227 protein-coding genes, 3 pseudogenes, 4 riboswitches and 1 other annotated feature (2 of these 235 cut by a window edge) are annotated in these 230,686 nt (G+C 36.6%); of the genes and pseudogenes, 60 read left to right on the forward strand and 170 right to left on the reverse strand.

All coding sequences use genetic code 11. The annotated features are described in order from the left end of the window. Positions 1–451, forward strand: the 3' end of a protein-coding gene (locus tag ACFSO7_RS12945; RefSeq protein ID WP_377877745.1) for a GNAT family N-acetyltransferase. Its footprint begins 497 nt before the window's first position; 451 of the gene's 948 nt are visible here — the last part of the coding sequence; its start codon lies off the left edge, out of view; it ends in the stop codon at positions 449–451. A 117-nt stretch (positions 452–568) separates the two neighbouring features. On the opposite strand, the gene ACFSO7_RS12950 is transcribed toward ACFSO7_RS12945, so the two are convergent. From ACFSO7_RS12950 to ACFSO7_RS12965, 4 genes are all read right to left on the reverse strand, one after another. Further along, a complete protein-coding gene (locus tag ACFSO7_RS12950; protein ID WP_377877746.1) occupies positions 569–2,170 on the reverse strand; it encodes a M20/M25/M40 family metallo-hydrolase in 1,602 nt (533 codons plus the stop codon). Between the two features lie 79 nt (positions 2,171–2,249). After that, complete coding sequence (locus tag ACFSO7_RS12955; RefSeq protein ID WP_377877747.1) at positions 2,250–2,768, reverse strand: GNAT family N-acetyltransferase; 519 nt, start codon at positions 2,766–2,768, stop codon at positions 2,250–2,252. Between the two features lie 177 nt (positions 2,769–2,945). After that, a complete protein-coding gene (locus ACFSO7_RS12960; protein WP_377877748.1) occupies positions 2,946–4,289 on the reverse strand; it encodes an MFS transporter in 1,344 nt (447 codons plus the stop codon). A 137-nt stretch (positions 4,290–4,426) separates the two neighbouring features. Continuing rightward, on the reverse strand, positions 4,427–5,254 hold the full coding sequence (locus ACFSO7_RS12965) for a phosphotransferase family protein (RefSeq protein WP_377877749.1): 828 nt from the start codon (positions 5,252–5,254) through the stop codon (positions 4,427–4,429). Between the two features lie 233 nt (positions 5,255–5,487). On the opposite strand from ACFSO7_RS12965, the gene ACFSO7_RS12970 reads away from it, so the two are divergent. Then, entirely contained in the window at positions 5,488–6,114 is a 627-nt protein-coding gene (locus tag ACFSO7_RS12970; RefSeq protein WP_377877750.1) for a nitroreductase family protein, read from the forward strand. An 80-nt stretch (positions 6,115–6,194) separates the two neighbouring features. Here ACFSO7_RS12970 and ACFSO7_RS12975 read toward each other — a convergent pair whose 3' ends face one another. The 4 genes from ACFSO7_RS12975 to ACFSO7_RS12990 all read right to left on the reverse strand — a co-directional run bounded on the left by ACFSO7_RS12975 (position 6,195) and on the right by ACFSO7_RS12990 (position 10,063). After that, positions 6,195–6,431, reverse strand: a complete 237-nt coding sequence (locus tag ACFSO7_RS12975; protein WP_377877751.1) for a GNAT family N-acetyltransferase — start codon at positions 6,429–6,431, stop codon at positions 6,195–6,197. Positions 6,432–6,744: 313 nt separating this feature from the next. Continuing rightward, on the reverse strand, positions 6,745–6,933 hold the full coding sequence (locus ACFSO7_RS12980) for a histidine kinase (protein ID WP_377877752.1): 189 nt from the start codon (positions 6,931–6,933) through the stop codon (positions 6,745–6,747). A 54-nt stretch (positions 6,934–6,987) separates the two neighbouring features. Beyond that, positions 6,988–8,622 carry a methionine--tRNA ligase gene (gene metG, locus ACFSO7_RS12985; RefSeq protein ID WP_377877753.1) on the reverse strand — a complete coding sequence of 545 codons (1,635 nt, stop codon included), beginning with the start codon at positions 8,620–8,622 and terminating at the stop codon, positions 6,988–6,990. A gap of 59 nt (positions 8,623–8,681) precedes the next feature. Continuing rightward, positions 8,682–8,951, reverse strand: a binding site (T-box leader). 74 nt (positions 8,952–9,025) lie between these two features. After that, positions 9,026–10,063 carry an NAD(P)H-dependent flavin oxidoreductase gene (locus ACFSO7_RS12990; protein ID WP_377877754.1) on the reverse strand — a complete coding sequence of 346 codons (1,038 nt, stop codon included), beginning with the start codon at positions 10,061–10,063 and terminating at the stop codon, positions 9,026–9,028. Between the two features lie 107 nt (positions 10,064–10,170). On the opposite strand from ACFSO7_RS12990, the gene ACFSO7_RS12995 reads away from it, so the two are divergent. Together ACFSO7_RS12995 and ACFSO7_RS13000 are read left to right on the forward strand one after the other, a co-directional pair. Further along, positions 10,171–10,893, forward strand: coding sequence for a metallophosphoesterase family protein (locus tag ACFSO7_RS12995; RefSeq protein WP_377877755.1), 723 nt, complete (start codon positions 10,171–10,173; stop codon positions 10,891–10,893). A gap of 439 nt (positions 10,894–11,332) precedes the next feature. Then, positions 11,333–11,662 carry a hypothetical protein gene (locus ACFSO7_RS13000; protein WP_377877756.1) on the forward strand — a complete coding sequence of 110 codons (330 nt, stop codon included), beginning with the start codon at positions 11,333–11,335 and terminating at the stop codon, positions 11,660–11,662. Between the two features lie 46 nt (positions 11,663–11,708). On the opposite strand, the gene ACFSO7_RS13005 is transcribed toward ACFSO7_RS13000, so the two are convergent. Further along, on the reverse strand, positions 11,709–12,464 hold the full coding sequence (locus ACFSO7_RS13005) for a DUF1836 domain-containing protein (RefSeq protein ID WP_377878007.1): 756 nt from the start codon (positions 12,462–12,464) through the stop codon (positions 11,709–11,711). Between the two features lie 181 nt (positions 12,465–12,645). On the opposite strand from ACFSO7_RS13005, the gene htpX reads away from it, so the two are divergent. Next, the gene (htpX, locus tag ACFSO7_RS13010) at positions 12,646–13,524 is read left to right on the forward strand and encodes a protease HtpX (protein WP_377877757.1); all 879 of its coding nucleotides are present in this window, start codon (positions 12,646–12,648) and stop codon (positions 13,522–13,524) included. Positions 13,525–13,762: 238 nt separating this feature from the next. On the opposite strand, the gene ACFSO7_RS13015 is transcribed toward htpX, so the two are convergent. From ACFSO7_RS13015 to ACFSO7_RS13035, 5 genes are all read right to left on the reverse strand, one after another. Continuing rightward, on the reverse strand, positions 13,763–14,710 hold the full coding sequence (locus tag ACFSO7_RS13015; protein WP_377877758.1) for an SDR family NAD(P)-dependent oxidoreductase: 948 nt from the start codon (positions 14,708–14,710) through the stop codon (positions 13,763–13,765). Between the two features lie 127 nt (positions 14,711–14,837). Then, positions 14,838–15,419, reverse strand: coding sequence for a TetR/AcrR family transcriptional regulator (locus ACFSO7_RS13020; protein ID WP_377877759.1), 582 nt, complete (start codon positions 15,417–15,419; stop codon positions 14,838–14,840). 132 nt (positions 15,420–15,551) lie between these two features. After that, a complete protein-coding gene (locus tag ACFSO7_RS13025; RefSeq protein ID WP_377878008.1) occupies positions 15,552–16,673 on the reverse strand; it encodes an NAD(P)/FAD-dependent oxidoreductase in 1,122 nt (373 codons plus the stop codon). Positions 16,674–16,690: 17 nt separating this feature from the next. Then, on the reverse strand, positions 16,691–16,975 hold the full coding sequence (locus ACFSO7_RS13030; RefSeq protein ID WP_377877760.1) for a hypothetical protein: 285 nt from the start codon (positions 16,973–16,975) through the stop codon (positions 16,691–16,693). A gap of 17 nt (positions 16,976–16,992) precedes the next feature. Then, entirely contained in the window at positions 16,993–17,274 is a 282-nt protein-coding gene (locus tag ACFSO7_RS13035) for a hypothetical protein (protein ID WP_377877761.1), read from the reverse strand. 79 nt (positions 17,275–17,353) lie between these two features. Between ACFSO7_RS13035 and ACFSO7_RS13040 the strand changes: the two genes are divergently transcribed. Then, positions 17,354–18,121, forward strand: coding sequence for a nucleotidyltransferase domain-containing protein (locus ACFSO7_RS13040; protein WP_377877762.1), 768 nt, complete (start codon positions 17,354–17,356; stop codon positions 18,119–18,121). 83 nt (positions 18,122–18,204) lie between these two features. Here the strand turns inward: ACFSO7_RS13040 and ACFSO7_RS13045 are convergent, their stop codons facing one another. From ACFSO7_RS13045 to ACFSO7_RS13070, 6 genes are all read right to left on the reverse strand, one after another. After that, positions 18,205–19,074 (reverse strand): proline iminopeptidase-family hydrolase, encoded by an 870-nt coding sequence (locus ACFSO7_RS13045; protein ID WP_377877763.1) that lies wholly within the window; start codon positions 19,072–19,074, stop codon positions 18,205–18,207. A 330-nt stretch (positions 19,075–19,404) separates the two neighbouring features. Continuing rightward, positions 19,405–19,833 (reverse strand): VOC family protein, encoded by a 429-nt coding sequence (locus ACFSO7_RS13050; RefSeq protein ID WP_377877764.1) that lies wholly within the window; start codon positions 19,831–19,833, stop codon positions 19,405–19,407. Positions 19,834–19,930: 97 nt separating this feature from the next. After that, positions 19,931–20,080, reverse strand: coding sequence for a DUF3934 domain-containing protein (locus tag ACFSO7_RS13055; RefSeq protein ID WP_377877765.1), 150 nt, complete (start codon positions 20,078–20,080; stop codon positions 19,931–19,933). 58 nt (positions 20,081–20,138) lie between these two features. Beyond that, positions 20,139–21,233 (reverse strand): threonine aldolase family protein, encoded by a 1,095-nt coding sequence (locus ACFSO7_RS13060; protein ID WP_377877766.1) that lies wholly within the window; start codon positions 21,231–21,233, stop codon positions 20,139–20,141. 257 nt (positions 21,234–21,490) lie between these two features. Continuing rightward, a complete protein-coding gene (locus ACFSO7_RS13065) occupies positions 21,491–21,844 on the reverse strand; it encodes a hypothetical protein (protein WP_377877767.1) in 354 nt (117 codons plus the stop codon). Positions 21,845–22,180: 336 nt separating this feature from the next. Next, positions 22,181–22,447 carry a DUF2533 family protein gene (locus tag ACFSO7_RS13070; protein WP_377877768.1) on the reverse strand — a complete coding sequence of 89 codons (267 nt, stop codon included), beginning with the start codon at positions 22,445–22,447 and terminating at the stop codon, positions 22,181–22,183. A gap of 300 nt (positions 22,448–22,747) precedes the next feature. Between ACFSO7_RS13070 and ACFSO7_RS13075 the strand changes: the two genes are divergently transcribed. After that, positions 22,748–23,152 (forward strand): GNAT family N-acetyltransferase, encoded by a 405-nt coding sequence (locus tag ACFSO7_RS13075; protein WP_377877769.1) that lies wholly within the window; start codon positions 22,748–22,750, stop codon positions 23,150–23,152. A 147-nt stretch (positions 23,153–23,299) separates the two neighbouring features. Here the strand turns inward: ACFSO7_RS13075 and ACFSO7_RS13080 are convergent, their stop codons facing one another. The 3 genes from ACFSO7_RS13080 to ACFSO7_RS13090 form a co-directional block, all read right to left on the reverse strand. After that, a complete protein-coding gene (locus ACFSO7_RS13080) occupies positions 23,300–25,030 on the reverse strand; it encodes an MFS transporter (RefSeq protein ID WP_377877770.1) in 1,731 nt (576 codons plus the stop codon). After that, entirely contained in the window at positions 25,030–25,545 is a 516-nt protein-coding gene (locus ACFSO7_RS13085; protein ID WP_377877771.1) for a PadR family transcriptional regulator, read from the reverse strand. Before ACFSO7_RS13085 ends, ACFSO7_RS13080 begins: the two co-directional genes overlap by 1 nt. A 161-nt stretch (positions 25,546–25,706) precedes the next feature. Beyond that, on the reverse strand, positions 25,707–26,027 hold the full coding sequence (locus ACFSO7_RS13090) for a hypothetical protein (RefSeq protein WP_377877772.1): 321 nt from the start codon (positions 26,025–26,027) through the stop codon (positions 25,707–25,709). A 161-nt stretch (positions 26,028–26,188) separates the two neighbouring features. On the opposite strand from ACFSO7_RS13090, the gene ACFSO7_RS13095 reads away from it, so the two are divergent. Continuing rightward, positions 26,189–27,988 (forward strand): M3 family oligoendopeptidase, encoded by a 1,800-nt coding sequence (locus ACFSO7_RS13095; RefSeq protein ID WP_377877773.1) that lies wholly within the window; start codon positions 26,189–26,191, stop codon positions 27,986–27,988. Between the two features lie 22 nt (positions 27,989–28,010). Here ACFSO7_RS13095 and ACFSO7_RS13100 read toward each other — a convergent pair whose 3' ends face one another. The 6 genes from ACFSO7_RS13100 to ACFSO7_RS13125 all read right to left on the reverse strand — a co-directional run bounded on the left by ACFSO7_RS13100 (position 28,011) and on the right by ACFSO7_RS13125 (position 33,952). Further along, on the reverse strand, positions 28,011–29,159 hold the full coding sequence (locus tag ACFSO7_RS13100) for an acyltransferase family protein (RefSeq protein ID WP_377877774.1): 1,149 nt from the start codon (positions 29,157–29,159) through the stop codon (positions 28,011–28,013). A 100-nt stretch (positions 29,160–29,259) separates the two neighbouring features. After that, entirely contained in the window at positions 29,260–30,507 is a 1,248-nt protein-coding gene (locus ACFSO7_RS13105; protein WP_377877775.1) for an MFS transporter, read from the reverse strand. Further along, positions 30,500–31,114 (reverse strand): PadR family transcriptional regulator, encoded by a 615-nt coding sequence (locus ACFSO7_RS13110; RefSeq protein ID WP_377877776.1) that lies wholly within the window; start codon positions 31,112–31,114, stop codon positions 30,500–30,502. The genes ACFSO7_RS13105 and ACFSO7_RS13110 overlap by 8 nt, the downstream gene beginning before the upstream one ends. Positions 31,115–31,396: 282 nt before the next feature. Next, positions 31,397–31,708 carry a hypothetical protein gene (locus ACFSO7_RS13115; protein WP_377877777.1) on the reverse strand — a complete coding sequence of 104 codons (312 nt, stop codon included), beginning with the start codon at positions 31,706–31,708 and terminating at the stop codon, positions 31,397–31,399. 69 nt (positions 31,709–31,777) lie between these two features. Continuing rightward, on the reverse strand, positions 31,778–32,077 hold the full coding sequence (locus ACFSO7_RS13120; RefSeq protein ID WP_377877778.1) for a hypothetical protein: 300 nt from the start codon (positions 32,075–32,077) through the stop codon (positions 31,778–31,780). Positions 32,078–32,944: 867 nt separating this feature from the next. After that, on the reverse strand, positions 32,945–33,952 hold the full coding sequence (locus ACFSO7_RS13125; protein WP_377877779.1) for a GNAT family N-acetyltransferase: 1,008 nt from the start codon (positions 33,950–33,952) through the stop codon (positions 32,945–32,947). Between the two features lie 162 nt (positions 33,953–34,114). Here ACFSO7_RS13125 and ACFSO7_RS13130 point away from each other — a divergent pair, with 162 nt between their 5' ends. Next, on the forward strand, positions 34,115–34,897 hold the full coding sequence (locus ACFSO7_RS13130; protein WP_377877780.1) for an arylamine N-acetyltransferase family protein: 783 nt from the start codon (positions 34,115–34,117) through the stop codon (positions 34,895–34,897). Positions 34,898–35,004: 107 nt separating this feature from the next. On the opposite strand, the gene ACFSO7_RS13135 is transcribed toward ACFSO7_RS13130, so the two are convergent. From ACFSO7_RS13135 to ACFSO7_RS13215, 17 genes are all read right to left on the reverse strand, one after another. After that, positions 35,005–35,319, reverse strand: coding sequence for a DUF4257 domain-containing protein (locus ACFSO7_RS13135; RefSeq protein WP_377877781.1), 315 nt, complete (start codon positions 35,317–35,319; stop codon positions 35,005–35,007). Positions 35,320–35,645: 326 nt separating this feature from the next. After that, on the reverse strand, positions 35,646–36,074 hold the full coding sequence (locus tag ACFSO7_RS13140; RefSeq protein WP_377877782.1) for a bifunctional adenosylcobinamide kinase/adenosylcobinamide-phosphate guanylyltransferase: 429 nt from the start codon (positions 36,072–36,074) through the stop codon (positions 35,646–35,648). Then, positions 36,005–36,658 (reverse strand): histidine phosphatase family protein, encoded by a 654-nt coding sequence (locus tag ACFSO7_RS13145; RefSeq protein WP_377877783.1) that lies wholly within the window; start codon positions 36,656–36,658, stop codon positions 36,005–36,007. The genes ACFSO7_RS13140 and ACFSO7_RS13145 overlap by 70 nt, the downstream gene beginning before the upstream one ends. Beyond that, complete coding sequence (cobS, locus tag ACFSO7_RS13150; RefSeq protein WP_377877784.1) at positions 36,610–37,383, reverse strand: adenosylcobinamide-GDP ribazoletransferase; 774 nt, start codon at positions 37,381–37,383, stop codon at positions 36,610–36,612. The genes ACFSO7_RS13145 and cobS overlap by 49 nt, the downstream gene beginning before the upstream one ends. A gap of 4 nt (positions 37,384–37,387) precedes the next feature. Beyond that, positions 37,388–37,918 (reverse strand): bifunctional adenosylcobinamide kinase/adenosylcobinamide-phosphate guanylyltransferase, encoded by a 531-nt coding sequence (locus tag ACFSO7_RS13155; protein ID WP_377877785.1) that lies wholly within the window; start codon positions 37,916–37,918, stop codon positions 37,388–37,390. After that, complete coding sequence (gene cobD / locus ACFSO7_RS13160; RefSeq protein ID WP_377877786.1) at positions 37,915–38,994, reverse strand: threonine-phosphate decarboxylase CobD; 1,080 nt, start codon at positions 38,992–38,994, stop codon at positions 37,915–37,917. The genes ACFSO7_RS13155 and cobD overlap by 4 nt, the downstream gene beginning before the upstream one ends. 13 nt (positions 38,995–39,007) lie before the next feature. Continuing rightward, positions 39,008–39,961 (reverse strand): adenosylcobinamide-phosphate synthase CbiB, encoded by a 954-nt coding sequence (gene cbiB / locus ACFSO7_RS13165; protein ID WP_377877787.1) that lies wholly within the window; start codon positions 39,959–39,961, stop codon positions 39,008–39,010. Next, positions 39,948–41,423, reverse strand: a complete 1,476-nt coding sequence (locus ACFSO7_RS13170; RefSeq protein ID WP_377877788.1) for an adenosylcobinamide amidohydrolase — start codon at positions 41,421–41,423, stop codon at positions 39,948–39,950. Before ACFSO7_RS13170 ends, cbiB begins: the two co-directional genes overlap by 14 nt. Before the next feature lie 4 nt (positions 41,424–41,427). Then, a complete protein-coding gene (locus tag ACFSO7_RS13175; protein WP_377877789.1) occupies positions 41,428–42,492 on the reverse strand; it encodes a FecCD family ABC transporter permease in 1,065 nt (354 codons plus the stop codon). Beyond that, complete coding sequence (locus ACFSO7_RS13180; protein ID WP_377878009.1) at positions 42,455–43,393, reverse strand: ABC transporter substrate-binding protein; 939 nt, start codon at positions 43,391–43,393, stop codon at positions 42,455–42,457. The genes ACFSO7_RS13175 and ACFSO7_RS13180 overlap by 38 nt, the downstream gene beginning before the upstream one ends. A 95-nt stretch (positions 43,394–43,488) precedes the next feature. Beyond that, a complete protein-coding gene (cobT, locus tag ACFSO7_RS13185) occupies positions 43,489–44,544 on the reverse strand; it encodes a nicotinate-nucleotide--dimethylbenzimidazole phosphoribosyltransferase (protein WP_377877790.1) in 1,056 nt (351 codons plus the stop codon). Between the two features lie 10 nt (positions 44,545–44,554). Continuing rightward, positions 44,555–46,066 carry a cobyric acid synthase gene (locus tag ACFSO7_RS13190; RefSeq protein ID WP_377877791.1) on the reverse strand — a complete coding sequence of 504 codons (1,512 nt, stop codon included), beginning with the start codon at positions 46,064–46,066 and terminating at the stop codon, positions 44,555–44,557. Next, positions 46,063–47,436 carry a cobyrinic acid a,c-diamide synthase CobB gene (locus tag ACFSO7_RS13195; RefSeq protein ID WP_377877792.1) on the reverse strand — a complete coding sequence of 458 codons (1,374 nt, stop codon included), beginning with the start codon at positions 47,434–47,436 and terminating at the stop codon, positions 46,063–46,065. The genes ACFSO7_RS13190 and ACFSO7_RS13195 overlap by 4 nt, the downstream gene beginning before the upstream one ends. An 11-nt stretch (positions 47,437–47,447) precedes the next feature. Continuing rightward, a complete protein-coding gene (locus ACFSO7_RS13200; RefSeq protein ID WP_377877793.1) occupies positions 47,448–47,990 on the reverse strand; it encodes a cob(I)yrinic acid a,c-diamide adenosyltransferase in 543 nt (180 codons plus the stop codon). Between the two features lie 96 nt (positions 47,991–48,086). Further along, positions 48,087–48,551, reverse strand: coding sequence for a flavodoxin domain-containing protein (locus ACFSO7_RS13205; RefSeq protein WP_377877794.1), 465 nt, complete (start codon positions 48,549–48,551; stop codon positions 48,087–48,089). Then, a complete protein-coding gene (locus ACFSO7_RS13210) occupies positions 48,532–49,578 on the reverse strand; it encodes a ribonucleotide-diphosphate reductase subunit beta (protein ID WP_377877795.1) in 1,047 nt (348 codons plus the stop codon). The genes ACFSO7_RS13205 and ACFSO7_RS13210 overlap by 20 nt, the downstream gene beginning before the upstream one ends. A 21-nt stretch (positions 49,579–49,599) precedes the next feature. Continuing rightward, the gene (locus tag ACFSO7_RS13215; RefSeq protein WP_377877796.1) at positions 49,600–51,882 is read right to left on the reverse strand and encodes a ribonucleoside-diphosphate reductase subunit alpha; all 2,283 of its coding nucleotides are present in this window, start codon (positions 51,880–51,882) and stop codon (positions 49,600–49,602) included. Between the two features lie 378 nt (positions 51,883–52,260). Then, positions 52,261–52,460: riboswitch (cobalamin riboswitch) on the reverse strand. Between the two features lie 193 nt (positions 52,461–52,653). On the opposite strand from ACFSO7_RS13215, the gene ACFSO7_RS13220 reads away from it, so the two are divergent. Further along, positions 52,654–53,172 carry a ribonuclease H-like YkuK family protein gene (locus tag ACFSO7_RS13220; RefSeq protein WP_377877797.1) on the forward strand — a complete coding sequence of 173 codons (519 nt, stop codon included), beginning with the start codon at positions 52,654–52,656 and terminating at the stop codon, positions 53,170–53,172. Between the two features lie 475 nt (positions 53,173–53,647). Here the strand turns inward: ACFSO7_RS13220 and ACFSO7_RS13225 are convergent, their stop codons facing one another. Both ACFSO7_RS13225 and ACFSO7_RS13230 read right to left on the reverse strand, forming a co-directional pair. After that, entirely contained in the window at positions 53,648–54,634 is a 987-nt protein-coding gene (locus ACFSO7_RS13225; protein ID WP_377877798.1) for a sensor histidine kinase, read from the reverse strand. 12 nt (positions 54,635–54,646) lie between these two features. Further along, positions 54,647–55,348 carry a LytR/AlgR family response regulator transcription factor gene (locus ACFSO7_RS13230; protein ID WP_377878010.1) on the reverse strand — a complete coding sequence of 234 codons (702 nt, stop codon included), beginning with the start codon at positions 55,346–55,348 and terminating at the stop codon, positions 54,647–54,649. Positions 55,349–55,505: 157 nt separating this feature from the next. On the opposite strand from ACFSO7_RS13230, the gene ACFSO7_RS13235 reads away from it, so the two are divergent. Together ACFSO7_RS13235 and ACFSO7_RS13240 are read left to right on the forward strand one after the other, a co-directional pair. Beyond that, positions 55,506–56,246, forward strand: a complete 741-nt coding sequence (locus tag ACFSO7_RS13235; RefSeq protein ID WP_377877799.1) for an ATP-binding cassette domain-containing protein — start codon at positions 55,506–55,508, stop codon at positions 56,244–56,246. Then, positions 56,246–57,409 (forward strand): ABC transporter permease, encoded by a 1,164-nt coding sequence (locus ACFSO7_RS13240; RefSeq protein ID WP_377877800.1) that lies wholly within the window; start codon positions 56,246–56,248, stop codon positions 57,407–57,409. The genes ACFSO7_RS13235 and ACFSO7_RS13240 overlap by 1 nt, the downstream gene beginning before the upstream one ends. 229 nt (positions 57,410–57,638) lie before the next feature. Here ACFSO7_RS13240 and ACFSO7_RS13245 read toward each other — a convergent pair whose 3' ends face one another. From ACFSO7_RS13245 to ACFSO7_RS13310, 14 genes are all read right to left on the reverse strand, one after another. Further along, positions 57,639–59,090, reverse strand: coding sequence for a PAS domain-containing sensor histidine kinase (locus ACFSO7_RS13245; RefSeq protein WP_377877801.1), 1,452 nt, complete (start codon positions 59,088–59,090; stop codon positions 57,639–57,641). Between the two features lie 149 nt (positions 59,091–59,239). Then, entirely contained in the window at positions 59,240–60,733 is a 1,494-nt protein-coding gene (locus ACFSO7_RS13250; protein ID WP_377877802.1) for a serine hydrolase domain-containing protein, read from the reverse strand. 83 nt (positions 60,734–60,816) lie between these two features. Next, the gene (locus ACFSO7_RS13255) at positions 60,817–61,473 is read right to left on the reverse strand and encodes a response regulator transcription factor (protein WP_377877803.1); all 657 of its coding nucleotides are present in this window, start codon (positions 61,471–61,473) and stop codon (positions 60,817–60,819) included. A gap of 4 nt (positions 61,474–61,477) precedes the next feature. Continuing rightward, positions 61,478–62,629 (reverse strand): sensor histidine kinase, encoded by a 1,152-nt coding sequence (locus tag ACFSO7_RS13260; protein ID WP_377877804.1) that lies wholly within the window; start codon positions 62,627–62,629, stop codon positions 61,478–61,480. A gap of 454 nt (positions 62,630–63,083) precedes the next feature. Continuing rightward, a complete protein-coding gene (aroD, locus tag ACFSO7_RS13265) occupies positions 63,084–63,842 on the reverse strand; it encodes a type I 3-dehydroquinate dehydratase (protein WP_377877805.1) in 759 nt (252 codons plus the stop codon). Positions 63,843–63,964: 122 nt separating this feature from the next. Then, complete coding sequence (locus ACFSO7_RS13270; protein WP_377877806.1) at positions 63,965–64,333, reverse strand: response regulator transcription factor; 369 nt, start codon at positions 64,331–64,333, stop codon at positions 63,965–63,967. A gap of 215 nt (positions 64,334–64,548) precedes the next feature. Next, positions 64,549–65,448 (reverse strand): nickel transporter permease, encoded by a 900-nt coding sequence (nikC, locus tag ACFSO7_RS13275; protein WP_377877807.1) that lies wholly within the window; start codon positions 65,446–65,448, stop codon positions 64,549–64,551. Positions 65,449–65,466: 18 nt separating this feature from the next. After that, positions 65,467–66,474, reverse strand: a complete 1,008-nt coding sequence (locus ACFSO7_RS13280; RefSeq protein ID WP_377877808.1) for an ABC transporter permease — start codon at positions 66,472–66,474, stop codon at positions 65,467–65,469. A 77-nt stretch (positions 66,475–66,551) separates the two neighbouring features. Then, entirely contained in the window at positions 66,552–68,171 is a 1,620-nt protein-coding gene (locus tag ACFSO7_RS13285; RefSeq protein ID WP_377877809.1) for an ABC transporter substrate-binding protein, read from the reverse strand. 50 nt (positions 68,172–68,221) lie between these two features. After that, a complete protein-coding gene (locus ACFSO7_RS13290) occupies positions 68,222–69,187 on the reverse strand; it encodes an ABC transporter ATP-binding protein (RefSeq protein ID WP_377877810.1) in 966 nt (321 codons plus the stop codon). Continuing rightward, on the reverse strand, positions 69,168–70,181 hold the full coding sequence (locus ACFSO7_RS13295) for an ABC transporter ATP-binding protein (RefSeq protein WP_377877811.1): 1,014 nt from the start codon (positions 70,179–70,181) through the stop codon (positions 69,168–69,170). The genes ACFSO7_RS13290 and ACFSO7_RS13295 overlap by 20 nt, the downstream gene beginning before the upstream one ends. A 217-nt stretch (positions 70,182–70,398) precedes the next feature. After that, entirely contained in the window at positions 70,399–70,995 is a 597-nt protein-coding gene (locus ACFSO7_RS13300; protein WP_377877812.1) for a TetR/AcrR family transcriptional regulator, read from the reverse strand. A gap of 126 nt (positions 70,996–71,121) precedes the next feature. Continuing rightward, positions 71,122–71,838: an alpha/beta fold hydrolase gene (locus ACFSO7_RS13305; protein WP_377877813.1), complete on the reverse strand. Its 717-nt coding sequence runs from the start codon at positions 71,836–71,838 to the stop codon at positions 71,122–71,124. Positions 71,839–71,866: 28 nt separating this feature from the next. Then, complete coding sequence (locus ACFSO7_RS13310) at positions 71,867–72,541, reverse strand: SGNH/GDSL hydrolase family protein (RefSeq protein ID WP_377877814.1); 675 nt, start codon at positions 72,539–72,541, stop codon at positions 71,867–71,869. A 280-nt stretch (positions 72,542–72,821) separates the two neighbouring features. Between ACFSO7_RS13310 and pepF the strand changes: the two genes are divergently transcribed. Beyond that, a complete protein-coding gene (gene pepF, locus ACFSO7_RS13315) occupies positions 72,822–74,636 on the forward strand; it encodes an oligoendopeptidase F (RefSeq protein ID WP_377877815.1) in 1,815 nt (604 codons plus the stop codon). 98 nt (positions 74,637–74,734) lie between these two features. Here pepF and ACFSO7_RS13320 read toward each other — a convergent pair whose 3' ends face one another. Next, the gene (locus tag ACFSO7_RS13320; RefSeq protein ID WP_377877816.1) at positions 74,735–75,970 is read right to left on the reverse strand and encodes an MFS transporter; all 1,236 of its coding nucleotides are present in this window, start codon (positions 75,968–75,970) and stop codon (positions 74,735–74,737) included. Positions 75,971–76,080: 110 nt separating this feature from the next. Here ACFSO7_RS13320 and ACFSO7_RS13325 point away from each other — a divergent pair, with 110 nt between their 5' ends. Further along, the gene (locus ACFSO7_RS13325) at positions 76,081–77,856 is read left to right on the forward strand and encodes an ABC transporter substrate-binding protein (protein WP_377877817.1); all 1,776 of its coding nucleotides are present in this window, start codon (positions 76,081–76,083) and stop codon (positions 77,854–77,856) included. Positions 77,857–78,008: 152 nt separating this feature from the next. Here ACFSO7_RS13325 and ACFSO7_RS13330 read toward each other — a convergent pair whose 3' ends face one another. Beyond that, on the reverse strand, positions 78,009–78,986 hold the full coding sequence (locus tag ACFSO7_RS13330; RefSeq protein WP_377877818.1) for a quinone oxidoreductase family protein: 978 nt from the start codon (positions 78,984–78,986) through the stop codon (positions 78,009–78,011). A 25-nt stretch (positions 78,987–79,011) separates the two neighbouring features. Then, positions 79,012–79,677: an NAD(P)H-dependent oxidoreductase gene (locus ACFSO7_RS13335; RefSeq protein ID WP_377877819.1), complete on the reverse strand. Its 666-nt coding sequence runs from the start codon at positions 79,675–79,677 to the stop codon at positions 79,012–79,014. Between the two features lie 151 nt (positions 79,678–79,828). Here ACFSO7_RS13335 and ACFSO7_RS13340 point away from each other — a divergent pair, with 151 nt between their 5' ends. After that, positions 79,829–80,740: an ArsR/SmtB family transcription factor gene (locus ACFSO7_RS13340; protein ID WP_377877820.1), complete on the forward strand. Its 912-nt coding sequence runs from the start codon at positions 79,829–79,831 to the stop codon at positions 80,738–80,740. 146 nt (positions 80,741–80,886) lie between these two features. Next, positions 80,887–81,465, forward strand: coding sequence for a biotin transporter BioY (locus ACFSO7_RS13345; protein ID WP_377877821.1), 579 nt, complete (start codon positions 80,887–80,889; stop codon positions 81,463–81,465). Positions 81,466–81,561: 96 nt separating this feature from the next. Here ACFSO7_RS13345 and ACFSO7_RS13350 read toward each other — a convergent pair whose 3' ends face one another. Next, positions 81,562–83,994, reverse strand: a complete 2,433-nt coding sequence (locus ACFSO7_RS13350) for a S8 family serine peptidase (protein WP_377877822.1) — start codon at positions 83,992–83,994, stop codon at positions 81,562–81,564. A 472-nt stretch (positions 83,995–84,466) separates the two neighbouring features. Here ACFSO7_RS13350 and ACFSO7_RS13355 point away from each other — a divergent pair, with 472 nt between their 5' ends. Continuing rightward, positions 84,467–84,625 (forward strand): Fur-regulated basic protein FbpA, encoded by a 159-nt coding sequence (locus ACFSO7_RS13355; protein WP_377877823.1) that lies wholly within the window; start codon positions 84,467–84,469, stop codon positions 84,623–84,625. A 45-nt stretch (positions 84,626–84,670) separates the two neighbouring features. On the opposite strand, the gene ACFSO7_RS13360 is transcribed toward ACFSO7_RS13355, so the two are convergent. The 9 genes and pseudogenes from ACFSO7_RS13360 to ACFSO7_RS13400 form a co-directional block, all read right to left on the reverse strand. Continuing rightward, positions 84,671–86,425, reverse strand: coding sequence for an FTR1 family protein (locus tag ACFSO7_RS13360; protein WP_377877824.1), 1,755 nt, complete (start codon positions 86,423–86,425; stop codon positions 84,671–84,673). A 38-nt stretch (positions 86,426–86,463) separates the two neighbouring features. Beyond that, positions 86,464–87,762 carry an iron uptake transporter deferrochelatase/peroxidase subunit gene (gene efeB / locus ACFSO7_RS13365; RefSeq protein ID WP_377877825.1) on the reverse strand — a complete coding sequence of 433 codons (1,299 nt, stop codon included), beginning with the start codon at positions 87,760–87,762 and terminating at the stop codon, positions 86,464–86,466. 3 nt (positions 87,763–87,765) lie between these two features. After that, positions 87,766–88,617, reverse strand: coding sequence for an iron uptake system protein EfeO (gene efeO, locus ACFSO7_RS13370; protein WP_377877826.1), 852 nt, complete (start codon positions 88,615–88,617; stop codon positions 87,766–87,768). Positions 88,618–88,756: 139 nt separating this feature from the next. Beyond that, complete coding sequence (locus ACFSO7_RS13375; RefSeq protein WP_377877827.1) at positions 88,757–89,050, reverse strand: putative quinol monooxygenase; 294 nt, start codon at positions 89,048–89,050, stop codon at positions 88,757–88,759. A 77-nt stretch (positions 89,051–89,127) separates the two neighbouring features. Continuing rightward, positions 89,128–89,709 (reverse strand): YitT family protein, encoded by a 582-nt coding sequence (locus ACFSO7_RS13380; protein ID WP_377877828.1) that lies wholly within the window; start codon positions 89,707–89,709, stop codon positions 89,128–89,130. Positions 89,710–90,127: 418 nt separating this feature from the next. Further along, positions 90,128–90,892 (reverse strand): MerR family transcriptional regulator, encoded by a 765-nt coding sequence (locus ACFSO7_RS13385; protein WP_377877829.1) that lies wholly within the window; start codon positions 90,890–90,892, stop codon positions 90,128–90,130. Between the two features lie 67 nt (positions 90,893–90,959). Further along, positions 90,960–91,547, reverse strand: a complete 588-nt coding sequence (locus ACFSO7_RS13390) for a methyl-accepting chemotaxis protein (protein ID WP_377878011.1) — start codon at positions 91,545–91,547, stop codon at positions 90,960–90,962. Positions 91,548–91,901: 354 nt separating this feature from the next. After that, positions 91,902–92,705: pseudogene (locus tag ACFSO7_RS13395) on the reverse strand (MCP four helix bundle domain-containing protein); the annotation flags it as partial. Between the two features lie 205 nt (positions 92,706–92,910). Then, positions 92,911–94,134, reverse strand: a complete 1,224-nt coding sequence (locus ACFSO7_RS13400) for a sensor domain-containing diguanylate cyclase (RefSeq protein ID WP_377877830.1) — start codon at positions 94,132–94,134, stop codon at positions 92,911–92,913. A 136-nt stretch (positions 94,135–94,270) separates the two neighbouring features. Continuing rightward, positions 94,271–94,354, reverse strand: a riboswitch (cyclic di-GMP riboswitch). 207 nt (positions 94,355–94,561) lie between these two features. Here ACFSO7_RS13400 and ACFSO7_RS13405 point away from each other — a divergent pair. Further along, complete coding sequence (locus ACFSO7_RS13405) at positions 94,562–94,927, forward strand: DoxX family protein (protein WP_377877831.1); 366 nt, start codon at positions 94,562–94,564, stop codon at positions 94,925–94,927. 56 nt (positions 94,928–94,983) lie between these two features. On the opposite strand, the gene ACFSO7_RS13410 is transcribed toward ACFSO7_RS13405, so the two are convergent. Continuing rightward, the gene (locus ACFSO7_RS13410) at positions 94,984–96,006 is read right to left on the reverse strand and encodes a VanW family protein (protein WP_377877832.1); all 1,023 of its coding nucleotides are present in this window, start codon (positions 96,004–96,006) and stop codon (positions 94,984–94,986) included. A gap of 691 nt (positions 96,007–96,697) precedes the next feature. Between ACFSO7_RS13410 and ACFSO7_RS13415 the strand changes: the two genes are divergently transcribed. Then, on the forward strand, positions 96,698–97,795 hold the full coding sequence (locus ACFSO7_RS13415) for a GIY-YIG nuclease family protein (protein ID WP_377877833.1): 1,098 nt from the start codon (positions 96,698–96,700) through the stop codon (positions 97,793–97,795). 23 nt (positions 97,796–97,818) lie between these two features. Here ACFSO7_RS13415 and ACFSO7_RS13420 read toward each other — a convergent pair whose 3' ends face one another. From ACFSO7_RS13420 to ACFSO7_RS13445, 6 genes are all read right to left on the reverse strand, one after another. Then, entirely contained in the window at positions 97,819–98,460 is a 642-nt protein-coding gene (locus ACFSO7_RS13420) for a PspA/IM30 family protein (protein ID WP_377877834.1), read from the reverse strand. A gap of 20 nt (positions 98,461–98,480) precedes the next feature. Beyond that, positions 98,481–98,828, reverse strand: coding sequence for a lmo0954 family membrane protein (locus ACFSO7_RS13425; protein ID WP_377877835.1), 348 nt, complete (start codon positions 98,826–98,828; stop codon positions 98,481–98,483). 177 nt (positions 98,829–99,005) lie between these two features. Then, on the reverse strand, positions 99,006–100,445 hold the full coding sequence (gene nagE, locus ACFSO7_RS13430; RefSeq protein WP_377877836.1) for an N-acetylglucosamine-specific PTS transporter subunit IIBC: 1,440 nt from the start codon (positions 100,443–100,445) through the stop codon (positions 99,006–99,008). 198 nt (positions 100,446–100,643) lie between these two features. Next, positions 100,644–101,132 (reverse strand): PTS sugar transporter subunit IIA, encoded by a 489-nt coding sequence (locus tag ACFSO7_RS13435; RefSeq protein ID WP_377877837.1) that lies wholly within the window; start codon positions 101,130–101,132, stop codon positions 100,644–100,646. A gap of 153 nt (positions 101,133–101,285) precedes the next feature. Continuing rightward, entirely contained in the window at positions 101,286–101,885 is a 600-nt protein-coding gene (locus ACFSO7_RS13440; protein ID WP_377877838.1) for a response regulator transcription factor, read from the reverse strand. Continuing rightward, a complete protein-coding gene (locus ACFSO7_RS13445) occupies positions 101,882–103,018 on the reverse strand; it encodes a sensor histidine kinase (RefSeq protein ID WP_377877839.1) in 1,137 nt (378 codons plus the stop codon). Before ACFSO7_RS13445 ends, ACFSO7_RS13440 begins: the two co-directional genes overlap by 4 nt. 175 nt (positions 103,019–103,193) lie before the next feature. Between ACFSO7_RS13445 and ACFSO7_RS13450 the strand changes: the two genes are divergently transcribed. Further along, positions 103,194–103,604: a hypothetical protein gene (locus tag ACFSO7_RS13450; RefSeq protein WP_377877840.1), complete on the forward strand. Its 411-nt coding sequence runs from the start codon at positions 103,194–103,196 to the stop codon at positions 103,602–103,604. A 290-nt stretch (positions 103,605–103,894) separates the two neighbouring features. Here ACFSO7_RS13450 and ACFSO7_RS13455 read toward each other — a convergent pair whose 3' ends face one another. Next, positions 103,895–105,469: an acetolactate synthase large subunit gene (locus tag ACFSO7_RS13455; protein WP_377877841.1), complete on the reverse strand. Its 1,575-nt coding sequence runs from the start codon at positions 105,467–105,469 to the stop codon at positions 103,895–103,897. Positions 105,470–105,623: 154 nt separating this feature from the next. On the opposite strand from ACFSO7_RS13455, the gene ACFSO7_RS13460 reads away from it, so the two are divergent. Next, positions 105,624–106,226 (forward strand): hypothetical protein, encoded by a 603-nt coding sequence (locus ACFSO7_RS13460; RefSeq protein WP_377877842.1) that lies wholly within the window; start codon positions 105,624–105,626, stop codon positions 106,224–106,226. A gap of 53 nt (positions 106,227–106,279) precedes the next feature. On the opposite strand, the gene cyoE is transcribed toward ACFSO7_RS13460, so the two are convergent. The 8 genes from cyoE to ACFSO7_RS13500 all read right to left on the reverse strand — a co-directional run bounded on the left by cyoE (position 106,280) and on the right by ACFSO7_RS13500 (position 115,971). After that, a complete protein-coding gene (gene cyoE / locus ACFSO7_RS13465; RefSeq protein WP_377877843.1) occupies positions 106,280–107,221 on the reverse strand; it encodes a heme o synthase in 942 nt (313 codons plus the stop codon). Between the two features lie 289 nt (positions 107,222–107,510). After that, positions 107,511–108,086, reverse strand: a complete 576-nt coding sequence (locus tag ACFSO7_RS13470; RefSeq protein WP_377877844.1) for a hypothetical protein — start codon at positions 108,084–108,086, stop codon at positions 107,511–107,513. A 3-nt stretch (positions 108,087–108,089) separates the two neighbouring features. Further along, the gene (locus tag ACFSO7_RS13475) at positions 108,090–108,722 is read right to left on the reverse strand and encodes an SCO family protein (protein WP_377878012.1); all 633 of its coding nucleotides are present in this window, start codon (positions 108,720–108,722) and stop codon (positions 108,090–108,092) included. 227 nt (positions 108,723–108,949) lie between these two features. Further along, positions 108,950–110,647: a cbb3-type cytochrome c oxidase subunit I gene (locus tag ACFSO7_RS13480; RefSeq protein WP_377877845.1), complete on the reverse strand. Its 1,698-nt coding sequence runs from the start codon at positions 110,645–110,647 to the stop codon at positions 108,950–108,952. A gap of 14 nt (positions 110,648–110,661) precedes the next feature. Beyond that, entirely contained in the window at positions 110,662–111,123 is a 462-nt protein-coding gene (locus tag ACFSO7_RS13485) for a cytochrome c oxidase subunit II (RefSeq protein WP_377877846.1), read from the reverse strand. 12 nt (positions 111,124–111,135) lie between these two features. Further along, on the reverse strand, positions 111,136–111,282 hold the full coding sequence (locus ACFSO7_RS13490) for a cytochrome c oxidase subunit 2A (RefSeq protein WP_377877847.1): 147 nt from the start codon (positions 111,280–111,282) through the stop codon (positions 111,136–111,138). A gap of 408 nt (positions 111,283–111,690) precedes the next feature. Continuing rightward, positions 111,691–113,694 carry a sensor domain-containing protein gene (locus ACFSO7_RS13495; RefSeq protein ID WP_377877848.1) on the reverse strand — a complete coding sequence of 668 codons (2,004 nt, stop codon included), beginning with the start codon at positions 113,692–113,694 and terminating at the stop codon, positions 111,691–111,693. Between the two features lie 456 nt (positions 113,695–114,150). Beyond that, positions 114,151–115,971 carry a response regulator gene (locus ACFSO7_RS13500; RefSeq protein WP_377877849.1) on the reverse strand — a complete coding sequence of 607 codons (1,821 nt, stop codon included), beginning with the start codon at positions 115,969–115,971 and terminating at the stop codon, positions 114,151–114,153. Between the two features lie 165 nt (positions 115,972–116,136). On the opposite strand from ACFSO7_RS13500, the gene ACFSO7_RS13505 reads away from it, so the two are divergent. The 4 genes from ACFSO7_RS13505 (at position 116,137) to ACFSO7_RS13520 (ending at position 119,134) form a co-directional block, all read left to right on the forward strand. Beyond that, positions 116,137–116,943 carry a CPBP family intramembrane glutamic endopeptidase gene (locus tag ACFSO7_RS13505; protein ID WP_377877850.1) on the forward strand — a complete coding sequence of 269 codons (807 nt, stop codon included), beginning with the start codon at positions 116,137–116,139 and terminating at the stop codon, positions 116,941–116,943. Between the two features lie 16 nt (positions 116,944–116,959). Then, a complete protein-coding gene (locus ACFSO7_RS13510) occupies positions 116,960–117,493 on the forward strand; it encodes an HXXEE domain-containing protein (RefSeq protein WP_377877851.1) in 534 nt (177 codons plus the stop codon). Between the two features lie 144 nt (positions 117,494–117,637). Next, the gene (locus ACFSO7_RS13515) at positions 117,638–118,354 is read left to right on the forward strand and encodes a CPBP family intramembrane glutamic endopeptidase (RefSeq protein WP_377877852.1); all 717 of its coding nucleotides are present in this window, start codon (positions 117,638–117,640) and stop codon (positions 118,352–118,354) included. A 360-nt stretch (positions 118,355–118,714) separates the two neighbouring features. After that, on the forward strand, positions 118,715–119,134 hold the full coding sequence (locus ACFSO7_RS13520; protein ID WP_377877853.1) for a nucleoside 2-deoxyribosyltransferase: 420 nt from the start codon (positions 118,715–118,717) through the stop codon (positions 119,132–119,134). A gap of 69 nt (positions 119,135–119,203) precedes the next feature. On the opposite strand, the gene abc-f is transcribed toward ACFSO7_RS13520, so the two are convergent. Together abc-f and ACFSO7_RS13530 are read right to left on the reverse strand one after the other, a co-directional pair. After that, positions 119,204–121,132: a ribosomal protection-like ABC-F family protein gene (gene abc-f / locus ACFSO7_RS13525; RefSeq protein ID WP_377877854.1), complete on the reverse strand. Its 1,929-nt coding sequence runs from the start codon at positions 121,130–121,132 to the stop codon at positions 119,204–119,206. Between the two features lie 725 nt (positions 121,133–121,857). Further along, positions 121,858–122,565 (reverse strand): M48 family metallopeptidase, encoded by a 708-nt coding sequence (locus ACFSO7_RS13530; RefSeq protein ID WP_377877855.1) that lies wholly within the window; start codon positions 122,563–122,565, stop codon positions 121,858–121,860. Positions 122,566–122,926: 361 nt separating this feature from the next. Between ACFSO7_RS13530 and ACFSO7_RS13535 the strand changes: the two genes are divergently transcribed. Next, complete coding sequence (locus ACFSO7_RS13535; protein ID WP_377877856.1) at positions 122,927–123,421, forward strand: hypothetical protein; 495 nt, start codon at positions 122,927–122,929, stop codon at positions 123,419–123,421. Between the two features lie 92 nt (positions 123,422–123,513). Here the strand turns inward: ACFSO7_RS13535 and ACFSO7_RS13540 are convergent, their stop codons facing one another. Together ACFSO7_RS13540 and ACFSO7_RS13545 are read right to left on the reverse strand one after the other, a co-directional pair. Then, a complete protein-coding gene (locus ACFSO7_RS13540; protein WP_377877857.1) occupies positions 123,514–124,020 on the reverse strand; it encodes a YehS family protein in 507 nt (168 codons plus the stop codon). 124 nt (positions 124,021–124,144) lie between these two features. Further along, on the reverse strand, positions 124,145–124,972 hold the full coding sequence (locus ACFSO7_RS13545) for an alpha/beta fold hydrolase (RefSeq protein ID WP_377877858.1): 828 nt from the start codon (positions 124,970–124,972) through the stop codon (positions 124,145–124,147). A gap of 285 nt (positions 124,973–125,257) precedes the next feature. Between ACFSO7_RS13545 and ACFSO7_RS13550 the strand changes: the two genes are divergently transcribed. Both ACFSO7_RS13550 and plsY read left to right on the forward strand, forming a co-directional pair. Further along, positions 125,258–126,349: a helix-turn-helix domain-containing protein gene (locus tag ACFSO7_RS13550; RefSeq protein WP_377877859.1), complete on the forward strand. Its 1,092-nt coding sequence runs from the start codon at positions 125,258–125,260 to the stop codon at positions 126,347–126,349. A gap of 204 nt (positions 126,350–126,553) precedes the next feature. Then, a complete protein-coding gene (gene plsY, locus ACFSO7_RS13555) occupies positions 126,554–127,168 on the forward strand; it encodes a glycerol-3-phosphate 1-O-acyltransferase PlsY (RefSeq protein ID WP_377877860.1) in 615 nt (204 codons plus the stop codon). A 50-nt stretch (positions 127,169–127,218) separates the two neighbouring features. On the opposite strand, the gene ACFSO7_RS13560 is transcribed toward plsY, so the two are convergent. From ACFSO7_RS13560 to ACFSO7_RS13575, 4 genes are all read right to left on the reverse strand, one after another. Continuing rightward, a complete protein-coding gene (locus ACFSO7_RS13560) occupies positions 127,219–128,187 on the reverse strand; it encodes a phosphotransferase enzyme family protein (RefSeq protein WP_377877861.1) in 969 nt (322 codons plus the stop codon). Positions 128,188–128,202: 15 nt separating this feature from the next. Beyond that, positions 128,203–129,414 (reverse strand): MFS transporter, encoded by a 1,212-nt coding sequence (locus tag ACFSO7_RS13565; protein ID WP_377877862.1) that lies wholly within the window; start codon positions 129,412–129,414, stop codon positions 128,203–128,205. 129 nt (positions 129,415–129,543) lie between these two features. Next, positions 129,544–132,711 carry an ATP-binding cassette domain-containing protein gene (locus ACFSO7_RS13570; protein WP_377877863.1) on the reverse strand — a complete coding sequence of 1,056 codons (3,168 nt, stop codon included), beginning with the start codon at positions 132,709–132,711 and terminating at the stop codon, positions 129,544–129,546. A gap of 150 nt (positions 132,712–132,861) precedes the next feature. After that, positions 132,862–133,287, reverse strand: coding sequence for a VOC family protein (locus ACFSO7_RS13575; RefSeq protein ID WP_377877864.1), 426 nt, complete (start codon positions 133,285–133,287; stop codon positions 132,862–132,864). A 495-nt stretch (positions 133,288–133,782) separates the two neighbouring features. On the opposite strand from ACFSO7_RS13575, the gene ACFSO7_RS13580 reads away from it, so the two are divergent. From ACFSO7_RS13580 to ACFSO7_RS13590, 3 genes are read left to right on the forward strand one after another with little or no spacing between them, the layout of a single operon-like run. Next, positions 133,783–134,235, forward strand: a complete 453-nt coding sequence (locus tag ACFSO7_RS13580) for a MarR family winged helix-turn-helix transcriptional regulator (RefSeq protein ID WP_377877865.1) — start codon at positions 133,783–133,785, stop codon at positions 134,233–134,235. A gap of 25 nt (positions 134,236–134,260) precedes the next feature. Then, complete coding sequence (paiA, locus tag ACFSO7_RS13585; RefSeq protein WP_377877866.1) at positions 134,261–134,779, forward strand: spermidine/spermine N(1)-acetyltransferase; 519 nt, start codon at positions 134,261–134,263, stop codon at positions 134,777–134,779. Positions 134,780–134,801: 22 nt separating this feature from the next. After that, entirely contained in the window at positions 134,802–135,437 is a 636-nt protein-coding gene (locus ACFSO7_RS13590) for an FMN-binding negative transcriptional regulator (RefSeq protein ID WP_377877867.1), read from the forward strand. Between the two features lie 181 nt (positions 135,438–135,618). On the opposite strand, the gene ACFSO7_RS13595 is transcribed toward ACFSO7_RS13590, so the two are convergent. Both ACFSO7_RS13595 and rbsK read right to left on the reverse strand, forming a co-directional pair. After that, a complete protein-coding gene (locus tag ACFSO7_RS13595) occupies positions 135,619–136,533 on the reverse strand; it encodes a nucleoside hydrolase (RefSeq protein ID WP_377877868.1) in 915 nt (304 codons plus the stop codon). Between the two features lie 6 nt (positions 136,534–136,539). Further along, on the reverse strand, positions 136,540–137,457 hold the full coding sequence (rbsK, locus tag ACFSO7_RS13600) for a ribokinase (RefSeq protein ID WP_377877869.1): 918 nt from the start codon (positions 137,455–137,457) through the stop codon (positions 136,540–136,542). Positions 137,458–137,733: 276 nt separating this feature from the next. On the opposite strand from rbsK, the gene ACFSO7_RS13605 reads away from it, so the two are divergent. After that, positions 137,734–138,318: a TetR/AcrR family transcriptional regulator gene (locus ACFSO7_RS13605; protein WP_377877870.1), complete on the forward strand. Its 585-nt coding sequence runs from the start codon at positions 137,734–137,736 to the stop codon at positions 138,316–138,318. 22 nt (positions 138,319–138,340) lie between these two features. Next, the gene (locus ACFSO7_RS13610) at positions 138,341–139,438 is read left to right on the forward strand and encodes a serine hydrolase domain-containing protein (RefSeq protein ID WP_377877871.1); all 1,098 of its coding nucleotides are present in this window, start codon (positions 138,341–138,343) and stop codon (positions 139,436–139,438) included. 206 nt (positions 139,439–139,644) lie between these two features. Here ACFSO7_RS13610 and ACFSO7_RS13615 read toward each other — a convergent pair whose 3' ends face one another. From ACFSO7_RS13615 to ACFSO7_RS13690, 16 genes are all read right to left on the reverse strand, one after another. After that, positions 139,645–139,803, reverse strand: coding sequence for a hypothetical protein (locus ACFSO7_RS13615; protein ID WP_377877872.1), 159 nt, complete (start codon positions 139,801–139,803; stop codon positions 139,645–139,647). A 139-nt stretch (positions 139,804–139,942) separates the two neighbouring features. After that, positions 139,943–140,434, reverse strand: coding sequence for a hypothetical protein (locus tag ACFSO7_RS13620; protein WP_377877873.1), 492 nt, complete (start codon positions 140,432–140,434; stop codon positions 139,943–139,945). 131 nt (positions 140,435–140,565) lie between these two features. Next, on the reverse strand, positions 140,566–141,180 hold the full coding sequence (locus ACFSO7_RS13625) for a DUF2812 domain-containing protein (protein WP_377877874.1): 615 nt from the start codon (positions 141,178–141,180) through the stop codon (positions 140,566–140,568). A 16-nt stretch (positions 141,181–141,196) separates the two neighbouring features. Beyond that, entirely contained in the window at positions 141,197–141,511 is a 315-nt protein-coding gene (locus tag ACFSO7_RS13630; protein WP_377877875.1) for a PadR family transcriptional regulator, read from the reverse strand. A gap of 167 nt (positions 141,512–141,678) precedes the next feature. After that, the gene (locus ACFSO7_RS13635; protein ID WP_377877876.1) at positions 141,679–142,353 is read right to left on the reverse strand and encodes an AlkZ-related protein; all 675 of its coding nucleotides are present in this window, start codon (positions 142,351–142,353) and stop codon (positions 141,679–141,681) included. Between the two features lie 78 nt (positions 142,354–142,431). Next, entirely contained in the window at positions 142,432–143,127 is a 696-nt protein-coding gene (locus tag ACFSO7_RS13640; RefSeq protein WP_377877877.1) for an aspartate/glutamate racemase family protein, read from the reverse strand. A 67-nt stretch (positions 143,128–143,194) separates the two neighbouring features. Then, positions 143,195–143,662 carry a 2-thiouracil desulfurase family protein gene (locus ACFSO7_RS13645; RefSeq protein WP_377877878.1) on the reverse strand — a complete coding sequence of 156 codons (468 nt, stop codon included), beginning with the start codon at positions 143,660–143,662 and terminating at the stop codon, positions 143,195–143,197. Positions 143,663–143,822: 160 nt separating this feature from the next. Continuing rightward, complete coding sequence (locus tag ACFSO7_RS13650; protein ID WP_377877879.1) at positions 143,823–144,593, reverse strand: aminoglycoside phosphotransferase family protein; 771 nt, start codon at positions 144,591–144,593, stop codon at positions 143,823–143,825. A gap of 133 nt (positions 144,594–144,726) precedes the next feature. Continuing rightward, positions 144,727–145,047 carry a hypothetical protein gene (locus ACFSO7_RS13655; RefSeq protein WP_377877880.1) on the reverse strand — a complete coding sequence of 107 codons (321 nt, stop codon included), beginning with the start codon at positions 145,045–145,047 and terminating at the stop codon, positions 144,727–144,729. A 72-nt stretch (positions 145,048–145,119) separates the two neighbouring features. Then, a complete protein-coding gene (locus ACFSO7_RS13660; RefSeq protein WP_377877881.1) occupies positions 145,120–145,248 on the reverse strand; it encodes a hypothetical protein in 129 nt (42 codons plus the stop codon). A 219-nt stretch (positions 145,249–145,467) separates the two neighbouring features. Beyond that, complete coding sequence (locus ACFSO7_RS13665; RefSeq protein WP_377877882.1) at positions 145,468–146,082, reverse strand: PH domain-containing protein; 615 nt, start codon at positions 146,080–146,082, stop codon at positions 145,468–145,470. Between the two features lie 88 nt (positions 146,083–146,170). Beyond that, positions 146,171–146,320, reverse strand: a complete 150-nt coding sequence (locus tag ACFSO7_RS13670) for a DUF4083 domain-containing protein (protein ID WP_377877883.1) — start codon at positions 146,318–146,320, stop codon at positions 146,171–146,173. A 217-nt stretch (positions 146,321–146,537) separates the two neighbouring features. Continuing rightward, positions 146,538–147,698 (reverse strand): hypothetical protein, encoded by a 1,161-nt coding sequence (locus ACFSO7_RS13675; RefSeq protein WP_377877884.1) that lies wholly within the window; start codon positions 147,696–147,698, stop codon positions 146,538–146,540. A gap of 28 nt (positions 147,699–147,726) precedes the next feature. Next, positions 147,727–147,811: riboswitch (cyclic di-GMP riboswitch) on the reverse strand. Between the two features lie 397 nt (positions 147,812–148,208). Then, positions 148,209–148,784, reverse strand: coding sequence for a DUF3267 domain-containing protein (locus ACFSO7_RS13680; RefSeq protein WP_377877885.1), 576 nt, complete (start codon positions 148,782–148,784; stop codon positions 148,209–148,211). Between the two features lie 76 nt (positions 148,785–148,860). Continuing rightward, positions 148,861–149,256: a VOC family protein gene (locus ACFSO7_RS13685; protein WP_377877886.1), complete on the reverse strand. Its 396-nt coding sequence runs from the start codon at positions 149,254–149,256 to the stop codon at positions 148,861–148,863. Positions 149,257–149,896: 640 nt separating this feature from the next. After that, positions 149,897–150,637 carry an SDR family NAD(P)-dependent oxidoreductase gene (locus ACFSO7_RS13690; protein WP_377877887.1) on the reverse strand — a complete coding sequence of 247 codons (741 nt, stop codon included), beginning with the start codon at positions 150,635–150,637 and terminating at the stop codon, positions 149,897–149,899. A 122-nt stretch (positions 150,638–150,759) separates the two neighbouring features. On the opposite strand from ACFSO7_RS13690, the gene ACFSO7_RS13695 reads away from it, so the two are divergent. From ACFSO7_RS13695 to ACFSO7_RS13725, 7 genes are all read left to right on the forward strand, one after another. Beyond that, positions 150,760–151,605, forward strand: a complete 846-nt coding sequence (locus ACFSO7_RS13695; protein WP_377877888.1) for a LysR family transcriptional regulator — start codon at positions 150,760–150,762, stop codon at positions 151,603–151,605. Positions 151,606–151,872: 267 nt separating this feature from the next. After that, on the forward strand, positions 151,873–153,756 hold the full coding sequence (locus tag ACFSO7_RS13700) for a sigma-54 interaction domain-containing protein (protein ID WP_377877889.1): 1,884 nt from the start codon (positions 151,873–151,875) through the stop codon (positions 153,754–153,756). A gap of 134 nt (positions 153,757–153,890) precedes the next feature. Beyond that, positions 153,891–155,144 carry a M20 family metallopeptidase gene (locus ACFSO7_RS13705; RefSeq protein WP_377877890.1) on the forward strand — a complete coding sequence of 418 codons (1,254 nt, stop codon included), beginning with the start codon at positions 153,891–153,893 and terminating at the stop codon, positions 155,142–155,144. A 1-nt stretch (position 155,145) separates the two neighbouring features. Continuing rightward, positions 155,146–156,876 (forward strand): S9 family peptidase, encoded by a 1,731-nt coding sequence (locus ACFSO7_RS13710; RefSeq protein ID WP_377877891.1) that lies wholly within the window; start codon positions 155,146–155,148, stop codon positions 156,874–156,876. Positions 156,877–157,123: 247 nt separating this feature from the next. Next, complete coding sequence (locus ACFSO7_RS13715) at positions 157,124–158,380, forward strand: MFS transporter (protein WP_377877892.1); 1,257 nt, start codon at positions 157,124–157,126, stop codon at positions 158,378–158,380. Positions 158,381–158,526: 146 nt separating this feature from the next. Beyond that, on the forward strand, positions 158,527–159,141 hold the full coding sequence (locus tag ACFSO7_RS13720) for a TetR/AcrR family transcriptional regulator (protein WP_377877893.1): 615 nt from the start codon (positions 158,527–158,529) through the stop codon (positions 159,139–159,141). 115 nt (positions 159,142–159,256) lie between these two features. Continuing rightward, entirely contained in the window at positions 159,257–160,219 is a 963-nt protein-coding gene (locus tag ACFSO7_RS13725; RefSeq protein WP_377877894.1) for an alpha/beta fold hydrolase, read from the forward strand. 137 nt (positions 160,220–160,356) lie between these two features. Here ACFSO7_RS13725 and ACFSO7_RS13730 read toward each other — a convergent pair whose 3' ends face one another. The 3 genes from ACFSO7_RS13730 to ACFSO7_RS13740 all read right to left on the reverse strand — a co-directional run bounded on the left by ACFSO7_RS13730 (position 160,357) and on the right by ACFSO7_RS13740 (position 161,748). Beyond that, positions 160,357–160,500, reverse strand: a complete 144-nt coding sequence (locus ACFSO7_RS13730; protein WP_377877895.1) for a hypothetical protein — start codon at positions 160,498–160,500, stop codon at positions 160,357–160,359. A gap of 287 nt (positions 160,501–160,787) precedes the next feature. Beyond that, a complete protein-coding gene (locus tag ACFSO7_RS13735) occupies positions 160,788–161,054 on the reverse strand; it encodes a CD3324 family protein (protein WP_377877896.1) in 267 nt (88 codons plus the stop codon). 346 nt (positions 161,055–161,400) lie between these two features. Continuing rightward, the gene (locus ACFSO7_RS13740) at positions 161,401–161,748 is read right to left on the reverse strand and encodes a DUF4260 domain-containing protein (protein ID WP_377877897.1); all 348 of its coding nucleotides are present in this window, start codon (positions 161,746–161,748) and stop codon (positions 161,401–161,403) included. 241 nt (positions 161,749–161,989) lie between these two features. On the opposite strand from ACFSO7_RS13740, the gene ACFSO7_RS13745 reads away from it, so the two are divergent. Together ACFSO7_RS13745 and ACFSO7_RS13750 are read left to right on the forward strand one after the other, a co-directional pair. After that, positions 161,990–162,598: a TetR/AcrR family transcriptional regulator gene (locus ACFSO7_RS13745; protein ID WP_377877898.1), complete on the forward strand. Its 609-nt coding sequence runs from the start codon at positions 161,990–161,992 to the stop codon at positions 162,596–162,598. 638 nt (positions 162,599–163,236) lie between these two features. Further along, a complete protein-coding gene (locus tag ACFSO7_RS13750) occupies positions 163,237–164,463 on the forward strand; it encodes an IS110 family RNA-guided transposase (protein WP_377877899.1) in 1,227 nt (408 codons plus the stop codon). Positions 164,464–164,603: 140 nt separating this feature from the next. Here ACFSO7_RS13750 and ACFSO7_RS13755 read toward each other — a convergent pair. The 4 genes and pseudogenes from ACFSO7_RS13755 to ACFSO7_RS13770 form a co-directional block, all read right to left on the reverse strand. After that, positions 164,604–165,679: pseudogene (locus ACFSO7_RS13755) on the reverse strand (IS1595 family transposase). A 108-nt stretch (positions 165,680–165,787) separates the two neighbouring features. Next, a complete protein-coding gene (locus ACFSO7_RS13760; protein WP_377877900.1) occupies positions 165,788–166,513 on the reverse strand; it encodes a CPBP family glutamic-type intramembrane protease in 726 nt (241 codons plus the stop codon). A gap of 283 nt (positions 166,514–166,796) precedes the next feature. Beyond that, positions 166,797–167,435 (reverse strand): FusB/FusC family EF-G-binding protein, encoded by a 639-nt coding sequence (locus tag ACFSO7_RS13765; protein WP_377877901.1) that lies wholly within the window; start codon positions 167,433–167,435, stop codon positions 166,797–166,799. 215 nt (positions 167,436–167,650) lie between these two features. Further along, positions 167,651–168,919, reverse strand: a complete 1,269-nt coding sequence (locus ACFSO7_RS13770; RefSeq protein WP_377877902.1) for an MFS transporter — start codon at positions 168,917–168,919, stop codon at positions 167,651–167,653. A gap of 178 nt (positions 168,920–169,097) precedes the next feature. Here ACFSO7_RS13770 and ACFSO7_RS13775 point away from each other — a divergent pair, with 178 nt between their 5' ends. Then, positions 169,098–169,682, forward strand: a complete 585-nt coding sequence (locus ACFSO7_RS13775) for a helix-turn-helix domain-containing protein (RefSeq protein WP_377877903.1) — start codon at positions 169,098–169,100, stop codon at positions 169,680–169,682. Between the two features lie 199 nt (positions 169,683–169,881). Continuing rightward, positions 169,882–170,661, forward strand: coding sequence for an alpha/beta fold hydrolase (locus ACFSO7_RS13780; protein ID WP_377877904.1), 780 nt, complete (start codon positions 169,882–169,884; stop codon positions 170,659–170,661). Between the two features lie 145 nt (positions 170,662–170,806). Here ACFSO7_RS13780 and ACFSO7_RS13785 read toward each other — a convergent pair whose 3' ends face one another. From ACFSO7_RS13785 to ACFSO7_RS13820, 8 genes are all read right to left on the reverse strand, one after another. Next, a complete protein-coding gene (locus ACFSO7_RS13785) occupies positions 170,807–171,712 on the reverse strand; it encodes a hypothetical protein (RefSeq protein ID WP_377877905.1) in 906 nt (301 codons plus the stop codon). 226 nt (positions 171,713–171,938) lie between these two features. Continuing rightward, positions 171,939–173,438, reverse strand: coding sequence for a PAS domain-containing sensor histidine kinase (locus ACFSO7_RS13790; RefSeq protein ID WP_377877906.1), 1,500 nt, complete (start codon positions 173,436–173,438; stop codon positions 171,939–171,941). Positions 173,439–173,705: 267 nt separating this feature from the next. Beyond that, positions 173,706–174,263: a DJ-1/PfpI family protein gene (locus ACFSO7_RS13795; protein WP_377877907.1), complete on the reverse strand. Its 558-nt coding sequence runs from the start codon at positions 174,261–174,263 to the stop codon at positions 173,706–173,708. A 51-nt stretch (positions 174,264–174,314) separates the two neighbouring features. Further along, the gene (gene fosM / locus ACFSO7_RS13800; protein ID WP_377877908.1) at positions 174,315–174,737 is read right to left on the reverse strand and encodes a FosM family fosfomycin resistance protein; all 423 of its coding nucleotides are present in this window, start codon (positions 174,735–174,737) and stop codon (positions 174,315–174,317) included. A gap of 27 nt (positions 174,738–174,764) precedes the next feature. Continuing rightward, complete coding sequence (locus tag ACFSO7_RS13805; protein WP_377877909.1) at positions 174,765–175,415, reverse strand: response regulator transcription factor; 651 nt, start codon at positions 175,413–175,415, stop codon at positions 174,765–174,767. After that, positions 175,408–176,871, reverse strand: a complete 1,464-nt coding sequence (locus ACFSO7_RS13810; protein WP_377877910.1) for a PAS domain-containing sensor histidine kinase — start codon at positions 176,869–176,871, stop codon at positions 175,408–175,410. The genes ACFSO7_RS13805 and ACFSO7_RS13810 overlap by 8 nt, the downstream gene beginning before the upstream one ends. A gap of 81 nt (positions 176,872–176,952) precedes the next feature. After that, positions 176,953–179,529, reverse strand: coding sequence for a heavy metal translocating P-type ATPase (locus tag ACFSO7_RS13815; RefSeq protein WP_377877911.1), 2,577 nt, complete (start codon positions 179,527–179,529; stop codon positions 176,953–176,955). An 88-nt stretch (positions 179,530–179,617) separates the two neighbouring features. Next, complete coding sequence (locus ACFSO7_RS13820) at positions 179,618–179,899, reverse strand: metal-sensing transcriptional repressor (RefSeq protein ID WP_377877912.1); 282 nt, start codon at positions 179,897–179,899, stop codon at positions 179,618–179,620. A gap of 377 nt (positions 179,900–180,276) precedes the next feature. Here ACFSO7_RS13820 and ACFSO7_RS13825 point away from each other — a divergent pair, with 377 nt between their 5' ends. Continuing rightward, positions 180,277–181,542, forward strand: coding sequence for an alpha/beta hydrolase family protein (locus ACFSO7_RS13825; RefSeq protein WP_377877913.1), 1,266 nt, complete (start codon positions 180,277–180,279; stop codon positions 181,540–181,542). Positions 181,543–181,837: 295 nt separating this feature from the next. Here ACFSO7_RS13825 and ACFSO7_RS13830 read toward each other — a convergent pair whose 3' ends face one another. The 14 genes and pseudogenes from ACFSO7_RS13830 to uvsE all read right to left on the reverse strand — a co-directional run bounded on the left by ACFSO7_RS13830 (position 181,838) and on the right by uvsE (position 195,040). Further along, a complete protein-coding gene (locus ACFSO7_RS13830; protein ID WP_377877914.1) occupies positions 181,838–182,845 on the reverse strand; it encodes a DUF3231 family protein in 1,008 nt (335 codons plus the stop codon). A 510-nt stretch (positions 182,846–183,355) separates the two neighbouring features. Beyond that, positions 183,356–184,468, reverse strand: a complete 1,113-nt coding sequence (locus ACFSO7_RS13835; RefSeq protein WP_377877915.1) for a hypothetical protein — start codon at positions 184,466–184,468, stop codon at positions 183,356–183,358. Next, positions 184,455–185,024 (reverse strand): sigma-70 family RNA polymerase sigma factor, encoded by a 570-nt coding sequence (locus ACFSO7_RS13840; RefSeq protein WP_377877916.1) that lies wholly within the window; start codon positions 185,022–185,024, stop codon positions 184,455–184,457. Before ACFSO7_RS13840 ends, ACFSO7_RS13835 begins: the two co-directional genes overlap by 14 nt. A 217-nt stretch (positions 185,025–185,241) precedes the next feature. Next, on the reverse strand, positions 185,242–186,000 hold the full coding sequence (locus ACFSO7_RS13845; protein ID WP_377877917.1) for a thermonuclease family protein: 759 nt from the start codon (positions 185,998–186,000) through the stop codon (positions 185,242–185,244). Between the two features lie 220 nt (positions 186,001–186,220). Then, positions 186,221–187,270 (reverse strand): DUF3231 family protein, encoded by a 1,050-nt coding sequence (locus ACFSO7_RS13850; protein WP_377877918.1) that lies wholly within the window; start codon positions 187,268–187,270, stop codon positions 186,221–186,223. A gap of 416 nt (positions 187,271–187,686) precedes the next feature. Further along, positions 187,687–188,676, reverse strand: coding sequence for a tRNA dihydrouridine synthase (locus ACFSO7_RS13855; protein ID WP_377877919.1), 990 nt, complete (start codon positions 188,674–188,676; stop codon positions 187,687–187,689). A 470-nt stretch (positions 188,677–189,146) separates the two neighbouring features. After that, a complete protein-coding gene (locus ACFSO7_RS13860) occupies positions 189,147–190,094 on the reverse strand; it encodes a methyl-accepting chemotaxis protein (protein WP_377878013.1) in 948 nt (315 codons plus the stop codon). Next, positions 190,089–191,216: pseudogene (locus ACFSO7_RS13865) on the reverse strand (cache domain-containing protein); the annotation flags it as partial. The gene ACFSO7_RS13860 and the pseudogene ACFSO7_RS13865, both read right to left, overlap by 6 nt. Before the next feature lie 338 nt (positions 191,217–191,554). Continuing rightward, the gene (locus ACFSO7_RS13870; RefSeq protein WP_377877920.1) at positions 191,555–192,031 is read right to left on the reverse strand and encodes a GyrI-like domain-containing protein; all 477 of its coding nucleotides are present in this window, start codon (positions 192,029–192,031) and stop codon (positions 191,555–191,557) included. A gap of 370 nt (positions 192,032–192,401) precedes the next feature. Next, positions 192,402–192,539, reverse strand: coding sequence for a VOC family protein (locus ACFSO7_RS13875; RefSeq protein ID WP_377878014.1), 138 nt, complete (start codon positions 192,537–192,539; stop codon positions 192,402–192,404). An 11-nt stretch (positions 192,540–192,550) separates the two neighbouring features. Then, complete coding sequence (locus tag ACFSO7_RS13880) at positions 192,551–192,781, reverse strand: VOC family protein (protein WP_377877921.1); 231 nt, start codon at positions 192,779–192,781, stop codon at positions 192,551–192,553. Next, positions 192,774–193,238 carry an SRPBCC family protein gene (locus tag ACFSO7_RS13885; RefSeq protein ID WP_377877922.1) on the reverse strand — a complete coding sequence of 155 codons (465 nt, stop codon included), beginning with the start codon at positions 193,236–193,238 and terminating at the stop codon, positions 192,774–192,776. Before ACFSO7_RS13885 ends, ACFSO7_RS13880 begins: the two co-directional genes overlap by 8 nt. A 56-nt stretch (positions 193,239–193,294) precedes the next feature. Next, positions 193,295–193,840 (reverse strand): TetR/AcrR family transcriptional regulator, encoded by a 546-nt coding sequence (locus ACFSO7_RS13890; RefSeq protein ID WP_377877923.1) that lies wholly within the window; start codon positions 193,838–193,840, stop codon positions 193,295–193,297. 234 nt (positions 193,841–194,074) lie between these two features. Next, entirely contained in the window at positions 194,075–195,040 is a 966-nt protein-coding gene (gene uvsE / locus ACFSO7_RS13895) for a UV DNA damage repair endonuclease UvsE (protein WP_377877924.1), read from the reverse strand. A gap of 195 nt (positions 195,041–195,235) precedes the next feature. Here uvsE and ACFSO7_RS13900 point away from each other — a divergent pair, with 195 nt between their 5' ends. Then, on the forward strand, positions 195,236–195,475 hold the full coding sequence (locus ACFSO7_RS13900; RefSeq protein WP_377877925.1) for a pyridoxamine 5'-phosphate oxidase family protein: 240 nt from the start codon (positions 195,236–195,238) through the stop codon (positions 195,473–195,475). A 284-nt stretch (positions 195,476–195,759) separates the two neighbouring features. On the opposite strand, the gene ACFSO7_RS13905 is transcribed toward ACFSO7_RS13900, so the two are convergent. Next, positions 195,760–195,885, reverse strand: coding sequence for a hypothetical protein (locus ACFSO7_RS13905; protein WP_377877926.1), 126 nt, complete (start codon positions 195,883–195,885; stop codon positions 195,760–195,762). Between the two features lie 214 nt (positions 195,886–196,099). On the opposite strand from ACFSO7_RS13905, the gene ACFSO7_RS13910 reads away from it, so the two are divergent. From ACFSO7_RS13910 to ACFSO7_RS13925, 4 genes are all read left to right on the forward strand, one after another. After that, a complete protein-coding gene (locus ACFSO7_RS13910) occupies positions 196,100–196,339 on the forward strand; it encodes a YusG family protein (RefSeq protein ID WP_377877927.1) in 240 nt (79 codons plus the stop codon). A 356-nt stretch (positions 196,340–196,695) separates the two neighbouring features. Then, positions 196,696–196,869, forward strand: a complete 174-nt coding sequence (locus ACFSO7_RS13915; RefSeq protein ID WP_377877928.1) for an asparagine synthase — start codon at positions 196,696–196,698, stop codon at positions 196,867–196,869. Between the two features lie 46 nt (positions 196,870–196,915). Next, positions 196,916–197,275: a carboxymuconolactone decarboxylase family protein gene (locus ACFSO7_RS13920; protein ID WP_377878015.1), complete on the forward strand. Its 360-nt coding sequence runs from the start codon at positions 196,916–196,918 to the stop codon at positions 197,273–197,275. 170 nt (positions 197,276–197,445) lie between these two features. After that, positions 197,446–198,486, forward strand: a complete 1,041-nt coding sequence (locus tag ACFSO7_RS13925) for a DUF3231 family protein (RefSeq protein ID WP_377877929.1) — start codon at positions 197,446–197,448, stop codon at positions 198,484–198,486. A 94-nt stretch (positions 198,487–198,580) separates the two neighbouring features. On the opposite strand, the gene rlmD is transcribed toward ACFSO7_RS13925, so the two are convergent. Both rlmD and ACFSO7_RS13935 read right to left on the reverse strand, forming a co-directional pair. Further along, on the reverse strand, positions 198,581–199,978 hold the full coding sequence (gene rlmD, locus ACFSO7_RS13930; RefSeq protein WP_377877930.1) for a 23S rRNA (uracil(1939)-C(5))-methyltransferase RlmD: 1,398 nt from the start codon (positions 199,976–199,978) through the stop codon (positions 198,581–198,583). A 59-nt stretch (positions 199,979–200,037) separates the two neighbouring features. Then, a complete protein-coding gene (locus ACFSO7_RS13935; protein WP_377877931.1) occupies positions 200,038–200,898 on the reverse strand; it encodes a DNA-3-methyladenine glycosylase family protein in 861 nt (286 codons plus the stop codon). Between the two features lie 158 nt (positions 200,899–201,056). Between ACFSO7_RS13935 and ACFSO7_RS13940 the strand changes: the two genes are divergently transcribed. Beyond that, positions 201,057–201,371 (forward strand): phospholipase A2 family protein, encoded by a 315-nt coding sequence (locus ACFSO7_RS13940; protein WP_377878016.1) that lies wholly within the window; start codon positions 201,057–201,059, stop codon positions 201,369–201,371. Between the two features lie 51 nt (positions 201,372–201,422). Here ACFSO7_RS13940 and pdaA read toward each other — a convergent pair whose 3' ends face one another. The 8 genes from pdaA to cax all read right to left on the reverse strand — a co-directional run bounded on the left by pdaA (position 201,423) and on the right by cax (position 209,218). Continuing rightward, complete coding sequence (gene pdaA / locus ACFSO7_RS13945; protein WP_377878017.1) at positions 201,423–202,202, reverse strand: delta-lactam-biosynthetic de-N-acetylase; 780 nt, start codon at positions 202,200–202,202, stop codon at positions 201,423–201,425. A 408-nt stretch (positions 202,203–202,610) separates the two neighbouring features. Beyond that, positions 202,611–204,146, reverse strand: a complete 1,536-nt coding sequence (locus ACFSO7_RS13950) for a fumarate hydratase (protein WP_377877932.1) — start codon at positions 204,144–204,146, stop codon at positions 202,611–202,613. 178 nt (positions 204,147–204,324) lie between these two features. Next, a complete protein-coding gene (locus tag ACFSO7_RS13955; protein WP_377877933.1) occupies positions 204,325–204,510 on the reverse strand; it encodes an SE1561 family protein in 186 nt (61 codons plus the stop codon). A gap of 120 nt (positions 204,511–204,630) precedes the next feature. Beyond that, complete coding sequence (locus ACFSO7_RS13960; protein ID WP_377877934.1) at positions 204,631–205,086, reverse strand: GyrI-like domain-containing protein; 456 nt, start codon at positions 205,084–205,086, stop codon at positions 204,631–204,633. 66 nt (positions 205,087–205,152) lie between these two features. Further along, entirely contained in the window at positions 205,153–206,061 is a 909-nt protein-coding gene (locus tag ACFSO7_RS13965) for a helix-turn-helix transcriptional regulator (RefSeq protein ID WP_377877935.1), read from the reverse strand. 85 nt (positions 206,062–206,146) lie between these two features. Next, positions 206,147–206,953 carry a YfkD famly protein gene (locus ACFSO7_RS13970; RefSeq protein WP_377877936.1) on the reverse strand — a complete coding sequence of 269 codons (807 nt, stop codon included), beginning with the start codon at positions 206,951–206,953 and terminating at the stop codon, positions 206,147–206,149. A 108-nt stretch (positions 206,954–207,061) separates the two neighbouring features. Then, a complete protein-coding gene (locus tag ACFSO7_RS13975) occupies positions 207,062–207,691 on the reverse strand; it encodes a YczE/YyaS/YitT family protein (protein ID WP_377877937.1) in 630 nt (209 codons plus the stop codon). A 471-nt stretch (positions 207,692–208,162) separates the two neighbouring features. After that, a complete protein-coding gene (gene cax, locus ACFSO7_RS13980) occupies positions 208,163–209,218 on the reverse strand; it encodes a calcium/proton exchanger (protein WP_377877938.1) in 1,056 nt (351 codons plus the stop codon). Between the two features lie 290 nt (positions 209,219–209,508). Here cax and ACFSO7_RS13985 point away from each other — a divergent pair, with 290 nt between their 5' ends. Both ACFSO7_RS13985 and ACFSO7_RS13990 read left to right on the forward strand, forming a co-directional pair. Beyond that, positions 209,509–210,690 carry an MFS transporter gene (locus ACFSO7_RS13985; protein ID WP_377877939.1) on the forward strand — a complete coding sequence of 394 codons (1,182 nt, stop codon included), beginning with the start codon at positions 209,509–209,511 and terminating at the stop codon, positions 210,688–210,690. Between the two features lie 82 nt (positions 210,691–210,772). Beyond that, the gene (locus ACFSO7_RS13990) at positions 210,773–211,621 is read left to right on the forward strand and encodes a DUF4362 domain-containing protein (RefSeq protein ID WP_377877940.1); all 849 of its coding nucleotides are present in this window, start codon (positions 210,773–210,775) and stop codon (positions 211,619–211,621) included. 34 nt (positions 211,622–211,655) lie between these two features. On the opposite strand, the gene ACFSO7_RS13995 is transcribed toward ACFSO7_RS13990, so the two are convergent. After that, on the reverse strand, positions 211,656–212,585 hold the full coding sequence (locus tag ACFSO7_RS13995) for a DMT family transporter (protein ID WP_377877941.1): 930 nt from the start codon (positions 212,583–212,585) through the stop codon (positions 211,656–211,658). A gap of 237 nt (positions 212,586–212,822) precedes the next feature. Between ACFSO7_RS13995 and ACFSO7_RS14000 the strand changes: the two genes are divergently transcribed. Beyond that, positions 212,823–214,733, forward strand: coding sequence for a heavy metal translocating P-type ATPase (locus tag ACFSO7_RS14000; protein ID WP_377877942.1), 1,911 nt, complete (start codon positions 212,823–212,825; stop codon positions 214,731–214,733). A 412-nt stretch (positions 214,734–215,145) separates the two neighbouring features. Here ACFSO7_RS14000 and ACFSO7_RS14005 read toward each other — a convergent pair whose 3' ends face one another. Both ACFSO7_RS14005 and ACFSO7_RS14010 read right to left on the reverse strand, forming a co-directional pair. After that, the gene (locus tag ACFSO7_RS14005) at positions 215,146–215,967 is read right to left on the reverse strand and encodes a YihY/virulence factor BrkB family protein (RefSeq protein WP_377877943.1); all 822 of its coding nucleotides are present in this window, start codon (positions 215,965–215,967) and stop codon (positions 215,146–215,148) included. A 16-nt stretch (positions 215,968–215,983) separates the two neighbouring features. Then, positions 215,984–216,319 carry a YtxH domain-containing protein gene (locus ACFSO7_RS14010; protein ID WP_377877944.1) on the reverse strand — a complete coding sequence of 112 codons (336 nt, stop codon included), beginning with the start codon at positions 216,317–216,319 and terminating at the stop codon, positions 215,984–215,986. A 177-nt stretch (positions 216,320–216,496) separates the two neighbouring features. Between ACFSO7_RS14010 and ACFSO7_RS14015 the strand changes: the two genes are divergently transcribed. After that, complete coding sequence (locus ACFSO7_RS14015) at positions 216,497–216,718, forward strand: DUF1128 domain-containing protein (RefSeq protein WP_377877945.1); 222 nt, start codon at positions 216,497–216,499, stop codon at positions 216,716–216,718. A 24-nt stretch (positions 216,719–216,742) separates the two neighbouring features. On the opposite strand, the gene ACFSO7_RS14020 is transcribed toward ACFSO7_RS14015, so the two are convergent. Next, a complete protein-coding gene (locus ACFSO7_RS14020; protein ID WP_377877946.1) occupies positions 216,743–217,738 on the reverse strand; it encodes an HD-GYP domain-containing protein in 996 nt (331 codons plus the stop codon). Positions 217,739–217,895: 157 nt separating this feature from the next. Continuing rightward, positions 217,896–218,645, reverse strand: coding sequence for a type I methionyl aminopeptidase (gene map, locus ACFSO7_RS14025; protein WP_377877947.1), 750 nt, complete (start codon positions 218,643–218,645; stop codon positions 217,896–217,898). A gap of 330 nt (positions 218,646–218,975) precedes the next feature. On the opposite strand from map, the gene ACFSO7_RS14030 reads away from it, so the two are divergent. Further along, positions 218,976–219,305, forward strand: coding sequence for a helix-turn-helix domain-containing protein (locus tag ACFSO7_RS14030; protein WP_377877948.1), 330 nt, complete (start codon positions 218,976–218,978; stop codon positions 219,303–219,305). Positions 219,306–219,354: 49 nt separating this feature from the next. Here the strand turns inward: ACFSO7_RS14030 and sinI are convergent, their stop codons facing one another. The 4 genes from sinI to ACFSO7_RS14050 all read right to left on the reverse strand — a co-directional run bounded on the left by sinI (position 219,355) and on the right by ACFSO7_RS14050 (position 221,954). After that, positions 219,355–219,501, reverse strand: a complete 147-nt coding sequence (gene sinI / locus ACFSO7_RS14035) for a DNA-binding anti-repressor SinI (RefSeq protein ID WP_377877949.1) — start codon at positions 219,499–219,501, stop codon at positions 219,355–219,357. Positions 219,502–219,532: 31 nt separating this feature from the next. After that, positions 219,533–219,625, reverse strand: a riboswitch (cyclic di-GMP riboswitch). 240 nt (positions 219,626–219,865) lie between these two features. Further along, positions 219,866–220,615 (reverse strand): flagellar motor protein MotB, encoded by a 750-nt coding sequence (gene motB, locus ACFSO7_RS14040; RefSeq protein ID WP_377877950.1) that lies wholly within the window; start codon positions 220,613–220,615, stop codon positions 219,866–219,868. Then, on the reverse strand, positions 220,608–221,402 hold the full coding sequence (motA, locus tag ACFSO7_RS14045; RefSeq protein WP_377877951.1) for a flagellar motor stator protein MotA: 795 nt from the start codon (positions 221,400–221,402) through the stop codon (positions 220,608–220,610). The genes motB and motA overlap by 8 nt, the downstream gene beginning before the upstream one ends. A 174-nt stretch (positions 221,403–221,576) precedes the next feature. Further along, a complete protein-coding gene (locus tag ACFSO7_RS14050) occupies positions 221,577–221,954 on the reverse strand; it encodes a DnaJ family domain-containing protein (protein ID WP_377877952.1) in 378 nt (125 codons plus the stop codon). A 175-nt stretch (positions 221,955–222,129) separates the two neighbouring features. Here ACFSO7_RS14050 and ACFSO7_RS14055 point away from each other — a divergent pair, with 175 nt between their 5' ends. Next, positions 222,130–222,288 (forward strand): hypothetical protein, encoded by a 159-nt coding sequence (locus tag ACFSO7_RS14055; RefSeq protein ID WP_377877953.1) that lies wholly within the window; start codon positions 222,130–222,132, stop codon positions 222,286–222,288. Positions 222,289–222,593: 305 nt separating this feature from the next. On the opposite strand, the gene hutH is transcribed toward ACFSO7_RS14055, so the two are convergent. Then, positions 222,594–224,117, reverse strand: coding sequence for a histidine ammonia-lyase (hutH, locus tag ACFSO7_RS14060; RefSeq protein ID WP_377877954.1), 1,524 nt, complete (start codon positions 224,115–224,117; stop codon positions 222,594–222,596). 250 nt (positions 224,118–224,367) lie between these two features. Between hutH and ACFSO7_RS14065 the strand changes: the two genes are divergently transcribed. Next, entirely contained in the window at positions 224,368–226,452 is a 2,085-nt protein-coding gene (locus ACFSO7_RS14065; RefSeq protein ID WP_377877955.1) for a DNA topoisomerase III, read from the forward strand. A gap of 390 nt (positions 226,453–226,842) precedes the next feature. Next, a complete protein-coding gene (locus ACFSO7_RS14070; RefSeq protein ID WP_377877956.1) occupies positions 226,843–228,075 on the forward strand; it encodes an aminopeptidase in 1,233 nt (410 codons plus the stop codon). Positions 228,076–228,126: 51 nt separating this feature from the next. Here the strand turns inward: ACFSO7_RS14070 and queF are convergent, their stop codons facing one another. Then, positions 228,127–228,624 carry a preQ(1) synthase gene (gene queF, locus ACFSO7_RS14075; RefSeq protein ID WP_377877957.1) on the reverse strand — a complete coding sequence of 166 codons (498 nt, stop codon included), beginning with the start codon at positions 228,622–228,624 and terminating at the stop codon, positions 228,127–228,129. 289 nt (positions 228,625–228,913) lie between these two features. Between queF and ACFSO7_RS14080 the strand changes: the two genes are divergently transcribed. Next, on the forward strand, positions 228,914–229,366 hold the full coding sequence (locus ACFSO7_RS14080; protein WP_377877958.1) for a DUF2269 family protein: 453 nt from the start codon (positions 228,914–228,916) through the stop codon (positions 229,364–229,366). Positions 229,367–229,424: 58 nt separating this feature from the next. Here the strand turns inward: ACFSO7_RS14080 and ACFSO7_RS14085 are convergent, their stop codons facing one another. Together ACFSO7_RS14085 and ACFSO7_RS14090 are read right to left on the reverse strand one after the other, a co-directional pair. Further along, positions 229,425–230,057 (reverse strand): response regulator transcription factor, encoded by a 633-nt coding sequence (locus ACFSO7_RS14085; RefSeq protein ID WP_377877959.1) that lies wholly within the window; start codon positions 230,055–230,057, stop codon positions 229,425–229,427. Next, positions 230,050–230,686: the 3' portion of a sensor histidine kinase gene (locus ACFSO7_RS14090; RefSeq protein ID WP_377877960.1), read on the reverse strand. 407 nt of this gene lie beyond the right edge of the window; only the last 637 of its 1,044 coding nucleotides appear in the window; its start codon lies beyond the right edge, outside the window — the gene reads right to left on this strand; the stop codon is at positions 230,050–230,052. The genes ACFSO7_RS14085 and ACFSO7_RS14090 overlap by 8 nt, the downstream gene beginning before the upstream one ends.

The raw sequence follows: 230,686 nt of genomic DNA on the forward strand, positions 1-230,686 counted from the left end.
AGAGGGACTTTCCATCGACTATTGGAAGATGGAAACGGAACAAGCCGAACAGGATTACTTAAAAGTTGAGAGTATCATCTGGCCTGAAAATGCACTTACCCCAGGAAGATTAAAGGAATATAAGGAAAAGCAGGGCTGGAGAGCTATTACAGCTGTTTATCAAAATGAGATAATCGGAAGCGTTATGTGCTGGGAAGAGAATAATTCGTGCAATTTATATGGAGTAATAGAAGATTTATTTGTCCTCCCAGAGTGGAGAAAAAAAGGCATTGCCAAAGCATTATTACTTAAAGCTCTTACGACATTAAAGAATAGAGAGCTACAAAAGGTCGAATTAATGGTGCTAGTTGAAAATTCTGCAGCACTCTCTCTTTATGAACAGGTAGGTTTTTCTGAAATTTATAAAGAAGTTAGATACTCAATTCCTTTAGTAGCAAATATTGAGGTCTAGCCACAAACGTAATACAAACCAGATATTAATAACTTAGCAGGACAGGGATACTTTGTCCTGCTTTCTATTCATCAATGGAGTCTAGAAAATAAAAAGGAACGATTCAGTTCTTTGATTCTAGATCATCCCTTTAATCATCTCTTCTACAAGGACGGGAACGATTTCAAATGCACTTTTTGTATGAAGGCGTTCTGTTCGTTTATGAGCATCTTTGCCGAATGGACCAACATTTAGAACAGGTGCCTGGAGTTTTTTCATGTGATCAAATGGAATGTGGTAGCCATCTCCCCATACAGGTGTATTAGATTGGAAGGCTGTCCAACCTCCCTGATCATCTTGATAATTCACATAGCTTAAATCACTTATTCCATTAAAATAGTGAATTTGCTGAACTGGTAAATTAAATTTTTCCTCACCTAGCTTTTTCACATGTGCAATACATTGTGTGACTAGCACATCGTCAGAGGAATTAACCGCTGGATAATATGGTGGCGCAAAAAGCAGGATCATTACAGGTGCAAGCTCTTGGCATTGAATCATCAGCGTATCCGCGATACGGATGGATTTTTCTCTCTCATCCAATGAATCATTGGCAAGGATAGCGGTTTTCAAATCTTCCACAAAGTCTCTCCCATATTTATCAATCGCATACTTTATCAGACCCTCATATCGCAACACACGCACTTCACCAACAGGTTTCACTTTCTGTTCTGTACATACTTTCGAATAAGACTCATTACAAGCACGAGTTGCCTCTACTGCTATTTTTTCAAAAACATCCATTATTTCTGCTGCATTCCGTTGCATTAAGAAGACATTATATAAGGCAGCTGCCCGATAGGGAGTTTGAGCAGAGTAGTCCATTTTCAAATCCTTCAGCTGTAATGTAACGGGTAAAGGTGTTTTTTCTCCTTTAACTATTTCTTGGAAATTTGAGTTCCATTCCATTCTTTGAGTTAAAAACGATGCGATATAAGGCGCAGTGATTCCGCTAAGTGGCTCACCGACATGTGTCTCTCGACCATAGAATAGAGCAGATGGCATAATTTTCCCAATTGAACCTGAATACACATAATAATTTCGATCCCCAGGTTGTTGCGCAAATACAGGCTCACCGTTCAAGAAAAGCTTATACTTTAGATTATGATCCTCTTCAATTTCCAATAGCTTCGTGACTGCCGCCCTCATCCCTGCTGAATTGACTTCTTCATCAGGAACCGTTAGTAAAAGTAGATTGATAGGCCATTGCTCGGCTGAAGCCTTTTCTATTAATCCCATATGCATGACAAGACCCATTTTCATATCCATCGTTCCACGTCCGAATAAATACTCGCCAGAAAGCAGATCGTCCCTTGCATCATCTGGTAATTCATCGACTCGTTCATGAAGCAATTTCGTTAATTCTTCTGGCTGATAGGCAAATTCCTCAAGATCGCCATACTCCTCTGTATTGACTGTATCGAAATGACTGATCAAAACAATCGTTTCTGTTGCATCTGGATGTTTATATAATGCTGTTAAAAATCGACGTCCCAAATCTGCATCGTGAAGGTTTAAATGGTTCGGATTTTCTTGAAAATAAGCCAACTCCTCCAGCTTTGCCCGAATTTTCGCAGGAAATTTACGTTCCCCATCGGATAAGGTCATACTCTTCCAACTTACCACTTCACATAATAATTGACGGAGTGTATTCGGCGTTCCCCATTTGAGTTGATTCATTTCCATTTCTCCTTTTAAAAGTCTGAATTGGCGCCATATTTATTTTTTCGTATAGCCGAATAGAATTCCTAAAAACGACCTATACCCTTTTTTGAAACTTCGAGTGTCCATCATTCGATCCAACCTTCTCAAAGCCATTATCAAAGTAAAATTTATTTAGCTTAGTATTGTTTTCTACACAATCTAGCCTTAACTTATTTTTCCCTTTATCTTTAATAAGTCCGTCCAACCATCGTAGAACACCTTTTCCTAGTCTAGAGCCAATTTCTGAGCTAGTCACTGCTAATCTGTGAAGGTATACTGCTCCGTCATTTGATTGTCCCCAAATATGTTCATCCCATTCACTTTGCGCTTCATATAAAGTAAATGTTGCAACCAAAACCTCATCCTTTTTAACAACATAGGTATTCTCATTAATAATAGCTTGTTTTATTTCTTCATCCTCTCCCCCTTCTGCTAAGAATCCCCACTGTTCTATTTCTTTGTTCTTTAGCCATCCTGTAACTTCTTTTAACAGTTTTATGATCTGATCTTCATCTTTTTTGGTTGCCATGGTAATGACATAATCGTTCATGATCGGCTCCTGTTTTTTTATCATTTTAATCCTCCGATTCAAAAAATTATCACTATAAGGATTCGACATATATAATAGGTATCCTTTTATAAATTAAACTGTCTTTACATCCTAATCGATCAGCATATATAAAAATTAAAAAACAAAAATGCCTAACCTTCATAAATTAAATGAAGATTAGGCACTTTTTCATTCATATAGTTAACTTACTTTACTTCTGGAATCCATTGTCATTTGATCGTTCTTTGAGATAAAAAGCGATGTCAAAACTGCTAAAATACTTCCAAGGAAGCCAAATATAAATAGATGGTGGATTCCTTCCATAAAATTAGCCCCGTTTGTTAATAACGCCCCCATAATCGTAACGCCAATTGCCGTACCCATGTTTCGGCAAAACATGAAGAACGAAGTGGATATCCCTTTTTCATGTGCTCCGACGAGCTGCTGAACCCCAATCAACCCAACTGTACTTAATAAACCGTAAGCCAATCCTTGAACAATCATTGCAACAAACACATAGAAGAAGCCATGAGTTTCGTTTAATAGCATTAATAAAAGGCCAGAAAGGAACAATAACAGATTCCCAATTAATAACAATGGACGATATCCATATTTTAAAATCCATTTTCCAGCAGGTACTGCTACAAACATCCAGCCAATCGCTGTTCCTAAAAGTGCAACACCACTCATGAAAAGCGATAGTTTGGCAATATTTTGTAGAAACAATGGAATATAACTAGATGTACCAAATAATGCGACCGTACCAAGAAAGGTATTGATATTGATCCATGTGATTGTCTTATTTTTAAACATAGAAAGTGGAACAATTGGTGAAGTCTGTTTTTTCTCGTAAAAATAAAAGCTTATCATAAATAATATACCAATTAGAGCGTAAATAACTCTATTTTCTTCAAGAACTGTAACTAATAAAAGGAACGTAATTCCGACTGCAAATAAAACAGCTCCGATATAATCGACCTTTGCCTTTTTGGGCTCGTACTTTTCTTGATATGGTATAAGCGTTAATAATGCAATCAAACAAATCGGTAAATTAACAAAGAATATCCATCTCCAAGTCATCACTTCAACGAAAAATGCTCCTAGTAACGGGGCAAGGATGGCAGAAAGTCCCCACATTCCTGTAAATAAAGCCTGGATTTTTCCTCGTTTTTCAACCGGGAAAAGGTCTCCGGCAATAATTGCGGGAAATGGCATCATGAATCCAGCACCGATTCCTTGAAGTGCACGGAAAATAACTAATTGAATCATATTAGCTGATAATCCACATAAAAGTGACCCGATTAAAAAAAGAATAATTCCGAAGGCAAATACTTTTTTCCTACCAAATAGATCAGATAGTCTACCTGCCACAGGTGAGAGAATCGTACTGGCAATCATATAGGAAGCAAAGGACCAGGCATACAGGTCAAATCTCCCTAACTCTTTTGCGATAATGGGCATTGTCGTGTTCATTATCGTTGTATCAATGGATGCAACTAGCATTGCAAGAACAATACTAATCATTACTGAAGTTCTACTTTTCATTTTTTTACCCCCATATAGTTCCAGAAGTTCATTTTACTCTATGCTAGGTGTTGCTGTCACCCATATGGTATTAGGTACTTGTATAATTGCAATTTTTAGTTTTAAAAGCATTTTCAATTTTTCTAAACAATGATGGATTAACTTTTACTTAGCCAATCAGTCACCCATTCATCTATTTTGTGCTTGTCATCAGCTAATAATGTACTAGCCATATCACGTTTCATTCGGGTCCCTGCCCATGCGTAAAATAATGGCAATGAATCAATTTGCCCAGAAACCTTTTCATATCCCTCAAGCCACCCTTTTTCAAATTCGCTTAAGATATTGGGTTCTTCCCTGAAAAGTTTAACTCCCTCAAGACGAAGAATTGAAAAAGTTCGAGCGATATCAAACCGAGTATCACCTATGGAAGCATTAGCCCAATCAATAACCGCTGTAATTTTCTCACCATCCGTCAGGACATTTAAAGGATGATAGTCTAGGTGAAGTAACTGATGAGTTTCATTTATTCTTGTGATTTGGTTGTAGAGCTCTAATTCATTTGTACTCGGTGATAACCACGATTTGTTTCCGTATTGCTCCCGATGACTTACGTTAATTTTGTTAATGGATGCTTGCATCTGCCCAAATTCCAGTCCTAGCTTTAGTGCTGACTCTGGTCGTTTTTGAAGCATGTTTAATACAGTCTGACCTTCTGCCCAATCCATAAGCATAGCTGCTTTATCTTCAAATTCAACGATAGAATGTACTATTGGTACTGGAATCCCATTTTCTTTAGCTAGTCGGATCACCTTCTCCTCACGTTCAAATTGATGATACCCTTGTCTTGGCAAAATACGTAAAGCATAAGAATCTCTATTATTTCCATGAATTTTAAAAACAGAACTATCCCTTCCGCCAATAATCTCTTCGAAAGAGGTATAAGATGATATTCCAAGCTTATTTAGTATATTGTCTACTACCATTTTTTCCTCTCCTTTTTAGTATTCCTATACTAATTAGAAATAAAGGCTTAGAATCCCTTCTTTATAAAGGCTGTATCTAACATTTTCTTTCTACTCTGAATTTCCCCTTCAACCTTGCAAATAATAATGACATGTTCACTTAAGTTTAATTATTTGACACACTCACTTACGAATAGTAAGCTTAATTCCATGCTTACTATTCGTAAGTGAAAAAGTTATTGGAGGAAAACAACATGTTAGCAACGGAGCAAAGTTTATCAACGATCATTCGTGAACGTCATTCTGTTAGAAAATACGATCCCAATTATACAATTTCGCAAGAAGAGATAAAAGCGATATTAAGTGAGGCAACCCTTGCACCTTCATCAAGCAATATGCAGCCTTGGAAATTTATCGTATTCCAAGATAATGAGATAAAAAAAGAGCTGCGAGTCATTGCCAATAATCAGGAACAGGTTGAAACCTCTTCTGCTGTAATTGCTGTACTTGGCGATAAAGAAATGTACAGAAACGCCGAAAAAGTCTATGGAAGTGCTTTTAATGCGGGGCAAATGGATGAAGAAACAATGAGTAAAATGATTGAAAACACCATCAAATTATATTCGTCTGCTCCAGAACATATAAGAGCCAATATTGCTTCCTTTGATGCAGGTCTTATTTCCATGCAGCTAATGTTAATTGCCAAAGCAAAAGGCTATGATACTGTACCGATGGGTGGTTTTAACAAACAACAATTCATCGAGCGATTCGAAGTTTCAGAAAGATACTTCCCTGTTGTATTAATTGCTCTAGGAAAAGCAGCAGCTCCTGCGCGTCAGACAACCCGCTTACCATTAGAAGATGTTGTGAGTTTTATCTAATAAAAAAAATCTCCAGTGGGAGTTCAAAGTCACCTCACTGGAGAGAAATCATTTTTAAATGAAAACAACTACCATTGATTTCATTCAAGGGAAAGTCGAAATGCCTTTACGATAATTCCATCATTTGTAGGTTCAAAATCGAATTGGGGTAAACGTTTAAAAACTAGGTGTTCATATAATCTCATGGCACTTACCATATAATCTGCTGTATGCAATCCGATTGCTTGAAAGCCTTTATGCTTTGTACGACGAATACACTCAAAAATCAAAGTGGATGCTATACCATTCCCACGCGCTTGCGGTGATACAGCAAGCATTCGAACTTCAGGCTAATCTTGTTCATGAGAAACTCCATTATAAGCAGTAGTTTTTGCTGGAAACAAAACTACACTTCTGACAATTCTCCCATCTAGTTCAACTACAATTCGCTCCACGCCTTTTTATATGTCCGAATCAGATGTAATTGCACGTTTTAAAGTGTTCCAGTGCTCAGCAGGAACAAGGAACACTTTTTTCATGTTCTTCATATGAGTTTAATCTTTGTTCTCGAATAATTGAAAACTCATCATCCATAGCGTCACGAATGATCATAGCCTCGCAAGCCCCCCTTTTAATAAGAGAAAATTAGGCTTAATTTCTTACCTCGTCGCTGTCCCTACCCATTAAGAAATATGAAATAATTCCTGATAAAAGAGCTGCCCCTACTGAAATCAGTAATCTCGTCAGCAATTGAATTTCTGAATAATCTTTTTTCAACATCCACATTGCTATTACGGCAACAAGAATCATAATGGGAATTATAAAACCAAGCTTTTTCATTTTTAAACCTTCCTTTCATTCATAGGGTGTACGTTTTTAGTACACCATTTTTAATTATTTCATCTGTAAGTTTAGTTTTTCAAGTTCTTCTTCTATTTTTTCAATCTCAATTCTTTGAAACAATGGACTAATTGAATGAAGTTGGATGGCAGATATGTTCACTACATTCCATTCGTGATTGTTTATTCCTAGCATTTCTTTCACCTTTTCACTCGAGAGAGGTAAAAATGGTGATAGTACTTGAGCAAGGTTAGCAATGATGAAAAGACAGTTACTTAATGTTTCGGAGCAGCCCTCTACATCTTCATTGACTTGCTTCCAAGGTTGCCTTTCATCGAAGTACTTATTCGCCTCTCTAACACATTCAAAGATTTTTTCTAATGCTTGTTTGAAGGAACCACCTTCAATCAATTGACCTATTTCATTAAAAAGGTTTTGAACTCTATTTTCAGTTGATGGATCAACAATAGTACTTATGATCGGAACGTCATTATATTTTCCTATAAATTTAAGGGTTCGATTGACTAAATTTCCATATCCTCCGAGTAATTCACTATTATGACTATAAATAAATTCCCTCCATGAGAAATCAGAATCGTGCTTTTCTGGGGCATTAATCGTTAAAAAATATCGGATGGAATCAGGATCATATCTCTCTAACACGTCTGGAACCCACACTGCCCAGTTTCGGCTCGTCGAAATTTTCTTTTTTTCGAGCGTTAAATATTCATTTGAAATGATATGCTTTGGCAAAGCTTGATTTCCTAAACCTTTTAAAATCGCTGGCCAAATGATGGTGTGAAACGGAATATTATCTTTACCATGGACATAATACGTTTTTGTATCTCCTCTCCAAAAAATAGAGTCGTCCTGTCCAGTTTCTTTACTCCACAATTTACTGGCAGAATAGTAACCAGAAACGGCTTCTATCCATACATAGATTTTCTTATCCTCATATCCTGCAACAGGAACACTGACACCAATAGGTAAATCTCTAGACACTCCTCGATCCTGAAGGCCTTCCTTCAAATACCTTTCTGAGAGTTGGATGGCATTTGAACGCCATGCTTGATCTTGTTTTGCCTGTAATACATACTTATCAAGCTCTCTTTGAAACGAGTTTAATGAGAAGTAGAAATGCTCTGTACGTTTGATAAGAGGTTCGTTTCCGCATAACTTACACTTTTTATTTTTTAAATCTAAAGGATCAAGGATCGTTGAACAGTGATCACATTGGTCCCCGCGGGCAGAGTTGCCGCAATTTGGACAAGTTCCTTCTACATAACGATCTGGAAGAAACTGTTGATCTGTTTCACAGTATGCTTGTTCGATTTCTTTTTTGTAAATTAAATTTTCTTCGAGAAGCTTTAAGAATATATCCTGAACGATTTCATGATGATGCATTGTATCCGTTCTTGTATAACAGTCGTATGAAAAGCCTAATTTCGTAAAGCAAGCAGCAAACTCATTATGATATCGATCTGCTATTTCCTTAGCAGATACTCCTTCTTGTTTAGCTTTAATTGCAATAGGTGTTCCATTACAGTCACTGCCTGAAACATAGAGTACGTCTTCTCCCTTTAACCGATAATACCTTGCAAGAATATCCCCCGGTAATAAACTAGCTATATGCCCTAGATGCAAAGACCCATTGGCGTATGGCCATGCTCCTCCTATAAAAACACTCATCTTACATTCCTCCTTCCATTTTTTCAAAAACAAAAAACCCCGCCCTCATCTACTAAATAGATAAGGACGGGGTTTGAATTCCCGTGGTACCACCTTCATTTACCAATGGCTCACACCATTAGCCTCAACAAGTACGCAAGTTCAAAAAACTTTTATACCGTGGTTTTTATAACAAGTACCAACACTTGCCGTAGCCTACTTAATGTTTAAAATCGTTCAGTACGGAGCTCCAAGACCATTGTTCGAACAAGAATTTTCGCTTCTTTTCAGCTACCGAAGCTCTCTGTGTAAAATCGCTTTGCTCTACTTTTTCTCATCATTGCTTTTAATATTAAATTATTCGTATTATATCCAAATTGTTGAGAAAGGGGAAGTGTTTTTTTACAGATAATCTCCATTTCATTTACCAATCCAATTCTGAAACTAACTCATTTAATAATTCATTAACAGAGTATCTCTTATGGATCATTCCTACGCCTTGACCAACCCATAAAGACATGTACTCAGGATTAGATTCAGCTGATGCTTTCGCCCGTAATGGCTTGGTTAGTTCATTTTGAATAGGATATGGAGGTATTTCTAGCTTCTCGTCCATAAGCTTATCAATAAATTCATTTCTTATCCCTCTCGCAAGTTTTCCCGAAAATACCTTTGTCAGGATCGTATTTTCTTCATTACTTTCGATAATTTTATCCTTATACTTCTCATGCGCCCCACTCTCATGACAGGTTAAAAAAACGGAACCAAGTTGTACCCCTACGGCACCTAAGACGAAAGCAGCGTTTATCCCTTTTCCATTTACGATTCCACCTGCTGCAATGACTGGAGTTTTTACATTTTCAATCATTTGGGGAACTAGTGATAATGTTCCAATTAGTGGCTCACCCTCTGTTGTAGGAAACGTACCACGATGTCCCCCTGCTTCACTTCCTTGCGCGATAATAAAATCAACCCCGTTTTCTTCAAGCTGAACAGCTTCATTAACGGTTGTAGCCGTTCCTCCTACCTTAATCCCAGCATTCTTCAACTCTTTTACGATAGAAGAATCTGGGAGACCAAAGGTAAAGCTACATATGGCAACTTTTTCATTAATAATAACTTCTAATTGTTTTTCGAAAGTGTTAACACTCTTCTTTTGCAGGGATGTAAACTCTTCATCTGAATTTACATTTAAATATTGCCTCATCGCTTTGATGTCCCTTTGTGAAACGGAATTAATTCCTTCTGGAAGAAATAGGTTTACACCAAAAGGGTTGGCAGTTAGGGATTTAATCTCGACTATACTTTCCTTCAGACCCTCCGGAGTCATATAACCCGCTCCAATATTTCCAACAGCCCCATAATTTGAAACCGCTGCTACCAACCGAGACGTTGTTACTCCCCCTGCCATTCCTGCTTGAAAAATAGGATATTTTATCCTTAATTCATGAAAATTCAGCAAAAATGCTCCCTCCCTTTTAAGATATTACTCATTTACAAAATATTGAGATATTAATAGTTTACCTATATAATTCATGTTAATTCAAATTTTGAAAGAAGGATAATTGGATGAAGCGAACATTGTTAATAAGTGATATTCATGGTGAATTGGTGAAGTTTGAACAATTACTAGAAATGGTAAATTACAATCCAGATCAAGATCAATTAATTTTACTAGGCGATTACGTCGATCGTGGCCCTCATTCGAAAGAGGTCATCGAAAAAGTAATGAGCTTAAACGAAGCTGGAGCTAGAGTACTAAAGGGCAATCATGAAGATATGATGATCAAGGCATTAACAACAGATGAAGAACATGCCTGGAATCGTTGGGTAAAGATAAACGGTGGCGATAAAACATTATTAAGTTATGGTTTTTCAGAAGAAGATTTGATCGTAAGTGAAGAAACATTTCAAAAACCGTTATTGCCATCTGAAATACTAGAGAAGCATTTGGAGTTTGTTCAAGGGCTTGAACATTATATTGAAACGGATGAATATATCTTTGTTCACGCGGGTGTTCACCCATCTACTCCTGTTACTGAAACAGACCCACATACTTTAATGTGGATTCGAGACGAGTTTCATAACGGATATAAAGGTGAAAAGACCGTTATCTTCGGGCATACATATACGAAAACACTCCATGGAGATGCTGAAAATTACGAAGTTTATTTTGGTAACAACCGTATTATCGGAATTGATGGTGGCGCGGTTTACGGAGGGCAGTTAAATTGTTTAGAGTTACCTAGTCGTAAGGTTTATTCGGTGAAGCATAATGGAGAAAACAATTAAAATCTGAAGTGTTGGATGATCTAGAGCAGGTCATCTTTTTTTATATTAAAAAAGGAATTTCTGTGACGAAAATGTGAAATCGACGGATATATTTGTGTTTTAGGCGGATATCAGTAGAAAAGAGACGGGTATAATGGAGAACTGCGCGGATATATCTCCAAACTGCGCGGATATAATTTTTTCAAGTGAATGTGCTAAGTGTTTTGTAATCAATTTGCAACTTAAATGTGAGAAAGCCAGTTCATTGATGTATTTACAGCTACAACCTTCGTCTCCCAAAAACAAGAGCCTAACATCTACTCTTTATACATGTCCGAATTCGACCATTTTGTAGCAAAATTCATCCTCTATTTACAAAGGAGATAATAACAGTTAAGTAATAATTCTTATGGAAATGCATACATATCAATATAGATTGAATAGACAAGGAGTCATTTCCATGAAGAAACTAATTGCAGTAATTGGCGTATTAACCTCTTTAGGAGCTGTTATGTATTTAGATTCAACCACAGTCTCTCTTACTGATGAACTTAGATCTGTCATACATTACCCAGAGGACTCAGAAACAGAAACAGTTGATGGTCAGACAGAGGACAAAATAATAGGCTCTCAAACTCCCACATTAGAATGGATCTTTGAAAAACAAGAAAAGGTTGATGGTTATATATTAGAAACATACCGTGAATATGAAATATACAGTGATGAAAACGGAAATAAAATCAAACAAGTCCCTACATCCAATTTTGACTATCTGCAATATAAAAAATAGGTTAGTTACTACAAATGGGCATTTGTCATTTGTAGTAACTAACCATTTAGAGTCCCTGTAAAAATAAAGTAGCGTTCATATAATTTCTTGTTAAGGTTTGATAATATGCCGATAACACAGTCAAGGAAGCCATAACTAATACATTCATTACAATTTCCTTTTGTTTTTCATTCAAGTGCTTGAAGACTTGTAAAAGAAAACATGCTTCATTATTAATGTATTTCTCCATTTGTAAATGGAAAGGACAATCCCCTACTTCTTGCTTCTTCAAATTGTTTTCATGATGGATTTTTTCAAAAATTGTTGCGTATGCAAGATAAAAATCGAGCGGATCAATGACATCATCGGAATGATCATCCGGATTATTGAAAATAAGAGCCAATACCTTCCGAATCGAGTCAAAATCTAGTGAGGCTTTTAGATCCTCGACAATAAATAAGGTCGCCGCCTGCTCTACAGTGTATTTCTTGCCTAATCTTGGAGATCCAATTAGTTCTTTTACATCTCTTTTCACCCAATTTTGCACAGCACTTGACGACAAATTCGCAAACTCAATTTGGTTTCCTAATGAAACAATTTCATTTATGGATAACCCTATCGTATGGCTCTTCCCTTTAATCAACTTTTCAAAAATAGGTGGCATCTTGGTTTCTATAAAAGCTGACAGGGATTTCCCGTCTCTCAATTCTTTACTATGTGAACGTGCCCATGCCTTTTGTAAGCAAGCTAACGGCGTTTGGTTCTCCACTCCTTTTAAGGAAAATAAGAACTCAGCCATATTTTTTCTAGAAAGCTGGAACATTTCCAACGAAAACAACCCCTGAAATAACAAATCTTATTTCCTTCATCCTAATTCTTTCCTATTAAGTAGTCAATGCCTTCATAGGGAAAAATTAATAATTGATATTCACAGGACAAAATTATATAATTTAATCATCAGACAAGTTCAAATGACCACAAAATACAATATAAAGGGTGAGATGATGGGTAAACGAATCTTTTATTTTCTTTTAACCAACGTATTAGTTTTAGCAACAATTAGTATTATATTTTCCCTTATTGGTGGCGGAAACTATATAGAAGGTGGCAACATTAATTTTGCTTCCTTATTAGTTTTCAGTGCCGTGATTGGTTTTTCAGGATCATTCATTTCCCTAGCAATGTCACGCTGGATGGCGAAAAGAATGATGAATGTTCACGTTTTAAAGCCCGATGCTGATTTAAATTCTTTTGAAAGGGAAATTGTCGAAAAAGTTCATCGTCTTTCAAGAGCAGCTGGATTAATGAACATGCCCGAAGTGGGAATCTATGATTCTCCTGAAGTAAATGCTTTTGCGACTGGCCCTTCGAAAAAGAGATCACTAGTCGCTGTTTCAACTGGCTTACTTCATGAAATGGATGATGATGCGATTGAAGGAGTTATCGCTCATGAAGTCGCGCATATTGCCAATGGTGACATGGTGACAATGACCTTATTACAAGGTGTCGTAAACACATTTGTTGTTTTCCTTGCTCGAATTGCTGCTTGGGTTGCTTCACGTTTTGTTAAAGAAGAACTGGCTCCAATCGTTCATTTTATTGCCGTCCTCGTCTTCCAAATTGTCTTCTCGATCTTAGGAAGTATTGTCGTTCTTGCTTACTCAAGACATCGCGAATATCATGCGGACCGCGGTGGTGCCGACTTAGCAGGGAAGGATAAAATGACCCATGCATTACAAATGTTAAAAGCATATTCCAATCGTATTCGTGGCGACGAACAGGCTTCAATCGCCACATTAAAAATTAGTGGTAAAGGAAAATCATTATTATTTTCAACCCACCCTGATTTAGATGAGCGTATTAAACGTTTAAACATGAGGTAATTTTTTAGATGGCGGGATACCTTTAAGGACCCGCCGTCCTTCATTTTCAGGCACTAAAAATGATGATCATCCATTTTCTCCAACCTTCCTTGAACATTACAGCCCAAGTCTTTATTCTTCAAAAAAGAGATATCAACTACAAGCAGATCAGTACAGTCTTAATTGAAAACATTATAAAAGAGTCAAGTGTTAGGAACCGCAAGATCAACTTCCATTTGGTGCCTACACTTGCTCCACCTTATTTTTTTACTAACCATTGCTTAGCAATCTCTTCTAAATTATTTCTAATTCCTATTGTAAATGGTGTTTTAGGTAGTGCCCCAATTCTATTTTCGTACTTTGTCCCGTCTAAAATAACAGGATTTTCATTTAAATATAACATTTCGTAATATTCCCTCATAAAGGGATTAAAGATTCCAAGTGCTTTAATCATCCAGTTGTGAACCTGGTTTAATTTAATCTCTTTTGATAAGTATTTAGAAGCAATTTCTCCTATTTCTTTCCCTGAGATTGTGCCTGCTCCTGGAATAGTCCAAATTTCACCATATGCATCATCATGTAAAGATAACTCTACAAGAGCTTTCGCTGCGTCCTTTATATAAATAAACTCTCTTTGAAGATTTGGATTTCCTACGAATCCTCCAGAGTTCTTCTTTACAATTTGTTCAAAAGTGTATTGAAGTGCAGTGTTTTCAGCTTTTGGTCCATAAAAGTCTGGAAAATGTGCAATCACATATGGGACTCCGGAATTTTCAATTTGCTGTTGAAGGTTTAAGCGAATTTTTCCCTTTTTCGTATGTGGATTCTTCGTTGTCAATTCATTTACTTTTTGTCGCTGGACGCCATATGCATAAATATTGTCGACATAAATAAGGGATTTTTTCTGCAATTTACATTCTTGAAGGATAAGAGATAGAATGTTAAAAAGACTAGGATCCCAATTTTGATAGGGAATACTTATAGCGTGAAAAACCACATCAACCTTTGAAATCGCTTCTTTTAATTGAGCATGATTCAAGACATCACCTACCATTATTTTCGCTAGCGGTCCCCACTCTTTCTCATATTTCTCTAATTTACCCTTAGTGCGAGCAAAAGCTATCGTTTCTATGTTTCTACTTACTAACTCTTCAACTAATGAATAACCCATACCACCTGAGGCACCTAATACTAAAGCTTTTTTCATCTATTTCATCTCCATTTTCATTTTATTGACCACTGTTCAAATTAAAATAAATAAAAAGAAATGACAAACCTGCCACTTCTTTAACGCATTAACGCATCGGGGGTCAGACCCCCAGTGCTTTAACGCGTTATTGCAATGCTTTTATCAAAAATAGTACATGCGCTCTAGCAAGATCTTCTATATCTTCAAAGGTTGTTTCTGTTCGGCAAAAATGAGTCACAAACCCATGAAGACTTAAAAACAATGAATAAACATCCTTCGATGTAAGCCGCTTAGATACTAATGAACCAACCGTTTCACCAAAAAGCTGTAAACTTTTATTCGGTCCTTCTTGAAGATAGCTTTTCACATCATCGTCTCTTAGAAGAAACATGACTTCGTAATGATTCTGATTGGTTAAACCAAACTTAATATATCTATATAATACATTGAACAACTTCTCATCCTTTTCGGATTGATCATCGTTCATGACATCATAAAGCTCTTGATCTAGCTTTTCAAAGTCAGTTGAAATGATTTCGTAAAAGAGCTCTGCTTTATTTTTAAAATGATAATATATTGCACCATGACTACATTTTAGAACGTTGGCTATCTTTCTCATCGAAAGAGATGCATAGCCTTCAGATGCAAATAGGTCACGGGCCGCATCAAGGATTACAGCCTTTGTTAACTCATTTTGAGTTGATTTTCTAGGAGTCAAATTTATCACCCTTACCTTTATTGAACACCGGTCAATAAAATTATAATTCAACTTCCTTTTGTTGGCAAGAAAAAATGCTACTAAATTTTTCTTATTAATGAAACTAGTTTATCAACGGAAAGCACACTTATTAACCAATCCTTACTTCTTGCCAATTGCCCCAGCCACATCATAGTTTCCAAGATCAATTTCCGTTTCTTTCCCTAGTACAAGCTTCGCTAATTCCGAGCCAAGATAAGGACCGCTTGTTAGACCAGAAGCGCCTAAACCATTCGAGATAAATAGTCCCTCATACTGAGGAAACGAACCGATAATAGGAAGAAAACCTGGTGTAAATGGTCGAAAGCCTACTCTTGTTTCGAGAATCTCGCCATTGGTTAAACCTGGAGCAACCTGCAAGGCTTTGCCCAGTACTTCACTGATCCCACCTGCAGTTACCCTGTGATCAAATCCAGCCTCATCCTCATGAGTAGCCCCAACCACTACTCGTCCGTCTTCAAAGGTAAGAATATACTGATCATTCGGTGGTATTACTACTGGCCACGCTCCAGTATCCTCGTTTGGCATTTCAAGGTGTACAATTTGAGCCTTTTGTGGGGTAACTAAAAAATCTACTCCTAATGGCTTCAATAAATCTTTCGCCCAAGCACCAGCAGTAACGATGACACAATCGGCTTCTAATATTCTTCCATCCAATTGGACACCAATTATTTCATTATTCTTATGTACGAGCCTCGCATCTCCTTCTAATAGTTGCGCTCCATTCTTTACTGCAGCATTTACTAGAGCATTCCGAAGTGCCCTGCCATTTACTCTTGCTCCACCACTAATAAAAACAGATCCATATTCTTCACCTAAAGGAGGAAAAAGTTCCTTTGTCTCTTTAGGTGATAGGATCGTTATTTCACCAATTTCAGGTGCATCCTCACGGCGTAATCGAGCCCGCTCGGCCATTTTTTCTAGTTTGCTTTCGTCTGAATGCAAACTAAGGGCGCCAACTCGTTTATACCCTGTTTCTGTTTCACCGTCAGCTTCCAATAGTTTGATTAAAGTCGGGTAATAACGTGCTCCGCCTTTAACTAATTGATACCATGCTTTGTTCCGTCGTTGCGATAGCCATGGACAAACGATCCCTGCAGCAGCATCCGTAGCCTGACCTGTATCGTGTCGATCCACCAGTATAACTTCTACCCCTGCTTTTGCAAGGTGATAGGCAGTGGATGCTCCTAATATTCCTGCACCAATCACAATGATCTTTTGCATCAAAACACCTTTTTCCTTTATTTTTTTTCCTTCAGCCATTCAATCAACTCCAATATTGCATCTTCAAAATCAATTGCCACTCCCCCGTCTTCGGGTATTTGTTCCACCATGTTTTCAAATTCAACCAACTTTTCGTTAAGTTCAGCCAAATTTCTATCCGTCTTTTGCTTTTTCACACTGCTCTTTAGTGTCTTAAATTCCTTATCCTGTTCAATCTCATCAATAGAACTCCAGACCTCTTGCAGCACGGTCTCTAATTTTTGTACAGATTTATGAAGCTTTTGAAATTTTTCAATGGTCATTTCTATACTTCCTTTCGTTATTTAATCTTTTCATTAATATAGTTAATAAAACCTTCTCGATGTCCTTCTTTATCAATGATATTTCGAACATAATGGGGATCACTTAGTAATCCATCTCGTTTAGACAGTAAAATAAATTCTTCTATTTCTCCCTTTTTCAACAGCGTTTTGTACCAATCCTGTTCATCCAATTCAACCCACAGTTCTTCTGCGGTAGGTTCTTTTATTCGAAGGACATATTTCTTCACCCATCCAATAATTAAGGCTCCTGTCAGCATACACAAAAATATGAAAGTCATATTCTCTCCCACCATCCAATCGTCGATAGTATAATATACTCAATCAGCTTTTCGCAATCATATACGAGGAGGTATCGATATGTTACCACAAGAATCGGCGGTTGAAAAAATAGCGAATAGTTTAAAGGAAGATCCAAAAGTTCAAGCAATTTTTCTAAAAGGATCTATGGGAAGAAATGAACATGACGAGCATTCTGATGTTGACTTATATTGCCTTGTTGATAAGGTGGACGAAGAACTATTTTTATCTAAACGTTTAAAGCATTTGCAAGCCTATCGTCCAATTATATTTCATGATGAAATACATATTATTGCTCCGCAGATTATTGCGGTATTCGATAACTTTCTGCATATCGATTTATTTACCGTTACAAAGGAATCCTTTACAGAAAAGGATTACATCAAAGTTCTATATGATCCATACCAATTATTAAATAGCTTTATAGATTCACAAGGACTTACACTTTCTAAAATGGAATTTAGGGATGATGTAAGTGACGTGGCTTGGTTTCTTTTTCAATATAAAAAAGCCGCCGCAAGAGGAAATGATATATGGTCTGTTCGTATGCTAACGAATGTAATGTATCATTTTGCAAGAGCCCTTTTATACAGATATGCGCCGGACCGAGCTCAATTAGGTTTAAAAACAGTAGAACAATCCTTACCCAAGCATATTGTTGTTCAAATGAATAAGATTTTTGAGCATGTGACTCCATATCATCACCAACAGGCAGTTTATCTTATTTGCCTACTCGTTTCAGAGGAACTTGATTGGATAAATCAAAATCTCATTCAAGGAGATCAAATCAAACTTCTTTTGGAAAAAATGTTACATTTACGAGATTAAACCCGAAAAAGTGTTAGGATCCACATGAGGTTTTGTCTCATATGATACCTAACACTTTTAGTAGACTAAATTATTTAGTCATTTCAATCATTACAATTAATAAACTCTTGTAATACCTGTACGTATTCCTCAGGTTGCTCACGATATCCTGAATGTGCACTTTCCTCAAAAATATGCAGCTTTGAATTTGGTACTAGACTACTAAAATAACTAGTTGATTCAGGGGTAGCTTCATCATAACGTCCGCAAAGGAATAATGAAGGTGTTTTGATCTCATGCAGTCTTGGTGTGCAATCGAAATCCTTCAAGTTTCCTGTTACACAAAACTCTGAAGGACCCCACATTGTGTTATAAACTTCAAGATTTCCAAGCTCGGAAACTTTAGCTCTTTCCTCAGGATTCACTTCTACTCGGCATATAAATCTTTTAGAGAATTCTTTCATAGCTAATTTATATTCTTCTGAATCCGTTTCGCCGTTCTCTTCACATCTTAAAATAACCTCGTGAATTTCTGCTGGTAACTGTTCTAATAATTTTTTAGCATCTTGAGCCCAAAGAGGTGCACTTAAGCACGGGCTTGAAAAAATAGCACTTTTCACGCCGATTGGTTTCGTAAGAAGATAAGAAGCAAGCAAAGTCGTCCCCCAAGAATGACCTAAAATATGAACTTCCTCTAACCCCAATTCCTTTCGTACTTGCCCTAATTCCTCTACAAATCGTTCTAATCGCCATAATGATGGATCATTAGGTCCTTTCGAATAACCAGCACCTAGCTGATCATAATAAATCACAGTTCGCTTGTCCGCAAGTTTATCCAATCTATGCAATGGAAGAGATGAAAAACCTGGTCCCCCATGTAAAATTAACAGTGGAGTAAGATTTTCTTCGCTTACAACCTTGCGATACCATACGTTTCCGTCACTTACCTTTACAAATCCCTCTTCTACTCCCATAACCAATATCTCCTCTACTTTTATCTTTTTATTTTCCATTTTACACATTTTTGCGAAATTATTCTTGTCTAGTATGTTAGGGGAACTAAGAAAAGCGCGTGGCGCCTTGATCAGCCCCGACAAGCATATGCTGTCCCATAGAGGAGGTTTGCTCTTTAACCTCATCTTTGGGGCGCCATTTGACCTCGAGGTCGACAAAGACGGCGACATCCTATCGCATTGTCGACATTAGTACATCCTGTACGTCGAGGCTAGAACGCTTGCGCTGGACAACTAAAAAAAGATATGGAACGTTTTCATTTAAAAGAAAGGTTCCATATCTTTATAAAACTACATCACTGATTCACCGTTCTCATAGTTAAATTGCCATTCAATGCCGAACTTATCTGTTAAACTGCCATAGCATTTGCTCCAGAAAGTTTCTTGCAGTTCCATTCTTACAGTGCCGCCTTCTTTTAGCTTTTCAAATGAAGATTTAATCATATCCATGTTATTATTTACGATTGACAGGCTTATATTATTTCCTTCAACAAAAGGCATACCTGGAAATACATCAGAAAACATCACTCTGCTTCCATCGATATTAAGTCTTGTATGCATGACTAAATTTTTTGCTGCTTCTGGAAGAGGATAATCAGGAGATTGTGGTGTTTCACCAAATGTCATAATCTGAGGTTTCTCTGTACCGAATACCTCTGCATAAAATTCTACTGCTTCGCGACAATTCCCATTAAAGTTAAGATAAACATCTATAGCCATTTTTTCTCTCCTCCACTTTCATAGTTAAAATATTCCTATCAATATTTTATCATTAGCCTGTCCAAAACCCAAGTTTTAGAAAAAGGAGGAAACCATTTTAAGTGTTGTTTTCACTTTTCGCTTTTTTAACGCCTTTACTTACATAAGGTTTAGCACTCTTTGCTTTTTTCGCTTTAGCTTGCCAACGATTCCATCCTTTTTTGTCAGTCCCTCTTCCTGTACCGCTTTTTGCCTTAGTTTTACTCATTTGATCACTCCAATATTTAGTATTTTATCTATTAAAGGCAACTTCATTCGACTTCGAATCATTTAATCATACGTATTTTCTCGTCTAGTATTTGAAATACGTTTCTTAACTCTTCTTTAGGAATATTTGCGTATAGATCACCAATGCTTATTTCAGAATAACATCCGTTTTCACTTGTCTCTTTCAGATTACCTGTTATTCCAATCCCTGTTTCTTCATATATTTCTACTAAAACAGATGAAAGTATTTCCTTTGAAACATCGAAATGCACGTGAAACATATTTGAAACAGGTTCTAAAGGCAAGGTTGAAACAGCATAGCATTTGTTAAAAAACTTAGCAAGTTCTTTTGCTGCCTCATAATATTGCTCCATTTTATGTACTCTTTGATTAAAATAATAATCAGCACTGGTTATATAAGGATAAAGGCTTATTAAATCCCCGCCATGTCGCCTTTTCCATACCTTTGATTCTTCTGTAAAAAATTTATCCCCTGCAAGAATAGCTCCAGCCACACCGCCAATCCCTTTGTAAAAAGAAACATAAACACTATCAAATAGTTCACAAATTTCTGCAGCTGTCTTTTTATAATATGGAAGAATTTCATACAGTCGGGCCCCATCTAAATGTAACCTGATTCCATTATTACGACAATAAATCGAAATTGCCTCTAGAGTCTCATAATCTGGGAGTTTCCCACCTATTTCCCTTTGTGGTAATTCCAATAATAAGCATGATATATCTTCCTTCAATCCTATTACATCTTCTAATTGAATCACTTTGTCTTTATCTGCTAGTAAAATGGGAGTGATGTGATGCAATTCTCTTAAGCCGTCCTCTTCATGTATTTCTAAATGACATAATGGATGATACGCCACTTTCTTAATCCCCTTCTGGTCGCACCATACTCTTAATGCAATTTGTTGTGCCATCGTTCCGCTTGGGAAAAATACGGCTGCTTCTTTGCCCAAATACGTAGCCATCTTATCTTGAAAGTCTTCAATTATCTTTCCATTTCCATAAATATCACTTTCTTGCTGTCCATCCATATCTTCTAATGCCTCTTTCAAAATATGGATGTTTCTGAATCCATGTCCTGATAATTGATATTTTGTTTGTTTTAATGCATGTACTAATGAAGGATTATTGCTCAATTTCATCTTCTCCTTTACTTGTAAGGGATACAGGTTTATAGAATTTTGCTTAAGTTGCAATGATTGATTTTCAATTAAAGGGATCTCTCCTCTCAGTTTCCTATCACGGAATACCACTTTAATCAATTGATTATCTTATTTACCAGAACACTTGAATAATCCTCCTTTTCCCAAAAAAGAAAAGCGAAACCTCGATTAGTTTCGCTCCTCATTTTAGTTATATTTTAACAATAATCTTTCCATTCATGAGGGATAACCTATGAAATTCTTTGAAAGCCCATTCCTGAAGACTGAGCAGTTGGAAATTGTGCCCCAGGAAATTGTGCTCCTGGGAATTGTGCTCCCGGAAAAACCATCCCTGGTGGGCCTACTCCCGGATAGCCCATACTCGGGTAACCCATTCCCATTCCTGGGTAGCCTATTCCAGGATAGCCCATGCCCGGATAACCCACTCCTGGGTAACCGAATACTGGATACGGGATAGGATATGGACGAGCAAATAATGAGGTACCTAGTAAACCTCCTAATAATCCACCTATGAATGGTAATCCAAAGCCTATACCAAAAAATCTTTGATCACCCACTTGATAATTGTTCCGATAATGATACATACAGCCTTACCTCCTTTTCCTCTATACATGCCTACACTATTTCATATGCGATTGATCGGGGTTTGGAGTGGGCAGAAAAGAGATTGTAGCCTTAAAACGAAAGTAATTTCTTCCAAAAGTTGATTTATCGGTCAAATCAATGTTCCTTTTGAATAAATTTCCAATCTATCGAAAGTTGAGGGTTCCTATCGGACTAGATTAGAGTTCAATCGGACCAATTGGGCGTCTATCGGACAAGTTCACAATTCTATCGGACAAATTTTCAAGCCTATCGGACTCAGAGAACGATTCAGTAAACTCAATACCCACGAAAAAATGACCACCTAACCACGGCGGTCATTCTTCGCTTAACTCTTTCGACTTTACATACTCCTGAACCATTTCAACTGTCACATATTTTCTCGTCGGGACAATTCTCATATTCATTTGATTGATTAATTCCGTCATTTCATTTATTTTTTCCGTTGAAAATGTTTTTCCTTGTTTACATAATTCAATTACTTCTTCAATATAACTTTCTCGCTTTTGGTCTAACTCTAAAAATTTTTTATACATAATATTTTGATTTTGTGCATGCTTTTCTAATGCTTTATGTACGCTCATTGTGTCACTCCTCGAATAGATTGCTAACTAATATCATATCAATAACCTTTTGCTTCGAAAAGAATTAAAAATTCCCCTCCACCTCGAGAGGGGATGTGCTTCACAACAAATTGGGTACAAAAAGACTTTATCATAGTTATTCATTATCCCCCAAAAAGTTAGAAAAAAGGTTTTTTTGTTTTTAAATAGAATATAGTATAGTATCCAAAAAAATGTTTGGAGGTTCACTGTTTTGTTACTTTACTTTTGAGATGTGTCATTTACCTAATAAATAATAATTAAATTAGGAGTTGATACATTATGATATATAAAAATTCTATTGATGGTATTTCCTCTGATATGTTAAATGGCTTTTTTGTTGATTGGCCTAATCAACCAAATCCACAAACTCACTTAAAACTATTAATAAACAGTAGTAAAGTGATTTTTGCATTAGATGAAAATACTAATCAAATAGTTGGATTTATTACTGCAATTAGTGACGGGGTTCTATCTGCCTACATTCCATTGCTTGAAGTTTTACCAGAATACAAAAATTTAGGTATAGGTAAGGAATTAGTTAGGCTGATGTTAGAAGAACTTAGTGACATATATATGATTGATTTATGTTGTGATGATGACTTAGTTCCCTACTATGAAAAGTTTGGAATGGTAAAATCAAATGGAATGCTCTTCAGGAACTATAAAATGCAATCAGGAAGTTAAAAAAACTAAAACGCTTGGAACTGTCCGAGCGTTTTTGTGTGCTAAATGATCGGCTTATGCATTTAATAAATGTGAACTCGTCTACTGTTTATGTTCTTAATACTGAATCACTTTTTATCTCTTCCTCCTTTTTTCACATACAAACTCCTAATTTGCTATTTCTTGTTTAATTGTTGGAACCATTCCCCTTTTTCTTTTTATAAAAACAATCCCTGTCAAACTACACAATAAAACAAAAGGAATACTCTTTTTATATAAATCTGCAAAACTAGATGAAATGGTCGATTCCGCGTATGTTGATACATTCTTCGAATAATTTTGTACTAATGAACTATTTTTAGCTATTTCCTCATCCACTTGCTTTTCAACTTTTTGTTGAACCATCGATAGAGCTTGGTTTCTCTGTCCTTCAGGAATCGATACCAGCGCCTTTTGTACATTTTGATCGATTATTTGTTTTCGCTCTGCTTCAGTAACTAGAATTGAACTGGCAGCTGTTGATTTAGTCGTTGAATTTTTCATCACATCTTTTGTTTTCAATAAAACAAGTTCTTTTGTCTCATCAGGTATATCTAATTTAGTGATTTGATCCTCCGCATAGTGAGTGACCTGTTGTTTTTTAGCATCTATATTGTTTGTTAATCCAGCAATAAAAATAGCAACAGCCAAAACTACACCAACCTGCCTGATCATAGAAAAAACGCTTTGTGAAGCTGTCAACATTTCTCCTTCAAATGAAGAAGTACTTGCAATGGTTGAAGCAGAGATGATAAAGCTAAAACCTAATCCAAGTAATGCGCATATAATGATGATTTCTAAGGAAGTACTTTGGATGTCTATCTCACGTAGTAAGAAGTAAGCGATACTCATTATTCCAAAACCAAGGATGACTGGTATGGTAAAGCCGACTTTTTTAGCAAGGAGGCCTGCAAAATTAGCAAAGACAAAGATGGCTGCGGATGCTGGAGTGATTAATAATGCGGCTTCCAATTCTGTTTTATGCTGAAACATCGTTAAAAATTGTGGCAATAACACCATTACCCCTATAAAGAAGATAAATCCTGTTGAAACAGTGATCACGGAACCAGTAAAGACTCGATCCTTAAAAAGGTTTAAATTAACCATAGGATTCTTGACTTTTGATTCTGTAAATATGAATAACAGAACCGCTACAACAAAGATAACGAAACATAAAATCGCAGAGCCACTCTTCCATCCCCAGCTATTGCCCTTAATTAAAACTAAATTCATTGAAAAAATAGCTAAAACGGAAAACACAAGTCCAAACCAATCAATGCTTGATCTAATTCGTGCTTCATTCTTTAACACTAGAACAAATCCACAAGCGAAAATGGCAAGTAAGCAGATCGGTACATTTACATAAAACACCCAATGCCAACTCAGTTTCTCTGTAATCAACCCTCCTACAGAAGGACCCATTGCAGTAGCCAACCCTTGTGTAGCCCCTAATAAAGTTAATGGGAGTACCCTTTTTTCAATTGGCATGGCGGCAATTCCAATAATCATACTACAAGGTATTAAGATTGATGCACCAATACTTTGAATAAATCTAGCAGCAATTAAAAAATCTCCACTAGTGGCTAAACCACATAATGCCGAACCTACTCCAAAAATGAAAAGCCCAAGAATATAAAACTTATTCCTACCGAACATTTCAGCAAACCTGGCCATTGGAATGGCTAATACTGCTATTGTCATCGTGTAAATATTTAACATCCAAGAGCTCGTTTCTAATGAAGTAGATAAGTCATCCTGAATCGCGGGTAAGGTAATATTCATAATGGTTGAATCAAGCATACAAATAAATATTCCGATACATGTTAATAATAGAACTTTTAATCCTCCTTCTTGTTTCATCACAACTCACCTTCCAATTTTTGAAGTTCTTCATTAATAAGGGAAATAATCATTTCAGAAATACGTATTCCGTAATTAAGAGTGAACCTTTGAAATTTTTCTAATTCATGTTGTTGATCAATCATTTCATACTGTTTAAGTTTCATTTCATTGCGATCCCTTTCATCTTTAAGCCAGTCTATTATATTTTCCTTCGAGGTAAACTGGGCAAAGAACAGACGAGTTAAAATATCAGACTTAATTGTTGTAGGGTTTAACGGGCTATTTAAATAGTCCTGAAATACTTCCTTTCCACTTTCTGTAATGACAAATAAATTTTTGTTAGGCTTTCCTTCCTGTGGAATGATTTGCTTATCCACGAAGCCTTCCTTCTCTAATTTTCTCAATGCTGGGTATATCCCACCAAATGAAGCATCAAGGAAAAATCCAACCGAATTCTCCATTTGCTGTTTAATTTCATAGCCTGTCATTGGTTTTTCACATAGAAAGCCAAGAATTACATCTTGTAAATTCATCTTTCAACCCTCCATATTATCTTTAGTTATATTATCAATATTCATATACTCGTTAGTTATATTACTTTTGATTACATAAATTGTCAACATTTTTTCCATTCCCCCCATATTTTTTCACAAAAAAATAGAAGCCTAAAAGACTCCTACATAACCAAGTATTGTCAGATGAAAAACGTTAAAGGGAAAAACAACCAATAATCATCTACAAAAAGAATCATAATCACTCCAACTAATAAACCGAGTCCAACGCAAATTGCGTTATGCCATTTTCTTCTTACCAAATGAAAACTATGACCAATTGCCAGGGCTAAGAGTACAAAGGTTAAACTAACTGTCAGTTGTCCGATGGAGAACCCAGCTATGCAACTAAAAATATATATTCCTATCGCAGCAAGCCAGTAAAGTCGGTGATTCCCTTTGATAGCTAAACTCGTGGAAACAATTGCGATAAACAAAGCGGAAAAGGCAATTATAGAAAACATACCATCCCTCCTCATTCTTATTTGTCATTCTTTTATTAAAATTCAAGGTTCATCACTGATTTCCTTCAAATAGTACCTAATAAAACCATTTCAATTACAATTGTGCTATACTTCATACTGTATTCAGAAATTTTTGAAATATATAAAAAGGGGAAATCATGATGACGAAAACAATGTATCCAGAAGTCTGGGATTTAGATGTATTTTTCCCAGGTGGCAGTGAATCACCTCAACTACGAAACCATTTAGATTCAATCATTCCCGAATTGATAAGTTTTGAAGAAAAGGTAAAACAATTTCAAGTTCCACAAGCCATTACAGAGTCAACTAATCTTGCTAAAATCATGGATGAGATCAATCGCATTCGAACAAGTATTGGTCAGGCTAATTCATTCATTGGTTGTCTACTTGCTCAAAATACGACAGATAAAAAAGCGTCATTACTCCAAGGAGAAGTTTCCTCCATTAACGCTCGTTTTAAAACATCTATGCAAAAGGTTCAAAAACTATTAACGAAAACAGAAGATACCGTTTGGCAAGGGTTACTTGAAACGGATGAACTAGCAAAATTTGAATTTATTTTAAATGAATGGCGTAACCAAGCAAAACAAAAGTTATCGGAAGAAGAGGAAAGCCTCATTACAGCGTTAACTACAGATGGGTATGAATCATGGGGGCAATTATACAACTCCATTGTTGGCGGAATGAAGGTAAAGGTCAATCTCGATGGCGAAGAGAAAGAATTATCAGTAGGTCAAGCAAATAATTTACGCTCTAATCCTGATGAAACGATTCGTAAGGAATCTTATGCTGCACTAGAAGAGGCATGGTTAGAAAAAGAAGATCTATTCGCCAATATTCTAAACCATCTCGCAGGATTCCGATTACAAGTATATAAAAAGCGAGGCTGGGAGCAAGTATTACAGGAACCTCTTCAATACAACCGTATGAAACAGGAAACCTTGGATGCTATGTGGGGTGCGATTAATAAGCATAAGCAGCCATTTGTTGAATACTTAAACCAAAAGGCAAAGCTACTAGGAAAAGAAAAGATGGAATGGCACGATATGCAGGCACCTGTGTCAAAGAGCACACAAAAAATGCCTTATCAGGATGCAGCTCAATTTATTTTAAAGCATTTCGGTCAATTCGGCCCAGAGCTAGAAACCTTTGCACGAAAAGCTTTTGAGGAAGGCTGGATCGAAGCAGAAGATCGTCCGAATAAAAGAGTTGGTGGATTTTGTACAAGTCTACCTCAATCGGAGCAATCGAGAATTTTTATGACCTATAGTGGTACAATTGGAAATATGGCTACACTTGCCCATGAATTGGGTCACGCCTTCCATTCGTATGCATTAAGACCTGTTGATGGACTCAATCGTCAATATGCAATGAATGTCGCTGAAACCGCATCTACTTTTGCAGAAATGATTGTATTCGATGCCGCTGTAAAAGAAGCCGCAACAGACGAAGAAAAAATATATCTATTAGAAGAAAAAGTTAAGCGCAGCATGACATTCTTCATGGGCATTCATTTCCGATTCCTATTTGAAACACGATTCTATGAAGAACGCAAAAAAGGCATGGTATCTGCTGCTAGACTAAATGAATTAATGGTGCAAGCACAAGAAGAGGCATACATTGGAGCACTAGGTTCATTTGATCCGCACAGCTGGGCAAACACCTTGCATTTCTATATTACGTATGTACCTTTTTATAACTTCCCATATACGTTTGGCTATTTGTTCTCCCTAAGCATTTATGCAAAAGCGTTAGAAGAAGGTCAAGGATTTGAAGAAAAATATATGGCTTTACTTCGTGATACAGCCATCATGTCTGTAGAAGATTTAGCAATGAAGCATTTAGGAGAAGATATTACACAGGAATCATTCTGGGAAAAAGGAATCTCCTTATCTGTGAAGGATGCTGAGGAATTTATAAAGTTAACCTCTAGTAAATAAGAAAAAGTGGATGATGCGAGCATCATCCACTTTTTCTTATTGCTTCTGTTCTCTGTTTCATATTTTTCATTTTCACACCAAACATCCATCTAGTAACCTTCGTTCTTTTTATAACAAACTCATAGATTAATATGGATAACACAAACGTTAGCAGCATGATGCAGATGAATTTTGCAACCATTCCCATGTTCATCATAAGCACATAATAGCTTACAATGACTAATACGGTTTGATGAATAATATAAACAGGAAAAGCCGCTTCATTTAAATACGGTAACCATTTATGATGGAAATTTAAAAACTTATGTCCGTAACCAAGAATAACAATTAGACTTAGCCAAACATTTAGCATTCTTACCATCGTAGTTAAAATATCAACTGTAGAAAAACGAGTGGCATCTTGATTATTCTGAATCAAGAATATCCATAGTGGTACGAAAGCACATAATAAAACGAAAGCTTTCAATCGTATACAATTAAACATTTCTTGATATCTTTGGTCACTGCTTGTTACAAATCCCATGATTAAAAAAGTTAGATAGAAAAATGGATTTTGACCGCCTGGCGCTGGCAAGACTTGTGTGAAAACCAAAATAAAGAAACATAGAATAAAAACAAGTGGGTGGCTTAGAATCTTATGAAAATTTGTCCTAGCCAGCTTTCTTTTCACAAACGTAAAGACAGGTAAGGCAATAAGTGAAAGAACAAATAAATAGAGAATGAACCATAAGTGCGCTGGTGTAAATGTACCAAAGTATCCCGATAAATCACTAAAATCAGTGAAAAAAGATTTTAAGAACGTAAAATAAGATCCTTGACCTTCCCCGCTGTGGTCTAATCTAGCAAAATATCCTTGCGGCGGAACAATAATTAATAGGCCAAAAATAAGTGGAATAAACAATCGATCAAACCGATCTTTCACATACTGCTGATTGGATCTAGAACGAAGTGCGTACCAACTAGCTGATCCTGCTAGCCAAAATAATAATGGCATAAACCATAAATTAGTCAAAGAAATAAACCAACTTAGGCCCCAGCTCAACATATCACTCTTTACATAAAATGGGTCCCAATGATCAAACACTCTCGCAGAATGGAAAGGAAACAACATACAAATCCCAATGATTCTAAGCCAATCAATATCATATCTTCTCGTTAAATCATAACGCAACGAGCTTCCCCCTTAGAAATCGCATCATATTTATTACTAGACAATTATCGCCTCTAAAGTGGATTTTTTCCAGAAATATATTTTAATAATTTCTTATATTCTAGACAAACTCCTTTACACCTTCCATTCGTTGAGGAACTAAAATTTTATGAATAAAAAGCAATACAATCGACGCATACACACTTAACAAGAGACCCGCTCCAATAAAGACGAAGCTGGCGCCCAGCCATGTTGCTAAAAATCCGCCAAAGACAGGACCAATTAACATAGCAAGATTGATCAATGAGTTCGATGCACCCGAAACACGCCCCATAAAGTCAGAAGATGTTTCTTTTTGCAAAATATAGCCAAACGGAACATATGCCCCTGCTGCTGTACAACCAATGATAAAAAACACCGTAATCCAGGCCAATTTAGGTAAAGATAAGATTTCTAAACTTCCTAGTCCAAATAATGTGACGAACACTCCACTTATGATACCCGAATAGAGCATAAGATGGAGTGGACTATTTTTCCAAAAAGTCCATTTTCCAACGAAAAGCGCTCCAATTACCGCTCCTAACCCATTGGCGGTCATAATATAGCCCAATTCTGATTTTAAAAAACCCATACTCTTTGCCCACGGAGTAAATAGAGCTTCGTAAAGAAAGATCGTGAACATCCCAGTACTTAAGAAGATAATGGCGAAAAACAATAATCTGTTCGATCGAATATAGGAGAGTCCTGCTTTAAATTCAGAAACAAAACTGCTTTTTTGCGTTTCCCTTTCCTTTTTTAAACTTGGTAGCTTTGAAATAAACAATGCAGATAAGGCAAAAGCTGCAGCCTCAATCATAAATAATGTTCTTACCTCGGTAATTAACATTAAGGCACTTCCTAGAGCTGGGGCAATAATTTTAACAGAATTCATGAGGATTTGGCTGAGAGAACTAGCTTGTAATAAGTATTCCTCTGGTACAGTATGACGAATCATTGATTGGCGCGCTGGGTCAAAGCTGGCACCAAATATTGATTTTAAGAAAACAAGCACGAATAAAATATAGACATTTGGTGCCCAAATTAAAGAAATAGCAATGAACACTCTCATTAAATCACTAACTACCATGACCATTTTTTTGGGGAGTCGGTCAACCCAAACTGCTGTGAACGGCCCGATCAATACCATAGGTATAGAGTAAATAACCAGTAATGCTGCAGTGTAAGCAGGACCATGCCCCCATGTATAGATAATAAGTATATTTAGAGCAATAAAATCCAAAAATCCACCAAAATCGGAAAAAATTTGACCAAAAAACAAGTTTCGATAGCTTTTTATTTTCAATGGTGCAAACATCGAAGAACTACTCATTTTCTTCCCTCCCTATTTGTGCTTTGCTTCGTCTTTCTTGTTGGCTTCTAGCTAGATTCCATTTATCCACTCCCTCTTTCAATGAAGAAGTTGAAAGTTTTTCAATCGTTGCTTGAATCCACTGCATTTCAGCCTTTAATCGATGCTCTCCATATTCAAACGCAAGCACACCATATTGGTCTGCCCAAGTATAATGCTCTCGCCAATCCGTGCAAATTTCCAACAGTTCCCTAGTTTGGACTTCACGAGCTCGTAAGTGTTGAATTAATGTTTGGGAGTCATTCGGGCGGCTAATACCCCAAAAGATCATTTTTAACAATAACTCATCTCGACCGACTGGATATTCAGGGGTCCTCCCTAACCAACTCTCCAACTCCTTCCATCCAGTCCCAGTTATATCGTATACCTTTTTATTTCTACCTCCTGTCTCTTCCTGAAGACTGAGCCAGCCTTTCTGAACCATATCTTTTAACTTTGGATACAAATTACCATAAGAGATATTTCCCCATGCTAACGAACCAACTTTTTGCTCAAATTCGGATTTTATTTCATAACCTGTTGCTGGTCGCATACTAATAAAACCTAATATTAAGTGATCTAATGACATTCCGTTCCCTCACTACGTGTCATTTTGATATATCATAATGATATATTATATTGGCAAATGTTTCCTGTCAATATGATTCTTGCCCTTTTCCAAACAAAAAAGAAGCCAGAATCATTAGCTTCTTAGAAGGTGATTATGCTACGAATTAAACACAATCCTTTATTTTTTCTTAAGTGAAAATGACATTAATGCCACTTTAGCAAAGGCGTTTGTATAAGGGAGTTTCCAAATGTAACATCTGAACCCCCCCTTGTATAATTATATCATTTCTTCGTTGTTTCCTTAATGATGCCCATGCCCACATCCAAATGGAGCTACTGCATTAATTCGATTAGGTGCAATTCGAACTAATCCTGGAAATCCATTGAAGTTTGTAAGAATTACATTCCCATGTTCAAACCCCTGAAATGTTCCACAAGCAGGTGGTTGGCAATCGTACTGAAGCTCTACTTGGATTCCCGGACTTAGGGTCCTTAAAAAATTAACTATTGAATTATTTCCAATATTGCTCCGGTTTTCGCCATGGTTCACCCCTTTATGTTCAATTTTGTTTTCACAATCATCTCTTCGATTTTCACGGAATCCAAAACCCATTTAAACATCTCCTAATATCAATTTATTATTTATTCAAACAATAGATTTCTCTTTTCCAAAATTAGATTCCTAGTATGCCCCTTTACAATGGCCAGAACTAAATGGAGCCACTGCATTAATTCTACTAGGTGCGATACGAACGAGACCAGAAAAACCATTATAATTAGTTAATATAACATTTCCATTTGCAATTCCTTGGAACGTTCCAGATGCAGGTGGTTGACAATCGTATTGAAGTTCAACTCGAATTCCAGGACTTAAGGTTCTTAAGAACTGAATGATTGCACTATTATTTCCGCCTATCTGGCCCACACTCCAGTCATCTTGATCATCTAGCTCATTTACTCCTTGAAAGTCGCCATACTCCATAAATATTCATCTCCTTTTTTCTAGTATCCTTATACCATATGAATACTTGTAGTATCAGGCATAGGCATACAATAGTGGACAAATGCGGAAATTGTTTCAAAGTGGAAAACACCCTAGTTAAAAGCCTATTTTTAATATCTTATAGTAAGCTACCAGTCGTAACCCTAATATTGACCATTTTAGATCTACAAAAAGCTTAAGGGTTTTACCTTTTACATTTTTTTCTCGTTATCGGTGCCGGAGATACTGCATTAATGCAATGAGGGGATAATCTAACCAAACCTTTGAATGTTCCAAAGTCTGTAAGGATCACATTCCCATTTTGTAGTCCTTGAAATGTGCCTACCTCAGGTGGCAGACAGCTATATTGCAGTTGTATTTGGATTCCTGGACTTAGACTATGAAGAAATTCGAGAATACCTTCATTTGAATTTCCCTTTCCCGAGTCACCCCAAAAAAGTCTATTCCAAAATGTATTACTCACCTATATCACCTCAACATTAAAATATTCATTTTAGGCTATAACGTTAATCTGTGGCTTGTAATATATTTTTAGGTTATTTTCCCATAGAAAAACCTAACGATGTTCCCACAACTAATCAATAAGTGATTAATTTACGTGAGTTGTCACGACAATAATCACGATTCATGTATTTCGATTTTCCTCTATAGTTAGATGTAAAATGATTGAATTTCCACTAATTAAAAAGGAGCTATGAAAATCCAGCTCCTCGTAATAAAAACTATAAAATTAATTTTTAAGTGTTAATCATGCTTCTTTTAAAAGAATAATAGCATCCTAAGCTTGTCTATTTGGATTCCCTCCATATTCATCATAAATTGAAGCATATTCGGTATTCTCTTGATCTATATAAGAGGAGTTATTTGTTTTAAGATACGATAGTGGCCAAGACCTTGAACATACCCTAAACTTCTGTTAATGAATTGCATAGGAGCGTTATTTTCTTCTGAATCTGTTGTCATTGTATGTGCCCCAGACTTCATTGCTGCATGAATCGAAAGTAACTTTAAGGCGCGTGCAATTCCACGTCCCCGATATTTTCTACTCACTCCCATATAATTCGTATAGAGTACACCAGTTTTTTCTGTTTGAAATAAAGTTGTTACTCCAATAATGGATTTCCCATCCATTGCAAGGAACACCCATTCATCCCTTGAACAATCTTCTGGGAGGAATTCCATTCGCCACTGCGAAAAAGGAGGAAGATTCCCAACCTGGCCGGGATTGTCTTTTGATGTCTCTACACATAATTGATATAGCTTTTGTTCTGACTCTTCTTTAGGTACATCTGCTAACGTTAAAAATTGAATATCTGACTCTATTAAATTATCTAAGGTCTTAGACAGACTATTAAGATCAAATTTCTTTAAATCTAGTACTAATTCAAAAATATGTGCATCTAACGCAAAACCACGCTTTTGAACAAATGAAAGTGAGTCATCAATCCAATCCTTTATCTCAGATAAAAGCACAGACTCCTGATGCCCGATTGCCCATTTCTCTAGATGGGTTAAGATCAACTCTCCCACACCTTGTTTACGAAAACCCGGATGAACACAGAATATACTTGCTAGTTGACCAGGTTCAACCCAAGGTGCTCGCCAAGAAGAACCATACCCAATGATCTGACCATTAGAACTCTCTGCTATGACTCTTGTTCTGCCAAAACCAATTAACAGTCCTTCTTCATTTTTTGAAAGATACGACTTTGCTGGGATATGCTGATCCTCATCCTCGAGCGATTGTGCTGTTGCACTGCCAGGCTCAATTAAGTTAAAAAGCTCCGCAAGTTTCTCGTAATCCTCTGGAATCTGGATCTCGCGAAGGGTTATATTAATGATATTTTTTTGCATCTATTTTTCTCCTAATTTATTAAGTAGATTCAAATCAAATATTCGATATAAACTCAATAATCCCTCCCATCGTCTCACATTTCAAAAATACCCAATCAATCCACAGCGGTATCCTGCCCATGCTATAATAAAATGAATAGAAATCTAAAGGGGGATTTTATAGTGAGTAATTTAAACACCCTATTTCGCCAAAGGATTGGATTCGCCGAAAACGAAGTCATTACGTTTGAAAATTTAAGCCAAATTCTAGAAAAAACAGCCACAGCCATCCCATTTGAAAATTTATGTATAATAACAAACAATAGAAAAGATATCACCTTGGAAAATTTAGTCTCTAAAATTCTTCTAAAAAATGAAGGTGGATTATGCTACGAATTAAACACAATCCTTTATTATTTCTTAATTGAAAATGGTTTTAATGCTACCTTAGCAAAGGCGACTGTATTTGATAACGCAAGTCAAGATTATGTTGCTATTGGGAGAACACACGTCATCATCCTTGTAACTCATAACGAACAATTATATGTAGTTGACACTGGTTTCGGAGGAAATTTACCATTAAAACCAGTTCCTTTAACCGGCGAACTTGTTACATCATTTAATGGAGATTTTCGGATTAAGAAAGCGGATAGTGAGCAAGGTGACCATATTTTAGAAATGAAATTAAAACATAAAGACGCGGATTGGAGAATCGGATACGCATTCCACTCACATCAACCCGTCAAGGATGTAACAGAAATGAATGAAGTACAAAAAACAATAATCGAAAGCCCGTTATCCTCTTTTAACAAAAACCCATTAATCACTCGACTAACAACCAGCGGTAGCCTGACATTAACAGATACATCGTTTACCAAATGGCACGATGGAAAAGTAATGAAGGAAGAGATTGAAGAAAAACAGTTTAGGGAATTGGCGAAGGAGTATTTTGAGATGGATGTTTAGAAGAAATTTTTTAATAACAGAAGGTACTTATTTATCCCACTTCTTTTAGAAAAAAAATGAGAATCCTCTTTCCTGTTGCTTTCATTCGAAGGAGGATTCTCATTTTTTTAATTTTCTTGTGTTGAGTCTTCCTGGGGTACAGCTTTCCGATCTGAACGAATAACATCTAATCCCTTTAAAAATACGTCCCCTCCAATACCAGCCATAATGGAGATAAAGACAACTCTTAATAAAGAATCTGTGTCAGCAGAGATGACAAGGACAACTGCTGTTAAAGCTCCCATCAAAACTTCCTCCAAAAAGCCCAAATAAATGAACTTTTTGGTTTTTCTAGGTTTGATGATTTTACCTTTTTTCCTCACATGACCTACAATTCCAACCAATCCACCAATCAACATAGCGAAGACAATATTACTCATCATATTAACTTCAACTCCTAAAGCCGAGATTTTTAAAGCGACCTTAGGTAAAATCTTGGTGTAATTCCATTATATAGGGGTTTTTTATTAATTAGAATGAATAGATATACCGATTTATCAGCAAATATTCATAGGACTAGATAACTGCATTTTGAAAAAACTTTTATCCATTAGAAAGGATTTTGCCATTTTAATCTGCAGCCGGAAGTTAATTAACCTTTCCGAGAGTAAATTGTTCTGTTCGCAAGTATTCTGCTCTCAACCGCAAGTAAAATGCCTCGATCCGCAAGTAATCTGTTAGTCATCCGATATTATTTATCTATCCTTCTCTATTTTAGCGACTTGGCTAACCCATGCCAGCAATAATCAACTTTTTCTGCTTGTTGGGCCGCATATTGTAAGATCCAACCGCAAAGATCTCGCCAGACTCGGTCATTCTTCTCCATCGGTACGATCCCACGGCCCATTTCTAGCATCACGAAAATTACTTGATACTCGTGTTGCCTTTCGACCTTACAAATTTTACGAATCTCTGCCTCAAAATATGCTCTTACTGTATCTATTTCTCCTACCTGAAACCACATTTCCTTAATCCAAAGCTCCCAGCCTTCGATCACTAAAACCATTTTATCGAAAACTTTTTCTTGCCAATGGACTAGTTCAGCTTGTTGATACGCAGAATGCCAAATTAGATGATCGTATCTGTCACGGATGAGTCGCCTTTTTCCAGAAAAGGCACCTCCGACCACGAGCTGCATGTCCAGTCACCTCCATTATGCTGCAATGTTAATTGAATCCCTCGCCCATGATTAATCCCTGTCTCATTAAAATTAAGTGTTGGTAAGAAATGCGTCATGATTCTTCGAATGACTCCACCATGCGTAACTAAAGCAACCTTCCTTACATCTTGAACCATTTCTATGCCATGAAAAAGGTCATGGAGAAAAGCCAATACTCTCACTGCAAAGTGAGGATACCCTTCCCCGTTCGGTGGTTCTACCTTCTCCCAATTTTCTAACCAAGCTTGGTAATAAACATTACTCTCTAATTGTTGGTGAGTACATCCTTCCCACTCCCCAAAATAAATTTCTCGAAGGCGATTATCAAGACAAGTAATTCTATTTGGGTATAAATAGTGAAAAGTCTTTACACAGCGTTGCAGATCACTCGCATAAACAAGATCAATTTTCATCCCATAAAAAAATGCTTTAATAGGTTCAAGTTCCGCTAGCTTTTCAGAATCCAATTCTTGATCCGTATGCCCTAAATATCGTTTTTCTAAATTCCACTTCGTTACCCCATGCCGTATGAGAAATAAATCCACAAAACGAGTAGTCCCCATAATTCTCCTCCCTCAATGGTTGCTCCTAATAGATCACCATTAAGACCATTGAATGTCTTCTTTATCCATGACCTTACGATGAAAAAGTAGAATAAATAAGCAAACAATAAAAAAGTGAATTTAGGAAGAAATACGAGATATATTAATAGCGGTAAGACTGCAACAGCTACATCCCCTTTACTTAAATGGGCCTTCCACGTGTAAGCGAGTCCTTCTTTCTTCAAAGTAGGTAGAGAAAATAATAGAATAAGTGCTGTTAAACGACTACAAGAAGGGATAATCATAAGTGTAGAAATAACCAAGCTAGAAGATATGCTTGTTTCTACTAGTAGCCCATAAATAAGAGCAAGCTTCCATAGGATGTAAAAAACAAACGAAATAACTGCAAAACTTCCAACTTGAGGATCCTTCATGATTGCTAGCTTTTTATCCACTGATGCATTGGATCCAATAGCATCCGCAACATCCATTAATCCATCAAGATGTAATCCCCCCGTAAGAAAGACCCAGAGCGAAAGAACTGCAAGGGCAATCATCCATTCTGGTAAACTCCCAGACATCAAATCATAAGAGATTGCAAGCACCCCACCAATGACAAGTCCTACAATACTAAAAGACTTTAAAGCTCCTTTAATGACAGACTTCTCCCACGGAACATTCATTGGTACTGGTATTCTTGTTAAAAACTGAAGTGCTAAAATCACACCATAAAAGAAAGACTTCACTTTCTCACCCCTTCCACTTTTCAGGAATACCTGCTACTACCTGATAAACTTCGCGAGCCTCCCTGATTATTAGCCGATGCAAATGTTCTAAAGCGAAAATATAACGATAGACCTCATCATCGTTTAAAGGAATTCCTTCATTTACATCATTTGAAACAATATAGATGTGTACGCTTTTTTGTTTAGCAAGTGTAAGCCAATCTTTCGCATTTTCAAGTATTTTCACCATGTCTACTTTCTGACTGTACATCATATTACTCAACCATATTGTTAGACAATCTAGTAAAACAACACTCTCGTTTTCCAATGATCGTAAAGCATCTCCAATATAGATAGGAGCTTCTAGGGTATGCCATTCATTCCCTCTCTCCTGTTGATGACGTAAAATGCGGTCTTCCATTTCATGATCGGTGCGTACCCCTGTTGCCAGATAATAAAGACGTCCTTTTTCACCTTCCATATACTTTTGAAAGGCCATTCGTTCTGCCCAACTACTTTTTCCCGACCGTGCACCACCTGAAATGAATGTAATCATTTTTGTTCTCTCCACTTGATTAAAGTTTGAATAAGATATTCATTTTCAAAAGTCGAACGAACAGCTAACCGAAGATATTGCCCATTAAGACCCATAAAATTATGCGTATGGCGGGGTACAATTCCGTTTGCTATTAGAAAGTGAAAAAGTTCATTTGTATCATCTGGTCTATCTTTATCTCTTAATAAATAAAAATTCACCATTGTAGGAGAATACTCAAATCTAAGCTCTGCCAGTGTTGTTTTTAATTCAACTAATTCCTGTTGTAGCCACTTCTTTGTTTTTTCCAGAAAAGAAGTATTAGATAACAGCATTGGTAAAAGAGAAGCAACTACTCCATTGACACTCCACGGAATTTGAAACTTCCTCAATTGTTGAACCAATGGCTCCCTGCTAATCACATACCCAGCACGTAGGCTAGGAATCGCGAACATCTTGGTTAACGAGCGCAGAACAATCAGATTTGGATGTTTCCCAATCAATATATGTACAGATTCATAGTCAGAAGGCAGGAAATGAACAAACGCCTCATCCACGACAACCGTTGTGTTTGTTTCCATTCCTTTCATTAATAGAAATTCGATGTCCATCATCGAAAGTAGAGTTCCGGTTGGATTATTCGGATTACACAAAAAAACAACATCCACATCTGCCATTGCCCTTACTATGTCCTCTATCGGAAAAAGAAAATTCTTGTCGAGCATGAGATGTTTGACATCCACTTGGTGGGCCAGACAAGCACGCTCATACTCCGAAAATGTCGGATGAATAATCAATGCCCTTTTCCCCATAAAATATTGTGCCACTAGAAAAATCGCTTCTGCTCCACCGTTTGTAAGAAGAACCTGCTCCCGTTTCACTTGATCATATTCAGCAATTGCCCTATGCGCTTCTTCGTAATCAGGGTCAGGATAGGAAACAAGTGCTTCGTAAGCCTGAATGTAATATTCTTGAAGCTCCTTCGGTGGACCAAACGGATTTATATTTGCACTAAAATCATACACCTTAATCCGTTCACTAACTCCGATTGTTTCCATCATTTTTCTAGGCTGTCCGCCATGTGCTGGCCACTTCATATTCGTCTTCCTCCTAAATAAACCGTGTTAACCATAAACTAATGAGAACAAACATGATCCATGCACCGTGCATAATGAGAATTACTCGATGAATATCCTTTATTTGCAAGTCCCTTAATGGATCGCCCATTTCTTTTCGGAGGGACTCTACCCCTTGATACGTATTTCTTCCACCAAGCAGAATGCCAAGAAGACCTGCTACCATCGCTTCAGGCCAACCGCTATTCGGACTAGGATGTTTTTTTGCATCTCTTATTGTGACAGAAAGAGCATTCATACTATTTAATTTCGGGTGAAAAATGGTGAAAATCCACATAAATAAGGCAGTCAAACGAGCTGGCAAGTAATTCACAACATCATCCAGTCGAGCGGACGCCCAACCGAATTGGAGAAAACGTTCATTTTTATATCCAACCATCGAGTCAAGTGTATTGATGGCTCGATAAGCCATCGCAAGCGGTGCACCGCCGATTAACGCCCAAAACAAAGGGGAAATAATCCCATCCACTGTATTTTCAGCAATCGTTTCTACCGTACCACGTATGACTTCTTTTTCAGAAAGATTATCTGTATCCCGACCTACAATATAACTTAATTTTCTTCGCGCTTCGCTCATATTCTTTTTAACTAAAGGTTCATGAACTTCTTTTCCCGCCTGTTGGAGTCCTTTGATCGCTATCGTCGATGACACAAAATAGATTTCCAAGCAAATAGCTAGCCAAGAATGGATTTGATTCGCCACTACTAATAAACCAAAGACAATCATTGTTGCCATACTGACAATCGTTATGGTGAGAAAAATACCCATTATCTTTCGATTAGAACCTTTATTCCACCTTTTCTCCAAAAAAGAAATTCCTTTACCGATTAAAATAACGGGATGCGGAAACCATCGAGGATCCCCAATTAGAAAATCAAGAACGATCGCTGCTAAAATAATATATGTATGTGTTTCAAACCAACTCATTACTTTGTGTTCTCCGAATTTCATAAGCTTGAATCGATTCAAATACTGCTTTATAGACGCTAGTTCCAATTGCCCTGCCAATGACCGTTCCAGATCCAGCATAAGGAGTTGCATCACCAGTTTGGGTGGAAGCGATTACGATACTATCCGTGGATGTTCCTGTAGCAATCGTATTGGTCGCCCCGTCCAAAACCTTTAAATCAGCCAACGCCTTTGTTTTCGCCTCTGTAGCTGATTGGATAGCATTGACGAAAGCGCCGTCTGTTAAGTTACCATTCAAAAATACCATGATATTAACCGTACCTATCTTCCTTTCTCCTAACACAGCTGCTTTCGTAATGTCCACTGCATTTCCCACTCCTGCTGTGACAACTGCCATGACATTAAACCCTGACCCAGATTCTTTTACTAGCACATAGTCATTTAGATTAACTGCCGTCATCATTCCGACGGTGTCATACTCTGATATGGATGCATCCCTTAACCAATTCACCATATCTGTGATAGGGTCAGAGCAGTTATAAGTTTTATCAACATGAAAATTACAAAAATTCCTTACCCACTGAAATCCTTCTCCAATGACACTATTCGAAAGTGTCCGTAAAGACTTAGTAAAGGAAAGATGAATCAAATGATTATTCTGATGCAGTTCAAACTCATAGGGAAATGCTTGACCGTCTTTAGTGCTTGGTGGTGAAGCCATTACTTGCGGACTAGCCATAATCGGATGAGACTGCTGCTTAATATCCACCTCATACACAAGCTCTAGCAAGCTCTCATTTTTCAATGTAGAAATCCCCCCCGTCTCCACTAGCCGTCCATTATGAAGAACCCCGATTCTATCGGCAAATAATGCGGCAGTATTTAAATCATGAAGAATGGCAATAATGGTCATTTGCTTTTCCTTTTGATGCAGTTTAAGATGATGAAGCATTTCAACTGTATGTTTAATATCGAGATGATTCGTTGGCTCATCGAGAAAAAGAACTCTCGGTTCTTGCGCTAGTGCTTTTGCTAATAATACACGCTGCTTTTCCCCACCACTTAAAGCTTTAAAACGATGGAAGCGGTAATGCTCAATATTTGTTTGCCTCATAACATTTCCAACAATTTCTCGATCCCTACGCGTCTCATACTTTATAAATCCTGTTTGATGAGGATAACGACCAAGCATCACAATTTCTTCAACGGTAAAATCAAACTCTACGTAAGAATCTTGGGAAAGTACGGCCATCAACTGCGCTTTTTCCTTCGCAGAGTAGTCATATATGGATCGACCGCACACTTCAACCGTTCCACTTTCTTGAGGGAGAATTCCTGTCACAAGCTTGAAAAAGGTCGATTTACCACTACCGTTTGGACCAATAAGTGCGAAAAAATCACCCTCAAGTATATCTAGATTTACCTCTTCTATAATGATTTCCTTTTGATATCCCCCAGAAAGTCCTCTAATTTCAATCACAACTTTACCTCCTTCCTAATCGTTCACGGATTAACAATACGGCAAAAATAGGAGCACCAATAAGTGCAGTAATCACCCCAATTGGAAGCTCTTTAGGTGCAATGATTGTTCTTGAAATAAGATCAGCTAAAATCAAAAAGCCTCCACCAGTTAGCATTGATAACGGTAAAACATGCTTATGATTTGGTCCAACTAATAGCCTAATAAAGTGGGGAATTACAAGGCCTACAAAACCAATCGATCCAGACACTGCCACAGATGCACCCGTTAATAAGGAAGCTCCAATTAATATAAACAGCTTTCCTCGATGAACATTTACCCCTAAGTGTTCTGCCGATTCTTCGCCTAACGCTAGAGCATTTAAATCACGCGATCGTGATAACAGCATAAGTGCCCCTACAATAAAGAAAGGAATGATGAGTTTAACATGGCTCCACCCTCTCATCCCAATGCTTCCCATTAACCAATACAAAATTTGTCGAATATCTTCACGCGAACTTAAAGCAATAATGAGAGAAATGATGGCACTAATAAAAGAAGAGACAATCATACCTGCTAAAATAATCGTTTCAATCGCAAGCTTTCGATTCGAAAAATGGGTAACCGCAAAGACAAGAAACATCGTCAAAAACCCACAAATAATAGCGACAAAAGGTAATGTGAAACTCCCTAACATCGCTAAAGTAATTTGAAAATAGAGAACAACTACGGCACCAAGTGCAGCACCTGAGGACACGCCAATTGTGTAGGGATCAGCAAGTGGGTTTCTAAGTAGCCCTTGGAAAGCTGCTCCTGCAATCGATAAAGACGCCCCGACAAAAAAAGCGAGTAATACACGAGGAAATCGAATCTCCCAAATAATTAACTCGATATTCTTTTCAATGTCTCCCTCAATAAGAGAGACTCCTGTCATCTTTGTAATAAGCACATCCAAAATGGTTAAGACAGGAAAAGGAACACTACTGACAAATAAACCAAGAAGGGTTATACAAAGTATAAACCCTCCACTAATGATATACATCCCAGCAATTTTATTGATTAAAGATTTCCGGATAAATGAGCTTACCAAGTGTCTCAACTCCATCAATTAAACGTGGTCCTGGTCTAGTAACTGTATCATTATCCACATCAAATACTTGCTTTGATTGAATGGCAGGGACTTCTTTCCAACCTTCGCGACTCAAAACACCCTCAGCTGGATTTTTCACATAATATCCGTATGTCGTAATAATCACTTCAGGATTTAAGGCGACGATTTCTTCTTCTGTTAGCTTGACCCATCCTTCTTGATCGCCAGCTACATTGATTGCATTAATAGACTCTAGCATTTCATGCATAAACGTATTTTTTCCAGTCGTATAAATGTCTGGTGCAGGAGAAACTTCTACCCATACACGCTTTTTCTCTTTTACCGCTTTCGCTTTTTCTTTGACCTCTGCTAATCGCTTATCCATATCTGTAATAATACCTTCAGCCTCTGTGGAACCTGTTACTTTCCCTATTAATCTTAGGTTGTCGTAAGTATCTTTGAATGATAGCGCCTCACCAACAACAATGACGTCAATACCCGCATCCTTAAATTGTTGTAAAATATCTGGATGGTTTTGATAATGAAAAGGTGTAACAAGGGCTAAGTCAGGTTTCAACGTTAATATTTTTTCCACATTCATATCTTGCGCGCCAACTTTTTCTATCGACTGAACCGCTTCAGGATAGTTACAGTAATCCGACACTCCTATCACTTTATCTCCCTGTCCTAGTGCAAACGTCATTTCCGTATTACTTGGAACGAGCGAAACAATGGTTTTCGGTTCCGACTCAATAATAACCTCTTTACCTGTTCCATCCACAACCGTAACTGGAAATGCTGTTTTATTCGCAGATTCTTGTTCTTTTACAACCTTTGAAGAGCTTCCTTGATCTTGTGCCTTATCATTCGATTCTCCACAGCCTACTAAGAAAGCCATCATTAAAATTAGGATGAAATGAAATAATCTCCATTTTTTCTTACTTGTTGTCAAATTGAACACTCCTTTTATTATTAAACATTAATCTAGTAAATTTCCTATCCCTTAGAAATCCCTGCTGATTCAAAAGTAGCCATCTCTGAAAGCATTCGAGTAGCTGCCTCTATGATTGGGTAAGCAAGTGCTGCCCCTGTTCCTTCGCCCAATCGAAGCTGCAAATCAAATAACGGCTTCTTTTCTAAAAATTGTAGTGCTTCCTTATGTCCTTGTTCTTTCGATAAATGACTTGCAAATAGATATTCCTTCACATTTGACTGAAAGACGCAAGCGATTAATGCAGCAGCTGTACAAATGAAGCCATCTATAATGATTGGTATTCTCAACTCCGCCCCTTTCAGCATAGCTCCTGCCATTGCGGCAATTTCAAATCCGCCAAGCTTCTTCACTATATCTAATGCATCATCTGCATTTGGCTGACGTTCGAGAATGGCATTTCTAATCACCTGTTGCTTATGTAGTTTCGATTCGTCCGATATACCTGTGCCAGAACCCACCACTTGTTCAACAGAACAACCGGTTATCACTGACACAATCGCACTAGCAGCTGTCGTATTGCCGATCCCCATTTCCCCTAAAATCAAGGTCTTTGCCCCTTTGTCAATCATGGTCCCGGCTGCTTCCATTCCAACAAGGATCGCCTTACGAGCTTGTTCTTCTGTCATCGCATCTTCTTTCAAAAAATTTCTTGTTCCACATCCCACCTTTCTTGAAACTAATTGATCATGTTCCAAGTCACATGCCACACCAACATCAACAATCATAAAATGAGCACCAATTTGTCTGGCAAACACATTAATTGCAGCGCCACCATTTAAGAAGTTGTAGACCATTTGTGCCGTAACTTCCTTTGGATAAACGGATACTCCTTCCTCGACCACTCCATGGTCACCAGCAAAAACAAGTACACCAGGCGGAGAAACCTTTGGAAATTTTTCTAATGTGATTCCTGACAGCAGTCCAGCAATGTCTTCCAATTTCCCTAGACTTCCAATTGGCTTTGTTAATCCGTCTACATACTTTTTTGTTTCTTCTATATGACTTTGGCTAAGCTTTGGAATCGATTGTATCCATTCATGCGTTTTTATTCCCGTCATGGCTTTAGTCCTACTTTCTCTTCGTAAACTGTTCAATCTTTTTATATAAATTTGGTATATTAATGGCTCCTCGGACATGATCTGCCAATCGATTAAATTCATGTTCTTGACGATCTTGAAATAAAGGCCTGTTGTCCAGCGGAAGGAGATTCTTCTCTTTTCTTATAAGATTTAGGAAATGAGATCTGAATCCATCGTTATGAAATATTCCATGAAAATACGTTCCAAATAGCATCTCTTCTTCATTCTTGCTACCTTCTGAGCGGTCACTCAGTTTAATAAAAGACGGCAATGACGTATCAGAAATGGACTGGCCCATATGGATTTCATAACCTGAAACTTTTAGAGATTCTCCTGCAATTTCCACCTCTCCATTTGATCGAATCGTTGTTTTTGTTTGGGCAAGAATTGTTTCTATTGAGAGTAATGACAATCCTTGGGCTTCTTTAGCGCTCGATTCAACCTGATAAGGGTCCTTAATCGTCTCTCCTAACATTTGATATCCACCACAAATACCAAATATTGCACTCCCATTCAAATGTGCATTTATGATTGCTATATCAAGCCCTCTTTGCTTTATGTAAGTAAGATCTTCTATCGTACTTTTACTTCCAGGTAAAACAATCAGGTCTGGCTGGCCGAGTTCTTCGGGAAGATTTACGAATCGAACATGACAATCGATTTCATGACATAAAGGATCAATGTCTGTGAAATTAGAGATTTTTGGATAGTGGATGACTGCAATATCAATGTCTTTATGTTCATTTTTAGCTGTACTGTATTTCGTCAAGCTTAATGAATCCTCAGCATCGATTTGCAAATCCTCTAAAAATGGAATAACACCTAGAATCGGTTTCCCGGTGTACTCTTCAAACCAACTTAACCCTGGCTCCAATAACGATAGATCCCCGCGAAATTTATTTATAACAACACCTATTACTCGATTTCGATCCTCTTCTGATAGGAGTTGAAGTGTTCCGACTAGACTTGCAAACACGCCGCCTTTATCAATATCACCAACTAATAGGACAGGAGCATCTGCCATTCTTGCCACGCTCATATTAACAAGCTCACGATCATTTAAATTCACTTCTGCAGGACTTCCAGCCCCCTCGATCACAATTCGTTCATACGAGCTTGCTAGTTCCATATATGCTAGCTCAATAATATTTTTAGCAGAATCATAGAATTCTGATCGATAAGCTTTTGCCTGCATATTTGACAACGGTACTCCGTGAACAACCACTTGTGCTTCATAATCACGAGTCGGTTTTATTAAAATCGGATTCATATTCGTTGTAGCGATTATCTTTGCTGCTTCCGCCTGAACTCCTTGAGCTCGACCGATTTCTTTTCCATCTAATGTCACATAAGAATTCAAAGCCATATTTTGCGATTTAAAAGGGGCGGTTTCATATCCATCTTGAGCAAAAATTCGGCAAAGAGCTGTCACTAAAATGCTTTTTCCCGCATCCGAATGAGTACCTTGAACCATAATAGGGATCGCCTGTTGGTTACTCATTTGTGCTTCCACTCCTTACATTTAAGTAAAAAATTCTCCAATACACTTGGACAGGAGGCGAAATGAATATGAGTGTAACCAGCGATTACATTTTTATACAAAAATCCTTCTTCTCCTTCTCCGAACATGCCTTTAACATAGTAAGCTTTTTCATGCTCGTTACTTGGATGATAGGTTGAGTAGTGATATTCATGACCACGCGCTGATTGATTTTCATTAAATAAATAGTTCCCGTTTAGCTCTGATATTTCTCGGTAGCCAATTGCCGCTAACCGATCCTGCATTTTCGTAACACCTGGAATAACACCAACCATCGGGTATTGATCCCTTTCAATGGTTTCAATCGTTTCAGTTAAAAACATAAATCCACCACATTCCGCTAATGTGGGTAGGCCGTCCATAATCTTAGAATAGATGGATCGCTTTGCTTCCACTTGTACAGATAATTTGTCAGCAAATAGCTCTGGGAAACCCCCACCAATATAAAGTCCATCAGCATCTTCCGGGAGCTTTTCTCCTTTTAATGGAGAAAAATAAACGATTTCCCCTCCAAAGGATTCAATCAGATCAAGGTTTTCTTGGTAGTAAAAATGAAATGCTTCATCTTTGGCAACCGCTACCTTTACATCCATAGGAATTCTTTGTTTAAATAAGGAGTTGCTTATATTTATGTTTAAAGGCGTTTGCTTACTAAGTTGAAAAATTTGATTTAAATCGAACGTTTCGCTTACTAGCTTTCCTAGCTGATTTAAATTCTCGTCTAATTCACCACGTTCAATAGCAGGAACGAGTCCAAGATGTCGCTCTGGCATTTCAATACGACTATCTTTTAAAAGATACCCACACACCGGGATTCCACATTCTTGCTCGACAGCCTCTTTTATTATTTGATAATGTCCTAGACTCCCTACTTTGTTGGCAATGACTCCAGCGATTTTTGCACGTGGCTCTAATGCTTGAAAACCTTTCACAATTGCGGCAGCACTACGTGCCATTTTGGAGCAATCCACCACAAGAATGGTTGGACAATCTAGTAAAATACTTATTTCTGCGGTCGAGCCTTTGTTCGAAAGAGGTGACTTCCCGTCATAGAAGCCCATAACTCCCTCGATAATTGAAATATCTGCATCCTGACTACCTCTATGAAAAACCTCTTTTACAACCTCCTCTGAAAGCATCCAGCTATCCAGATTTCTTGAAGGACGCTTTGTTACAGCTGTATGGAAAGTTGGATCGATATAATCAGGACCGCATTTAAACCCTTGAACAGTTATGCCTTTTTGTTTAAAGGCTGCCATGAGTCCGATAGTTATACTAGTCTTTCCCGCTCCACTCGATACACCAGCCACGACAAGACGATTTGATGTCATATGGTTACCTCCTAATACTCAATACCTCGAACAGCGTCAATCCCTTCATCATAATAATGTTTTTCAACATCAATGACGGACACTAAATCGGCAGCATTTTTTACTTCTTGCATAGCACTTCTACCCGTAATGACAAGATGAACATGTTCTGGCTTTCCTTTAATCAGATCAAGAACCTCCTGTAATGGGAGCACATCATCAATGGGAAAGGAATCAATCGCTAATGCATTATTTAATTCATCTAGTATCACTACGTCATACTTCCCAGACATAACGGTTTCTTTAGCCACAGCCCATGCCTTAGCTAGTGCATTTCGGTGTATTTCCGGAGTTTTTGTCCATGTAAATCCTTCACCAAGCTGCACGATTTGGGCACCTAATTTTTCTAGCGAGCTTTTTTCACCATAAGAACGTTTAGGTGATTTAATAAACTGAAGCATTTTTACTCTAAGACCATGCCCTAATGCCCGAACAGCTAATCCAGTCGCTGCCGTTGTCTTCCCTTTTCCATCACCTGTAAACACAAGAGTCAATCCTCTTTTATCGTCATTCATTTAATCCACTCCTTAAATGTTTTTAAATTTGTCATTTTTTTATATAGAAACTGCTTCAACGTGAGTATTTTGTATCTATACGGGAGTAAACTGCGTCTATCCGAGAGTCCTCTCTTCCAACCTATTCAGCAACACCTCTACGAAACTCTGACACCGCACCTTATCTTCTGCCTGTGGTGCAAGCTCAACCTTCAATGTAGCGGCCAACCCCGTATGGACGTAGAGCATATCGCGAAATTCATCCACTGCTCCACAAAAGTAGGGGTAGAATTGATCACCTGTTCCGACTATTCCAGTAATAACACTCTTAACCTCTTGTTCTTCAAATGCTCTATATAAAGGTAGCATTTCGGGAGGAATTTCCCCATTCCCCCACGTATAACTTCCAATGACTATGGCATCGTATTCATTCAACTTGTTTAACCTAATCTCATGAGCCTGCATAACCCTAAGCTCAACATCCCGCACTAAAAACAAATCCCCCAAAATGTCCACTAATTCCTTTGTATTCCCCGTTATGGATGTATAAACGATAGCGATCCTATAACTCATCGAACCCATTGGACTGTGTTACTTTTGAATAAGTTCTTGATTTTTGCTCGAAGAAATCTGATTTGGTTTCGTTGAGCATTTCATCGCTAAAGACGTGGATCCATGGCATCGGGTTGTCCCTGGCTATATAAAGATTTTGTAGGCCTAGCTGGCGTAAGCGCTTGTTAGCTAAATATTCAACATAGCCTTCGAATTCTTCCAACTGGATTCCTTCGATATCCTTTAAGATAAAGCGTGCCCATTCCTTTTCAAGTTCGACCGCTTGATCAATTGTCTTATAAATATAGTAAATATTTTCGTCCGAATTTAATTCAGGGTTCTCTGTTAATAGAATGCGAATAAATTGGGCGATGAAGTAGGCATGCTGCATTTCATCTCTCTGTATATAGCTAATCATCGTACTCGTCTTGAGCATTTTTTGCTGGCGGGCAAGATGATAGAAAAAGGCAAATCCCGCGTAAAAATAAATTCCTTCCAGATTAATAGAATTTACCCCTAGTTTAAATAGATTTTGTGGTGTTGGATCTTGACGGAAATTTTCGTAAGCATCTAATATTAGTGCATTTCGTTTACGAACGATGGGGTCATTTTTCGCCTCATCAAATCGTTTGTTCTGTTCACTTAATGGCACGAGAGAACTCAAAATATAGGAATACGATTCATTGTGAACAGCCTCTTGTTGGGATATGACAGCAAAGATAGCCTTAAAGCTAGAATCAGTTACATAGTCCATCACCTGAAACATCGTCGGTGTTTGCAGGCTATCCAGAGACGCTAGCTGCGTATTAATCCGTAAAAAAACATCCTGCTCTACTGAACTGAGATAATCCCATTGCTTCAGATCATCCTGCATATTAATCTCTTGTGCTTTCCAAAAGTTTGAAAGCAATGCTTGATACAGATCATACATCTGGGGATAGGCGATATCATTCCAATTCAAGAGTCCAGAGGATTGTCCATTAATAATGCCTGTTGATTTATTTGGATATTCAGGGTTAAGTAATTTTATTTTTGATAATGGATTGTGAATGTCCATTTCACATACCTCCTTGAAAAATTAACTATGACACGCTTCACATTCTTCGATTTCTGCTTGGGAGGTGCTTCTCACATAGTAGGTTGTTTTTAGCCCCTGCCTCCAAGATTCGAGATGCAGATTTAATAAGTCCTTTGCTTTAATATCATGACGTACGTAAAGGTTAAAGCTAATCGACTGATCAATGTGACGCTGGCGAGCGGCATTCTGTTTAATACTCCATACTTGATCTAAGTCATGTCTGGCGCGGCGATAATACTCGTAAGTCAAATGATCCAAATCAGGTGCTGTCACTTTAAACTTGAAATTCTTCTTTTCTTCAGCGAATTCAACCGAATATAATGGATCAATTCCATCCGTTGATCCCCCGATTTTTGCCGTTGATGAGTTCGGAGCGATAGCCATAAGCCAACCATTACGAATCCCATTATGAGATACTTTCTCTTTTAACTTCTGCCAACGTTCACAATCGTAATTTTTCCGATCAAAATATTCGCCCGTTTCCCATTCTGATCCATGAAACTGGCTATATGCACCCTTTTCCTTTGCCAGCTCCATCGAAGCTTGGATCGTATAATAAGCAATATCTTCGTAAATCTTGTCAGCATAATCCACTGCTTCATTTGTTTCCCAGTGGATTTTCTTAAGGGCAAGCAAATGATGCCAACCGAAAGTTCCAAGTCCGATCGCTCTAAATTTTTTATTAGTCACCTGTGCTTGTCCCACAGAAATCGTATTTAAATCAATCACATTATCAAGCATTCTCACTTGAATCCGTACCAACCGCTCCATTACTTCGGCTGGTACCGCTTTTGCAAGATTAATAGATGAGAGATTGCACACAACGAAATCGCCTGGTTTCCTTACGATCACGATGTTCCCATCTTCGTCGCGATATTCTTTCACGATGGTCGTAGCCGACATATTCTGAGTTATCTCCGTACATAAATTGCTACAGAAGATAGCCGTTCTTCCTGCACCTAGTAAATGCTTATTGGGATTTTGTCGGTTCACTTCGTCCCGATAGAACATGTATGGTGTCCCTGTTTCTAACTGCGCCACCATGATTCGTGCCATAATATCCATGGCGCGGTATGACTTCCGTGGAAGCAATGGATTTTGAACTGCTTCCTCGTATTTTTCAGTGAAAAATTTCTTGTCGACTTCATCGTAGAAATCCTCTAATCCTAATGGATTCCCTTGCTCGTCTTTCCAGCCCATTATTTGTTTGACCTGGTGCGGACAAAACGTGTACCACTGGCCAGTACTTCTTCCGCTTTCATCAACCTCTTGGATTTTTTTCATAAAAAGGTCTGGAATGGTGACGCCTGTGAAAATGTCGTGTGCTTTCCTACGTTCATCACCATTATTGGTCTTGAGATCGAGAAATCCGTTCATGATATCTTTGTGAAAAAGGTCGAGGTAAACAGCAACAGCCCCTTGCCTCTGGCCGAGCTGGTCAACACTGACGGCGGTGTCATTGATGAGTCTGATCCACGGGACAACTCCCGACGAATTCCCTTTGAATTTCTTTATATCAGATCCTAGTGCACGCACTTTCCCGAAATAGATACCGATCCCGCCACCGTCTTTGCTCAGTCTAGCAATATCCCAATTGTTTAAATATATGCCGTCAAGTGAGTCATCGACAGTGTCGATAAAACAGGAGGATAACTGACCAAAGTTTTTTCCAGCGTTGGATAAGGTTGGCGTGGCAACTGTCATATAGAGGTTGCTTAATGCCCAATAAGCTTCTTTAATGAGATGTAGACGCTTAGCAGGATGCTCGTTTTTCATCATCGTCATGGCGATAATCATAAATCGTTCCTGTGGTAGCTCATAATGATTTCGATCGTGATCCTTGGCTAAGTAACGATCCGCAAGTAAGAATAAACCTATGTAATTAAAGAGATAATCCCGTTCCTGGTTGATTTCTTTACTCAGTTCAGTGATTTCAGCTTTTGTATAAGATTCAAGTAGATCAGGAGAATAGATCCCTTTTTCCGTTAAAACTTGGATGAGGTGATGAAAATCGCCATACTTTAGGGCTTGCTCATAGCCACGATTTTGTGCCGCCTTGGAGTACAATTCATTAAGATACAATCTTGCCGCGACGAATGTCCAATTTGGTTTGTCCATAGCAATATAATTAAGTGCGTATAATAATGCCTGATGATTAGACTCTTGTTCTGATAAATTTTGAGATTTGATTTTTTGAATGAGATCATCTGTATTGATATTGTATTTGTTTGCAGTTTGATGGATTGATTCTAAGACATAATCGAGTTCTGTTGACGTCGTCATTTTTTTCCTCCTTAAAATTAACAAATGCGTAAGCGCCTTGATCAGCCCCGACAAGCAAATGCCGTCCCAAAGAAGAGGTTTGCTCTTTAACCTCATCTTTTGGGCGCCATTTGACCTTGAGGTCGACAAAACCGACGTCCTGTCGCATTGTCGACACTAGTACATCCTGTACGTCGGGGCTAGGACTCTTGCGCTGAACGTAGAAAACTTTTAATAATTGAGTTGTCTATAGTGCGAAAATTTTATATTTTCCATGAGAATATAAAAAATCCGCTCAAGGGAACTGAGCGGATGAAACGATAACACCAAAAGGAGGCCATAAAAGGCATAGCTGTCCTCTTGTCGCCACCGTTTCATCTTCTCAATCCCCGAAGAAGTGAAACATCGTGAGTTTAGACAGGTCTCCTGACTTATGCATCTTCCTACTTTGAGCCCTTCCCATATAAGTACCTATTTTTATAAGCGCGCTTATACAGTGGTTTATCTCATTTCGTCTGCATTTACAGTTGCGGGGGCAGTTTTGGATTCACACCAAATTCCCTTTTAAGCCTAATGGCATCCTAACTCGTGGGCAAACACTATATGTAGTTGTAATTTCGTTAATATTTTTCAATATGTAGTTACATTAAATTAAATAGTATAGTAATAGATTGGATTTTTCAAGTAAATTATTTTTTGAGTTATTGATCCTTTGCACGACTATTACACCGTTTCCATAGAATAGGGTATACAGCTAATCATTCGCTAAAAGGAAAGATGTGGTGGAATCGTATGAACGATTCATTTCAAAATCTCCAAGAAACGAATATGTCTTTCGAGCAAGTTTTTGAACGGATCAAAAAGTTTATGAAACTTAATCCAAGTGGCCATTATCGCCTCATGGTCGGGACGGATTCCCAAGTTCATAAAAGGCAAACGGTTTTTATTACAGGAATTGTCATCCAAAACGCTGGAAAAGGTGTTTGGGCATGTATACAGAAGGTCATTATTCCAAGAAAAATGTTGCATCTGCACGAACGAATTTCTAAAGAATTATCTTTAACTGAACAGACTGTTTCCATGTTTACGGAAGAACGAAAAAACCAACTAATCGATATCGTCTTGCCTTATCTTTATCAAGGTGCCACCTTTACGATGGAAGGGCATATCGATATTGGAGCAGGTAAACGAAATAAAACGAGTGAGTTCGTGAAGGAAATGGTCGCAAGAATGGAATCCATGGGTGTTGAACCAAAAATAAAACCGAATGCATTTGTAGCGTCAAGCTATGCTAATCGGTTTACGAGATAATATAACAAAATTCCTCATGGGGTGATGTTTTCAAAAGGCTCTGAACGGCAAAAACATACTAGTGTTCATTGAAAATGTCGTTCATGAGGGCTTTGAACGACAAAAAAACACCAGTGTTCATTGAAAATGTCGTTCATAAGGTCCATGAACGACATAAAAATACCATTGTTCATTGAAAATGTCGTTCATAAGGACTATGAACGACAAAAAAATACCAGTGTTCATTGAAAATGTCGTTCATAAGGACTATGAACGACAAAATCACACCAGTCTACTGTGAAAATGTCTTTCATAAAGGCCAAGAACGACAAATACAGACTAGGTATCCATGAAAATGTCTTTTCATAAAGGGTAACCCTTCGCTTGAAGAAGGCATTTGCCTTACATAAACGTCCTTAATGCAATAATATTCCTTAACACCAAAACTAATATTCAACAACGAAAAGACCTATGCCCACACATAGGTCTTCCTTTATTAAGACGTCCTGGACTCCACTACAAACTCTGAAACAACAGGCAATTTTATCTTAATATATAATTGTGAACCATCGTATCGATATGTAAGTTTACCATGATATTTTTCAACTAAACTCGCAATTATATACGTACCTAATCCCTCGTGGCCATCTCCTTTTGAACTATATTGGAAGGTCTTAAATAGTTTATCCACTAGCTCGTTCGGAAGTGGCAAAGTGTGATTGGAAATTTCTAAAATGTAGATTCCACCATAAAGACTTGATTGTAAGTGAATGGCGGCTTGTTCACCTTTACGTTGGAATTCTCTTGCCGCTTCAATGCTGTTGGATAGCAGATTAGCTACTAGTTTACTTTGATCTGTTAATTTCAGTGGAATTTGCGAAACTGGAATTTGTAGATCATATTGTATCTTGATCGAGTTTTCCATGGCTAACCTCTGATAATCGTGAAGTATCGCGGCTATATGCCCTTCCTCCCCTTTTATCGAAGCATTGGTTTTTCCATAATCAGCTAATAATTGTTCAAAATAACTCTTTAACTCAACTATTTTATTTTCTTCTAGAAGATGATGGACAATATTCATATGTTTTAAAAAGTCATGCCGCTCCGCCCTAATCTTCCTAAATACTTCATTCTGTACATTACGCTCTAATTCTAATTTTGCCATTAATTCATTATCCTGAATCGTTTTTTCAATCTGTTTGATGGCTAAATAATCAATGATGTGAAAGCTAATTAAACAAGCCAATTTCGGCAAAATGAAATCAGAATTGGCCAAACCGACTAATAATAAAATTTGAATAGTAAGCTTCCATCCATATGCACTGTCTACTTTTTGAAATAGATGCCATTTGCCTTTAAGACTTTTGAAATGAATAACAGACAATATAATCGGGATCACCATATTAGGCAGACTTTCCCCGTATGCAAATAGAAAATATCCAATAATATGTAAAAAAATCATTAAACTTACTCGAAAATTCACACTCATACTCCTTTAAAAATAATTACTCTGTAATTTATCTAAATTCGCTTTCGTTACAATTGCTGTTCGATTTGTATGGTGAAAGCTTACCGTATAAGAATTCTTGGCAAACAATGAAAAATGCTTAACAAAGTGAATATTTATAATAAATCCTCTGTGAGATCGTAAAAAACTCCGATTAGTTAGCTCCTCCTCCAACTCATTTAACGTCAAATAGGTGGTAAATTCTCCATCCTTTGTTAAAATTGTCGTCGACCTGCCTGTTCTTTCTATGAAAATAATATTCTTCTTTTCTATAAAGTGAATATCCGTTTTCGTTTTTAAGACAAGCTTTGATTTATCTTGAACGACTTCCTTTTTCTGTTCAAGCCTTGCTATTCCCCTTAACAAACGCTCTTTCGAATAAGGCTTCATGATATAGTCCAACACATTTAGTTCAAACGCATGCACAGCATACCCGCTGTGTCCAGTGACGAACATGATCTTAACATCCAGTGCATAGCTATTGATTAAATCCGCAAGCTCGTATCCAGAAAGCTTGGGCATTTCGATATCTGTAATTAATAAGTCAATTTCGCTTTTTTTAATAAGGTCATATGCCTCTTCCGGATCATTTGTTGAAAATACAACATCAATGTCCTCCTGATTACCGAGGGATATCAGTAATTTTTCCAAATCATATTTCGAGTCATCCACTAAACCTACCTTCAGCATTCCCTTCACTCCGTGTCCATTTGTTACCATTTTACCATGTTTAATCATAAAATAGTCATTTTCACGACATCAGAAGGAAGTTTTACGACATCATCGCAGTCACCACTAACGATACACAGTATGATAAATCTATCAGAACGAGCAAGGAGGAATCAGAATGATTGAAGTCAATCATCTTTCGAGAAGCTTTACCGATAAAAAGACGACTATACATGCTGTAAATAATGTTTCTTTTAAAATAAATAAAGGGGAAGTCATTGGTTTACTAGGAGAAAATGGCGCAGGAAAAACAACGATGCTTCGCATGATTGCATCCATCCTTGAGCCTACATCTGGAACAATTCTCATCGATGGAATCGATATCCATAAACAACCCATGTTAGTGAAAAAATCAATCGGCGTTTTATTCGGAAGTGAAACGGGTTTATATGATCGTCTCACAGCATATGAGAATTTATCCTATTTTGCCAAGCTTTATGGATTAAGTAAACATGAAACGAAAAATCGAATTGAGCAACTCGCGGTAAGGTTTGGGATGAAGGATTACTTAAACCGAAAAGTTGGTGGTTTTTCAAAAGGAATGCGTCAAAAGGTAACGATAGCAAGAACCCTTCTTCATAATCCCGATGTCATCCTTCTTGATGAACCGACGACAGGATTAGATATTACTTCCGCTAACATGTTTCGTGAACTGATCCGTCAGTTAAAGAGAGAAGGGAAAACGATCATTTTCTCGAGTCATATTATGGAGGAAGTAAAAGAGCTTTGTGAATCCGTCATTATGATTCATAAAGGGGAACTTGTTTATGAAGGTACAGTAGCGCAACTTTACAAAGAAGAAGAAAGCGAAGATTTGAACTATATTTTCATGTCTCGATTAGTTAGGGGTGGCAAATAATGATTTGGCATATTTATTTGAAAGAAATGATTGATGCTTTACGTGACCGCAAAACGATTTTGTTAAGTGTATTATTTCCTGTACTATTTAATATTGGACTCGTTATGTTTATGGATCAAGTATTTTTAGCAGAGAAAAAAGAAACGATTAAAGTGGCTGTCAATGAAGGTGCAGATGCACAAGTGGGAGAATGGTTAAAGGAAATCGATCACTTGCAAGTTTCCTATGTGAAGGACCCGATTTCAACTGTCAAGGACGGAAAAGCTATTGTTGCTATTGAAGCAAATGAAGAACTTTATGCTAAAGCAGTTAGCAACGAACCAAGTATAATACTTCATGCAGATGAAGCCAGTATGAAAGGATCAGCAACGATTGACATGTTGTTAAATCTTTTCGAAGGAAAAAAACAAGCAGTCGCTGCTCAAGCGTTAACAGAAAAAGGTTTGGATTTATCCATCCTTAATCCGTTTACTGTAGCTTTTCAAAGTATAAGTGGAAACGATGATGGATCCATCTACATGATCTCTATTTTCTCTCAAATGATCATCATTTTTGCCGTACTTTTTGGTCAATTATCAGTAGCGAACGATTTATTCGCAGGTGAAAAAGAGCGAAAAACAATGGAAGCCTTGATCATGACTCCAGTTAACCGCTTGCATCTTATCGTTGGAAAATGGCTAACCATTTCAAGTCTCGGTATTATGAGTGGATTATTCTCTGTTATTACTTTTGTCACTGCTGTTACATTCTTTACAGATAAAATGGCAAAGGCCTTAAATATTTCTGATAATGCCTTGTTCTTTATTACTAGTCTTGGTGTTGGACTCATTTTCTTCTCACTTTTAATCGCAAGCATTCAAATGATTTTCAGTCTTCTAGCGAACACCATGAAGGAAGCTCAAAATTATGTCAGTCCAATTATGCTGTTGATGATGATTCCGTACTTTTTATTAATTGGTGTTTCCGTTAATGAATTGCAGACAAAACACTTCTTAATACCTGTTATGAACATCTATGCTTTAATCAAACAACTCATCTATGGAATTTATGAACCGACAAGTGCTATTTATGTGGTTGCTAGCTCAAGCGTATTTATTGTTATCTGCTTCACTATCGCTTTCACCATGTTTAAAAAGAGTAAATGGGTATTAGGAAAAAGTTAATTAGAAAGGGATGGTATCGTGAATAAACATCAAAAAATAAGTTTGGCTATTATAATTCCCATTCTATTATTCTTTTTAATCCTTTCACTTGTTACGGGAAATTGGAGATTTTTCCTTTGGAGTCTTCTACCTGGATTTATAGCTACAATGAGTGCATTCTTTGGTCCTAATAGACGGAATAAGAAATGAATCAAGAAGCAGGAGCATTTAGCTCCTGCCTCTTTTTCATTCATAAACACTCCAAATCCACCCTCACAGTCGTTCCTTTTCCAATAACACTTTCTATTTTCATTGTTCCATTGTGTTCTTGGATAATTTTATTACTGACTGTAAGTCCAAGGCCAATTCCTCTATCCTTTGAAGTATAGAAGGGTGTTCCTAAATACTGCATGAGCTCTGTTTCTATTCCAACACCTTCATCAGTAAAGTTGATTTCCACTCTCGTATTTTCCAGCTTTTGAACGTAAATTGAGACGTTCCCCCCATTTGGCATGGATTCAATTGCATTTTTTAAAATGTTAACAAATACTTGTTTTAATTGATGTGGACTGCAAAGTAGTTCAATCGCATCTTGAAAATCAAATTTAATTTGAACATTATGCAATAATGCTTGTGGATGAAGAATAGTAATCGTACTTTCGATAATTGATTGGAGGTTTTCTCTCTCAAATTGAATAGCCTGTGGTTTTGCCAATGACATAAACTCATTCACAATCATATCGATTCGATCCAATTCATTTGTAATGATCGATAAATATTCTTTTTGTTTCACATTATCTTTCATATTTCTCATTAATTTAGAAAATCCTTTAAGAGACGTCAACGGATTTCGGATTTCATGAGCCACTCCAGCAGCCAATTGCCCAACAATCGAGAGACGATCTAAATTTCGGAGAGCAGCATCATTTCTTACCCGTTCAGTAATATCTCTACCAACTGAAACAAAGGATTCAATTTCATTTTGATCATTATAAATAGGTGTCATATTGTACTCAGCGTAAATAATTTTATTATCTGCCGTGATTAGCTTTTTTTGAAAAATTTGCGGCTCCCCTGTTTCAAATAATTTCTGAGTGATCCTTTTATAGGATTCTATTTCTTCAGGTAGGAATAACTCAATTTCATCCCTACCGATTAATTCTTCAGCGTTTATTCCCTTCACATTTGTATAAGATGGGGAGGCATATAAAATTTTTCCATCTTTCGAAATCAATTTGATCATATCTGTTGTATTTTCAGTAATTAATTTATACAGTTCACGAGTTTTATTTAATTCTCTCTCCAATGTCTTCGAGGCGGTAATATCACGATATACAGCAATAATAGCAATAATTTCACCGGAAGAATTTCGAAAAGGAGAATACGAAACGGCGATATCTAATTCAGTGCCGTTTTTATGATTTCGTTTAGAAATCAGATTGATGAATGATTGACCATTTTTCACTTGTTCAATTATATCAATCACAGTTTTCGGGTTAGGAAATTCATTAAATCTTCGCCCTATGACATCTTCCTCTGTATAACCGAAAAGTTTTGTGTACATATGATTTATACGAATGAAACGATTTTCCAAATCAACAATCGTCATTCCATCAGGTGTACAGTTAAGGAATAAATCAATAATTTCATCTGGGTGTAAAGACTCATTCACATCTCCAAAAATCGGGAAGTTTATTGTCATAAAGATCACTCCAAACCCTTCAAATAGTATTACTCTATTTTACAGAATTTTATGAAACATAAAAAGAAGTATTTCGCTTTTAACAAAAATAAGAACGCCCTCCCCTCCCTTTAGATTTTTGTCTAAAAGAAGCAAATGGCGCCTTCATTTTAACTATATTTAGAAACTTTGATTTTTCTATTAAGTATCCAACTGACTATTATTTGTAACTTACAAATTCCGATGGCGAAAATGAAGAATAGAGAGATTAATAGTACAGTTATTAAATCTGGTTGAACTGCCGTTACAACACTCCATTTCGGCAAGTTTAGAACTTTAGGCAAAGCTAAGTAGATCATGGCTGGAACAACTATTTGGAATACTCCCCATAAAAATTTCCATATGTTTAATGGAAGAAAATTACGTTTAAATTTTCTTAATCGAAAGAAAGTCCCTCCTATTAAGAGTAAAATACCGATAATTACCCCATCAGCTATAAGGTAAAATTGCTGAAATGATTTTTTAGTAGCTTGTGAGGCAGGTTCCTTATCTGCAAGTAAACGAATGACGCCTTCAGTAATGTCATGTACACTACCTGGTGCATAATTGTTATTCGTATTTGAAAGGATCACAATGGCTTCCTTTGTTTCAGGAATGATATACATATCTGATTGTCCAACCGATGGAAGATCTCCAGCGTGACCAATAACATTTATTCCATCAAGATTTCGGCTAAACCAGCCCATTGCATAATCTCCATAATATTTTCCACCCATGATCATTTTTGCCTTTGAAGAAGGGGTCTGGAGCTTCTTCATTCCATCAGTTGAAAGTAAAGAAGAGCCATTCATAAAAGCTAAAACATATTTCCCCAAATCTTTCACACTAGATACCATATAACCACTAGCTAAAAAGTTCGGAAGATCATCCATAAATGTTTTTGCAGGATAGTGTAATCCGAACCATGGCGAAAACCCTTTTGAAAGTCCAAATCTTTTCGCTTCTTTTACAGACGTAAAGCTTTGACTCATATTTAGCGGCTTTAAAATATACTGATCAATATAGTCTTCTAAAGACAAACCTGAAACCTTTTCAACGATTAACCCTAAACTAAGATAATTAAAATTCGCATACTCGAACTTTTCACCAGCTGGATGCGAAGTCTCCACTATTTTTAATAGTTTCACCGTCTCTTCTAGTGACTTATTTTTCAATTGGTCCCCTAGCTCCATATCAGCCATTCCAGGTATTCCACTCACTTGGTTCAGCAAATGCTGGACAGTGATTTTGTCCGATTTCTCTTTGTCCTTTAGCTGAAATGAGGGAATGTACTGGGTAACAGGTGCTTGAAGATTTATACTCCCTTTTTCAACGAGTTGCATTATAGCAAGAGCTGTAAAGGATTTACTTAATGATCCAATTCTTATTGGGGTGCTAGTTTTCATTGCTCTTCCTAAATCTGCTTTACCTAAAGCATTCATATGAACAATTTTATCATCTTTAATAATGGCATAAGACAAACCAACAATAGATTGCTCCTTCATTTGCTTTTTCACATAGTGATCAATCTTTTGAAATTGATCCCCTTCTGCAAAGACTGGGCTAATAGTACAAGTTATACTCATTAATAAATAGATCAAAATAACAAAAATTCTTTTTAACATTAATTACGCACGCTCCTCAGGTCACTTATGGAATCATTATCCACTAGAAAAAAAATGATCCATAGTGACTGTGGTCATAACTTTTAGATAATCCCTTCTTGCCTTGCCATCATTGCTAATTTCACCCGATCATGTATGTCAAATTTAGAGTAAATATTAGAAATGTAATTTTTAACCGTCCCCTCCGATAAATACAAATTAGCTGCAATTTCCGCATTATTAAGACCGTCAGCAAGTTTTTTTAGTACTTCTAGTTCACGCTCTGTTAAGCTATAAGGGTTCACAGCCTTTTTTTGACTCGATGCCACCGAGGCAACTGGCTGCATTTTTTCAATCATTAGTTGAGCGATTTCTTTCGAAATGAGAGTTCCCCCATGAAAAATTAATTTCATTCCAGCGATTAAATCATTCGGTTCTATTGCCTTTAATAGATAGCCTTCAGCTCCAGCACTAAGTGCTTCAGTTACATAGTTAATTTCTTGGAAAGTCGTCAAGATGATGACTCTAATGTTCGGCCATTTCTGCTTAATTACCTTAGTCGCCTCGACTCCATCCATGATTGGCATCCTAATGTCCATTAGGACGATGTTTGGTTGATGGTCAGAACATATTTGAATCGCCTCTTGTCCATTACCCGCTAATCCAATAGTTTCGATGCCTTCATCCATTTCAAAAACATCATTTAAGCTCTCACGAATCATTTCTTGGTCATCTACAATTAGCAATTTTATAAGACTCATATAGTTATCTCCTTGGAATATAACAGACAAGCTCCGTACCTATTCCTTTTTCTGAATGGATTGTCATTTCTCCTTGTAGCCGCTCTATTCTTTCCTTCATACTCATTAGCCCGAAACCCCAGCTTTGTTCATCCATCCCTATTCCATTATCTTTTATTTTCATCGCTAAAAAATCTGCTTGGAAATCGATCTTGATTTCCATTACACTTGCCTCACCATGATTCTTCGCGTTAGTTAACGTTTCTTGTAAACACCGAATAAGTGTTAATTTTGTAGGAAGGGGTACCTCGTATTCTTGGCCTAAAATCCGAATGGAGATGACAGTATTCGTATGGTTACCGAAATCTTTCGCTAACCTAGTCAAAGTTTCAGATAGTAGTGTGTCCTCTTCATCTAGCGCTCTATCATGAATATTTTTCCGAATCTCATCTAAACCTTCCTTTGTTAGTTTTCGAAGACGTCTTAACCGCTCTAATGCTTTATCGTAATTTGCCTTCTGAATATTTGAAGTTACTCCATCCATTCCAATAATCACAGACGTGAAAGTGTGCCCCATTGTATCGTGTATTTCTTTAGCCATCCGGTCTCTTTCTTGAAGAAGAGTTAAACTTTCCACCTTCTGTGCGTATAGTTCCAACGCTTTATTCTGTTCTTGAATCAACATATATTGTTCCTCGTTCCTTTTTAACAAAACTACCATTCTATTAAAAGCAAAACCCAGTCCTACTGCGATTGCGTTATTTAAAATATGGGTTAGGGAAACGATCACCATCGAAGGAATTAGAAAAACCCCCGCTAATGGGATCAACAGTGTACCAAGAGCTGCACCCCACCAGACGAATCGTTTTGAATAATTAAAACCTAATATGACAGCTGGAATCAGCAAGATCGAAGAATCCGTTTTTTCAAAAATGAAGAGGTAAACATAAAGACTGCCTGTTATTCCTAGTTCAAGTATGGGATATCCAATTTTCTTTCTAGGAATAAATTGCGGAACCACATATGATGTAATTAACCAAATGATTATACCGATCACTGGGACCACCATCTGATGGAATTCTGGTTTATAGATAAAAATGATCATCCATATTAAAAACCAAAAACCTCTAATCACCGTAAAAACATGATCCACCCATGATTGCTTGAAAAGTTTCATTGTTTCACCCTTTTTGTAGTTAGTATTTATACATTCTTTACGGCTGTGGTTAATTCTTTTTTTACATTTAGTTCATTTTGTGGATAACATTGTATTGAAGCTAATCATTTTTATTTTTATCCTGTTGATAACTATTCCACCAGTCCATTTCTCCACATTTATTGTAGATAACTAGAGAACAATTGTAGATAAAGTGATAAGATGGTGATTTATTACCTGAGTACATGAATAATCACTGTGGATAAAAAAGAGGGCAGATTTAAGGGGAATTCATGGTTACTGTTTTCGAGAAAAATACAAGTTTAGGGCTTCATGAGAGGCTCATGGTAACCATTTTTGAGATAAATACTAGGAAACAGTCAACATAAAAGGTTCATAGTGACCATAATTAAGCAAAAACATGATTTTACGGACATCAAGAGAGGTCCTTGATGTCCGCAAATTGCCAAAAAGTTCACAAATATTTATGTATCAAGTTGATTGTTTCTCTTAATTCCGCGACTTCTACTTGACCTGGTGCAGATGCTTTTTTTGCTGCTCCAAATGTGATGGCTGAGCCAAAAATTTCTCCTGCAAGCCGGCTAATAACTCCTTTACCAGTCATCGACATAGTAATAATGGGTCTATCTGCATACTGCTCGTACATGATATGAGTTGCCTCAAGCAATGTTAATATATCCGCAGTACTTTGCGGCATTACCGCAATTTTTGGTAGATCTCCCCCCATTTCCTGGGCCTTTCTTAGACGTGAGACGATTTCCTCTTTTGAAGGAGTTTTTTCAAAATCATGATTCGAAATGATCACAAATACTCCATTTGTATGGGCCAGCTCAATTAGATCATTCGCTGCATTACTAAATAACTCCACATCAATAAGATCCACTTGACCCGTTTCGATCATTGCTTTGTTCAATGCAACATAATAATCCGCGTCGACTTCCTTTTCTCCGCCTTCCTTCGTGCTACGGAATGTAAAAACAAGTGGAACATCTATTAATATCGCTCGGATAGCCGCTAAAGCCTCTTCGACTTTTTCTATCTTCTTAACTTCTTCAAAAAAATCGACTCGCCACTCAACAATATCTAGATCAAGCTTCTGAACCGTCTTTGCTTCTTCTTGTAATTCCTCCAAAGAACCCCCAATGATCGAAACACAAATTTTCGGTAAACCCTCACCAATGGTAATTCCTTTTACGGTCACCGTTTTTATCATCTTCCGCCTCACACCTTCTATTATTTTATAAAACGGTAACAAAATCTCCAGTGCATTATATATATTAATTCATAATATACCCAACCTAATACAAAAAAGACCGGCTTTAAATGCAGTCTTTTTTAGATTTTATTAGATTCTAGTATTTCTTTAATTCTTTTGACAAACTGTGCAGGGCTAAATGGCTTAAAAATATAATCTGTTGCTCCCATTTGGATTCCTTGTGTCCGTTCGCTAAAACCGCCCTCAACCGTCAGAATCACAATGGGTGTTGCCTTGACCTTTCGCAATTCCTTAAGGACGGTTAATCCATCTTTACCCGGCATTAATATATCGAGGATAATTAAATCATAATCATTCATAAGTCCTTTTTCTAACGCTTCAGCCCCATTATCAACTTCTTCTATAAGATAATTTTCCCTTTTTAAATACATACATAATAATTGACGTAATACTTCTTCATCTTCAGCAATTAGAATTTTCGGTTGCATACGAAGTCTCTCCCCAGAACAAACATTATTCTAATCATAATCATAGGAAATTGAAAGTTCAATATATATTTATCTTGAAAGATTCTAAAAAAGGTGCCTGCACAATAAGTGCATGACACCGAAATTTCGTTCCAGTCTAGAATCAGTTAGGAACCCCCATCCAATACTAATGTATTCATAACAAAAGAATAGGAGACTCACCAAGGAGCCTCCTTTTATTGCTTCATTTTTGGATCGAGAACATCCCTTAAACCATCTCCCATTAAGTTGAAGCCAAGAACAACTAACATGATCGCAACCCCTGGAAAAAATAATGTCCATGGCGCTTGCATCAAATATTGTTTTGAGTCAGATAGCATTTTCCCCCATTCTGGTTCGGGAGCTTGTGCACCTAATCCAAGGAATCCAAGTGCGGCGGCTTCAATGATTGCTGTGGCAATTGCTAATGTAGCTTGAACAATCACTGGTGATACACTGTTCGGTAATATATGGCGGAAAAGAATACGTGTATCCTTCATTCCAACAGCTCTAGCTGCCATAATATATTCTTCTTGTTTTACACTCAGAACTTTCGACCGCACTAGTCGTCCGAAATTTGGAATATTGATCACCGCAATGGCAATAAGCGCATTTTGTAATGATGGACCAAGAATAGCGACTACTGCGATCGCTAATAGAATACTTGGAAAAGCAAGCATAATATCAAAAATCCGCGAAATAATGGCATCGATCCAACGTCCATAATATCCAGCCACAATTCCTAATGTCGTTCCGGCAACTACTGAGCCCAATACTGAAAAGAATCCAACCCATAATGATATTCTAGCTCCATAAACAATACGCGAAAAAATATCTCTTCCAAAGTCATCAGTTCCAAACCAATGATCACTTGATGGTGGAAGTAATCTTTTTGGTAAATCAACACCTTTATAGCTATATGGCGCAATCCATGGTGCGATAATGGCTACGATGATAAAAAAGATTACAATTCCTAAACCAATTAAAGCTAAACGGTTTTTACAAAAAGACAACCATGCTTCTTTCCATGGAGGTATCAGTTTTTCTTCAGCGGTTATCGGTTGAATATGTGCTGTGTTTTTTGCAAGTTCAGCCACTCTAGATCCCTCCTCCTACTATTTATTGTATTTAATTCTTGGATCGACTAAGACATAAAGTAAATCGACAACCAAGTTAATTAATACAAAGATGGCTGCGATGATCAGTATCCCAGACTGAATGACAGGGTAATCACGGTAGGCTATCGCATCATATAAGTATCTTCCAATTCCCGGCCAACCAAAGATCGTTTCTGTTAGAATAGCTCCTCCTAGAAGAAGTCCCATTTGTAAACCGATGATCGTAAGAACGGGGATAATGGCATTTTTTAAGGAATGCTTATAAACAACCCAGAACATTCTAAGTCCTTTTGCTCTAGCTGTTCGGATATAATCTGATTTCATGACCTCTAACATCGTTGCACGAGTCATTCTCGCAATGATCGCCATCGGAATCGTGGCAAGAGCGTTACTTGGTAAAACGAGGTGCTTAATGACCGTACCAAATTGATCGTATCTACCTTGAAGCAGTGTATCAATCAAATATAGATTGGTAACAGCCGTTACTGGGTCCCGGACATCATTTCTTCCCGTTGTTGGGAACCACCCTAATTCTATAGAGAATGCCCATTGCTCCATTAATCCTAACCAAAAGATTGGCATGGAAACACCGATTAGGGCAAGTACCATAGCAACATAGTCAAACCATGATTTGGAAAACCAAGCGCTAATAATTCCCGCGTTTACACCAATAATGATAGCAATAACCATGGCTACAACGGTCAGTTCAACAGTTGCCGCTAAGAAAGGCCATACTTCTTCATTAATTGGTCCTCTAGTCCTTAAAGAGGTTCCTAAATCTCCATGAATCAATGCATTTAAATAGTCAAAATATTGTATGTACCATGGCCTGTCCAATCCTAATTCCTTAGTTAAAGATGCAATCGATTCTGCCGTTGCTCTCTGTCCAAGAATGACTTGGGCAGGATTTCCTGGAATGGCATGAATAATAGCAAAAACAACGAGAGTCATCCCTAACAAGACAGGTATTAATGAGAGTATACGGCGGACGGAATAAGTAAACATCTTTTCACCTCTTTATGCTGAATTACCTGTTTCGTTAACAAAAGGGGAGGCAAAGCTCCCTCCCCTTTTTGCCCTTACTATTTGAATTCCACCTTAGTCATTGCTTCAGAACCAGTTGGATGTGGTAAGTAGTTTGCAACATCTTTACCAGCTGCTAATAATGGAATGGAGTGAACAAGTGGTACCCAAGGAGCATCTTCATGGATGATTTCTTGAGCTTTCTTGTAAAGTTCGTTACGTGTAGCTTGATCTGTTTCTGTTTGCGCTTGAATTAAAACTTCGTGTAGTTCGTCACTGCTATAGTGAGCATTGTTGTTACTTCCAATGCTATCTTTGTCTAACAATGTGTATAAGAAGTTATCTGGATCTCCATTGTCACCAGTCCAACCAAGCATGAAGGCATCAAATTCACCTGCAGTTGCTTTATCTAAATAAGTTGCCCAGTCAACAGATTGGATTTTTGCAGTCACACCGATTTCAGCTAAGCTTGCTTGAATAACTTCTGCTACCTTCATTGCTTCAGGCATGTATGGGCGAGCTACAGGCATTGCCCATAAGTCCATTTCAAATCCTTTTGCATATCCTGCTTCAGCAAGTAATGCTTTTGCTTTTTCAAGATCATATGGATATGGTTCAACTGCATCGTTATATCCTTCAATGGCAGGTGGCATTGCATTTACTGCTGGAACTGCCTTTCCACCATAGAATGCGTCAATGATTGCTTGTTTATCGATAGCATGGTTAATCGCTTGACGAACTAATTTATTATCGAATGGTTTACGAGTGTTTGTTAAACCGATGTAACCAACGTTCATTGATGGACGTTCAATTACTTGTAAATTTTCGTTTGCTAAAACTGTCGCTTCATCAGAGTTATTTAATCCATCCATAACATCAATTTCGCCATTTGCAAGAGCGTTCAAACGAGCAGTGTTTTCAGGAATAACTCGGTAAATAACCTTGTTTAACTTCGGTAAGCCTTCTTGCCAGTACTCAGGGTTCTTTTCAAGTGTGATAGTATCGTTTTGTTTCCACTCAACAAATTTGAATGGTCCAGTACCTACTGGATTTGCTCTGAAATCAGCGCCGTATTTTTCAACTGCAGTTGGGCTAGCTATTCCAAATGGAGACATAGCTAAATTTTTCAAGAAAGGAGCTTGTGGTCTTTTCAGAACGAACTTAACTGTATTTGCGTCTACAGCTGTTACTTCTTTAATAACATGGCCTTCATCTGCCTTATATCCACCAAACATTGTGTAATAAGGGAAGTCCTTTTCGTTCCCATTCATCCAACGGTTAAAGTTGAATACAACTGCATCTGCATTAAAGTCTGTTCCATCATGGAATTTAACACCTTGACGTAGTTTGAATGTGTAAGTTAGTCCATCCTCTGTAACTTCCCAATCTTCTGCAAGTCCAGGGTTGATGGTTGTATCTTGATCACCAAATGCTACTAAATTTTCAAAAATATTTTCTGTAACTTTGAACGTTTCACCTTCCGTTGTTGTGATTGGATCTAATGAAACTGAATCCCCACCACGGCCATACACAAGTGTATCTTTCTTCGGCTTCTCGTTTTCTGTAACTGGTTCCTTTTTGTCGTCGCTATTTTGGTTTGTTTTGCTATTACAACCAACTAGAAACATACTGATTGCTAGTAATGCAACTAGCAACATTTTAAACCTGTTTTTCTTCATAAGCATTCTTACCCCCTGTATCTTTTTTTATATATCATCAATGCAGCATGTTACTTATATAAGTGACATGCGACAAAATGACCGTTCAAATTGCTTTCGTCTGGTCTCGTTGTTTTGCAAATATCCATTACTTGTGAGCATCTTGTATGAAAAGCGCAGCCCGAAGGAGGGTTTGCAGGGCTTGGAAGTTCTCCTTCGATTAAAATCGTTTCCCTCTTAATATCCGGGTCTGGAATAGGAACGGCTGAGAGCAGTGCTTTTGTATATGGATGCTTAGGATTTTCGTATAGCTCTTCACTTTCCGCTAGCTCTATTAATCTACCTAAATACATCACGCCAACACGGTCGCTTATATGTCGCACCACGCCTAAATCATGTGCAATAAATATGTAGGTAAGCTGAAACTCTTTTTGAATATCCTTCATTAAGTTAAGAACTTGCGCTTGGATGGAAACATCAAGTGCTGACACTGGTTCATCAGCGATAATAAGCTTTGGTTTCGTCATCAGTGCTTTTGCAATCCCAATCCGCTGACGCTGACCTCCACTGAATTGATGAGGATAACGCTTTGCGTGATAACTACTTAGTCCGACTACTTCGAGCATCTCTTGGACTTGCTTCTTTCTTTCCTCTTTTGTCCCAATTCCGTGTACAATGAGTGGTTCCTCAAGGATTTTTTCAATAGAATGACGAGGATTTAAGGAAGCATAAGGATCTTGAAATACCATTTGAATATCACGACGCGTTTTTCTTAACTCTGATTTTGACATTCTCGTGATTTCTTTATCTTCAAAAGTGATTTTTCCGTCACTTGCTTCAATCAACCGCATCAACAGTCGCCCAGTTGTCGACTTACCACAACCACTTTCTCCAACAATCCCTAATGTTTCCCCTTTTTTTACGAAAAAGGAGACATCATCAACTGCCTTCACTTCTCCTACTTTTCTTCCTAACACACCACCTGTAATTGGGAAGTATTTTTTCAAACCGTTAACTTCAAGAAGTAACTCCGACATGTATGTCACTCCCCTCTTTCAATGTATGTAAGAAACATCGTATTTCATGTCCTTGTTTTTCTGATTTGTATAATTCAGGTGATTCTTCATGGCATCTTTCGATAGCTTCAGCACAACGTGCAGCAAATCGGCAGCCTTTCTGTATCGTACCTGGTGCAGGAACATTTCCAGGGATGCTGTACAAACGATCCTTTTTCCCCCTTAAGTCTGGCACTGATTTTAATAGACCCTTCGTATAAGGGTGCTTTGGATTCTTTAGAATCGTTCGAACGTCTCCTTGTTCGACAATTTGACCGGAGTACATGACAATCACTCGTTCACAGATTTCAGCAACAACCCCTAAATCATGTGTGATAAGAATGATGGATGTATCGGTTTTCTTGTTCAAATCCTTCATTAAGGCTAGAATCTGTGCTTGTATGGTTACATCCAGAGCAGTTGTTGGCTCGTCCGCAATAAGTACTTTGGGATTACACGCCATCGCCATTGCAATCATGACCCTCTGTCTCATCCCACCTGACAACTGGTGCGGATGCTCCTTTAGAATTCCTTCTGCTCGTGGAATTCCGACTAGCTTTAGTAATTCGATGCATCGAACTTTTATTTCCGCTTTTGAAAGATCAGTATGTAATCGAATAGCCTCCATTAACTGGTTTCCAATTGTAAACAGTGGATTTAAGGAAGTCATTGGTTCTTGGAAAATCATTGATATTTGATTCCCACGAATTTTTCTCCACTCTTTCTCAGAAAGGTTATTCAAATCCTTTCCATCGAAGGTAAGCTGCGCAGCCTCAATTTTGCCTGGCGGGGAAGGAATGAGTCCCATCGTAGTCAAGGACGTAACGCTCTTACCACTCCCTGATTCACCCACGATTCCTAGAATTTCCCCCTCTTTTAATTCAAAACTAATTCCATCCACAGCAGGTACGTATCGCTTTCCAGATTGAAACGACACTTTTAAGTCCTTTATTCGAAGAATAGGTTCTTTATTCACCACTTCACCGCCTATTTTTTCTAAAATATCAAATAATTGTTACAATTCAGTAAATATTATGACTAATATTACACATAATATTTAGAAAATTCAATCGAAATTTGACGATAAAAGAAAATAAATTATCAAAACTAAAAAAACTTTAGCGCATTAACGTATCGGGGGTCTGACCCCCGATACGTTAATGCGCTAAAGCAATTAGTTTTTAAGCAATATTTTATTTACTTTCTTCTCTACATGCTAATCCTAGCCAGTAGTCGTTCCAGAAGGAGCCGATGGATTCTTCATTGATTCCAGGTACTACTAACATCCAAGATAATAAACCATCTCTCATTGCTCTGAACGACATTACTAACTTTGAAGGAATGTCTCTTCGAATGATTCCTTCGTCCATCGCGGACAAAAATATTTCTTCCATTTTCATTTGGAAAAATTGGTCTTTTTCTGTTAAATCCTTTAGGATAGTTCCCCTTATTTCAAGTGGACTTAAAAGAGTCATCTGACTCCAAAACATTTGTATTTCTGTATGATTGTAGTAAAACTTAATATAACCATCAAAAATATGTTGTAATTTATTTTGTACATCTAAGTCTTTTGCTTCTTCAAACAAGGTCTTATTCAGTTCTACATAATTTTGGACTAAATCAAAGTAAACGGCCATCAAAATTTCTTCTTTACCTTTAAAGTGTGAATATAACGATGCTTTATTCAGCCCCAAATCATCAGAAATATTTTTCATAGACGTCCCTGCGTATCCTTTTGTTGCAAAATGGGTGAGAGCAACTTTTTTAATTTTTTCTTTCGTTGAAATCATTTAAAGCACCTCAATATTTATATACAACCAACCATTTGGTAGTTTCACTTTAGCATGACACTATTTTTTTTACAACTTAATTCAAGTTTGACCTTTTAATTAGAAGTTCTCCTTACTTCTTCCAGACTATTTACTTAAACTATCTAAATAGGAAACTAGTAATTGTGGTTGAGACAAAAATGGTGAATGGTCTGCATCAAGTGTGAATACTTTTTCACATGGTGTGTTCGAATACATCTCCCTTTGAAATTCAATCGAGAGGGATCGATCTTTAAGCGTTTCTATATAGACCTTCCGAACGAACCCAAAGCATTCGTTAGTTAGACTTACTGGTGTCATAAAAGGTGCTAATGCTTGGTCACTATGTTTAATTTTCGCTTGTTGAAAATCTTCTTCTGTACATTCACCATAGAAATGCTCTTTTATTGCTTCTACATTTAACTTGAAATACGTTTGATCCTCACTAATGGAAATCGGTAAAGGAAGTGCCTTCTGATTTCTTTCATTCATTTGTAAAAATGTTTGACCATCTTCCGGAAGAAGTGCCGCAACATAAACAAGCAAATCAATCTTTTCAGAAATGTATTCCGCCACTTGTGAAATAACAAGCCCACCTAAGCTATGCCCAACTAAAATGACTTTTTCCAACTCATTTTCCAACAGCTTTTTTACATATTCGGTATAATGTTGCATTGTGACTACTGATGGAGAAGTCATATCCTTTCCATGAGAGGGTAAATCCACTGCTATGACGCGATGTCCTAATTCTTCTAATCTTGGCGCAACCTTTTCCCAACACCAGGCACCGCTAAATGCTCCATGAACCAATACAAATGTACTCATTTGATCTACTCCTTTTTTTCTGTGTATTTCAGACAATTTCCTTTAATAATTTTTCATAAAGATTCGCTACAATGTCTGCACCTTTACTATTGAGATGTACCCCGTCAAGGGTTAGATGTAGTCCCCTTTTTTGAGCCGCTTTATCCACTTGAAATCTCTTACGCATAAATAGAACATCTATTAAAACCTTCATAGGTTTGATCGAAATATAATCAGAACAATTTTTGTTTCTTACTTCATTAGCAAAGGTTTGATGCAAATCTAAAAAGGTCACTTCTGTATATTTCGAACTAATATCCTTTATCAGATTAGATAATTCTTTAAGCTCCCTATTCCACTGATTACCTACACGCTCTCCTATAAGCGCAGGTGATACAGTGATAACTTTCTTTGACCATGTTAGTGCAGTCTCAATTACTTTTTCATAAAAGTGTCTGAACTCCGTATGGCTTCTAACAACTGGGTGCTGTTTTACTCCCAAAACATTGGAATATAGATCATTCACTCCAATCCAAATAAAAGTTATGTCGTATTCAAAATCAATTTTCTCTTTCTCCATTCTCTTATACATACTGATTAAGGTGTCGCCAGGTTTACCATAGTTGGTAAACGAATTTTCAGGCATTCTTTGCTCTAATAGACTTGAAAAAGAAACCCCTGGTCTTCCTTCCGTAAGGCTATCTCCCCATAAAGCAATTTTCATGATGGACCTCCCTCGTATTAAAAGAAATAATTGGTCGCGACTTCTGTGATATTTAACTACCAACCGTTCGGTAGTTAAATATTATCATACGTTTCACTGTTTAACAATAATTTCTATCTCTTTTTTACAACCCTTTAGCGAATTAACGTACCGGGGGACTGACCCCCGGCACGTTAATTCGCTAAAGGAATGATTCTCAATCATTTTTCTTTTACTAAATATTCGAATAATATAAAATAGTTAGTGAGTCGAAGAATTATTATTAGAGGAGGAGTTTCAAATGGAAAAAACGGTAGAAAAACGGTTAAACCGATCGGAAGTACCTGTGGAACTGACATGGAATCTTGATGATTTATTTGTTTCGGATCAAGCTTGGAATACAGAATTAGAACAAATAGAGAAAGAGATTACAAATATTACGAAATATAAAAGTACTCTACATACTGGATCAAAAGCATTACTTGATTGCTTACTTGCTCAAGAACAGCTTTCAATGAGGCTAATAAAAGCTTGGACATTTGCTAGCTTACGACAATCAGCAGACGGAACGGACCCTATTAATCAAGCAAACTCTGCTAAGTTATCTGCACTTAGAACAAAAATGCTTGCTGCTGTTTCGTTTATTGATTCAGAAATTCTTGCACTCCCAGACGGTGTGATTGAAAAATTTATACAAGAAGAAAGAGAGCTTGAACCTTTCCAGAAAAATTTACAAGAGCTGCTTGCAAAGAAGCAACATACTCTTTCACCAGAAACGGAAGAAGCACTAGCTGCACTTGGTGAGGTTCTAAATGCTCCGCACCAAATATTTAGTATGAGTAAATTAACCGATATGCAGTTCTCATCTATTGAAGATGAAGAAGGCAATGAACTGCCTAACTCGTTTGCATTATTTGAAACTCGCTATGAATTTTCACCAAATACTTATGTACGCCGGAAAGCATATAAATCTTTCGTCAGTACGCTAAAGCAATATAAGAATACATTTGCCTCCACCTATGCAACAGAGGTCAAGAAGCAAGTAGCCCTTTCTCGTTTAAGAAAGTACGATTCGGTAACACAAATGCTATTAGAACCACAGCAGGTTACTGAGGATATATATCACAACCAACTTGATATTATGGTAAATGAGCTGGCACCTCATATGCGCCGATTCGCTCAACTAAAAAAACGAGTATTGGGACTAGATACATTACTTTTCTGCGACTTAAAAGCACCACTGGATTCAGATTTTAGTCCAAAGACCTCATACGAGGAAGCAAGCCAATTAATTTTAGAATCTTTAAAAGTAATGGGACCTGAGTACAGCGAGATTATGGAGCGCGGACTATCAGAAAGATGGGTAGACCTAGCAGATAATGTAGGTAAATCAACAGGTGCCTTCTGTTCAAGTCCATACGGGTCACATCCATATATTTTGATTACTTGGCAAAATACAATGCGAAATGTCTTCACTCTAGCTCATGAGTTAGGACATGCAGGTCATTTCTATTTAGCTAATAAAAACCAACGAATCATGAACACCCGTCCTTCTACCTATTTCGTTGAAGCACCTTCTACGATGAATGAAATGCTATTAGCGCAGCATTTACTTGCAGGCACAGAAGATAAACAAATGCGCCGCTGGGTGATTTTACAACTATTAGGAACGTACTACCATAACTTTGTCACACATGCCCTAGAAGGCGAATATCAACGAAGAGTGTATCAACTTGCTGAAGATGGAAAGGCTTTAACTGCCAATACGTTAACTGAAGTAAAAGGAGCTGTCCTAGCTGAATTCTGGGGCGATTCTGTGGAGCTTGATGAAGGGGCTAACCTAACATGGATGCGCCAACCACATTATTACATGGGATTATATCCATACACATATTCTGCTGGACTGACAGCATCTACTGCAGTAGCCCAAATGATCCAAGAAGAGGGCCATCCAGTCGTTGAAAGATGGTTAGATGTACTTCGTGCAGGTGGAACAATGAAGCCACTTGACTTATTAAAACACGCAGGAGTAGACATGTCTAAACCTGACGCCATTCGTAAAGCCGTTTCTTATGTGGGATCTCTCATTGACGAATTAATCCAATCCTACGAGTAAACACTTTAACATATTAATGCATGTGGGGTCAGTCCCTTGGCGCTTTAAAGCGCCAAGGGACTGACCCCCACCACGTTAATGTGGTAAAGAGTCATCTTTTATTTATTCCAAAGCTGACTAAACCGGCCTATGATGAAGATGAAAATGTTACCGATGAATGCCAATATGAAAACGAAACTTGGATTGGATAGGTCTGATATCCATCCTGCTGCAAAGATGGCGAATGGCATACCGAGTTTGAAAATCGATCCAGTAATACCGCTAATTCTACCAATCATGTGCTGCTCGGTAGACTCCTGGCGAAACGTCCAAACACAAACATTACTAATTGTGCCAAATAATCCATTCAACAAAAGACCCATTCCTACTAAAATGTAAATCTCCGAAAATAAGAATAGGTAGGAAAATCCGATTAAAAGAGTCGTTACCACGATGATTGGTCCCGTTGACCATCTCGCACGAACCTTTCCTACAATTAAACTACCAATCAATCCCCCTATTCCTGCAAATGACAATAGGAGACCAAGCTTCGCATCGGTTAATCTCAAAACATCCTTTGCATAGAAAATAACCGTAGTATCCACCATTCCAGCAGTGGAATTTAGAAAAACGACAGTAATCGTAATTAGCCAGAGTGTTTTATTCCGATATAACTCCACCCAACCTTCCCTTAACTCCTTCCAAAAACCTTTTTTGACTGAACGTGAACTAGATTCATCTGTTTTTAACAGCATAAGAATAAAAAAGGTAAATGAAAAGGCAACTGCAGTCATAAGTAACCCTAAATGAAGATTAGATAGCATTAAAATAACACCTGTGATTGCCGGCCCCATAATGCCAATCAAAGTAAAAATAAAATTAAAGGAAGCATTAGCTGAAGTCAACATCTCGTTCGGAAGTGATAGCTTGACGATACTTGCCCTTGCATTAAAGGAAGCATAGCTGAAAGTCATCAATAAAAAACCACAGCTATAAAACATAAGATTAGAAGTTTTACCATATTCAATCGAAAAAAACAGCCCAAATAAAATCAAAATTTGAAATAGTACTGCCCACAAATACCAGCGCTTTTTATGTGCTCGATCCACCAATACACCAATAAACATCGCCAAAAGGAGGTTTGGTAAAAATTCAATACCTCTCATCGTTGACATGACAACTGCTGAGTTTGTGTTTTGATACAAAATAAGTGGCAAGGCTAGCTCATATATTTTGCTACCTATTGAAAATATAGCACCAGAAATAAATAAGATAACAAAATTGGAATTTTGCCATACCGATGGTTGCGTTCCTTTCGTTAATGCATACATTCGCTTTTTCTCAGTCCATAGCATTTTGTTTCTTCCCCTTTACCAAATGGATAAGGAGAATTATACTTTTAGAAAAGAGGAAGAAAAAGTGAAAGGTTAGAAAAGGTATTTTCGCCTTTTCTAAAAAAACTAAGATGAATATAGAACAATACTACATATCGTTAAGAAAACATTTTCATTTTAGCCTGGATGGAGAGAGCTTTTCTGTATCCATGGATGAGTTGACGTGCGCTTTAAGTTGTACTCGAAGGAATGTCCAGTTAGTTTTAAAGAAAATGGTAGATAAAAACTTCATTCAATGGCAGCCTGGCAAAGGGAGAGGAAATCAATCTCAGATGACTTTTTTAATGCCATTAAATGAATTAATATTAGAAAAATCGAAACGCCTAGTTTTAGAGGGAAAACTGAATGAGGCTTGGATGCTAATAGAAAACCTTCAGATTCAACGAACTAAATACGAATTCTCAGAATGGTTATACCTACAGCTCGGATTTCAGCAGCATAGTGATGAGGAAGATGTCCTTCGCTTCCCGTTTTATCGACCTGTTCTAGACCTAGATCCTACTTTTGTACATCGACGAACAGAAGCGCATATCGTAAACCAAATTTTCAATACCCTAGTTTCCTTTGATGAAAAAACAAGACAAATCACACCTGAACTTGCCCATTATTGGGAAAGCAATCATGAACGGACAGTGTGGCGTTTCTACTTAAGAAGAGGGGTCCGATTTCATCATGGAAAGCTGATGTCCGCTGAAGATATTGCCTATTCTTTTCATCGCATTTTAAATGAAGCGAGCTTTGATAATATTAAATCCACCTTAAAAACAATAAAGATTCTCGGAAAACATTCGTTAGAGTTTATTTTACATGAACCCGATGTTTTATTTGTTCATTACCTTTGCTCAGAAAAATGTTCAATCATTCCTTCTGATCTCAATGAAATACAAAAAAGTAACTCTTTTACTAGGTACCCCATTGGCACAGGACCGTTTCAAGTAGGAGAAAATAATGAATCCGTACTTACACTTATCGCAAATGACCATTATTTTGAAGGAAGACCTCATCTCGACCGTATTGAGATGTGGATTTGGCCAAATTATGAGGAAAACCGTATGATTAGAAAACTTAAAGAAGATGATATTTATTATGGTGTTTTTCCTGTGGCAAAAGAATCCCATGTCCAATTAGAAAGCTGGGAAAAAGGAGCCACCTATTTATCCTTTAATAGGCAAAAAACGGGGCCACTTCAAGATGAATATCTTCGCTCAGCCATACATTTTGCACTTAATCGTGAAAAAATGATTGATGAATTACAAATTAAAGGAGTACCAGCAAATAGTTTTTTTCCTGAACAAAGTCGGAAAACATATAACAGTGAGGCTAATACTAAAAGAGCTCGCCAACTTATCAACGATTCGAATTATCGAGGAGAATCTCTTCAACTCTATACATATGAAATGCACAGTAATGAACAAAATGCAAAGTGGATTCAACAAGAGCTCCGCCCTTTAGGGATTCCAATTGAGATTGTTATTCTTCCCATAAAGGAATTTACGAAACAAAGAGTGCTTGAATCAGATTTAATCGTTGCCGGAGAGGTTCTTGGAACTCAAGAGGACATCTCTTTAATCGAAATGTTTATGTATTTAAATGGCTTTATTTATAATCATTTAGGAGAAGAACAGAGAAACTTAGTAAAGGAATTCATTTCATTATGTAAAAGAGAAGAACAAATGGAAAAGAGAATAGAATACTTAAACTGCATTCAAGAATCATTAAAAAAGGATCATAGCCTGTTATTTCTCTATCACGTACAGCAAACAGTCATGCACAACCATTCTTTACAGGGAATGTTATTGAACTCATGGGGAAAGGTTGATTATAAGAATATATGGTTAAAAAGATAACTCTTTTTTACTTAGGCCATGTTAAAGGACCGTGTTGTTTATGTGCACTGTTGATTGGAGCGGAAAGCAATATTCTACTTTAACAGAGCTTTTATTTAAAGCAAACAACGAGGCACCCCGTAATTCTGGATGGTACCTCGCTGTTTTATTATTTAATAAACGCTAAGAATAATTTTTCCAAATTGCTTCGCTTCCTCGAGCTCTTGATAAGCATCCTTGTATTCTTCTAAACTATAAACCTTTTGAGATAGTACGGGTCTAAGTTCTCTTTCAGCATAAAACTGTAATGCCTCTTCTAAATCATGTTGTTGTACCATTCCTGTTTCAACGAAATATTTTTCATTTTTTAACTTTTCCCAATCGACTCCACCAGTTGTCGAACCAAAAACAAGTAACCGTCCATTTGGGGTAAGCGATTTAATACTACTTTCAATCGAATCTTTCCCACTACTATCAATTACCACATCAACGCCTCTACCAGCTGTAAACTCTAATACCTTTTCAGAGATGTTTTCCGTTTTATAGTTAAAGCCAACCATCGCACCCATCTCTATGGCGCGCTTAATTTTATCGTCTGAGCCTGATGTAACAATCACTTTTGCACCTTTTTCTAGAGCAAGTTGCAGTATAAATAAAGCAACTCCTCCCCCAATTCCTTGTAATAAAACCGTTTCTCCCTCCATGATCTTCCCTTGTGTTACTACATTTCCCCACGCTGTACTTAACGCAAGTGGAACGCCAGCTGCCTCTTCAAACGATAAATATTCTGGCTTTCTTAAAATTGCTTGTCCTGAAATTCTCACATACTCTGCAAGCGTTCCATCAACTGGCCCACCTAGAAACTTTTCATTCACCATATCATAAGGGTTTAGTATAACTTCATCTCCGATAGACCACCCATTAACACCCTCACCTATTTCAACGATAGTACCGGCGCCATCTCCACCAGCAATTATTCTCTTATCGATAGAATTTAAGGCACGCCACTCATTATTTACATAAAGATCTCGATGATTTAAAGCTGCTGTTTTGATTTTTACAAGTACCTCCCCAACTTCAAGCTTCGGAACTGCTACTTCCTCTAATTGTAAAGACCTTTTAACTTGCGGATTCACGGTAACTGCTAACATTAAACATCTCTCCTATATCTTTTTATTAAACAGTAAGCATTTGATCTTCCTTCAATTGTCCACCTTCATAGTCCTCTAAAGGATGGAACGCTATGGTCGGTAAATTCTCTAAATTCTCCATCCGTTCTTTTAAAAGTTCAATATAGTCCTTACGTTCTTCTTCACTCACACCTGATGGCACAATAAACGGTTGGATAACATCCAAACCACTGAAATATAAAATTTCATGTTGTAAACCAAATAGTCGTTCTGACATATCCCCTTTTATCCCTTTAGGCCCATAGCTTTCCAGATGCCTTCCACCTGTTGTAAAGCTGAGCATTGCCTTTTTCCCTTTAAGATTCCCATGGTTATAAATTCCTGGCCCATAAGCAAAACCTGCAGCAAAAACTCGATCAAACCAACCTTTCACAATTGCTGGTGCAGAAGTCCACCACATTGGGAATTGAAAAATTATAAAGTCTGCCCACTCCACTTTCTCACGTTCGATTCTTAAATCCATTGGAACATCGTCAGGATTTTTAGGCACAGCCACCTCGCTTAACTGTGCGACAGGGTTAAAATTCATTCCATATAAATCGGAAACTTTAACAGAAGCCCCTCTTTCAATTAAAGCCTCAACGGCTGCATCTTTTAAAGCGGCATTATAAGATTTCGATGACGGATGCGCAAAGACAATTAATACATTCATTTTATAACCTACCTTCACCTATTTGATATTGTTCTATTTTTATAGAACTAATTGATAAGTTCATATTATTATAAAGCAAATAAATTTGCAACATTTTCCTCATTTAATATTTTTTTCTATCGTGGTAGAATAAAATTAAGAGGTGAATCAAATGAGTTATCGAGTAGTATTCGAGTTCTCCCCCTTGTATGAATTGGTCAATAGTCTTGAATTATTTCTTTTCAAAAAATCGATCAAAAACGCTGACCTCGGTCCTGAATGGATTAAAGCTGTTCAAGAAAAATTAGATGCACAAAATTTGGACCTTGGAAATCCAAAGGACCTTCCTTGCTTTCAATATTTAAATTTATTAATTTGGCAGTCACCTGAAAAAGAAAATGTGGAGGCTTTTATCAAATGGCTACATTCTCTTGAACCGGGTAGCATCTATGAGAAATTATTTTCATATGTATCTGAATCTTTACCGTCAAACTTATCTGCTATCAGAGATCGATATGTAGACTTAATTAAAAAATGGAATGATATATATTTTTCAAAAATGGATACTGAGATTCTAGTTCTATTAAGGGAATCTGTAAGCAAATGGGACGGAAAAATAATTGCTAGGGATTCCATTGCATTTGTTGAGCAAGTATCTGGTGGTTTAAGAATTGAGGCATATGAAGGTTTAGAGCAGGTGATAATGACTCCAACGTTTCACATAAGCCCACTTGTATCGATTAGTAAGTTTAAAAATATCGCACATATTTTATATCCTGTTGATGCACTCGTTTCAGATCCGCACCAACCTTCTAAGAAACTAGCCAGAATCACTAAAGCGTTAGCCGATGAAAATCGTCTTCGCATCATTAAGCTATTAAAGGAAGGTCCGAAAACATTTACTGAAATATTAAAGCACTTTGATGTATCGAAAAGCACCGTCCATCACCACGTCATGTTATTACGGACCGCAGGCCTTATAAGTGCTTATCATACAAATGAATGTTGCAGTGAAACCTTTGTTTATCGACCAAATGGGATGAAAGAGCTCACGGAACAATTTAATGAATATATTGAAAAATAAGCTGCCGGGCATTGGCAGCTTATTTTCGTTATTAAATGCTTAAGCATAAAGAGGTATAATCTATTGACAAATTTTTAAAATATTTATATAGTTTAATTGTTAACCAACCATAAATATAAGTTTACAATCCAGAGAAGGAGCGACATATGACCAACCAACAACAAAAATTAAAAATGATGATTGTGACTGCCTTATTTGCGGCAATCATAAGTGTATTAGCACAAATTACAGTTCCACTTCCGCTTGTTCCTATAACAGGCCAAACACTTGCAATCGGGTTAGCAGCTACTATCCTTGGATCGCGTTACGGAACGTTGTCAGTACTTTTGTATCTTCTTATTGGATCAGTAGGAGTACCAGTATTTGCTGAGTTTTCCGGCGGTATTTCCAAACTTGTCGGTCCAACAGGAGGTTATTTAGTAGGATTTGTCCCAGCAGCCTTCTTAATGGGCTGGATTATGGAAAAGACATCCTTCAATCTGATGAATGCCATGATCGCTAATACGATTGGAATGTTGATTACCTTAGCTTTCGGAACGGCTTGGTTAAAAATTGCTGCCGATTTAACTTGGTCAGCAGCTTTAGCAGGTGGGTTTACTCCATTTATTATTGTGGGATTAATTAAAGCAGCACTTGCTTCATGGATTGGTATTTTAGTAAGAAATAGGTTGATCTCTGCAAATCTATTATTTTCAGAGAAGACTAATTTACCTAAATCAGCATAAATGAAGTAATTCATTACAAAAAATTCTAAATCAAAGTATTCAAGACGCTTAAAACAAAAGGGTCGCAATTCATGAATTGCGACCCTTTTTAGTACATTATTTTATTTCAAAATTCACTCCACTTTGAGTTGTTTTACCAGCATACGTCGCATTGGAATATAAATTGTAAAAGCCTTTACCAAGCTTTTGTCCATTTACAGTTCCATCCCAATCAAAGGTATTATATCCTGCAGGTACATTAGTATGCTCGGAAATTACCCCTATAAATTGTACTGGTGATCCTGTTGAAGTTGCCGTATAAATGAAAAATACTGCTGTTTCTGCTCCACCTGGGAAATATCCATTAATAGCTACTGGCCCATTACTATCTTGTGATACTGACATGCTTGATACACGAGGATAATCAGGCTCTTTTACAAAAAGTATGGTTGGAACATTTATAGTTTTATTTCCGTTACTAATATTAATCGTACCTTCATAGTGGCCAGGAGCAAGCTGCCCGGCATCTACTTGTACATTTAGGTTCACTTGTTGGGATTGACCAGCATTAACCTTAAGGTTATTACTTGTTGATACTTTAATAGCGTCTGAGCTTTCTCCAAAATTTACTTCAAAGCTATAAGTTTGGCGATCGGAAGAAAGATTTTTAATGGTGAAATGTTGTTTTTCTACTTGCTTCCCTTTATCCTTATAGAACGTCCCAAATGAATGACTTCCTGGTGTAACAAGTGTATCCGTTTTAATGGCATCAACTACCCGAATACTACCTGCACCTTGTGTATTATGAGGATAAACTAGACCTGTCGCTGGGTTAATTAGATCTTCAGCCGTATTCATAAACGCTGCTTTAACATCATCCACATTCCAATCTGGATGAGCTTGTAATAATAATGCTGCAGCACCTGCTACATGTGGAGATGCCATACTTGTTCCTTGCTTCGATCCGTAACCATGAGGATTTGCAGGGTCATGTGTTGGGATTGTACTTCTAATGTTAACTCCAGGAGCAGAAACATCAGGCTTAATCATCCAAGTACCTGTAGCTGGACCACGAGATGAGAAATCAGCCATTGTTTCAGGGTATCGTGAATTAAAATTAACATCGAATGTAACTTTATTGTTTCCTTTGGTTAATTCGCTTTTTAATTTTTCACCGTCTTCTTGAGTTGTTCTTAGTGTAGGAATTGCTGTACCAGGAACAACGACAATTTCACCTGCTACGTTATTATAAATAATCGCTGCAACAGCTCCTGCATCTTTTGCAGCCGAAGCTTTATCAACAAATGCAATTCCAGCCCCACGGCTAATTAACGCTACTTTCCCTTGTATATCTTTTCCAACAAACTCCGCTGGAGAACCAAATCCGACATCTACAAACTCAAGAGTTTGTCCCTTTAAATCTGTTATCGCTTTATCGTTCGGGAATCCCATTACTTTACTAGAAGGATACGAAATTCCTTCTGATGTAGTAATCGATGCATCAAATACATTATAAGGAAGCTGTGTTGCTCCAACAGAAATGGCTTGACGAGAAGTACCTGGAGAACCAACCGTCCAGTTATTTGGACCACTATTTCCATTTGATGTGACGGCTACAACACCTTCAGCCATTGCCCAGTCTAAAGCAATGCTTGTAGCCCAATCAGGCGCGTTTAATGAATTACCTAATGATAGGTTCATAACATCCGCTCCATCTTGAACTGCTTTTTCAACACCTGCAATAACGTTTTCAGTTGATCCGCTTCCGCCAGGTCCAAGTACACGGTAAGCAAGTAATGTTGCATCTGGTGCAACCCCTTTAATTAAACCATTAGCAGCAACTGTTCCAGCAACGTGAGAACCATGATCCGTAGAATTACCTCTTGGGTCACCTTTTGGAGTTTCCTGTGGGTCGTTATCATTATCTACGAAATCCCAGCCTTTATAATCGCTAAATGCATGTGCTAAATCTGGGTGGGTATAATCGGCTCCTGTATCAATAACTGCTACCGTTACTCCTTTTCCAGTAAATCCACTGTCCCAAGCTTGATTAGCCCCAATATGCGGGGCACTATCTAACATATTCGGACTGTATTCTTCTTCAGAAATCGCTTCCCCATCACCGACGCTTGTCACATTATATGTAACATTAGGATATACTGCTTTAACTCCCGGTAACGCCAAAAGTTCAGGTATTTGATTAGCGGGTAATTCTACCGAGAATCCAGAAAATACATAATCATATTCACGATTTACATTTGAATTTTTTACAATTTTACTAAGATTTGATTTTACTTGATTACGAGCATTTGAAAGATTTGATTTTGATTGACTTTTACCTTTGTGTTTTGCTTCTAAGATTGAAGGCTCTTTTAGCTCAACGATGACTGAAGTAGTTTGCGAGGATGCGAAATTATAATCACCAAATAGTTCCGCTAGCTGTACGTTTTCAGTTGTGCTTGTTTTAACATTGGCACCTACTCCTAATGGTGCAAATGTTAATAGTAATCCAGATGAGATAATAACGGACTTAATAAACCTTTTTGACATTTTTCCACTCCAACCCCTTATTTATATTTTATAAGTTCTAAAGTATCCTCTTAAAAAATCACACCTCCGCGTTATTGACATAATATTATTAATATTCTAAAAACAAATTAGTTTTCCCTTGAGCATTAATGACTATTGTTTCGACGTGATTAGCGGATTATTGACAATGACATTACAACAAATGGGATATTTCGGCAAAACTGCGATTATTGTCTATTAGCAATAATCATATTAATCTACAGTTCTTTCTTAAAATGCATTCTTTCGAGGTTAGCCAGCATATGTTTTCTCCATCACAGGATGTAGATTGAAAGAATTAGCCTAATCAACTGTCAATAGAAAAAAGTCCTGAAAATTTTTTCAGGACTTTTTTTACTATTTTATCCGTCTACTTTCCAAGCACCCTCGCATATGATTAATAATTAAGGGCTTTCCAGTCTCATCCTTATTTTTAGAAGGGAGCATTTTTTCCATGTCTAATGAATTGCGTAAGGCGATTGAAAAAGCAAAAAAATACTACAAACAAAAATTAGTAGATGCGGGGGTTTATAAATCTACTGACCCTGAGTTACATGGGCTTACCTTGAGCGATATGATCCAATTATATCAAAAACACAAAGCATCAAAGTGATTTCATAGCCACTTATTCTCCGTCTTCCCAATAACTCTCTCAAATCTATTTGGCGATAGCATGATGCTGACTCTTGCCTGATTTATTAACATAAATAGTCGTTCCAATAATCATCACAATCAATACGAATTGTGGAATAATTGTTTCCAATGTTGGAAAAAATCCAAGCCCATCATAATAAGGTACATTTGCTAATGAATGAACTGGTAAAGTGTTGGCAACCTGTAGGGCATGAATGCTGACTCCAAGCATTTTAAATGATAATACATAAATCAGTAAGGTTGCCGTAATAAAAAATGGTCGCATCGGTATAACAGAACTGTAGCGTATAATGACAAATCCAAGGATGACTAAAATGACAATGGCAATTCCAATTCCTAGAATAAGCTGGTTCATCTCCATTGACGGCGCCATTCCGGCATAGAAAATGATAGTCTCAGCACCCTCACGGAAAATCGATAGAAAGCTTAGTAACGTCATGGATAATAAACTTCCTTTTGCCAGTGCGTTTCCAAGATTCTCTTTAATATATTGATTCCAGTGAGCAATATTGGTCTTTTTATGAAGCCAAGCTCCTACTGTCAACATCATGACCACAGCAATAATCCCAATAACTCCTTCAATGTATTCCCGGCTGGATGCTGCTGTCAATTTAGAAAAGAATACATTCATCACAATTGCAAGAATGGCACTAGCCACTATTCCACCGAACACTCCACCCCATATCCAACCTTGTTTATCCTGATGATTCGTTTTCTTCAAAAATGCTAATAAACCTGTGATAATTAATAATGCTTCCAAACCTTCTCTTAGTAAGATTAGTAAGGCATCGATATAAGAATAGCTTGTTTTTCCAGAAAGCAATTGTAGACGTTCTTGTAAATCATTAACAATTGATTTCGCCTTTAGGATATCCTTCTTTTCAGAATTTAATAGACTAATTGCAGCAGGGATTTCATTTTCCATACTGGCGTAAAGTTTTGTGTCTTTCGTTCGCACTTCGCCTTCTACCGCTGGCCAAATCAGCAATACTTGATTTAAGTGATCAGACGCCTTAGCAGGCTCTTTCCCCTCTAGTGCTAGCTCACTTTTTTCTAATAAAGCAATCACTTCACTTAGAGAGTGATCACTTGTCGTTTTTTTTGTTATTTTTCCATTTATAAAATTATCTAAAGCCACTTTCATTTTCTTTGCACTTTTCAAAGCTTTTTCTTGATCTGGAGGAGTTTGAGTGAGTGAAATTCTTAGTAAAGCGAATCCAGTTTCAATTTCTCCATAAGACACAACGCTTTCGTTTCGAACAATGACTTCATAGGAAGTCCATTTCGCTAACAACTGCTCGTATTTTGCTTTTGCCTCTTCTAATTGTCCATTTTGAATAATTTCACTAAGCTCATCTACATAAGGGATAAGCGCAGTAAGCTTTGCTTTTTCCGATTCAGAGTTGGAAGGGTTTTCAGCATTATGGTAGGATGCTAACGCTTTCGATAACGAAGAAAGAGCCTTTCCAATAGCGTCAGCATCTTTTTCGGATTTTACTAACTCATTTTGCACTTCTGTTAATGAGCGATTAACCTCTACCGCCTTTTCTCCCGCTTTTATTTCCTGCCATAGCTGATTAAATTTATCGATACTAGTATTTACAGAAACCCAATCAGCTTCCTTCGTCTTCATAATTGCATCGCCAATCTCAATGTATAGATCATCATAACTATTTTGGCCTAATACGGAATCGGCAAATGCACTAACGAACAAAAAAATAGTCAGAACAAATAAGCCCGCTTTATAAAAAACTCTCACATTTATTCAGCTCCTATTATAGAAGAAAAAAAGAGAAACTATAAAAACAAAGTTTCCCCAATAAATCCTCCCTTTTTTACACCTGGAAGGCATGCAAACATAGCACTGCCCCGATGGACTATATATTCATTTAATTGATCCATTTTTGATAACCTTTGTTGGATAGGAACGAATTGCTTTTCGGGGCTGCGCTGAAAACTAATAAATAATAATCCAGCATCAAACGTTCCTCTTTTGATATCCATTCCTTCCGCGTATGAAAAGGAACGGCGTAAGATTTTCTCTTTTCCCTCACCGCGAGCAACCTTTAAATGGGCAGTGTTTGGAATATATTCCTGCCCATGATCATTCTTCTTCTTAAAATCAGCCTCATCAAATTCTTTCTGCTGACCAAGAGGGGCACCACTGTCACGATAACGTCCGAATGTGTTTTCTTGTTCCTTAAGAACGGTCCGATCCCAAACCTCAAGGAACATTTGAATACGGCGAACGACAAAATAGGAGCCGTTAACAAGCCAATCTGGACCATCTCCTTCTTGGACCCAGACATGCTCATTCATTTCCTTTTCATTATTCACATCAGGATTAATCGTACCATCCTTAAACCCAAATAGATTACGAGGAGTTTCACTTTTCACATTCGCCTGTTTTGTCCGTTGAAATCCAGCTTGACCCCATTTCAGCACCGCTTTTCCACGTGCAATTCGTGCAAAATTTCGAACCGCATGAAAAGCAACCTGAGGATCATCTGCACACGCTTGAATACAAATGTCTCCTCCTGTCCACTGACTTTCTAAGGCATCAAGCGGAAATTTTGGCAAATCCTTTAACTCTTTCGGCTGTTTATTTTGTAGACCAAAACGATCTTTGCCATCTTTAGTAAACAAAGTCGGTCCCACTCCAAAGGTAATCGTTAGATTCGAAGCAGAAAGTCCTTCAGCCTCTCCTGTATCATCTGGTGGCATCAGTTTGTTATCCGTTAAATCTCCAACCGCTTTACCTTCCGTAATCGCAGCCGCTGCAGCCGTCCATTCTTTAAAAAGCTTAACCAGTTCCTCTTTGTTTCCTGTGATCACATCAAAGGAAGCAAAGTAAACATGGTTTTGGACCTCTGTCGCCACTCCCGCTTGATTCTTACCGTAGAAAGGAACGATGTCTTTTATGGTGTCTTTTTTTATGGATGAAGACATCGTGTCAGCAACCGCTAATGCTCCTCCGACTCCTGCTGCACCTAGCAGAACACCGACTCCACCTATCCCTGCTGCTTTTAGTATTTCTCTTCTAGAAATTTGTTTTTTCAGTAGATTGGAATCTTCTTCTCTCTTAATCTCTGACAAGGTTTATCCCTCCAGCACAATTCCTAACTGGGAAAGCGGTTCTGCTAGCCCGTTAATGGATTGACTTAATTCTTTTACTTGTTCTGGTGTCAATTCTGTGTAAGTAATATAGCCTTCGCCTTTTCTATACAGATCAAGCAATCCGTATAATGAATTAAAGTGATTACCAATTTCATCTGATAGATTGCTATTCTTTTTTTCTAGTGCAGGTTTTAACAATTGATAAATTTTCTCAGCACCTTCAACATTTGCTACAAAATCGTATAAATCAGTATGGGAGTAGCGATCTTCTTCCCCTGTTACTTTAGACGTTGATACTTCATTTAAAAGGTCCACAGCCCCTGTTATAAGTAACTCTGGTGTTACTTCAACTGTTTCTACCTTTGCACGTAACAGTTTCACATCTTTAATCAGCTGCTCTGCATACGTTTCATAGCCTTTTGTTGTATTATCTACCCAAAGACCCATTTCAATTTTATGATATCCACCCCACTCTGCCTCTGGTACATCACCTTCACGAGCATCAATTTTAGGGTCTAAATCTGCAAAAACTTCTGCAATAGGTTCAGCACGTTCATAATGCATTCTTGCAGGTGCATATAGTTCTTTCGCTTTATCAACTTCCCCAGCAATTACCGCATTGGCAAAAGCCTCTGTTTTCTTCGCAAATTCATCAATTTCATTGATTGCGTAGGTACGGTAATCTGTTGAAACTTGGCTTAAATCCACTTGTTCACTTTTTACATTTTCATTTTCTTCTTTTTTCGGTTCAGAAGAATCTTGATCTTTCGCCGTGCACCCAAACAATAGACTGCTAGATAATAATAAAATAAATGGGACTTTATATTTTTTCATAAACATGAACGCTCCTAATTTACGATTGATTTCCATTCTCAATTATAATGAGTTTGAAAATCATTATCAATAGATTATTTGTGAATATATTAAGAAAAGACACCTAGCAAATACTCTAGGTGCCTTTTAAAGTGACTTATTAATTTTTTCCAGTTACATCATAACGCACTAAACGTGGCGGTTCGACCAGCATTCCTTCGGTAGCTATCTTGAATGCTTGGTAATGTTCTGTCTTAAAATGATATTCAAGTGCAGCAGTATCCTTCCACTCCTCCACCATCACAAATGTATTTGGTTCAATTGTATCTTCATAAAGATGATAACTGTTGCAACCAGCCTCCGCTTTAGAACCCTTCATTACTTCCTTAGCATGCTGTAGATACTCTTCTCGTCTAGCAGGATCCACTTTAATATACGCATGTAGTACGAGCATGTTGATTTCCTCCTTTTGCTTGTCCATATTCCATCAAACCTATCATACGTCTTTTTATGACCTTTTCCAAATAATTGTTATGAATAAACCCGAATCGATTTGATAGAGGTCATGATCGATGCAATGACACCTACGATCGTTACGATAATTAACGAATAGAGCATTTTTTCATCTTTTAATATTAAAACCGCCGTTAAAATGATTAGTGCATCTATACATAAAATCACAATACCTACATTGATGGATAGCCATTTCGATATTATGAGAGCAAGCAAATCTACTCCACCTGGACTCGCGTGTATTCGAAGCATCATTCCAACGCCTGTACCAATAAATAGCCCTCCAAGAACAACATTTGCTAATAAAGGTAGATGATTAAACCCGCTAATCGGGAATAGCAAATTAATTCCAATTGCCGAAATCAATGTCCCTACTAACCCTTTAAAAAAATAATTTAAATCGTATTTGATTGCAATGAAATAAATTGGTAAGTTAAGACAGACAAAGGTGATTGCCAGTTGGAAACCGAACGTATAATTAGCCAGTAAACTAATTCCCCATATTCCCCCGTTAACTAAACGAGAAGGTAATACAAAACCATTGACACCTAACCCAATGAGAAAACTCGCGACAATAATTGTTAATAAAGTTCTTAGCAATTGAATACCCCTTTAAAAAGTATTTTACTATTATCTATATGATAGAAAAGAGGCTTAATTCACAGAAAAAGCGCAAGCTCCTTGATCAGCCCCGATAAAGAAGACTGGTCGATTGGCGAGGTAACGAAGCCAGAGACCTAGTCGCACTTATGCAAACCGTTCTTTGGTTTGCCAAGCAAATGCTTCGCAGGCCGGAAAGTCGTTCTTTGACTTTTTGGCTGGCGAACATTTGACCTCGAGGTCGACAAGGGCTCGGGCGTCCTGTCGCATTGTCGACACTAGTACATCCTGAACGTCGGGGCTAGGACGCTTGCGCTGGACAATTTTCTAAGTCCGAAAATGTTATACTTTCTTATTTTTTAAGAAGAAAAAAAGCAATTGGCCAATTAAAACCAACTGCTTTTGATTGTTTACTAAATTATGCTTTCATCCCAGTGTAAATTAAAATCGCGTCTCTTAAAAAGAGAGCCGTTCCTGGCTGATTTTTATCGTAATATGCTGTAAATCTTTCATCATCCACATACATTTGTCCAAGACCTGCATGCGCTTCTTTACTATATTCACTCCAGTAGTAGCATAACCATTGCTTGTGTAAATCAGCTGCTTTTTGTGCTAATTCCCCTGCAGGGTCTCCAGTAGCAAAAGCCTGCGCCAACGTAACTTGCACCTGCTCCGCTAATTTTGTCACTTCATCATGTTCTTCTTGGCCCATGTTCATGACTTTAGCATTTGATTTATCAATCGTATCATCACCATATTTTTCGCGAATTTCTTTCCCATATTTTTTCTCATTATCCTCAATCATTTTTTTCTTAAATCCTTCAAACTTTTCTTTATTTGACATATGAATTCTCCCTTCCGTTAAGGCGATCGTTTTATCTACATTTCTTATTAACAAATCTAATTGCTCTCTTTTTTCAAGGAGTTTCTCACGATGTTCTTTCAGCGCTGAAGCTCCATCAAAGGAAGGGGCAGTGACGATATCCTTTATACTATCTAAGCTAACTCCTAATTCTCGATAGAAAAGGATTTGCTGTAGGCGATCCACTTCCGCTTGCCCATAGATTCGATAACCAGACGAATTAATTCTTGCCGGCTTAAGAATTCCAATCTCGTCATAGTATCGTAATGTCCTTGTGCTTACTCCCGCTATACTTCCAAGCTTTTGCACTGTATATTCCATGTGATCATCTCCTCATAAAGCAACGATACACCTTTACGCAACGTCAATGTCAACAAATATTTAAAAATTATATTTTAAATCCAGCAGTAAGTTCTTTTAATTTTTTTGCCATATCCGATAACTGCTCTGTCGTACTTTCGATTCCTGTCATTGTTTTAAGCTGTTTATCAATGCTCTCGCTAATATTTTCTGTGCCTGCCGCCATTTCATTTGAAGTTAATGCAAGATTCGAAATAGCGAATTCGATATTTTTTGTAGACAATGCCTGCTTTTTGTTAGCCGTATCGATTTGTTCAATTTCACGTACAATGTGTAATATATGTTCATTTATATTCTGGATATTAGCAGTTACCTCTGAAGATTTATGTACCCCATTAGAAACTTTTTCTTCTACTAATTGAACTGATTTTACAGCAGAAATAGATTTTAACTGATTTTCCTTCACAAGTTCTGATATTTCAAGTGCCGCTCGGTTACTTTCATCCGCAAGCTTTCTAATTTCATCCGCTACCACACTGAAACCTTTTCCAGACTCACCTGCACGAGCAGCTTCAATGGCCGCATTTAATGCCAACAGATTGGTTTGTGCTGATATTCCCGTTATTATCTTGATGATATCTACAATTTTGTTGGATGACTGATTGAGTTCATTCATGAGATTTGAAACGTCTTTTGAAGAATAAGCAATCTCTGTTATGAATGAAACCACTTCAGAAATTTTGTCAGCACCCTCCATTGCTGCTTCCTGAACCTTTTTAGTATTTTCCGTTGTTTGCCTTGTTGCCATTGAGGTTTCATCTGAAAAGAGTGCTGCTTCCCCTAGGATTGATGTTGTTTCCTCTGTTACAGTTGCTCCCTGTGAAGTACCGAAGGCTATTTCCGCCACCATTTTCGATATTCCTTCAAGTGATTTAGTTGTAATAATTGTTGCTTCATTCAATTGTACACTTGAAGTTGAAATGGTTTCCGACGAACTAGCTACTTCCTTTATGATGGATTGGAGCTTGTCTACAAATAAGTCAAAACATTGACTCAGCTCCCCAATCTCATCCTTACTATCATAACCAATCCGTTTTGTCAGATCGCCATTACTTTCAGATATTTCCTTTAATTTAGTAGAGACCTTTTTCGTTGGTATAACGATGGATCTTGAAATAATAATAGACAAAATAAAAGTACTTATCGCCCCTATTATTAAAAGAGAGATGATCACGATCATTGTTATGCGATATGCAGCTTTACTGTCTTGATATGTATTCTTTGCGTCATTAATATGTTTATCAATAATTTTATCTAAAGCAGAGATAGCCCCTTTTCTCGTTTTATCTAAATTAACCAAACCCTCAGGAGGACCACTGGGAACCATGCTGCCGCCAACCTCTTGATCATTTGCAGGCATTCCTTGAATTTTGCCTGTCCCATTTTTCTCAATAAAAGTATCAAAGGCAGTGAAAAATTCCTTAAGACTCACTTGAAAATTTTCATAATCCTGATTGCCCTTATATTCTAATATCTGATTATTTACTGAAGATATATGGGTATTGATATCCTCTTGTATCGTTTTTTTCAGCTCATCATCATTACCAGCATCCATTATGGAATTCGCCTGGGACCGAATATACTCAATTTCGGATTTTATTGACTCAAGTTTGACAATTGGAACAAGCATTCTATCATTTAAATTTTGGATACTCGCATTAATATTTGATAGTTGATTTATCGAGGTCACACCAATGATAACCAGAAAGAGGAAAAAGCAAATGGTCAATATACTTATTTTTTGACCAAATTTTAGATTTCGAAATATACTCATTTGTAAACATCCTTCCAATTAAATTTATATAGCATTACATTATTTCAAGGATATGTAAAAATCTCACTCTACAGCCAATAATTATAAGTGTAAATTGTTTCTAAAAAGAGACAAAAAAATGAATAAAGTATGAATAAAGTCCTAAAAAAAAATGCCAGATTATTCAAAAAGACTTTAGTCCTTATGAATAACCTGACATTCTATATTAAATAAAAAACATCTCATCATTAAATAGATATAAAAAATTCTTCGTTTTCTCAGCTCTAATAAATCGATTTCTTCCTTGCTTTTTTGCTACGTATAAAGCATCATCAACTGCTTTTTTTAATGAATCTACTGTTTTTCCGTGATTTGGGAAAACAGCAACACCAGAACTGACTGATACGATGATTGAGTGTTCTAATATGATAAGTGGATTTTGTTTGTAATACTCCATCAAATTATCATAAAGATTCTCCATCTCGTTTTCTAATGGAGATTTCATGATAATCATAAACTCATCTCCCGCGTAGCGGTAACCCTCAATGTTCTCCCCACAAACACTCTTGATTCCATCTGCCAATATCTTTAAATATCTATCGCCGATATCATGACCGAAATTATCATTTACCTTTTTTAAATGATCTGAATCTATCATGATAAGGGTGATTTCTTGATTATTATCATTAATCATTTTTGATAAATCATCATGGAAAGCTCGGTGATTTTTTAACCCCGTTAATTCATCTGTTTGAGACATGACAAAGATCCTTCTGTATAGTCTGGCCGTTTCGATTGAATTGATCACCTGAGTCCCAATGATTTGCAGTAATTCTTCATGCTCTTTTCGATAGGCAAAATCCGAATAGCTTTGAGCAGAAATCACTCCTCTGACATGATCATCAATAATGACAGGTACAAACAGACATGATCTAGTGATACCATCTGATCCATATAGAGCATTATATTCTTCTGATTGAGCTAACTGTTTCTGATGGACAATTTCCCTTGATAAAATCGCCTGGGTGGTATAATTATCACCTAATTCACGTATAATTGGTGGATAGTATTCCCCTTTATCCATAACAAACGTGAAATCTATCAATGACTCAGCTTCATTATAAAAAGCAATAAAAAAAGATTCCGTGTTCATAACTTGAGAGACCATTTCATACGCTTTTTCAAGAAGTATATCCTCGTCCAATGTTTTACTACAAATTTGAGCAAAATCATGTAAAATTTTATAATGCTTATTCAACCAGCTCATATTTTCCATCTGATCATTTATTAATTCTAATTGAAGTAAGACGGAATCTACTATTTCTTTTTCTTCCCTATCTCCAATATGTTTTTCAAATTCTTCAAGAGTTTCTTTTGAAAGAATATTTTTTTGAACTCCAATATTTTTAAGCAAATGATTAATTAACGATAAAATCTCCTTATTTCCCATATTTAACACTTCCATAAAGGTATTTACACAAACTACAGACTTACTATATTAAAAAACAAATACAAATGACAAGAAAAAAATAAAAAAAAATAGATAAGTCGTTAACCGATTCATCTATTACCAAAAAGCAGGAATTTTCGGTAACTGGCTGGCATTATCATTCGACTTAGCCCCTTTAGTTTTGCGTCCTCATTTTTCAATGAGTTTGCCTTTTCTAAACGTACGCTATTTAATTATTCAGCATAATCCATAAATATCCACTACCTTAAATATATAGTGCTTACTAACCATAGTCAATGGCTAATGGTTAGGCAATCTTCGACAAAATATGGAAATAATTAGGCGCAATAATATAGACAAACTACATGAATTTAGTATGAAAGTTTGTCCACTCTTGAACATATAGTTTAACAAAGGGGGAATGGATTTGAATACATCTCTGTCAACTTATAAATTAATTCGATATACAGTAGCTTATGTTTTTATCATTTCGGGCTTGATGAAGCTAATTAGCGTTGAATTAGGAAACTACTTTATCAATTTAGGCCTGCCTTTTCCACTTTATCTGAAGTATGGGGTAGCTACGGTAGAAATGATTTGCGGTTTATTCCTAATAGTGAACAAACACGTTAAACAGACGACGATTCCGTTAATAGCAATTATGATAGCAGCGATTATATTAACAAAAGTTCCAATACTACATACTGGCTTTATGGCATTTGCTTTTAATGCTAGATTAGACATTATTATGTTAGTTCTACTATTCATTCTTTACACACGTAATCATCATTAATAATGAACTAAAAGGTAGGCACTACTTAATTGAAGTTGCCTACCTTTTTCACTAATTTATCTATTTACGATAAGGCTTTGATTTGCTTTCGATGTTCTTACTTCTATAGTAAGTGCTCCTTTATTAATAACTGCTTTTAATAAGAAAGGCGCCCCTGTCGTATTCTGAAATCGAAAATCAAGTCCTCCATAGGATACAGTGGCATCTCTTCCTTTTGGCACATACCCGACATTCACTGAGTGGTGATGTTTTTCTACATAAGCTACACCGAGTTTATCTACAGCATTAAATAATGTAGAGGATGTTTGGCAAATTCCACCACCAATCCCTTCGACCAATTTCCCATTCACCGCTTCCATTGCTTTTTGATACCCATGTGCCTCATCACTAGGACCAACTGTCGTATTGAAGGAAAAAATGTCGCCAACTCCAACAATGACATTATTGATCGCATGTGCTGATAACTCGATATTTTTCGTTCTTCCCGCTACACTACTATTAAAATACGTCGTAAACGAGGCGATTGCCACTTCTCCCAAATTAGAAACCTCTTCGGGCTTATATCCACTTTCAGTAACATAAAGAGGTAATTCAACCGTTCCACCTTTTAAAGACGCATTTATCACCTTTTCCACTAACTCCGATTCCTCAAGTATGATACGTGGACTTCCTTTTATCACCTGACCATTTTCATCTAATTTGTCTGGAATCATTCTTTGGTCATAGCCGTTGATTGTTTCTGTTCCTCTTGCAATCGTTTTGACCCAACCTTCAATTTCCTTTTTATAATTTTCGTTATCCGTTCCAAATCCTAACTCTAACGGATTAATAGTTTTGATAACTTGTTTCGTGTTAGGATCTACCACTTCAACTAAAATGACCTCTTCTTCGTTTTTTTCCTCCAATGGCTTTTCCTTATCTTTATCCAACGCTTCTTTCTTCTCTAATTCAATTTGTTTCTGTAATTCAACTATTTTTTTCTCTAATTCCTTTTCCCTCGTTGTTTTTTCTGAACATCCAGCTAATCCTATCAAACTAGCAGTCAAAATCATCGATGTTACCCATGTAATCTTCCCCATTGATCTCCCAACTTTTCCTTTTTTTGTCCTAAGTCATAGGCTGTCAGTCACATTCCCCATTGTATTCACACCTCTATGTCCATATTCCTTAAGACAAACTCATTTGGAAAAAAATTCAGAAGCGCCTTGATCAGCCCCGACAAGCAAATGCCGACCCAAAGAGGAGGTTTGCTCTTTAACTTCATCTTTGGGGCGCCATTTGATCTCGAGGTCGACAATAGCACGACGTCCTGTCGCATTGTCGACACTTGTACATCCTATACTTCGGGGCTAGGCGCTGGAGCTAGATTACGAAAAACTCCTTCAGAGTTAACCACAACTTATAAACTATATTTCTAAGCTCACCACAAATTAAACATTTGCCATATGGAAATCTGATTTTATAATAATGTTAGAATTAAACTCCGAGATTCCTAGTTTTTAAATAAGGCACTTTTCATAAATTTTGTTTTTCTTGAACAAGTAGAATGGTTGATTTCCACTGCAGGTTGCTCGCTTTCCGCGGGGCGGGCGGTGAGCCTCCTCGGAGTGTACGCTCCTGCGGGGTCTCACCTGTCCCGCTGCTCCCGCAGGAGTCTCGCACCTTCCGTTCCAATCAATCTCTATATCAACAGTTTGCGTTTCCAAAGTTTTAAAACAACAATCTTTGCGAAAAGAGACTTAAATAAAATTAGGTTAGGAAGGAATAGATATGATTTTACAAGAAAAGGTGCAGACTCTCCCTTCATCCCCTGGTGTTTATTTAATGAAAGATTCCGTCGGCGGAGTTATTTATGTAGGTAAGGCAAAAAATCTTAAAAGACGAGTTCAATCATATTTTCGAGACTCAAAGGGGCATTCTCCAAAAATAAAAAAGCTAGTAAAACATTTGAAGGATTTTGATTACATTCTGACCGATACAGAATTTGAAGCTTTTTTGCTGGAATGTCACTTAATAAAAGAAATCAAACCAATCTACAATCGAAAAATGAAAAATCCTGGGTCATTTGTCTATATTAAGATTCACCAGACAAAAAGGAGCCCCAAGATTGAAATAACCAATTGGTTCATGGAGGATGACGATCATTTTTATTTCGGTCCCTATACAAGTAGAAGTACTGTGGAAAAAGCAATCCAAGGTATTAAAGAATGTTTTCAATTACTTTGCTCGAATCCCGCAAACAGCGGGTCTGCCTGTTTAAACTATTCCTTAGGATTGTGCAATGGAATTTGCCTTGGTGGTTCTGCGGTAGAAGAATATAACCGCATCATTGAAAAAGTCATTTCCTTACTTAATGGTACCGACATGGGCCTTATTAATGAAATGCAGCAAAAGATGCATAATGCTTCGCTTCATTTTGATTTTGAATCAGCAGCCAAGTATAGAGATCATATAGATGCAGTAGCCTTCTTACTAAAAAAAGAAAAAGTGATTGAATTCACAGAGCAGAACAAAAATATAGCCATCATCGAATCATTGACTCCATCAACTATCAAGCTTTTTCTTATTAAGAGGACAGAAATTCTTTTTACTGAAAAGTATGTTCTTAATGACTTTCAATTAGGGGATTTAAGATCAATAATAAAGGAAAAAATATTGATGTATTTTAAAATGAAGGATAGAACATTTGTTGAAGTGGACAGAAATGAAATCGATGAAGCTCAGATTATATATAGTTATCTAACTAGCAAGCATTGCAACTATTTTGTTATCCAAGATAACTGTTTAGAAAATGAGAACAATGCCAAACTAGGTGAAGAAATAACCCAGTTACTTGAAATTCAATACACAAAAAAACACTCAGGTTGAGTGTTCTTTTGTGTTACATATGATTACGAGATCGATTTGTTTTCTCCCATCTCTTTCTCTAATTGAGCAACTCTTGCATCAATCGTACTGCGGTAATAAGAATGATTTACTTGGTGTTCTAAACGATCCAGATAACCTTCAATTTCTTGGAAACGAGAAATTGATGAATCGGAATAAGTATTGGATTTCAAAACTTGGTCCATACGGTGGTTCGCTCTTGTTACATTTTCACGTCCCATTAATTCTAACCGACGTATATTCATATCTTTCAGTTTGTGTTTCATTTTTTCATATTTTCTTTCTAATTCCCCGAGCTGCCCGATTACTTGTTTTAGGGACTCATTTAAGCGTTCGGCACGTCCAGCATATTGCTCTAACTCAGCTACTGCAAATTGATAAAGCTCCGTTTCCCCTGCCTTGGCTGCAATTTCAGCTTGATGTTTTCTTTTCTCCACCATTTCCTCGGCTTCTTTCACTTCCCTAATAAATCCTTCTTTTAATGCGTGTTGACGCTCCACTAGCTTACCTACTTTTTCTGTTTCTTGCTCGCATTGGCGAAGATATTGATTAAGTAGAAGTATCGGATTTTTGCTTTCTGTTTTATCAAGTGCCCCATTTAAATCTGCAGCTATAGTATCCTTTAATCTTATAAATAAGTTTGTCATGTCATTTCTCTCCTTTAATTTTAATAATTTTTCAAGTCATTCCATTGTTTTTCAAAATTAACAAATGGATCTGTTTCTTCTTTTACTACTGCATATTTCTTCCCATTCCATTTTTTATATACTAGGTAGAGTATATAAGCAGCTACTAAGCCGATGATTGCAGGAACATTATGAATGCTTGCCATAAGAACGAAGAAACCGATGATTCCTATGCCAATTTTTCCACCTGTTGATTCTGCCTTTAAAAATTGTTTATAAATAAAGTATAGAAGTACTAAGCTAACTAGTAGCCCAATCATCGGACCAATCGTAGAAAGTAATACAATTGCTGCAACTCCACCTGCTAAAAGTAAACCAAATTTTTTCATTTTGTTTTCACCCTTTCTTGATCTTGATATCATCTTACCTCCATTCCAACTTTCTCATAACGAGCTTGAGCTTTATTTTGGAATAGGTCTTAAGGTGTAGAGAGGGTCAGTCTATTTATAAAAAAAGTGCCAGGAACCACGAAGAAATTCGTGGTCCCTGGCACTTTTGTATGCATTTTAATTGCGAATTTTTTCAATTTCATCTGCAACGAATTGTACAGATGTTCCTACAATCACTTGGATGCTCTGTGGTCCGACAATATTTATTCCCGGAACACCTGTAGATTTAATTTTACTTTGGTCTACCGCGTTCATATCTTTCACTTCGACTCTTAACCGAGTGATACAATTGTCAACCGATACTACATTCGCATCTCCACCAAGCCCTTCATAAATTTTTGCAGCCATTGCTGCAAAGTTTCCTTTAGAAATAGGCTCCATACCTGTATCATCATCCGTATCATCTTCTCTACCTAATGTGATTAAGTTGAATTTTGTAATTAGGAAGCGGAATAATACATAGTAAATGACGGCAAAAACAAGTCCTTGTACTAATAACATATAGGGTTGGTTGGCAATTGGATTTCGCAAACTTAGGAAAAAGTCGATAAATCCAGCGCTAAAGGCAAATCCTGCTGTCCAGTGAAAAAGGGAAGCAATCACTAAAGAAATACCTGTTAATGCGGCATGGACTAAATAAAGAACTGGCGCAACAAACATAAACGCAAATTCAAGTGGTTCTGTAACCCCTGTAAAGAAGGAAGCAAAGCCTGCGGCAACCATCAATGAAGCGACTTGTTTTTTCTTTTTTGTTTTTGCTGTATGGTACATCGCTAATGCTGCAGCTGGGAGACCAAACATCATAATTGGGAAGAATCCAGCTTGGTACATTCCTGTTACACCTTTTTCGCCCTTACCAGACAAGAAGTTACCTATATCATTGATTCCAGCTACATCGAACCAGAAAACAGAATTTAACGCATGGTGTAATCCAGTAGGAATTAATAATCGATTGAAGAAACCATATAAACCTGCACCAACAGCACCTAAATCACTAATCCCTTTTCCAAAGGAAACTAATGCCGAAAAAATGACTGGCCACGCAAAGAATAAAATTAAAGAAACGAATAGCATCGAAACCGCTGTCATAATTGGCACCAATCTTTTTCCACTAAAGAAAGCCAAAGCATCTGGCAATTGAACATGACTGAATCGATTGTACATGATAGAGGCAATGATCCCTGAAAGAATCCCTACAAAAGCATTTCCTATTTTTACAAATGCAGGGTCTACATTTGCCGGATCTATTTCTTTTAGTAGAGCAACTGAATTCGTTGAAAGTAAGGTCGTAACAACTAAAAATGCTACCAGTCCACTTAAAGCCGAGGAGCCATCCTTGTCTTTTGACATCCCTAAGGCTACCCCTACCGCGAATAAAACCGGAATATTATCAATTACGGAAGCACCCGCTTTAATTAAGAAAGCTGCTATGGGACTGCCTGCTCCCCAGCCTGTAGGATCGATCCAATATCCAATCCCCATTAAAATAGCAGCAGCTGGTAACACAGCAACAGGCAGCATCAATGATCGGCCAAGCCTTTGAAGATATTTCTTCATTCGAACCTTCCTCCTTGTCAATATAACCTTTTAACGTCTGTTACTAATAAGAATGAATAATTTCAAATATGTGATGTGATTTTAAGTTAAGTAAATTTAGCTCTCACCTTCTTTCCTTTAATATCTTTGAAGACGTGGAGATCTCATTTTATATGAATATTCGGTAAATTAGGAGCATACCGCTACTCACCATACTAATCATTTTGCATTTACTGTCATAATCACGGTTTCACCTTGAATACCTTCCTTTTCTTCCGTAATGGTATACACTTTATCTCCTCCATGACTATTTGTAATGACGATCGGTGTGATGATGCTTTTTGCATGAGTACGGATATATTCCCAATCAACTTTAACCAGCAACTGGCCAACAGATACCGTTTCACCCAAACTGACATCTACTTTAAAACCTTCTCCCTTTAAAGAAACCGTTTCCAAACCTATATGAATGAGAATTTCTGAACCATCCTTCGCAAGAATGCCGATAGCATGCTTCGTAGGGGCAATTTGAATAATCTTCCCCTCTACTGGAGCACAAATATTCCCCCCAACTGGAATAACAGCTATCCCCTGCCCCATCATCTTTTGACTGAAAACGGGATCAGGAACCTTCTCAATGGGGACTATCTCACCATTGACTGGCATAACTATTTGTAATTTTTCTTTTTTAAAAAGATTAAATAGCATTTCTTCCTTCTCCTTCACTAAGACTTTAGATGATGATTACTATATTTTTATTACTTGTATTAGAGAATAAGTACTACAGGTTCCTCCTAAAAAAATAAAAAGTGTCAAATACGCCCAAAAACAACAGTTTTTTTGGTGTATTTGACACTAATATTATTTAAACCAGCCCTTTTCTTTCGACTGGGTTATGGCTTCGATTCGATTTTTTACTTCAAGTTTGTCCAAGATGGTAGATATATAATTCCTTACGGTTCCCGTCTTTATACTAAGTTCATTAGCTATTTCATTGGTGTTCTTTCCATTAGCTACAAGTTCTAATACTTCCTTTTCACGGTCCGTAAGCGGATTTTCCTCACCATAAACATCTTCAATTAGTTCTGGTGCATATATTCGTTTTCCATCCATGACGCTTCGAATCGAGCTTGCCAACTCTTCACTCGGACTATCCTTCAGTAAATATCCGCATACTCCCGCTTTTAATGCACGTTGAAAATAACCGGTTCTTGCGAAAGTCGTTAAGATAATCACCTTACAGTTTAGACCTTTAAGTTCTTCCGCTGCTTCGAGCCCGCTTTTACCTGGCATTTCAATATCCATTATGCAAACATCTGGTTGGAGTTTCTTTACAAGAGCTATTGCTTCTTCCCCGTTAGAAGCCTTGCCCACTACTTCCATATCATCCTCTAAATTAAGCAATGAACCAAAAGCTCCTAACAGCATTTGCTGGTCTTCAGCAATAACGATTGTAATCATTTCATTTCCTCCCTATCTGCCTGCTTAACATCATTTGGTACCTTCATGATTAAGGTTGTGCCTTCTTTTGTCAATAAATCAAGACTACCGTTTACAAATTCTAAACGTTCTCTCATACCGATTAGTCCGTGACCTTTCACTTCCGTATCCTCAGAAATCTTAAAAGTTCCATTATCTTGTATAGTAATCATAATTTCCTTCCATGATTGTTCAATATAAACTGAACAAATAGTAGCTCCACTATGTTTAACTACATTGGTTACAGCCTCTTTCAAGCACATACTTAAAATATTTTCAGTAAGCAATGAAACATTCTTCAATGCAAAATCCTCGTCCCCAAGAAAGGTAATTTGAGCAGCATCCAATATTTGTTTAATTCGTACCATTTCATCCTTCAAGCGAATTCCACGCATCGAAGAAACCATCTTCCTCACTTCATTTAAGGCAGTTCTTGCGGTCTGCTGAACATCCCTCAGTTCATTACGTGCCTGTTCAGGATTTTTTTGAATTAATCGTCTTGCCAGATCACTCTTTAAACCGATTAGAGAAAGCTTTTGCCCCAATGTATCATGGAGATCACGGGCAATTCGCTGACGTTCTTCTATTTTAATTAGCTCAGAAATCTTCTTATTTGCATCTTCAAGTTTTTCTTCCAACTGACCCATTTCTTTTTTATTTCGAATATTGAAAGGGAGAAGGATTACACTAATCCAAATGATAAAGACAATTGGCAATTGCTTAATGAATAAACCTTCCTTCAGAACGATGCTAAGGTTGATTGAAACAGATGTACTAATTAAATGCACAAAATACAAGGTGAAAAAAGCAACACGATTTTTTACATTGCCAATCAAATACGCTAAGAAGAAGGCAAAATAAACATAACTGAAAAGATTTGTTGCCGTTACTGATATTCCAATCAATATGAAGGTCCAAAGATAAATAGTCCAACCTTTAGATAAAAACGCAATGCGATAAATAATAAAGAATAAGACAGTAAGCGAAACCCCCACAACAATTTGAATCGTTGAAGAAGATTGAAAAATAAAATAAAACGGTAATATCGCAAGAATCGTCCAGATATAAGGAGATATCCCGTTAATCTTCTGGAATGTCAAATACCTTTTAAACATACAAGATACCTCTTTTTAATTTTTTTCAAATATATACCTTACTTCTCTCCATATCTTACCACTTCGTCTATGGTATGAGGGAGAAATTTGTATTCAAAGGAGTACGAGCACATATTTTTTTACGAAAAATCCAAACTAAAAACTGCTGCTATTACTTCAAAGGGAGTTGGTTTGTTTGAAATGGCAAAAGAGGATATTATCCATGATCCAGGACCGTCAAGATAAAAAAATAGCACTTGCTGTTGACACCTCAAGTGTCGAAGTACGCTCTATTTTAATAAACAATATTGTGAAATTGTTTGAAACCGTGAAACCTGAAACCATCCTTGTCCAAGCAGATTTCAAAATCCGAAGTATCACTCCCGTAAAAGCGGATACCATCAAATATTATTCGCACGGAAAATCGTCCTATACGTTAGTATTAGAATGGGCAAAAAATGAAAATATCGATACATTATTCTACATTACCGATGTTACAGGTTATATTTATGAAGAAATAACAAGCGTGGATTACGAATTATTTTGGTTAGTTCCGGATGAATTCCTTCCAAAAGTGCCTTTCGGAAAAGCGATAAAGGTTGCCTAAATTAGAAAAGCGTAAGCGCACTTGTAAGCTCCGATAAAGAAGACTGGTTGATTGGCGAGTGTAGCGAAGCCAGAGACCTAGTCGCACTTAGCAAAACGTTCTTTGGTTTGCCAAGCAAATGCTTCGAAACCCAGAAAGTCGTTCTTTGACTTTTTGGGTTTCGAACATTTGACCTCGAGATCGACAATAACGCGACCTCCTGTCGCTTTGTCGACACTAGTACGTAGTACGTCCTGTACGTCGGGGCTAGGCGCTGGAGCTGGACAATTTTCGCAGTCCAAAAATTTCCTTCAATTCACTAACACATCAATTAATGTTAATTCTGATGGATTGCTTAAGGCTGTCGTCAACATTTGTTCGAAATCAGCTAAATCTTTAGGTCTTACTCCTTTTATTCCAAAGCTCTTCGCTAATTGAACATAGTCAGGGTTTCCGAATGGTGTCCCGAAAGTACTATTAAATTTTTTTAACATCATTTGTTCTTCCAATTTCAATTTTCCATCGTTTAAAATAATGATAATCAATGAAGTGCCTAGGCGTTTTGCCGTCTCGATTTCAGCAAAATTCATCAAGGCTCCGCCATCGCCAGTAATACAAATAACATGTTCATCTGGGCATGCTAGTTTAGCCCCTATCGCACCAGGTATCGCGATTCCCATTGATGCTAAACCATTTGAAATAATCAGACCGTTCGCCTTCTTTGGTTGATAAGTGCGAGCAATGGATACTTTATGAGCACCTACATCCGAGATGACAATCGATTTATCGGACGACAGTTTTTCTATTACGCTTATTACATTTTCTATTGATAGTAAAGGGTTCACTTCATTCGTATCGATTTGATAAGATTGTTTGATCTGTTCTTTCAGATTCCCACTTGGAACCCATGGTTTAGGTGAGGGCTCAAGCTTATGTAAAAATTGTTTTACTTCTCCCACCAATTCTAATTGCACAGGATAATATTCATCCATTTCTGCTGGTAGTGCATCAATATGTAATATAGGGAGTTTCTTTTTATTCCAATCCTTTGGTAGTCTTTCAACTAAATCAAATCCTATAACAATCAGTAAGTCTGATTCATCTATCACACGAGTAGCTTCATCCTTCTCTTTAAACCCAAACGTAAAGTAATTGAGTGGGTGATTTTTAGAGAGTATACCTTTAGCCGTAAAACTATGAATAGCGGGTGACTGAAGTTTTTCAATAAAGGCTTGTACTTCCCCTATAGCGTTTTGCCTAATCACTCCATTTCCAATAATAATAAGTGGTTTCTTAGATTGTTGAATGAGTGAATAGGCATCTTTTATTGACTGTTCCACTGGACTAGTTGAAGGAATAGGTATAACTGGTAACGGAATAGTTGAAATCATTTGCGCTGCTAAATTCTCTGGTAATTCTATTAATACAGCTCCTGGCTTTTCCATTTTTGCTAATCGAAATGCCTTTCTAATGATCTCAGCCGTCGTTTCGGAATTTTTTATTTGGACACTCCACTTTGTTGAAGGTTCAAAAATTTTAACTAAATCCAAATATTGATGAGATTCTTTATGTTGCCTTTCAAAACCTGCCTGTCCTGTAATTGCTACAACCGGTGAATAGTCTAAATTTGCACTTGCAATTCCTGTTAATAAGTTGATAGCTCCAGGTCCTAATGTGGCTAAACATACTCCAACCTTATTTGATAATCGACCGTAGACATCTGCCATGAAAGCAGCACTCTGCTCATGCCGAACAGTGATATACTGAATGTTTTGTGATTTTGACAAAGAATCAATTAGGTCGACTGTTTCTGAGCCCATGATTCCAAATATATACTCGACCCCTTCATTTTCTAAACATTGAACCATTAAATCTGTAACCTTCATCGTCCTCTTCCCTTCCAAAAATAGGTCAATAAAACTGTTTGAAATTAGTTTTATCCAATATTTTCTTTTTCATGTTAAGAAAAGCGGAAGCGCCTTTATTAGCCCCAATAAAGAAGACTAAAAAAAGTTTGTATAATTCACTGGCTAGTCAAGTATGATTAAGTTAGAAATTCATTTTTATGGGGTGGAAATCGTGTATTTGTTTTCTACTATTACTCATGAAACCCGATCCATTGTACAGTCTTTTAGTAAAATTTCTAAAACAAAGCGAATGATTATCGGTTCCATATTTAGTTGTTTGGCCGCAGTATTCCAAATGGCGGGTGGTCTTCTGCCGGTTGTAGGATACTTTATTAGCCCTTTAGCAACTGCACCTATTCTGATTTGTTCCATTTTTTCTAAGTCATTCGGATTATCTTCCTACCTACTAACCATATTATTACTACTAGTTCTGGAACCAAGTGAATTGATCATTTTTCCTTTTACAACGGGGTTACTAGGATTAGGAATCGGATTTGCCTTTCACTATTTCGAAAAAAGGTTAAGTATTATTTTGAGTGGCGCTATCTCATTAACATCTGGAATCACCATATTATTATTCGGCATGCAATTTCCCGTTTTAGGACCAAGTGTTTCTCATGATTTTGATCTATTAATGATCGGATCCATTTTTTTATGTTCCATTTTTTATAGTTGGCTATGGGTTGGCTTCGCCTTCAAGAATATTAAAAAATTTCATAAAAGTTTATGGACATAAAGAAGCAGGGACCTTCACTGGCCCCTGCTTCTTTATTATTCATTAAAAAAGTATTAAGAAAATATTGGAAGTGTGACAATAACAGCCATTAGGAATATGATCGTTATATAATTCACTGAATAAATGAAATTCACGCGCGCCCATTTTAGATCATCTTTTGTGAAAAAACCACTAATACACACAACTAACCAGCCAATATTTAGTGCGGTCGCAATGACAATAAAGGCTGTACCAAGTGACCCTAAATAAAATGGTAGTGGCAGTAAGCCCACAGTATAAATAGCCATTTGCCGCTTTGTCATTTCGAAACCGTGGACAACTGGAAGCATCGCTACTTTTGCTGCTTTGTATTCTTCATATTTTCTTATGGCAATTGCAAAAGTATGTGGCATTTGCCAAATAAACAGGATCAGAAACAACATAATCGGAACGACATGAAAACCTGGTGCAATGGCTGTCCAGCCTATTAATGGTGTAACTGCACCTGAAATACTTCCAATAACTGTATTAAGTGTATATCTTCGTTTAGACCACATCGTATACAAAATAACATACGTAAACCAACCAACGAATGCGTAAATAACTGATTCAAAGGTCGTAAATAATAATAGAATAAAGCCAATAATAGTTAGGGCAATTCCTAATGCTAAAACCACTTTAAGAGAAATATTGCCTGTTACAGTTGGACGGTTTTTCGTTCTTTCCATGATTGTATCAATGTCGACATCGTACCAATTATTAAGAATAAGTGCTCCAGCCATAACTAAAGTACTTCCGATTAATGTTAACCAAAATAAATCCAAGTGATCAGCTAATGATGCATCGGTAAAATAGAGCGCTAACCAAAAACCAGTAAATACTGGTAAGACATTTGCAATTAAAACAATTCCTTTAAATAATGACTTTAGATCAGAAAGCAAACTAAAAAAACTTCGACCATTCGATAAAGCCGTTCCCCCAACCTTCTGTTGAGAAGGTATCTCATATTTGCTCATTTAATATCCTCCTCTAAGAAGAAATCATACATTTGCAATGATACTGTATTTTGGACAGATTGTCATTTCAATTACATATATTTAGAAAAGAATATGATGGAAATTTAATTAGTTGATAGAAAAGCGGAAGCGCACTTGTAAGCCCCGATAAAGTAGACTGGTCGATTGGCTAGAGTTACGTCGGGGCTGAGACGCTTGCGCTGGACAATTTTCGTAGTCCGGAAATGTTATACTTTTTACTGAAAAAAGACACTCCAAATCGAGTGCCTTTTCATTTATATTTATTATTTTAGGCATCCTCTTCTACCATTTCATATTCAGAAGGGTCAATGAAAAAGGTATAACCTAAATAGATAACCATCCCTATAGCTGTTGTTAAAAATCCCCAGCCTAGAATAATTTGGTCAATCACCAAATAGTTATTACATAATTGGTCTTGGGATTGAATGTACAACCATCCTAATCCTAAAAATAGGATAGTAAAAAAAATAATGATGATATTTTTCCCTCTTGCCCCAAGCTTTTTCCAACTATCCCGTAACGGAATTCCCGCTAAAAAAGGTAGACTTATAAATTTAAACATTTCTACACCTTGTACCGTTAACGCCTCATCCATTGTCCGCGGAAGCATCCAATACACCATAACAATTGAAAAGAGGATCATTCCGGGGACTCCATCACTATTCCATTTTTCAAAAAATCCTTTAAATCGTACTTGGAAAAAACGTGCCATTAATAATCCGGCAATAACGAACATAGGCATTTGCATATGCATATGCATGATCATGACCGATTCCATAAACTTTGCTACAGGAGGAATAATTAAAAAGATAAATAACAATAACCCATAGAAAGATTGGTTCATCGTTTATTCCCCCTTTCCTTCATTAAGGATATTGATAATCGTTTTAGCTGCTTCATCAGGCTTCGTATAATCCATCACATTAACTAGGTTACCTTTTTTATCGACTAAATAAAAAGCCGAATTATGCGCAAAATTTCCATTTCCATCTGGAATAACTGTTACTCCGAACCTTTTTAATAAAGAATCTAATTCGGTTTGGTTCGGAATTCTTGCCATTCGCCAGGTTTCCCCATCACTATTAAAGATTTCTTTATATTGATCAAGTCTTGCTGGATCATCTCTGGTTGGGTCGAAGCTAATACTTAGAAATACAATCTCTTTTCCTATATTTTCACTGGGTAACAAATCGTACACTTGACCCATGTTTTTTTCCAATTGAGGGCATACCGTTCCACACGAAGTATACATAAATGTGATCAACACATATTTATCTTTGAACTCAGAAATAAAATATTCCCGTTCCTTGCTATCCTCCAACGTTACTTGAGGAAAGCTAGGCTTATCATCAATGAGTCGATTGACTCTCGCCGTTTCAGCTGTATAGGCTGTAAAACCATCTGTTCCAATATAAAATAAAACAATTCCAAAAAAGAAAACGAATAAATATGAAATGACAGTTTGCCGATTTTTAATCATATCGACCACTTCCCAAGTTAAAATTTCCAAATAAGTGTATAAAGAGATAGCCCTAGACACCGAGCTATCTCTTTTTTAAAAGATCATTTTTTCTTTTCTAACTGTCCAGCTCCAGCGGCTAGCCCCTCGAGGTCAAAACCCAATCCGTCATGAAGGTTAAAGAACAACCTTCAAGCCGGCTCGTCTTTTGCTTGTCGGGGCTGATCAAGCCGCTTCCGCTTTTCGTTTTACCAAGTCTTAAAAGGTGGTGAACCTGGAGGTGCATTTACAATCATATCTACTACTGGAATTACATAGGCCATTGCGACAACGATGATCATAAGTACAACCCATAGTCCCCATCTTTCTGTCCAATATGGAGTTTTCGGTGCATTCTCTTCTTCTTCTGCAACTGGGAACTCTGTTACTCCTTTTGGTGCAAAGAACATCATATTAAATACGGCAAACACCTGAATCAGAACAGCAACCGTTAACACGGTTCCACCAATAGCTAACATCATCATATATGGATCCCAGCCTAATGTTGTTGCAAAGTCACCATATGTTGTATAGGAAGTTCTGCGTGGTGCACCAAACAATCCAACTGTGTGTTGAGCGCCTGACATTAATACCATACCAATTGTCCAAAGAATCGTTTGGATAATACCTAGTTTATTTATTTGAGGTGTTAGTACACGTCCTGAAACATAAGGAACTAACCAATAAGAAACTCCAAAGAATGTTACGGCAACTGTTATACCTAATGTTAAGTGAAAATGGCCAACAACCCAGAGAGTGTTATGAACAACTTGGTCTAATTGGTTTGTGCTTTGAACAATACCACCTGCACCAGCTGGAGCAAACGCTGCCATACCGATAAATGGAGCTAAGAAGCGAACATCACCCCATGGTAATTTCTTAAACCAACCAAAAGCACCTTTTCCACCTTTTGCTCTGCCTGTTTTTTCAAATACTCTAAACATCGCGTAAGCTGTCATCAATGATGGGAAACCGATTGCTAAACTCATAAATACGTGCATAAATTTGATTTCTGGTGAAATCGCAGGGTCTACGATTTGATGGTGGAATCCACCAGTAATATTCATGATTACTAATGGAACGATAACCATACGAGTTAGTAGGTCACTCCAGCGATTACCACCGATTATTTTCGGCACGATGACGTACCATACAGATACAGCTGTTAAATACCAAATATTAACGGCTGTGTGTCCAAATGCCCAAAATAATGTACGTGCAAGCATTACATTAATTCCATCAACCCAACCATGAACCCATGGAATGATCATGAATAGTACTTCTGCTGCAACAAATAATGTAGATCCTACTAAAAGAACATGAACGCCTGTAGCAAAGTAAGCTAAAATTGGTAGGTGTTGGCCTTTATGGGCTTTTCTCCAATTTGCTACTTGAATAAAGATACTGATTGAATTCGTCCAAATACCTAGTACGATCAGAACTAATCCATAATAGAAAACTGGATGTGCTGCCAATGGTGGATAGAAGGTAAACATAACAGAAGCTTCACCTAGTATAATCATGGTAGCAACCATTGCAACACCAAGAACTTCTAATGCAAAGCCAATCCAAGCCATTTTTCTAACGACCGGCAATAGACCGCCTAATGTATGGGAAACACCTGCATAGAAGTATCCAATAGTAAAAGTGGCGCAAAAGACTAAAAGTAACAAAATTCCATGTGCGCTTAATACTTGATAATAATTAAGCCATGATGGCAACTCTAGCAGACCAGCACGGTTCAAACCTTGAACTAATCCTAATAGACCACCAAGAAGTAATGCGATAAAAGTGACAGATAAATATGATTTCGTTATAATTGCATCTTGCAGGTTTGCACCTAGAACCTTATTTGTTTTTTCTTTAAAGACAGATTTCGTTTTTCCTGTTTGTAAGACTGATTCCACGGTTCTTCCCTCCTTTATTTAACTGTTATCGTTGTACTCATTACTTGGTGGCCGGCACCGCAATATTCATTACATAACACAAGATACTTACCAGGCTTATCAAATTTTTGTGTGATTTTTTGAATATGTCCTGGCATAACCATTGCGTTGATATTCGTGTTAGCCACTTGGAATCCATGTACAACATCCTTTGATGTTAAGGTGAAATGTACAGTCGATCCTGCCGGTACTTCAATATTCCCTGGGTTAAAGCTAAAAATCTGAAGCGTCATAACGACTTCATATTCATTTTCACCAATCTTTTTAACACCTGGTTGATCGAATGGGGCTGTTTGATCTACTTTTTGTGGATCAATCGTTTCTTTATGACTTGGTGGTTCCATTCCTAAGGCAAATCCTTGGTAACCTGTAATAATCATAAAGATCATGATCATACCGAAACTTAAAGCAAGCCATATTTTTTCATCTTTATGCATTTTCTTTCCCCCCTATACTCTAGCCATAAATAGACCGAATAGTACAAAATACGTAATAAGAATGACTCCTCCAACTATTCCTACAGAAATCCACGTCCCTACTTTCGAATCGTGGTCTTTATCTAACTTTTCTTCACGGTTAACTTTTGTAGTTGCCACTGAAAATCAACCTCCTTATATTGTTCATACTCATATTTTAAATGCGAATCATTATCAGCGTAGTGAACTGAATCACATGCAACTGTGATTTTACTAACACTCCAAATAAAAAAGCAGCGAACAACCTCTTCAAAGGTTTTATCGCTGCTTGTTCTTGAACACTAGATTCACATGTATCATTTGAGATAAACTTTCACTCCTACTTCCCACCTCATTCAAATCAATATTTGAATATCAATATAGTCAGTTCATGCAGAATTTACTAATTTGCCAAAAAATATTCAAATATTTGTTTGAATGATTTCATACACATTTTTCATGCAAATAGGCAGCAATATTACTCTTCTACCAAAAGAAGGTGACATCCGCTGCCTTTTTCCTATTTACTATTTATACTAAATAATCTCTCTACACATTAGCCGAAAAATAGTGGCTTCCTTGTGTTTGGAAAAACCAATTAGCAAAATCTAATTGAGCCAATGGCTGACTAATGTAATAGCCTTGAACTTGATTGCACTTAATTTCATGTAAAAAGTCTATCTGACTTATTGTTTCTACACCTTCGGCTATTACTGTCAGTTGTAAATTGTGCCCCATTTCAACTATGCTTTTTACAATGGCCTTTGCTTTTTCATTTTCAGCTAGTTCTAAATCCCGAATAAAGGTCCTGTCCACCTTTAAAGTATCAATAGGTAAATCTTTTAAATAACTAAGGGAGGAGTATCCCGTTCCAAAGTCATCGATTGAAATTTTTATACCCAAATCTCTTAGATCATAGAGCAGTTGAATAGCATGATCAGACTGCTGCATGATACTTTCTGTAATTTCCAATTCTAAATTTTCCGGTCTAAGTTTTGTTTGGGCTAATGTAGTGCGAACGATTTCGACTAGGTTGGGTTGGTGGAGCTGTTTAACAGATAGATTCACAGACATTAATATATCGATTCCATTATCCTTCCAAGCATTCAATTGCCTACATGCTTCGGCGATTACCCACTCTCCAATTGAATCGATTAACCCTGACTCTTCTGCTATTGGAACAAATTCTAGTGGGGATATAATACCAAGCTCAGGATGCTTCCATCGTAACAACGCTTCCGCACCAACCACTTCTCCATTGGTAATACAACATTTTGGTTGGTATAGAAGATAAAGTTCTTTGTTTTTAATTGCCTTTCTTAGTCCTTTTTCAAGCTCGATTCTTCTTGCATACATTTCTTTCATATCTGAATTGTAAAATTGAATACGATTATGATCCTTTTCTTTTGCAAGATAAAGGGCTGCATGTGAATTTTTTTTCAATGCTTCCAACTCAGTTCCATCCTCTGGGTATAAAGAAATTCCTATTCTTGGTGAGAGGTAAAACTCCTGCCCTTGAATTAATAGCGGTTCCGATATAAGTTTCACTATCTTTTCGGCTAATCTACTGCATTGATTCTTCGACTGGAAATTAACAATGAGAGAAAACGTATCTCCTTCGATCCGAAACACATCGTTATTCTCATTTAATTTACCATTTAAACGATTGGCGATACTCTTTAATATTTCATCACCTATTAAAAAGCCGAAGGTTGTATTAATCACTTTAAATTCATTTAATCCTATGAAAAAAATCGCAAATGGACGTTTGGAGTTTGTTAACAAGGAGGAAAGTCTTTCATTAAACCATTTGTAATTTGGTAAATTAGTCAGTTCATCATAGTATTCTAAATTATCTAATCTTTTTTTCACATTTTGTTGTTCAGTAATATCACTACCAAAACTCATAATGTGAGGCTCATTGTTGTAAAGAATGTTAAATCTATTTGATACGACATCTCTTTCTTTTCCGTCCATAGCCACTAAAGTGGAATGATTGTCACTCTCCTTCTTTGAACCCATAAAATCAACCATTTTTTTACCGATAACTTCATCGAGTTTATTCACCTTAAGCATATTTAATCCAGCAGGATTCATATAGGCTATTTTCTCTTCCTTGTGTATTGCAATTGGATTCGGGACATTTTCGATTAGTTCCATCATTTGGCATTGAACGGTTAATAACAATTGTTCCGCCTTTTTCTGTTCGGTGAAATCGTATACTTCTCCTATCACATAATCTTGATCTATAGAGGAGAATGGACAACCCTTTACTTTAACCCATTTGTATACATTCCACTTATTTTTTAGTCGAAACACTTCTATAAAATCCTTTTTCTCTTGTAATTTCCGATAAATTCTAAGTAGAAGCCTTTTATCACTAGGGTGAACAATCTTGAGTAGCGAAATCTCTCCATCCTTTATTTCATCATCATAAAAAAAATCAAGGAGCGAGGATTGTCCTGATAGAAAACTTACCTTTCCTGTATTTTCATATTTCCAAATGACAGAATCTAAATTTTTCAAAGCATCTGTATACCTATGATCTTGCATTCGCTTCCCCTTCTAATAAATATTACGAATTTCATGTCGTTTCTTTATTGGTTTTACACTGTATGAAATAAAAATGGAACACTTCAGGAATTCCGTTAGTCCTGATGGCATGATTGGAGATTAACAGTATGGAGCATTGAGGTGATTTCTTCAGATGATATTGTACAACCCTTGATCTAGCTTGGATGCTGCATGAATAATTATATGTGATACAGCTAGTTCTTTTATACTACTTTCCATAACCATAATTGATTTTAGAAAAGAATACCAGAATTGTAAATAGCAAATGATTAATAAACCTAAAGATGTAAAATTCGAAATTTTTAAACGCAGAATACTATTTTTGCAAAAAAATAGAAATGACTAGTTTAAATTAACGGTCATTTCTATCATCGTAAGACTGGAAAGTTGCTAAATTTTTGAAAGGGAGTTTTGGATTGTTTGTTTTTTTAAAAGTTAAAAAGTAGCGGCCTGAAACGCTTTTTCCATCGCTTCATCACGATCCTTTACTTCCAATTTGGAATATATACTAGATATATAATTACGAACAGTGCCTTCAGCAAGGAATAGCTGTTCACTGATTTCTTTATACTTTAAACCGTCAGCTAGTAGCTTAAGCACTTCTGTTTCGCGGTCGGTCAGACTGTACAGTTTCTTCCATTTCTCAAGCTGGTCTTTTTCTGAATCGACCGATTTTGTTTTAAGAATAAGTTGCTTTGCAACAGTCTGAGAAATAATCGTTTCTCCCATATGAACGAGCTGAATTTTCGTAATGAGCTCTCGAATTGGTGTATTTTTGCTAATATAACCTTCCGCTCCAGCATGAATTAACTCCACTGCCTCATCAATATCGTCCTTGCTTGTAGTAATCATTATTCGAGTCAACGGGTATGTTCTTTTTAATCGTTGTGTAAAAGCAATGATGTCCGTATCTTTAAACTTTACGTCAAGAAGGATAATGTTCGGCCGCTTTTCCTCGCAAATACGATTCGCTTCGTCCTTATGATCCGTCTGTCCAACTACCTCAATATCACTTTGAAGGGTGAGCAATGTAACTAAGCTTTCTCGTACATGAAGATTGGAATCCATTACAAGTACTTTAATGGATCCTTCGTTGTTCTCTTTTACAATAGGGGCTTTACATACAGCAGTAATTCCTTTGTTAAGAAACGATGTAACTGAAAATTCACCCTTAATCAAGGTCATCTGTTCATGGACAGTGGTTAAACCGGCCTCTAACCGTTCCTGCTCTGAACCCAGTCCATCATCTTCAACCCATATTTCTAAATAGTCATCAAAAAAATGTAGTGTAACACCAAGCGTTTGAGCGTTTCCAACCTGAATCGAACAGTTCAAAAGTTCCTGTAGGCAGCGAGTAAATGTATAAATAGCTTGCTTAGGGAGAGGTGGCTCTTCACCCTTAACAGAAAATGCAAAAGTGCAGGCTGTCTCTTTTTGAACATCATCAATCACGCGTTTAATTATTTCTACGATTGATAGATCTATGTCAAGGGGCTCAAGATGCTTGATAGCCTCTCGTACTTGATGCAATCCTAACCGTGTTCGATCAATAAGCTGCTGAAATAATGGATCTGTCTTCGCTCCTAACAACTGATTACGAAGGGTCTCCATTTCTAAGATGAGAGCAGCAAATGTATGACTTACTGAATACTGCAGCTCAGTCGAAATCCTATTTCGTTCTTGAAGAATTGTATTTTGCTCAACTTGCTTCGAATATTGCGTAAGCATTTTGTTTTGCTGTTCAATTAATTCGTTTTTCTTCTGTACTTCTTCCTTTGCATGAAGTAGTGCGTTCAACATAAAGCCCAGCCCGTAGAATACAAAAGCTGAGATCAAAATGGAAATATAAGTAATCGGACTTTCAAATAGGACTAAAATTGGACCTAATACTATGATGGTTACTATGATAGAAGTTCTCCATCGTCGTGAATTCCGTTCCTGATAAAAGCCTAACATCAGGCAATAAGACACATAATTCCCTGCTGTACTTGCATCAATTTGAGCAAACATAGGGGTCAATAAAGCTAAAAAGAAAATTTCTCCCCAAAAATAAAAAATCCGATTTCTCTGCAACAATAGGAAAGGGATAATGTATGACAGTCCAACAACGACATCAATTAACCAAAATGGTAGCGAAAATTGATCTTGAACGACCGATGCATTGTATAACACAGATATAAAAACAAGTGTGCGTAAGACTAACATCGTCCAGTCATACCACTTCCAACGAGTCGTCCGCTCATGAAAAATTCCCATACGATTTCACTCTCCAAGGGTATATATCACATATTATATTACTTAAAAATTGGCAATTTGCATATGGCTTCATAAACATTATGACATCATTGTTACTGTTGCTATGACATCTATATGGCCTATGATAGGACCATTGATAAACATACAAATAAGGAGAGATTCATTTTGTTAAAGCATCTATCAAACATGCAAAAAGTTTCAGTATACTTAGTTCTAGTTCTTGCCATTGTATTTATGATTGTCGTGTTGCCAATTGAGCAAAGCACTTCGTTATTTATGTTTGTTCCTTTTGTCGCTGTTCTAATTACTATGTTGTTATCTGGAGAAATGTTTACTAAAGCAGGATGGAAGCAGCTAGGGTTTCACCGTTTTCAACTGAAAACTTTTTTAGGAGCGCTCGTGATTCCCATGATTCCAATTTTAATTGGCTATATAATTGTTTGGTTAGCAGGAATTGGTACCTTCGAACTTGAAAAAGAATATGAAGGACGTGGAGTTTTTTTGTTTGTCGGATTTTTCATCACCCTCATTGCAAGCTCATTGACGGTGACACTAGGGGAAGAGATCGGTTGGAGAGGATATCTGGCAGCTAAGCTAAGATCGATCGGACTTGAAAAAGCATTATTGCTGAATGGATTCATCTGGGGATTATTTCATTTACCTATTATCCTTTTCACCGATATTTATCATACAGATGTTAATTTATTGACCTTTATTCCGATGTTTATGACAACCGTTACATTGGCAGGCGCATTTATTACATATGTAAGATATGCATCAGGTAGCATCTGGCCAGCAATCATTGCTCACTCGGCACATAATGTTGTGTGGAACTACGGGGAATTATTCACACAAAATCCTCATCCAGTTGTTACCTATATTACTGGGGATGCGGGTGCTGTGCTGATAATCTTTTATTTAATTATCTTCATATGGATCATCAAGAAAAGTAAGGGAAAAAAGTTACTTTAAGAGGAGAGAACATCATATGATTCAATTCCTAGATACATCAGTAAGTATTCCTTCACTTATTTGGATGTTTCTCGTTGCTTTTATGCTTCATGATTTCGAAGAGATCATTCGAATTGAACCTTGGTTTCGAAAGAATTCCAATCAAATTTATAATAAGATTCCAAAAAGGTTTCACAAAAATTTTTACACCTTCTCGAGCATGACATCGTCACGATTCTCAATTGCTGTTTGTACTGAGTTTATCGTATTTATTCCAGTTACCTTTTGGGCGGTGGAAAAAGGGAGTTACTTACTGTTTTTAGGATTTAATGTCATTCTGCTTCTACATGTGTTCATGCACGTTGGGCAAGCTCTTTTCTTAAGGATGCTAGTCCCTGGAGTGGTAACTGCCGTCGTTATCACACTTCCTTATAGTATCTATCTATTCTATAGGTTACTTGATGAAGATCTCATCGAAATGGCTGACATTTTGCTTAGTGCACCTTTTGGACTTTTGCTAATACCTATTCTATGGATTGGCCATAAATTGGGGGATAAGCTAGTTCCGTAAACAGATATTCATTTTTAATAAATTTATATTAAACTAGTTTTATCAGCCAATTTACATCATATTCAAGAAAGTAGGTAGAAACAAATGTTCAATTGGACTTTATGGATGATTATTGTATGTTTTTGCATTCCAGGCATCTGGCTGATGACGAAGTATACAAGTAAGGAGCTTTTGGGTAAGCCAGACAATAAATTATCCAAAGGAAAATTAACATTTATTATCACCATACAGACGCTTATCATCGTCGCTTTGTGTGCGGCCTTAGGTATTTATTTCGGCCCTAAAGTCGGTCTAACTGATCGTTTCTTACAAGGAATTACCCAAGGAGAGCTGCATTTGTCGGACTTTTATCTTCAGTTAAAGATTGGAGCTCTCGCTGGCATAGTCTGCTCGTTAACTTGGATGATTAGCTACTATGGTTTTATTCGTCACCGTTTGGATAGGGAATCGTTGTTTATCACGGAGAACCTTCGCCATCAATTAGGGCTTTGGACGAGAGTTACTTCGGGAGGTATCACGGAGGAAGTTATTTTTCGCTGGGGATTACTTAGTTTAGTTATGTGGCTATTTTCCTTGCTGATTTCATCCGAAACGACGGTTTTCTGGATTGCGATTACGGTCACTGGTATGATTTTCGGGTTGGCACATCTCCCAGGTAATCTAGCAGCAGGGTGTAAACCTTCTGTGATGCTTGTGACAACCGCAATAATCGGTAACCTTTGGGTATCAGTGTTTTGTGGATATTTATTCTGGAAATATGGTCTTATTGCAGCCATCATTGTGCATATCCTATTTCATGTCCTTTGGTACCCTTGGGATCAAGTTGCGTATAAGAAATTAAAAAATGAAGTAAATTTATGAACTAATTGTTCGAAAAACCATGGTGTCAGATACCACAAAAAGACATTTGTCTTTTTGTGGTGCTTTCAATTACATTTATTATAAAGTTTTGTATTCTTTCATTTCGTATATGGATCTTTTTTTGTTTACACTCATTGATTCCCATTCAATGAAATCCTCCCCCTTGTATCTTCCATATTCACAGCCCATTCCTTCAATTCATGATCATTTCCGAATTATTTTTTTCCCTTCGGTATTCTGCTGTCGGAAGCATGGAAAGCTATGATACTTTTTGTAATTACGTTTATTTTTTGGGTTACATTGGCATTCGTGTTAAGATATTTCTATATCAGTATAGTTTTAAACTTAGGAGGTAATTAAATGAGAGTTTACCTTGCATCACCATTCTTTAATGAAAAGGAAATTGAAATGGTTGAACAGGTTGAAAAGATTCTAGAGGATAAAGGTCTAAATGTTTTCTCACCTAGAAAAAAACAAATGGACCATTTAGAAGTAGGCTCACGTCACTGGTCAATAGAAACGTTTACGGATGATATTAAATTCATTAAATGGTCAGAAATCGTTGTCGGTGTTTATCATGGAAATTATTCAGATAGTGGGACTGCCTGGGAATTAGGTTATGCCTATGCTACTGATAAGCCTGTGATCTTAGTTCATGTAGGTAAAGATTCTAATTTAATGGTTCACGAGGGTGCACATGCTAACTTAACAATCGATCAATTAAAAGATTATGACTTTGATAAATTACAAAGTTCATTTTATTCTGGTGCAATGCTTTAATATATTGCAAAAGGACCTGCTCTCACAGGTCCTTTTTCTTGAAATAATCGCGTGATGACAAATTCCGTACTAATTATTAAAACTTAACCACAAATCCATAACTGAATTGAGCTCGTTATTTAAGTCTTGTTTCCTACTATACAGCTTACTAAGCTCCTCATAATCCATACCGTCAGCAGCCATCACTAAATCGAGCTCTTTTATTTCATTTTCAAGGCTTTCAATTTTAGCTAAAGTCTTAGTTTCTAAAGCTTCATCCTTTTTACCTTCAGGTTTATTTTTTTGTTTCTTCACTTTGTCGACTTTTATTTCAGTCTCTTTTATATCCTGCAGTTTTGACTTCTCTATTTCATTTTTATAATAATCGTAATTTCCTAGATAACTTTTAAAGGCATAATTCTCAACGGCAATTACTCTTTCACTCATTTTATTGATAAAATATCTATCGTGTGAGATAAAGAAGATTGTACCTTTAAAGTCTTCCAGAGCTTCCTCAAGAGTCTCAATGGAATCAATATCAAGATGATTGGTCGGCTCATCAAGTATTAATAAATTGATATCTTGATATAACAGCATCGCTAGCTTTAGCCTGATTCTCTCGCCACCTGACAAGAATTTTACTTTTTTGAATGGGCTTTTTTTATAAAACATGAATTTGGATAAATATTCTCGTGCCTTTCCTTCCAGTATCGAAATATCCTCCCTAAACGTTTCGAGCACTGTGAGTTCATCATTTTTAAAAGTAATATTCTGTGGCAAATAGGCTGCCATCACATTAGCACCTAACGCTACCTCACCACCATCTGGCTGCTCTTCACCTAACAGCATTTTTAAGAAAGTGGTTTTCCCGCTGCCATTTGGCCCGACGATACCAACTCTTTCACCAAAATGAATCATTAGATTGGCATCTTTAAAAATAGCCTTATCTTCATACGTTTTTGAGAGTCCGATTGCTTTGATCGTTTCTTTTCCAGATCGCTCTGACACTCTCAAATCTAGTTTCATATTCTTTTTCTCAAAAACAGGTTTATCGATTCGATCCATTTTATCGAGCTTTTTTTGGATACTGGCCGCTCTTCGAAAGAACTTGTCATTACCGCCTCTCATCGCCCAATCTCTTAACGTCATAACAGTCTTTTCCATATTATTCATCTTTTTTTGTTGCTCTCTGAAATGCTCATACTGAATCCGTAAGTTTTCTTCTTTTTGACTAATATAAGAAGAATAATTGCCCTTGTAGCTAATTGATTCCATATCCTCGACTTCGACAATTTTCGAAACGACATTGTCTAGAAAATATCGATCATGGGATACGATCAAGACCATTCCCTTATAAGTCTTGAGGTAACCTTCGAGCCATTCAATGGAATCCATATCCAAATGATTAGTCGGCTCATCTAATAATAAGATGTCTGGATTATGAATCAAGAGCTTCCCAAGCCCAACTCTTGTTTTTTCCCCACCGCTTAATAAATCAAAACCCTTATTTAAAAAGCTTTCACCAAATTTCAGCCCCGTGCAAACCTTACTTAATTTTTCACCTTTCTCATATCCATCCTTTACTTCATATAGTTGAACTAAATCACTGTACTTTTTTAACGCTTTTTCCAAGTCTATATCTTCTAAAATCTTCATTTGCTCTTCTAATTCACGCATTTGCGTCTCTATATTGTCAATTTCCTCAAAAGCCAAGTTTAATACATCGATTACCTTTAAGCCTTCCGGATACGATGGCGTTTGCTCAAGGTAAGCACTAGTCGCACCTCTCGACATATTTATTAAACCTTCATCATATCCATAGCTCGATGTTTGCGGGTATCCCGGATAGTAATTCATCGGTTCGATTCCTGCAATTAATTTAAGAATCGTGCTCTTTCCACTTCCATTTGCACCCACGATTCCAACCTTCTCACCTTGATACACTTCAAAGGTGATATTTTTAAGAACAAGCGTGGCTTCCATAAATTTTTTAATACCATTTAACTTTAATTCAAACATACTATTTCCTTCTTTCATCCATATTGTACGTTATGCATTTTATGGACAGGGTAAAGAAGAACTTCAATACTTGTATTTTAAAAGTGAACTCCGCTAAAGTAACATGTTCGGCATGTCATTTAGTAAAAAGGATACTCGTTCCGTTATATTATTTAACACTGCCGTTTTTTTTGGTTTATTCGAACTGTGGTCTCGCTATTTACGAAAAAAGAAGCTATATCTGCTTAATTTTTATTAGATAACGGAACTGGTGTCCGCTTAATTTTGAAAAAGATCCATTCTCCTTCATATAACGGATTGTCTGACCAGAAAATTATTTAACAGAGCATCATAAAATAAAAAGACCATAAGAAGATGGTTACTTCTTACAGTCTAAAATAGTCAGTGAAAATAATTTATTCCTAAGCTAAAATGCGCGCGAAAAAAAGCACATATTTCTACCTAGATACATTCCCCAGTATAAATTGACTGGCGAACCCTTTAAATTATCATCTCGATTTAAGTAAAGTAAGTTACCTTCTAAATTGCCATCATTCCATAAAGAGCATAACAAATAAACCTAAAATACTTAGGCAAATTGACACTCATTACAAAATCCATATTAATTTTAAATTAAATTAATATTAGCAATTAGTTGGTTCCATAAACTTACTTTCCCCCTCCGAAATTTTCTCTATTATCTCATTTTTTCATTATATTGTAAATAATTAAATTGGAAAAATTGCCTAAACAGTCATTTTCCAACTTGATAATGCTAACCAGTTTTCTTTTTCCTTATAATCAGGCATTATTTTTCCAACCAGACGCCAAAAGGATCGATCATGATTCAGATGGACCATGTGGCACATTTCATGTACGACTACATAGTCAATTACCTGAATGGGAGCCATAGCCAGCTTCCAATTAAAAGTCAGCTGTTGTTTTGAATCACAGGTTCCCCAATTACTTTTACTATCAGTAATTCGGATCGAACGCGGCTTTGTTTTAAAGTTGCTTTGAAAAGAATGGATACTCTTTTCTACTAACGCTTTACATTGCTGGTAATAAAACCTTTTTAATGCTTGTTTTATTTTTTCATCCTCAAGCTGCTTCACATAGATATATAACTTCATTCCGTCAAAAACAACATGGTCCTGATTGATAGTTATATCTTGTGTAATCTGTATCGGATAGGAGTTTCCTAAATAAAGGAAGCTTTCCCCTTGATTATATAGCTTCTCTTTTATCCCAAGCATTCGATCCTTCATTTCATTTAACTTTTCCTGAATCCAATCCCACTTTTCTTCTAATAATTGAAGCACATGTTCATCAGGTGTCCCTTTCGGAGCCTGAACTTCCACATTTCCATAATGATCGATATAAATGCCCATGGATGTTCGCTTTTTGTACTTTACTTCAAAACGTATTGTCTCACCTAAAAAGGTATGTATCATTTCATCACCTGTAAAATCCTTAATATCTTTTTTACTTAACAAAATAAGTTTGACATGTAGGCTAGTCCCTAGTGGGAAAGAAGGTAAATACTTATCCAGTTATAACAGACCAAAAGCAGTCAAAGAGCCTAAAATAAGGAAAATCCATAACTTAAAGACTTTTTGTTTGTGTTTGTTCTTTGATATTCATTAAAAGAGGTAAGTCCTTTCAATAGTATAGGTGTTCCCTAATATAGTAAATTCTGTTTCAATTATCTATTGATCGAGCTTTTGCAAAAATAAACACCATTCTATAAAAAAATAACATGAATCCATCTAATAGCATAATCTATATAGGCATGAGCTTAAAGGAGGTATCGCAATGATAAAATATATTGCTTTCCAAGGTACAGTAACGATGATTAGTGATTTTATGATAAGTCAAAATGACGAAGGAGTCGGTTGTTATAAATTTATATCTGTAGATAACGGAACCGGAACTTTTGTAAATTTCGTTGTGGCACCCACCACTTATTTTGTCGATCATGTAATGATAAGAATAGGTGACAGGGTAACAGGATATTATGATGCAAATGCTCCCGTCCCGCTCATATACCCGCCGCAATACCGAGCACTGATTATGGCAAAAGATACACCTTTTCAAAATGTCAAAGTAGACTTTTTTAACAGTCAGCTAGTGAGTAGTGACGGTCAATTAAAATTAAATGTATCACCGTATACCCAGATTCTATTAGAAAATGGGCAAGCCTTCACAAGTAATCTCGCCAACCGAAATCTAATCGTTCTCTATGGAGCTACAACCAAAAGCATACCCGCCCAAACAACACCACATAAAATCATTGTACTGTGTTCATGAATTTGGAAGGTAATTTTTGTAAAACAAACAAAGAGCCTCCTTCCCTTGGAATGGCTCTTATTTGTTTTCCTTAAGTTATGAATTTTCCAAACCTATCCCCTATATTTTATAGCTAGTCCTTTTAAGAAATTCCTAGCATATTTATCTCCACATTCTTTAAAATTTTTATGGCCTTCTTTTCTCAATAAAGCGCCGAGTTCACCTTTAGTTACATTAATACCTGCTTTTTCGAATATATCCAGCATATCCTCGGTAGTTAAAGCTAGCGCTATTTTCACTTTCTTTAGTAGGAGATTATTAACGTTTGCACTTTTCTTTACAGAAGTTTCCTGCATGTCTGGCTGGCCAGGTTTTGGATCTTGTTTTCCCCTTTTAAAAACAATCAAGCCATTTAAAAACGAATCAAACATTATATGATTACATTTTATATTCTCGTCATTTTCATCTTCATGATCGTTCATGTCATTCGATTTTGTAAGCATCTTTATTACTTCCGCTTTTGTTACTTCAGCTCCACCAAGTTGAAAAATCTCTACCATATCAGTATTTTTTATATCGAGTGCATATCTCAATCTAATTAAAATATCATTGTTTTCCATGAATGAACCTCCTAAAATCACTTCATACTTAGCTCAGTTTATTAGAGATATGGTGAAAAGTCCATACAACTAAAAAACCCGAATCAATTTGAGTTAAATATCTTCAAATTGATTCGGGTTAAATTTATCTTTCTAGTTCATTTAAAAAATGATGAACAATTTCGTTAAACCTTTCACTATGCTCCCAAAACATCATATGCCCGCCGAGAACTTCTATTTTAGATTCTGGTGTTAATTGTTTTGTGTAATTAGCTGCACTTTCAGCCCAATGCTCTGCAATTACATTTAATGTAGGAACCGTTTGGCTTGCTTTTATCGCTTCTTCACGATAATCAGAAAACATTCCAGAAGCAAATAAATGACATGCAATATAGTAAGGTGTTTTTAAAGATTGCTCAACAAGCCAAGTCAGTTCCTCTTTCTTGAGATCCCTTTGAACCATTACTTGAGTGATATAGTTTGTGATGAACTGCCTTTGTCCTCTTGAATTTTGTAAATACGTATTATAGATGGCAGCAATTTCATCTAACGAACCTTCCACCCAATCATCATTATTTGTCGATAATGATTTAGGAGGCATGTCAACAAGGATTAAGGATTTAATAGAATCCAAACCATATTGTTTAATAAACTCCCAAACAGTAAAACAGCCAAAAGACCAACCGACTAACATCGCATTTTCAACATTCAATGCTTTAAGGACCACATGTAAATCTGATCCATGGGTAATGTAATTATTCCCATGAATAGACATTGTTGATCTACCGTGACTCCTTGGATCAACAACAATCACTCGATTCGTCTTTGAGAAATATTCCACCTGTTTGGAAAAAACCTCTGTCGTAAACGTAAAACCAGGAATAAACACAATGGGTTCCCCAACCCCTACATCCTGAACAAACAACTCCACACCTGGATCAACCTCAATATATTTACCATTTAACATAGACATTTCTACACCTCATACTCATTTTCTACTACATTATTCGGATTGAAGGCCTTTCATTCCACTTATGTAGGGTCAGAGGTCCATCGTCCCCGGCTTATTTTATTCTAACTAACTAACTAACTGATTGCTATGGAATTGGACAAAGTTCCCATGTTCCACTCAACTAGTGGTTGAATTCTGTTTTTGATTCAATTCAACTGTCTGTTGATAGGCTGATGGTGGAGGGTGTGCTAAGATAATTTTGACAGTGCGCGCTGGATTTTGTTTTTTAGTTGAGGAGGAGTTTGGATGTTGGATTCACGAAAAGTTGGTGCATATATTTCAAAGCTTCGTAAGGAACGAGATATGACCCAGGTAGAGCTTTCTGATCATTTAAATGTTAGCCATCAAGCAGTATCAAAGTGGGAACGTGGGGATTCACTGCCGGATATTGGGACCTTGCCTCTAATTGCTAATTTTTTCAATAGATCAATAGACGAAATTATGAATGCAGGAGAATCCGTTAATAATCTACAGTACTTAAAAGTTGGAAAAATTGTTGAAGAGATTTCAGAGAATAGAACAGAGCAAGTAACAGAAATGATAAATTCTGGTCAAGTGGATTTGAAGGATTTAGTTGAGGTAGCCCCCATCATGAAGGCTAGTACTTTGAATAAGGTATCTGAGGGTTTAGATGGACGTAACCTCAATTTAGAGGTACTAATGAGGCTCGCACCTTTTCTAGATTCTGAATCATTGGACCAAATTATCCTACATTCAACTGAGGGAGAGGTCCAATGGGAAGTGATTTCAAGCCTTGCTCCCTTTTTGAGTAAAGACACTTTAATGATATTGGTTGAGCGTGCCACCTTAGATTCTATGAATATAAAACAGCTTGTTCAGTTAGCACCATTTTTTAGTCGCGATCATTTAGATAAACTCGTTCAGCAAGTAGAGGAAGGTCATTTGAACTGGGACCTAGTACAGGGATTAGCCCCTTTTCTAAGCCGTGAAACGCTAAATCGTATCGTTGACCAGGTAGTGGATGGAAAGATAGAAGCTAATCGAATTCTATACATTGCTCCATTCCTTGAGCAAAAGCAATTAGATAAATTGGTCTTTAAGTCAGCAGAGGGAACCTTAGACTGGAATATTATTCATAGATTGGCACCTTTCTTGAGTGCGGAAACCTTAAACCATCTCATCAACCAAGTTGTAAATGGTAAATTAGAAGCTAGTAAAATCCTACATCTTGCTCCTTTTCTAAGTAAGGAAACGATTGAAAAACTTGTCAGTGATCAAGAACTAATAGATCTTAATCCAGATATTCTAGCTAGCCTTGCACCGTTCGTCGATAAAGGAACACTGAGTAAAATGGTCACAACATTATTAAGAAAATAATATGATTTTAAAGCCGCAAGAGTCATTAGCTTTTGCGGTTATTGTTTTTTGAAGCTGTTTTTCACTAATCAACCATTATGCCTACAATTGCCGTGAGTCTCTATACTAAAATACTTTTCCCTTTTTCAAAAAAAAACAAAAATAAGTTTAGTAAAAAATAATATAATAGAATTATCACTAATTTAAAATTGAGATGAGGTAAAAATGACTATACTTGCATTTTTTATAGCTTATTTACTTGGGTCCATCCCTTTCGCTTTGCTCGTGGGTAAAATGTTTTTCGGGGCGGATATTCGGAAATTTGGGAGTGGAAATTTAGGTACGACGAATAGCGTCAGGATTTTAGGTAAAAAGGCAGGTTTGTTGGTGCTAATTGGGGATGTATCGAAAGGAGCTGTAGCCGCCTTATTACCTTTATGGTTGAACCTTGAAATTGAACCCATTTATGTTGGATTTGCAGCGGTTCTAGGTCATTGTTTCCCATTACTTGCAGGATTTAAAGGAGGGAAAGCAGTAGCGACAACATTCGGTGTATTGTTCATTGCAAATCCGATTTTGCTTATAATAGGTTTAATAACATTTATTAGTATGATTGTTATTACCAAATATGTGCCTATCGGTTCCATATCCATTGCGCCTGCCTTATTTTTATATTCTTTTCTTGCTGGCGACACGAAGCTAGCTATTTTATTTTTCGTGTTTATTCCTTTCATGCTTTATTTACACCGCTCGAATTTAAGAAATATGAAAAATGGCACGGAGCCCAAAATCAATGATAAAAACATAAAAAAGGAAAAAATTACAAAAACGAAGAAGTAAGATCCAAAAAGCCAACACATAACGTATGTTGGCTTCTTGAATTTTACAAATTAAATTTTCTCTACATCCTGTTCCAATTGATTCAAAAAATGTTCGAGATTTTTTTCATTCATCCAATGAGTTCCCCAAACATCATCATTTTTCAATATGATTCCTAAAAACCATATTCTTCGTAAAATAACGAACTGATTTAATGCTTGTAAATCTCCATTACCTATACTTTTTTCACTAAGATAGCCATTTAAAAATTGGTTCCAACATGAAGTTTCTAAATTCGGATAGTTTTGCTTCAAGTTCCACAAAAATACAGCGATATCATAGGATCGATACCCCCTGCTACAACAATCAAAATCGAAAGCCTCGATTTGATCCCCCAAAAGATGCATATTAAAATTATGAAAATCTCCGTGGCAAAAACCATATTCAAGATCATCGTTATATAAAATATCTGCCTTTATCTTACTTAAGACCCCATCCAGGAATGAATATTTTTCACTTTTCATATACTTTTCTAATGTAGGAGTGATCAAAGACAAAGGCCCATCCAATAAATGCGTTACGTTTAATTCAAATTTTCTCTCATTATTGGAAACAAACGAATCCGTTGCTTTATGTATATTAGCCAAAGCTTTTCCGATCAGATAAACATTTTCTTCATTAATTTCCGGCCGATCCCCTTTTGAAAAGGTAAACAAAACACCGTACCTCATTCCTTCTGGGGCATGAACTTCAGATAGCCACTCACCATCCTTCCTCATGATAGGCTTCGAAACTTGGCAACCATTTTTAGATAAGTGGTTAATGGCATCTAATTCATACAAAATTTCCGATTTTCCCCTCCATCCTTCTCTATATATGCGAAAAATATATTTGGCAATTTCTGTTTCCACAATATACGTATCATTTAATCCTCTGATTAATAGATTACATGCCATTATTCTTCCAATTTGATATGAGTTCACTATAGATTCTATGGAACGGTTAGTGAATAAGGAGCTCCTTACCTGTATCGTTTTCATCATTCCCCTCCATTTCTACGCCATTCCCCTTCCTGCTTCCAATAAAACCTTATTTCGTCCTAAGAATATAGACAGAATTAAAATGAAAAGCCCTGTTCCTAAAAGAAGCCATTCAATTTGGATGATATCTGCAAGAGGACCAAAGATGAGCATCCCAATCGGCATCATGGAAGTAGATATCATTCCAAACACACCAAAAATTCTTCCTAAATAATTTTCATCTACTTTCTCTTGAATTAACACAGTGGTTGGGGTATTAAAAACGGGCATCGCAATACCGAAGACCGCCATGAATAGTAGATAGATCCAAAAGTTTGGCACGATTCCGAGTGCAAACGTACAAACTCCCATCAGCAGACTTGCAAATGTCATCGTATAAACCTTATTTTTAAAGCCTCCCCATGAAGCGATAATCGCACCACCCACCATCATTCCAACCGAAAAGGCAATTTCAATGGCGGTTAGGCGCCACACTTCATCCCCAAAAGTTCTGGTTACTTGAAGCGGTGTTAAAAAGGCGGCAGGTGCCATCAACACGAAGAAAATCGCAAAAAACAAAAAGAATTTCTTTAGAAAAGCTTGATTTTTAATATAAGTTAAGCCTTCTTTTAAATCATTGAAATAACTGGTCGTTTGCTTTTCCGCAGCCTTCTCATGAGCTGGAATGTTAAAAAAGTTCATTAACGTAAAAATGGCAATTGCTGCGGTAATGACATCGATGAAAAAAATGATTTCAAGGGAGGTCATCGTCAATAATGCAGCACTAACCAGCGGCGCGACAAACATGATGATCGCTTGAATACTCCCGTTAATTCCATTCACCTTCGTCAAATTCTCTTTTGGTACGATTTGGGGTAAAATAGCCCCTACGGCTGGGGTTTGTATACCTGTACCGATCGCACGAACCGCTGCCATCACAAAGAGTAACCATGTTGAATCATAGCCCAGTAAAAAAACAATGGCTAATAAAAGTGTCGCCACCGCAATGAGGGCATCGGCTAAAATAATCAGCCTTTTACGATTAAAGCGATCAGCCCATACCCCCGCTATCGGGGATAATAGAAAGGTAGGAATGAAACCACAAATGATGAACACTGTCATCATAATCCCTGATTTTGTTGTTAGCGTCACATACCACATAATGGCATATTGGACTAAGGCAGAACCAAAGAGGGAGATCGTCTGACTGCTTAAAAAGAGCGTTATATTCTTTTTCCAATTATCCATTTAATCACAACCTTTCCTTACTCTTTATTGACATAAAATAAAGACTTTTAACTACTTTCCGAACCATATCAACCTAAAAAAAATCACAGACTATATGCCTGTGATTCAAAAGTAAAGGCAATCCTTATCTTAGTTTTGATCAAGATATTGATATACGACCATCATCTCTCGCTTATTCAATTCTCGAATACGATTGAGAATCGGAATCTCCGCAACTGTCTCATTCATTTCATTTTCCGCTACAACATCTTTTACTTTACCCGTTAGCCATGTTTGCACGTCGATGCCCTCAACAATCTCCTTACGACCTTCATCATTGATGCCACTCGCCTCACAGCTCACACATGGGATCGATAATTTATGCACACCGTCATGGAGACCATCTTCTGAAATGACTTTCTTCCCTTTACAGAATGGACATGGATGACTAGCTTTTATCTTATTGATTAAGGTAACAATTTTTTTGTAACCAAACGCTTCATAAACATACGTTAATTTTTTGTATTTTCCATTGGTAAAATATTTATCAATGATGGTTTCACGTGTCTCATGAATATTGGCAAAATCACAAATGGTGATCTGATTTTTACTGCTAATTGCCTCAATATTACCTTTTATACTGTCCCAGAAAGGTAAGGCATTTTGTAAAACCACTTCATAGTGGGCAAAGCTCGCTAATTCAAGTTCAAGCATTTTCAGCGCTGCCTGTGTTTCCCTAGGAAGTAAAGAGACATCTTCCGTCAGTACCATATCACCGCCAACGATATTTTTTAGCTTTTCAAGTTCTGGTAAGGCACCTACCGTTTTAATTACTTGATCAATAGGCTGATAAATAATCTCACGTATATCCGTCTCACCAAATTTTAGTTTTTTATGATGATTGAGGACGGTTCCTCGGCAAACAGGACAAATCATCATTTCTTTTGATTCTTTCATTTTCTCTTTAATAATCGATTTGGAAATAAACATATAACGACCGATGAGGATATTAAAGCCTTCCCATGTTCGTTGTGTCTTGCCAGCTTTATCATAAAAGGACTTTTCCCAATAACCATATAAAAAGGTATGCTTTTCGGCTTCGGTCATTTCATTATAGCTTTTACTTATATCTTGACCAAGTTCATTCTTAATCTCATCAAATAGGAATTGCAATTTTGGGTATTGATAATATTTCAAAACTTCCATTACGTCTGGATGTAATAGACCATCCCAAAATGGAACCGTTTTGTCTTGAATGACCACATCAAAGTCAAATTTTTCAATAAATCGACGGCCCGAACAACATGGACAATGATTATCTTGGGCATAGAAATCAAAACTTCTTGTATCCTTATTCGTCGGATGAGCTGCTACCATATGGTTAATCAATCCACCCAATTCAAAAAGAAAGCTATACTGACTATATAAGTGTCTCTCAAGATCAATAGCGATGACAGGTGCAATGATGTCTGAATCGTATTCCCCATAAATGACACGGGCAATTGGCGATAAGCTTTTTAAAATACCACCCTTATAGACGTTTTCTGCATTTTTGAAATAAGCGATATGACTTTCTTTTAAATATTGAATGCCATTTTTTTGATGAAGCCTTGATGAAATTTGCAATGGTTCACCTGTATCTGCACTAGTCTTTCGACTAAAATAATCATCATGGCTATCAACATCAAGATGCTCCACAGGTACGATCTGTCTTTTTCCAAAATCAATAATGAAATCAGAGCTTTCTAGCATGTAGGCATTATGTTCAATCATGAGGATGGAAATCGATTCATCCTGCAAAATCGTCCGGATGCTATCAATGAATTGATTTAATATATTTTGTGATAATCCTTTGGAAGGTTCGTCAAAAATGAAAAGTGTGTGCGGATTTTTGGTGTTAGCAAATAGCTCCGAAACTAAATGGACACATTGAAATTCACCCGTCGATAAGGATTGTGTTTTCCTTTCTAAAGTTAAATATCCGAGACCGAGCTTGATCAATAAACTCAAGCGTTTATGAGCAATGTCTTCATTTGGAAGTTCCTCAATAATATCCTCAATGGAGCGTCCGAAAATATCCTCAATGTCTTCACTATATTTCGTGATTTTCTTTTTAATATCAAGAAAGGTTGCAACGGTTGACCGACTTGTAATCGATTGGTTTCGATCTTGCCCAACCATGACTAGTTTATCTTTTGGATATCGCTCTAGAAAATCTTTCGCAATACATTCATTCACAAGCGTTGATTTCCCACATCCAGACTCACCCGTAAAGGTGACAAGTCTATTTTTCGGAATATGGATCTCTGTCATTTGAATATTACGACAGTATAAATCATGAAATTGATAGAATTCTGTTGGCGTATTTTTATTACGTTCCCAATAAATTGGTTTTGGACGTGGTGATTCCTCAACCATTTTTCCGCCATACTTCCCACTACCAGGCCCAAAGAACAACTGCTCATCCGTTGCATCGAGCACGGTATCCGAATGATCAATGAGCCAAATTTGATTTTTATAGCCTAATTGTTTAATCTCTTCTAAAATTTTTAATAGTGTTTGATGATCCAGACCAACAGAGATTTCATCAATAATAATTACCGTATTTTCACTTGCTGCCATAAATTCAGCTAAATAAAGTCGTGTTAACTCCCCACCTGATAAAGTACCCATGATCCGATTTAAGGTGAGGTAACCCATATTCATTCGGCTGATATTTTCGAGAATATGTTGTTTCGCTTCACTAATATGTAAAACTTCTGCAAGTGAAAGAATCGTTTCAATGCTTAAATTGTTGATACCAGAAATCGTATGTGGTTGATCTAATAATTCAATGGTATATTGCTCCACCTCTTGATTATAGCGATGGCCATGACACTTTGGACATTCCACATTTTTGATCGTTCCGCGTCCTTTACAATCTGGGCACCAGCCTAGTTCATTATTGAATGAAAAAACTTCTGGTGAGAGATTATATTTTTCTGCCAGACTTACACGAATCTCCTTAAAAACGCCAGTATGTGTGCCAATAGTCGAACGTGGATTGGAAGAAATAGATGACTTTCCGAGAAAAAGAACTAAAGGCATTTCCTCCATTTTGATGGCACTGAAATTCGTTTCCATAATAGTAGGAAATAAATACTGATATTCCGCCTTTGGTAATAAAGAAACTAGACGCTTCTTAGACTCTTCCCCAATCGTTTGGCAGAATGTTGTTTTACCCGAACCTGATAAACCAGCAATCCCTAACGATTGATATTCGGGGAGTACCGCATCTAATTTGCTTATATTGTTCGCAATTAATTGATTGATTTTCATTGAGATATCCTTTCAGAAGGGACTCTTTCTATCTATTATTTTTTCGTAACAAACAATGAATTGTAAAATTTACATTCTATTATCTTAATTATAGTACCAAAACAACCCCAATGGTTATCCAAGGGGCTGATCAGTATGCTACTAAATAAATTATTTTTGTTCCTCTGTGTAAATTTGAAAGGTTACACCGAACTTGTCCGTAACAATCCCATATGCTGGGCTAAAAAAAGTGTCCTGCAATGGCATTTTAACTTGACCGCCTTGCTGTAATGATTCGAACATTTTCTTTGATTGTTCAACATCATCCGATGAAATACAGATTGTCACTTGATCTCCAACTTGACTTGTTTGACCAGGGAAATTATCGGAGAACATGAGATCTGTTTCCCCCACCTTCACCATCGCATGTGACACAAGTCCTTTTGCCTCTTCTGGTAAAGGAAATTCAGGATTTTCCGGCATTTCTCCAAACGTTTGACTGAAAAGTAGTTCTGCATTCAGTGCTTCTTTGTAAAATTGAATCGCTTCCATTGCATTTCCATTCATCATTAAATAGGGCGATAAACGCATTGACATAATGATACAGCTCCTTGTTTTTAATTTAAAAGCTTTGTTAAAGTAGAATGTTGATTTCCGCTCCAGGCGCTTGCTTTCCGCGGGGCGTGCGGTGAGCCTCCTCGGTGCTTTTCGCACCTGTGGGGTCTCACCTGTCCCGCTGCTCCCGCAGGAGTCAAGCGCCTTCCGCTCCAATCAACAGTGCAAATAAACACTGTCCTTTAACATAGCTAATTTAAAAAGTTAATGTAAACTCTAATCACTTGAACACACTTACCATTATTACCACTAATTGGATTATAAAACAAAGAACATACGTTCGTCAAGTTAATAATAAAACTTGAAGAGTAATTTTTTTATTATTTAAGACTCATAGTTAAACTACAACTTATGCTGATACCTTTCATATTTACGTTTGAAATCAATTTTTTATTGCAAATACAACAGATTCAAGTTAAATTTAATTCATATTATTTTATTGCATTTGCAACAAAAACATATACTAAGGAGTTCATTATGAAAGAAATTCTTCGTGAAATCGGAATGATAGCAAGGGCATTAGATTCGATAAGTAATATAGAATTTAAAGAATATGACCTTACAAAGGGGCAGTATTTGTACCTTGTGCGAATATGCGAAAACCCAGGAATCATTCAAGAAAAGTTAGCTGAGATGATAAAAGTAGATCGAACAACAGCAGCTCGTGCTATAAAAAAGCTTGAAATGAATGGTTTTATTGAAAAGAAAGACGATCAACTTAACAAAAAAATTAAGAAGCTCTTTCCAACAGAAAAAGGTAAAAATGTTTATCCGTTCATAAAAAGGGAAAATGATTATTCCAATATCGTAGCATTAAAGGGATTTTCCGAAGAAGAAATAGAAACCATTTTCAATCTTCTTCAAAAAGTAAGAAAAAATATAGAAATAGACTGGGAATATGTAAAAAAAGGAAACAAGAGAAATTATTGAATATTTAAAGGAGCGACATATTTAAATGACTATAAAAATTAAAAAATGTACATTTGAGGATTTACACATACTTCAAGAAATTAGTTATCAAACATTTAGTGACACATTTAAACATCAGAACTCAGTTGAAAATATGAATGCTTATTTGGATAGAGCATTTAACTTAATACAATTAGAAAAAGAATTATCCAATATTTCTTCAGATTTCTTTTTTGCTTACTTTAATAATGAAGTCGCAGGATATTTAAAAATCAATACTAATGATGCTCAATCTGAAGAAATGGATGATGAATCACTTGAAATCGAAAGAGTTTATATAAAGAGCAAATTTCAAAAACATGGGCTTGGTAAATTTCTGCTAAATAAAGCTATCGAGATTGCGACAGAACGTAATAAAAGGAAAATCTGGCTAGGTGTATGGGAAAAAAATGAAAATGCCATCACTTTTTATAAGAAAATGGGATTTATTCAAACTGGAGCCCACTCTTTTTATATGGGTGATGAAGAACAAATAGACTTCATCATGACTAAAACACTCCAATAACATTTTTGAAAGGTGGATGATTATGTATATTCCAAAATATTATAAGGTCACGAATGTGGATGAAATTTGGGACTTTGTTCAAAAAAACTCTTTTGGAACGATTGTCACAACTGAAAAAGGGAAACCAATTGCCACCCATTTGCCTTTGGGGCTAAATAAAAAAGGCGATGATTATTATATTACTGGGCATATGGCTTATGGAAATCCTCAGTGGAGAACATTTGAGACTTGTGAAGATGTGCTTATTTTGTTTCAGGGACCACATGCTTATATTTCTTCTTCCTGGTATTCACACGAAAATGTTCCGACTTGGAATTATCAGGCTATCCATATATATGGAAAAGCAAGTATTCTAGAGAAAGAAGAGTTAATAGAAGAATTAACAACAATGTTGAAAAAATATGAAAAACACCGTGAAAACCCAGTTGTATGGAATAAACTTTCTCCCGAGCTCTTAGAAAGTCAACTGAAAGGAATAGTCGGATTTAAGATTAAGGTGGGAGAAATTCAGGCTGCTTATAAGTTAAGTCAAAACCGTAATGAAGTGGATTATACTAGCATCATTGATAACTTAAAAAATGAAGGGAATCCAAATTCGAAGCAAGTAGCAGAACAGATGGAAAAGCGATTAAAAGATCACAAACAAATTAACACCTGATTCGTCAACCTTTTGTCAAACTCAAACATTTGGCAGTTCTGCTTATAATTGTGTAGGTTTGTACTTAAACTAAAAAAAGGCGCTATCCTTTCCATAATATAAAGGATAGTGCCTTTTTACTGTTACTTATTAACAATCTTCGAAGGATGTACTTGATCGCTTGTTTCCTTCAAAAAATAATTTATTTTACTATCCGTTCAAGAAAATGCTCTAAAAACCGGTCTGCTTCAACTTTTATGCAAACTTCAATTTGTGGTTCTCCATCTGGAGTACCCACTGTTCGTCCATACTCATTTTCCTCTAACGTAACCATAACATTCAATTTCTCTGTCTTGACGAAACTAGAGTCAATGGCTACTCCGACAGCAAGAGGATCATGAAGGGCACAGCCACCAATACCTGGGTAGAACGTTTCATATGCACCCATGTAAAATTCAGTCATATTCGCCAAAAATGCAGCAGCCTCCGTACCTAAAGCACGCCAGTCAGCTAATTTTGAATATGGCAATAATGTTTGCATCGTTACATCAAGTCCTACAAGGGTTACAGGTAACCCCGACGAGAAAACACAATCTGCTGCTTCTGGATCAGCATATATATTGGCTTCACTATACGGAGTCACATTGCCATGCGTATGGACAGCACCACCCATGATCACTACCTCTTTCACAAGTCCAGCAATTTCAGGTGCTTTTTTTACAGCAAGAGCTAGATTGGTAAGTGGACCAACTGAAATTATCGTGATCTCGTTAGGTAGTTTTTTTACCTGACGGATGATGTAATCCACCGCCGTTTCTGTTTCTGCCTTCGCTAATGGCTCTTTATCAAATGTATTGCCTAGTCCATCATCCCCATGGACATGTTTGGGAAATTCTTTTGGCTTACGCACTAAAGGCTTATTTGCGCCTGAATAAACAGGAACATTTTTCCCTAATTTCTCCAAAACCACTAAGGTATTACGTGTGGCATCTTCCACTGACACATTTCCAAAGCACGTTGTGAAGCCAAGCATCTCTAGCTCCGGGGAGTTCAATGCATAGGCCATCGCCAAAGCATCATCAATACCTGTATCCACATCAAATATAATCGGCTTCATTATCGCTTACTCCAATCCAAATATAGTTATATTATGTAAGTGTAAAAATTCCCCAACTTCACTTCTTGTTGGCATTCCAGTTTGTGCACCTAGTTTGGTAACGGAAATGGCCCCCACTACATTAGCAAACTGACAAGCATCTACTAATGGGTACCCTTCACACAAAGCAAAGGCCAATGCACCGTTAAACGAATCCCCAGCCCCTGTTGTATCCACCGCTTCAACTTTGAAGCTTGGAATGTCCATCTCTCCATTTTGATAAATCATAACACCCTTTGACCCTTTAGTCACAATGCATTTTGCCTTTAATTTTTCTAATTCTTCAATGGTACCGTTTACGGAGGAAAGTAGCAATTCTTGCTCATGTTCATTTGGTGTTATAAAATCAACCTTTTCCAATAAATCCTTCGGCAGTTTCTGAATCGGTGCAGGATTTAATATGACTGGAATATGATGTTTTTTAGCAATATCAACAGCTCTTATGACACTTTCCAGCGGAATTTCTAATTGTAGAAGCAGCATACTGCTATTAGCTATGATTTCTTCGTTTTTATCAATTAACATTGGAGTCACATGGTTATTAGCCCCCGCTACTACAATAATACTGTTATCACTGTCAGATAGAGTAATAGTGGCAACCCCACTCGATGTATTCGGGACATATTCCACATTTTCCGTATGTATTCCTTGCTGATTCAAATGATCAATTAGAATTTTCCCAAAAAAATCATCTCCAACACAACCAATCATCGTAACATCGGCACCCAGTCTTGCAGCTGCTACAGCTTGATTAGCTCCTTTACCACCTGGTATCGTATGGAATGCATCTCCAAGCACGGTTTCTCCTACCTTTGGGATTTGATTCGTACTTGTCACTAGATCCATATTAATACTTCCAATTACGGTTATTTTCTTTTTAACCATCATTCTCACCCAAACTTCTAATTGAATTTCCTATTTGATTAAGGACATTGTTACTAATCAGATTGCACAATTCTAGATTCAATTATTATTTTAACATAGAATAGGCCTATCCATGTTGAATAGGCACATGTTCCTTGAGAGTTTTATATCAAGATGGCAACATTCGATAACGATGGTTTTTATATTATTTTACTATGGTGGAAAAAACTGTTTACTAAAGGGAAAATTTAATATATCATACGATATATAACAGGTGTTATTTTATAACCTCTAGGAGTGATTCTCATCCCACCAAAAACCAAATTTACAAAAGAAGCGATCATTGATGCTGCCTTTGACATAGCAAAGACGGAAGGTATTGATAGTATTACAGTTAGAAAAGTAGCGGATAAATTAGGAAGCTCTATTGCCCCTATCTATGTAAATTTTACAGAGGTTGAGGAGTTAAAACAGGCTATTTTAGTAAAGGTCCACGATATTGCACAGCAATATTTAATGACACCATACAGTTTAAATCCGTTTTTAAATATTGGGATTGCAAGTCTAAAGTTTGCCAGGGAGTACAGTGTCCTGTTTAAAGACCTCATATTTAATAGTAGCCATTACTTAAATAAGGTTAACCCTTCAAGTACGAACATCATGGAACAGATGAAACAATCATCCACACTTAGCGACTTTTCTGACGAGGAGCTCGGTGAAATTTTGTTTAAAATGCAAGTGTTTCAATTAGGTCTTTCCGTCATGGATGTAAACGGCATGCTTCCAGAGCATTTTGATGAAGAGACAATCATTCGTATATTGGATAGTGCAGGTAAAGATGTCATAACGGCTGCCCGTTTACGAAAAGTAGATAAAGAATAATGGCAGAAAAGGGAGATGGCGGATGGAGAAAGCAAAGGTACAAATGGAAATTGAAGAATTCTTCAAGAAAAAGGTAGAAAAAGACCCAAAAATACGTAACGCTTATTTACTTGTTCATTCAGATAAGCATGGTATTGACTTCAATTTGGCTACCGGAAAAGAAGCTATTGCCGCCCAGCAACCTTATTACATCGCTAGCGTAAGTAAGTTGTTTACATCTGTTCTTTTTGCACAGTTAGTCGAACAAGGGATCTGTTCATATGAGGACAAAATTGCACAGTACTTAGATGAAGATATCTTAAAAAATCTGCATATTTACAAAGAAAAAGATTATACAAACGAGATCAAAATTAAACATTTATTAAATAATACCTCGGGATTACATGATTTCTTTGAGGAAAAGCCATTAAAGGGAACGTCAATACCTGACCTGATCGTTGATGAGCCAAATCGAACATGGACTCCACTTGAAGTGATTAATTGGGCTAAGGAGAATTTGAAATCACACTTCCCGCCAGGAGAAGGATTCCATTATTCCGATACTGGATATCATCTATTGGGATTCATTCTTGAAAAAATCACAGGGGTACCTTTCCATGAAGTGCTTAGAAAAAACATATTTGAACCGCTAGATATGAAACACTCACGATTCTCCCGTACTCAACCATTAGAAGCTAGTCCATACGAGGTCGCAAAACTGTATAACCGTAATGCTGAGGTTTCGACAAATGAAAGCATGAGCATCGTGTTTGCTGGTGGCGGTATCGTCTCTACTACTGGTGATCTGTTAAAGTTCATGAAAGCATTAGTCAATGGTCAACTTCTAAAGGCAGAAACCATTGAAAAAATGAAAACCGATTGGGGTAAGTTCTTCTTAGGAATTGATTATGGATATGGTGTGATGAACATTAAAACAGTACCTGTATTAATGCCAGCCAAATATAATTCTTGGGGGAATGCTGGCTCGACCGGCTCGTTCATGTTTTACCATCCTGCCACAGATGCCTATATCATCGGAACTTTAAACCAATTTGGATATGGCCAAAAGGGAATTCGAATCATGCTCCAAATTGCGGATAAACTCCTGAAAGCTACCAAGAAGGCTAAGGTATTATTGTAGGAGAAGAAAATAAAAAGCCCTCTCTCCCCATTAAGATCAATGTAGAGTGGGCTTCGTATTTTACAAAATATTCTTATTCGCCCTAGGCACTAAGTAAGAAGGCATCTCCTCTTTATTTTTTAGTACTTTAAGTCAGAAGCATAGGGACGGATCTTCTGCTTCCATTTCGTATAAAAAGAAGCACGGGATCCGTCCCCATGCTTCCCTTAATCAAATAACTTATTTAACTTAGCAATCATGATCTCTTTTTTACCAGCTACAATATGTAGTAACTTCTTATCTATAAAAATAACAACTGTTAAAATATCCATTACATCTGAAATAATTTTATATGAAACTTCTACAGGTCCTTCATTTATATCCAACAGTGTCTCTCCTTTACCCTGGATGATTACAATATATTATGCTTTGCTGGATGGGATATTTCTTTTATTACTATTATTTTCGGTTTGCTACTTTTTTCCACTTGAATATTTAAAAAGGAATGGAAAAAATCCATCCCTTTTAATTTCTATCTAATTTTTCTAGTACAATATGAATTTGCTTTAATTCAGCTTTTATAAAATCAGTTAGCCCATGTATAAACTTGTTTAATTTTATTCGTTTTAGATACAACAAATTTTTCAACTCATACAAAACGTGCATAGAATCTGTTGGAAATGAATTTTTCACGATTTGCCCATTAACCTCAATAATCTGTACTTCATCCATTTTCAAAATATGAATATGATCAATCATTTCCTCTTCATAGATCTCACCTTTGCAAAAGCGCCAAAACATCATTGTTATATACTCATAATGGTCGGTATTTATGATATAAATGAAATTATCTTTACCTCGTACGATGCCCATATAAATCAGAATCATTTGCAGAAGCGCATTCATTTCATCCTTAAAAAAGTCGTACTTTACACCTGAAATTTTTTTAATTAAATATTGTTGTTGAAATAAAAAACGCCCAATCTTTAACAACTGAACTACCGAAGCTGATTTCATCAACATTCCTCCATTCGCTGTTGTTAAAAGCGGTTATTAAATCAAAATTCAATTTTTTAATCAAAAGTGATTTCAAATATTGATTCGAATGATTTACCAAATTTATGTGGGTGTAAGATCTGATCAGAGCATCATTGAGTTTTTCCATTTTCAAATAGCTTTTGTGCTTTATATGCAAAGAAAAGGCAAAGTATCGAAGACACCGGCAATAATAACCATGATATGCCTCTCATAAGGGCAAAAGGAGTTTCAAATATAAAAGCTTTCCAAAATGATAATTCACTCATTTCCCACAATCCTGGAGTCAAATATAGCTGCTTAGGATTAAATATAGCACCTATATCTATGGTATCTGTGATTAACAATACGACGAAAAGTGGAAAAAAACTGACGGCCGTTTCCATAAACATTTTTGATAATCTTTTATATTTACCAGCCTTTGATATACTGTCTGAAAAAATATCCTCCTCTTTTTCTTCATCTATTTTTTTAAAATATTGTGTTCCTGAATTTTTTTTACCAACGATGTGTTTCCATCCACTATCCTCAAACAGTGTACAATAATCAATGAAGTCCGCTTGATTCTTAAATTTCCTATAATCAATCTTAATCGTAGTATCCGCTGGCTCTGATAAACTAAATTTATATCCGAAAGATTTTTCCTTTAGCTGATAGCCTTGTTTCGCCATCTTTTTTAACCATTTCTCCTCTTTATCAAAGTCAATAAAATACTTGAATTTCCTCATCACAACCCCCTCCAAATTACAAGTTTAATAATCCCTTTGTTACCTCAATCATGTGCTGCATTCTAATATAGTCTAGGTGCAGAACCTCTTTTCCTTTTTTGGTAATCACGTATGTTTTTCGCCTCTTATCTTCACTACTTACAGATTCAATCATTTTTTGCTTTAGTAAATTTTCAATAGCTCCATATAGCGTTCCTGCCGCTATCTTCACTTGATGATTACTTAATTCTTCAACTTTTTGCATAATAAGGTAACCATGCGAAGGTTCTAATAAGGATAAAAGAATATAATATGTGGTTTCAGTTAACGGTAGGTTTTTATCTCTATTCATAAGCGCCTCCAAAAATTACAGTTATATAAAGCTAAACTATACAGTTTAACTGTATATGTCAATTGTTACATTTCTCATTCTATGAAGCATGAGGATGCACCATCTGCTCCCATTTCGTATAAAAAAGAACATGAGAAACGTTCTCCCCATGCTCCCTTGTGAGATAATTATAAAAATATTTTCCCTAACTTCTTCAATGTTTCCTCAGAACACAAAGAAGAGAAATGATCCATTAGATGCTGCTTCGCCTGTCCTTTTTCCATGTTAATGGATTCTATATTTTTTCGATTGGCCCAACTGTCGTATGTTTCAAAGGCGGTACTACTCCAACCATTTTTTTCTCCGAATTCATCGGTTTTCAGTTGAATATCTGAAATGACAATATCCATCGACCCCTGTAATTCTAATAATCCATTTTCAAAGCTTTTCTTTTGATCCTTATGCTTTAATCCTGCCTTTGCTCTTAATAATCTTGTATCAATTCCTTCTTCTTCTCGAATAATTTTATAAATATCATAAGCTTCTTTTGATACATTCCCGTTAAAATAACGTTCCTCTAACGGTTGTACTGAGCCTAATACTGTTTTGACATATGGAAGAAGCTCACGAGATATGAAGACAGATTTTTTCTTGATGAATTTCCCATATCCAGCGACGCCATCAACTGAAAATTTCGTCCTCCAAATCCAAGGATCATTTTCCGTGTCTGAGTGCCAACTCTCTTGTGATGTAATACTGTTTAAGGAAGGATAATTAGGTATCAGAGGTGAAAGTGGAAGTAATCCGAACTCTTCAATTACTTTTATAGCTTCATCGTACGTTTTTATTTTCAAATCTACCAATTCAATCGCCCCTTTATAAAAATTCTCATTCTCTACACGAGTACGAACGAGAATGAGGTAAAAAATTTATTAGAACCATTATTTATTATCCAATGCTTTATTTACCGCTTCAACTGCGTGAATAACAGTTGTATCAAATATAGGAACATCTGAATCCCCTTGGTTTATTAATAAGCCAATCTCCGTGCAGCCCAAGATAATTCCTTCTGCACCTTTATTAATTAAATCCTTGATAACCTTTTTGTAATAATCTCTGGACGATTCGTTTATGCTTCCTAAAACTAGCTCTTCAAAAATAATTTTATTTATCTTCTCACGATCAGTGTGATCAGGTACTAAAACCTTTATCCCATGTGATTCTATTCTTGATTTATAGAAGTCTTGCTCCATCGTATATCTTGTTCCTAATAGCCCTACTGTATTTATATTAGATTTTTTAATTTCATTCGCGGTTGCATCGGCAATATGTAAAACAGGAATGTTTATTTTTTCTTCAATGAATTGAATGACTTTATGCATTGTATTTGTACAGATCACGACCAAATCAGCTCCGGCTTTTTCAAGTGACTGAGCCACGTCACCTAAAAGTCTGCCCGCTTTTTCCCATTCCCCTTCAGATTGAAATCGTTCAATTTCTGCAAAATCCACACTATATAATAGACATTTTGCCGAATGTAAACCACCTAATCTATTTTTTATTTCTTCATTAATAATTCGATAATATTGAACCGACGATTCCCAACTCATACCACCAATTAGTCCGATTGTTTTCATCTCTAAATCCCCCCGACAATCTGGCTTTCACCTTACCTTTTCAATATTGAGTCTTATTCACAAACAATCAGTCCATCTCCTGAAGAAAATCGTATATTCCCTCTTCTGAGATAACTTTTATTCCGTTCTTCTTAAGAAGTGCAGTTGTCACACCAGTTCCAGTCATTTTCTTATTTAAGAATTCCCCGTTATAGATCATTGAACTTCCACAAGAAGGACTGTATTCCTTAAGAATGACTGTTGTTGCGTTGACCTCTTGCGCTTTACTCAGGGTAGCAAAAGCACCTTTTATGTATAGTTCCGTGACGTCTTTCCCTGATGCCTCAACTACTTTAGCGTTACCTTCAAGTACATCCTCTCCGTTGCCGCCCACTATTTCTGCTGGCTCCCTAGGTGTTGAAAAGCCACCAAGTAACTCTGGGCATACTGTAATAGCTTTCTTTTCATTTATCAGTTGAAGAACCTTTTCATTAAGACAATGGGTACCATTATACCTTACTTCTAACCCTGCTAAACAAGAACTAACTAAAATCAAAGGTATCACCTCTTCACTTCAATTATAATTAAACTAACCATTCTATCTTGTTATTACTATAATCTATTAAGTACTTTGTAAAATCTAAAAAGGATTGAAAACAGTAAATGATTGATTCCTTTTCCTGGAACTGGATCACCTCTATAGTTCTTTATAAAAACTAGAAAAACTCATATAATCCTTGATCAAAATATTGATATTCTTCCTTCGAAACCTTGTAGCGTGTATAGCCTTCATAAAAGGCAGCGATGTATTCATCACGATGAATCAATCTACCGATAGCTAGAGACTCATCGTACCGTGGATCTCCTACGGTCATACCTGCGACATCGATTAAGAATTGGACTTCTCCATCCACTACGAGCACATTGTCTGTTGTGCAGTCACCATGAATAATTGTTTGTTGGACTGGTAATGGTTTGGTAGACTTTAATTTTTCCAAAAGTTTAGGACTACCATCCGCTTGGCCACTTTTTGCATACCTTTCAGCCTTAATCAACTGATCGTCCAACCAATTATTTGTTAGATTTAAAGTCTCAATGATTGGAGTTTCATGGAGTTTGTGGAGAAAATGACCAAAACTCTTAATTAATAATTTTTTCTCTTCTATGTTCTTAGCTTGTTTTAAAGCAATGGTTAGTGTCATTCCGTGCACGAAGGACATAATGAGATGGCTGCTCTCGTTTTCTTCGATAAAGCCATAATATTTTGGTACCGGAATTTGGCTCTGGTTATTTAGTTTTTCTAAGATGATAGCCTCGGCTTTTAACCATTCTCTATATTTATTTTTATAGGAACTTTTGAGTATATAAGTTCCATTATCGGTAATAATTTGGCGAACTTCAGATGTACATCCCTGTTCATCCGGCTTTATTAGTTGACGAATTTCCCCTATTATTTTTTCGACTTTACTTTGTAATTGTGAGTTCATTGTTTCCACCAACCTTTTTAATTTACTTTTTGATAGGAATCACTATAAATAAAAACTATTAAAATAAGTAATCCTCATTGCTCTAAACTAGGCAAATATCTTCGGTGTTCTCCTACCATTTTGTTATAAATAATTACATAAAAAGAAGGCTCTTTCTCTCCAAAAAATCTTCTTCCGTTATCTCCTTTTTTTGACGAACTAGAAGAGATTGGAATGATTCAAAGAGTTCTTGGATCTCTTTCTGTTCATTTATAATTTTTATACTTTTTTGATATTCCATTTCATCTTTATATCTAGTAATCTCCAACCATTTTGATTGATCATGCTTACTATGTAGAAATATCGTATGAAAATCTATATATCTGTTATAAATACTTGCTGCTTTTTCTTGAATTTCTAAAAATTCGTCTATTTTATCTATTTCAATATGATACTGATAAATTTTAACAAACACTGTTTATCCATCCTCAACTTTTACAAAAAAATGTCCTCTAGCATAGGAATGGAGGACATTTTTTCTATTCATTTATTTATTCTGACCTTTTAAGGCTTTCAATGCTTTTTGTTCAAGACCGTTTTCTCCGGCAAATTCAACACTTGTTTTTGGTAAAGCATTTTTTGGATTTTTAAATTTATTATTCTTATTTTTCGCCATTTTGCACCATCCTGTTCTTTTTAGTTGAATGCACAACAAAATATTGGCACCCACCATTTTAGTTTGCTTTTTTTTTTGGATACTATGCTAAAATGACAAAATGACTATACATTACCTCCTAATAAATGAAGATCATTTTAGTTGTTTTTACATAAAAAAAACGCTTAATCTCAGATCTTTTTTGGATTATGAAAAAGGAGCTGCGTAAAACAACTCCCCTTAATTTTGAATATATTTTTGAAACACATCCGAGAAATCTTTTGTTGTGTGATTTTTATGAAGTTCTTTTAGCCATGTATTAACGAAGGTAGCGATTTGGCCAAATTCATGTGATAGGTTTGATTCTACTGTGCGGTTATTTCTGATAACCTCTTCTGCTACTTGAAGGCTCTTATCTCCGTAAGCTAGCAGTCTAGCATTGTCTTTTTGAACCATTGAAATAGCAAGAAGGGCTTTGTAAATATCCGTTACTTCCGTGGAATATTTTTTATGAATATCAATCGAGAATACTTTTCCTCCCATCGTAAATTTCAATTCTATATCAAGGTCGATGGTACCCGCTGTTTCAATACTTACACCACTAATTTCATTTGCAAAATAATCATAACGTCTTAAATTACGCTTGGAACTTACGGCGGAATCTCCGTCAACATGAATTAATGCCAGGTTCGTAAAGCAATACTCATCTTTTTTTGACTTGATCAGAAAGAAAATCTTTTCATTGTCCTCAGTTAGAACAAAATCATCAGATTCTGTCTTGTTAAAGTCAACTGGCTTGATTATCTCACCAACATCACTAAGGCCTAAAGCTTCACTTGCTAATTTTTTAAACATATGTCTTCCCCTTTCCAACTTAAAGAACTCCGCTGCCTAGGCAGTCTGTTTAAATACATTTTTTCCTTCTTCCATGGAACTACTACTGTCATATTAACTTGTCTACTTTTTCTTCCATTCTTTTTAATCGTTCATTTTGTTTCTTGGTTGACCGTAAATATTGAAATATAAGGCCAATAAATAGCACTGGAATAAGTATTGCGAATAGCTGGAAAACGATGTCTCCCATATTGAGCATATTCTGTTCCTCCAATAATTAGGATTGCTTTTATTAACTATACGATTATATTTCAAAAAAAGTTTCAAATTAATCAAAAAAGATTCCTTCTATCCCTCAGCTTCCCCCCTTCTATATAAAAGGTAACCGTAATCAGGCTGAGACAAGGTTCCTGTTCCTTGCCCCTAAAAAACAAACAAACCCCGGATTATATAATAATAATCCGAGGTTTAAACAGTTATTTATATGTTACAGTATAGGATCCGTTATCTAATACTGTTACTGTAAACGAAAGTGACTTACTTCCTTCCGTAATGGTAAAATCTCTAGATTGAGAGTTTTGTGCACCTTCAGGCTTACTAATCGTGCCACCTAATTCTACTGTTTTTGTTTCTACAACACCAGTAGAATAGACAAGTTTGTAAGTTGCGATAACTTTGGATTGCTCCTTATTGTGACTAACAACACTGATTGTAAGATCCTTAATATCTGTTACCACTACTTCTACAACAGGTGCCACTGGAACATTAAATTCTTTGGACTGAGTCACTGTACCAAACTCATCCCCTACTGTTACTTCAATAGTAGCTGGTTGGCCTGAAGTTAAACCAGTTCTAGTGATTGTTTCAGAAGTCACGCCACCTTTACTATCTTCTTTAAAAATAGTAAAAGTTAAGCTATAGGTTTTTGTTGTTTCATCGAAACTCCACACAGGTGCTTCATCTGATACACTAAAGTTTCTAAATGCTGTAGGGACGGTAGTTTCTCCTGCTAAAGTTGCTCCTGAGATCTTAAATTCGTCAGTTGTTCCAGCAACTGTTACAGATGTAGTCGGAAGTGCTTCATCTTCACCACGAGACCAATGATTAACTAAATTGTAGCTCAGGGTAAACTGATTTGTTTCACGGTCATAGGACGTCCATTCTTTGTTCACTGCTTCTGTTTCAGTGATGTAGGGAATATGTACCATTTGTGAAGCTGTTTTAGCATATGTGTGTACATCTTGAGATGGACGACCATTTGCATAAATCGTATAGGCTTCAATCGCAAATGTTGAATCTCCCTTTAGACCAGTAACATCAAGATTAACTGAATAAGACCAAGTTTTATCAGTGATTTTCGTAACTGAAGCATCTTGTCCATTCACTTTAACGACAAGCTGTGGACCATCAATGACAACTGTGCCAGAAAGTAAAATTTGCTCTGCATTTCTAGCGGCAACCTCTAATGAATTATAAGTAATCACACCTGTCTCACGCTTTTGCTCGGTTCTTCCAGTCTCAACTTCCTTAACTTCCTTAGTAGATTTTGGAGCTGCATTAGCAACGTTTCCAACACCTAGGACTAATGTACCAGCAAGGATTGTTGTTCCAAGGGCTTTTACATAAATTTTTTTCATTTTTCATTTCTCCTCTTAGATCATTTTTTTCTAAGAGGACCGGTTACACTACTAGCTCCATATAGCCCAAGTGTCCAAAATAAAGGCTATATTTCTACGCTTCCCATCTTGGTTGATAGGATTCTATTTTTAGAGACCAACAAAAATAGAACTTTATACCTAAGACTACAATAATATTAAAAAGTTTACAACGATTATTTTGCAAGATACCGAGATCATCCGAAGAGAAGTATAGGTGGGGATCTGTTGCCTCCATTTCATATAAAAAGAAGGATGAGACACGCCCCCCATTCTCCCCTAAATCAAACGAAAACAAGCAGGAAACCTTTTATGGTTCCTGCTTGTTTTGTTTAAAAATGAATTGCCCCTGCCAAGGAATTTTATTTTAACATACATCGAGAGGTTTTAGAATTGATCTTTTTCATTCGCTTGAAAATGGTTCTTAACTACTAAACTTACTAAACAAATCAACCAACAGGAGCATGTTAGGCTGTAGACGTCCGCGTTCCCTTAATATATGTAATTTTTATTTAAAAAGACTTCGCAGCCAATTTCTTTTGGGTGGTCTCTGACAATGGCATCTCTTGGATAGCTTTTTAATAATTGATAAATTAGAATATCCCCTCCTGCACTTTGGGTTAGGAGTGTACCTAATATGACGAGAATTCCGTTTCCAATTGTAAAACCAATGATTAATGGAATTAATCCAGTGATCACAAGCGGTAATAATAGGCTAAACCGATAACTTTTCACTGTTATTGGCACTTTGCAATGTGCGTATGGCATCATTTGCTTCCACATGACACCTATTTTAATAGAATGCCAACCAGCTTTTCCAATAACCGCAAAGCCAAAGGCATGTAATAATTCATGAAGAATAATCGATAAAAAATAAGAGAATATTAACATCCCATAAACCATCCAATTATGACTATAGGAAATCCCCCAGATAATATCGTAAAGAATTAATACCAATAGCGTAATGAGAAATGACCCAAGCCCCACCTTTTTATTCACTAGGCTAGCTGAAAGGGTAGCATCCATTTTATGATATTGTTCACCCGCATGAACATAATCCTCTCCCATTCTCATCACTTCCTTCATTAAAGTTAATTAAAAAGGATAATTAGTCCTCATAATAGACTAATTATCCAATGAATGATTATTTTGCATTCGCATCAGGTTGATGTATTCCGAATATATTGCCTTCAGTATCAATATAGTACCCTTGCCACGCCATTCCTGGTAGGGCATATTTAGCCATGGCAACCTTGCCGCCATTCTCCATAATTTTAGCTTCTGTTACATCGTAATTTTCGACTCCCATTGTACAAGCAAATCCATTTAAAGCTTGGTTTGCTTCTGGCGCTGCACCTTGACGCTGCATTAAGGCACCATTGATTCCTGGTTCATTTTCATCGCCAGTCACTGCTCCAAAGTATGGCATTCCAGCATATTCACTCCAATCTTGAAATGTCCATCCGAATACCTCTCCATAAAACTTCTTTGCACGCTCCATGTCACTCACATGAATTTCAAAATGAACTAATCTTCCCATGATTGCCTCCTATTAATTCAGGTATTAGTCTTAATTCAATGGTGTGATCGCTCAGAAGTCTCTATTAATTATTATAACTGCTATGGTAATAAATTCAATTTTTTTTAAAATATAGGATCGGGAGTTTGTTGAGAAAGGTCGATTTTAACATATGTAGGTTCAATAATATAGGAATATCAACTCCCAGATCATTTACTTTTAAAAGGGATTTTAAGTTTTACTGCTATTTACGGAAGAACTACAATCCCGATCATTTGGGTTTTCATGACAATAGTTTTCAATCGATAAGGAGAAAAGCCACTCATATCCCAGTTATCTTCACTTGCTACATTGGATCATATATTGGGATTAAACCCAATTCTTCAGCAACTTTCACATCATCAGCATGACTTTTCAAATCATCCTCTTCCGCACCCCCAAGTGCCTGCAAATATCCCTCACTTGGACGCTGTTTCCAGTAACCCTCACTTATTAAAATGTATCCATCTTATATTTCGAGACGCTTCATTTTATGTTGTGTAGTTCTAGTCCACCCAAGGCGCGGGTAGAATCAATACATATACCTAAATCAAATTCCTCTTTCTCGAATTTCTCAATCACCACATTAGCATCATCAAAATCTATACTGACCCCATGTTCTTCAAAGAGTTTGACCATTGTCAATGGTAAATACTTGGCCTGTGATAGATTCTTGGGTTAATTGAAAAAGAATAGATTCTGCAATATCATCTGGTGTAGAAATTCTATTAAGTGGTAAGTTGCCTGCAAGTTGATACATTTTTTTTTCATTACCGGACCACCATCTTGTATCTACTGCACCAGGAGATATACTATTCACCCTGATATAAGGTGCTAACGCGATAGCTAATGATCTTGTCATTGTGTGAATGGCTGCTTTAGTTGCAGCATAAGGGATGGATGAACCGATTCCGGTCATTCCAGCCACACTTCCCAAGTTAACAATCACACCAGATTTTTGCATCTGCATATACGGAACAACAGCTTTTACACAATGAAACATTCCTTTCACATTTACACTAAATAAAGAGTCCCACACTTCATCTGTTACAGCATCTAAGTTATCCAGAGGTATTTGTGCTGTAATACTTGCATTATTTACTAAACCATCCACCGTACCAAATGTTGTAACCGTTTGGGATACCATTTCATTCACTTCTTTTTCAATCCCTACGTTCGCTTTAAAAGAAAAAGCAGTACCACCTTTTCGGGTAATCTCATACATGACGTCCATAGCTTCTTTTTCCGACCGACTATAATTAATAACAACTTTTGCACCTGCATCTGCTAATTTCAATGCTGTTGCTCTTCCAACACCGGTGCCACCGCCAGTTACAATGACAACTTTATCTCTTAGTTCCATTCTTTATCATCCGCTTTCATTCATTGAGTATGTTTTTATTATACTTTTACGAATCTGCAAGGTATAATACTGAAAAATAAGAGGGGTATCATTTTAAATGATACCAATGGAGGAGTGTATTCTTGGAAAGTCATGATTTGTGGATATTCAAGCATGTTGCGGAACTTCAATCCATATCTAAAGCTGCTCATCAATTAGGCTATGTACAACCTAACGTCAGCCAGCGAATCATGTTTTTGGAAGATGAATTAGGGGTTAAATTATTTTTACGTAATAATAGAGGGGTAACGTTGACAGAAGAAGGAAAAATTTTATTAAAGTATACAAATCAAATGATACGATTAATGGGTGAAGCCAAATCATTAATTAATCCACAAAAATGGAGAGGATCTTTAACAATTGGTGCATCCCAAACGATTTCAGCAGTTAAAATTCCTCAGCTTATTTCTTCTTTCTTAAGGAAACATAATAATATTGATGTAAAAGTAAGAACGAATGATAAGCAAAGGTTATTGGAAATGCTTTCTTATGGAGAGCTTGATGGGGTTTTTATTAATGATCCACAAAATGACTCAACATACGAAACCGTTTATAGTTTCACAGAGAACATCGTACTCATTTCACCTAGTCATAGTCAAATAGAAAAACAGCATGATCAAACTTTAATTGTGAATAGTGATATAAATTGTATATATAGAAACAAAATGTTGGATTTTTCTATAAAAAATAATTTTTATAACCCTGCTATCATGGAGTTTGATTCACTTGAATCTATTCTACAAGCTGTTTACGCTGGACTTGGTATCAGTATCTTACCAGCAGATGTAGCCTATAGTCGGAAAGAAATTAAAAACGTTCAATACCATAAACTAGATGAAACAATCAAAATCGACTTTGTCATCCAACACAAAAAACAGCACCCCCAAATACTTAAACAATTTATGCATTTCTTGCAGGAACTGGTTTAGGGGAAACAGGTTGGACACAGGGACAGGTTCATTGTCCCAGACTTAAACATTTTTATTTCCAATAAAACTTGGGACAAGTTTCCTTTCCCCATGTCCCTCCAGTCCGAGATTTCCTAAAAAGGTGGAGTTATTATTAAAAAAAGAATTTTACTCTTAACAAAGAGTGAGGAAGCTTATTTTTTTATTAAGAAGCAATTAGAGGATTTATTTCCTAATCTTATTGTCATTAATAAATCTCCTATAGATTTTTCTAAAAATGAGTTTGACTTGTTTATCGCTACTTACAAGCATGAAGAATTAAATGAATTAGCATTGGAAAAAACGATTTTTGCCAAAAGAACAATCAATGTTTCTATTATGGAAAAGCTACTGCAGATTTCTAGTCATACCTTTTGTTATGTTGCCAGTAATACCTATGAAGCTTCGATTGAATCAATTGAAATGCTGAAGGGATTCGGGATTCAGTTAAAAATGATACCCTATCCTAGATGTAAAGATGAGTTGAATGATGAAATTTCGACTGTGATTACACATGATCTTCATTTAGTTGATACAAGCCGATTTTCAACAATTATTGATATCGGTTTCCGTCCATTGGATTTTTCCTCCATCATTGAAGTCGCATTTCGATTACAATTACCAATCAGTACAATTGGTGTTTATAAAGCTACAAATATGGATGAAATTGTCCGATTAAACTTTAGTTTATCCCAATCAAATCAACAATTAAAAAATATAAATCAACAGATAGAAGCCATCGTGAATGCTTCCCAGGATGGGATGGTCACGGTTAATTCCAAAAACATCATCATCCAAATGAATACAGCCATACTCGATTATTTAAAAACTAACTCTAAAGGGTCAGAGTTTGTAGGTAAGTACTTCACTGATCTTTTCAGTTCCTTTGATTCATTCCAAAATAAAGTTCATTATCTTTACAATTTAAATGGATATCAATTACTGGTCCAACAATTACCTATTCCATTAGCAGATGGTGAATTGGGCACGTTATTTGTTTTTCGAGAAATCAATCAATTACAACAAAGAGAACAAGAAGTAAGAAGAAAGATTCATGCACCAGGATTTGTTTCAAGATATCAGTTCTCCCATTTAATTGGTTCTTCAGCTACTTTAAATGAAACGATTGAAAAAGCATTAAAACTTGGACAATTTGAGCAACCAATCCTCATTTTAGGAGAAAACGGAACCGGGAAAGAAATATTTGCTCATTCTTTACATCGCGTTTCCAAACGCAGGGATCAACCATTTGTACCGATTAATTTTGCAGGTTTACCAGAATCATTAGCAGAAAGTGAATTATTCGGTTATGAGGATGGAGCATTTACCGGTGCTAAAAAAGGTGGAAAACCAGGCTTTTTCGAGTTGGCACATAATGGAGTCATTTTTTTAGACGAAATTGGAGATGCATCTCCATCGATTCAAGCCTCCCTATTAAGAGTATTACAGGAGAAGCAAATATTACGAGTCGGTGGAACACAGCTCATTCCTGTTGACGTACGGATCATAGCTGCAACAAATAAAGACTTATTAAAGCTTGTTGAAAAAGGGGCATTTAGAGAGGATTTATACTACAGACTGAATGTTTTGCCATTGCAGCTTCCGGCGTTGAGAGAAAGAAAAGATGATATATTACCATTGGTTGACTTTTTTTTCTCAAAACAATTTTCAAAATCTATTATTCTAGATGATAAAGTAAAAGAAGTTTTACTATCCTATTCATGGCCCGGAAATATTAGAGAACTGGAAAATACCGTTTACTATTTGTCTGCTATCATTAAGAATGATCGAGTCCAAACGACTGACCTTCCGGCTAAATTTTTTAATCAAATTCAAGAAAAAGACTATTCAATTGATGAGCAATTAGAAAAAGAAGGTAGTTTGACGGAGTTCTTCTGGATTTTATCCTACTTATATTTGGCGAAACAAAATAATTGGAATACTGGTAGGACGAAAATGGAAGCTTATTTTAAAGAAGAAACCTCAACATATCTTTCAGCACAACAAATTAAAAGTCGAATGTTGATATTGAAAAAATACCATCTAATTGAAATTGGCACTACCCGACAAGGAAGTTGGATTACAAAGCTAGGAATCCAAGCAATAAATACGATGAGAAACTCATTAGGTTGAATTAGGTTATTTTTAAAAAACCTAATTCAACCTTTTTCTATGAGTTTTTTAGATCAAACCGATAAATAGTAAACATCTATATAATGGCACGATTATTGCATATATTTTTTAATCAAAGAAGGAGTGTGAAACGAATGAAAGAAAAATTGAATGAAACAATCGATTTGTTACAGAGCGACATCGTTACCCTTTTACAAAAGATGATTCAAATTCCCAGTGTGAATCCACCAGGAGAGTATGAGGAAATCTGTGATTATCTCGAAAAGGAATTGTCTAGTTATAGCTTCCAAGTGCAAGTGATTGATGTGCCTGAATCTATTGTGAAGGAGAAAGGTCTTTCAACCCCTCGTAAAAACGTCATTGCTACACTGAAAGGCAACGGGACTGGACCATCACTTATTTTGAATGCTCATCTAGACACGGTTCCAGAAGATGATGAATCGAAATGGACGTATCCACCTTTCTCAGGAATGATTAAAGATGGAAAAATTTACGGAAGAGGAGCAACCGATTCTAAAGGACGTCTTGCTGCCTATATTGGAGCAGCTATAGCATTAAAACAATCGGGAATTCCACTAAGCGGAGATATTATCATTGCGGCGACTTGCGATGAGGAAACTGGTGGAGAATTAGGGGCAGGTTACGTAACAAGTCACGGCTTTTTAACAGGAGATTATGCCTTAGTGGAGGGATATAGTCAAGAAATCATTCGAGCAATGGCAGGTATGACGCAACTTCGAATTGTTTCGAATGGAAAGCCTGCCCATTCTGGCTTTAAATGGAATGGGATCAATGCAATTGAAAAAATGTCTAAAGTCATTATTGGATTGGAAAACCTTCAAAAGGAACTTCAAAATGAGCCTTCATCCATCGAAGGGATGAAATATACGACGATCAATGTAGGAGTAATTAAGGGTGGAACGAAGTTAAATGTCGTTCCTGGCAGCTGTGAAATAGAAGTTGATCTGCGAATAATTCCAGAGCATACAATTGAGTCTATGATAAGTAGAATTAAAATCATGATTCAAAAACTGCAAGATGCGGATTCAGAAATGAATATTTCAGTTGAAAAAATTGGGAGTGCAGAAACAGCCCCAACCATTACGGAACACAATCATCCTTTAATTTTAGCGCTACAGAAGGCTAGTATGGAAATAAATAAGAAAGAGTTACCTGTCATTGGCGTGATGGGTCAATCAGATGCTCGCTGGTTTATTAAAAACGGAATCCCTGCAATTAATTATGGGCCAGGTACCCCAGCTAATCGTATTCATGGGTATGATGAATGTATGGAAATCGCTGATTTAATGAACACCACTAAGGTTATATCCAGATTTTGTGTGAATGTTGTTTGTAACGAGATGACAGTAAATGAAGGAGTGCGATAAAATGCTAGCTTCGAAAAAAGGATCCATAGAGCAATTTCTTAAACCATTCTCTCTTTCTGCATTTACTGTAGATGAGGATGAATCCTCTTTAGTTTTTGGTTCAAATATGGCGGGCACATTTAATTTATGGAAAGTGGACTTAAACCATCATCAAGTACAAACTCAACTAACCTATCATAATCAGAAAATAAGCTCAATCTCCCTTTTTAATAACTCTATCTTGTTTACTAGTGACAAAGACGGAAACGAAAATATCCATATTTATTCCGTTGATACTAACGGTGAGAGCTGGAAAGATATTCGAACAGAACCTAATTGTCTTTATCTGTTTGGAGGTGTATCAGAAGACGGCTCCAAAATTTACTATACTTCTTCTAAGGAGAATCCGTTATATTTGTCCATTTTTTCATACAATTTGCATACCTCCACAGAAGTGTTACTACATCAAGGTAGTAGGGCCGAAACTCATTTACTGAATGTAAGTCCAAATGGTGAGGATATTGCTTATTTCGTAAGATACAATCATAGTAATATGAAAATCTATATTAAAAAGAATGGGCAACAGTTAGAATTAATTCCAGATACAAAAGAACCATATCGAGTATCCGATCTATGCTTCATAGATGAAGACAAGGTCTTATTTACAACCAATTATCAAGAAGAATTCACCTATTTAGCAAGCTATGAAATCTCCACTGGAACATTACAAAAAATACTAGAGATCGAAAAACAAGATATTGAAAATATACAATATATAAATACAAAGCAAGAAATATATTTACAGACAAAATCAGGTCCGATTGATCGACTATATGTTTATAATCTTCATACAAACGAATTGAATGAAATACCACTCCCAACGGATACGCTACAGCAATATGTCATTACAAAAACTGGTTCCATCTACATTTCGGGTTCTTCCTCAACGAAACCGATTTCAATTTTTCAAAAGTTAAAAGATGGTGAATGGACTACCCTTATCAAAAATGAAGTACCTTCTATAAAAGAAGATGAATTGATAAAACCTGAGCGTATAAACTATTACTCTTTTGATAACCTTGAAATTGAAGCAATGTTTTATCAAGCGAATGAAGCGAATCGTAATGGTCATACAATTGTCTATCCGCATGGGGGACCACAATATAATGAACAAATTGATTACTATGGTTTTTTCCAATACTTGCTTCACGTTGGATTTAACATCTTTGCCCCTAATTTTAGGGGTACTCCTAATTACGGGAAGAACTTCCAAAAGCTGATTGAAGGAGATTGGGGCGGCGGTCCACGAATGGATGTCTTATACGGTATAGATGCACTTGTGAAGAAAGGAAAAGCAGAGTCTGATAAGATTATTTTGTTCGGAGCTAGTTACGGTGGCTATTTATCCCTACTCTTATTTGGCCGTCACCCAGAAAGGTTTAAAGCTTGTATAGACTTCTCTGGTCCGGTTAATACCTTTATTGAAAGTTGTCCTGAACATTGGAAAGAACGGATGGACTCTTGGATTGGTAATCCCAAAAAAGATCGAGATCGCTTAATTGAGCATTCACCATTCATCTATGTCAATCAAATTTCTAATCCATTATTAGTTCTTCAAGGCGCGAATGATCCAAGACTTAAAAAGTCAGAATCAGATCAAATGGTTGAGGCTCTTAAAAATAAAGGAATACCGGTGGAATATATCGTTTTCGAGGACGAAGGTCATGGATTATCTAAAAAAGAAAATGAATGAAAGACCTATAAAAGTATGAGTGATTTTTTAACGAGAATCGTTGAGAAATAAAATGGTGAAATTATTTTCACTTTAACAAGTCTATTATGAAGAAATAGCCTCTTTTAAACTTATACTAATTGTAAAACGGTGATAGAATAAAGATATCTTAACTTTAAAGGAATCCCCAATGAAGGAATGGGATTCCTCTTTTGTTTGCTAACAGACAAGATCTACAAAATTTTTAAACGAAAGAGGATACATCAAGATGAACAAACAGGAAAGCAGTTATCGATGGTTAGTATTTGTCACTGTATTATTTGCTTACTTTTTAATCGTTAGTCAGAGAACAGCTCCAGGACTTATTACGGATCAATTAATGAAAGATTTTCAGGTTTCAGCTACTACTATAGGTCTTATGAGCAGTTTTCAATTTTTCGCTTATGCGGGTTTTCAAATTCCGGTTGGTTTGTTATCTGACAGATATGGTCCAAATCGATTCCTTATTATAGGCACACTTCTGACAGGACTTGGGTCCCTAATCTACAGTTTTTCTCCCAATGAATACGTATTAATTATTTCTCGATTTATAGTTGGAACAGGCGATTCAATGATTTTCGTCAATTTGGTTATCATTTTAAGCCAATGGTTTAAGGCAAATGAATTTTTAAAATTGATGGGTTTCGTTTCTCTCATTGCGAGCCTCGGTTCATTAACTTCTACCATTCCTCTTTCTGCGTGGATTACATTTAGTGGTTGGAGATCGCCATTTTTAACTATAGGAATTATTTTAGTGCTATCATCTTATCTTTTATATACTGTTCTAGTTTCAAAACCAAGAAAAATATTTCAAAATCATACCCAGTCAAAAAAGAGTGGTATTAAAAGCCCTTGGATCATTCTGCACAAAACAATTTCTAATCGTCAAGCTTGGGCAACATTCCTTTGTCACTTTGGGGTGGTTGGGGCATATGTAGGATTTATCGGATCGTGGGGAGTACCATACGGAGTCCATGCACTTGATTTATCACGTACAGAGGCTAGCCAATTGATGATGTATGGTCTTTTGGGAGCTATTGTAGGTGGTCCACTAATTAGTTGGATTACAAGCCGTGTTGATTCGATTAAAAAAGTTTATACCTTTGTTCACCTCATTACTCTAATTAGTTGGATCGGACTGTTTCTAACTGGTGTAGACCCTTCATTTATGTTGGTAGTAGCATTACTTTTTATTATTGGCTTTGGAAACGGTGCAAGCGCATTAACATTTGTTGTGGTACGAAAATCATTCCCTATAGAAGAAGTGGGAGTTGTATCCGGATTCTCTAACATGGGAGGCTTTTTAAGCGCCGTTTTATTACCCATTGTTTTCGGGAAAGTATTAGATTTATTTCCACCAAATTCTGTAAATGTCGGTTATCATTATGGGTTTATCATCCCAGCCCTGTTCTCTTTGGTCGGATTGTTTGGCGCCATGATGGTAAAAATAGAAAATAAGGAAGACAAACAGGTTTTAAGTGCTTAATTTTGGTGATTCTCTAAGCATCTATTACATTTCACCTTTTTACACAGGAAAATTTTCCATAAATAGGTTGCAAAACGATAACCTTCTCGTTATTATAAACGTGAAGGTTATCGTTTTTAATTTAGTACAATTTAAGGAGTACAATCATGACACCAAAAGTATCAGAAGAATACAAAGCGAAAAAGAAGAAAGAAATAATCATGCATGCTAAAAATGTTTTTCAACGTAAAGGCTTTGAGCCTACTACAATGAAAGACATTAAAGAAGAAGCAGGAATCAGTTTTGGTGGTTTATACATGTACTTTTCCAATACGGAAGAAATATTTCTACATTTATTAGAAATCGAATACGAAGCAAATGATGAAAAAATAAATATTTACCATTCAGATTCATTTTGGGAACACCTGAAACACTTTATCGATAATCAAAAAAAAGAACTTACAGTCATTCGGAATACACTTATACCAATCGCGTATGAATACTTTGTTACCGCGTGGAGAGAAAAGCATCGCATTCCCTTTTTAGAAAATAGATATAAGGCTGCATCAGCTAAATTTATGGGGCTATTACATGCGGGGATGGATAGCGGAGAATTTCACCCTACTATTTCAGTTGATCAATTGAGTAAAGTGATAATCTCTACACTAGAAGGGTTAAATATTAGTTCCATATTTCTTGAGGAAGACGTAGTTGATATCCAAGGACAACTCGATGCATTACAAAAATTACTAGAACTTGCATTACAAGTGAAGGATCAATAGTTACAGCATTTATCCGTCATTATCACTTATTACGCTACTAAAAAGCATGGGAAATTATCCACATCAATCAAAGCATAAAATTGTCAGATGAAATGGGAAAGGAGAGAAATTCGCTATGGAGCTACAGTTAAAAAACAGATTAAAAGGGAAAAAGTCAATGAAGATTTTATTTTTCTCTATTATTTTTTTACTATTCATCTTTGTTATCCTATTTATTTATCACACCATTTTATCTTATTCCAGTAATTCCAATTATCCACCTGTTGGTAAATTTGTTGATGTTGGAAATTATCAGCTACATATGTATGCAATCGGAAAAAAAACGGATCTTCCCACCATTCTATTAGAATCGGGATCAGGTACCCCTTCTTCTGTTTCCGATTGGAAAGAAATCCAGCCTGATTTAGCTAAAATTACAAGAGTAATCTCCTATGATCGTGCTGGCTACGGGTGGAGCGATCAAGCTCATAATGATCGTACGAGTGAACAAATAGTGAAGGATCTCCATAAAATGTTAGAAATTTCAGGTGAACGGGGACCGTATATTCTTGTTGGTCATTCTTTTGGCGGTTTCAACATGCAATTATTTGCTCATCGTTACCCTGACGAAGTAGCAGGTATAGTATTGTTGGACACATCTCTTATCGGAAAAAGTCCTAAAGTATCAGATTCTGCTCTATTATTCCATGGATCATTACGGAAATTAGGTGTCATGAGGATAATCGGGGAACTAGGCATACTACCTGTTCCCGAAGCAGTCATGTCTGATGCAAGATCAAAAGCATTTTTATATCGTCAGTTCTACAACGAGGACCAACGAAGTGAAATTAAATTTATGACTACCACTGATGAAAATCAGCTCAAAATCGTTCAAAAAGAAGGTTTAGGAAATATCCCTATGATTATCCTTTCCTCTAGAGCTGAGGAAAAAGAGCACAAAGACTGGCAAAAATCACAAGATACCTTACTTCAGTTATCAACAAACAGTAAGAGAAAAATCGTTGAAAATTCTAGTCACTACATTCAACATGATCAACCAAAGATTGTAATAGAAAGCATCCTCGACATTTTAAGGTAACTGGAGGCATCATTCAAAGGGGAAACTCCTGCAAATAAGGATTTTCCCTTTATTGTTCGAATAAATAATTCATAGTTTTGATTATAGATTGCTACATCATGACCGCCTTGATGAAGCTCCACTATTTTAAAAAAAGTTTATTGGTTAAACCTGTTTTGATCTTTTAAGATATCTCTTAACAACAGAACCGGTCCTCCATTTGGGTCAAAAAAAATGGATAACAGAAACGCAAAAGGATATGCAATCATTACAAATCCAACCTTTCCAATTTTCTTTAACAATAGCCATCACTCCACTTCCCACTATTTATTAGAATATACGGAAAATGGAGCAGGGGGTTTCAAAAATTTTCTAGAGAGTCATTCAACATATGTAGACAAATTTCCTTTTGTTGTGTCTGAAACTAATCATTGCAAGATATTGCTACTCTTGTCATTCCAGCCAAGATACGTCAGTTCAAGAAAATCCATTTCCACTAAACGAGGCAGCATCAATTTGGAAATAATTATCAACAGTTTGCTCTGTCACTTTCTTAAACTAATTTATATTTAAAAAAGCACTGAGTGTATCAGTGCTTGGAATAGACAATTTTTTTAATAGTTTCAATGGAAAGGAAGAATTCGTCTGCTAATTCAGGTATAGTTTCCCCCTCATAAAAGGCAATCCTTATCCTCTCATTTCGGCTATCTATAAGCCTTCTACTTCCTGACTTTGTCCCCCATTTATTTCGAGTAGATTCTCGTTTGGGTATATAGATGGTTTCACCCTGTACATATTTTTGAATTTCCGATAGTAGATTTTCAGGTAAGACTGAATCTGCTTTTACATATTTCACTTTAGCCAGCTCCTTATTTATTCATTAAAAATAAGGTGCAAAGCCAAGCAATTGAATTGGCGATTAATTAGATAAATTTTGCCCCATGCAAAGTTTCGCCTTTCCAATAACAGGCTTTGCATGAGTAGTTGAAGACTTTGACAAAAGAAACAGATTTGCCATTTTATTGCCCCCTTTAAATAACATTCATTCCTTATTATAATTGAAAAAATATTGAGTTTCCAGGCATCATCCTATCATTTGGTCATGCCAGAAGTTTCATTCTTGGAAAATAAATAGATAAAGGTAGAAACAGAGAAAAAAGCCGCTCCCTTCTTTAGTGCCAGAATCATCCGCATTTTTCCTTTTACAACTGTGCTAAATGTGTATCTTTAAAGCTAGAGATTTTTTTCAATCCATATCCTAATGCACGATCCATCCCAATATGGGCGGTCCATATTAATCCTATTATTAAAAGATAATCCTGATTTGTTAAGAATGAAACGAGAAGCAAAGTTAATGGAATAGCATAAGTATGAAAACCATTATAGATGTAAGCACCCAACTTATTATTGAAGGCATAACCTATCATTCCTACATCTGGAGCAAGCAGAAAAATGATAAATAAAAGCCAACTAAATCCATTAATATGGTAATAACCAATAGCTAATAAAAATACTATAAGCCCTTCTAAACGTAGCAATGTTTTACTCATTCTCACACCTCCTTCTAAAAACTAACGGACGTTAGTAACTTTAAATTATAATACGACTTTTATAAATTACAATATTCATTATAAAAGTTAAGGAGATATGGAGGTTTCCACCAATTTGAAATAACTGGATTACCAGGGATTACAAATTGCCATACACCCTTTTCACAATTAAATATAGAATGTAGAATTGCGCTTTAGATTGGGATGTCTTTACTGTTATAATTGGATTGAGGTGAAGCGTGTGTCATTAAGTACAAAGGATAAAATTTTCTACACATCCTTGGATCTGTTCTCTATAAAAGGATTTAGTGGCGTTTCCGTTCGCGAAATAACAAGAGAAGTAGGAATTAAGGAAAGTTCATTATATAACCATTTTAGTAACAAAGATGCAATTTTAGAGTCCATCTTAACTTATTTTCGAGATGATTTTGCAAAAACTCTACCCCCTATTGAACTTCTAGATGAAATCTTACAAAAAAGTTCTGTGGAGGACTTTTTAAAAGCTGGACATAGAAATTTTAAAAGATATATGGAAAATGAGACGGCACAAAAAATGTGGAGAATACTTCAAATAGAACAATTTCGTTCTCCATTAGCAAGAGAGATCATTCTCAAGGACTTATTTGGTACAACAATAGATTTCCTGGAAATCGTTTTTACTAAGTTGATGGAATTGAAAAAAATCCAGCGAATTGATCCTAAAATGTTAACTACAGAATATCAATATCCCGTTTTTTCCTTACTTACGGAATATAATATCTTAAAATTTGATGGGAAAGACACATCCGAGGTAGAGCAAAGATTAGACAAGCATATCGAATTCTTTTTAAATATCGTTATTGTAAAATAAACTTAATTAAGGCTACCTCCTATCAATTAGACAGGGGGCGTCTTATTATGCAGCCATGTATTTTTTCAATTAGCTATATTAGTTTTTAATGTTGATTTATTACTATTAAATTAGCCTGCCATAAAATGACAGGCTAATTGTTTTTTATTCAACTAAAGCCTCCGTTAGCCATCCATGAAGCGCAAAAACCTACACTTCACCACAAAGAATGAAAATGGATTGATCTGTCCATAATGATTCTTAATTCAGTTATTCTAATCCAGTCCTTAGATTACTGAATTGTGGCTTTCTCAATTTTTTTTAACGATTGGGACGAGTCTTAGTATTGACTTTTATACGATTTAGAGATGTTTTATTTTCATGGTAGACACTCATGCCGCTTACGCGGCACCATCAAATGAATGAAAATACTTTTATCCTAGTCTAGTTCCCTCTCCCCCTGTCAATCCTGTTTATATGGCTGGCGAAGGAAGGTCGTTCAACTATGGTGCTTATAAGCCCGCATGGTAGACTGATTCACTACGACCAGGTGCACCACAAATTGTTGCTCTCGAATGAGAAGCACGTAGGATAGATTAATCTTATATGGTTGTTGCACCAGCCTTAATTTACTTCAGCCTGTTGAAAGGATGTTAATAATGAATGTTGTTTATGCACGCTGTTGTGGACTCGATGTTCACAAAAAAAGTATTACCGCTTGCGCGATTACTCCAAAAGGAAAAGAAATCGAAACATTTGGTACTATGACACATGACCTTTTTCAATTGGTGGATTGGATCAAAAGTAAACGGTGTACTCATGTTGCAATGGAAAGTACAGGTGTATATTGGAAACCAATCTACAATCTATTAGAACTAGAAGAAATACAACCGATGGTTGTAAATGCTGCTCATATCAAGGCTGTTCCGGGACGTAAAACTGATGTTAAAGATGCAGAATGGATTGCGAAATTGCTTCGCCACGGTCTTCTTCAACACAGTTATATCCCTAATAGGGAACAAAGAGAACTACGTGAGTTAGTTCGATACCGTCGTAGTCTAATTGAAGAAAGGGCTAGGGAGATTAGTAGAATCCAAAAGGTTCTAGAAGGTGCTAATATTAAACTTTCTTCAGTTGCGACAGACATTATGGGTGTTTCAGGTCGAGCAATGATTGAAGCCATTATTAATGGTGTAAATGATCCACAAACATTATCAAGCCTAGCTAAAAGAAGCTTGAAGAAAAAAAAGGATGATTTAGAACGTGCTTTAGTAGGATCCGTTGGACCCCATCAAAAGATGATGTTAAAAACTCAACTTTCACACATTGACTTTATGGATCAACAAATTGAACTGTTAAGTGAAGAAGTCCAGCAACGCATGCAGCCTTATGAAGAAGATATTGAATTGCTTGATTCTATCCCTGGAATTGGCAGAAGTCACGCCGAACAACTTTTGGCTGAAATCGGAATTGGCATAGAAATTTCAAACCAGTTTCCTTCGGCTCCTCATTTATGTTCATGGGCTGGTATGGTTCCAGGTAACAATGAAAGTGCTGGCAAAAAAAAGTCCGGAAAAACAAGAAAAGGTAATAAAAAATTGCGAGCCGCACTTGTTGAAGCAGCACATTCGGCAGCTAGGACAAAAAACACCTACCTATCTTCCCAATACCAACGTTTGGCGGCAAGAGTTGGTAAAAAACGCGCAGCAGTTGCGGTTGGACATACCATATTAACAATTGCATATCACATGTTAAACAGAAGAGTCCCCTATATTGAGTTGGGCGCAGATTACTTTGACCGACGAAAGAAAGAAATCGTGATCAAGCAATCTATCAAACGATTAGAGACTCTTGGTTGTAAAGTAACTGTTGAAGCAATAGCGTAATTATGGTCAAAAAAATATAGCTAAAAATTCGAGACCCTGATCTATCAAAAAAAAATGGATCTTATAGGGTTTAGTTTCGTATTGCCAAAATGCCCTTTTACCATTACTATTTTTCAGGATAGTTGAATAAGAAACTATTCTTATAACTCGACATTCGATGTTCTAAGTGTATCATACGTTTCCAAATTGGGTATTAAATTTCCTTTAATCATCAAGTCTCTTATATTAACGTCACTTCTTTGGTGATGAATGGCTTTCATTACCTTAAACCAGGTAAGATAATTGTTTAGATACTTAGTTGCAACACCCTTAAATGGTTGTATCCATCCTTTTAGTCTACTGTGAGAGCTGTTGACGTTCTGGATGTGATAAATCCCTCTAGTACGGACTTTACCATCTGATTTGAATTGATGAATAACCATTCCCTTTTCAGTAGCATAAATTTTAAAGGCCGCCAAGAATCAGTACATATGACGTTTTTATTGGAAAGTTTATGTCCGATTGCTTTATCTAATTGCTCTTTAGTTAATCGACCCCTTCCTAATGCCTGAGAAAAGGTCAGTTTATCCCGATATCCCTTGCCACTAACACGCAGACTTGCTCATTACTTATTCCACGTTTTTTGGCAGCTCCACCTCGTTCCCGAGGTTCTCTGTCTTTAATATCTCTAGACCCTTTTTGAGAGTACAGAAAATAAGTCTCGTCCATTTCCACAATACCTTGAAAATCAGAGATTTCCATTTAATTTAACGAAGATAGTAGCTTATGTCTCTAGTAGAATAAAGTAGCGTAAGAAATATCATCAGAATCATCATCTGAATTATTAACATTCATTAATTCTGCGATTTGCGTAAAGAGTACCCATCTATCATACATTCAACAAATTTAACCCATTTATTTAGACGGCGAGTTCAGTACAAAGTGGTATTTGTAAGATCAGTAAATGTCTTTTTGCAAGCTTTGCAAAGATAGCGTTGCTTTTCAACTTCTTCACAAAATCAACGAGGGTAGTGTATTTCCCATTTCGAACAATATGTTCAGACTCGCAATCAGGACAGTGATAGCCTTCTTTATTCTTGCGTTCAGTTATTTCTTGTAACACGACGCTACCTGCTGACTAGGACACAGTAAGAGCATCAATCAAATACGCTCGTAAACGATGTTTGTCTCCTGGATTAAGTTTTTGAATGGATTTAATAATGTCTCTAACGTTCACTGATTAAACCCACTTTGCACCGTCTTTTTACCAACATTACAGAACAAAAGTTCGGACTATTGCAAATATCAACAATGAATACTAACACAACTTTTCAATTTAAAGCTTTTAGGCAAGAGGGAATCCTAAAGATGCAAATAAGACATACATTACCATTTGAAAATCCATCACAAAATGCGCAATGATCAATGGTGTAATATTCCTTGTTCTTTGAAAAATGAACCCGACTACAAATGCCAACGGAAGAAATGCCAATAACCGCCAAGCAATATATGGCCCATCTAACACAATTGGAAGCGGACCATGTTGAACTGACAAAAAGACTGCTGTTAAAATAAGTGCTAAAACAGTACCCCACATTTTTTCCACTCTTGGAAAAGAATAGCCATAGTAAGTAGGCAGTTCAACCATTGCATTTGATATTGGGAAAAGAATAACTGCAATAACGGCAGCACCAACTGGAATAGCTTGCATCATATTAGTTGGCGGCTGAACGTCTCCCAAAAATAAATAAGAAAGTCCATATAGCCCTAATGCAGCAAAAGGAAAACTAATCAATAGATACAGTAAGCCTTTCCATACATCCTTTTTAAGTTTTCCTTTCTTGAATTGCAAAATTGAATTGTAGGATTTCCCTTCTTTTTTTAATAAACTCTTTAAAACTAAGAAGCTCGCAATATTTGCTAGAATTGCTTGGTACGGCCACCATTTCTCCGCTTCCTTCATTGCATTGTCTGACCCTAAACCATAAAAAATAGCAATCATCAATAAACCAAAAATCAGAAAAAAAACCGTTCTCATCATTAACACAGACAAAATTCGTGCTTGTGTCATCCTATCTCCCCCAGTCTATTTTCATTTGCCGATACTAAACATTTTTAACTTCTTGTCTACTCCACTTTGTACATAATTCTCCATATTAATTTACTCAACAAACTAACTAACGTTAGTTTATAAAAATTATAACTATCCTGGTTCAAAATGTAAAGAAAAAAATATAACTAAGGGTTATGATGCTTGCGCTGGACAATTTTTGAAGTCCGAAAAAGTTATACTTCCTACCTAAAAAAAGAGTCTGCCTCCAATAAGACAAACTCCTTCCCATTTATTATAACCTTTAGCTTTTTAGAAGTTCAATAAATTCGTTTAACTTCTTAAGAGATTTTATATTTTCACTACATTTCATACTATCCTGGCAAATATAGTTCCCTCTACTAATATAGGTGCCTTGAGCTGTACCTTTTGTTTCCGACATAAAGAGTCCTACTTCGGCGTGACGGTTGCAAATGGTACATACTCCTTTTTTGCTAGATGGTGTGAAAGAACCATGCAAGCCTATAAATTCATTTTCTAGTAAGGCGATAACGAATTTTTTATTACTTCCTTTGTCATTCCAGCCAAAATAAGTAAGTTCTTTTAAATCTATTTGCTCTAAAGATGGCTGCTTCAACTTTTTCGCTTTTGGAAATAATTTTTTAACGATTTGTTCTGTCACTTTCTTAAATGGGATTACAAATGGCTTTAATGTCAGCAAATATTCTTCTGCTTTCACAGAGTCAGTCACTTCAATAATTGGCTCGATTAATTGTTTTTGTTCTACGTTTATATCATTAAAGAGATTGATGACTTTATCGTACACCAATGATTTCAGTGCATTTAGTACTTTCTTGTCATTTACACTTGCGTAGCCATTTATGAGAATTTGCGTTTGTGATTTAATAAATTGATACTGATCAGTCCGAATAAAAGATTCCATATCGATTCCTCCAATCTTCTATAACTTTAATCCGAAATTCTAAATATGGATAGGTACAGAATTATTCTAACCAAAATATACTTAAAAAGCGGAAGCGCGCTTGTAAGCCCCGATAAACGGTCGATAGAAGAGAGTAGCGGAGTCAGAGACCTAGTATCACTTGTTCGGCATGACCACTTTAAATAAAACCATAAAAAAATTTAATAAAGCCAAACTTAACGGCTAAGCTCCCTTTCTTCTTCTAGCCGCTTTTCCTTAATAGAAAGCACTCCAACCAAGCCAATGATTGAGAAGATAACTGGAGTGATAAAACCGTAATAGTATCCATCACTCGTAACACCTGGCGCAGACTGAAAATGATCCAAAACAAGCCCAAAAATGCTTGGCAGCATGACGGCACTTAGAAATCCACCTGTATTAGCAAACCCAGAAACAATACCTGATTCTGTTATAGGAAAAGATTGGCGGACGACAGCAAAAGTTAAAGCACTTGCCCCATATCCAAAGCCAATGATAAAAAAGAGCAAAATTAGCATGAAAAGTGGTGGATTTCCATTAAATAAAAGAATGCAGAACCAACTTAGTAAAATAGTGATATGAACAACTACATACGGTTGTTTAATGGTTTCTAACCGACTCGAAATCCAACTTGTCAACGGAGCACCTATTAGTGCCCCGATCAAACCAATCATAATAAGTTGGCTGGCATCAGATCGAGTCATTCCATACACATTCATCCCATAGGGCACTGCCCATGAACTAATAAATCCTACATACGCACCGACAACCCCAAAGTGACAAAAAAATAAAGCCCACGCCTGCCGGTTCGAAAATATTCTTCGCAATATTACCCATGTTTTTTCACGTTGCGTTTCATTTTTTACAGATACCAGTTCGTTCGGAAAGATTTGCTTTGGTTTTTTCAAAAGTACAAAATAAAGGAGAAGCCCGCATAGACATAATAGTAGTCCTGCTGATAAAAATGCAGCCCTCCATCCAAGTAAGATAATCCATTCGGAGAAAGGGACTGTCGCCAATAGGAAACCAAGACTCCCCGTCATTCCCGCCAGGCCAATTAATCGAACAAACTCCTTCACACTAAACCATTGACCCAAAATTAACATCATATTAACCCAAATTGTCGCATCACCTGTTCCTGTTAGTATTCTTGCAAAAAACAGGACAAATTCATGTGTTCCAAGACTATAAACGACAGTACCAACACCCGTAAGTATCGCACCTGTAATTAGAAAAAAATTAGGTCCAAATCGATCAGCCAATATACCCATTGGAATTTGCAAACCTGTGTATACAAAAAATTGAATACTTGTCAGTAACCCAATCGTTGATGCTGTTACATGAAAATCCCTCATCACCTGGTCTGTAATCAACCCTGGAGCGGTTCGTTGACTTGCCATTAATAAATAAGTAAACAATACAGAAGTAAATACAACCCATCTAAACTTGCTAGTTTGTTTGTCCAATGATTTCTACCCCTGTTCGTTTTTACTCTTATATATATGGGTTTTCTGTTGGGGTAGAAGATAGTTTTTAATGGGACAGGGGGACAGGTCCCACCACCCCTGTCCCTAACTCTACGGAGCGTTTGTTGCTACCAAACTTATAAACCCCTATGATTAATTAGAGCAGGAGGAGAAATTAATGGATAATCGTAAAGTTGGAGAATTAATTTATCATTTACGGAAGGAAAAAGGGCTAACACAGAAACAATTAGCTGATCAGATGAACATTTCTGATCGAACGATTTCGAAATGGGAGCGTGGGTATGGCTGCCCAGATGTCACACTATTACCAAGTTTATCTACCTTACTAGGTGTAAATATAGAAAATATATTAGATGGAGAATTATCGTCGAATGAATTTGTAGGAGGAAATATGAAAAAATCGAATTATTTTGTCTGCCCATCATGTCATAATATTGTATTTGCAACTGGAGATATAACCATATCTTGCTGTGGGAGAAAGTTAGAATTATTAGAAGCGAAGAAAGCTACAGATGAGGAAAAGTTATCAATAACAGAAGTTGATAATGAATGGTTTCTTTCTAGCGACCATCCGATGTCAAAAGATCATTATATATCATTTATTGCTTTTGCTACTGGTGATCAAGTTCAGATCATTAAACAGTTTCCTGAATGGAATTTTCAAACACGTATCCCAAAACGTAAACATGGCAAACTGTTATGGTATGATACTCAATTTGGTCTATTTTATCAACTCATATAAAAATTTGTTAGATAAATGATCGTACACGAGTTATGAGTTAAATGTTTATACTTGATTAAATTTTCCCCTTATTTTTTAAATAATCTTGATTCAAAAAAAATATATATTCTCTCAGTACTATAACAAAGATAGGTACTCACCCATGTTACCTCCTATGAATATCTTAACCTTAAAATGTTATGATGACGGGGGAATGGTTATGGGATTCTTTGTTCCTGTGGAGCCAGGTGTAAATTTATTTGTAGAAGATATTAATCCTGCTGGCAGCAAGACGATTGTATTTATACATGGCTGGCCACTTAGCCATAAGCAATTTGAATATCAGTTTACTTTTCTTTCAGAAAAGGGTTACCGCTGCATAGGCATAGATTGGAGAGGCTTTGGAAAATCGGATAAACCGATTAGCGGCTACACTTACAATAGATTGGCTGATGATATCCGAATGATTGTTACTGCACTTCAACTAGACAATTTCGCGCTCGTCGGCCACTCTACTGGAGGAGCAATCGCCATTCGATATATGTCCCGTTATAACGGGTACGGAGTTTCCAAGCTTGTCCTTATTGACGCTGCAGCTCCAACTGGATTTACAAAAGAAACAGCGAATAACCTATTAAAGGAAACCTTAAATGACCGTCCAAAGATGATGCAGGGAATAACGGATACCTTTTTCTTTCAATATATTACAGGTGCATTTTCAGACTGGTTTTTCCAAATGGGATTAGAGGCTGCAAACTGGTCGACTGCGGCTATTATTAAACTGTTAAGAGACGAAAAGCTAGATACAGATCTTCCCCAAATAGATAAGCCTACTCTAATTATACACGGAATTCATGACAAAGTGATTCCGTTTTCACAAGCACAGGAGCTCCATCAAAGAATAAGAAATTCCAAGCTCACCCCATTCCAATACAGCGGTCATGGTCCTTTTTGGGAAGAACGTGACAAGGTAAACCAACTCTTAACCGAATTTATATAGTTCAAAAGATTATTACAAGAAGTGGTCCTTAATATAAAAGAGAGGATCCAAACGGAACAACGGGGACGGTTCTTATAATCTCGCTCTTGATCTTACCAAGAGTTTGAGCCAAAGGAACTGTCCTCTTAGATTACAAATTCTATACCTATTCCGTCACTTCTATCACAAATGGGAACGCTCTGACCCTACCATTTTGTTGAAATTCAGCCCAAATTTTGTAGATACCAGGCTTATCAAATTTCGTTTCGAAAAGAGGTTCAGTATCATTTGCTGGGTGTACATGTAAAAACTTCTTGCCGTATTCATCTAGTATGACCACGTGACCCATCGCTCCTAAATAGGGAGTTAAATTCTTTTGATCCAATTCGAATGAAAGCTTTACATTTGTGTTAGCCTTAAAGGTACTTACATTAAGCGTTACCTTCTCCCCGTCAACTGTTTTACTAAAAGTAGTGTCTGGAACCAATTCATGACCATGGCTCTCCGATGTAGGAGTACCCACTACAAAAGAAACTGGTTCTACTTCATAAGTAAAGTTATTAGGTTTAATATCAATAAACGCTTTATAATAACCATCTGGAAGAGAATTTTTAATAGCGAACTCCCCCTTAGCTGTTCTTTCAGGGTGTACATGGTAATACTTCTGTAGTTGTTCATCTACCAAAATAAGATGAAAAACCTTTTCGTGATTGATTTTAAGATCATCAACCGGATTTCCTGACTTATCTTTTAGAAAAATCTTAATAATGTCCTTATCATTGAAAACAAATGCATTCACTTGACTACCTTCACTTTGAGAATGATTACTTTCATGTCCATGACTGCCTTCAGCTTCATTCTCCTCGTGACTATCTACCGATGATTCCTCATGACCACTAGATTCTGTTTTCTCGCTTCCGTTATCTGCTTCCTTCATATTCTGCATATCCCCCATATCTCCTATATCTGCTTGAGCCACTTGTTCCTCATCTGCGATCCATTTGTTATAAGCCTGAAAACCAAAGATTACTACCGTAACATAGAGCATTCCTGCTACTGCCCATTTCCTCATCTTTGTCACTCCTTTTTATTAACCATGCACTTATCATACAACTGAACAGCTAATGGAAATCCGCAAAGGATTGAGTCACTCCCGCAAATATTTTGATGTCAACCGCCAACTCGTAAAAGAAGTTTCATGTAAGGAATAGTCTTAACATTATTTTCAAACAAAAAAATAAGCCACTAATTGTGGCCTATCTCCCAAATCGATAATATAAAAATTAGAAAAATGACCCTCATACTACTCTTTTCTTCAAGATAGAAGTAGGAAATTTCATCTTTACAATGAGGCCATTTCCAGGTTCTGAATGAAACTCAATGCTGCCGTTAAGGCTTTTAACTCTCTCTCTCATTCCTGAAAGTCCCATACTCTTGAAAGATGGAGTCAATCTTTCTACATCAAGTCCTTTTCCGTTATCAGAATATTGGAGTTCAAGACTATCCTCTTGTTTTGTCATTTTAAAATGAAGATTAGTTGCTTGAGAGTGCTTACTTGCATTGTTTAGTAATTCCTGAGTGATACGGTAAATACTGATTGTTTCTTCTTCACTTAATGAAAGACCTTCTGTTGTATTTTCTGTCGTAAACATAATTTTAAATGTAGATATTTCTTGAGTATAGTCAAATAAATTTTCCAGAGCCGCTTCCAGTCCCAATTCTTTAAGTAACGGTGGGCGGAGCTCGTTACAAGTCATTCTAATCTGGTTGATTGTATTTAATAACCCTTGAATAATCCCCTTAAGCTCTTCATTTATAGTATTCTCAAACTGATAGTCTTTAAGAATCGTTTCAAGATTTTTGTATAATTCTAATTGATTTCCTAATACGGTATCATGTAAATCGCTTGATAATTCCAACCTTTGTTTTTCCGATATATTGAACAATAGTCTTAAAATCCATTGTGGTCTTTCGTTCCTTTTGAGTGCTTCTTCCAATTGGTTCAATAAATTTTCAATGATATTTAAGCTTTCAAATACCATTGTCGTATAGTAAATCAATGTTTCAAACCATATCAAATCCATCAATTCTTTGATAGATGATGGATTTATGGCTAGTATACAAGCTTGATCCTTTCGCTCCCCTATTAAGATGAGTATCTGGTTGTTTATATACTGAAGTTTACCGACAGCTAATGTGGACAAGGATGGCTTTAATCCTATGTTCAAATCCCCTTCAACAGTATGCTCTTCACGATGATAGATAACCATTTTAGGTTCTGCTTCCGGAACCATCGTTAGTAGCTCTTTTAAAAGCCTATTTTTTAGGTCTGACACATTCATGACAGTCGATAAATCCCGCGAATATTTTTTTAAGCTATATTGAAGGCTTTGATAGCGATTCTTTCTATTTTCAATCTCCACTTCCAACCTTTTCCGCGATGTAATGTCTCGAATCGAAACCACCACAAGATTGTCAAGTTGATTAGGAATAAGAGTGACTCGTGACTCGAAATATTTTATTTCACCGTTCTTATGGAATACACGATATTCGTCCACTCTCGGTTGCTTGGTGATGACCACTTCTCGATGTGCCGCCATTAGTCTTTCCCGATCTTCAGGGTGAAGTTGATCAAAAGCATTTTTGCCAATGAATTCTTCAGGACTAAAACCAAGAATAGCTTCAAGAGATTGTGTTACATATTTAACTATCTGATCCTGATTTACAATTATAATGATATCAAGCGTATGCTTTGTTATTGTTTCAAACTCCCAGTTAAAATGACGAGTTGTTTCCAAGTTCCCACCACCATTTGGATGATATTACCTTATCAAATATTTTACACGATAACCGTGTTACTTGGGTACTTATTTCATTTGCTTTGCAACAAAATGGAAGGCATCTTCACAAAATGAATGCTGAAATTAAAAAATGAGGAGTCTGCGAGCAGAACATATAAACAAAAAAAGCTGTAGACGTCCGAAATATTTCGGATTTGTCTACAGTTCGAGAACCCTTAGTTAAACTATTTTATTGAACTATTAAATGATAAATGAAACAAAGAACTAACACGTTCGATAATCCATTTGGGTTCGAATTAGTTCTTTAATTTTATGTCCAGCTAATTTTTCACAAAGATATAAACCTAAATCAATGGAAGAACTAACCCCTCTAGCAGTGATAACCGAACCTTCGTCAACAATTCTGTTGTCTACCACCGTACAATATTTTTTTAATACTTCGTATGCATTTGGATGAGTCGTAGCACTTTTTCCATTTAAAAAACCCGCTGAACCAAATAATAATGAACCTGTACATACAGAAGCTTTTAACTTACAGTTATTTGCAGTCTTTAACCAATTAATGAAATTAGTATCATTCATTAATCTTGTCGTTCCCAATCCCCCTGGTACGATAACCATATCGTATGTTTCAAGATTTCCGCCTATTTTATTCGGAGTGAAAGTAAGTCCAGTCCCATCTTTTACTTGATTAGATAAAGCACAAATATCCCATTCCAAGTTTGGCAAAAAACTCATTGTTTTTAATCGTGTTACTGGATCGAAAACCCCAATGAAATCTAATGCTGTAAAATCTTCATATAACAAAAAAGCTACTTTCAATTTCTTTCTCTCCCTAACATGAAAACTCTTTACTTGATTAAAGAGAATCCTTTAATCATAAAACTCCATATAAGATTTTTCATGTCTATAATAATCCATTCTGTCTTGTAAAGTACCTGTATGAAATTCAAATTTATGACCATCTGGATCAATAAAGTAAATGGACTGTTTATCTCTCTCATCTCGTAGGCGACCTGAAAGAATGCTCACATTCAATTTCAATAGCTTATCGTACATATGATTAATTTCTTCTTCATCTATTGAAAAAGCAATATGTGTATAGGATTGGCTAATTTCATTACGAGGAATATCTTTTTCTTCATTAAGTGCGAGCCACATACCATTTAAATCAAAGTAAGCGGTACTTCTACCCTTCACTAACAATTTTGCTCCAAATACATTTTTATAAAATTCAATAGAGCGTTCTAAATTTGACACTGAAAATAATAAATGGTTGATCGCTTTTACTGACATTATTTCACCTCAAAATTTAGTTATTTCTTATCTAAGTTCTTCCTCTGGAATTAAACCCAGCTTTTTGGCCATCGCAATGGTATCCACCCTAGTTCTCACCCCAAACTTTTGGTAAAGCGTCGTTAGGTTATATTCTAGAGATCTTTGGCTCATCGCTAAAGTTGTGGCAATCTCCTTTGTACTTTTTCCTTTTGAAAGTTCTTGAAGTATTTGTTCTTCATTTGAAGTTAACATAACCTTTTCATTGGCAATGGAGCTATCGGGAATGATACTTGGTCTTCTTAACTCCTTTACTAAAGAAAGCGGAAGAACGACCTGTTGCCTTAATGCACATCTTATACCTGAAACTAATTCATCCCTTGAGGAAGTTTTTGACAGAAATCCTGAAACTCCCGCTTCAACCAACAAATTAAAATGTGGTTTGATATCAAAGCCAGTGTATATTAATACGACTAAATCCTGATTATAGGCTAACGCTTGTTTTGCAAGTTCAAGTCCATTCAGTTGTGGCATGTACAAATCAAAAAGTAATACATCATAATGGTTCAGCTTGATTACATTCATCGCATTCAATGAACTTTTTTCCACCGTGATTAAAAAATCTGGCTCTTGTTCCAAAAGCATTTTGGTTCCTTCTATGATGGATAAATGATCATCCACAATTAAAATATTAACCATTAAACGAATCTCCTTTTTCTTTAATAGGTAATTCAATGGTAGCGATTAATCCACTTCCCTTTTCTGACCGAAACTCAACTTTCCCTCCTAGACTTTTCGCTCTTTGACTTATACTTGTTAACCCCAAATGGTGCATGGATGGATCAGTTGCATGCTCAACAAGCCCAATCCCATCATCACTGTACACCATTATTAATGAGTCATTCTCACTATAAAGATTGAATTTAATGAGATTCGCTCTTGAGTTCTCATCTGCGTGATGAAGCAATTCTTGAACCATTCGGTAGATGGCAATTGTTTGTTCTTCACTAAGATGTAACGTTGAAATCTGTTCCGCAGTAAAAATAACTTTATAGGTGGAGCTAACCTGAATATGCTCAAATAAATTTTGCAAAGATCTTTCAAGTCCCAATTCCCTTAATAGAGGCGGACGTAAATTATTACAAGTCATCCGAATATCGTGGATGATATCCAATAAACCTTGTTCTATGTCTTTAAGCTTAGTTTTGGCTTCCGCTTTTATTTCATAACGACCCAGAAGAGATTCCATCCTTCTGTATAAATCAATTTGATCCTGCAAAACGGTATCATGCAAGTCACTTGATAATGTCATACGCTGTTGTTCCTGCAGATTAAACATCATTCGCAACACCCATTTTGGTGTTTCCCTGCTCTGCAACGCATCTTCTAGTTGATTCATTAAACCCTCAATCATATTTAAATTTTCAAAAACCATAATAGTATAATAAGCTAACGTTTCCAACCAAATGAAATCCATTTTTTCATGAATGGCACTAGCCTCAATCGAAAGGACATACAGCTTCTTTTGTTTTTCACCTATTTTTATAATAACCTTGTCAGAGACTGTCTCGATTTTTCCAACTGATAAATCTTGTAGTTTAAGGATATTCTCATTCTCTGGATTCATTTTAAGTATTGAAGGTTTTGAGAATGGTAGTGTAACTTCAAGTTCCTTCATTAGTCTTTCTTCCAAGTCAGTATGCTTCATAACGGAAGAAAGATCATGAGAAAAGTTTCTCAGGCTTTTTTGCAAAAGTTCGTGACGATCCTTATGGCGTTCAAGTTCAAGTTCCATCAACTTTCTTTCTGTAATATCTCTAGTAGAAACAACTTGAAGGTAATTCTCTGTATCTGGGAGTGGTGTCGTTTTACACTCGCAATACCGTACTTCACCATTCTTTTTAACAATTCGATATTCCGAGGAATTACTCTGCTTAGAATTAAGCAGGTTTTTATGCCTTTGCTCCAAATATTCTCTATCCTCAGGATGAACCATAAAAAAAGTATCCCTATTTTGTAATTCTTCTGGACCATAACCAGTGTACTCATATGAATTTGGGGTAATATATACAATGTGTCGATTTCGATCAACGATCATAATTATATCACTTGTATAATTTAGGACTGTTTGAAATAATTCTTGGTTATTTTTCATAAAAACACCACCTATTTTGGCTTTTCACTCCTAGTTTACCTAAAATTCACATACTGTGAACCGAAAAAATCTTGCGTGATATCAATCTTCTAATTTTGCAGGCACTGGTATCTGTTGTTTCGGTTTCGTTTCCTCTACCAAATTGTTATAGATAAAATAAACACCAAAGATAACGACTATGGATAGAACTGCTGGTATTACCCATTTTTTGGGATTTCTTTCTCTCCCGGATGATTTATTGATATTCAATTCTTCATTTTGTAATCTTAGTGCATTTAATACGACAGAAACGGAACTGAAAGCCATAGCAGCTCCTGCTAACCAAGGAGCTAGGAACCCTAACGCGGCAACCGGTATTCCAAATGTATTATAAGCAAATGCCCAGAAAAGATTTTGTTTAATATTTTGGATCGTCTTTTTACTCATATGGATGGCATCGGCGATTGACTCTAAGTCTCCTCGCATCAAAGTAATATCCGCAGCTTCCATTGCCACATCTGTACCTGTACCGATCGCCATACCTACATCAGCAACTGCTAATGCAGGAGCATCATTAATTCCGTCGCCAACCATTGCAACAAATTTCCCATGCTCCTGAAGCTTTTTAACCTGTTCAGCCTTTCCTTCTGGAAGTACTTCTGCAAGAACTTGATCGATTCCTACCTGTTTGGCAATGGCATGGGCAACGTTATGATTATCCCCTGTTATCATGATAACTTCTAAGCCCATGTCTTTTAGACGATTCACAGCCTTTTTTGAAGAAGTCTTAATGGTGTCTGCTACCGCAACGATTCCTACATAAACCCCATTAATAGCCACTAGCATGGCTGTCTTTCCATTTCGTTCTAAATTCTCCATTTTGGAAGCTGCCTTCTCAAACGGTACTCTATTCTCTGTAAGAAGCCTACGTGTTCCGATTAAGACTAATCTTTCACCAATAATCGCCTTTACACCAAATCCTGGAATTGCTTCAAATTCAGAGCACTCATTTAAAATTATACCCTTCTCTTTGATCCCTTGAACAATGGCTTGAGCCAATGGATGCTCAGATTGTTTCTCAGCAGCTCCAATTACCTGCAGGAAATCTTCTTCAGATAAATCGCCATCAATAATGATGTCCGTTAAAACGGGTTCACCGTTTGTGATCGTTCCTGTTTTATCTAAAACGATACTGGTAAGACGGTTCGTCATCTCAAGATGCTCTCCACCTTTAAACAGGATTCCAAATTCTGCAGCACGTCCCGATCCAGCCATAATTGACGTTGGTGTTGCCAAGCCCAAAGAACATGGACAAGCAATAACAAGAACAGCTATTAGTTTTTCTAGTGACCCTGAAAAGTCCCCAGGCGTCACCCAAAAATACCAAATAAGAAAGGTTAGGATTGCAATTCCAACAACAATCGGTACAAAAATCCCTGAAATTCGATCGGCCAGGCGTTGTATTGGAGCCTTCGACCCTTGAGCCGATTCCACAATTTTAATAATTTGAGCTAAGGCAGTGTCTTTTCCGACTTTAGTGGCACGAACCTTGATAAAACCGTTTTTATTAATTGTAGCTCCAATGACCTTGTCTCCAATTGTTTTATCCACCGGAACACTTTCTCCCGTTATCATGGATTCATCTATTGATGTTCTACCCTCAATTATTTCTCCATCAACAGGAACCTTCTCACCTGGTTTAATCAGAAGGATATCGCCAACTATCACTTCTTCTAGAAGTATTTCTAGCTCCTGACCATTCCTTTCCACAACGGCTGACTTGGAATGTAACGACATCAGCTTTTTGATTGCTTCCGAAGTACGGCCTTTGGCGTTTGTTTCAAAAATTTTCCCTAAAATAATGAGAGTAATTAAAATCGCACTTGTTTCAAAATAAACCTCTAGCATAGGTGTGCCTTTTCCATAGGAATTAATAGTCTCATATAAGCTATAAAAGAAAGCAGCTGAGGTACCTAATGCCACTAGCACATCCATGTTCGCACTTTTGTTTCGCAGTGCTTTATAGGCTCCTATATAAAACTGGAATCCAATGATTATCTGTACAGGAGCAGCCAGCGCTAGTTGGACCCAAGGATTCATGAAGAAAGCTTGAACACCTAAATAGTCTGGAACTTTCGCCATATTGGCAAACATAACAAGAGCCATTGGCAATGATAGTAGCATGGAGAAAAGGAATTTCCCTTTCTGGCGTTGTAACTCTTGTTCACGCGGATCCACCTTTTCCTTATTTACTTCTGACTGACTCTCTGCTCCGTAGCCAAGTTTTTGTACTTTCTGAATCAGATCATTAATATTAATCATGGAAGAATGATATTCTACGGTTGCTGTTTCCAATGCCAAATTAACACTTGCCTTGGATACACCATCTAATTTATTTAAGCCTTTTTCAATTCGAGTTGAACAGGCTGCACATGTCATTCCGGTAATAAGAAACTCTGCCTTTTCCATAACGATATCGTAGCCTATATCCTTAATTTTCTTTTCTATAACTTCGATGTCAGCCTTTTCCGGATCATATTTTATCGTTGATTGTTCCAATGTTAAGTTAACGGAAGCTTCTATTACCCCATCCATTTTTCTTAATCCTTTTTCAATCCTTGTAGCGCAAGCAGCACAAGTCATCCCGATGATTTGCAAATTCGCTTCTTTCATGTCCATAATTTAGTACCTTCGATACTCTTCACACATTGTTGAGTAGGCATCCCTTTCACTTTAAATATTACTAAATTCATCCACAATTTCTCCCTTACTTCACAAGTTTTTGTATGGTTATCAGTACCTCTTCAATAACATTCATGTCACCCTCTTGAAGTCGCTCAACTACACTTTTATGAAAATGGCAAGCTAATAATTGCTTTCTTACACGATTAAAATCAGACTGAATATCTGAGATTTGACTAATCACATCATCGCAATAAGTAGCTTTCTCAATAAGTCTCTTAATTTCCTTAACTTTTGCCTCAATTGTGTTTAAAAGTCGAATGAGTTCCTCTTTTCCATACTCTGATTGGTAAATTAGATTCTCCATCCCCTCTGAAATAATCTTGATATTTCTTCTAATAATTTTATTTTATAGGAGCTTTAATAGGTAGAAACCGCAATCTTTTTGGGTGAGCCCGCAGCATTTTGTTGCTTATCTCATAGATTTTTTCGGCAAAAAAATAACCACCTGGGAGGCCTATAATTTTTATTAAATTGGCAACCTTTTTCAACCTCTTTACTTCCAACTTCATTTGTTGAACAAGTCTGGAATCCCTATATTATCTTTATTTGGCCTCCCGCAGAATTTTTGCGGTAAATTCTCAGTAAGTATGCGGTTTCTCCCCTACGAAGAGGATTTACAATAAAGTCTGTACATACTGGAACATAAAACGAATACCCACACACAAATGAGGAGGAAGTCAAATGAAGAAAGTCATATTCAGTATCATAACAACATGCGCTTTACTTACAAGTGTATGTACAACTGGAAATGCAGAAATTAATAATAAGGGGGAAACAGTAACCACCAATTCCGTAACCGAGTCTATTCCTGTTCCTGTTTTACCTAAAACTAGTGGTTCTTACCAAGTAGGAACGACAAACTTTGATTGGGTAGATACATCTAGAAAGGACCTGTTAACACCAGACCCTAATGATAATAGAGAACTGATGGTTCAGTTTTGGTATCCAATTGATAGTGGAAAAGGAAAAGTAATAGAGAAATATATTCCTTCTACCGAAAAGGGAATTGGACAGATGATAACCAGCAAAGGATTTGAGAAAAAATTTTCTGATATCAATAAAATAAACACTCAGTCGTATAAAGACGGAATATTGTCAAACAAAAAAGCCAAATATCCAATCGTATTATTCTCACACGGTAATATGCAAAGCAGATGGAATTATCAAACGATTACTCGTGAGCTTGCAAGCCATGGATTTATTGTCGTTAGTATTGAACACTCTCATTATGCTCTAGGAACCGAATTTACTAACGGTAAATTTATTCCAAACGATTATCAGCCTAATTTTTTTGATCATAAAAAAGATGATGCTGATATGAATCAATTATGGGTAAAGGATATTCAATTTGTCATTAGTAAGTTGGGACAATTAAATTTACATGAAAAGACACCAAATTTTAAAAATAGATTAGATTTAAATAAAATTTCGGCTATTGGTCATTCCTTAGGGGGGGCAGCAGCAGCAAGAGCCTTGCAGGTAGAACCAAAAATTAAATCTGCCATAGATATAGATGGTTCTTTAGTGGGTCTTTCAGGTAAAACAGGTAAAATGACAAAACCTTTTGCATTTATTAAAACGGAGGATCATGCAAAACAACTTAATGGAGAAATACCGCAAGCAGTGCCTGAAAATTTTCGTAAGCAGGTTGAAGAATTATTTAAATTATTTAGCACTAGATACCAGCAAGCGGTTTCTGGCCCTGCATACGATATTACAATTGCTGGAGCAACACATATGAACTTTTCAGACTCACCATTGTTGCAGCAGTACCTTAGCACGCCAGACTATGTAGTTCCACATCTAGCAGAAACTAAAATAACGGACATTAATAAACTGACCAACATGGTGATCTTGTCTTTCCTCGAAAAAACACTTAACGGAAAGAAAAATACTATACTTGATGTAGAAAATTTACAAATACCAGATCTGACTATTGTTCAATAATAAAGATTGGTAGTCTATTTAAAATAGACTACTTATTTTACTCTTTTGAAAGAATTATCAAGAACTTTAGAACTTAACCCGATTTAAAGGACTGATTAAAATAGAGCCCTCCTTTTAAAGACAAACCAAAAGCATACAAAAGGAAGAGGATAAAAACGATTCATTTTCTCCTCTTCCTTTATTTTAGGGTCAAATTAGACAACTTCAACTTTCCGATGAAAAACTATCTAATGCTTGGTTACCGAAAATCTGAACATGATTTTTCAAGATCGAACAGATGAACATAGTATATTTATTATTTGTTTTGATTTCGTAATGATTCTCTATCTAATGATTGAGGTGGTTTTTCGAACCAGCCATGATCAATTAATATTCTTGCCCCTTCCTCAGCATAAGCTCCTATTTTAATAAGATATCCTTCATATGTGAGAGATAAATCTTTTCGAAGTGATGCCGCAATGGCCAGTCCAAAATCACCAATTACGACACCACTTTGGGCATTCGCATGAAATAACATTAACTTATCTGAAAATGGTGCGTCTGTACTATTAGTAATAGTAGAATCCCAAATGGATGGGTAAGAATTATCGTCTTCTTTCAATTTTATCATTAAATCTTCTGCCAATTTCTTTCCGATTTCGTATCCATCTTTAAAGTAATCACTTAATTTTTTTGACTGAGCTACTTGACTAAATCCTAATAGAAGGGTTTTCCCCACATTTGCTACTTCTATATTTATACCGACATGAGCAATTTCTATTCCAAGAAGTGGTCTGCGGTGACCAAGCAGTCCTCCAAGAAATTTCTTATCAGTTATATATTCTAATTTATCTGGATATGAAATATAAGGAGAACGGATAAAAACACCTTTTTCTTGCATTAATTCCACATTTCGATCAAATAATGTTTCAGTTTGATCAGAAAACTGTTTGAACAAGTTGCGAATATCTTTTCGTGCAGATATAGACTTAGCTAAGCTATATGAATTCAATCCGGTTTTACCCATATGGTTCAAGTAGCGCATATACGTTATATCAGAAAAGAGTTTTTTTGCTTGAAGATTCACATCTTGCTCACCAAATCCATTTGGAATCGGAATACCTTCTTTAGTAAAAATTTCAGTTATTTGCACGATATGATCTTTCGCTGAGTTTATAGCAAATTCTATGACAGGTATAATATCATTATCTTCACAAGTCTGCTTAAAATGACTAAGAACGCAAAAAGCCATTGTATCACCAATATATGTACTCCATAACATCGAAATTTCAGATGATGTTAATTTCGGGGAATGAACTACCATTTTTTCAACTCCAATAAATTTAACATAAGAATAGTATGACCATTAATTGAGAATCATTTCATTTATACTTATATCTTTTATAAAGATATTCGCTATTCATATTATTAAAGCTATTTTGGATTATATTTCCACCTATGCCGATAACCTTCATTTTTTTAATTAAAATACTAAAAAATAATAATTGCCATATTTCCTCCAATAGCCCATATCGATTTGACTATGATTTTGAATCGATGCTCAATAAATCATACATTAGTATCTACATTTCCTAACAATAATACTTATAAATGTATAAAATTTCATAAAACTTAGATTAGACTTTCGAGAAACTTGATAGCCATTCACATCTTCTGAATTTCTTATTGTAGAAAAATTGGTATCGAAAATGAAAAAGTACCAGAACAAGATGTGTATTAGCAAACACAACTTATAACTGGTACTACTAGTATGAAAAACTGAAAACATTTACAATCATTAAGGTTCACAGCCCTGAAAGGTTCTGTACTCCAACTAATGAACCGGCATCCAATTTATTTTCCAAATTCCTTTTCCATCCCTAGTAAGTGGGAAGCCTTGGCGGTGACCTTCTTCTTTTGAAATCCAGATTACAGCTTCCCTATCACCGATGATTTCCTCAGTCATAACGGATGTGCTGCGTATTTTTTGAAGAAGCTGTTTCTTGCCTTCTTTGTTTATTGCTTTTTCCGATTCCTTTATATATTCTTCAAGAGACGCAAACGGCTTGAAGATTTCGGGATTATCATCGTAGAGCCCATACTGAATTCGATAATCACTTCTTTCTTCAGCATAAAAATACAGCATGAATATAGAGAATGGTTCTAAGGTGGCAAGCAAACTGTCATCCCGTGTCTCGGAATATTGGTTATATACTTTTAGTAAAGGATCCTCTAATACAAGTTCTCCATTCTTCCCTTTCAAAATGGACCAATCTGTATAAATATGTTCGGGTTCCGGTGGGAGACTTTCTATATCTAGGTGAATAACATCCGCTACATTTTCCTCTTGTTTCATATAAGCTGTATAGCCTTTTATTTCAAATTCAGCCTTCTCCAACTTTGAACCAGGCTTAAGTCCATATATATTTGCCAACAACATTTGTTCTCCCATTTTGAATGTCAATTCATCTAAAGTGCTATTATTTACAGGAAGTAATGAAGCCGATTTTTGGTCAGGAATAAAAACCATCCTTTGCTCCTCATCTTCCAAATAAACAAGATTGCCAGATAGAAGTGCCCTTCCTTCAAAATGCGCTTCCATTAAACCTTCATGGTCCGCATCTGCTAGTCCCTTATATGTTAGCTCCCAGTTACCCACCCTATCACCTTTTTCAAGACCTTTGTAAAAAGGCACATCTTGAGATCCGCTTCCGCTTCCAAAAAACCCAAGCTCGGTACCGACAAGCCCTGTTGTTACAAATAGAAGAGTAGTAAAAACAACAGCTGTCATCAGTTTCGGAAAAAGATTAAGTGATTTACGCCTTTTTTTCCCTTTTAAAGCGTAGACCTTATCCCTAATCTGTTGTCTTTCTAGTTGAGATAGGCGCGATTCCTCAGGAAGGCTACCGAGCAATGCACTTTTAAGTTCCTCATTAAATAGATTCATAATGGCGACCCCTCTCTACTGGAATATATGTTTTCCTGATTTTTTCCTTGGCTCGAAATAATCGTGTCTTTATTGTCTTGAGTGGAAAGCCGAGTGCTTCGCTTATTTCCGAAACAGATAGTTCTTGATAGTAATGCAACAAAATAACTTCCCTGTACTTAATTGGAAGAGCCCAGACAGTCTTTAAAAGTTCCCTGTGCGTATCATTTTCAATAGCTAGATCCTCAGGAGTCCTGCTGCTATCCTTTATAAAGGAAGCAACTTTCTCCGCTACAGCCATATGGCGAAAATGCCAGCTTTTTAAATAATCCTTTGCGCGGTTAATGGCAATAGAATAGATCCATGTTTTATAAGTTGACCTGCCCTCAAACCCATCAAGCTTCATATAAACAGACACAAATACTTCCTGAACTAGATCACTCGTTATTCCCCAATCCTTAACATATGAATAGATCAGATATTTAACCTGGTCACCGTATGCATCCATCAGTCCTTCAAGCTTGGCTTCATTGCTTGCGGCTAACGCTATTCGTCTTTCTGCCGAATCATTCTGCATCGCTTTCACCTCTTGAAATCCTCTCTTTACTAACTCTGACGATCTAACAAGTAGAATGGCTTCAAATTTTTTAACAACGGGGACGGTATTTATGGTTTAAATCTATATAAAGCCAAACATTTTTGTGCCACAAGAAACGCCCTCTTGGATTTACTAAAAAATCACCCCCAAGTTTTTGAGAGTGACAAAGTTAAATTATTACTAAATAGTTCCTTGCCTATTTCTTAGTATACATACCTTTTTTGTTCTTTTTTGCTAATGACATGGCAGTGACAACACGTTTTTCGTACTTGTAATTGCCATAATCATAGAAACCCTCAACTAAACCTGCTTTAGTTATTTCTTCTTGGTGCAGTTTATTATCAACAAATACCCAGGCAAGAAGGCGATTATATTTATCATATAGTGATTTGCCATCTGTTTCTAATACGATTTTCTTACCTTTCTTTAGAAAATTACATGTATATTGACTAGCTTCTTTGCCAAATGGTTCAATTTGTGTAGTACTTTCAGGTGTATCAATATATAGGAAACGAGTTTTATATATTTTTCCATTTACTTTAAAATTAGCGGTATCGCCATCCGTACATTTATCTAATGTAGCAACGTACTGTTTTCCTAATTGCAGTTTTCCTGTTGTAGGAATAGACTTTGCAGCTGGTTTTGCCGTTGTTACTTTAGGGGTTGTAGCATTGGATTTAGGGAAAGTAAATCCTTCTAAATCAATAGTATTTGGACTAAGATTTTCAGCACACTGATTATTACTATTGTTCTTTTTTATTAGATCGATTAATTCTTGAATACTTTTAGCAGACTTTGCAAGAGTTGTCGGCTCATGTAATAGATATGTACAATCTGCTCTCTTAAAATGTCCTCCAAGTTCATCTTTTGCTCCTGGATGGGCAATTGATTGGATTGGTATAAATGCTACTAGAAGCATTACAACCAAGGTGCTTATGTAAAACTGTTTCTTCAAAACATAATCCCCCTTTATACTATTTGCATGTTGATTATACCACAAATTGTAAAAGGGTAGATTTCAGTTACCTTCCAAAAATTTGATAAGAAAAAAAGAGCCTGCTTCCGATAAGAAAGCAGACCTATTCAAGTTTGTTTAATTAGATTCGTTTGCCAAATCCATATAAGGCATCCACCGCCAATTTAAGCTAATATAAAAATCCGTACTGCTTACACAATCAGCTCAAACCATTCTTTCTTACAGCTAAATTATTTCTATCAACTGCATATGGCGGTTGTTCCATCCAGCCTCTTTCAATAAAAATTTTCGCTGCTTCTTCAACAAATTGCGAGATTTTTAATAACGATTTGGAATACATCAACCCAATATCATGCCTTCCGTTAACAGCAGTTGAATTTCCAAATGCTCTCATTTTCATTGAGAACATATCCATTTTATGAAATAACATTAACTTATCTGAAAAGGGTGAAAAAGTTGATGTCGTCACCAAATCATCCACAAAAGAAGGAGAAGGTAGATTTTCATCATGCAGCTTTTTCATATATAGTTCAACTTTTTTAGAGGTCGTATCCCTACCCCACTCAAACAATTTTCTAATCTTTTCATCCTTTACAACTTGTGCAAATGCCATAATGAGCGCCTTGCTTGTAACATTATTTTCAATATTATCGTAAAGGTGAGCAATTTCCAATGCATGTAAAGGGCGCACATGTCCCAAGAAACCATTTAAAAAGTCCTGATGAACAAACTCCACCTTTTCAGGTATTGGAATTAAAGGAGGTTTTATAATATATCCCTTATACATTAATATTTCAATGATTTGCTCCATTAAGTCCATTGTGGCATCCATACAATACCGAAAGAATTCTTTAACATCCTGTCTAATCATAAGTGGTACTGCAACGTTATAGATACTCATTCCTGCTTTTGCAACATATTTCAAATAATGGACATAAAATTGATCTTGAAATAAACGAGGAGCTCCAAGGTTTACGTCTTCGTCTCCAAAACCTATAGGAATAGGAAAGTTTTCCTTTTGAAATATACCTCTAGTTGTATTCAAAAAATCCGTGCTTAATTTTAATGCATTTTCTAATAAAATTTTTATATCCTTATCTTCAACATGTTGTAGATAGTAACTTAATATGCATGTTGACATGCTGTTTCCCATGTAGGTAGCCCATAGTTTACCCAATTCTGCTGAAGTTAATTGTTCACTAGTCTCTTCTCTGTATGAACCTAATTTAATCGGCTTAATCGTTTTCATGGTTACTCCCTTCTTACAAGCTTTAGGATAGTATTCCCGTCATAAGAAAACATACTCGATAGTTAAGCTAATCAAAAACTTGATAAGGAGGTTTCTACCATTTAATGGGTTCCGATGTGACTATTGATATTCAAGATCTCTTTGTTACTATTTAATAAAAATTGTGAAAAAAGCAACACACTAAATATAGAGTGAAGCAGCCTTTCTTTAAATGAGCCGTGATACACACTTCACATGTGCAAAGTGTGTATGGCAACACAAGAGTGCTGGTGGGCGAATTACATTCTTAAAACCTTTTTCTTTTACGAAAACAGACTTATTAAAACAAAACTGTCAGCTGTAAAGGAACTTGAAACTGAAAAAAATAAGTACACATGAGTTGATGAGATTCATTTTTACTCTAACTTTTTTGAGAATTACATCATTTCACTGTCTTTCGACCCATCAACATTCTTTTCAAAGTTATCAAGCAATGCACGCACTTCATCTGTTGATTTCGTGTTCATCAATTGATTTCTTAATTCACCTGCTCCACGGAATCCTTTGACATAAATTTTGAAAAAGCGATGAAGCCCTGTGATGGAACGTGGCAGTGCCTCCGCATAGTGATCTTGAAGATCGAGCTGCAATCTTAACAGATCAAGGTATTCTTTACTGCTATGCTCTTTTGGTTCTTTTTCAAAAGCAAAAGGATTTTTAAAAATACCTCGTCCAATCATAACGCCATCAATACCATATTGCTTTGCAAGCTTCAGCCCAGTTTGACGGTCAGGAATGTCTCCATTGATTGTTAGTAACGTATTGGGTGCGATGCGGTCACGTAATTCTTTGATTTCCGGAATTAGCTCCCAATGCGCATCTACTTGGCTCATTTCCTTTCTTGTACGTAAATGAATAGAAAGGTTCGCAATATCCTGTTTTAAAATATGCGTTAGCCACTCCTCCCATTCATTTACTTCCTTATAGCCAAGTCGTGTTTTCACGCTGACAGGCAATCCACCGGCTTTTGCTGCCTGAATAAGTTCTGCCGCAACGTCTGGACGCAGAATAAGGCCACTCCCTTTGCCTCTTGATGCCACATTCGGTACAGGGCAGCCCATATTAATATCGATGCCTCTAAATCCTAGCTCTGCCATGCCAATACTCATTTGACGGAAATATTCGGGATTATCCCCCCAAATATGTGCCACCATTGGCTGTTCATCTTCTGTAAAAAGCAAACGACCGCGCACACTTTTCATGCCCTCTGGATGACAAAAGCTATCCGAGTTTGTAAACTCTGTGAAAAATACATCCGGTCGACCAGCTTTACTTACTACGTGACGAAAAACAACATCTGTCACATCTTCCATTGGTGCAAGTACAAAAAATGGTCGTGGTAAATCACGCCAAAAATTATCTATCATTTCAAATCCAAATCCTCTCACTATATGATACAACTTCAAACTCTCGGTCAAAACAAATGTTACACTTCTTTACACTTATATCATGCTTAATAACGTATTATCAAACACAAGTATATTTGGACATTTATCATTTCTGAATGTAAATGAAAAGAAGCTCAATCATGATGCATGGATTAAGCTTCTTTTCAATCTAAGTCATATAGTACTACATTGTCAAAATTCGCCACACTATTCAACTCTGATCGATTTTGTTCTTCCCTTTTTTGATATACATCTAATAGCTCACCTACATCAACAAATCTTCCTGGCATTTCCAAGTATCTGAAGTAAGTGCGTATACTTTTCGTCTATTTGATTTTTCAAAAGTTCAAATCAATCTAGTTTGTGAAATAAGCGAAAAAAATCTTTTCTACAAATTCCTTTAGTTAGATTGACTGAACTCCAGTCCTCCTAGGACTAGACAAAACCCTCTAATTTGTTTTAAATCGACTAGAATATTCCTCTAACTCTTTCGCCATCGTAGAGAGTGATTCAGAAGAAGCCGCTATTTCTTCCATTAAGGCTACTTGTTCTTCTGTTGAAGAAAATGCTGTTTGAGTATCATTGGAATTTAATAATGCTACTTCTTCGATTTGTTTAATAGCATCTGTAAGGTTCGTACTATTAGAAATTTCCTCAGTGACCGCATAAACTTCACGAATCTGTTTGGTTACTTGATCCACGGAGTTTTTAATATGCTCAAATCTTTCTCCAACTGTATGAACTGTTTCTTTACCTTGCGTTACTTCTTTCGTACTTAAATCCATAAAGACAATCGCCTCTTGGATATCGGTTAAAATTAATCGAATGTAATCGGCTATTTTTTGGGATGATTCTGTAGATTGTTGGGATAGTTTTTTTACTTCATCTGCAACAACTGCAAATCCCTTTCCATGCTCGCCAGCTCTTGCTGCCTCAATGGAAGCATTCAAAGCTAACAGATTCGTTTCATTCGCAATATCTGTAATTACCTTAATGATCGATTCAATATCTTTGGATCTTTCACCTAGTAATGCTACGGTAGAAGCTAATTGTGTATTTCTTATATTGATTGAATCAATCTGTTCAACAGCTCTTTGGACATCTCGGCTTCCCTCAAAAGCAAGCAAAGAAGTACGATTTGATGCAGTAGTTACTTGTTCAGCACTACTTGTTACTGCATCCACGATATCAGAAAGATTTTGAAGAATCGCTTTACCTTTTTCAATACTTACTAGCTGCGTTTTAGATCCACTTGCCACTTCTTGTATCATTCTTGTTATTTGCTCAATCGCTTGGGAAGTACTTTCTGTACCATAGTTCAATTCCATTGCAGATTGTGATACCGTTTGAGATGAATTTCTAAGATAATGAATCATATCTTTCAAATTTTTAGTCATTGTATTAAAGGAATCGGTAAGAATGCCTATTTCATCATTCGATGTTTTTGATATTGATTGTGTTAAATCTCCTGAAGATACCTGTAACATTGCATTGGATAGATGTTTTATTGGTCCAGAAATCTTTCTTGCTATCAAACTTCCAATTGGAATAATAAGAAGAATCGAGCCAATAATTATCCCGATTATCCATAATGTGATTTGATTTATATTTCGTTCTATCTCCTTTTGAACTGGAGCGACACTCAAATACCAGCCATTCTCAAGCTTCGAATAACCTAATACTTTTTCATCTCCATTAAATTTATAATGAACTATGTCGTTTGGTTTCTTTTCCATTGCGGAAGCAATAATTTTTGTTTCACCGTTGTTTAAAGTTTTAAGATTATCCTTCATAGTAAAAGTGGGATGTACTAAAAATTGATACTTTGAATCTACTAAGAATGCATAACCAGAATCATAGATTTTAATCTTACTAACAGCCTTTTCAAAAAGATCGAACTTAATATCCATCCCAACTACCCCGATAGGTTCACCATTTTTCATTAGGGGCATCGAAAAGGTAATCATTTTAATATTTAAATCTGTATCAACGTATGGTTCACTCCAAATTCCTCTTTTTTCCTGCATAGGTTTAAAATACCATGCCATATCCGAATTATTTGGATCTTGAAAATCTTCTATTGAACCTAAATCTACTTGCTTTTCGAATTGGCCTACACCTTCGTCATCCAAATACCAAGATCCGTATAATCCATTGAAGCGTTCTGCATCAAGGTAAACATAGCTAGCCATAATCCCTTTTGTATTTTCACTAATATATTTTACTGATGAATCAATTTGAGATGAAAATACATCAAGATACTCCGGATTATTTATATTGTTTACATCAAAAGTACTTGAAGCAAGCAATTCTAGCCCTTTGACAGAACCCTCTGTTTCCTTCAATAATTTATTTAACCGTTCGCTATGACTTATAGCCATATACTGAATTTTATCCAAAGATTCCTTCCGAACTACTTCCTTACTTTTATATAAACTAACACCTCCAACAACCAGTGCCGTTATAATTGAAGTAAGACATATAGAAAGAATGATCTTAAAACCTATCTTGTTAAACATAGAACCCCCTATAATCTACTATAATTACCATAAATTATAGAATAAATTGCAAAATATGACAATATTCTTACTCTTCCGTGGTAATAGTTGCATGAAAAAGACCCAGATTTGGTAAAAAGATTTTTCATACGAAATCCGGTTGGGTTTAGCAAAAGCTTATTTTGTTAAATTGGTCAAAAAATATATGAATCTAGTTAGATATTTAATAATAGAAAAAATGATACATATAAAATTAATATGAACTCTCAACAATAACATTGTCTGGTAGTTTAAATGATATATTCCATGTTGAATAATGATCGAACGATACCCATTAAATTTGATTTTTGTTTCTTGGTTCAAACGATTGTGTCTAACAGCTCTACATCTACTTTTTCGGTATCCTCCCAAGAATGAAACTTTTCTAAATGCCATTTATTTTTTAGCCTTAAATGATTGTTCTCTTCAATCCATTTATGTAAATCATTATATGTATCCATTATTTTATAGTTAGGACCTTTATATCTTATAACAGCATATTTTTGAGGTGGTATTATAAGGGTTACCATATCAGTTGGAATATTTTCATACTCTTTTACTTCAACACAAACCCAATATCCATCCTCATTAGCATCTTCCGTTTCTACAACAAATGCTCCAAATTGTTGCAATGGATTAACAACATGTTTAATTTCACTAATTCGCTCACTTAATCGTAAGGATGCCTTAGGTATTTCAACTTTATATTGATCACCCGAACACAAGACTCGAAAACCTACTAGCTTTAATTCATCCAGCTCTCTAATAGTCTTATTTTGCATTATTATTTCTGACATTTTAATCCCTCTTCCATATCATTGATAATTAACAGTTTCTACATATTTAACGTTAATACCTTCTGTTAACGCTAAACTAATTTGATCATTATGTACGATTCTTTGGATCTCACTTTTCACAAGGTTGATACAAAAAAAGAGCCCATTTCCAACAAGAAACAGACTCTTTCAAGTTATTATAAAATTAGTTTCGCCACGCACTCAACGTGACTAAAGTACTTTTAAAAATCAAAACATAAAACGGCATCTCTGCAATCTGAATTAAAGGTATTGATGGGACTAGCGGGGGCGAACCGATGATCTCTTGCATGCTATACAAGCGATCTACAGCGTAAACCGATTTCATTATCCATAACAGATTGGATAAGAACTAATTTAAGCGATGAACCATTTCATATTTATTTCCGCAAGGATCTTCGAAATATACGGCGTAATAGGTTGGGCTAATTGGGAATAGCTGAGGGCCACTGTTTATATTCCCGCCATTTTCTTTTACTAGTTTAGCAATACGATCTACTTCTACCCGATCATTCGCCCAAAACCAATTAAATTCTCATTCGGATTATGGCCTGCATCCTCGGTAATAGCAAAATATGGGGCTATAGGAAGTTCTTCTTCAGTGGCAAACACCTTCCAATTTGCACTGTGAAAGGTACGAGTAAATCCCAATTCTGGAAGAATTTTTTCGTAAAAAGGCAGTACATTTTCCAGATTGGTCACTCGAAGATCAATATGGCTGAATTTATTCATATGTATTCGCCTCCTTAATATGATTAGCGGAATAACTTGTTTTTTCCCTCATTACGGTCAATACGTCTTCCCAATATAGCTTCATTTGTTCCCGTTTATCCGGCTGATCCAAGTTTTCTTGATGAAAACTGATGGTTGTTCTGTCAGATTTATCGGATATTAACCGGATTTGCAGAGTAGATGGTTTGTCCCATCCTTTCTTTTGCCACTTTAAGCGAATTTGTTTCAACGGTTTAACTACCCTGAATTGCCCTGTAATTCCCTCATTGGATTGAAAGTTGTCCCCGTCTTTGAATGTACGGAACGAAACAGTTCCAAGCCATAATTTCAAACCTTCAGGGGAAGTAAGAAACATCCATGCCTGTGTTGGCGAAATCGGCATCGTCCTCCGAACTCCTACTTGAAAACCAACAGATGCGGTTTGTCCAACCATACGAGCATTTTCATTTTTATTCATCCCTGCACCTCTCAAATCAAGTTTGTTAGTACTAACTAACATATTGAGCAAATAAGTTATGGAGTCAATGCCTTAACAAATAGCTCGATACTCGAACTCATAAAATTTTGCATCGTAACTTTAGTAACCGACGCACTAAACAGCTGTGACATGAAAGCACCGTAATTCATCCACATAAACGTGATCGCCTGGGTTTCTGAGTCCGTAGAAATCATTTTGTTCTTACTTTGCATCTTATCAAAATATTTCGTTAACAATTCCAAAAATTTACGTGGATGCTTTTCTGCCTTCTCGCGGATGCCAACCAATTCGTTGTCACTCAAGACGATAATAAACAATTTACGGTTACCCTGCATGATTTCATGGTACATTCGACAAATCGTAAACAGGTCCTCTTTCAAATCCCATTTGATGTTCTCTTTAAAAAGCTTTTCCATTTCAATTGAGTAATGATAACGATCAACGGCTTGCTCAAGCAGATTCTGCTTGCTTCCGAAATTGCGGAACAAGGTCATCTCGCTGACACCTGCTACTGCGGCGATTTCTTTAGTCGATACACCTTTGTATCCTTTTTCAGCCATTAAATCGATGGCCGTCAGCATCAATTTACTTTTATTGTCCAAGGTCTGTTTGTTCACCAAATATGCACCTTTCTCGGTATGGTTTATCCTTGATAGTTAGTGATCACTAACATTTAATTATATATTAAAGCCATTCTTTACGAAAGTCAATCTGTTCGAGATAAACCACATGTAACTTTAGATTAGGGGTAAAAAATGTGCGTATTAAACGCACAAAATTAAATCACGGTTTCGGTGACTGGGCTCTTCTAATCATTATTTTATATAAAAAGAAGAGCCATCGATAATTTCAATACCTTCCTTCGTTTTAACCTCTTCCATTAACCTAAATAGTGCTTCATCTTTCCTCTTAGCCTCAATCATACAGTCAATTTGCGAGATACTACCTTTAATAACATTTAAAAATTTGAAAAACATATCAATATCTACATAGTCAGAATGATGGCGAAATGCCTTGGCACTTTTAGGGCTTGAGATGTGCATTTTTATGGGAAGTTGGGAATGTCTCCATGTTTGCACAACCCGATTCCATTCCAGTCCCCAATCTGGATTTTGATGATGTGCAAGATGATGGTGATAATCGAACACAAGCGGAATATCTAGTTTTTCACATAAGTATAATGTATCCCCCAAGTTAAAAGAGGTGTCATCATTTTCAAGCATAATCATTTTTTGTATCTTTCTCGGGACACTCATCCAATTATCTACAAAACGTTCAAGCGATTTTTCGGTTTCCTTATAATTTCCACCCACATGCATAACGCAGCGATGTATTGGTTCAATTCCCATCCGCTTTAATAACAAATAATGCATCTGTAATGTTCTAAGTGAATTTTTCAGGATATCCTTTTTGGGGGAATTTATAAGGACGAAATGATCTGGATGAAAATCTACTCTCATTTTATTCTTATTGATAAATTCTCCTATCTCATTCAGTTGGCCTCTCAGTGGCTTTAAATAATTCCAATCGAGAAGCTCTTCATGATTTGCTAAAGGGATTAATCGTGAGGTCAAACGGTAAAAATGAATGTCATTTTCTTTGTTATGCTTTAGGATTCTAAACGTATGATGTAAATTTGATAGTGCAATTCGTTCCAATTTGCGGATGGCCGATTCCCTGTCAGCTATCTTTTGGAATTGAGTATATGTCATCGTTTGGGAAGGAGATGCATTTTTTAATTCCATGCTCATAGCAACATAGCCAAGTCGTACAATTGTCATTTTGTCCTCCTAATCAATTTCTTTAATCTAAGAAAACTTCGCCATTAAAAATTTATTTAGTGTTTTAACTACAAGTTACTTCCAATTTGAACAGATACTTTTTTATTATTAACGTAAAGACGGTTAATTTTTACAGTTTATTTATAATTATTAAAAGGGAAAATTAATGATAATAAATTAAAGGGAGTAGATCCAATGGGAAATTCAGCTATAAAAGATATGGTACTAAAAGTTATTTCTGATCATAAAACAGGGGTTCTTTCTTCAGTCGAAAATAATAAACCTCATTCCCGATATATGACGTTTTATAATGATGATTTAACATTATATACACCAACGAAAAGGAATACAGAGAAAATTGAAGAAATTAAAAAAAATCCTTTTGTATCTGTTTTAGTAGGTTACGAAAAACAAGGTCAAAACGATTCTTGTTGAAATTTCTGGAACATCCATTCTTAATGATTCTCCAAAATTAAAAAAACAATACTGGAACGAGTCATTCGAACAATGGTTTGAGGGCCCAGAAGATCCAAACTACGTTTTTCTTGAAATAAGACCTGAAACCATTCGGATTCTAAATCTAAATGGTGAACCACCACAAGAACTCAGTTTAGATAATTGAGAAACTTAAATGCTAACCGTTTGCACCGAGAACTCAATCGGTGCTTTTTATTTATCAAAAAAGCCCAGCTCCGTATGGAACTAAGCCAAATAAAAAATTATTGATTAACTATAGGATAAATGTTTCCAACTGCTTGGATATCTGCTTGAGGAGCAGGGCTTGGTTTATAACAACTCATTGTTAATTCACTTAGCTCATGGAACTCATGTCCTGCTAGTTGCATAATTTACCCTCCATTTAAAAGTTATCTTAGAAATGAGCCAATTAATCATCTGGCCTTTCTACCATTCCTTATAATTTTCATTACTTCTTAAAATATTCTCGTTTATATTTCAAGGCAAAATTGTTAATAAAATATTTACTTCATTTAATTTCCACTTTTCTTTTTATACAAGCAGGGAAGTCTATAGTTTATATAAAAATAAGGAGTGAAGGAAATGGGGTTAAAACAACAAAAAATTGATGTGACAGACAGAGTGACAGGTAAAATTAAAAATGGAGATTTGGAGTTATTCTTAGAAAACGAATTAATTGGTAAAGTAAAGCTTCCCTTAAATTTTCAATATGACTTAGAGCATCATTTTGAAGCGGAAAATCAAAAAATATATCAGCATATCACAGTTACAGACCAGCCAGATGCAAAATATACAGACTGCGATGATGGTGGTTGGTGTTAATCTTCATGGTTCTTTAAACCATAAATAATATACATATTTGTGATGGACCTTTCATATTTCTATGAACTAGGAAGGGCACATCTCTTTTTTTGTTATTGTCAAATGTTTAGGGAAATACAACTGAGTCGAATTACTCCAAGCGCCTTCAATGATTCTAATTAATGTATTGCTTCTTCTATGTTTTTATGGGCATCCTAATACCCTGAGACCAATTTTGTTATTCTAATTCCATTTCACCCTTTAGAAAGGGCTCAGGAATTTTTTCACTTGTATTTAAACAAGATGTAAGAAAAATAATATCTAAGAACATTTCATGTTAATGTTCGAAGTTAATGATGTTCCTGGAGGTTACAAATATGAGTATCAGGGAAGGGTTAATTCCTACAGTATTAGGCACAGCTGTAACTGCGACAGGGTATGCACTTAAGCAAAAACGTGGCACCAATAAGATGATAGCCAATACCATATTTGGCTTTGGGTTAGCTCACATTGTCTTAGGCACAATAGATCTTATTGAGCATCGCCGTTAAACAGTAAATGTTTCATTAGTTGATCTTATAAAAGGAGTGAGTTTTTCTGCAAACATACAATCCTTCAGAAACCTCATTATATCAATATAAAGAGGGCCTTGGCACATTCACGAAAAAGATGCCCAAACTGGCAAGTGCCTTTAACGAATTCTCCCAGATTTGTTTTGAAGAAGGTCAGCTAAGCAAAAAAGAAAAGCAATTAATTGCACTCGGAATTAGTATTCACGCTCAAGATGAATATTGCATAATCTATCATCTAAAAGGTTGCCTAGACCAAGGATGTTCAGAGGAAGAAATTTTTGAAGCAGTAGGTGTTTCAGCAGCATTCGGCGGCGGTGCAGTGATGAGTCAGGCAGTTACGTTGGTACAGCAAGCTATGGATGATTTAAATCATATTCAGCAATAAGTATAGATGAAGATATCCAGTAAATTGATTTCTGGATATCTTTTTCTTTAGAGGGGGAAATCTAATCCAAAAAACGTTACCAACTTATTTTCCTCTTCGACTTACTGCTAGTAGACTAAAATTACCATTAATGGGGAACCTAAACAAAAATAATGTAGAGGGGAATTCTAATGGACACAGTAAATCCAATGGACATAATGAAACCAATTAATTTAAGTACAAAAGAATTAGATGAGTTGCAACCATTATCGTCTATTGAAATGGCCAAACTTTGGGCTACCTATATGGGGAATAGTATGTCCACCCAAATTTTGACCTATTTTCTACAACATTGTGAGGATGGATATATTAAGACAATAGTGGAAAATTCTTTAATTTTATCGAAGGATTTTATGCAAAGGGTAGAAGCAATTTTTAAAAAAGACAATTTTCCTATACCGGCTGGTTTCACTCAAAATGATGTAAATTTAGGAGCTCCTCGGTTATACGAAGATGAATTTTACCCACAATATATCAAATATGCCGCTAAGGCAGGCCTTAGCTTATATGCAATTGCAATGCCGTTAGTAATGCGGGAGGATATAAGGGAATTTTTCGTTTATGCTAATCAATGCACCACAATCCTATTAGGACAAATTAATAATGTTTTATTTGAGGGGAAGTATATTTCAAAGCCTCCAATTATCCCCATTCCTGAAAGGCCAGATTTTATTAATAAACAGAGCTATTTAAATGGTTGGTTTGGAGATGTTCGACCGTTACATGCTATGGAAATTACTCATCTTTACGATAACATTGAGAACAACAGAACTAGTAAAGCATTACTATTAGGCTTTTATCAGACAGTTAAGGACGAAAAAATAAAAGCATTATTTAAACGAGGTTTAGACATGTCTGATAAAGCTGTAAATCAACTTGTTGAAAAGCTACATAAAGAAAACTTACCATCACCGTCATTCATTGACCATTTGGTTACAACGTCTACTTATCCTCCCTTTTCTGATAAAATAATGTTATTTCATAAAGTGGACATGTTCTGCATGAAGATAAGGTCATTTGGTAACTCATTAGCGGTAAATGGAAGAAGAGATGTGAGTGCATTGTATTTGAGAACAATGACTAATGTTGGCTTATTTGTTGATGATGGTGCAAATATCTTAATTGATAAAGGTTGGATGGAAACCCCGCCATTGGCTCCCGATAGAGAGTAATATGAAATCGAGGGATCTACTCTATCACTACATAAATAATGCAAGATAGATTCATCCTAGTGTAAAAACTTGAAAAAAAAGCAGCAGGAATCCCCTATTTGGGACCTGTTGCTTCTTTTAAAACTATTTGCGAGACGCACTCGACGTGACTTGTATGAGGAAACATATCCACCGGCTGAATATACTCAACTTTATAACTCTTACTTAAGGTTTGAATATCCTTCGCCAATGTCGATGGGTTACAAGATACATATACCACTTTCTTAGGCTTCACTTGTAAAAGTGTTTGCAGCAGCTGCCCATCAAGTCCCGTTCTTGGCGGGTCCACGACGAGGACGTCTGGGTGCCAGCCTTTTTTAGCCCATTTTGGAATGATTTCTTCTGCCTTACCTGGGACGTATTTCGTGTGGGTGAATCCGTGTCGTTTGGCATTTTTCTTTGCGTCTTCGATGGATTCGGGGATGATGTCCATTCCACGGACTTCTCCTGCTTGGTCGGCGAGCCATAGCCCGATTGTCCCCACTCCGCAATAAGCATCGATCACTTTTTCTGTACCTGTTAAAGCTGCTGCCTTTTTCACTTCATTGTATAGCTTGACGGTTTGTTGTGGATTAAGTTGGAAAAAGGTTCTTGCTGATAATTCAAAGTGCAAATCCCCTAATGTATCTTGGATAAATTCCTCACCTGCTAGAGCAAATGTTTCTTCACCGAAGATGAGCGATGTTCGTTGTTCGTTAATGTTTTGTACGATCGATGTAACGTTTGGAAGCTTCTTCTGAATTTCTTCAATGATTTGATCCTTTTTCGGCAAATCTCTTTGGCTTGTGATTAACACGATTTGGAGTTGGTTTGTTTGAACTCCTACTCTTGTCACAATGGTTTTAACAATTCCTTTTCGCGTTTTTTCATTATAAATAGGAATTTTTAAGTCTTCTAAAATTTTCTTGACGGTATTCGTTGCGTGTGAAGTGTCCGGGTGCTGGACCGCACATTGGTCAATATTGATGAGTTCGTGCGAATTTAAGCCATATAATCCAGCTAATACTTTGCCGTCTCTTTGTCCGACTTGGAATTGGTTTTTGTTTCGATAACTCCAAGGTTCTTCCATACCGATTGTTTCATTAATCTTTAATTGATTGATATCTAGGTTCGTGTGGCGTTCAAGTGCTTGAATGATAATATCTCTTTTTTCTTTTAACTGCTGCGGGTAGACTAGATGTTGGAGTTGGCAGCCGCCGCATTTTTCGTAGACAGGGCAAAGCGGTTGAACTCGGTGCTCTGACTTTTTACGAATTTTTTTAATTGTGGCTTCAGCGAATTTCGGGTGTATTTTCGTTGCTTCAACAACGACTTCTTCTCCTGGTAATGCGCCTGGTACGAAAACGACGGTTCTTTTAAAATATCCGACACCTTCCCCATTAATTCCTAACCGTTTAATCGTTAACGGGAAGGTTTGATTTAATTCAAGTTTGACAGATTGTTCTGTTTTCATTTGTTCATCTCCATATTTCCTTTGGCATGAGGCACCAACCGGTTTTTTCCACCGGGAATCTATTCAATGCTTCTCCATAAATAGAGAGATGCATAACTTAAGTAAGGCTCCCACGGTGTTTTATATTGTTCTATTTCTTCTATTGTTGGCTTGCGATCGAGCTTGTAATGCTTTTTTAAGGCATTTTGAATTCCAATGTCGGCGATTGGAAATAAATTTAGTTTACCATAACCGAACATCATTAAATTTTGAATCGTCCAAGGACCGACGCCTTTTAATTTGATTAATTTCGCGAAAATTTCTTCCTCTGATAATTCTTTAATTGTCTCTAGATTGATTTCGCCGCTGATAATTGCTTGGCTAACCCCAATCGCATACTCTGCTTTGCGGCCGCTAAATTGTAGGGTTCTCAACTCTTCCACTGTCAGCGAAGCTGTTTTTTCAGGCTGAGGATAGAACCAAACACCATCCTTTTCAAAACCATATGTTTGCACAAATCGTTCGGTTAGCTTATGTGCAAAGGCTAGGTTAAGCTGCTGATGGATGATGCATTTCAACAAACAGTTGTATGGATCAAAGTCGAGAACGAGCGGTGTTCCATAATGGGTGTCGAATATTTCTTTCAGGTCGGTTTGACTAAAGTGGTGATGGATATCTAGTAAAGGTATACCCCACTGCAAGATTTTAGAAACCTTTTCGATTGTTTTTTGTGGTTCGATTGTGCTCGATAGCTGAAACTTAGGGTTGTCCACTGTCCCAATACTATGAATTTCAACTACTACTGGCTCTTCAGCAATCCATAAAGGCATTTTTAATATTTTGTTTTTCAGATCCACTGCTTGGAGCGGATCAAGGGATAGTCTTTCCAACACTCGGTCAAAATCATAGGGTCCTTTTATTTGGATAGTCTCCTGCCACACTCGTTTGTCCACCTTTACTTATTTTCCCGTATTATAGCATGATTTTAAAAAGGAAACTTGAATTTCCGTTTATGCCATTCTTTGAAAAACTAGTTTGTAAAAATGAAGAATGAGTGGGAATTTGTCCTTTACTTCTTATCTTGCTTGTTCATATAAATATGGAAAAGCCATACGATAAGGATGTGTTATTTTTGAAAAACAGAAATCATGATAACCGACAAAATCGTTGTATTTTTCCTAATTATCGATGGTGCGGACCTAGTTGTAGTGGGCCTGGACGACCGATAAATGATGTTGATGCTTGTTGCCGACGACATGATCTTTGTTACGACCAAAGGAAATCATCATGCCGTTGTGATTCCGAGTTCCTGGACTGTCTGCGTCCGAAAGTAAATGTCCAAACAAAAAAAGGAAGAGAAGCTGCTCTTATGTATCATGCAATAAAATTGAAGTCTTGGTTTATGTGTAATTGATTTTAATTAATGGTAAAAGCCTGAAAATCCGGGGATTATCAGGCTTTGTATTTAGTATAACATGTCTTCCTTTAATGTATCACTTAGCACAAAGTCATCTAGACTTTTAAATTGGTATCCCTGTTTTTTTAGGTCTTGTATGACTTTTTCTAAGGCGTCGGCGTTATCCTTTGAGACAGTATGGAGGAGCATAACTGCTCCAGGATGAGCCTGGCTCATAATTTTATCATAGGAATATTGCCAGCCTTTTTGTTGGTCCGTATTCCAATCGACGAAGGCAAGTGACCAGAAGACATGGGTATATCCAGCTTTTTTTGCAAGGTCTAATGTTCTTTCGCTAAAGATCCCACGAGGCGGACGAAGATAGACCATGTTTTTTTGTCCAGTTAAGATAGCTGTCTCTTCTCTAACTTTCTCTAGCTCTTCCTTTAGCTTTTCATCACTAACCTTGGTTAAATCGGGATGACTCCATGAATGATTGCCAACAATATGACCTTCTTCTACCATTCTTTCGACTAAGTCAGATGCACTTTCTAAATAATGCCCTGTCACGAAAAAGGTAGCTGGAACTTTTTCTTTTTTTAGGACATCTAAAATTTTTTCAGTATAACCGTTTTCATAGCCGTTATCAAAAGTTAAATAGAGGTACTTCTTATTTGGGTCACCTTTGTAAAAAGCGCTATGCTTCTCGAGGATTTTTTCGAATGCTTTACCGGCATCCGCTTGCTTACCATCTCTCCCCTTTTTAAATCCCCAATGAATAGGCGCATTGGAGTATTCTGCATAGGCTGTGCTAGTAACTAAAAAAAGAATCCCTAGCAGGACGAACATTCTTTTTAACAATTCAAACTCCCCCTCATTTTTTGTTTATTATTTGTAAAAATGAGAGGGAGCATGCATTTTTTGATCTAATCAAACGTTTGATTAGAGATAGAGAAAATTCAAACAAACGTTTGATTGAATGGGGTTCGGCCTTACCCCCGCTAAGTAAAATGGAAGGTGCTTGCTTTAGATGGGAGTTTTTCCTTTAGAAGCTTTATTAAAGATATTTCGATTGCCTTGCAACCCGAGTTTTGTCCTTAAGAGCCACTATTAAGACATTTCCCCCACTACCAAGAAGATTTTTATCATTAAGAGCCTTTAATTTAATAAAGGTTTATTAATCCTTTACACAAAAGAGAAACACACTGCGAAATCAGATGCGAAATCGAGTGTGTTTCCCTTTTGTGTAATTTCTATTTAGTTAAAAACCTTTTCTTTAAACTGCGCTAATTTTTCTAAAGAAGATTGGTCTACATCGGCATGTAGGCTGTTTCCGTGAGAGTCCATTGTGACAACTGCAGTAAAGCCTTCTACCTTTAAATGCCACATAGCTTCTGGGATACCAAATTGCATGAGGTCGACACCTTCTACTGATTTAATGCAGTCGGCATAATACTGAGCAGCCCCACCGATAGCGTTTAAGTAAACTCCACCATGGTCTTTTAGAGCTGCTAATGTTTTTGGACCCATTCCACCTTTACCGATGACCGCACGGATACCGAAGCGTTTCATGATATCACCCTGATAAGGCTCCTCACGAATACTTGTTGTCGGGCCAGCTGCTTTTACATGCCACTTACCTTCTTCATCCTTTAACATAACCGGACCACAGTGGTAAATGACTTGTCCATTTAGGTCAACTGGCGAATCATTGTCAGACAAGTATTTATGAATCGCATCACGGCCTGTGTACATCATTCCGTTAATTTGAACGACGTCTCCGACCTTTAGCTCACGAATTTGCTCTTCTGTGATTGGAGCTTGTAAAGTAACGATCTTTTGCTCTGATTCTGTTGTTTCTTCTACTTCTTTTGAAAAATCAATGTTTTCACCTTCTTGGTACATCCACTCATTGATTTCGCCTGTTTCAGGATTGATCGCCACACCTAAACGGCGGTATGCCCAACAATTGTAGGCAACTGAAACGAAGAAGCTAGCTGGAATACGGTTGATGACACCTACTTTACAGCCTAAAAGGGTTGTCTCACCGCCGAAGCCCATCGTTCCGATACCAAGCTTATTCGCATTTTCCATTACATATTCTTCAAGTTTTTTAAGGTCTTCGATTGGGTTCTCATCATCAACGGAGCGGAATAGTTGTTCCTTCGCCAACTCATAACCAGATGTACGATCTCCACCGATTCCTACGCCAATAAATCCTGCGCTACAGCCTTGTCCTTGTGCTTGGTATACGGAGTGCATAATACATTTACGAATTCCGTCCAAATCACGGCCCGCACGACCAAGTCCTTCAAGTTCGCATGGTAAGCTATATTGAATATTTTTATTTTCACAACCGCCGCCTTTTAAAATAAGTCTAGCGTCGATATAATCTTTTTCCCATTGTTCAAATTTAATCACAGGTGTTCCTAAGCCAAGATTGTCTCCACTATTGTCTCCAGTTAACGAATCAACAGAATTCGGGCGAAGCTTTCCATCTTTCGTCGCTTGAGCGATTGCTTCATAGATGGCTTTCTTAATATGGATCTGATTCACACCAACAGGTGTTTTAATCTTGAAAGTCGGCAACCCTGTATCTTGGCAAATTGGTGAGACTTGCTCATCTGCCATCGTAATATTATTGGTGATTGTTGCTAAACTCATCGCCGCTCTTGTACCAGCATTTTCTTTCTCTTTTGCAGCTTTGATGGCACGACGAACATCCCTCGGTAGCTTCGTAGACGTCTCAACAATCAGCTTGTACATACTGTCTTGAAATTTCTCCATAACCATATTCCCCTTCCCGTAACTCCCCTATAAAAAACAACTCTATCTATTAATTTCACAATGTATATTATACTCCTAACCGAAAAGTATGAAAAGTAAAGAAAACCTTTTAGCGCTTTAAAGGATCGGGGGACTGTCCCCCGGCGCTTTAAAGCACTAAAAAGAGCCACTGATGAAGTGGCTCTTAGCTTTCTCTGTTATTGAATTCTTTGCATTTTGATTCTAGGTCGTCGATCATGCCGATGAGACGATCAATATCTTCTAAATCAACCTCTTCTGGGTCGATAGTGTCTAAGACTTCAGAAAACATATTCAATCGTTGTTTTAAGAATTGTACTTGTGAGCCTTTTTCTTGAATTGGATTACCCATGGTGTTCTCCCCTTTCTCTTTCGTACTCATACTACTGAAAAAAGAGCTGTTCTGCAATAAAGAAAATCCAAACTTTCCTACTAAGCCTATTTCCACAGCTGGAAGTATATAAGTCTTCCTCTATTTCAAACCGATATAAATATGAACAATCGCGTTCTCCATATCACTATTTTGATATTCCTCAAAATCACAGACAAATGTCCGTTCTAAATTCATACTCCATAAACTCTGCCAAAACTCAGACACAGCCTTCTGAACATGTCCTTCTACTATAAATTTGGCATATTTCCCTGCAGGCAGTTCTTTTATAACTGTTTCTACTGGCAAAGTATCTGCAAATTCCACTTCACAGGCGACAGTTACATTATAATCATCTTGCTCGTTTCCTGCATAGTCAGAATAAATCCCTAAAACTTTATCCGTTTTCTTATTCTGAATCTTGGTATTTATACCGTTCCGATAAAACTGTCCCCATAGATTTCCGATTACATTTCCCAAGTTAGGATCAAGATTATTCGTTCTCGCTGTCAGTCCAATGGCCATTTTCGCTTCTAATTCTACAATAATATAATTCATAAATGCTTACCTACTTTCTCTATGATAAGCAAATCATAGCAAGCCAAACATGACAACTGTCTGTCATCATTCAACATATTTCCGATACATTTCTTTAGTTAATTCACTTAATTCGGCACGCAGTTCCTTTGGTTCTAACAGCTCCACTTGATTTCCAAAACTTAATAGCCAACTGAAAAGATTTTCTTTATCAGTAAATCCATATTCGAATAATAACTGCCCATCGGTTTGTTCAGTAAAGCTTTCCATTCCAAATTCCTCTATGACCCGCCATTTCATCTGTGGCTTAAAAACAGCAACAACATCTATTTGGTGCGGAAATATTTTACCAGATGTGATCTCATAAGGAGGCAAATCCCTTGGCGTAAATTCCTCTCTTACATTTTCAAGATCAATCATACGGTTCAGTTTGAATAAACGATAATCAGAACGATTCAAACAATATCCCCACACATACCACGATGACCATTGAAAAACCAACAGATACGGTTCGATTCTTCTTTCACCATTTCCATTTGGAGAATGATATTGAAAGCATATCAACTCGTATCTATCTATGGCATTTTGTATTTGTTCAATTTTTGGTGCTAGCGAACTTTTATACCGTGAGGAAAGGTCAATTAGAATATGATTATTAGAAGTAAGGACGGATGAATGACTAACTGAGAGCTTATCCATAAGCTGTTGGTACTTATTTGTACCAGAAACACTATCTAAACTCCGAAGTCCCGTCAAAATCGCATTCATTTCTGATGAGGTAAGAACCGTACGATCAAACGTATATCCCTCCATAATCGAAATGCCACCATTTTGCCCTTGTGTAGTAACAAGAGGAATTCCAGCTTTACAAATATCTTCAATATCACGATTTATCGTTCTTCTCGAAACTTCAAATTTTGCAGCAAGAAAAGGAGCCGTTACCTTTTCTTGCTGCAGTAGAATAGACAATATTCCTATAAGTCTGTCAATTTTCATTGTGAAAAACTTCCTTCAATACATTCCGATGATGATTTGAAGTTTGGATGACCCTCATTTTGAGGAACCATATTTGAAACAATACCTATCTAGGACGCTCAGTCGCAACAAACCCGAATGCAACATGGTCTTGAACAGGTATCCAAGCCCCAATCCCTTGTGAAGTCACATTTTTAACGACAATCATCTTCTTATTACCTTTTAGCATTAAATAAACCTCTCCATACGTTACTTTCCCTTTCTCATTAACGGCAGGAGCATAGCCATAAAGATAACCTAATCGCTTAGGAGGAATGTTATAAATTTGATTTTTTTTCGTTCCACCGCCAATGATTGTTTCAAATGCAAGTGGTAAATGTGTTTTTTCCATCGCCTTCAATAGCATCATTTTTTTCACTTCTTCTGCATTTTGAACTTTCGCAGTAAGCGCACCACGAACAATTCTTTGAGCTTCTTGTACATAGTGAATTTGATAAGGAGTTTTCCCCGCACGATTATCAAAATAGTTTGTATTAATTCTTTGGTATTCCCAGTTTGGTGATGTTTCTGTTGATTCGTAATTAAGTGGCCATTGGCCTAAATAAATGATCGCCCGATACCCAATGGCAAATGGTGTACTATTAACTGTAGACTCATTTAGCATGCGAATTAAGTCTGGATTTTCTATTTTAACCTTCGATGAATCTAGCAGCTCCTGAGTTAATTCACTAGGCTGTAATAAAGGCAAATCCTGTGTCGAATTCGGATACGTATTTTCTTTTGTAATGTTCATGACCGAGTTAGGGATTTGATATTTAGCAACTTCTTTTACCGATTTTCCATTTCCTATCCCTGGTGTCACAAATGAAAACATCAAAACAATCCCAATAAGAACTGAAACATTTTTCTTCATAAGTGAAGCTCCTTTCACTATTTGCATACATACTTTTGCTGATAGTTTTTTCGGAGATGTTTCATTTTATCCATTAGGAATTATTTTTTTCATTTCCATGTAACCGACTTATATTGTTGGCTTTCTATTATCTACCGATAAACGGGCTGCTAATTTTTCAAAAAAAGGATGAAATAACTGGATGGATGGGCCGATCCCGATTGTTACAATTAACGTTCCAATTCCAATCGGTCCTTTCACGACTAGTGCCAACACAAGAGCTAGAAGTTCACCGAGTGTTTTCGCGACAACCAAATTGACGCCGAGCCGTTTGCTGATTGCCATCATAAAATTATCCAATGGATTTAATGGAAATTTCGGTTGTAAATAAATGGCCACACCGAAACCGATAATGAGTAAACCAACCATTAAGATCAGTGCTTTTACAATAAAAGTCGAAGGTTCTAGCCCACTTAAAATGACAATCATCCAAAAATCAATGAGTGTTCCAATAAAAAAGATGGTGAATAACGCTAAAAAATCTGGTCTCCTTTTCAATAAAAATGCATTCACAAACATGAGTATGATCCCGATGACAATGACAAAGGTACCGATCGTGAATCCTGTTATTCTCGATAAACCTACGTTAAGTGCATCCCATGCGCCTGCTCCAATATTTGCTTTAATCGTTAAAGATGCACCAAAGCTTAGTATGACAATGCCTATGATCCAAAATGATATGCGATAGATAAACGGCAACTTTACTCCTCCTGACCAAAATTTTGTAACAAAAATGTAAAAATCAGAATATTTACAATACTCAATCTTAATGTTATGATTATTTTAACGCCATTACAAAAGGAGGGTCGCAGCCATTCGCTTTAACAAAACTTTAAGGAGGTTGGAAATCGAATTTTGATAAACTTTCAACAATCGTGTTTTAAATAGAAATAAACATGAAGGTTGGTGATCGGTCTCCGTAAAATAGCGAATGATTTTTTTTAGACTCTTTATTTAAGCAAGCCTTTTGTAACATCTTTATGATACTTAGAAATAAAAAATGACTCTGTACCTATTTTAGGCACAGAGTCTTTGTTTTTCATAGTTTTTTTATAGGAAATTGTCAAGCACAAGCGTCCTAGCCCCGACGTACTGGAAGTACTAGTGTCGACAATGCGAAAGGACGCCCGAGTTTTTGTCGAACTCGAGGTCAAATGCTTCCGCTTTTTCCTATAGTAAATAAAATCCAATCCCCATTATAAAGTACGCTGCAAGTAATGTAAGTCCCTCAAACCAGTTTGTTTCCCCATCATTCGATATAATGACTGTTACTAATGTAGCCGAAACCATAGCAATTAGCTCAGGCATCGTAAATACTAAAGGCATACTTGTCGGGAAGAATAGCGAAATTAATACGAGCACTGGTGCCACGAACATTGCTACTTGAAGAGTGGAACCGACTGCAATTTCAACAGCAATATCCATTTTATTTTTATAAGCCATAATGATAGCTGAGGCGTGTTCCGCTGCATTACCGACAATGGCAACAATAATAACCCCAATAAATAATTCTGACCAGCCAAACGATTCGCCGATTGCTTCAAAGGTATGAACAAGATTTTCAGAAATATAAGCAACAGCTACCGTTGCAGCAACTAAAATCCCAATTGCCTTACCTTTCGACCACTCAGGCTCTTCCTCATGATGAGTTTCTTCGTTTTCACTGTGATAAACCCCTCGGTGAGAAACAAGCTTAAAGAACAATGCCGCTAAATAAAGGGCAATTAATATTATGGAGACACCCACACTCAAATGAAGCGTTTTTTGCTCATTCATTTCCATTGAAAAAACTTCAGGAATCACAAAGGCAACAATAATCGCAAACATTAGCAACCCTGAATTATGCCGAGCATCAAATACATTAAATTTTTGGCGTTTAAATTTTAATCCGCCAACAAAAAAAGAAAGTCCAGCAACTAATAATAGGTTTCCTAAAACAGAACCCGTTAAAGAAGCAAGTACGACCCCAATCAATCCAGCCTTTAAGGCAAAAATCGAAATGATTAGCTCAACTGCATTTCCAAATGTTGCGTTCAATAATCCACCAATACGTGGACCTGCCACAACTGCTAAGCTTTCCGTCGCCCTCCCCATATAACTGGCTAGCGCGATGATGGTTAAGCAGTATAGAACAAATAATATTGTACTTGGCCAATGCATTAATGACCCGATAACAGATAATGGAACACCAACAAATGTAAGAATCATAAATATTTTATTTACCATCTAACTCCCCCTTAAACCATTGAATGTAAAATGAGTACAGACTACCTTTGATCACATGTTCATTCTCTTCTGTTTAAACTTTCCCTTTAATGCAAAAATGAATGTAATCTTTTTTAGTTTATCACCTTGCTAAATAAAACTATTCCATTTCTATCCATTATTTCTAAAGATTACACTATTTTCATTTATTGCAAAAGTAAAAATTCTTGCAATCCACTCCATTTCCCGCTACCATCATTTAGAATACTTTTTAAACACTTTTAGAAAAACTTGAAAATTGAGGTTGCCATATGATAGAAAGTAAGTTTCGATTTTGGGTATTAGTTAGCATTGTCGCAATTTCAGGCTTTAGTCAAGGGATGCTCTTACCGTTAATCGCCGTCATTTTTGAAAATAGCGGTGTATCATCTTCATTAAATGGGCTTAACGCAACAGCTTTATACATCGGTATTCTTTTAGCATCGCCGTTTATGGAACAACCACTAAGAAGATATGGATATAAACCGATCATTATCTTTGGCGGATTATTGGTCATTCTTTCATTAGCGTTATTTCCTCTTTGGAAAACATTTTGGTTTTGGTTTGTTCTCCGTTTATTAATAGGGATTGGTGATCACTCTTTACATTTTGCAACCCAGACTTGGATTACTTCTTTTTCACCCGAAAACAAAAGGGGAAGAAATATTTCGCTTTATGGCTTATTTTTCGGTATCGGATTTGCGGCAGGACCTTTAATGGCGCCACTTGTTAATATTAATGAATCACTTCCATTTATTGTTTCAACCGTTTTATGTTTATTAGGTTGGCTTTTCGTCTTTACGTTGAAAAATGAGTTTCCTGAACAGGATATTAGGCTTAATTCATTTATTGAAACCATAAAACGATTTGCCCAAGCATGGAAGTATGGGTGGGTAGCTTTCTTGCCACCGTTTGTTTACGGTTTCTTAGAATCATCTTTAAATGGAAGCTTCCCCGTTTACGCTTTAAGAATTGGTTTAGATGTAAAAAGTGTCTCCTTCCTTTTGGCAGCATTTGCTGTAGGTGGAATTATTTTTCAGCTTCCATTAGGAATGATCAGTGATAAATTAGGACGCCGAAATATTTTGATTCTCATTTTATTTTTAGGATTCATAAGCTTCTTGTCTGCAAGTTTCCTAGAGTCATTTTATTGGGGACTCGTATTATGCTTATTTATGGCTGGTATGTTCGTCGGCTCTACTTTCTCGCTAGGGATATCGTATATGACCGACTTAACTCCGAAAAATTTACTGCCGACAGGAAATTTATTATGCGGAATCTTTTTTAGTATCGGAAGTTTAACAGGCCCTTTTATTGGCGGTTTATTTATTCAATTCTTTAAACAAATAAGTTTCTTTCATATTATCAGTACATTGTTTCTTATCATTTTTTTAATAGTGTTTTTGATTAAAGAAAAATCATTGGTTGTTTTAAAAGAAAAGACGAGTCCCTGAATTTAAATAGGGGACTCGTTTTTGTTTTGAAACCAATTCCTTGCTATTTCGTCTTATACAATAAAGGGGTGTTATAAAAGCATTGAGAAAATATATTTATTTGTTTATTATATCGATCTTCATGTTATCTGCCTGTGGAACCCGTTCACCCATTACAAAAGAACCAGTAACCAATACTTTTAAAGACCATGAAATCATAAATGTCCACGGAAATGTTAAAAATCTTAAGCGCTTAGATCAGTTTGTAAAGCTTGTAAGCGATGGGGTGAAAGACTCGATTCGGATAACTAACTATACTATTGAAGGCGATCCCATTTTTAATGAAGTTGTCTATGATGAGAAGCAATTGACCATCACAAATGATACAACAGAGGACAAATTTGGACCGAAAGAGAGAACGACTTATACTTGTAAAAATATTGAACGAAACGAAACGGATTCTGAACTAGTATACATGTTAATGGACTGTGAAGCTACGGATGGAACAAAAGGTGATAAGCCTCTTTTAAAAATTAGATATAATCTGGCAGAACAGGATTATTTCGCATTTAGATTAGAACACGGGGTCAATCAAAAAAATATCATTGATACGAAAGAACAAAAACTCGTCAAAGACCTTCAAAACGGAGAGCTCGCAACAGTTAGTGATTTTCAATTTACAAAAGTAGAATTACAACAAATTTATAAGCTTCTTGTTCTCGCTGGTTATTTAGGTGAAAAGAAATTTTCACATGATTGTCATGAAGAACCAAATTCAACCTATTTACTCAAAGTATGGATCAATCAAGGTGAACGAGAATATGGATGGAATCGCTGCGATAAAAGTAGTGATGGTCAACAAATGACGAAAATGGCAGATGCTATTCTCGAAGTCCTAAAGGAAAATGAAACATATGAACAATTACCGGAGATAAAAGGTTACTATAAGTGAAAAAACAGCCTCTTCTATTGAGGCTGTTTTATGATTAACCAGATTCCTTCACCCTTCTAGGGCGATTGACAATAACAATTCCAGTGACAACAAGCATTAATCCAATCAACACTAGGAAATACACTTCTTCTCCAAGTAAAAATGATGATAAAATAACGCCAAACACTGGCACTAAAAACATATAAAAGGAAACGAGTCCGACTTGATTATACTTCATGACATTATTCCAAAGAATAAACCCTGCCGCCGATAAAAAGGCTAAATAAAGTAACATCCAAATGGCCGAAGCATTAAAGTGGAATGGAAAAAGGTTCGCCGAAAAGCAACCAACTAACAGTAATCCAAGCGACCCAAACAACATTTGGTAGGCTGTCATATAGCCAATTTCCATCTTTGCGCTTCCGTTTTTTGCTAAAATATTTCCGAATGCTCCAGACAGCATGGCCAGCATTAAACATAATTCGCCCCAACCAAAATCAATCGTGAATTCACCCTTTGGCAAGTTAGCGAATATAACTCCAGCAAAGCCTAGCAACAATCCGACCGTTTTGATGATGTTCATGCGATCATTTTTATACATAAAATGGGCAAGAATAATTTGAAAAAACGATGTTGTTCCTGCGATAATTGAACCTTGGATTCCAGTTGAATAGCTTAAACCAATATAAAATAATACATATTGGAAAAAGGTTTGAAACAGTCCTATTTTTAAAACAGGTAGAAAGGTTCTTTTCTGATACATCATATTTTTCTTTAATAACGTGAAAAATAAGAAGATTAATAGACCTGCTAAGAAAAAACGGTAACCGGCAAAAATCATTTGCTTCCCTATTTCATCTGGGTGGATCTGTAGACTCTCATAACTCAGTTTAATAAAAGGAAAGGCACTCCCCCATAAAAAAGTCGCCCCTGTAGCTGATAAAACAATTCCTAACGGATGAGTAAAAAATCGTTGTGCATTCATATGTTCGCTCCAAATCTAAGTAGCAATTTCTTTCCTAACTCATAACCTATATGATAGAATAAGATTATAGAAAAGCGCAAGCGCCTTGATCAGTTCCGACAAGGCTGGACAATTAAATAAGTACAACTCTTTTTTTAAAAACGGTTTTTCATGCTGTCATCCTCGGATGGCAGCTTTCGTGTTTTTTAAGGCTGTTGATTCTGATTATTTTTCTCATTTAGAATGGAGGGGACCTGCATGACTGAACTTATCATTTCAAAAACAAAGATGGAAGACCAACATTTTTTTGAAAAACTAAAGCCACACGGAGAATTGATTGCTGCTGGGCTATGTGGAATTCTGATTTTATCTGGTTGGCTATTGGAATTAAGTCATCTGAAGTCCATGGCGATTGTTTTTTATGTACTATCCTTTCTCATCGGTGGCTTTGCAAAGGCGAAAGAAGGCATCGAGGAAACCATTGCAAATAAAGAGCTGAATGTGGAAATGCTTATGATTTTTGCTGCTATTGGTTCTGCCATTATTGGTTACTGGACAGAAGGGGCCATTTTAATATTTATTTTTGCGGTTAGTGGCGCACTTGAAACGTATACGATGAATAAGAGCTATAAGGAAATTTCATCATTAATGGATCTTCAGCCGGAAGAAGCACTCCTTATCCATCATGGAATGGAGAAAAGAATGCATGTATCCGAATTAAGGGTCGGCGACCAAATTCTTATTAAGCCTGGTGAGCGTGTTCCCTCGGATGGGAAAATTATTAAAGGTGTGACAAACATTGATGAGGCAGCGATTACCGGTGAATCCATTCCAGTGACGAAAACTTTAGATGATGTAATTTTTGCCGGTACGGTTAATTTAACAGGCTCCATCACAGTTGAGATTACGAAGCCGAATAGTGAAACACTTTTTCAAAAAATCATCCAGCTTGTCCAAAATGCTCAAAGCGAAAAATCTCCTTCCCAGCTTTTTATTGAAAAATTTGAAGGAACGTATGTGAAAATTGTGCTACTTGTTGTCGCGCTTATGATGTTCCTCCCCCACTTCCTGCTTGGTTGGGGGTGGACAGATACATTTTATCGGGCGATGATCTTATTGGTGGTTGCTTCACCTTGTGCACTCGTTGCTTCGATTATGCCAGCGACTTTATCGGCGATTTCCAATGGCGCACGACATGGCATTCTTTTTAAAGGCGGTGTTCATTTAGAGAATTTGAGTCACTTAAAAGCAATCGCTTTTGATAAAACAGGAACTTTAACTAAAGGAAAGCCAGTCGTTACAGATATTCAAATTCACGATGAAGAAAATCAGACGGATGTTCTATTAAAAATGGCATCGATTGAAAATCATTCCAACCATCCGCTTGCCGGGTCAATTGTCGCTTATGTTAAAAAGAAGCTTTCAACTGAACTGATGCAGCCTGATACCATAGAGGATATCGCTGGTTTTGGCGTTCAAGCTAAAATTGGTCGTGATGAATGGAAGATTGGGAAAGCAGATTTTGTTGAAGGATTGGCAAAAAATAAGATGATGATTGAAACCTCTAGCCGACTTGCAAGTGAAGGCAAGACGATTGTGTTTATTCAAAAGAACGGTAAAGTCGTCGCATTGGTTGCCTTAAAGGATGTTGTTCGCGAAGAAGCAAGCAAGGCCATTCAGGAGCTATACGATCTCGGCGTATATTCGGTTATGCTGACAGGAGATAGTGAAAAAACGGCACGAGTCATTGCCTCCGAAAGTAAAGTGAACGAGTATGTTGCCGAATGTTTACCAGAAGAAAAGGTAAACCAATTGAAAAAATTAAAAGATCGTTTTCAGACCGTTGCTATGGTTGGGGATGGCATTAACGATGCACCAGCACTCGCGACAGCAAATGTTGGAATTGCTATGGGTGAGGGAACCGATGTAGCCTTAGAAACAGCTGATGTCGTTTTAATGAAAAATGATTTACCAAGAATAGCTGAAGCAATTCGGTTATCCAAAAAAATGAATCGCATCATTAAACAAAATATCGTGTTTTCCTTAGTCGTAATTATGATGCTAATCGCCTCCAACTTCTTGCAATTTCTAGATTTGCCATATGGTGTCATCGGTCATGAAGGCAGCACCATTTTGGTTATATTGAATAGCTTGAGGTTGTTACGGTAGATATTGAAGGGTGGCTCACTGAAAAGGTGAGCCACCCCTTTTTGTAATCCAACTTCAGCGACTAGCCCCGACGTACAGGATGTACTAGTGTCGACCAAGCGACAGGACGTCGCGTTTTTGCATTAATGATATCCATTCGACCCATTCGCAGAAGAAGACGTCTTATTCCCTTTACTACCCTTCCCCTTCTGCTTCGTGCCACCATCTTTTTTCGTATGCTTCGCCATCGTCATATCCCTCCCAAAATAATGTAACGCGTTAAAGCACCGGGGGACTGACCCCCACCGCTTTAACGCTTTAAACTATCGGGGGACTGACCCCCGGTGCGTTAATGTGGAAAAGAGTTTGGTTTCTTTTCTTTGTTATTTTGGTGTTGTTTTGGTGTTTCTATGGGAGGGAATTTCAGGTATATTTAGCAGCCTTCTCTTTTGCTGTAGTAGGCGTTGATTTCTCCTCCGAGTATGATGATAAATCCTGATAAATAGAGCCAAATCATCAGTACGATAATGGCTCCTATGCTTCCGTAAGTGACGGAGTAGTTCCCAAAGTTTCCTACATAGTAGGAAAAAGCCCAAGAAGTCAATACCCATCCAATCGTCGTAAAGACTGCCCCGCGAATGACACTAGCACATTTTATTTTTTTATTTGGTGCCAACCAATATAAAACGGTAAATACAATGAATAAAATAACAGAACTCACGAGCCATCTTAACATATTCCATATTGCTAAAAATTCATCTGACAACCCAAACTCTGAAAACAGAAACATTCCAATCTCTTTCCCGAAAACAGGTAATAACAAAGCCAAAATAAATACAAATATCATAGCAAAGGTAAACAAAATAGCCATTCCTCTTGCTACAACAAAGGATCGACTTTCCTTCACATCATAGGCTTTATTGAAGGCTAAAACAATCGCATTAATCCCATTAGAGGCTGACCACAGAGTACCAATCACTCCAAAGCTAAGTAGTTTCCCATTTTGATTCGCCATAATTTCTTTTAAGTTTGACTCGATTAACGTCATCGTTTCACCTGGAGCGAAGTCACGTATAACCCCAAGAATATCGATTTCTGTAATTGGTAAGTACGGTAGAACAGAAACAACAACAATTAATAATGGAAAAAGAGACAGTAGAAAAAAATAAGCCAACTGTGAAGCTAACCCGGAAACATCATCTACTTGAACCCGGTGCCATAAATCTAATATAATCGACTTTCTAACTGCTCTCACTTCATCACCTACCCTTTTATTCTTGAGAACCTGAGCCCTTCACGAAGGCTTCCTTCGTTTCTTTAACTAACTCAGTTACTTCAGGCGTCAGTTCCCTTACTTCTTCAATCTTTTCAAAAATATACGAAAGTTCTTCACCCATTTCTTTTGCAGTCGTACACAACTCTATTGTTTTCTCTTTTACATTTGTAGCGACTTCCTTAGGATGTGTAAGTATGTAAGAAATATTTTTCGCTGCTTTTCCACATTTTTCAGATACCACTTCTCTTGTATCTTTGTCCAATAAACTAACCACCCCACCTGCCACAGCACCTAAAATAACGCCTGTCCAAAATTTATTCGTTTTTCCCATGTCAAAATTCTCCTTATAGTCCTATTTTATATTCATTTTTACTCATTCATTCCCTAAATTATTTATACCAAAACTTTACTGCGATGAATATAATCAGCACTCGCAAATAAACTTATATTGACAAGTGTTTTTAAAAATGAAAAGATAATTAATAGTAATCTGGAAAGGATGAACAAATTGGATTTAACTCAAAAATCAGTTGAAAACGTGGAATACATGATTGAAAAAATAAAAGAAAAATTAAAAGTCTTAAACTTCGGTGCCATTAAGCCTTCACACTTTAACGAAGAAATGTACGAAGAATTAAGAGACATTTATAATTTAGTAATGAAAAAAAATTCCTTCAGCCCTAATGAAATGCAAGGTATTGTTGAGGAATTAGGCAGTTTAAAAAAATAATTTAAAAAAGGGTTTGCCCATGATTCACTGGGCAGACCCTTCGTTTTTTAACACTTCCACTATAAGTAAAGTATGATTTTCCGCTAAGGAAATTTCTTTATTATCATCCAGGTAGCGAACATATGGCCTTTGTAGACTAGCAGCTACTTTCGTTACAATGGCAAGTCTTCCATTATTCAATAAAACTTTGCTTCCCGGTGTGTACATCGGAACTTCTTGTACAAATAATGTTAATAAATCCATACTGAATTCCGTTCCATTTTTGGTCATGATCCATTCAATAGCCTCGTGTGGGGCCATATTTTTTTGCGAAAGGGCATTTTCGTAACCATTCGCAATCGCACAAATTTGGGCAAACTCATGTACTTGCTCTTCCTTCAACCCTCTTGGAAAGCCCGATCCATTAAATGCTTCATGATGCTGGTAACTCATGTGTGCTGATAATAAGCTAACTTCCCTGATTTTCCGTAAAAATTCAAAGCCAGCTACAGGATGCTGTTCATAATCATGAGTCAACTGCTTTCCAATATCATGCAGCAAAGCTCCGACAGCTAAATCTCGCAATTGTGTTGGTGTATAATTTTTCTTCTTCGCTAATTGAATCGTCAGCAAAGCCACATTTACAGAATGGGCATATAAACGTAATTCTTCAGCTAAATAGGTTGTAGGAATTAAGACAACCGCTTTTCTTTTTGCTGTCTCCTCTACGATCAGATTGGCAAGCCTCCCGATTTCCCTAATTGGAAATTCCTCTTTTTTATCAATTGATTGAAAAGCTTGTTGTAAAAGTCCAATCCCATCAATCCATGTCGGCATATCTAACACTTCATCCATCGAAATCCCAAATGAAACGGCATCTTCAATAAAAAGGTAATATATATCCATACTTTTTAATTTTTCTAAATAAGTCGGATGAATTGTCCGCCCTGCTGCTAACAGCACCCTTTTTTGTTTATCAAAAACTGGTCGTGCTAGCTGCATTGTTTTTTCATTGTAATCGTCAATTGTTATTAATCTCATACGAACCCTCTTCTTTGAATTTGCCTTTTTATTATCTATCTCAGGCGCCATCATCGGCTCGAAGTCAAAAGCCCATCCGTCATAAAGGTTAACGAAAAACCAACAGCCGTCTTGATCGTTTGCTTGTCGCTTAAAGCTTGGCGCCTTTCTGCTTTTCTTAAACTTGTTCTGTTAAAATAATCGCTCCATCCTTTGTAATGGCAATGGTATGCTCATATTGCGCAGAATTTTTTCCATCAATTGTTCTTGCGGTCCATTTATTATTATCCATCTTCGTCCGGTAATCACCGATATTCACCATCGGTTCAATCGTAAATACCATTCCCTCTTTCAGACGTGCCCCTTTTCCAGGCAAACCATAGTGTGGCACATCAGGTTTCTCATGAATGGTTCCACCAATTCCATGACCGATAAAATCCCGAACAACGGAAAAACCTTCTGCCTCGACAAATGTTTGGATTGCATGACCGATATCACCAATACGATTTCCTGGTTTTGCCACTTCAATCGCTTTATAAAGAGATTCCTTTGTTACTTTTAAGAGCTTGGCGGTTTCTTTAGAGACTTCGCCTACTGCATAGGACCAAGCGGAATCAGCTAATCCTCCATTTAGATTAACGACCATATCGATCGTAACTATATCTCCCTCTTTAAGTGGCGTTTTTCGAGGAAATCCGTGACACACTTCATCATTAATACTGGCACAAGTAGCATATTCATATCCTTTATAACCTTTTTGTTCAGGTGTTGCCCCATTTTTTTTCAAAAAATTGTCCACAAACTCATTAATTTCCCAAGTCGTTACACCCGGTCTAATCATTTTAGCAATTTCTTTATGGCAGGCAGCAAGAAGTTCCCCAGCTGCCTTCATTTTATCTATTTCACGAGGTGATTTTAATATAATCAAAGTTTTCCCTTCTTTCCATTCAAAATCCATGTATTAAGGCTATCTTTCATTTTACCCCTTTTTTTAACATAGAAAAAGATTTATGCAGAACATTTTGTTAGGTTATATGTAGGATTTTGTTGTTCAAAGGTTTGATTGACTAAGTAAATTGTTGTCAGAAAACTAAGTAAAAGGCACCACTTTTACCTGTAGGAACAATGCACAAAGGTAATTTACATTTCAATCCTCCCTTTTTACTATTTCCATAAATTATCTGTTCTTTATATGGAACTTTTTAATTTATTTTGTTATAATGGTTAAAACTAAATACATTAAAGTGAGTGAATCTCAATGATTGGTGAACGTGTTAAACAACTGCGATTAGAAAAAAGAATGTCATTATCCGAAGTTGCCGAACAAGCTGGTGTGGCCAAATCGTATTTAAGTTCTTTAGAAAGAAACTTACAAACTAATCCTTCGATTCAATTTTTAGAGAAAATTGCTGCGGTACTAGGGGTGTCTGTCGATAATTTAATTCATGATCCGATAGATAAAGAAGATTTGGACACAGATTGGTTAAAGTTGGTCCAAGAAGCGATGGGCTCTGGGATATCAAAGGAACAATTTCGTGAATTCCTAGAGTTTAATAGATGGAAATTAAACCAAAGTAAGAATGAATAATTGACAAAAAAAGTATTTCTTCTCATGAAGAAATACTTTTTCATTCTCTTTATTTTTCAATCAATAGCTCTTTAATTTCATTCCCGTGTAGGAATTCTCTGATTGTGCTTAAGTCCATTCCAAGTTGCTTTGCTTCCATAATTAGTTGAACCCATTCTTTGTCTAAATCTTTTAACCAGTCCATTCTCCTACTCACCCTATCTCCCCCAAAATACATCATCTGTATCCCAGGCAGTTCAGCCATCATCGTAATGTGACTACATTACCTTAGATCTGCAACTTTGCGCCCCTACCTTTCAATAGGTTAGCCCTTTTCTGAATTCCTACTTAAGGATTATTTCTAAAGTTATTATATCTAGTTCATTTAGAGTAGGGTGTTGTTTCTTGTCATACACTTTACTATTCTAACCATCTTTTTCCAACAACTTCTACCAAATTAAGACATTTTGTGCTAACATGCTGAATTTTCATAAAAATTAGAATGTTACTACAACATCGAATAAGTCAAAATACTGCTACATAAGTCGAAAATAAATCAAAGAAGACTAAACAGAAAATGTCTAGTCTTGGTAACGCGGAAGAATTAATATCTCAACACGTCTATTTTTCGCTTTTCCTTCTTTTGTATTATTCGATGCTACTGGTTGATATTCACCAAATCCTGTTGCTCTAAATAAACGTGGATCTAATTTATCATTGTTTAATAAAACCTTTAAAAAACTAGTAGCCCTCATAGTACTTAAATCCCAGTTTGACTCGTATTTCGAATTATTAATCGGCACATTATCTGTATGCCCACTAATAATGATATTTCTTGGAGGATTCATAATGAGTAAACCCGAGATTTCATTAGCGACCTTTAAATCCTTTTTACGAATTTCTGCTTTTCCAGAATCAAATAACACATTATCTCGAATTCTTACTAATAAACCTTCATCCGTAAGCTCCGTGCCAAGTTTATTTTGTAGTTTATTATCACGAATATACTGATTAACCTTCCCCTGTATATCTTCTAATTCTTTGTGGTCTTGATCCATTTCCTCTTGTGTTGACTCTTCTTCCTTATCCTCTTTCTCTGCTTGTGTTACTTTTTCAAGAACTGGCGAAGGAAATTCTAATACACCCTCACCACCAGTGAAAATTTGATTAAACGCTTTTGACATAGCATTAAACTTTTGGGCATTAATCGAGCTCATCGAAAATAATACTATAAATAAAGCAAGTAGCAATGTTAAAAGGTCTGCGTAAGGTATTAACCATGATTCATCAACATGGTCTTCATGGTGATGCTTTTTTTTACGCCTACTCATCCTTTTTCACAACACTTTCCTCAAGGAATTTTTTACGTTCACCTGCAGGTAGATAAGAAGCCAGTTTTTGTTCAATAACTCTCGGCGCTTCCCCTTCCAAAATGGATAGAATTCCCTCAATCATCATTTGCTTTTGTTTTACTTCTTGTTTCGATTTTCGTTTTAATTTATTTGCGAAAGGATGCCACAAAACGTAGCCAGTAAAGATTCCCATTAGTGTTGCAACGAATGCCGCTGAAATTGCATGTCCTAATGCTTCGATGTCATTCATATAACCTAATGCGGCAATTAGTCCAACTACTGCTCCAAGAACTCCCAGTGTCGGAGCATATGTCCCCGCTTGAGTAAAAATAGCGGCACCAGACAAATGTCGTTCCTCCATCGCCTCAATCTCTTCGGAAAGAACATCGCGAATATAATCTGCACTTTGACCGTCAACAGCTAAAGATAGACCATTTTTTAAAAAAGCGTCGTCCACTTCATTTGTTTTAGCTTCTAAAGATAATAATCCTTCTTTACGAGCAAGTTGTGCCCAGTCTGAAAACATTCTTATTAACTCGGTGTGAGACATTAATTTCTTTTCTTTAAATAGAATGCCAAAAAGCTTTGGTACCTTTTTTAACTCATTTGTTGGAAAAGCAATGGTAACTGCTGCGATTGTCCCAAGGATAATAATTAGAAGTGCTGCGGGGTTCCCTAATGCAGACGGACTTACTCCCTTTAAGAACATCCCATACCCAACTGCTATGATTGCTAATATAATACCAATTAACGACGTTTTATCCATAAAACCGTTCACCTATCTTATCTCAAACTTTAAAATCTTTCTGTTATATTTTATTTCGACAATTTTTCTGTTTTCTTTAGAAAAATTTCGATACAAAAAAAGAAAGACTACAGGTATAGTCCTTCCAGAAACCTATTTTTTAGCGCAGCCTTGCCAAGGAATATGCGCTTTTAATTATTTAAACAATTTTTTATCAATTTTAGTTTCATAATTCTTAAACATAGATGAGTTCGTCTTTTTGCCTCTTTTCGACATAACTTGATTAAATCGAAGGAGTTTCTCATTTAAATTTTTTTGTAGTTTTTGTTTTTCATCAGGGTCTTCACAATTGCGCATTAATCCTTCAATCGTCATCATTTCTTGCTTTATCTTGTTTTCTTCATTTGAAAATCCAGCATTTTTCATTAAGCGATAAGCCATTCGTAAGTCTTCTGGAATTCCCGATAAATCTTCTAGCTTCAAAGGTTGACCAAAGCCAGGTAAATTTTCAAACTCCCCATCTTCATATGCCTTACGAATTTTATGATCTGAAACAATCGACGAAAAATCCATCAATAATCCCCCTCGAACAGCATGTTAATTCCTAATCTCATTATAAACGAAAGGGGAGAAAGATACATTTTATTAGTCTGAAACTTTTAATACTACGCAACTCATTTCCTCTTTACATACTTATCACCTATGAAGGGAAATCTATCGTTGTCAAAGTGAAAGGAGTCGATAAATTATGGCACGCGGAAATCATTTCGAACATAAAAAGAAAGGTCATCCAGGCGATCTTCCGAAAAACAATCAAGTAGAAAGACAGGCAAAACAAGCAATTGAGGATGAGGAATTCATTGTTACACAAGAAGCTTTTAAAAATCGGGTAGAGGAATCTGAATAATTAGAAAAGCGTAAGCGCCTTGATCAGCCCCGATAAAGAAGACTGGTCGATTGGCGAGAGAAGCGAAGCCAGAGACCTAGTCGCACTTATGCAAACCGTTCTTTGGTTTGCCAAGCAAATGCTTCGCCACCCAGAAAGTCGTTCTTTGACTTTTTGGGTGGCGAACTTTTGACCTCGAGGTCGACAAAAACGCGACGTCCTGTCGCATTGTCGACACTAGTACATCCTGTACGTCGGGGCTAGGCGCTGAAGCTGGACAATTTACAAAGGGATAAGTCCTTGAATTTGGACTTATCCCTTTAAAATTATGCTTCCTGTTTTGTGGTTGGATGAATCAACATTTCCTCAACAGAAGTGTTTTTCATCCATTCTGCTAATGCTTCAATATCCGTAGAGAAAATGCGATCCTTCACAATCGAAGGCATGATTTCACGAGCATTTTCAAACATGGATCTAGTCGCAGATGCCATTAGGTCGACCCCACGATACTCTAAAGCCTGCAGCGCACACATAATCTCGATAGCTAATACTCTACGTGCATTTTGAATAATTTGATATGCATGACGAGATCCGATTGTCCCCATACTTACATGATCCTCTTGATTAGCAGATGATGGAATCGAATCCACGCTTGCTGGGTGTGCCAGCGTCTTATTTTCCGAAACTAATGAAGCAGCACTATATTGTAAGATCATCGCACCTGATTGTAAGCCTGGCTCTGGACTTAAAAACGGTGGTAAATCATTTAGTTGTGGATTGACTAAACGTTCGATTCTACGCTCAGAAATATTGGCTAACTCAGCCACTGCAATTTTCATGAAATCCATTGCAAAAGCGATTGGCTGCCCATGGAAATTTCCACCTGAAACGACCATATCCCCATCATGGAAAATAAGCGGATTATCTGTTGCCGCATTGATTTCAATTTCTAATTTCTCTTTCACATAATCCAACGCTTGCCAGGATGCACCATGTACTTGTGGGATACATCTTAACGAATAAGCATCTTGTACGCGGACCTCTCCTTGGCTAGTTGTTAATTTACTATCCTTCAAGTAACCTCTTATTCTTGCCGCCGTATCTACCTGTTGCTTGTATCCTCGTGCTACATGAATTTCTTCTGCAAAAGCATCCATAATTCCTCTATGGCTTTCAAGTGAAAGGGAAGCAATGAGTTCTGCTTGATAAGCCAAATCCTCAGCCTCTAAATACCCTACCACTCCCATAGCAGTCATCGCCTGCGTACCATTAATTAACGCTAAGCCTTCCTTTGCCTCAAGCGTCAAGGGAGTCATTCCTTCTAAAAATAACACCTCGCCAGCTGGCATTCTCTTTCCTTGATAAAAGACTTCGCCTTCGCCAACAAGAGGCAAGACTAAGTGTGATAACGGCGCTAAGTCCCCACTAGCACCTAACGAACCTTGTTGTGGAATAACAGGAACAATATCTTTATTAAAATGCTCAAGTAATCGCTCAATGACAACTGGTCTGATGCCTGAATAACCCTTTAATAATGCATTCGCTCTTAATAAAAGCATCACTTTTGAAACGATTTTCGGGAACGGTTCTCCAACCCCACAAGCATGGGAACGGATCAAGTTAATTTGCAGCTCTCTCACATCATTTTGGTCGATAGGAACATCACTAAACTTTCCGAATCCCGTGTTGATGCCATAAACTACTTTTTGGTCTGCCACAATTTTATCAACCGCATCACGACTTTTTTGAACAATGGCTAAACTTTCCTTGGATGCCGAAACATTCAACCCTTTCTTCAATATCACTTTTACTGTGTTTAATGTTAATAAATGACCGTTTAATTCAACCATCTTTCTCACCTCTACCACTTTAATATAATAAAGAAAGAGCCTGGATTAATTTAATCCAGACTCTTTTGAAAAAAACTATTTAAATGATTAGTTGGGTTTGTATGCAACATCGCAATCCTCTTCCTTTAAGGAAACATTTGAATTATCTAAAAATACATACCATTCATTCTATTCTATGCTTTCCCCTCGAATTTTGTCAAGAAGCTACATTTTTCGGTATACTGTTAATGGAATGAAAGGAGTTTTTTTCATGAAATCATTAATTTTAGCTGAAAAGCCGAGCGTGGCTAGAGAGCTTGCTCGTGTACTTGGCTGTAAAAACCAATCCAAAAGCTATATAGAAGGCCAAGAATACATTGTAACCTGGGCTCTTGGACATTTAGTTGAACTAAAAATGCCTGAACAATATGATACAAAATTTAAAACTTGGAATTTAGAGGATTTGCCAATCATCCCTGACAAAATGGGATTAAATGTGATGAAACAAACACATCATCAGTTTCGGGCTATTGAAAACTTGTCTAAACGCAACGATATTGGTGAAATCATCATTGCAACCGATGCTGGACGAGAAGGTGAATTAGTTGCCCGTTGGATTTTGGAAAAAATTAGATGGCGCAAACCGCTTAAAAGATTATGGATTTCATCCTATACAGATAAAGCAATTAAAGACGGATTTAAAAATTTAAAGCCAGGTCAGCAATTTGAAAATCTCTATCAATCAGCCATTTGTAGAGCAGAAGCCGATTGGCTTATTGGCTTAAATGTAACGAGAGCTTTAACAACAAAGTATAAAGACCCACTCTCCGCAGGACGTGTGCAAACCCCTACTTTGACTCTAATTTTAGAAAGGGAGTCAGAAATCCAGAAATTTGTGCCGAAAGAATTCTGGACGATCAAAGTACCCATTGGATCAAGTGATGCCGAATGGGAAAAGGATGGCGAGAAGCGCATTTTCGACCTAAACACCGTTAATCGAATAAAGGAGCAGCTCGAAAATACAGAAGCTATCGTCGACAATGTGAAGAGAACAAATAAAAAAGAAGCTCAACCACTCCCTTATGATTTGACTGAACTTCAAAGAGATTGCAATAAACGGTTTGGGTTTTCAGCTAAAAAAACATCGACTGTCCTGCAACGATTATATGAACAATACAAATTGGTTACTTACCCAAGAACTGATTCGCGCTATTTAACAACTGATATGGAAGCAACAATGCTTGAGCGCTTACAAGCCATTTCATCCGGTTATAAAGAAGAAACCCAGCTACCGATTAAGAATGGTGGAAAGGTTTCTGCTAAAAAGGTGTTTAATAATGCGAAAGTTACCGACCACCATGCCATTATCCCTACTGAGGAACGACTTCGATTGGATCAATTGGATTCAGATGAACGGAAGGTTTACGACTTAATCACACGTCGCTTCCTGACATTGTTCTACCCTGAATATGAATTCGAAACAACTCATATCACTTTAAAAGCTGGGAAAGAAAATCTCGTCTTACGTGAAACGAATATTGTAAACCTAGGTTTTAAAAAGGTATTAACCAATCAAACGAATTCAAATGATAAAAAGTTACATTTAGATGTTGGCAAAAAGTTTTCGATTCGCTCTGTTCAAGTGTCAAAAGGTTTGACCGAACCACCAAGTCGCTTTACTGAGGCCGACCTATTAGGAAAAATGGAGAAATTCAGTTTAGGGACTCCTGCTACTCGAGCAGAATTAATTGAAAGAATTATTGAAACGGAAGTCGTAGAGCGCCAGAACGGGAAGCTTATTCCAACAGCTAAAGGTAAGCAACTTTTTGAGCTTGTTAACGATGAACTAAAATCTCCTGACCTGACTGCAAAATGGGAAGAGCAATTAGAGCTCATCTCCAAAGGAAAAGCGAGTCCAAAGGAATTTTTACAAAACATTCGGAAGCAAACTGAAAAGCTTGTTGGCGAGATTAAAGGTAGTAATAAAACATACCGCGCACATAATTTAACTGGTTCGAAATGTCCAGAGTGTGAATCATTTCTTAAAGAGCGAAATACGAAAGAAGGAAAAATTCTAGTTTGTTCGAGCCATGAATGCAGTTATCGCCGTCGCAAAGATCCAAAGCTTTCGAATCGCCGCTGCCCACAATGCCGCAAGAAAATGGAGATTCATGATGGCAAGGCCGGCGCCTACTTCCAATGTCGACCATGTAATTTAGTCGAAAAAGCCGAAGCAAAGAAAAAAGCCGTTTCTAAACATGAGGAACGCAAACTAGTTCAGAAATATTCTCAGAAAGAGGATGATTTCGGAACTAGTTTAGGGGATTTATTGAAGGCTGCTTTGAAGGACAAATAGTAAAGGTAAACAGTTCAAACTTTATTGTTTGAACTGTTTTCGTCTTAAATATGTTCACAAAATATACCTTGAAAGTTCACAAAATTGTAATATAATTAGATATAATAATATTGAAAAAAAGTAAAATCTGTTATATTAAGGAGTGGACGATCAGATGGAATGGTATGATTACTTGTCTCCTAATACTTTTACAGGCGTTTTAACATTTGTAAGCATTTTCACTTTTGGCGTTATTGCACATATAAAGGTCTATTCACATAAAGAACAATAATCTTGAGAGTGGGAGTAATCCCCTCTCTTTATTTTTTCAAAAAGGGAAATCAATTAGTTTATTTTTCTAATAATAGTCGTTACAATAAAATATAACATTCTGAAAAAGGGGTTTTGAGAATGAATGACTTTCAAGTAAAAATGGAGAAATATGCTGAGTTAGCTGTAAAAGTAGGGGTAAATATTCAAAAGGGACAAACCCTTGTAATCAATGGAACACTTGATGCTGCTGAGTTTGTAAGATTAGTTGTTAAGAAGGCCTATGAAGTGGGCGCACATAATGTCATTGTCAATTGGAATGACGATGCTGTATCTCGTTTAAAATATGAACTTGCTCCAGATGAAGCATTCCATGAATATCCAAAATGGAGAGCGAAGGAATTAGAGGATCTTGCTGATAACAATGCAGCATTCATGTCAATCGTTTCTTCTTCACCTGATTTATTAAAAGGCGTAAACCCAGAGCGAATTGGCAACTTCCAAAAAGCAGCTGGTGGAGCTTTAAAGAAATACCGCCAAGCTATGATGTCAGATAAAGTGAGCTGGACAGTTGTTGCAGCAGCTTCACCTGAGTGGGCAGCAAAAATATTCCCTAATGAGCCAAAAGAACAGCAAGTATCTTTCCTTTGGGAAGCTATCTTTAAAGCAACACGTTCTGATTTAGAAAATCCTGTTGAGGCTTGGAAAAACCACGACAAATCATTATATGAAAAAGTCGGACTATTAAATGAAAAACGCTATCATAAGTTACACTATAAAGCTCCAGGTACTGATTTAACGATTGAGTTACCTGAAAAACACTTATGGGTTGGCGCTGGAAGTACGAACGCACAAGGTCATGAATTCATGGCAAATATGCCAACAGAAGAAGTGTTCACTGTTCCGTTAAAAACAGGTGTAAATGGTACCGTGTCAAGCACAAAACCATTAAGCTACGGCGGAAATATTATCGATAAATTCAGTATTACTTTTGAAAATGGTCGTATCGTTAGCTTTAAGGCTGAGCAAGGTGAGGATATTTTAAAACGTTTAGTTGAAACGGACGAAGGATCCCACTATCTTGGCGAAGTTGCTCTTGTACCGCATCAATCACCAATTTCACAATCAAATATTCTATTTTTCAATACGTTATTTGATGAAAATGCATCGAATCACCTTGCAATCGGCAGTGCTTATGCGTTCTGTATCGAAGGTGGAAAACAAATGACTCCAGAACAACTTGAGGAAAATGGCTTAAATGAAAGTCTAACACATGTTGACTTCATGATTGGTTCTGCGGATATGGATATCGATGGGATCACTGCTGATGGTAAAGTGGAACCATTGTTCCGCGGTGGAAACTGGGCGTTTTAATATTGAACAAAAACACAAAACTCGCCTATTAGGGCGAGTTTTTGTTTAAATTTATCTATTATCTATATTCTCTGGATACATATCATGATTCATCATACGATGCTCTGCCATTTTCTCATATTTCGTTCCCGGCTTGCCGTAATTTGTGTATGGATCAATCGAAATCCCACCTCTTGGCGTAAATTTCCCCCATACTTCTATATATCTTGGATCCATAAGCTCGATTAAATCATTCATGATGATATTAATACAGTCCTCATGGAAATCTCCGTGATTTCGAAAACTAAAAAGATACAGCTTTAATGATTTACTTTCAACCATCTTTTGTTCTGGGATATAACTAATATACAGTGTTGCAAAATCAGGTTGACCTGTTTTTGGACAAAGACTTGTAAATTCCGGAAAATTAAATTTTACAAAATAATCACGATTTGGATGTTTATTATCAAATGCTTCCAATACTTCTGGTGCGTATTCAAATACATATTTTGTTCCTTGATTACCTAATAAAGTAATACCCGTTAGCTCTTCATCTTTTCTTCCACTCATTTTGAAAACCTCCTTAAGATAGAACTGTACAAACAAACTTGGAGGTAAGCCGTAGTTTTTTATAGAGGGTTTCTCGCTATGAACCTCTCCCTAATTGATCGGGAATGTTTATACAATTAATAGTAACATTTGCTACTATAGTGAAAAGCTTGTATTCTGTCAACGGAAAAAATTATCAAGATGCCTTTTACCATTTTCCTAACCTTCAAAAAATACTTTATAAACAGTAATATCATCCCTTTATAATAATAAAATATATCGTACTATTGAACTATAAGGAGATGAAGGAATGACAGTTTATGGGTTTATTGTTTTAGTTCATGTAATTGCAGCTGTAGTAGGACTTGGATCAAGTTTTGCAATGCCAACGGTTCTGAAAGGGGCAAAGACAGCGGAACAAGCAAGATATTCCATAGGACTAAATAAAAAAATTGAGACGACTGTTAAGATTGGAAGTATTGCTCTATTATTAACTGGACTTATTCTAGGTGTATTAAATACAGAACTCTTTACAAAAGTCTGGTACATTACCTCAATTATCATTTATTTAGCAGTTCAAGTTATCGTCGCCGGAATCATGCCTAAAAAGATTAAAAGAATGGAACAAGTTATTCATGAATATACAGGTGAAGACCTACCTGAAGAATTTACAAAGATAAATTTAGAACTCAAACCTTACAATGCCATTCTTCATACATCTGCCGTTATATTAATCATCCTCATGTCACTAAAACCATTTTGATTTAGCACTTTAAAGCGGTGGGGGTCAGACCCCCACCGCTTTAAAGTGCTAAACTAATTTATTGGACTAAGGAATGCTTGAATGCGTAGATGACTGCTTGGGTGCGGTCTTGAACTTGGAGCTTGCTTAGTATGTTACTTACATGGGTTTTTACTGTTTTTAATGCGATGAATAATTCATCCGCGATTTCCTGATTCGTTTTTCCCTCAGCCATTAATAGGAGAATTTCAAGCTCTCTGGATGTTAATTCTTCATGTGGGAGATGAACCGTTTTTTGTCTCATTTTCAACATCATTTTCCCAGTTACTTCAGGCTCTAAAACGGATTGACCATGGTAAGTATCTCTTACCGCATTGGCGATATCTCCCGCTTTTGACGTCTTTAACATATAACTCGTTGCACCTGCTTCTAATGCTGGATACACTTTTTCATCATCTAAAAAGCTTGTAACGATAATCACTTTTGCTTCTGGCCATTGCTCGATGATTTGTCTAGTTGCTTCAATGCCATCCATTTCCTTCATGACTAAATCCATTAAGATAATATCAGGGCGGAGTTCTAGCGCTAGCTCTACACCACGTCTTCCGTTATCCGCTTCTCCTACAACTTCAATATCGGATTGAGCTGATAAATAAGAAGAAACCCCTATGCGAACCATTTCATGATCATCCACAAACAAAACTCTAATCATCGTCCTCACCCTTATACGTTATTGGTACTTTTACCTCTAATCGAGTCCCTTTATCTTTAATACTTATTACTTTCAATGTTCCCCCGACTTCAACCGCTCTTTCATGCATATTTTGCATTCCATATGAACCAGCTTTGTCGTCCTCGACTTCAAATCCAACACCATCATCTACCACTCTCATGATGACAAGATCATCTCTTTTAATTAACAGTACTTCAAGTTTACTAGCCTTTGAATGGCGCAGTGTATTAGAAACTGATTCTTGAAGAATACGAAATAAGTGATCCTCTATCCCTTTATCCAATGAAATGTCTTCCACTTTCCATTGGATTTCCATCGTAACCTTTTGAGATAATTCGATTAACAGCTCCGCTATTCCCTCTTGTAACGTCTTTCCTTTTAATGCTACTGGGCGTAGGTGGAGAAGCAATGCTCTCATTTCTAATTGTGATTGGTGAATCATTTCCTCCACCATTTTCAACTGTTTCGTTTCACGTTCATTTGTAACTGGCTTTGTCTCGTTAATGGCTGACATCATCATCGATGCAGCAAACAATTGCTGACTTACAGAATCATGTAATTCACGAGCTAAACGATTCCTTTCTTGAGAAATGATTTCTTGAATTCGC

Source organism: Bacillus sp. CGMCC 1.16607 (assembly GCF_042683745.1).
GTDB lineage: Bacteria > Bacillota > Bacilli > Bacillales > Cytobacillaceae > Pseudoneobacillus.

Bases quoted from the DNA above. Each gene is read 5' to 3' on its own strand.
- ACFSO7_RS13335 (WP_377877819.1), bottom strand. From the start codon at position 79,677: ATGAATGTATTAATTGTCTTTGCGCATCCGTCATCGAAATCTTATAAT.
- ACFSO7_RS13820 (WP_377877912.1), bottom strand. From the start codon at position 179,899: ATGGAGAATCTAATTTACCAATCAGAGTATGGAAAAGAGGAACTCATT.
- ACFSO7_RS13420 (WP_377877834.1), bottom strand. From the start codon at position 98,460: ATGACAAACTTATTTATAAGATTAAAGGATACTATAGCTGCAGATTTA.
- ACFSO7_RS13200 (WP_377877793.1), bottom strand. From the start codon at position 47,990: ATGAATGACGATAAAAGAGGATTGACTCTTGTGTTTACAGGTGATGGA.
- ACFSO7_RS13715 (WP_377877892.1), top strand. From the start codon at position 157,124: ATGAACAAACAGGAAAGCAGTTATCGATGGTTAGTATTTGTCACTGTA.
- ACFSO7_RS13445 (WP_377877839.1), bottom strand. From the start codon at position 103,018: ATGTTTAAAAGGTATTTGACATTCCAGAAGATTAACGGGATATCTCCT.
- ACFSO7_RS13110 (WP_377877776.1), bottom strand. From the start codon at position 31,114: ATGTCATTAGATCACTTAATATTAGGTTTTATTAGTATGCGACCAGCA.
- ACFSO7_RS13055 (WP_377877765.1), bottom strand. From the start codon at position 20,080: ATGAGTAAAACTAAGGCAAAAAGCGGTACAGGAAGAGGGACTGACAAA.
- ACFSO7_RS13135 (WP_377877781.1), bottom strand. From the start codon at position 35,319: ATGATGAGTAATATTGTCTTCGCTATGTTGATTGGTGGATTGGTTGGA.
- motB (WP_377877950.1), bottom strand. From the start codon at position 220,615: ATGAGTAGGCGTAAAAAAAAGCATCACCATGAAGACCATGTTGATGAA.
- ACFSO7_RS12950 (WP_377877746.1), bottom strand. From the start codon at position 2,170: ATGAATCAACTCAAATGGGGAACGCCGAATACACTCCGTCAATTATTA.
- plsY (WP_377877860.1), top strand. From the start codon at position 126,554: ATGACTATACTTGCATTTTTTATAGCTTATTTACTTGGGTCCATCCCT.
- ACFSO7_RS13065 (WP_377877767.1), bottom strand. From the start codon at position 21,844: ATGTATCATTATCGGAACAATTATCAAGTGGGTGATCAAAGATTTTTT.
- ACFSO7_RS12955 (WP_377877747.1), bottom strand. From the start codon at position 2,768: ATGATAAAAAAACAGGAGCCGATCATGAACGATTATGTCATTACCATG.
- metG (WP_377877753.1), bottom strand. From the start codon at position 8,622: ATGAGTGTTTTTATAGGAGGAGCATGGCCATACGCCAATGGGTCTTTG.
- ACFSO7_RS13210 (WP_377877795.1), bottom strand. From the start codon at position 49,578: ATGGACATTCACAATCCATTATCAAAAATAAAATTACTTAACCCTGAA.
- ACFSO7_RS14050 (WP_377877952.1), bottom strand. From the start codon at position 221,954: ATGGATTTTTCGTCGATTGTTTCAGATCATAAAATTCGTAAGGCATAT.
- htpX (WP_377877757.1), top strand. From the start codon at position 12,646: ATGGGTAAACGAATCTTTTATTTTCTTTTAACCAACGTATTAGTTTTA.
- paiA (WP_377877866.1), top strand. From the start codon at position 134,261: ATGACTATAAAAATTAAAAAATGTACATTTGAGGATTTACACATACTT.
- ACFSO7_RS13785 (WP_377877905.1), bottom strand. From the start codon at position 171,712: ATGAGGAAATGGGCAGTAGCAGGAATGCTCTATGTTACGGTAGTAATC.
- ACFSO7_RS13850 (WP_377877918.1), bottom strand. From the start codon at position 187,270: ATGAAAACGATTAAGCCGATTAAATTAGGTTCATACAGAGAAGAGACT.
- ACFSO7_RS13965 (WP_377877935.1), bottom strand. From the start codon at position 206,061: ATGAAAATTGACAGACTTATAGGAATATTGTCTATTCTACTGCAGCAA.
- cbiB (WP_377877787.1), bottom strand. From the start codon at position 39,961: ATGAGTTGGTTTGAAACACATACATATATTATTTTAGCAGCGATCGTT.
- ACFSO7_RS13000 (WP_377877756.1), top strand. From the start codon at position 11,333: ATGAAGAAACTAATTGCAGTAATTGGCGTATTAACCTCTTTAGGAGCT.
- ACFSO7_RS13425 (WP_377877835.1), bottom strand. From the start codon at position 98,828: ATGAAAAAATTTGGTTTACTTTTAGCAGGTGGAGTTGCAGCAATTGTA.
- ACFSO7_RS14070 (WP_377877956.1), top strand. From the start codon at position 226,843: ATGAATGACTTTCAAGTAAAAATGGAGAAATATGCTGAGTTAGCTGTA.
- ACFSO7_RS13580 (WP_377877865.1), top strand. From the start codon at position 133,783: ATGAAAGAAATTCTTCGTGAAATCGGAATGATAGCAAGGGCATTAGAT.
- ACFSO7_RS13985 (WP_377877939.1), top strand. From the start codon at position 209,509: ATGATAGAAAGTAAGTTTCGATTTTGGGTATTAGTTAGCATTGTCGCA.
- ACFSO7_RS13830 (WP_377877914.1), bottom strand. From the start codon at position 182,845: ATGGTAGTTCATTCCCCGAAATTAACATCATCTGAAATTTCGATGTTA.
- ACFSO7_RS13455 (WP_377877841.1), bottom strand. From the start codon at position 105,469: ATGAAGGTTACAGATTTAATGGTTCAATGTTTAGAAAATGAAGGGGTC.
- ACFSO7_RS13890 (WP_377877923.1), bottom strand. From the start codon at position 193,840: ATGCTGACGGCCATCGATTTAATGGCTGAAAAAGGATACAAAGGTGTA.
- ACFSO7_RS13015 (WP_377877758.1), bottom strand. From the start codon at position 14,710: ATGAAAAAAGCTTTAGTATTAGGTGCCTCAGGTGGTATGGGTTATTCA.
- ACFSO7_RS13810 (WP_377877910.1), bottom strand. From the start codon at position 176,871: ATGAAAAATAACCAAGAATTATTTCAAACAGTCCTAAATTATACAAGT.
- ACFSO7_RS14085 (WP_377877959.1), bottom strand. From the start codon at position 230,057: ATGATTAGAGTTTTGTTTGTGGATGATCATGAAATGGTTCGCATAGGG.
- ACFSO7_RS13050 (WP_377877764.1), bottom strand. From the start codon at position 19,833: ATGGCTATAGATGTTTATCTTAACTTTAATGGGAATTGTCGCGAAGCA.
- ACFSO7_RS13390 (WP_377878011.1), bottom strand. From the start codon at position 91,547: ATGAATGAACTCAATCAGTCATCCAACAAAATTGTAGATATCATCAAG.
- ACFSO7_RS13520 (WP_377877853.1), top strand. From the start codon at position 118,715: ATGAGAGTTTACCTTGCATCACCATTCTTTAATGAAAAGGAAATTGAA.
- queF (WP_377877957.1), bottom strand. From the start codon at position 228,624: ATGAGTGGAAGAAAAGATGAAGAGCTAACGGGTATTACTTTATTAGGT.
- ACFSO7_RS14055 (WP_377877953.1), top strand. From the start codon at position 222,130: ATGGCACGCGGAAATCATTTCGAACATAAAAAGAAAGGTCATCCAGGC.
- ACFSO7_RS13045 (WP_377877763.1), bottom strand. From the start codon at position 19,074: ATGGGAGTAGAAGAGGGATTTGTAAAGGTAAGTGACGGAAACGTATGG.
- ACFSO7_RS13665 (WP_377877882.1), bottom strand. From the start codon at position 146,082: ATGTTTAAAAAATTAGCAAGTGAAGCTTTAGGCCTTAGTGATGTTGGT.
- ACFSO7_RS13690 (WP_377877887.1), bottom strand. From the start codon at position 150,637: ATGGAACTAAGAGATAAAGTTGTCATTGTAACTGGCGGTGGCACCGGT.
- ACFSO7_RS13250 (WP_377877802.1), bottom strand. From the start codon at position 60,733: ATGTTAAAAAGAATTTTTGTTATTTTGATCTATTTATTAATGAGTATA.
- ACFSO7_RS13155 (WP_377877785.1), bottom strand. From the start codon at position 37,918: ATGATTACATTCATTTCAGGTGGTGCACGGTCGGGAAAAAGTAGTTGG.
- ACFSO7_RS13470 (WP_377877844.1), bottom strand. From the start codon at position 108,086: ATGAACCAATCTTTCTATGGGTTATTGTTATTTATCTTTTTAATTATT.
- ACFSO7_RS13855 (WP_377877919.1), bottom strand. From the start codon at position 188,676: ATGATAGATAATTTTTGGCGTGATTTACCACGACCATTTTTTGTACTT.
- ACFSO7_RS13995 (WP_377877941.1), bottom strand. From the start codon at position 212,585: ATGAATGCACAACGATTTTTTACTCATCCGTTAGGAATTGTTTTATCA.
- ACFSO7_RS13035 (WP_377877761.1), bottom strand. From the start codon at position 17,274: ATGACTTTCATATTTTTGTGTATGCTGACAGGAGCCTTAATTATTGGA.
- ACFSO7_RS13080 (WP_377877770.1), bottom strand. From the start codon at position 25,030: ATGAAACAAGAAGGAGGATTAAAAGTTCTATTATTAACATGTATCGGA.
- ACFSO7_RS13005 (WP_377878007.1), bottom strand. From the start codon at position 12,464: ATGTTCCAGCTTTCTAGAAAAAATATGGCTGAGTTCTTATTTTCCTTA.
- ACFSO7_RS13495 (WP_377877848.1), bottom strand. From the start codon at position 113,694: ATGCAAGATCATAGGTATACAGATGCTTTGAAAAATTTAGATTCTGTC.
- ACFSO7_RS13440 (WP_377877838.1), bottom strand. From the start codon at position 101,885: ATGATTACAATCGTTATTGCTGAAGACCAGCAAATGCTGTTAGGAGCT.
- ACFSO7_RS13120 (WP_377877778.1), bottom strand. From the start codon at position 32,077: ATGGAGTATGGCGACTTTCAAGGAGTAAATGAGCTAGATGATCAAGAT.
- ACFSO7_RS13510 (WP_377877851.1), top strand. From the start codon at position 116,960: ATGATTCAATTCCTAGATACATCAGTAAGTATTCCTTCACTTATTTGG.
- ACFSO7_RS13330 (WP_377877818.1), bottom strand. From the start codon at position 78,986: ATGTTAGCAGTTACCGTGAATCCGCAAGTTAAAAGGTCTTTACAATTA.
- cobT (WP_377877790.1), bottom strand. From the start codon at position 44,544: ATGACGGGAATAAAAACGCATGAATGGATACAATCGATTCCAAAGCTT.
- uvsE (WP_377877924.1), bottom strand. From the start codon at position 195,040: ATGACAATTGTACGACTTGGCTATGTTGCTATGAGCATGGAATTAAAA.
- ACFSO7_RS13620 (WP_377877873.1), bottom strand. From the start codon at position 140,434: ATGAAATCAGCTTCGGTAGTTCAGTTGTTAAAGATTGGGCGTTTTTTA.
- ACFSO7_RS13560 (WP_377877861.1), bottom strand. From the start codon at position 128,187: ATGAAAACGATACAGGTAAGGAGCTCCTTATTCACTAACCGTTCCATA.
- ACFSO7_RS13400 (WP_377877830.1), bottom strand. From the start codon at position 94,134: ATGGGAAATAAGGAGATTTTATCGTTAATTAATCATTTGCTTAAAAAT.
- ACFSO7_RS13190 (WP_377877791.1), bottom strand. From the start codon at position 46,066: ATGAGTAACCAACAGGCGATCCCTATTATGGTTCAAGGTACTCATTCG.
- ACFSO7_RS13300 (WP_377877812.1), bottom strand. From the start codon at position 70,995: ATGATTTCAACGAAAGAAAAAATTAAAAAAGTTGCTCTCACCCATTTT.
- ACFSO7_RS13550 (WP_377877859.1), top strand. From the start codon at position 125,258: ATGTTGGATTCACGAAAAGTTGGTGCATATATTTCAAAGCTTCGTAAG.
- ACFSO7_RS12965 (WP_377877749.1), bottom strand. From the start codon at position 5,254: ATGGTAGTAGACAATATACTAAATAAGCTTGGAATATCATCTTATACC.
- ACFSO7_RS12975 (WP_377877751.1), bottom strand. From the start codon at position 6,431: ATGCTTGCTGTATCACCGCAAGCGCGTGGGAATGGTATAGCATCCACT.
- abc-f (WP_377877854.1), bottom strand. From the start codon at position 121,132: ATGTTTGAATTAAAGTTAAATGGTATTAAAAAATTTATGGAAGCCACG.
- ACFSO7_RS14010 (WP_377877944.1), bottom strand. From the start codon at position 216,319: ATGGGAAAAACGAATAAATTTTGGACAGGCGTTATTTTAGGTGCTGTG.
- ACFSO7_RS13090 (WP_377877772.1), bottom strand. From the start codon at position 26,027: ATGTTTTCTATAATTGCCTTTTCCGCTTTGTTTATCGCAATTGTTTCC.
- ACFSO7_RS13180 (WP_377878009.1), bottom strand. From the start codon at position 43,393: ATGATGGCTTTCTTAGTAGGCTGTGGAGAATCGAATGATAAGGCACAA.
- ACFSO7_RS13705 (WP_377877890.1), top strand. From the start codon at position 153,891: ATGAAAGAAAAATTGAATGAAACAATCGATTTGTTACAGAGCGACATC.
- ACFSO7_RS13670 (WP_377877883.1), bottom strand. From the start codon at position 146,320: ATGCTCAATATGGGAGACATCGTTTTCCAGCTATTCGCAATACTTATT.
- ACFSO7_RS13355 (WP_377877823.1), top strand. From the start codon at position 84,467: ATGTCTAATGAATTGCGTAAGGCGATTGAAAAAGCAAAAAAATACTAC.
- ACFSO7_RS13230 (WP_377878010.1), bottom strand. From the start codon at position 55,348: ATGCTGAAGGTAGGTTTAGTGGATGACTCGAAATATGATTTGGAAAAA.
- ACFSO7_RS13925 (WP_377877929.1), top strand. From the start codon at position 197,446: ATGGACACAGTAAATCCAATGGACATAATGAAACCAATTAATTTAAGT.
- ACFSO7_RS13410 (WP_377877832.1), bottom strand. From the start codon at position 96,006: ATGGGGAAGATTACATGGGTAACATCGATGATTTTGACTGCTAGTTTG.
- hutH (WP_377877954.1), bottom strand. From the start codon at position 224,117: ATGGTTGAATTAAACGGTCATTTATTAACATTAAACACAGTAAAAGTG.
- ACFSO7_RS13905 (WP_377877926.1), bottom strand. From the start codon at position 195,885: ATGCAACTAGCAGGACATGAGTTCCATGAGCTAAGTGAATTAACAATG.
- ACFSO7_RS13710 (WP_377877891.1), top strand. From the start codon at position 155,146: ATGCTAGCTTCGAAAAAAGGATCCATAGAGCAATTTCTTAAACCATTC.
- ACFSO7_RS13900 (WP_377877925.1), top strand. From the start codon at position 195,236: ATGGGAAATTCAGCTATAAAAGATATGGTACTAAAAGTTATTTCTGAT.
- ACFSO7_RS13870 (WP_377877920.1), bottom strand. From the start codon at position 192,031: ATGTCAGAAATAATAATGCAAAATAAGACTATTAGAGAGCTGGATGAA.
- ACFSO7_RS13575 (WP_377877864.1), bottom strand. From the start codon at position 133,287: ATGTCAATGCGTTTATCGCCCTATTTAATGATGAATGGAAATGCAATG.
- ACFSO7_RS13385 (WP_377877829.1), bottom strand. From the start codon at position 90,892: ATGGAATATACAGTGCAAAAGCTTGGAAGTATAGCGGGAGTAAGCACA.
- ACFSO7_RS13840 (WP_377877916.1), bottom strand. From the start codon at position 185,024: ATGCAGAATGATTCGGCAGAAAGACGAATAGCGTTAGCCGCAAGCAAT.
- ACFSO7_RS13685 (WP_377877886.1), bottom strand. From the start codon at position 149,256: ATGGGAAGATTAGTTCATTTTGAAATTCATGTGAGTGACATGGAGCGT.
- ACFSO7_RS13345 (WP_377877821.1), top strand. From the start codon at position 80,887: ATGACCAACCAACAACAAAAATTAAAAATGATGATTGTGACTGCCTTA.
- ACFSO7_RS13515 (WP_377877852.1), top strand. From the start codon at position 117,638: ATGACGAAGTATACAAGTAAGGAGCTTTTGGGTAAGCCAGACAATAAA.
- ACFSO7_RS13310 (WP_377877814.1), bottom strand. From the start codon at position 72,541: ATGAAAATTGCTTTATGGGGAGATAGCCTTACGGAAGGAAGACCAGGG.
- ACFSO7_RS13500 (WP_377877849.1), bottom strand. From the start codon at position 115,971: ATGGGAATTTTTCATGAGCGGACGACTCGTTGGAAGTGGTATGACTGG.
- ACFSO7_RS13115 (WP_377877777.1), bottom strand. From the start codon at position 31,708: ATGGGTTTTGGATTCCGTGAAAATCGAAGAGATGATTGTGAAAACAAA.
- ACFSO7_RS13750 (WP_377877899.1), top strand. From the start codon at position 163,237: ATGAATGTTGTTTATGCACGCTGTTGTGGACTCGATGTTCACAAAAAA.
- ACFSO7_RS13725 (WP_377877894.1), top strand. From the start codon at position 159,257: ATGGAGCTACAGTTAAAAAACAGATTAAAAGGGAAAAAGTCAATGAAG.
- ACFSO7_RS13305 (WP_377877813.1), bottom strand. From the start codon at position 71,838: ATGAGTACATTTGTATTGGTTCATGGAGCATTTAGCGGTGCCTGGTGT.
- ACFSO7_RS13475 (WP_377878012.1), bottom strand. From the start codon at position 108,722: ATGATTAAAAATCGGCAAACTGTCATTTCATATTTATTCGTTTTCTTT.
- ACFSO7_RS13885 (WP_377877922.1), bottom strand. From the start codon at position 193,238: ATGAATAAAAATGAAAATGCTCGTATGGTTGGACAAACCGCATCTGTT.
- pepF (WP_377877815.1), top strand. From the start codon at position 72,822: ATGGAAAAAACGGTAGAAAAACGGTTAAACCGATCGGAAGTACCTGTG.
- ACFSO7_RS13195 (WP_377877792.1), bottom strand. From the start codon at position 47,436: ATGACATCAAATCGTCTTGTCGTGGCTGGTGTATCGAGTGGAGCGGGA.
- ACFSO7_RS13595 (WP_377877868.1), bottom strand. From the start codon at position 136,533: ATGAAGCCGATTATATTTGATGTGGATACAGGTATTGATGATGCTTTG.
- ACFSO7_RS13280 (WP_377877808.1), bottom strand. From the start codon at position 66,474: ATGTTTACTTATTCCGTCCGCCGTATACTCTCATTAATACCTGTCTTG.
- pdaA (WP_377878017.1), bottom strand. From the start codon at position 202,202: ATGTTCGTCCTGCTAGGGATTCTTTTTTTAGTTACTAGCACAGCCTAT.
- ACFSO7_RS13630 (WP_377877875.1), bottom strand. From the start codon at position 141,511: ATGAATAGAGATAAAAACCTACCGTTAACTGAAACCACATATTATATT.
- cax (WP_377877938.1), bottom strand. From the start codon at position 209,218: ATGGTAAATAAAATATTTATGATTCTTACATTTGTTGGTGTTCCATTA.
- ACFSO7_RS12980 (WP_377877752.1), bottom strand. From the start codon at position 6,933: ATGAAAAAGCTTGGTTTTATAATTCCCATTATGATTCTTGTTGCCGTA.
- ACFSO7_RS13245 (WP_377877801.1), bottom strand. From the start codon at position 59,090: ATGACAATAAACTTCCCGATTTTTGGAGATGTGAATGAGTCTTTACAC.
- ACFSO7_RS13880 (WP_377877921.1), bottom strand. From the start codon at position 192,781: ATGAATAAATTCAGCCATATTGATCTTCGAGTGACCAATCTGGAAAAT.
- ACFSO7_RS13085 (WP_377877771.1), bottom strand. From the start codon at position 25,545: ATGAATTTACAAGATGTAATTCTTGGCTTTCTATGTGAAAAACCAATG.
- ACFSO7_RS13740 (WP_377877897.1), bottom strand. From the start codon at position 161,748: ATGAGTAAAACATTGCTACGTTTAGAAGGGCTTATAGTATTTTTATTA.
- ACFSO7_RS13780 (WP_377877904.1), top strand. From the start codon at position 169,882: ATGGGATTCTTTGTTCCTGTGGAGCCAGGTGTAAATTTATTTGTAGAA.
- ACFSO7_RS12970 (WP_377877750.1), top strand. From the start codon at position 5,488: ATGTTAGCAACGGAGCAAAGTTTATCAACGATCATTCGTGAACGTCAT.
- ACFSO7_RS13260 (WP_377877804.1), bottom strand. From the start codon at position 62,629: ATGAAACTTTTCAAGCAATCATGGGTGGATCATGTTTTTACGGTGATT.
- cobD (WP_377877786.1), bottom strand. From the start codon at position 38,994: ATGAAGTGGCCAGCACATGGCGGACAGCCTAGAAAAATGATGGAAACA.
- ACFSO7_RS13535 (WP_377877856.1), top strand. From the start codon at position 122,927: ATGATAAAATATATTGCTTTCCAAGGTACAGTAACGATGATTAGTGAT.
- ACFSO7_RS13485 (WP_377877846.1), bottom strand. From the start codon at position 111,123: ATGCATAAAGATGAAAAAATATGGCTTGCTTTAAGTTTCGGTATGATC.
- ACFSO7_RS13325 (WP_377877817.1), top strand. From the start codon at position 76,081: ATGAATATAGAACAATACTACATATCGTTAAGAAAACATTTTCATTTT.
- ACFSO7_RS13140 (WP_377877782.1), bottom strand. From the start codon at position 36,074: ATGCAGCTCGTGGTCGGAGGTGCCTTTTCTGGAAAAAGGCGACTCATC.
- ACFSO7_RS13025 (WP_377878008.1), bottom strand. From the start codon at position 16,673: ATGCAAAAGATCATTGTGATTGGTGCAGGAATATTAGGAGCATCCACT.
- ACFSO7_RS13610 (WP_377877871.1), top strand. From the start codon at position 138,341: ATGGAGAAAGCAAAGGTACAAATGGAAATTGAAGAATTCTTCAAGAAA.
- ACFSO7_RS13105 (WP_377877775.1), bottom strand. From the start codon at position 30,507: ATGAGTAGTTCTTCGATGTTTGCACCATTGAAAATAAAAAGCTATCGA.
- ACFSO7_RS13805 (WP_377877909.1), bottom strand. From the start codon at position 175,415: ATGGTTAATATTTTAATTGTGGATGATCATTTATCCATCATAGAAGGA.
- ACFSO7_RS13530 (WP_377877855.1), bottom strand. From the start codon at position 122,565: ATGATACATACCTTTTTAGGTGAGACAATACGTTTTGAAGTAAAGTAC.
- ACFSO7_RS13660 (WP_377877881.1), bottom strand. From the start codon at position 145,248: ATGGCGAAAAATAAGAATAATAAATTTAAAAATCCAAAAAATGCTTTA.
- ACFSO7_RS13775 (WP_377877903.1), top strand. From the start codon at position 169,098: ATGGATAATCGTAAAGTTGGAGAATTAATTTATCATTTACGGAAGGAA.
- ACFSO7_RS13565 (WP_377877862.1), bottom strand. From the start codon at position 129,414: ATGGATAATTGGAAAAAGAATATAACGCTCTTTTTAAGCAGTCAGACG.
- ACFSO7_RS13220 (WP_377877797.1), top strand. From the start codon at position 52,654: ATGAACGATTCATTTCAAAATCTCCAAGAAACGAATATGTCTTTCGAG.
- ACFSO7_RS13940 (WP_377878016.1), top strand. From the start codon at position 201,057: ATGGAAAAGCCATACGATAAGGATGTGTTATTTTTGAAAAACAGAAAT.
- ACFSO7_RS13340 (WP_377877820.1), top strand. From the start codon at position 79,829: ATGAGTTATCGAGTAGTATTCGAGTTCTCCCCCTTGTATGAATTGGTC.
- ACFSO7_RS13760 (WP_377877900.1), bottom strand. From the start codon at position 166,513: ATGACACAAGCACGAATTTTGTCTGTGTTAATGATGAGAACGGTTTTT.
- ACFSO7_RS12960 (WP_377877748.1), bottom strand. From the start codon at position 4,289: ATGAAAAGTAGAACTTCAGTAATGATTAGTATTGTTCTTGCAATGCTA.
- ACFSO7_RS13415 (WP_377877833.1), top strand. From the start codon at position 96,698: ATGATTTTACAAGAAAAGGTGCAGACTCTCCCTTCATCCCCTGGTGTT.
- rlmD (WP_377877930.1), bottom strand. From the start codon at position 199,978: ATGAAAACAGAACAATCTGTCAAACTTGAATTAAATCAAACCTTCCCG.
- ACFSO7_RS13320 (WP_377877816.1), bottom strand. From the start codon at position 75,970: ATGCTATGGACTGAGAAAAAGCGAATGTATGCATTAACGAAAGGAACG.
- ACFSO7_RS13625 (WP_377877874.1), bottom strand. From the start codon at position 141,180: ATGAGGAAATTCAAGTATTTTATTGACTTTGATAAAGAGGAGAAATGG.
- ACFSO7_RS13825 (WP_377877913.1), top strand. From the start codon at position 180,277: ATGAAGAAAGTCATATTCAGTATCATAACAACATGCGCTTTACTTACA.
- ACFSO7_RS13815 (WP_377877911.1), bottom strand. From the start codon at position 179,529: ATGGACATGAAAGAAGCGAATTTGCAAATCATCGGGATGACTTGTGCT.
- ACFSO7_RS13970 (WP_377877936.1), bottom strand. From the start codon at position 206,953: ATGAAGAAAAATGTTTCAGTTCTTATTGGGATTGTTTTGATGTTTTCA.
- ACFSO7_RS13240 (WP_377877800.1), top strand. From the start codon at position 56,246: ATGATTTGGCATATTTATTTGAAAGAAATGATTGATGCTTTACGTGAC.
- ACFSO7_RS13075 (WP_377877769.1), top strand. From the start codon at position 22,748: ATGATATATAAAAATTCTATTGATGGTATTTCCTCTGATATGTTAAAT.
- ACFSO7_RS13235 (WP_377877799.1), top strand. From the start codon at position 55,506: ATGATTGAAGTCAATCATCTTTCGAGAAGCTTTACCGATAAAAAGACG.
- ACFSO7_RS13350 (WP_377877822.1), bottom strand. From the start codon at position 83,994: ATGTCAAAAAGGTTTATTAAGTCCGTTATTATCTCATCTGGATTACTA.
- ACFSO7_RS13675 (WP_377877884.1), bottom strand. From the start codon at position 147,698: ATGAAAAAAATTTATGTAAAAGCCCTTGGAACAACAATCCTTGCTGGT.
- ACFSO7_RS13270 (WP_377877806.1), bottom strand. From the start codon at position 64,333: ATGCAACCGAAAATTCTAATTGCTGAAGATGAAGAAGTATTACGTCAA.
- ACFSO7_RS14000 (WP_377877942.1), top strand. From the start codon at position 212,823: ATGACTGAACTTATCATTTCAAAAACAAAGATGGAAGACCAACATTTT.
- ACFSO7_RS13375 (WP_377877827.1), bottom strand. From the start codon at position 89,050: ATGCTCGTACTACATGCGTATATTAAAGTGGATCCTGCTAGACGAGAA.
- ACFSO7_RS13960 (WP_377877934.1), bottom strand. From the start codon at position 205,086: ATGAATTATATTATTGTAGAATTAGAAGCGAAAATGGCCATTGGACTG.
- ACFSO7_RS13255 (WP_377877803.1), bottom strand. From the start codon at position 61,473: ATGAGTCTTATAAAATTGCTAATTGTAGATGACCAAGAAATGATTCGT.
- ACFSO7_RS13040 (WP_377877762.1), top strand. From the start codon at position 17,354: ATGTTACCACAAGAATCGGCGGTTGAAAAAATAGCGAATAGTTTAAAG.
- ACFSO7_RS13950 (WP_377877932.1), bottom strand. From the start codon at position 204,146: ATGGTTATGGAGAAATTTCAAGACAGTATGTACAAGCTGATTGTTGAG.
- ACFSO7_RS13910 (WP_377877927.1), top strand. From the start codon at position 196,100: ATGGGGTTAAAACAACAAAAAATTGATGTGACAGACAGAGTGACAGGT.
- ACFSO7_RS13915 (WP_377877928.1), top strand. From the start codon at position 196,696: ATGAGTATCAGGGAAGGGTTAATTCCTACAGTATTAGGCACAGCTGTA.
- aroD (WP_377877805.1), bottom strand. From the start codon at position 63,842: ATGATAAAAACGGTGACCGTAAAAGGAATTACCATTGGTGAGGGTTTA.
- ACFSO7_RS12995 (WP_377877755.1), top strand. From the start codon at position 10,171: ATGAAGCGAACATTGTTAATAAGTGATATTCATGGTGAATTGGTGAAG.
- nagE (WP_377877836.1), bottom strand. From the start codon at position 100,445: ATGAAGAAATATCTTCAAAGGCTTGGCCGATCATTGATGCTGCCTGTT.
- ACFSO7_RS13590 (WP_377877867.1), top strand. From the start codon at position 134,802: ATGTATATTCCAAAATATTATAAGGTCACGAATGTGGATGAAATTTGG.
- ACFSO7_RS13860 (WP_377878013.1), bottom strand. From the start codon at position 190,094: ATGACTAAAAATTTGAAAGATATGATTCATTATCTTAGAAATTCATCT.
- cyoE (WP_377877843.1), bottom strand. From the start codon at position 107,221: ATGAGCAAATATGAGATACCTTCTCAACAGAAGGTTGGGGGAACGGCT.
- motA (WP_377877951.1), bottom strand. From the start codon at position 221,402: ATGGATAAAACGTCGTTAATTGGTATTATATTAGCAATCATAGCAGTT.
- ACFSO7_RS13030 (WP_377877760.1), bottom strand. From the start codon at position 16,975: ATGACCATTGAAAAATTTCAAAAGCTTCATAAATCTGTACAAAAATTA.
- ACFSO7_RS13285 (WP_377877809.1), bottom strand. From the start codon at position 68,171: ATGAAGAAAAACAGGTTTAAAATGTTGCTAGTTGCATTACTAGCAATC.
- ACFSO7_RS14020 (WP_377877946.1), bottom strand. From the start codon at position 217,738: ATGAGATTAATAACAATTGACGATTACAATGAAAAAACAATGCAGCTA.
- efeO (WP_377877826.1), bottom strand. From the start codon at position 88,617: ATGAAAAAATATAAAGTCCCATTTATTTTATTATTATCTAGCAGTCTA.
- ACFSO7_RS13145 (WP_377877783.1), bottom strand. From the start codon at position 36,658: ATGGGGACTACTCGTTTTGTGGATTTATTTCTCATACGGCATGGGGTA.
- ACFSO7_RS13435 (WP_377877837.1), bottom strand. From the start codon at position 101,132: ATGCTATTTAATCTTTTTAAAAAAGAAAAATTACAAATAGTTATGCCA.
- ACFSO7_RS13125 (WP_377877779.1), bottom strand. From the start codon at position 33,952: ATGCAAAAAAATATCATTAATATAACCCTTCGCGAGATCCAGATTCCA.
- ACFSO7_RS13540 (WP_377877857.1), bottom strand. From the start codon at position 124,020: ATGGAAAACAATGATATTTTAATTAGATTGAGATATGCACTCGATATA.
- ACFSO7_RS13680 (WP_377877885.1), bottom strand. From the start codon at position 148,784: ATGGGAGAGGATTATGTTCATGCGGGTGAACAATATCATAAAATGGAT.
- ACFSO7_RS13835 (WP_377877915.1), bottom strand. From the start codon at position 184,468: ATGAATCTATTTAATGAGGAACTTAAAAGTGCATTGCTCGGTAGCCTT.
- ACFSO7_RS13290 (WP_377877810.1), bottom strand. From the start codon at position 69,187: ATGTCGGAGTTACTTCTTGAAGTTAACGGTTTGAAAAAATACTTCCCA.
- ACFSO7_RS13460 (WP_377877842.1), top strand. From the start codon at position 105,624: ATGATTAAGTTAGAAATTCATTTTTATGGGGTGGAAATCGTGTATTTG.
- ACFSO7_RS13095 (WP_377877773.1), top strand. From the start codon at position 26,189: ATGACGAAAACAATGTATCCAGAAGTCTGGGATTTAGATGTATTTTTC.
- rbsK (WP_377877869.1), bottom strand. From the start codon at position 137,457: ATGGTTAAAAAGAAAATAACCGTAATTGGAAGTATTAATATGGATCTA.
- ACFSO7_RS13070 (WP_377877768.1), bottom strand. From the start codon at position 22,447: ATGAGCGTACATAAAGCATTAGAAAAGCATGCACAAAATCAAAATATT.
- ACFSO7_RS14080 (WP_377877958.1), top strand. From the start codon at position 228,914: ATGACAGTTTATGGGTTTATTGTTTTAGTTCATGTAATTGCAGCTGTA.
- fosM (WP_377877908.1), bottom strand. From the start codon at position 174,737: ATGTCAGTAAAAGCGATCAACCATTTATTATTTTCAGTGTCAAATTTA.
- ACFSO7_RS14065 (WP_377877955.1), top strand. From the start codon at position 224,368: ATGAAATCATTAATTTTAGCTGAAAAGCCGAGCGTGGCTAGAGAGCTT.
- ACFSO7_RS14030 (WP_377877948.1), top strand. From the start codon at position 218,976: ATGATTGGTGAACGTGTTAAACAACTGCGATTAGAAAAAAGAATGTCA.
- ACFSO7_RS13215 (WP_377877796.1), bottom strand. From the start codon at position 51,882: ATGACGACGTCAACAGAACTCGATTATGTCTTAGAATCAATCCATCAA.
- ACFSO7_RS13650 (WP_377877879.1), bottom strand. From the start codon at position 144,593: ATGAACTCACAATTACAAAGTAAAGTCGAAAAAATAATAGGGGAAATT.
- ACFSO7_RS13570 (WP_377877863.1), bottom strand. From the start codon at position 132,711: ATGAAAATCAATCAATTAATTGCGAACAATATAAGCAAATTAGATGCG.
- ACFSO7_RS13640 (WP_377877877.1), bottom strand. From the start codon at position 143,127: ATGAAAACAATCGGACTAATTGGTGGTATGAGTTGGGAATCGTCGGTT.
- ACFSO7_RS13205 (WP_377877794.1), bottom strand. From the start codon at position 48,551: ATGGGTTCGATGAGTTATAGGATCGCTATCGTTTATACATCCATAACG.
- ACFSO7_RS13955 (WP_377877933.1), bottom strand. From the start codon at position 204,510: ATGGGTAATCCAATTCAAGAAAAAGGCTCACAAGTACAATTCTTAAAA.
- ACFSO7_RS13545 (WP_377877858.1), bottom strand. From the start codon at position 124,972: ATGTCTATGTTAAATGGTAAATATATTGAGGTTGATCCAGGTGTGGAG.
- ACFSO7_RS13765 (WP_377877901.1), bottom strand. From the start codon at position 167,435: ATGGAATCTTTTATTCGGACTGATCAGTATCAATTTATTAAATCACAA.
- ACFSO7_RS13720 (WP_377877893.1), top strand. From the start codon at position 158,527: ATGACACCAAAAGTATCAGAAGAATACAAAGCGAAAAAGAAGAAAGAA.